The following is a 230686-nucleotide window of genomic DNA, read 5'->3' as shown; positions in this document are numbered from 1 at the left end:
CCAGAAAGTATCGACATTAGCACCACGCTTTTCAAACTGTTCTACGACATTACGACTGTCTTCTAAGGAACAGATGGGGTCTTCTTCCCCCATAGAAATAAAGACATGAGTGTTTTCTTTTAACTGTGTTAAATGCTCAGTATCTACAGGATACATTGGTGCAAATAAGATACCCTTATGAAATGGTGTGTGATCAGCCAACAAAAGATTAATAGCCATATTAGAACCATTTGAAAAACCAACTAAAACCACATCTTGCAAATCAAATTGATAGTTTTCTGCCATCTCTTCAAGAAATGATTGAATAACAGTGCCACGATAATTAAGATCATCAATGTCATATAGACCTTCTTCTAATCGTTTAAAAAATCGTAAAGCACCATATTCATTAACCTCACCACGTAAGCTCAAAATAGAAGCTTCAGGACTAAGGAATTCAGCTATTGATAATAAACTATATTCATCGCCACCCGTTCCATGTAGTAAGACTAAAACAGGTGACTTTTTAGATCCTTTTTTAAAAATATGTTCCATTGATTTCTCCTAAGGTCTTTTTAATTCAGTAAACTTACCTAATTCAGCATATGTTATACCAGCCAAACGACTCATAGGTTGTAAGTTTTCTGGAATCACATAAGTATTTTGATAGACAGCTTCGTCTAGATGGTAATGAAGTACTTTTAATAAGATTAAATCTGAAATAATCTCATTAGTGTCATTTTTTATTTCAATATGATCATAAAGAATCGTCTCAAATCTCGTTTTAGCTTCATTGACTCCCGGTGTTTTAATAGCAATAGAAGGAGCAAGTGTCATACCTGTAGTTTCTAGTTCGCTTTCTTCATAAGGAAGTTGGATAGCTGCTTGATTAACCATTGATAGATTATCAAGACTGACACTGTGAATAACGGCCTCTTTTTGCTCAAGGATGTTTCTTGCGGTATCTTTCATTTGACCATTCACTCGTTGAATACTTACTGATAAAATAGCCGGTCTATGAGAAACAATATTATAAAAACTAAAAGGGGCTAGATTAACAACGCCATTTTTTGACACGGTTGAAACAAAAGCTATAGGTCTTGGAATAACACTACCAATCAAAATCTTGTATTGTTCTTTATCGCTTAATGCTTCTTTAGCAATAGAAATCATTCAATTTCATCCTTAAATTCTAGAGGTTTCAAGTGTGCTCTAATCGCTTCACGGCGTTTTTCATACATATTAGGAAGTTGTAATTCTCTACCTAAAAATTCGTATTCCTCATCAACAGTCATACCAGGTCCATCAGTAGCAAATTCAAAGATAACTTTACCTGTTTCACGAACATAAATTGATTTGAAGTATTTGCGGTCTCTAACAGATGTAACATTGTAGTCGTTTTGAATAAGTAATTCACGCCAAGCTAATTCAGTTTCATCATCTGGTAATGACCAAGCAATATGGTGAACTGTACCAGGTCCCCAAGCACCACGATCATAAGAGACATTAGGAACAACTAAATCGTGTTTTTCCATACCAACTGTTTGAAGACGATAAGCATCATCATTTTCAGTTAGGTCATCTAATCCCATAAATTCTTTTAGAAAATCGCGGCTACCAGCTGGGTCATTTGAAAGGAGCATAGCACCGTGGAAACCAATAATATCAGGTTTATCAGCAGCTTCGCCAGATTCAACCATAGCCAAATCTAAACCATGAATATCTTGGAAGTAAAGAGCATTGTATTCAAACCAAGGTTTTTCTTCAACCACAACGTTGTTGTTAGTAAGACGTTTTTTCCAAAAATCAAGTGAACCTTTAGGAATTCTAAAAGCAATACGTCCTACTTGACCACTTCCTTTTTCACCAGGTTCAGCATTTTCCCATGGGAAGAAAGTAATTAGTGTGCCTTGATCATAATTTTGATTTGAGAAATAAAGATGATAAACACTAGGGTCATCAAAATTGACTGTTTGTTTTACCAATCTTAATTTTAAAAGCCCACGATAAAAATCTAAGTTTTCTTGAGCGCTACCGACAATAGCAGTAATGTGATGAATACGTTTAATAGCTTCCATGATAAATAATCTCCTTTTGATTAATGACGTTTTGTGTTGAATGGACGAATAGTATTTTCAATCATTTCTCTTTGTGACTCTAAAAATGGTGGTAAAGAAAGAATTTCTCCTAATGTTTCATAAGGTTCATCGGTTGCAAATCCAGGACCATCGGTTGAAATTTCAATCAGGATGTGACCAACTCTTGCATAAAGTGCTTCAAAGTAGAAACGGTCAACAAGACCAGAGTTCATAATGTTTAGAGTTTCATATTTTTTAGCCCAATGGCGAATAGCTTCACCATCTTTAACACGGAATGAAACGTGGTGAACTTCTCCGTAACCTTGCACTTCTTGATTACTTTCAGTATCTTTTCTAAGAATAACTTGGCCACCATGACCACCTTCACCAACTTCTAAGAGAGTGTAGTCATCACCTTCTTCAGCGATTCTCATCTCATAGACTTGCATGAGAAAATCCTTAAAGTCATCATAATAGCTAACCGTAATTTCAATAGGACCTAAACCATAAATGGCTTTATCTGTTGGAACCGGACCTTCTTTCCAAGGTTGTCCACCAGCAACACCTTTATTGTGTTCGTCAGAAACGAGTTGGTAGCGTTGACCGTCTTCTTCTTCAAAAGGAAGAGCTTTATGTCCTAATAAATCAATGATACCATCATTTTTAACGCCAAATTCTTTAAAACGTTCCAAGTAGTATTCTAAAGCAGCATCATTTGGAACACGAAAACCAACTCGTGTGATAGAATTTGTTCCTCTAATACCTTTAGGATTGTCTGGGAAATCAAAGAAGGTCATATCAGTACCAGCTGATCCTAAGTCATCAGCAAAGAAAGTGTGATAAGTATGAATATCATCTTGGTTAACTGTTTTTTTAACCAAACGCATTCCTAAAATGTCTGTAAAGAATTTATAGTTACGTTCAACATCGTCGGTCATTGCAGTAACATGGTGAATACCAATTAAGTTAGTGTCAGTCATAATTTTCCTCTTTCGTTATTTCAATTTCGAAATATTTAGTAATAGATTAAGTGCCTATAAGCACTTGAATCATTTAGCAACTAGATAATTTTTTTAAAAGATCATTTAATGTTTTGATTTCATCATCTTCTAAATTATGAAATAGTTTTGTTAGCATCTCAGCATGCTTTGGAAAAGATGATGCAATTAGTTCTTCACCTTCAGATAATAAATAAACTTGGGTAATACGTTTATCTTCAGGATTTGTTCTACGTTCAACTAATTTCTTTTGACAAAGCTTATCTAAGGTATATGTTGTACTGCTGTTTGCGACTAAAATTCTTTCCTTGATTTCTTGCATTGTTTTTGGACCTTTATGATATAACAATTCTAAAACAGCAAACTCACTAGAATTTAAGTCATAAGCTTGTACATCATGTTTAACAGCTTGCTCAAATTTATCAGATATTCTTTTTAAACCAATAAATGTTTTTAAAGCTAACTCTTGACGTGTCATATTCCCTCCTTTATTTAAAATTCGAAATAATTTTAACAGAGAAAAAGACACTTGTCAATCGTTTTGCTCTAAAAAATTGAAATAATTTAAAATCGAAATAAAAAAGCAAACATACCTAATTAGTTTAACGTTTGCTTTTTTATTTCGATTGATTTTATAATTTTAGATGATGTGACGTTCAAAAGGGTTATCAGAAATCCCTCTTGATAAAATCAGTTTTGACCATTCCTTAGCAGAAAATAAACTGTGATCTTTGTAGTTTCCACAAGATTCAATAGTAGTTCCTGGAACATCTTCCCAAGAAACGCTATTAGCAATCTCTTCTAAGGATGATTTAATCACATTAGCAATATCTGTGGTAGTATGTTCACCCCACATAATCATATGAAAACCAGTTCGACAACCAAATGGTGAACAATCAATCATTCCATCCATCCGTTTTCTAATCAGTTTTGCTAATAAATGTTCAATCGTATGTAGTCCTGAGGTTGGGATAGCATCTTCATTTGGTTGAACTAAGCGAATATCATAATTACTAATAACATCCCCTTTAGGCCCAACTTCTGTCGAAATTAAACGAACATAAGGTGCTTTGACAATAGTATGGTCAAGCTCGAAGCTTTCAACAATAACATCTTTAGTCATAATTTCCTCCTTTTACTCTTCTTTAATCATACCATATTTTTTTCTTATCTGTTGTATTTTTGGATTGTGAAAAATCTCTTTTTATGGTAAACTATAATAGGTTTTCATAAGAAAATCGAATAAATAAAATTTAAAAATTGAGGTATAAACATGACAAACATTTTTATAATGATTGCTTGTGCCCTCATTGGTTTGGTTATTGGTTATGTAGCAATTTCAGCAAAAATGAAATCTGCTAAAAATGCTGCAGAACTAACTCTTTTAAATGCAGAACAAGATGCTGTTAATTTACGTGGTAAGGCTGAAGAAGAAGCCAATCACATCAGAAAAACGGCAGATCGTGAAAGTAAAGCTTATAAAAAAGAATTACTTATAGAAGCTAAAGAAGAGGCTAGAAAATATCGGGAAGAAATTGAACAAGAGTTTAAGTCTGAAAGACAAGAACTTAAACAAATGGAGAATCGTTTAAGTGAACGCGCTTCAACTCTTGATCGCAAAGATGAAAATTTAACAAGTAAAGAAAAAACACTTGATTCGAAAGAGCAAAGTCTTTCTGATAAATCTAGACATATTGATGAGCGTGAGCAAGCAGTTGCTGCTTTAGAACTTAAAAAGACTGAGGAATTAGAAAAAGTGGCTTCTCTTAGTCAAGAAGAAGCTAAGGAAATCATCCTCGCAGAAACAGAGAAAAATTTGACGCAAGATATTGCTAATCGCATTCGTGAGGCAGACAGAGAAGTCAGAGATCGTGCTGATAAAACAGCTAAAGAATTGCTATCTCAAGCCATGCAACGTTTAGCGGGTGAGTATGTGACAGAACAAACCATTACATCTGTTTCTCTGCCAGATGATAGCATGAAGGGGCGTATTATTGGTCGTGAAGGTCGTAATATCCGCACACTTGAAAGCTTAACTGGAATTGATGTGATTATTGATGATACACCAGAAGTGGTTGTCTTGTCAGGATTTGATCCTATTCGTCGTGAAATTGCTAGAACAACTCTTGAAGCCTTGATTCAAGATGGCCGAATTCATCCAGCAAGAATTGAAGAATTGGTTGAGAAAAATCGACTCGAAATTGATAATCGTATTCGTGAATATGGTGAGGCAGCTGCCTATGAAATTGGTGCCCTTAATATGCATCCAGATTTGATTAAAATTATGGGTCGCTTGCAATTTCGTACCAGCTTTGGTCAAAATGTCCTACGCCACTCGATTGAAGTTGGTAAGTTAGCGGGACTTCTTGCTAGTGAAATGGGTGAAAATGAAGCACTTGCCCGTCGTGCTGGTTTTATGCATGATATCGGAAAAGCGATTGACCGCGAAGTTGAAGGTAGTCATGTAGAGATTGGGATGGAGCTTGCTCGAAAATATAAAGAACACCCAGTTGTTATCAATACCATCGCCAGTCACCACGGAGATGTTGAGCCTGAAAGTGTTATTGCTGTTTTAGTAGCAGCGGCTGATGCCCTAAGTTCGGCTCGTCCAGGTGCTCGTAATGAATCAATGGAAAACTACATCAAGCGATTACGTGATTTAGAAGAAATTGCAAATGGCTTTGATGGTGTTCACCATAGTTTTGCCCTACAAGCAGGTAGAGAAATTAGAATTATGGTGCAACCGGAAAAGATTTCTGATGATGAAGTGACTATCTTAGCACACAAGGTTCGTCAAAAGATTGAAAATAATTTGGATTATCCTGGAAACATTAAAGTAACGGTTATCCGAGAATTAAGAGTAGTAGATTACGCAAAATAAATGACTAAAAAGACTTGGGAATTTCCCAAGTCTTTTTGATTAGTAATATAATAATTCTTTAGGGGTTTTGGTAAAGAGTTCAAAACCATTCTTTGTCACATGGCCACAATCTTCGATACGAACACCAACCTTACCAGGAATATAGATGCCAGGTTCAACAGAGAAACACATGCCTTCAACAATAGTCATATCATTACCTGCCATAATAGAAGGAAATTCATGAACACTCATGCCAATACCATGACCAAGACGATGATTAAAGTATTCGCCATAACCGGCTTTTTCAATAATATCACGAGCAGCAGCATCTACTTGGCTAGCTGTTACCCCAGGTTTGATGAAATCAATGGCAGCCTGCTGCGCTTCACGACAAAGCTCGTAGATATCTTTTTTAAATTGGTCGGGTTTTCCAACCGCAACTGTTCTTGTCATGTCACTGGTATAACCAAGTGCCTCAACACCAAGGTCAAACAATAATAAAGAATCGTTCTCAATTTTATTTGTCCCAGGAATACCATGAGGATTAGCGGCATTATTACCTGTTAAAACAAGAGTGTCAAAACTCATTTTTTGAATGCCTTGTTTTTTCATACCAAATTCGATCTGACTAATAATATCTGCTTCTGTTGTATCAAGTGAAATATTATCAAAACCAATTTGCACGGCTTTATCAGCATAATCACCAGCAACGAACATTTTTTCAATTTCATCAGCTGATTTGATTAAACGCATCTGATTGATGGTTGGTGTCAGATCAACAAATTCTCCAGTAAAGACTGTTTCAAAACCTCTTAGTTTTGTAATATTTAAGTTTTCAAATTCAACAGCTATTTGACGATAGTCTGTTTTTGGAAGGATAGCCTTCATTTTTTGCCATGGTTGTTCAGAGTCAACATAACCAACAACAGGGAAATCTAGCACATCTTCAGCACGCTTAGCATCTAATTGTGGAAGAAAGAGTAATGGTTTTTTATCGGCAAATAAAAATAGGAACATCAAACGTTCATGCGGATCACTATAAAAACCTGTTAAATAGTTGATAGAGACTGGATCAGAGACGATTGCCACTTGAATCATTTTTTCTGATAAGTTATTAGTAAGTTGTTTAATTTTTGTCATTTGATTCACCTTTCCTTTTCTTATATTTTTTCAAAAAAAAACTAAAAAAGCAAGATAAAACGTCAAAAAATACTGAAAAAACGATAGATTTGATTTAAAAAAATATTTTTATGGTTGAAAGTGTTTTCAAATAATGCTAAAATGTCTATGAAAACGTCATTTTCAAAAAGAAAGGAAGTACTGTGAATGAATACTGATGATACTATCACGATATATGATGTTGCGCGTGAAGCAGGTGTGTCAATGGCCACTGTGAGCCGTGTTGTAAATGGTAATAAAAATGTAAAAGAAAATACTAGAAAAAAGGTACTAGAAGTTATTGAACGTCTTGATTATCGTCCGAATGCTGTTGCTCGTGGCTTAGCAAGTAAAAAGACAACAACTGTTGGGGTGGTGATTCCTAATATTTCAAATAGTTATTTTTCAATTTTGGCTAAAGGAATTGATGATATTGCAACAATGTACAAGTACAATATTGTTTTAACCTCTAGTGATGAAGATGATGATAAAGAAATTAGTGTTGTTAATACACTCTTTTCTAAACAAGTTGATGGTATTATTTTTATGGGTCATCACCTCACTGAAAAAATTCGTGCGGAATTTTCAAGAACAAGAACACCAATTGTACTTGCAGGCACAGTTGATTTAGAACATCAATTACCAAGTGTTAATATTGATTATCGTAAGGCTGTTCAAGAAGTAACCGATATTTTAGCTGAAAATCATCAAGAAATTGCTTTTATATCAGGACCACTGGTTGATGATATCAATGGTAAAATTCGTTTAAAAGGCTACAAGGATAGTTTGAAAAAAAATAAAATTCCTTTTAAAGAAGGACTCGTATTTGAAACAAAATATAATTACGATGATGGTTTCCAATTAGCTAGTCGTATTATGACATCTGGTGCTACAGCAGCTTATGTCGCAGACGATGAATTAGCTGCTGGGCTTTTAAATGGACTATTTGCAGCAGGTAAAAATGTACCTGAGGATTTTGAAATTATCACAAGTAATGACTCTCCTATTACCAAATATACTCGTCCAAATATGAGCTCAATTAGTCAACCTATTTATGATTTAGGTGCAGTTAGTATGAGAATGCTAACAAAAATCATGAACAAAGAAGATCTTGAAGAAAAAGAAATTATTCTAAATCACGGAATTAAAAAACGTCAAACGACAAAGTAATAATAAATACTATAAAAAGCTTCACTAGTAAATAATTTTAACCAGTGAAGCTTTTTGATTAGCGTTCTTTATTATAAGTAAACATAGCTAAACGATTATTAAAAAGGTAAATGATTGGAATAAGTAGTTTTTTAAAACCAGGTAGCCATTTTTTAAACTCATCTGTAAAATTAATATAGCCAATTTGTTTTAATTTGGGATTAAGTTCTGTTATTTCTTTACCATTTGTGATTCCAAAGAAATATTGAGCATTTGTTTTTTTAACAGCTTTATTCATATGCGCTTTTTTAACAACTGATTTTGGTGTACAGTCAAGATGCAACTCAAACTGTTCAAAGTGATCAGTTAAAAGGTTTAGAAAAGACTTAACTTCCTCTGGCTTGAAGTACATGATGACACCTTCAGAGATAATCAATAATTTCTCACCGTTAGTTTTAATCTCTTTCACCCAGCTAGGATCAGTGGCTGATTTTGCAATAAAGGTAATACGATTATTTTCTTCAAAAAACTGTTTGCGAATGGCAATAACATCAGGATAATCAAGGTCGTACCAATGGATTTGACCATTATCTAATCGATCAAAACGAGTGTCTAAACCAGAACCAATGGAAACAATATGACAAGTAGGATATTTTTTAATGAATTTACGAATTTCACCATCCATCACTTTTGCTCGTGAGAGAATGCCATAATAATTTGTCATAGCATTTTTAAGCTTTGAAAAATCATAATCAATTTTTTCAACCATCTCTGCTGATTTTTTATCCTTTAAGATGGAATTGTCAGAATGGTAGTCTCTCGCTCTAACATCTAAAGTGATGAGCATGGTTTCCATTACGCCTGTTAAGTTTATCTTCATAAGAATTCTCCTATTAAAAAAAATCTATATTTAAAAATATTATATCATCATAAAAAACTTAGGAAAAGGTTTTATTGCTTGATTTATCAATAAATGGTTATTTTTGAAAAAACATCATTTAACAACTACAGGATGAAAAATAAAATAAAATAAGATATAATAGGGCTATGAAAGTATTATTGTATTTAGAGGCAGAAAATTACCTCAGAAAATCAGGTATTGGTCGTGCCATTAAACATCAAGAAAAAGCCTTAACAATGGCTAATCAATCCTATACAACAGATATCAATGACACTTATGATTTAATTCATATGAATACCTATGGTTACAAAAGCTGGCAGCTAATGAAAGAGGCTCAAAAACAAGGTAAAAAAGTTATCATGCATGGGCATTCCACTGAGGAAGATTTTAGAAATTCTTTTATATTCTCTAATCTAATTAGTCCCTTATTTAAATGGTACCTTTGTCAATTTTATAAAAAAGCAGATGCGATTATTACACCAACAGAGTATTCAAAACAATTAATTAAAAACTATGGAATTAAAACACCTATTTTTGTTTGTTCAAATGGTATTGACTTAAAAAAATATGGCAAAGACCCTAAAAAAGAAGCGGCTTTTAGACGTTATTTTAATCTTCGAGATGATGAAAAAGTGATTATGTGTGCGGGTCTTTATTTCAAACGAAAAGGGATTGAAGATTTTGTTAAAGTAGCTGAAAAACTTCCTAATGTTCGCTTTATTTGGTTTGGTGAAACAAATAAATGGGTTGTCCCACATTCTGTTAGAAGGATTGTGACAAAAAATCATCCTAAAAATGTGACATTTGCTGGCTATATTAAAGGCGATGTTTTTGAGGGAGCAATGACAGCTAGTGACGCGTTCTTTTTCCCTAGCAAAGAAGAGACAGAAGGTATTGTTGTTTTAGAAGCTTTGGCGAGTAGACAACAAACCATATTACGTGATATCCCAGTCTATAAAAGTTGGATAACCGAGGATGCAGTAGAATTTGCTAAAGATGTAGAAGGATTTGTGACAGCTATTCAAAAAGTATTGGATGGAAAGAGTCACAAAGAAGAAGCAGGATACAAAGTTGCCGAGACAAGAAGTATTGATAAAATAGGTCAAAGGCTTGTATCCATTTATGAGAAAGTGATGGCACTAAAATAATGAGAATAGGTCTTTTTACAGACACCTACTTTCCTCAAGTATCAGGTGTTGCAACAAGTATTTACACTTTAAAAACAGAATTAGAAAAATTAGGTCACGACGTTTATATTTTTACAACAACCGATAAACATGTTAAGCGTTTTGAAGACCCAACAATTATTCGCTTACCAAGCATCCCTTTTGTATCATTTACAGATCGTCGCATTGTTTATCGTGGTCTTTTTTCAGCCTATAAAATTGCTAAAAATTATGACATTGAAATTATTCATACGCAAACTGAGTTTGGAATGGGTTTATTGGGGAAAATGGTAGGCAAAGCCTTGAGAATCCCTGTTGTTCATACCTACCATACACAATATGAAGATTATGTTGGCTATATTGCCAAAGGAAAAGTGATTCGACCCAGTATGGTCAAATATATTGTTCGTGGCTATCTCAATGATTTAGATGGGGTGATTTGCCCAACTCGGATTGTCTATAACATTTTAGAAGGCTATGATATTAAAATACTTAAACAAATCATTCCAACGGGAATTAAGTTGGATCAATTTGTTAACAGAGAGGTTTCTCAGGACTCAATTTCTTCCCTACGAGAAGAATTGGGAATTTTACCAGATGAAACCATGCTCCTTAGTTTATCTCGAATTTCCTATGAAAAAAATATTCAAGCTATTATCTTACAATTTCCTCTCGTGTTAGCTGAAAACAATAAGGTTAAATTAGTGATTGTAGGAGATGGTCCTTACATAGATAATTTAAAAGACTTAGTCAATCAACTTGGCATTTACGACCATGTTATATTCACTGGTATGATTGACCATGACGATACAGTTCTTTACTACAAATCTTGTGATTTTTTTATAAGTGCTTCAACCAGTGAAACACAAGGATTAACTTATATTGAAAGTCTAGCTAGTGGAAAACCAGTGATTGCTCATGGAAATCCCTATCTTGATGACTTAATCAATGATAAAATGTTTGGAACCCTTTATTATCGAGAAACAGATTTATCAGATGCTATTTTGGATGCCATTATTAATACCCCGCAAATGAATCCAAACCGTTTAAGAGATAAGCTTTGTGAGATTTCAGCCGAAGAGTTTGGGAAAGCTGCTTATGCTTTTTATCTGGATGTTATTATTGCTAAAAAAATGGCTAAAAAAGAAAAATTGTCCTTGTCTGTTGAAGGTAGTAAAACAGATCCCTCTATCAAGCTAGTAAAAAATACGATGACTTTACCCGTCAAGGCGATTAAATTAACGGCAAAAACATCGGTTAAAGTCGTTAAAACACCTAAAAAAATTGTTAATCGTATCAGAGATTTTTTAGATTAAGGGGCTTGAAATATTTATAAATCATGCTATAATGTCACATAGAGACACGTTTTATCTCATCCTTTCTTTCTAGAGAGCGCTTGGTGCTGAAAAAGCGTAAGAAAAGAGATAAGATACTACTCTATTTCATTTTATGAAAACATAAAACGGTGGCCACGATATAGCCAATTAGAGGTGTAGAGTTTTTCTACATGAACTAAGGTGGAACCACGTTGCGACGTCCTTTTGGATGTCGCTTTTTGTTTGAGTAAAATCTATTTCATCACTAATATTTAAGGAGAATCAGATGATTAATATTACTTTTCCTGATGGCGCTGTCCGTCAATTTGAATCAGGTGTAACTACTTTTGAAATTGCTCAATCCATTAGCAATTCACTTGCTAAAAAAGCCTTGGCTGGTAAATTCAATGGTAAGTTGATTGATACCACAAGAAAGATTGAAGAAGATGGTAGTATTGAAATTGTGACACCAGATCACGAAGATGCTCTAGATGTTTTACGTCACTCAGCTGCTCACTTATTTGCACAAGCAGCGCGTCGTCTTTTCCCTGAAATCAAATTAGGTGTCGGACCTGCCATTCAAGACGGTTTTTACTATGACACTGACAATGAAGCTGGACAAATCTCTAATGAAGATTTGGAAGCCATTGAAGCTGAGATGAGAAAAATTGTCAAAGAAAATTTCTCAAGTATTCGTCAAGAAGTTTCTAAGGATGAAGCGCGTGAAATCTTCAAAAATGACCCTTATAAATTGGAATTGATTGAAGAACATTCAGAAGATGAAGGTGGTTTGACCATCTATACTCAAGGAGAATATGTTGATTTATGTCGTGGACCTCATGTCCCTTCAACAGGTCGCATTCAAGTTTTCCAACTATTAAATGTCGCTGGTGCTTACTGGCGCGGTAATAGTGATAATGCTATGATGCAAAGAATTTATGGGACAGCTTGGTTTGATAAAAAAGACCTAAAAGCTTACCTTAAGATGCGCGAAGAAGCTAAAGAAAGAGATCATCGTAAACTTGGGAAAGAACTTGATTTATTCATGGTTGACCCAGAAGTAGGACAAGGCTTACCGTTTTGGCTACCTGACGGTGCCACTATTCGTCGTACGGTTGAGCGTTATATTACTGATAAAGAAATTGCTTCAGGTTATCAACACGTCTATACACCAGTTATGGCTAATGTTGAATTTTATAAAACATCAGGTCACTGGGATCACTACCATGAAGATATGTTTCCACCAATGGATATGGGTGAGGGAGAACAATTAGTGCTTCGTCCAATGAACTGTCCTCATCATATTCAAGTTTATCGTAACCATGTTCATTCTTACCGTGAATTACCAATTAGAATTGCTGAACTTGGTATGATGCACCGTTACGAAAAATCTGGTGCTCTTTCTGGCTTGCAACGTGTACGTGAGATGACGCTTAACGATGGTCATATCTTTGTAGCACCTGAGCAAATTCAAGAAGAATTCAAGAAAACCTTACAATTAATCATTGATGTGTATCGTGATTTTAATCTGACTGATTACAGCTTTAGATTATCTTACCGTGACCCTAATGACAAGGAAAAATATTTTGACAATGATGAGATGTGGGAAAAAGCGCAAACCATGCTTAAAGCCGCAATGGACGATATGGCGCTTGACTACTATGAAGCTGAAGGCGAAGCAGCCTTTTATGGCCCTAAGCTAGATATCCAAGTAAAAACTGCTTTGGGTAATGATGAGACCTTATCAACCATCCAACTTGATTTCTTGTTGCCAGAACGTTTTGATTTGGCTTATACTGGTGCTGACGGAGAAGCACATCGTCCCGTTATGATTCATAGGGGCGTGGTGTCAACCATGGAGCGTTTCACTGCCTACTTAATTGAAACCTATAAAGGAGCCTTTCCAACTTGGTTAGCGCCAACTCAAGTGACTGTTATTCCAGTATCAAATGATGCTCATACTGATTATGCTTGGCAAGTTGCTAATCAATTAAAAGAAAAAGGTGTGCGTGTTGTGGTTGATGAACGTAATGAAAAAATGCAATACAAGATTCGTCAAAGCCAAACACAAAAAATCCCTTATCAATTGATTGTTGGTGATAAAGAAGTAGAAGCTAATCTCGTTAACGTGCGTCGTTATGGAAGTAAAGAAACGCACACAGAAGCTGTTGAGACATTTGTTGCTAACATCTTAGCAGATATTGCCAATTATTCTCGTGTAGATTAATCAACTAGCCTAGAAATATTTTCTAGGCTTTTTAATTAGTCATTTGCTAAAACCTTCAAAATGTTATTTAATATTAGTAAATAAGAGATGGCATTGTTAAAGGAGTATAAGATGTCGACAGAATGTTTAACAGATATAGAAGAGCAATTGATAAAAAACGGATGGTCAGAAAAATTGATTCTACAAATGAAAAAAGAAGGTCAGGTCTTTTTAGATGTTAGGGTAGGTTCGCCAATATTTATGTCCTTATGGCAACAAACACTTAAACAGACATCTAATAAAAAAGCTTGTTTAGAAACTTTTTTGAATCACATAGGTATGACTGAAGATGATATCAAAATAGATAGTATTAGCGTTAAAACGTCACTTGCAAAATTTTCACCAGTACTAAGACCTGATCATGACTTTTGGAAAAGTCTAGCCCAAACGGTTTCAACAGCATTTCCAGAAAATGAATTACGTCAAAAAACACCTCTTGGAAGACAAATTCATCAGCTCAGGTATCTCATATCAGGGCAACAAGCCCAGTGGATTAGAGATCATATAAAGACTGATAAAATGACAGACCAAGAGGCTTTGGCAGTCTTTTTAAAAGATAAAAAAGAGCAATCATGGTTTCCCTTAGGTTATGATTACTCTTTAAATGAATCGGCAAGGTTACATAACAAGTATTATCTTAAAAATGGTAAAAAAATTTACCCCGATCAAGAAATAACCACTAATTTTAAAGTGTTGGTTCATTTTCATACAGAGTTTATCATTGATAAAAAAGGTCATTTTGTTAATCTGATAGACTATGAAAGACAAACTGAAAATGGGATAATCAATACAGCTAGTTTTAATTATGCAACTAGCAATAATAAAAGACATAAAGAACTAGATATCAATCCTGTTTCAATACATGATCCTAAAAGTAGAAAAAAATTCTTTCCAAGATTTAAAGCACCTCTTGATCTTCAAAAAGAATGGTTTTTCTTTGAGCCCAAAGATTGGAACAAGAGTTATTTTCATGATGACAATGCCTATAAGCACGTGGTAAGACAGGTAGACCATTTTAGAAAAATCATCAAAAGAGAAAGCTAAAAAGTGTTAGGCAAGCTTGCCTAACACTTTTAATCAGAAATTTTATAAAATACACTGTGTTCAAAATGGCTACCGCCTTCTAATTGAGTTTTGGTTGCTACCATTCGATCTCTTTTCCCGTCAGAAGTATCACCATCACCAGAAATAAAACTAGAATCAGGAATAATAGTGTTTGCTGGAACAAGAATTAATGAGTAAGCCTCATCATTATTGTCATCTGGAACAATGTTAAGTTCGAGATTATTTTCTCTTAAAAAGGCCCCTTGTATGACAAGGTTTTCTGAATCTAAACCATCTCGGTTAAAAACAAGTGTATCTCCTAGTTCATTTTGCCAAGTACCGATGATACTAGTATAATCGCCTTTTTCAATATTTGTTAGAGACATTCCAGCTTGTTTGGTTTCATCTACATTATCACTGGTGGTTTGAGTGGTTGTTGTGACTGTTGTTGCTTTCTCTTTTTCTTGATTAGAGCTCTGACATGCTGATAAAGAAAACAGTAAAAAAGTTAGGGGCAATAATAATATGATTTTTTTCATAGGCTATTCCTCTCATTCTGATGTTTTTATTATACCATTATCTAAAAGAAACATTTAATTTAAAAGCATAAACTAAATGAAAATAAGTTGAGTATTAGGTAAAAAATATTAACTGTCTATGGCGCTAACTCTATCTTATTAGTGATTGCAATGAAAATGATATAATAAAAGATAATGGCTTTCGGGAGGTTAAAATGGATAATGTATTTTGGCTATTTCCTATTATTTTTATGATTCACGAAATGGAAGAAATAATAGGGTTTAAACTATGGCTTGAAAAAAATAATGAAATAGTAAAAAAAAATAATCTACTCAAAAAGCTATACAAAAACTTTAGTACAGAAGGCTTTGCAATAGCTATTCTTGAAGAGTATTTGTTATGTATTTTATTAACAACCATAAGCATCATCTGGAAGGCTTACCTATTATGGATTGGAGTATTTATTGCATTTACAGTACACTTAGCAATCCACATCATTCAAAGTATTGTGATAAGTAAATATATCCCTGCATTGATATCAAGTGTTGTACTCTTACCCATAAGTATATTTTTGATAGTGAAAACTATCAATTACTTTAAATATGATTACCTTCATGTCATTGTTTTTTCCACCCTATCCATCATTCTAATGGTATTAAATCTGATTTTTGTGCATTGGATAATGGAACAAGTTACTAAAAAAATCAAAGAATTATAATCTATAGAATTGATAGTCTAATTAAAAAAGAGATAGTAAAAAATCACAAAAAGATAGGCAGTTTTTTACTTTAAGTACGAACAGAAGAACCCGTCTAAAAAGAATAGTCATTTTACGAATTGTATAATGTAATGATGGTATAAATTATTGTAAAGCCCTATTTCAAATAGATGAGAGCATATAAAAATCATACTATTTGTGAAAATTAACTTGTCTTGCTATTTATTTTCTAAAAGAAACATTTAATTTAAGAGAATTGTCATCTATTTCCCAAAAATTGATTAAATTTTGATAGAATAAAGAATGAGTGAAGTTGAAGGAAGGGAGTTTTATGACTAAGATTAAATTATTAGCCTTGGATTTGGATGGCACTTTATTTAATAGCCAAAAAGAAGTACCCTTTTTAAATAAAATGGCCATCACCCAAGCTAAAAATAAAGGAGTAAAGGTTGTTATTACAACAGGTCGCCCTTTAAGAGCTATTGGCAATCTTTTAGAATTTTTGGATTTAAAAAATCAAGAAGACTATAGCATCACTTTTAATGGTGGGCTAATTCAAAAAAATAATGGTAACAGTCTTTTTCAAAAAACATTGCGTAGAGAAGATGTGGAAAGGATTACCGAGATGTTACTGTCTTTAGGACTACCAGTTGATATTCTTAGTGATTCAAAGAGTTATACCTTAACTGCTGGTAATCACAAATCGCTTTATCCCACTGCTAATGTCCTATTAGATTTCCATAATATTAAGACACTTAAAGAACTCCCACATGACATTATTTATAATAAGATTGTTACTGTTTTTGATGCCGAATACTTAGATCAGCAACTGTCTAAAATTCCCAAGCGTTTTCATGAGGCATTTGAGATTTTTAAATCAAGAGATATCTTGCTTGAAATCATGCCAAAAGGTGTTGACAAAGGAAGTGCCCTTGCTATTTTGGGTGAGCACTTAGGCATCAAAAAAGAAGAGATGATGGCTATTGGAGATGAAGAAAATGATCTTTCGATGCTAAGATGGGTTGGATTACCAGTTGCCATGAAAAATGCTTCAGATACTGTTAAAAAAGAAATCAAAAGAACGACTAGTCGCACCAATGATGAGTCAGGAGTAGCAGAGGCTATTGAAAAATATATACTAAGAGAGGGAAAAGATGGGATTATTTGACCGCCTATTTGGAAGAAATAAAAAAGAAGAGACTAAAGAGGACGTTGTGACCTCTGAGGAACAAATTGAAACAAACAATCCAGATATTAAAGAAAAAAGTGAAGAAAATGACTTGGTATCAATAGAAACTTCTGAAAGTCATCAAACTTTAGAACAGGAGTTTCAAGAAAATGCCACAGCTAATCTCACCAATGACTTGTCTCAAACACATGAGGAAAAAGAAGAGATTAAGCAAATTTCCAAGGATAATTTTAATGTCCTTGATACACAAGACATCAATGAAGTACAAGACATTGATAATGTGCAAGATAACTCTCAAGAATCTGATGAGGAAAAATATCACAGAACACTTAAAAAGACGCGTACAGGATTTGGTGCGAGATTAAATGCCTTTCTAGCTAATTTTAGAAGTATTGATGAAGAGTTTTTTGAAGATTTGGAAGAAATGTTGATTCTATCAGATGTCGGTGTTTTAGTAGCATCAAACTTGACTGAAGAATTACGTTATGAGGCAAAACTCGAAAATGCTAAGAGACCTGAAGAGTTAAAACAAGTCATCATCGAAAAATTAGTGACAATCTATGAAAAAGATGGTCAATTCAATGAAAAGTTAAATCTTCAAGAAGACTTAACGGTCATGTTATTTGTTGGTGTTAATGGTGTTGGTAAAACAACATCTATTGGTAAGCTTGCCTACAAATACCAACAAGAAGGAAAGAAAGTCATGTTAGTGGCAGCCGACACCTTTAGAGCAGGAGCTGTTGCACAACTAGTCGAATGGGGCAAAAGAGTTAACGTGCCCGTTATCACCGGTGTTGAAAAAGCTGACCCAGCTAGTGTTGTTTTTGATGGTGTTGAAAGAGCTGTAAAAGAAGGCGTTGATATTCTTTTAATTGACACAGCAGGTCGTCTGCAAAATAAAGACAATCTCATGGCAGAATTAGAAAAAATAGGTCGTATCATTAAACGAGTGATACCTGATGCACCACATGAAACCTTGTTAGCTTTAGATGCTTCAACGGGTCAAAACGCTCTAGTTCAAGCCAAAGAATTTTCAAAAATCACTCCTGTCACAGGGATTGTTTTGACTAAGTTAGATGGTACCGCAAAAGGTGGTGTTGTTCTTGCCATCAGAGAGGAACTTGATATTCCAGTTAAATTAATTGGTTTTGGTGAAAAAATTGATGATATTGGTGCCTTTAATTCCGAAAACTTTATGCAAGGGTTATTAGAAGGACTTATCTAATAAAAAATCTCAGAGAGTTTATCTCTGAGATTTTTCATTTGATTAAAACACACGATAAACATAAGGGTTATCGGGTTCTTGTATGGATTGAATGTTTTCGATAGTAAGTACTGGCAAGGTTTGATCAAGATTTTGATTGTATTCAAGACTTAATTTGCCCTTGACATTAACCCAGTTGTTATCTTCTAAATCAATATTTTCCCCCTTGGTTAGTAGACCATAGACACCCGAATCGGCGATACAGTGTATAATACCAAAGCGAAAAAGGAATTGATAATTTTCTGTTTTTGGGTCATTATAGACAAAACCTAGATAGTTAATCTCACGACCAACAAATTCATCAGGGAAAAGATAAATCAGTTCCATCACTTCCATATAATTGTCACTTGTGATTTTTAAAGGTTTTGAGCCTTTATACTTGTTAAGTGCTTTTTTCATTTCGTTATTATAAGAAGCTTTAGTGAAATAAAGACTGGTATCCGGTTTTAAGTATTGAACACGCGTGCCATCACTACTCTCGCCTGTTGGGGAGGAGCCACTGGCAAGTGGGAAGTGATAGCCTTTTGCTGAGACGGTTGTGGAATCAAGAGTAGCTGTTGGTACTAAAAGCCCAACTGCAATCGGAAATAGCAAAAGAATGATGCTAGCCCATTTGGCTGATTTTGTCGTTAAATGACTAGGCATTTCTAATTTTTTCATCCAGATTATCAATTGAACAATGGCTAGAATGAGTGATAACACCATCGAAATATAAGCGAGATAAGAATAATGAATGTTGATGTATTGATCTAATTTTCCAGATAGTTGCAAGTACATTCCTAATTCAAAATAACCGACTAAAACTAAGAATCTAAACATCACATCACCCCCAAGAATAAACAGTAGAGCACAACGACCACACTAGATGTCGCCATAAATTGCAGGATAAACCGTTTTTTAAAAGAATTAAGCATCATGAGAAGATTTTTAATGTCAATCATCGGACCAATAATAAGAAAAGCCATGACGGGTGCCATTCCAAACGTTGATAATAAAGAAGCACCGATAAAAGCATCCGCTTCACTACAAAGTGATAGGATGAAAGCAAGTAACATCATGATTAAAATAGCTGTTAGCGGATTATGACCGATAGTGGTTAAAATACGAGTTGGCACATAAATTTGCATCCCTGAGGCAACGAGACTACCAAAAACCAGATAGCGTCCCACATCGAAAAATTCATCTACAGCATGAGATAAAGCGTAAAAAACTTTTTGTTGCCAGTTTTTATCAGAGTAGTCATGAAAATGGGTATTGTTTCGATTAGGTTTTTGAATGTTGCTGTCAACTACAAATCCTAGCATAATTCCTAAGCAAGTAGCCACAAGCATAGCACCGACAAGTCTTAAAAATAAAAAGCGAAAAGAATTGCCAAATGCTGAGTAAGTTGCAAATAAGACAATAGGATTAATGATTGGTGCAGTTGCTAAAAAAGGAATAGCAGTGTAGCTAGGTACTCTTTTTTCAATAAAGCGATTGACGATGGGCACGATACCACATTCACATGATGGGAAAACAAAACCAATCATCGTACCAAATAAAATGCGTAGCCACTTATTTTTTGGAAGGTATCTTGTTACCATATCAGGCGTTAGATAAACTTCAATCGCCCCAGCTAAAATACTCCCCAAAAACACAAAGGGGAGAGCTTCAATGATGATAGATAAAAAAATGGCAAACCATTGTAAAACACTGCTTGGTAATTGACTTAAAATAGACATGAGTTGAAATCATCTCCTTATTTGTTGAGATAACAAAACTTGTTATCTTAAGATAAGTAGTATTCATTATAACATTTATTTGTTTTTTCGACAGTTTTTAAAAATAAAAGAGGTTTCAAAAAAGACCATCTTTAAGAAGGTCTTTATTTTTTATCTGCTTTTTTGTTTGTTTTTTCTTTCTCTGCATCAGGTGGAGAAGGTTTTGTTGCGGTTGGTAAGGTTGCAAAATTTTCCAACATTTTTTCTAAATCATCTTGTTTTTTATGAGTAATTGCCATAGAAAACCAACTTTCTAGTTTAAGATACTTCTATTATACTACAAAATCTATAAGAAGACATCAATGCTTACTGAGGGAGCATACTATTAACTGTAAAGGGATGATATATAGACTTTAAAGAGGACAACGCCATGATAGAGGATATAGGTAAAATCACAGCACTATACTCCAACCTTTCAGTTGGTGATGAAGATAGAGGCGGTGGCGAGAGTAATAGCATAGTCAATAGAAACAATATACGCTTTATCGCCATCAACAACGGTATAGACAGTAAAGACCAAAATGCATTGGAATTTGTCCCTTATTAACATCATGTCAGAGTGGGATGCAAGAGGAATCAGTAAGAAAGTAAAAACAGGAATTAAGGTCAAAGGAGCAAATGGAAAGCCTATAGTAACAGAAGACCCTACGTCTATATAAAAAATCCTGCAAGCAAAGATTATTGGATAGTCGATAAAGAAGCTGTCGAAGTTGTAAAACTCATTTTTAGGCAATCTATGGAGAGGAAAAACAGAAATCAGATAGCAATTCATCTTAAAACAAATGAGATACTCATCCAACATTTTATATGAAACAGCAAGACAGAGGAACAGCGAAAAACAAATTCCTCAAGGAAGAAAACAGATATAACTGGAACAAAGCAAGCATAACACGCATACTGAAAAGGCAGAAGTATTAGACCTGTAAAACTAATTGAAAATATGATATAATATTAAAAATATTGAGTGAAACAAATTAGAATTTGATTTTTGGGGGGTAATCAAGGTGAATGAATTTAATGAATATGTTCGTGATAGTTTTTCTGAATCTGGTGATATTGTCATAAAATCTATGATGGGCGGATACCTTGTATATTTTAATGGTAAGCTGATAGGTGACATTTGCAATAATGAACTGTTTTTGAAGAGGACGCCAACATCGGATAGACTTCTTTCAGATTCAGAACTGCGTTATCCTTATGATGGTTCAAAGACGTTGATGCATGTATTTGACAAATTTGAAGATACTGATTTGATTGTAGAAATATTGGGCGGCATGTATGCGGAACTGCCCGAAAAGAAACCAAAGAAAGCCAAATAAGACTGATAAATACCAGTTTGTCTAATTGAATATAGTAATTTGAAAAACAGTAAATCAAAAAGGTTTGCTGTTTTTTGTTGCCCAATTTTTATAATGAAATCGTCAATAAATTAAAAAAGGTACTTGACAAAACGTTCTCTGAGGGAGAAAGCATTCTTTTAAAACGTCAGAAAAATAGTAAATATTATCCAATCATTATTAAAGATGATATAATAGAGGGTATGGAAAATAGTTATATTATCGCCCAAGAATTGGGCATTAAACAAACACAAATCACAACGGTTTTACAATTAACGACAGAAGGAAATACCATTCCTTTTATTGCGCGTTATCGTAAGGAAATGACTGGTAACCTTGATGAAGTTGACATCAAAGCGATTATCGATCGAGACAAGCAACTGACTGCCCTTTCAGAGAGAAAAGAAACCGTTCTTGCTAAAATTGCTGAGCAGGGGAAATTGACTCCTGAGCTTGAAAAAGCAATCACAGATGCTGAAAAATTAGCAGATGTTGAGGAACTTTATCTGCCTTATAAGGAAAAACGACGCACCAAAGCAACAATTGCGCGTGAAAATGGTCTGTCTGACTTGACACGTCTTATTTTGCAAAATGATGCTAATCTTGAAGAAAAGGCCAAGAATTTCCTCAATGACACCTTTGATACAGTTGACAAGGCTTTAACTGGCGCTACTGATATTTTAATCGAATTTTTATCAGAAGATCTTAAATTGCGTTCTTGGACTTATAACGAAATCTGGCAGTACAGTACGTTAACGTCAAGTTTAAAAGATGACACGCTAGACGAAAAGAAGGTCTTTCAAATCTACTATGATTTCTCAGAAAAAGTTGCTAATCTCCAAGGTTATCGTGTTCTAGCTTTGAATCGTGGTGAGAAATTAGGTGTTTTAAAGGTTTCTTTTGAACATAACTTGGATAAGATGACACGCTTTTTTGAATACCGTTTTAAACAGCAAAACGATTATATTAAACATAGTATTCAACAGGCGCTAAAAAAGAAAATCATTCCTGCTATGGAACGTCGAATTCGTTCTGAATTGACTGAAAAAGCAGAAGATGGAGCAATCTCGCTTTTTTCAGAAAACTTGCGCAATCTCCTTTTAATTGCGCCTTTGAAGGGAAAAATGGTTCTAGGGTTTGACCCAGCCTTTCGAACGGGAGCAAAATTGGCTCTGGTTGATCTCACAGGTAAATTAATCTTGACACAAGTTATCTACCCAGTAAAACCAGCCACTCAAAAACAAATTGAAGATGCCAAGGTTGTTTTAAAACAATTGATTGAAGACTATGGGATTGAGCTGATTGCTATTGGTAATGGAACAGCTAGTCGAGAAAGTGAGAGCTTTGTTGCTGAAGTTTTAAAAGAGTACCCTCAAGTTTCTTATGTAATTGTCAATGAAAGTGGTGCTTCTGTTTACTCAGCAAGTGAGTTGGCAAGGCATGAATTTCCTGATTTACCAGTTGAAAAACGCTCTGCCATATCTATTGCTAGACGTCTTCAAGACCCTTTGGCAGAGCTGGTTAAAATTGATCCAAAATCCATTGGTGTTGGTCAATACCAACATGATGTGAGTCAAAAGAAATTATCAGAAAACCTTGATTTCACTGTTGAAACAGTAGTAAACCAAGTCGGTGTTAATGTTAATACAGCAAGCCCTGCTCTTTTATCTTATGTTTCAGGATTCAACAAAACCATTTCAGAAAACCTTGTCAAATACCGTGAAGAAAATGGTGCGATAATGTCTCGTTTTGACATTAAAAAGGTGCCACGTTTGGGAGATAAGGCATTTGAACAAGCGGCAGGCTTCTTGCGTATTCCAAATAGTTCAAACATTTTAGATAATACTGGTGTTCATCCTGAAAGCTATCCTGCTGTTGAGCGCTTATTTGCCTTATTGTCTATTGAAGAACTAAATCAAGAAGCTCAAAAGAAACTAAAGGCACTTGATTATAAGGCAGTTTCAAAAACGATTGCAATTGGTGAAGCAACCTTAAAAGATATTATTCAAGACCTTCTAAAACCTGGTCGCGATTTACGTGATGATTTTGAAGCACCGACGCTCCGCCAAGATGTTTTAGATTTGAAAGACCTTAACATTGGTCAAAAACTTGAAGGAACCATTAGAAATGTTGTTGATTTTGGAGCTTTTGTTGATATCGGTATCCATGAAGATGGCCTAATTCACATTTCTCAGATGAGTCATCAATTTATAAAACATCCTAGTCAGGTGGTTTCAGTTGGAGATATCGTTACTGTTTGGGTCTCTAAAATTGATGAAGAACGTGGAAAAGTTAATCTTTCCTTGGTAGAATTAGATGGATCTCACTGAATACGTTAAAAGAGTTTCTCTTGATGATTTTGGCAAACCTTTTAATCATTATGCTGTTTGGAATAGTCGCCTAACCACAACAGGTGGGCGATTTTTCCCAAATGATGGTCATTTGGATTTTAGTACAAAAATCTATCAAGAACATGGCCCAGCTTTATTTCGAAAAATTGTTCGCCATGAATTGTGCCACTATCATCTCTTTTTTGAAAAAAGGGGTTATCGTCACCGCGATAAAGAGTTTAAAGAGTTACTTAAAAAAGTTGATGGCATTAGATATGTTCCAAGAAAAATTGAGGCAGTCAAATACTATTATGTTTGTCAGACATGTGGATTTTCATACCCTAGAAATCGGCGTATAAACCAATCTCTTTATCGATGTGGCAAGTGTCAAGGCACTCTAATCTTAAAAAATCATTCGTAAGACGGATGACTACTTCAACAATAATGATTATAATATAATAGCATCGCAATAATTATTATTTCTATTGGCGATAGCAGCAACAGTTTAGCAAAAAGGGAGAGATTATGATGACAAAGTGGTACAAAAAAAGAGAGAACAGTTGGCTTGCCGGTGTTCTTTCAGGAATATCAGATAAGTTTTCATTAGATTTAGGATTTCTACGATTTCTCTTTCTCTTAATTTTTTTATATGCTAGAGGAGTCCTGTTAATCTACCTTATTTTGGCACTTGTCCTGCCCTATAAAGAAGATGAGACACATCAAGCTTACCATCAGGGACCTCGTAAGAGAAAAGATGCAGAACCACTTGATGAGAAAGAGGATTGGTTTTGGTAAACTGTCTAAACAATAGTCAGATGAAATATAATCTTATTCAGGATATTTTTTCAAACTTTATTGTCTTGAGTAATAAGTGACTTTTGAGTTTAAAGGTTCTCTCTTTTTAATAGGCATAGAACCTTATCATTTTTTCCAAATTATGATAGAATGAATAAAAGGAGAAAAAATGAAAGTTACAGTAAAGATGTTAGCAGAAAAGATAAAACTCAACGTTATCTATGGCAATGAGTCACTGTTGAATAAGGAAATCACCACATCTGATATTTCTCGACCTGGTTTAGAAATGACTGGTTATTTTGATTATTATACTTCAGAACGTGTTCAGCTACTAGGAATGAAAGAATGGTCTTATCTGATGGCAATGACGTCTCATAATCGCTATTCTGTATTAAGAATGATGCTAAAACCAGAAACACCAGCTATTATTGTTTCACGTGGACTAGAAATTCCAGAGGAGCTCCATCAAACTGCCAAAGAAAATGGTGTTGCACTTTTGCAAAGTCGTGTACCAACGAGTCGTTTATCAGGAGAAATTTCCTGGTATCTGGACTCTTGCCTTGCTGAAAGAACTAGTATTCATGGTGTTTTAATGGACATTTACGGAATGGGGGTTCTCATTCAGGGCGATAGTGGTATCGGTAAAAGTGAGACAGGTCTAGAACTGGTTAAAAGAGGCCATCGCTTAGTCGCTGATGACCGTGTTGATGTCTTTGCTAAAGATGAGGAATCTTTATGGGGAGAACCGGCAGAAATCTTGCGTCACCTTCTTGAAATACGTGGTGTCGGGATTATTGATGTTATGAGTCTTTATGGCGCCAGTGCTGTCAAATCATCTTCACAAGTTCAGCTAGCTATTTACTTGGAAAATTATGAAGCCTGCAAGGATTTTGATCGTTTAGGTAACGGTCAAGAAGAAATTGAATTATCTGGCGTTAAAATTCCTAGAATAAGAATTCCTGTTAAGACTGGGCGTAACGTTTCGGTTGTTATAGAAGCAGCTGCAATGAATTACAGAGCAAGACAAATGGGATTTGATGCCACAAAAAGTTTTGAAAAACGACTGTCAGTATTAATTGAGAAGAATGGAGTTTCACATGATTAATCCAGTAGCTATTGAATTAGGTCCAATTAGCCTACGCTGGTATGCTATTTTTATTGTTTCTGGTTTGATTTTAGCGGTTTACTTAGCGATGAAAGAGGCGCCTAAAAAAAGAATTAAGCCAGATGATGTTTTAGATTTTATCCTAATTGCTTTTCCTTTAGCCATTGTTGGCGCTAGACTTTATTATGTGATTTTTGAGTGGTCCTACTATGCTCAACACCCCTTAGAAATCTTTGCCATTTGGAATGGTGGAATAGCCATTTACGGCGGGTTGATTACAGGAGCTTTGGTACTACTGGCTTTTTCATACTATCGTATAATTAATGCCTTTGATTTTTTAGACATCGCTGTTCCGGGAGTCATGATTGCTCAAAGTATTGGTCGTTGGGGTAATTTTGTTAACCAAGAAGCTTATGGAAAAGTTGTTTCTAATTTAGACTATCTTCCAGATTTTATTAAAAATCAAATGTTTATTGAAGGTAGCTACCGAGTACCAACCTTTTTATATGAATCTATGTGGAATTTAATTGGATTTATTATCATCATGATTTTAAGAAGGATACCGAAATTGTTAAAAGAAGGTGAAACTACATTCTTTTATCTCATATGGTATGGTATCGGTCGCTTCGTCATTGAAGGTATGAGAACTGATAGTTTAATGCTTGGTGGCTTAAGAGTATCACAATGGTTATCTGCTATCTTAGTGCTGGTAGGAGTTGTCATGATTGTTCTGCGTCGTTCAAAAAAAGATTTACCATTTTATCTTGAACCAATGAATAATCAGTTGTCAAAATAGGGATATAGGAGAAATATATGGATTTAGTTGGACTATCTTTATTAATCATCGCTATTGCATTTGTTGTTTTGGTGTTCTTTGCTGTTAAGTTGATAAAAAACGTTTCAGAAACGGTAGAAGAAAGTAAAAAAACAATCACATTATTAACGGGTGATGTTAATGTCACTTTGAAACAAACTAATGACTTATTAGCAAAAGCTAATATTTTAGTTGAAGATGTCAATGGAAAAGTTGCAACCATTGATCCCTTGTTTAGTGCAGTAGCAGAGTTATCAGAAAGTGTTTCAGATTTAAATACTCAAGCTAGAACATTTGGGCAAAAAGCAACTGACGCATCATCAAATGTTAGTCATGTGAGTAAGGCTTATACGGTTGCAAAAATTGCAAAAAAAATATTTAAAAAATAAGGAGAACAAAGATGGGTAAATTTTTAAAAACAGCGATTATTGGTGCTATTTCAGGAGCTGCTGCAGCTTACTTTTTAACAACTAAAGAAGGAAAAAAAGTTAAAGACAAAGTGACAGATGTCGTTGAAAAATTTAAGGAAGATCCAGAAACGTATCAAGAATTAGCTAAAGAAAAAACAAAAGAATATAAAGATTTTGCCGTTGACACCTTTAAAGAATATAAAGAAAAATTAGAATCAGGTGAAATCACACCTGAAGAGATTGCGAAAAATATTAAAGAAACTGCTAAAGAAGGTTTTTCAACAATCAAAGAAACAATTAAAGACATTCATTTGACAGATGACAAAACTGTTGGTGATGAGTTAGAAGACGATGACATCATTATTGATTATGAAGATGTTGCTGATGATATCAAAGAAAAAGCGTCTGACATTAAAGAAAACGTTGAAGAAACAACAAGTGATGTCAAAGAAGCTATAGAAGAAAAAATTGATGATATCACCAAAGAATAGATCGTCGTTTCGTATGTGAAAAAAATCTTCTTGATCTTGGTTCAGCTATTGCTTCAAGGTTGGACGCTAGAGACAAAATAAAAAGTAAAGGATGGGTAGAATGGTGGTAAAACTATGCTAGAAGTATGGTTTGTTGTATTACTTTTGATTTTATTTTTTATTGCGACAATTTATTTTTGGATAAGAGTTTATATAATAGACATTGTTAAAACTGTAGAAGTTGCTAAAAAAAACAAATTTACAAAAGTTCAGTGGTTCTATATATGGATATTATCGATACTATTTGTTCTATTCTTATTTTATATTTCATTTAAATATAATATTATCTTTTAATTTTGAATAAGTATGGAATGATGTTGGCACCCTTTTTAGAGGGTGCTTTTTATTGTGCCAAGAGTATTTACATTTATCAAACCAATAAATACAAAAACTAATATAATTATTTTGCAGATTATAAATATGAATTAATGAAACGATGATATAAAATAATTCACCTTTTCTCTCTGTATCAAGTGCAATATAAGAATTTATATCAAAATTGTTTAATAAAATCATTTCACACTTAGGGTATATGTGTTTCTTAGAAAATAGAAAACAGTCCCAGTAAAATCTTTTGCTGGAACTGTTCTGTTATAAAAATATAAAAAACTTTCCTCTATTTACCATAAAAGAAAGTCAAGTATTAAATAGTTTGATTAAACGAGGGACAAAATTAATTATCACTAAACCACTAACAAAAGCAATAGGAAATGCAAAAAGTGGTTGGAGATTCATTGAAAGAAGAACAAATGTTAGAGCAACAGTAGTAAGACAAAAAAAAGCTATTTTTAAGAAAAAAACAAGTTCTCTAAATTTTCTTTTCTTAGTATTTGAAATTTTATAGTTACTATATCTGGGGGCAGAATTAGAATAAAATTCTTTATCTTCTTCATAGACATTCTGCCTATTTAATGGTATTGGCATAGGCATCTCCTTTAAGTACCTTATAATAGTATCATAAAAAAGTAAAGTTATTGTTACAATTTTGTTACATTCCACAAAAAAGGCCCATTTTTAGCGATTTTTGATAAAATATTAGGTATGAGTGAAATGATTTTAACAGCTACTGCTGAAAGTATTGAACAAACAAAACAGTTATTAGAGTTAGGCGTTGATCGTATTTATATCGGTGAAAAGAACTTTGGCCTTCGTTTACCAAATACTTTTGAATATGACGAGATGAAAGAAATAGCAACTCTTGTTCACCAAAAAGGAAAAAAACTAACGGTAGCAGTAAATGCTTTGATACACCAAGGTATGATTGATCGTCTGCCAGATTATCTGGATTTTTTAGAATCGATTGAAACTGACTATATTACTGTTGGGGATACTGGTGTTATTTATCTTATCAACCAAGAGAAGAGACCTTTAAAAATGATTTATGATGCCTCAACCATGGTTACTTCCAGTCGTCAAATAAATTTTTGGGGGAAAGTCGGGAAGGTCTCAGAAGCAGTTTTAGCCAGAGAAATTCCATCAGAGGAACTCTTTAAACTTTCTCAAAATTTAGACATTCCAGCAGAAGTTTTGATATATGGGGCTAGTGTTATTCATCATTCTAAACGCCCACTACTTCAAAATTATTATAATTTTACTAAAATTAATGATGGCAAAAATAAAGCAAGAGATTTATTTCTAGCAGAGCCAAGTAATCCAAATTCTCACTATTCAGTCTATGAGGATAATCATGGCACACATGTTTTTGCTAATAATGATATTAATCTCATGACCAAATTAAATGAGTTAGTTGCACATGGCCTGACACACTGGAAGTTAGATGGCATTTATACACCAGAAACGTCATTTACAGAGATTGTAAGCTACTTTGTTAAAGCAAGAGATTTAATCTCATCAGGTCAATTTGATCAAGCAAAGTCTCTCTTGTTTGATGAAAAAATAAGAGAACGTCATCCTAAAAATCGTCAACTAGACACAGGTTTTTATGATTTTGACCCTAATCTTGTAAAATAATTTGTTTGAGTGAGGAAAAAAATGACACGAGTAGAAAAAAAACGTCCCGAAGTTTTGGCACCTGCTGGGACTCTTGAAAAACTAAAGGTTGCTATCCATTATGGTGCTGATGCCGTTTTTATCGGTGGTCAAGCCTATGGTTTAAGGAGTAGAGCTGGTAACTTTACTATTGAAGAAATGGCAGAAGGTGTTGCTTTTGCTAAAAAATATGGAGCTAAAGTTTATGTTGCAGCTAATATGGTTACCCATGAAGGTAATGAAGAAGGGGCAGGAGAGTGGTTTCGTCAATTGAGAGATATTGGCATTGCTGCGGTTATTGTTTCTGATCCTGCTTTGATTGAGATATGTGCGACAGAAGCTCCAGGATTAGAAATTCATCTATCAACCCAGGCTTCAGCAACCAATGTTGAAACTTTCAAGTTTTGGAAAGATTATGGTTTGACCCGTGTTGTTTTGGCACGAGAGGTATCAATGTCAGAATTGGCAGAGATTAGACAACGAACTGATGTTGAAATAGAAGCTTTTGTTCATGGGGCTATGTGTGTATCATATTCTGGTCGTTGTACTTTATCAAACCATATGAGTCATCGTGATGCTAATCGAGGGGGTTGTTCGCAATCTTGTCGCTGGAAATATGATCTCTATGATATGCCATTTGGTCAAGAACGTCAAAGTTTAAAAGGCGAAGTTGTTGAGCCATTTTCAATGAGTGCGGTTGATATGTCAATGATTGAGCATATTCCAGAATTTGTTGAAAATGGTGTGGATAGTTTAAAAATAGAAGGACGCATGAAATCCATTCACTATGTTTCTACGGTTGCTAATTGTTATAAGGCGGCTGTTGATGCTTACATGGAGAGTCCAGCTAAGTTTGAAGCTATTAAACAAGAGTTGATAGACGAATTATGGAAAGTGGCTCAAAGAGAACTCTCAACAGGCTTTTATTATGGAACACCAACAGAAAATGAACAACTTTTTGGTGCACGTCGTAAAATTCCCCAATACAAATTTGTAGGAGAGGTAATGGCTTTTGATGAAGCCACAATGAGAGCTACGATTCGTCAAAGAAATGTCATCAATGAGGGTGATATTGTTGAGTTTTATGGTCCAGGCTTTCGTCATTTTGAAACAACGATTACTGACTTACGAGATGAAGAAGGAAACAAAATTGATCGTGCTCCAAATCCTATGGAATTACTTTCCATAAAAGTACCTGAAGTGGTTAAACCAGGAGATATGATTAGAAGTTGTAAAGAAGGTTTGATCAATCTTTATAAAGAAGATGGCAGTAGCCAAACTGTTAGAATATAAAAAAGCTCACTATTTAGTGAGTTTTTTAGTAGTCTTTTAATTGATTTTGGGAGACCTTAATAGAAGGTGGAACGATAGAGATTTTATGAATGTCGCTAATCGCAATAATAGCTGATAAATTACGTTGAAAGTTCTTCAAAATGAGTTTTTCACTAGTCTCTTCATAACGAACAATGTCACCAGTAAAACTTTTATCTTGGTAAATCACATGAACGGATGAGTCATTATCAAGAGCCTGCTTAATAACGTCAAGCAGTTGTTTTTTTGTAATGTCTTCTAGTGAGGGTTTTTCTTTTGGGTCAATAAAGTCTTTAATAGCCTCTATTATCGGTTTAAATATCTTTATCATAGTATTTTCTCGTTTAAATTGATACAATGATTATATAATATTTTAATGATAAATAAAATAGCAATTAGAATAAAAATAGGTTACAAAACCATATTATAAGGAAAAATCACGATGTTTAACATTAGTTTTCGAATAGGTAATTAGGAGGATTTAAAATGTCAGAATTTAGCTTTGAAATAGTAGAACACCTACTCGTTTTATCAGAAAATGAGAAGGGTTGGAAGAAAGAATTAAATAGAGTCAGTTATAATGGTGCGACACCTAAGTATGATATTCGTTCTTGGAATGAAGATCATACAAAAATGGGCAAAGGTATTACACTGACAAATGAAGAATTTGATGTTCTTTTACAAGCTTTTAGAAAATAAGATTATTTAACGTAGTCTTGTTTTCTAAGAACATTAAATAAAGGTTTTGAAAGAAGCGTTACTAGAGCTAATTTTAAAATTTCAGGAATGATGAATGGGACAACCCCAGCCATGATGGCGCTACTTAGATTGAGTTTTGCAACAACCATTAAGCCAATGACACCAAAAACAAAAACAATAATATCACCTAAGATATTTGCTATTAACACCTTCACTAGAGAAGAATTGGTGTTGGTTAGGATTGATGTGACAAATGAAAAACCAAGCATTCCCCATAAAAACCCGCCGGTTGGTCCAAATAAAACTTGAAAACCAGATGCCCCACCTGCAAAAACAGGGATACCTATTGCCCCTAAAACAAGGTATAATAGTGTGGCAGTTGTCGCTTCTTTGGGTTTTAATAGTGTAGCGACTAATCCAATAGCAAGTGTTTGCAGACTAAAAGGAACGCTTCCAAAAGGGATGGTAATCTGTGCTAAAATAGCAATCATTGCAGCTGCAATAGCTGTTATAGCAAGTGAAAATGTTTTTGAATGTCTCATAAATACCTCTTTAGTTAACTTAAATTTATAAATGGTTAACTAAAATTATAGCAATTTTCAATAAGATGTCAATATAAATATAAAAAAGTTTAAGAGATACAATCATCTCTTAAACTTTTTCTTATTTCATTGTTGGGAAAAGTAGTACATCACGAATAGTAGTTGTATCTGTTAACAACATAACCAAACGGTCAATACCAATTCCTAAACCACCTGTTGGTGGCATACCATACTCAAGCGCCTCAACAAAATCATAATCAATGCCTGTTGCTTCATCATCACCAAGCTCTTTTGCTTTTGCTTGTGCTTCAAAACGAGATAATTGATCAATCGGATCATTTAATTCGGTGAAGGCATTAGCGTATTCTTTAGTCACAATAAAGAGTTCAAAACGATCGGTAAAGCGAGCGTCATCTGGATTTTTTTTAGCCAGAGGTGAGACTTCAACAGGATGACCAAAGACAAAAGTGGGTTGAATAAGTGTTTCTTCAACAAAGGCTTCAAAGAAAGCATTGATAACATGACCAACACTGGTGAAATGTTTTTCAAGCGGGACTTGTTTTTCTTTTGCGAGAGAAACAGCTTCTTCAAAAGTCATTTCTCGCCAGAAATCAATACCAGTCACTTCTTTAATAGCATCAACCATATGAACACGTTTAAACGGCTCATGAATATTGATTTTAGTTCCTTGATAATCTATTGGGCCATCTCCTTTAACGGCTTTAGCAGCATGTTGGATGATGCCTTCTGTGAGATTCATGATATCTTCATAGTCAGCATAGGCTTCATAAACTTCAATAGAAGTGAATTCAGGATTGTGTGTGGCATCCATTCCTTCATTTCTAAAAATACGACCAATCTCATAAACACGTTCCATACCACCAACGATGAGACGTTTTAAGTGAAGCTCAGTAGCGATACGAAGCACCATGTCAATGTTTTGAGCATTGTGGTGAGTAATGAATGGTCTTGCAGCTGCACCACCAGCTTCGTTATGAAGAACAGGTGTTTCAACTTCTAAAAAACTAAGTCCGTCTAAATAACGTCTGATTTCTGAGATGATTTTTGAACGTGTGACAAAACGCTCAAAACTCTCACGATTAGAAATTAAATCCAAATAGCGTTTACGGTAGATGGTTTCAATATCTGTTAAACCGTGGAATTTTTCAGGCAGTGGGCGAAGTGATTTAGAAAGATGAGTTAGCTTCGTTGCTTTAATCGATAGCTCGCCCATATCAGTACGCATGATTTCGCCTTCAACACCAAGAAAATCACCTAAGTCAGCTTTTTTGAAAATCTCATAATTTTCATCACCAACAGCATCCTTACGAACATAAATTTGAATTTGACCATCTCGATCTTGAATATGAGCAAAACCAACTTTTCCTTTACCACGCTTGGTCATTAAACGTCCAGCAACAATGGCTGTTTCTTCAAGGTCATGCAACTCTTCTTTACTCTTATCAGCATATTTTTCTTTTAATTCAAGAGAGTTAGCTGTACGCTCGAAACGTTTACCAAAAGGATCAATTCCTTGATCAGCTAAGGCAGACATTTTTTCACGTCTAATAATTTGTTGATCATTTAATTCTTCATTGTATGGGTTAGACATCTTCTTCCTCCAATAATTATTCCATCCTATTATAACATAAAAGAGTCTAGAATAGGCATTCCAATTCTCAAAGTATGTTTGAAATTTATTTTAAAAAACGGTATAATTTATGAGATACTAAATTCTTAGGAGTAAATATGATAACTTCAATTGTTTTTGACGTTGATGATACAATATATGATCAAAGACGTCCCTATCAATTAGCTATTGAAAAATGTTTTCCCGATTTTGATATGAAATATATCAAAGAGGCTTATATCCGTTTTCGTCATTATTCTGATACAGGATTTCCTAAAGTGATAGCAGGAGAGTGGACAACAGAGTATTTTCGTTTTTGGCGTTGTAAAGAGACGTTAATGGAATTTGGTCATCCCGAAATTGATGAAGAAATGGGTAATCGTTTCCAAGAGATTTATGAGCATGAATTAGCTAACATTACTATGCTTGATGAAATGAGAATGACTTTAGAGTTTTTGAAATCAAAAAATGTCCCTATGGGTATTATTACCAACGGTCCAACGGAACATCAACTCAAAAAAGTTAAAAAATTAGGTCTTTATGATTATATTGAGCCTAAAAGAGTGATTGTTAGTCAGGCAACTGGCTTTCAAAAACCAGAAAGAGAAATCTTTAATCTAGCAGCGCAACAATTTGATATGAATCCAAGTACAACTTTATATGTTGGTGATTCTTATGACAATGATATTGTTGGTGCTCATAAAAGTGGTTGGCATTCTATGTGGTTTAATCACAGAGGAAGAAGTTTAAAGCCAGGAACGAAACCTGTTTTTGACCTTGAAATCGATAACTTTGAGCAACTTTTTGGTGCCGTTAAGGTTTTATTTGATTTGCCAGATAATAAATTTATTTTTGATACTAATGAAAAGAGTAATCCTATCTTACAAATGGGAATTAATAATGGTCTTATGATGGCAGCTGAACGCTTATTAGAAAGTAATATGAGTATTGATAAGGTTGTTATTTTACTTCGTTTGGATAAAAAACAAGAACAATTTCTTCGGATGAAATATAGTCAATAAAAAAGAAACAGAAAAAATTTTTTCTGTTTCTTTTTAATTTAGTGTGACGACCATTTCTTCAATTTTTTCAAGATGATCTATATTATTCCATTCAATTAGATGATAATCTTTTAGGTTAGTCGTTTCCAAAATGGTAAGACTAGCATTATCTAAGTGACCTAATTTTTTAAATTCACTTGGTTCATAACCTAGTAAACAATGAATCGTTGCACTAAGACTTGCTCCATGCCCAACGATAAGGACATTGTCATCGTTCTCATCAAGTGATTGAATGACATCAATGATACGGTGGGTAACTTGGTAGAGTGTCTCTGCTTCAAAAACAGAAGGAGAAAATTGAGCTAAATTATTGTAGAAAGCTTTAATTTGTTTAGGATAAATAGCTTTGGCTATGCTAATTTTTTTTCCTTCAAGATTACCAAGATGCCATTCACGAAGTTGTTTTTTTGTTTGAAAGGTGTGAGGATAGTCATTGTTTTTTAAAATAATTTCTGTACTTGTTATTGCTCGTGGTAAATCACTGGAGTAGACTTCATCAAACTTAATATGACGAAGTTCTTGCCCTAAAAGATTAAGCTCATCATAAGCTTCAGGTAGAAGTTCAGAGTCCATTGTACTGCCCTGAAAACGTCCTTCAAGGTTTGAAATGGTTTTTCCATGTCGAATAAAATATAATTTCATAGAGGCTCCTTATTATCATTGCTTTTCATTAGTCTTATTTATTTTGTTTACTTTATTCTATCAAATCGGCAAATCTAGCATCAACAAAATCAGCTAATTTTTGACTGTTGATTTTGATAGAGTGTCCAATTTCCCCAGCAGATACAATTATATCTCCGTATGATAGAGAAAGTTGGTCAATATAGATAGGATAGTCATGCCTTTGTCTAATTCCTATAGGATTATTTGCACCGTGAACATAGCCGGTGGTTGCTTGTAATTCTTTTTGGGGAATCATTTTAACTTTTTTATTGCCAGAAATCTTAGCTAATTTTTTCTCTGACAAATGTTTTTGAACAGGGATAATACCAATGATTGGACCAGTCTTATCACCTGAAAGGGCTAGGGTTTTGAAAATGATTTCTGAAGGATTATTTTGGCTACCAGGTTTTCCTTCTTTAACGGTAATGAAAACATTTTCATATTTTATGTTAGCCTTGTCAAGAATTTGGTTGACTAGTGTTTTTTTATGTTTGCTTTTCTTACTCATTTGTATTTTTCCTCAAGTTGACTCATCCAAACACCAAGTGCAATACCAGCGACAAAAAAGATGATAACAAGAATTAGAGTCCATAAAGAAACACCACTATAGGAGATGCTTTCACTATTTTTGACATTAGGAATCACAATTAAAAGAGTGCTGGATAACACAAGTCCAATGATGAAATGATAGACTCTTGAGTGATAATGACTTAAAGCATAATCCATGAGTTTTGAAAATGACAGCATAGTGATAGCTCCACCAATTGCAATTGGTAGAAAAACACCAAGCAGGTCTAGATTTTTAAAACCATTTAGCATGGGTGTGTAAAGTCCCATAATCAACAATAGATTGGATGGGCTTAATCCAGGTACCAAGACTCCTAGAGCAATCAAAGCACCTGCTAGTATAAATGTAGCAAAATTAGCTGGAATGACACCGACCAAATCATTTAAAAAGTATAAGATGAGGCCAGAAATGATAAATGTTCCCACTAGTATGAAGAGGTCAATCGTATCTCTTTTTTTGTTATTGACAGACTCCTTAAAAAGACTAGGAAGTGTTCCAATGATAGCTCCAGAAAATGCCCATAAAACAATCACTTGATGATGTTCTAAAAGATATTCAAGTGGGGCAGAAAAAAGAGCGATACCAAGGATACCACCAATACCAACAGGTACAAAAAATAAGAGGTTATTGACAAGGTCTTTGCGAATGTGAGCTAAAAAGGAAATGATTCGTTCATAAAGTCCTAAAATCGAGGCTAGAACACCTCCAGAAACACCAGGTAAAATAAAGCCAAGTGCGATAATAATTCCCTTTAATAGTCTTGTCAACCAAGAAACCATGATTTCCTCCAATAAAAAAATAGTATAATATAGTATTATACCATTTTATAGCAAATATTGAAGCCTTATTCTTTATCTTTTATTTAACTTGGAAAAAAGAAGGTTTGACTTTGAGAAGAATGATTAATAGAACTAGAGCAATGATTGCTGAAGGAACTAGGTAGCTAGCATTATAGGTTAAAGAATAAATCCAAACAGGTGTTCCTTTAGGAGCATAGTCACTCCAAAAGACAATTCCAGCCAGGACATTTGATAATAATCTTGCAAGACTTCCAATGAGAATTCCTAAGCTTAGGAGAAACATTTGTTGATTTTTAGAAGTTTTGAATTGGTGATAGAAGAGACCCGCTAAACCAACACCACCATAAGAAAGAATATAATCAAGTAAGACTTGAGGCACACTTAGATAGTAACCACCAAAGAATAGTTGGATGAAGCCGACTAAAAGACCACCAGTTACAGCAGCAGTTAATCCTCTTCTAAAAGCAAGAATAAAGATGGGTAACATGGTTAAAGAGACACTACCACCTTGAGGCATTTGAAAAAGCACAATTTTATCTAAAATAATAGCAAGAGCAGCCATGATAGCAATTTCAGTGAGAACAGACAATTTTAAATTTGACATAAAAAGACTCCTTTGATTATACAAAGGAGTCTTAAAACATTGTCATTAGGCATCACAATTCCTACGCTAGTTTTAACTAGATCAGGTTCTTAGGATTTCGCAAAACGATCTCAGCAAAAGCACTCCCTTGTGTTTATTATTTAATTATACTCATTATAGAATGATTGAAAGGCATTTGTCAAGTTGATTGCTCTCCAAAAAACTAGTCTGTGATTACTCTTTGATTTTACCAAATAATTTCTCAAAAGTCGTTTTTCGATCTTTTAGAACAGAAATTTGGTTAAGATCAAGAGAATTAGGAAAGCCATTGATATAGCCTCTTGAAGTGTATTGATGCAAGTCATAATCAATTGAAGTATTAGGGGCGGCTTCATAGTAACCAGAGTCAGAACCATAGGTTGGAATCCAGATGGCATCAAATTTGCTGGTAGAAATATCATGTTCTTCTAAAAAGAATGTACCGATATAAATCCCAACGTTTTTTGCCCCTAGTTTTTTGAGTTCCTTACGAAAAGCCTCAACACCTTTATTCATGTCAGGCATGGTTTTTTCTTCAACATCAATCCAATAAAAAGTTGGATTGTAAGGGGAAGCATTCTCATAAAATAGTCTCGCCTCTTCCTTCATATCTTTAACATTTTTACCAAGTGCATAGGCATAAACAGCTACAGGAACATCTCTTTTTTGGAGTTCTTCGATATGTGTTTTAAACGATTTATCAATTCCAGTTGTATAAGCAGCATTATTTTTTTTGGTGATTTGGGATCCCCCAAACACACGGACAATAGCTCCTGAGATATTTAGTGATAAGGTATCGTAATCTATATCACTAGGAAGCTGCCAACCAGAAAGATCAATAATCGGGTTCAGCACAAACGGCTCTTCTTCAGTCATTTCGACCGTAGGTATTATGGTTTGGGTTACTTTGGGAATATTATTTTTAGCCATTTCTAAGGTCGCATTGTTTTGTGCTTCAATAGTCAGTTTTGATTTGACTAAAAATGAAATTATTAAACCAAAGAAAATCACCACAATAATCGGTTTTATTCTTTTTCTCATTGCTTCTATTTTATCCTAAAGCTATTAAAAAATCAAAACAACAGAGTTACAAATATTTTTCAATTGCATCAACCATTGACTTGGGTTCTGTTTTAGAAGAAAATCGCTCAACAACATTTCCATTTCTATCAACAAGAAATTTAGCAAAATTCCATTCAATAACCTTACCAAACGGCCCTTTTTTCTCATTTTTTAACCATTGATAAAGAGGATGTGTTTCTTTACCGTTAACCTTAATTTTGTTAAAACGATGAAATGAAGTATTGTAGTTTAGTTGACAAAACTGATTAATATCTGAGATGTCTTCGGAAGCCTGTTGTTTGAACTGGTTACATGGGAAATCAAGGATTTCAAATCCTTTTTCATGGTATAAATCGTAAAGTGTTTGTAGTCCTTCGTATTGAGGTGTAAACCCACACTTAGTAGCAGTATTTACGATTAAAGTGACTTTGCCATCGAATTCAGATAAACTAAAGTCCTCGTCTGTGATTGTTTTAACGGTAAAATCTGATAATTTAGGCATGTTCTAACTCCTTACTGTATTTTATAATTTGATCAACAGTTTCTTCTAAAAATGATATGGTTTGTCTTAAGGGCTCTTCTGTTGAGATATCAGCACCAATGATTTTAGCTGTTTCTATTGGTGTTTGACTTCCACCTGATTTTAAGAAGTCTAACCATTGTTTTGCTCCATCAGGATTATTTTTAATATTAAGGTAACCAACAGTTGAGATGACAAGACCAGCTGAATAAGTATAGCTATAAAGTCCCATGTAATAGTGACTTTGTCGCATCCATGTTAAGGCAGCATCATCATCAATAACAATAGCATCACCCCAAAATTCTGTTAACACTGACTTCATCAGATGATTGAGTTGCTCTGCTCCAAAGGTTTTTCCTTCTTCTACAAGTGTATAGACTTTTCGCTGAAAGGCAGCTTCTAATAGATGAGTGATAAAATTATGAAAGTAAGTATCTGTTAGGCGGTGAGCCAAGGCAAACCGTTTTTGTTTTGGATGATCAAATTCTCGTTCAAGATAATCGCTTAATAACAGTTCATTCAGTGTGGAAGGAGCTTCAACGTAGTAAGTTGACATATGGGTATTATAGTAACTTTGATGATTATCTGAAAAAATAAATTGTCCTGAGTGACCAATTTCATGGATGAGAGTATAAACATCACTCATTTTTCCTGTCCAGCTCATTAAAACATAAGGATGTATCTTGTATGGATCGGCGGCATAACCACCGGAGTCTTTACCACTATTTGCAGCAAAATCTACCCAACGTTCCGTTTGATAGCGAGCAATTTCTTTTTGGTATTCTTCACCAAGTGGTGTAGTTGATTTCATTACTAGGTCATAAGCATCATCAATAGAGACTTCTGGGTTCATTTTGGCATCAAGGTCAAGTTTCCAATCAGCAAAAGTCATTTTTTCAATACCATTTACTTCGGCGACATGTTTGATATATCGTTGAGCAATTGGTGCAAACTCGGTCATAATTAAATCAATTTGACGGTCAAACATGCTTCTATCAACTTCTTGATCAGCTAAAAGGTAATCAAAGACAGAGTTATAACCACGCATGTCTGAAATGATTTTTTCAGATCTAACCTGTGCCAAATAGCTTGCTGCTGCAGTATGCTGATGTTGCCTCAATCCTTCTGAGAAGGAACGAAAGGCTTTTTGTCTTACTTCGGCGTCCTCGTGATTTTGATAAACATTTTCATATGTGATGAAACTGTTAGGATATGTTTTTCCATTAACTTTGAAACTATTCATAGAAAAATCGCTAGCGCGCATTTTAGTATAGATGTCTTGTGGACTGCTAAAAATTTCTCCAAGATTAGCTAAGGTTTTTTCAACAGCAGGGTCCAGATAGTGTTTTTTCTTGATTTTTGCCTCACGAATATAAGCGCTAAAGTAAGAATTTTTCTCTAATTCTTCTAAAATAGCATCATCAGCCATCACTAAAGCATTTTCAAAGAAATTTAAAAGAACATTTGCTTTTGTCATGAAATCACTACCAACTTGAGCGATTTGAGCAAATTCTTCATTATTGAAGTCAGTAGTTTGTGGCATAAAAGAATAGGTACTGATATGACTCATCTGGATATATATTTGTTCAAGCACCATTAGGGCTTGTTTAAAATCATGAACAGTGTGTAAGTTATCTTTGTAATTGAGTGAGAACTGTTTAATTTCTTCAAGAGCAGTCTCAATAGCGTTTAAAAAATCTTCTCTGTCTTTATAGAGCGCTGTTAAATCCCAAAGCTCATTTTCAGAGAATTCTGAACGTTTCTTTTGTTCCATGAGTATCCTCCATTTTTTGTTAGGACTAGTATAACAAAAAAGCAAGAAGATAGTGATTTAGAGACCTTGTTTTAAAGAATTTTTTTCATCAGAGAGATTCTCTCTTTAGTTTACTTTTTTTGGTAAAATGATATGATAGTTATTAGAAAAATAGGGTAGGAGTAGAAAAAACAGTGGTTATTAGAAAACTAGAAAGCAGAAACAATAAAAAACAAATCAATGAAGATGTGATTGTTCTAACCAATTTACTAGAAGATGTGACACGTCAAATGGTTGGAAATGATTCATTTGAAACGATAAAATCATTAGCTAAATTATCTATCAATCATGACTATCAAGCGTTAGAAAAAGCTATTTCAGGTCTAAATACAGAAGAAACTGAAATTGTTTCTCGCTATTTTTCTATTCTTCCTTTGTTAATTAACATTGCTGAAGATGTTGATTTAGCTTATGAAGTAAATTATCAAAACAATACCAAAAAAGACTATTTAGGCAAACTTTCTCTAGCTATAGAAGATGTAGTGGCTGATGAGCAAGGTCAAGAAATATTAGAAAATTTGAATGTTGTTCCTGTTTTAACTGCACATCCAACCCAAGTACAACGTCAATCAATGTTAGATTTGACTTACGAAATTTATCTATTGTTAAGACAACACCGAGATGCCAAAGCTGGTCTTATCAACACTGAAAAATGGCTAAATGATCTTCGTCGTCATATTGAGATGATTATGCAGTCAGATATTATTCGTGAAAAAAAATTAAAGGTCAAAAATGAAATTAGAAATGTTACTGGTTACTATGATAGATCTTTAATTGTTGCCATTACCGACTTAGTTATTGAATATAAACGACTAGCAAGAGAAAGAGGAATTGTTCTTAATCATCCTAAGCCTATAACAATGGGCATGTGGATTGGCGGAGACCGTGATGGGAATCCTTTTGTTACGGCAGAGACTTTGCGTCTTTCTGCCATCACTCAAGCAGAAGTTATTCTCAATTATTATATTGAAAAAGTCCAGTCCTTATATGCTTTGTTTTCAATTTCTGTAACGATTTCTAAGACATCAAAAGAACTAGAAGAACTTGCCGCTTGTTCAACAGACAAATCTGAATTTAGAGAAAAAGAACCGTATCGTAGAGCTTTTCACTATATTCAATTAAAATTAGAAAATACCCTAACCTACCTCACGCAAGATAAAAAAATCTCACCTCTTTATGCCAATGTGACAGAGTTTGAAAAAGATTTATTAGTGATAAAAGATTCTTTACTAGTCAATAATGGTGATAATTTAATTAAAGGTGATTTTGGTGAATTATTACAAGCTGTTGATATTTTCGGCTTTTATCTAGCAAGTATCGATATGCGCCAAGATTCAAGTGTTCATGAAGCAAGTGTCGCTGAATTGTTAAAGACAGCCAATATCGCTTCAAATTACAGCGATTTATCTGAGCCAGAAAAATGTCAACTGTTGATAAAACAATTAACAAAAGATCCTCGGATTTTATCTGCGACTCATCTGCCAAAGTCGCCTAGTCTTGAAAAGGAACTGGCTATTTTTCAAATGGCTAGAGAATTAAAAGACAAAATGGGAGAAGATATTATTAAACAACATATCATTTCTCACTCAGAAACAGTTTCTGATCTGCTAGAATTGGCTGTCTTGTTAAAGGAAGTAGGTTTAGTTGATAGTGAAAAAGCGCGTGTTCAAATAGTGCCATTATTTGAAACAATTGAAGATTTAAATAAGTCACCTCAAATTATGGATGACTATCTCTCAATTGATTTGGTCAAGAAATGGTTAGAGCATCATCGAAACTATCAAGAAATAATGCTTGGCTATTCAGATAGTAATAAAGATGGTGGCTATTTATCATCGGTTTGGACACTCTATAAAGCTCAAAAAGAATTAACTGAAATTGGTAAGAAAAACAAGGCGAAAATTACCTTTTTCCACGGGAGAGGTGGAACAGTAGGTCGTGGTGGTGGACCTTCTTATGAAGCGATTACCTCTCAACCTTTTGGTACCATCAATGACCATATTCGTGTGACTGAACAAGGTGAAGTAATCGGGAATAAGTATGGAAATAAAGATGCTGCTTATTATAACCTAGAGATGTTGATGTCTGCTACTTTAAATCGTATGGTTACTCAGTTAATTGTTGATTCCACTGAATTAGAAGAGTATCGAGACATTATGGATGCTATTGTTGAAGATAGCTATCATCATTATCGTCATCTAGTTTTTGGACATCCTAATTTTTATGACTACTTTTTTGCAGCAAGTCCTATTCGAGAAATTTCAAGTCTAAATATTGGTTCAAGACCTGCCGCGCGAAAAACTATCACCGAAATTACAGGACTTAGAGCCATTCCATGGGTCTTTTCATGGTCTCAAAATCGGGTGATGTTCCCTGGTTGGTATGGTGTTGGAACAAGTTTTAAACACTTTATTGATGAAAAAGAAGGAAATCTTGAAAAATTACAAGCCATGTATGAAAAATGGCCATTCTTTAGATCGTTATTATCAAATGTTGATATGGTGCTTTCAAAATCTAATATGAATATTGCTTTTCGTTATGCTCAAATGTGCGAAGATGAGAGTATTCGTGATATTTTTCATACCATTTTAGATGAATGGCAACTAACAAAAAATACCATTCTAGCTATTGAAAAACGAGAAGATTTGCTAGAAGATAATCCTTATTTGAAGTCAAGTTTAGATTATCGCCTACCTTATTTTAATGTCTTAAACTATGTTCAAATTGAATTGATTAATCGCATGAGACGTGGAGAACTTAGTGAAGCGGAAGAAAAGCAAATCCATATCACGATAAATGGTATTGCCACTGGTCTTAGAAATTCAGGTTAATGCTTTTACTATTTCTTTTGGTGCTTGGGTTGGTCTGGTTTGTAAGGTCATAGCAATTGAGTGTTAAAAATGGTATAATGCTCATACAATTCGTCTTTTTAGGAGAAAATATGAAAATTGATAAAAGACATCTCTTAAACTATTCTATTTTATTACCTTATCTAGCTTTGTCTATTATTGGTTTAATTATTGTTTATTCAACAACAAGTGCCAACTTGATTCAAGATGGTGTTAGTCCGTTTAGTTTAGTGAGAAATCAAAGTTTATTTTTGGTGCTCAGTTTAGCAGCGATCACCTTTATTTATCGCTTGAAATTAAATTTTTTAAAAAATGGACCGCTATTGCGTTTTGCTCTTTTTATTGAAATGATATTACTAATTGCCGCAAGATTTTTCCCACGCGTTAATGGTGCTTATGGCTGGATTTCACTTGGGCCAATCACTTTTCAACCGGCAGAATATTTAAAATTTTTAATGGTCTGGTATTTGGCCTATAGTTTTGCCAAAGAACAAAAATCAATTGAGGTATACGATTATCAAGCCCTGACTAAAGGGTATCTTTTGCCAAGAAGTTTTGTTGATTGGCGTTTTATTTCGGCAGGACTTATCGGTTTAGTAGTTGCCATGCCTGACTTGGGAAACGCTACTATCATTTTACTAACAGTTATTTTAATGTACAGTGTTAGTGGTATTGGCTATAAATGGTTTTCAGCAGTTTTAACCACTTTAACAGCTGTTTCTGCTGCCATACTTGGTTTTATTGGGATTGTTGGTGTTCAAACTATTGAAAGAATTCCAATTTTCGGTTATATCGCTTCACGTTTTTCAGCTTTCTTTGATCCTTTTCAAGATGCTCAAGGAGCAGGTTTACAACTGGCCAATTCTTATTATGCCATGAGTAATGGTGGTTGGTTTGGTCGAGGTCTTGGTAATTCTATAGAAAAGAAAGGTTATCTACCAGAAGCACATACCGATTTTGTGTTTTCCATCGTTATAGAAGAACTGGGTTTAATTGGAGCTGGTTTAATTCTTGCCTTGGTATTCTTTTTGATTTTAAGAATTCTTTTGGTTGGTATCAAATCTAAAAATGCCTTTAATTCTATCTTAGCTCTTGGAGTAGGTGGGTTATTATTAACACAAGTCTTTGTCAATGTTGGAGGAGTTTCAGGCTTAATTCCATCAACCGGAGTAACATTTCCATTTCTTTCTCAAGGAGGAAATAGTCTTTTAGTCTTGTCTGTTGCTATTGGACTAGTGTTAAATATTGATGCCAATGAGAAACGAGAAGAGATTTATCGTGAAATTGAAGAAAGTTATGAAGATGTTGATGAGACTTATTATGAGGAAGATTATTATCAATAGTTAAAATCTGCCCTAGGCAGATTTTTTTACGTTTTGTAACCTTTTAATCATCTTATTCGTTATATTAGTGAAAGGGGGTGGGGATAATTAAACTAGATGCTTATGAGACTGAATTGGTAAAAATAGCTCAAGAAGTTAGTTTTTATTTAAGAAAGTCAACTATTTCAAAAGAAGATAGTCTTGATATTACCCAAGACATTTTAGTGAAGTTACTTGAAAGTGAGATTATCCTCCCTCTTGATAAATTGCGTTCTTGGTTTTATCGCTCAGCGATTAGGTTATATATTGATCGCTATAGACGGGATAAAAAGTACCATGAGCTGATTCAAAAATCTTTTTTCAATGAAAAAGATTGGCTAAAATATGACGATGATAGTTATTCCTACTTATATGAAGCCATTGAAGAACTGAGTGAACGTTATCAACTGGTTTTAGACTGTTATTACTTTCAAGGCTTTACTATTAAAGAAACAGCAAAGCTTCTTGGTATGAGTCAATCACAAGTCAAAACAAATTTGTACCGAGGACGACAACAATTGAAAACATTATTACTCCAGAAAGGATATAACGATGGAAATAAACATTTTTGAAAAAATTGCTCAAAAAAATAAACGCAAACAATTTATTAAAACGGTTAGTGCCAGCGTTTTGGTTGTATTAGCTTTATTATTTTTAGGATATAAAGGATTGAATGAACTAACTAAAAAACATGGTGAGGAGTTAAAAGATAGGTATCTTCTACTTTCTGAAATTGCCTATCCCAATATTGATTATAGTAATTGGCATTTTAATGTTACTAGCCAGTTTACAGGTGTTTTTGAGTCACACCGCTACAAGAATATTGATGGTATTCAGGTTCCTTTTGAACCTTACCAAGGTTACTATTCTTTGAACGTAAGTCGCAATAACAATCATGGTGAATACTTATTAGAAGGTGATGATGGTCAGTCAAGTTATACCCATGCTAGTCATTATAAATTTCCTCATTTCTATAATATCAATCACCAGTATACTTCAGATAGTTATCATCAATTAACACAAGACATTACTTTTTCATCTGATTTAAAGGGACTAGCGATAGAAATGGCAGTCACCTTTGATAAACCTTATACTTTAGATGAAATAAGAAACATGATTCCTGATAATTTAATGATTAATTGGTATTGGATTGGGACAACAAGTAATCTTGATACGGTTGATTTTTATCCAAGTGATTTATATGGAATGAAATTATATGAAGACCCTAATCAATCTCCAGATGGTGTTGATTTTGATAGTAATTATGATGTTTTTATCAAAAATCTACAATCAGCACTTGATAATCAATGGATTGAAAGTAGTTATGGTTGGGAAAATGGTCAATTTGAAATAAAAGAAGATGTTCTAAGTTTTATTAATAATAATCCTGATAGTGGAACAGCAAAATTTTCAGGCGTTATTATAACAGGGCAATCAGAAAAATTTGAAGCACTGAAAAATAAAGAATGGATCTATGCTTCCAATATTGGTCAAACCGTTGAAATAAAACCTTACCATCATCTGACAAAATAAAGAAATTGTTAAAAGAGTTATAAAAGGCTTGCTTTTTCGCTGTAATTTGTTAAAATAATAAGGTAAAGTTAGACTGTGTAAGTATGGTCTATCTATAAAATATATTTTATTGGAGGCTTTTCCTAAATGGCAAAAGAAAAATACGATCGTAGTAAACCCCACGTTAACATTGGTACAATTGGACACGTTGACCATGGTAAAACTACCCTAACTGCAGCAATTACAACTGTACTTGCACGTCGTCTTCCTAGTGCTGTAAACCAGCCTAAAGACTACGCTTCTATTGATGCTGCTCCAGAAGAACGCGAACGCGGAATCACTATCAATACTGCACACGTTGAGTATGAAACTGAGTCTCGTCACTATGCACATATTGATGCTCCAGGACACGCGGACTACGTTAAAAACATGATTACTGGTGCTGCTCAAATGGACGGAGCTATTCTTGTTGTGGCTTCAACTGATGGACCAATGCCACAAACTCGTGAGCATATTCTTCTTTCACGCCAAGTTGGTGTTAAACATCTTATTGTCTTCATGAACAAAGTTGACCTTGTTGATGATGAAGAATTGCTTGAATTAGTTGAAATGGAAATCCGTGACCTATTATCAGAATATGGATTCCCTGGAGATGATCTTCCAGTTATCCAAGGTTCAGCTCTTAAAGCGCTTGAAGGTGATACAGCAGCAGAAGATGTTATCATGGAATTGATGAAAACTGTTGATGAGTATATTCCAGAACCAGAACGTGATACTGACAAACCGCTTCTTCTTCCAGTTGAGGACGTATTCTCAATCACTGGACGTGGTACAGTAGCATCAGGACGTATTGATCGTGGTACTGTTCGTGTTAACGATGAAATTGAAATCGTTGGTATTAAAGAAGAGAAAAAGAAAGCAGTTGTTACTGGAGTTGAAATGTTCCGTAAACAACTTGACGAAGGTCTTGCAGGAGACAACGTCGGTGTTCTTCTTCGTGGTATCCAACGTGATGAAATTGAGCGTGGACAAGTTATTTCTAAACCAGGTTCAATCAATCCACATACTAAATTTAAAGGTGAAGTGTATATCCTTTCTAAAGAAGAAGGCGGACGTCACACTCCATTCTTTAACAACTACCGTCCACAATTCTACTTCCGTACAACTGACGTAACAGGTTCAATTGAACTTCCAGCAGGTACAGAAATGGTTATGCCTGGTGATAACGTGACTATCGATGTTGAATTGATTCACCCAATCGCTGTTGAACAAGGTACAACATTCTCAATCCGTGAGGGTGGACGTACTGTTGGTTCAGGTATCGTTTCAGAAATCGAAGCTTAAGAAATTAAGTTCCCAGATAACAATTATTTGTCAGACAACAAATAAAAAAAGCTCTATCTTGATAGAGCTTTTTTCTGTTGCTACTAGATAAATCTTTTAAAGATTGATGAAATGTGATATAATATACAATGTAAATAAAAAAAGAAGAGGTAGTGAAATGTCACGTAAACCAATTATTGCAGGAAACTGGAAAATGAATAAAAATGTGCAAGAAGCAGTAGATTTTGTTAATGCTGTCAAAGATAACTTGCCATCAAATGAAGTAGTAGAATCTGTTATTGGTGCTTCACCAGTTTTACTTCACAGTGTTAAAGAAGCAAGTAAAGGTAGCCAATTAAAAGTAGCCTCTCAAAATACTTATTTTGAAGATGCTGGTGCCTTCACTGGTGAAACTAGTCCAAAAGTACTTTCTGATATGGGTATGGACTACGTTATTATTGGTCATTCAGAACGTCGCGAATATTTCCATGAAACTGATGAAGATATTAATAAAAAAGCGCATGCTATTTTTAGAAATAACATGACTCCCATTATTTGTTGTGGTGAAACACTTGAAACTTACGAAGCTGGTAAAGCAGTAGAATTTGTTGGTGCACAAGTATCAGCAGCACTTAAAGGTTTATCTGAAGAGCAAGTGTCTTCATTAGTCATTGCTTATGAGCCAATTTGGGCCATTGGTACTGGTAAATCAGCAACTAAAGATGATGCTCAAAACATGTGTCAAGCTGTTCGTGAAGTAGTAGCAGCTGATTTTGGACAAGACGTTGCTGATAAAGTACGTGTTCAATATGGTGGTTCTGTTAAACCTGAAAATATTGCCGATTATATGGCTTGTCCAGATGTAGATGGTGCTTTAGTTGGAGGAGCTTCTCTTCAACCAGATAGTTTCTTGGCACTTCTTGATTTTGCTAACTAATCAAATGAATCATAAAAAAACACTTGTTTTAAAACAAGTGTTTTTTCTTTATCTGCCTAGAATCTTTTTAATTCCTTGCAGTAGTCTAAATTTAAATGGACTAGGATAATATCTAAAAGTTCCCATCTTACGAGTGATATAACCATTAAAGTTTTGTTTGAAACGTAAAATCCCATCTTCATAGTCAAAATCTCCCGTAATACCAAGGAAATTATAAAGTGGAATATGTTTTTTAATCGCTTCTAACATAACATATTCTTGTAACAGTGCTGGTGCATAAAACTTATTAAATGCCACATAGGAACCACTAAAGAGATACACTGCTTCTTGTTTAGTATAGATAAAAAGACTTCCAGCTAAGACAACTTCTTGATCACCGTATTCTGTGATAAACTGCTGTGCTTCTTTTTTTCTGATATCAAATGTTTCTATTTGTTGCTGTAATTCAGACAATTGATTTTGTGTTTTGGTAGATGGTATTTTTTCAAAACGTTGCTGCAACTGTTCTACTTTTTGCTTTAATTTTTCTTGATCTTGATTCAAGTGTTGTAGATAAGTATTGAAGTTTAAAGTAGCTATCATAAACTCTGCTTTATCTTTAAAACTATCAAAGAAATCTTCATAATAATCAAGTGGTTTATCAACATTGCCATACTTTTCAGAAGTAGATGCCGTTATGTCTTTAAAGATTGACAACTCGTCACGTTTTAATTTTTTCAAAGTGATACCAAATGTTTTTGCCTTTTTCACAAGTGGCTTGCCTTTTTTGCTAAAGGATTGTAACAGATGATCACTAGTGATGGTTTTCAAATCTTTCACATAGTGCCAGTCTGGTTCACCACCAGGATAGCCTGTCAACAAACCATCATGATGATAACCTAGGTTGGTGAGTATTTCTATCAATTCTTTTTTAGGTTTACTTGTTGGTTTACCATCGCTATCAAAGGTTTGATAGGTATCAAAGGGTTTTACAATTAATTCAAGAGCCCCTTTTTCTTTGGCATAGCTTATTAGCCCCTTATAAAATTCAGATAAAAAACGTGTATCAGAAGAAACAGGACCACTATTGATTTCCATATGAAGGCCACCAGTCATTGGCATCATATAGACTAGTGCAGACACTTTGATCTCTTGTTCAACTTTTAAACCAACATATGATACCTCATAGCCTCTTTTTCTAAAGAGCGTAGCCATTTCTTCAGATTGCATAAAGGATTTGTACTGAACGGATCTGATGTGAGTGAGAAATTCTTCTTTTGTAAGTTCGGTAAAGGCCATTAATGCTTGCTCCTCATTTGTTTACGTATCTGGTAGGCTTTTTTTGATAATCCATATAAAACGGAGTTAACCGGAATATCAAATTCACCGATATATTCTTCAATCATTGGATTAAAATTAGACTTGAATTTTGTTAAACCATCGTCTAAAGTTCCTTCAATGCCTCCCATGTTAGCCCAGATAATCCCATCTTGATAGGCATCTTTAAAAACTTTAGGATAAAGGGTATATTGAGGGAAAAAGCTTTTGAATTCATCGTTCATTCCAGCATAAAGCATTTCCATGACATTTCCAAAACGGATAGATAAAATACCAGCAATCACTAATTCATCTGGGTATTTTTTAACAAATTCTCCAAATTCTGCAACGTATTTTGCAACAGATTCTTTTTGTTCTGTTAATTTGTTCAAACGTTTCTTTTGATGAGGTTGCGTTTGAGCAATTTGTGCCTCAATCTCTTTTAACTGTTCTTCATAATCCAAAAGACCTTGTTTTAAATTAACTTTTGCTAGGTGTAAGTAAGCATCATCTCCAAAAATAGTCATCATTTTTTTGAAATACTCTTTATTGCGAAGAGCAACACCTTTTCTTTCTTCTGTTTGTGCCACAACATCAGCAAAAGCATCAATATCTTCTTTACTAGCTCTATAGGTCATCACACCACGATTATTAGCTTTTTTTAGGAGTCTTTTAGTATGTTTTGGAAAGCTTTCTTCAATGTTTTCTTGTGTATAGACATTAGCTTGATAGCGAGGTTGAATACTTTCTTCAATTTTTATAGTACAACCACTCCATGAAGCACCAGCTTGTTCAAGTGTTGAGATAATTTCAAGCGTTTCTTTATTATCTTTTCCCTCTTCCTCTAGAAGGTGTTGACGTAATAAGATGGCTGGGTCAAATTTAATAAAGAGGGCTTTTTTAGTTTTACCATATTTTTTGAGAGAGTCTATAACAAATTGAACCAATTCTTTGTCAGTATAGTCCATTACTGGACCTCTTGGAATATATAACATGGTCATTCCAAGGGGTAATTGTTTGATTAAAATAGCAGCACTGGCTACTAATTGTTCATCTCTGTAAAAACCAATAATATCGTTATCCCAATTGTCTTTTACTTTGGCCCATTGGCTACTTTGTAAAAGATTAGTTTGGGAACTGTTTTTGACAAAATCATCATGTTCTTTTGGAGATAATCCTATTTTATAGGTTAACATTATTTTAATACCCATTGGCGTATGGCATAAGCAACGCCACTTTCTTCGTTTGATTTTGTAATGTATTTGGCGATTTTTTTAAGATTTGGGTTACCATTTGCCATGACAACAGGACTTGCAACCACTTCAAGCATTGCGCGATCATTTTCCTCATCTCCAATAGCCATTGTTTCAGACATATCAATCCCTAATGTTTCAGCAAGATGGATAATAGCATTGCCTTTGCTTACTTTTTTATTAACAACTTCTAGATAAAAGGGTTGAGATTTAACCAAACCGTATTTTTTTTGGAATCTTTCGGGAATATTTGCAATAGCTTGATCTAAAATATCTGGTTCATCAATAAACATGATTTTGATGATATCTTTATTAGCCATCTCTTCTGGTGTGCGATAAAAAATTGGCATGCTAAGCAGCGTAGCTTCGTGGACAGTATACTTTCCGATATTTTTATTAGTAGTGTAAATACCATCTTTAGTGATAGCATGCATGTGAACACCTAATTTTCGACTCAACCATTCTAAATCTAGGTAGTCATTATAGCTAAGACCTTCTTTAATCAGTTCATTTTCAGTCAGTGTTTCTTGCACTAATCCACCATTAAAAGTAATGACGTAATCTCCATTTTCTTTAAGATTAAGTTTTTCTAATAGGTGTGTCACACCAGCGAAAGGTCTTCCTGTTGTAATAACAATTTTAACACCAGCTTGTTTGGCATCTTGAATCGCGTCATAGACGTCGTCGGTAATTTCTTTTTGATTGTTGATTAATGTGCCATCAATGTCAATAGCGATTAGTTTAATGGTCATGGTTCACTCCAATTTGTTTTATTGTTAAATACTTAACTACTATATTACTAAAATTCTTCTTTTTTGTCATGGACTACTTTTATGGTAGAAGAGAGTTAAAAACTAGTGAGTTATTTATTTTCACTTGTGATATAGAAAAAAAGTTGAAAAAAAGAGGTGCTATTAATTGCTATACTTACTCGTTTTTTTAAAGATAAATTTTAAAAGTTGAGAGGCTAGGATACCCCAGCCTCTGTTTTTGATAACTTATATGTTTTGTGAAATTGGTAACTGTTTACCAAGCATTTCTTTAGGAAAATAAAAACGTTGGTCACCGTGGATGGTACCTGAAAGAGCTGCGACTAAGGTTGAGAGTTTTGATAGCTCAACAATTTCACCATTTTGTTGCTTAATGTCAATTTGTGTTCTTGGATTTTTAACATCTGGACGGTAGATGTCATAAGGCAAATCAAAATTACGATGAATAGCAGTATAATAGTCAGGATTATAGCCAGCTTCTTTGACCATTTCTTTTAATCTATCAATATTGGTATGTCCTTTACTATCAAATGTAATAGATTTGAACACTTTACGATTGACAAAACGATTGGCTAAATCTGAGAGGATAAAGTCTGAGCAGTTAATCCAGCTTTGGAAATAGGTGTTCATCACACCATCGTCTAAATTGAGATAATCATCAAGAGTAAAACGTTGCTCCAAGAAAGGAATTAAATAAGGTGATGTGGTTTCAAAAAATGTTTTTTGTTCTTTGTAAAGAACTTTTGCTCTTTTAAGAAGATTTTGAAGCAAGACTTCCATAGCTCGGCTAGCAGGATGAAAGTAAACTTGCATATACATTTGGTAACGACTAATGATATAGTCTTCAACAGCATGTAGACCGCCAGCATCAAAAATAATGCCATTTTCAGTTGGTTCAATACTGCTTAAAATCCTTGTTAAATCAAATTCACCATAGCTGGCGCCAGTGAAATAAGAATCTCTTAGAAGATAATCCATGCGATCGGCATCAATTTGGCTAGAAATGAGTTGTACGACTTGCTTATTTTGATAAGTATGATTGATGACACTAGCCACTTTTTCAGGAAAATCTGTTGATACTTGGCAAAGCACCGCATTAATTTCAGTTGAAGGACTAGTCACAATTTTTTGGGTAAATTCTTCATGATCTGTTCCAAATAAGCCTTCAAAGGTATGGGAATAAGCACCATGACCAATATCATGAAGTAAGGCTGATACAATGGTTAAAAGAGTATCTTCAGTGTGCCAAATGGTTTCATAATTAGCATTAAAACGTTCGGTCATTCGTCTTGCAATATCATAGACACCAAGGCAATGAGAAAAACGACTATGTTCACCACCATGAAAGGTATAGCTAGTCGTTCCTAGCTGTTTGATACGACGCAATCGTTGAAATTCTCTGGTGTTAATTAAATCATAAATAATCTGTTCCTTAACGATAATGTCGTTATGAACAGGATCTCTAAATATTTTTTCCATCATAGGCTTATTATAACAAAAAAAACAATCTTCTCCTAGAATTAACCAGTAAAAGAGACAATGATTTTATCATTGCTAACCTTTGATAAAATTGTTACAATTAAATCCAATAACTAAGGAAATTAATGAAATGAAAATAAAATTAGAAAATACTATAACCATTGATAATCAAATTGATGTTATCACAGAAGAATATGAGGCTGAGTGGGTTAAAAAAGGCGATATCCACTACTTTAGTTACTCTAATAATGAAAAAGAAAAAGTCGTTATTAAATATAAAGAAAATGAATTAGTAATGAGTCGCTTTTCATCACCAACTTCTGTGATGCGGTTTCGTTTAAAAAATTATGACAATGCTAAAATTGCAACACCCATGGGATTACAAAACTTAGTGACCAAGACTAACCATTTAGAAATGGATGTTCAACATAAGAAGATTTTTTTACATTATGATTTATTAATTGAACCAGAAACAGATAATATTTTGGCTTCCTATCAATTATTGCTTAATTGGTTTGATTAGAGACCATGTCACTTGTTATTGACGATAAATTCCTGTATAATAAAAAGGTATCAAGGGAGTAGCAGACGGTTTAACCGTGATATGGTCGTCAATCCGAAAGAAATTTCCGGCCATATCTTAAACAGCGAGACTTGTTTTGAGAAAAACAGGTCTTTTTCTATGGAAAAAGACTAGAGGAGGAGACTATTTTGTCTAAAAAACAAAAACGAGAGTTATACTATATCCAAAATGAGGAAGCTGTTTTAGCTGCTTTAAACTCTTCAAAAGAAGGTTTAACCAATCAAGAAGCTCATAAACGCTTAGCCGAATTTGGTCGCAACGAATTAGAAGAAGGTGAAAAAAGATCAGTTATTGCTAAATTCATCGACCAATTTAAAGATTTAATGATTATTATCTTGGTTGCTGCTGCGCTTTTATCAGTGATTACTTCTGGTGGTCACGATTGGGCTGATGCTATTATCATTATGGCGGTTGTTGTTTTAAACGCTGCTTTTGGTGTTTATCAAGAAGGTAAAGCAGAAGAGGCGATTGATGCCTTAAAATCAATGTCAAGCCCAGTGGCTCGTGTTCGTCGTGATGACCATGTGATTGAGGTTGACTCAAAAGATTTAGTACCAGGTGATGTGGTTTTATTAGAGGCTGGTGATATTGTACCTGCTGATATGCGATTGTTAGAGGCTAATTCTCTTAAGATTGAAGAGTCAGGATTGACTGGGGAATCTGTTCCAGTTGAAAAGACGTTGGATGTTGTCTTAAAAGAAGATGCGCCAATTGGTGATCGTGCTAATATGGCTTATCAAAACTCAAGTGTTACTTATGGTCGTGGTATAGGTGTAGTGACAAACACTGGTATGTTTACTGAAGTAGGTCACATTGCAGGGATGCTTCAAGATGCTGATGAAACAGATACACCACTAAAACAAAACTTAAATCATTTATCAAAAGTATTGACTTATATTATTTTAGTCATTGCTGTTGTTACCTTTATTGTTGGTGTCTTTTTAAAAGGACAAGATCCGCTTAAAGGTTTGTTAACGTCTGTTGCTCTAGCCGTTGCTGCGATACCAGAAGGTTTACCAGCTATTGTAACCGTTGTTTTATCATTAGGAACACAAGTACTCGCTAAAAGAAAATCTTTTGTTAGAAAATTGCCAGCTGTAGAGACACTTGGTTCAACTGAAATTATTGCTTCTGATAAAACAGGAACACTAACCATGAACCAGATGACTGTTGAAAAGATTTACACTAATGGGCAATTGTTGTCATCAAGTGAAAAATTAGCAGAAGATAATACCACTTTACGTATTATGACCTTTGCTAATGACAGTAAGATTGCTCAGGATGGTAATTTAATCGGAGATCCAACAGAAACTGCTTTAATTCAATTTGGCTTAGATCAAAATTTTGACATTCGTGATAAATTGGTTAAAGAACCACGTGTGGCAGAGATGCCATTTGATTCAACGAGAAAATTAATGTCTACCATTCATCAGGTAGAAGACAATCGCTATTTTGTTGCTGTTAAAGGTGCTCCTGACCAATTGTTGAAACGATTGAGTCATATTGAAGAAAATGGTAATATTCGCCCAATTACAGATACGGATAAAGAAACAATTTTAACTGTCAATCATGATTTAGCTAAAAGAGCCCTACGTGTTTTAATGATGGCCTATAAATACGAAGACGAGGTGCCTCAATTACAGTCACAAACTCTTGAAAATAATCTTATTTTCTCAGGTTTAGTTGGAATGATTGACCCGGAAAGACCTGAGGCAGCAGAGGCTGTAAGAGTCGCTCGTGAAGCAGGTATCCGACCAATCATGATTACAGGAGACCATCAAGATACTGCTGAAGCTATTGCTAAGCGTCTTGGCATTATCACTGATGATTCAGTTGACCATGTCATGACTGGGGCAGAGCTTAATGACCTATCAGATGAAGATTTCCAAAAAGTAGTTAGTCAGTACTCTGTCTATGCTAGGGTGTCACCTGAACATAAGGTTCGTATCGTAAAAGCCTGGCAAACACAAGGTAAAGTTGTTGCCATGACTGGTGATGGTGTTAATGATGCTCCTGCACTCAAAACGGCTGATATTGGTATTGGTATGGGTATCACAGGAACAGAAGTATCAAAAAGTGCTTCTGATATGGTCCTTGCTGATGATAATTTTGCAACCATCATTGTGGCAGTTGAAGAAGGGCGTAAAGTCTTTTCAAACATTCAAAAAACTATTCAGTACTTGCTATCAGCAAATACTGCTGAAGTGTTGACTATCTTCTTATCTACCTTGTTTGGTTGGGATGTATTACAGCCTGTTCATCTCTTATGGATTAACTTGGTAACTGATACACTACCTGCGATTGCTTTAGGTGTTGAACCGGCTGAACCAGGCGTTATGAGTCACAAGCCACGTGGTAGAAAATCTAGTTTCTTTGCTGGTGGTGTGATGGAAGCGATTATCTATCAAGGTATTTTGCAAACTATTCTTGTACTTGGTGTTTACGGTTTTGCTCTTAGTTTCCCCGAACATAGCACCTATCAAGAAATACACGCAGATGCCTTAACGATGGCTTATGCAACCCTTGGTTTTATTCAGCTATTCCATGCTTATAATGTGAAATCAGTCTATCAATCCATCTTTAAAGTTGGACCATTTAAAAATAAACTCTTTAACTGGTCGATTATTATTGCCTTTTTACTATTGTTGTCAACCCTTGTTATTCCAGGGTTCAATCAATTCTTCCATGTCAGCCTATTAACACCAGGACAATGGCTAGTGACCTTTATTGGAAGTTTCTCAATGATTATTATTGTTGAACTGGTTAAATGGGGACAAAGAAAACTTGGAATGGATAAAAATGCTATTTAGCAGTTAAATAGATTATAACTTAAGTGACTAGGAAATCCCGGTCACTTTTTTGCTGTATAGGATTGTTTTTATTTAATGTTAAACACTTTCAAACAAATATAAAAAATAATCTCAAAAGACTTGACAAGTTACGAAAACGGTTGCATAATAAAGATATAATATATCTAAAGGAGAATTTATCTTATGAAAAAACCAACTGATGCTAAGCTAACACGTTTTAGAATGTGGAAAAAAGGTAAACAGTGGTTGTTTGGTGCCTCATTATTATCGGCATTTTTTTTAACTGCAAATATGCAAGCGTTTGCTCAAGAAAATCAAAAAGAGAATGCAAGACCTGATACTAATTTGTTGCAGGAAATCCTAGATTCTCAACCAGCGACTATTAATAACCCTGTTGAAGCCTCTAATACGGAAGAATCAATAGAAGTTGTTGAAGTAAGTAATGAAAGTGATAATGCTTTGGTTGATCCTGTAAAACTATCAACCTCAGAAGCAATTCCTAATGTTGATGTTGTTGATCAATCAAATGACAAACAAAAGCATACAGAAGAAACTGAGTTATCTACAGCAGAAAATTCTCCACAAAATCATTCAGTGTCTGATACTATGAGTCAAAATTTACCAAGTAATTCAGATAACCTTATCTCAGAAATAGATGATAATTTAGAAAATCAATTTTCAGTAGATACTATTATTCCTGTCAATGAATCAGACGAGCTTGACGTCTCTACTCCAAAAGTTGTTAATATTTATTATGATACAGATCAAAGTGATGATGGCTCTTATTATCTTCATTTATGGGATACCGGACAAACTGAAGTAGACTTTACCCCAATGACTTCTTCTATCATCGATGGTAAAAAAAGATGGCACTATGCTGTTAATGTAGCACAAGATAAATCTGCCTTTAAATATATTATTGTAAGAAACCAAGATTGGAATCAAAAGAAAACTGAAGACATGGTTGCTCCAGTTAATACCATTACAGAAACTAATCTTTATCATAGTAATGACTATTATACGCATTTTATGAATGTTCAAAGTGAAGATTTTGATAAGAAATTTGCTTACAAAGATAAGATCGTTGATAGTAGTTCAAAAGATGGTTTCCAAACAGTTGGTAAATGGGGAAGATTAGGTGCAACTAAAAACGAAGATGGCACAGCTACCATTAATTTGTGGGCACCAACTGCTCAAAAAGTGACATTAAATCTTTATGAATCCGTTGCTAAAGGGGCAAATCTAGCTAAAGAAATCTCTATGCAAAGAGGAAGTGATTTCAATGAAAATGACCACACTCAAAATACTGTTGGTGTCTGGACAACTACTATTTCAAAAGAAGAGTATGATCAATTAAATAAAGATAGCAAAGGAGTGGCCTATGATTTTAGTTTAACTATTCCTAACGCTTATTTTATTCAAAAATCAGCCTATATGAAAAAAGGCAATGATGGTAATTACTATATTGACCATTATATCTATAGAAATTCTGCCACTAAAGAAGTAATTAATGATAAGGAAAATGATAATGCTTCACGAAAACAGATTGCTGCCTTTTACTTAGGAAGAACAGATGGTAATGTCGGTGCTATTTCTGAACAGATTAATCGAACAGTTAAAACGCAAGATCCTTATTCTCAAGCAGTCGTTCAAGATGGTTCACGTTCCGTTATTTTAGACTCAGCCGATTTTGGCGATAAAGTAGCTATTACTCAAAACAAACGCGTAACTTCAAAAACGCAAATGAGTGTTCTTGAAGTGGATGTGCGTGACTTTTCAATTGATGAGAGTTCAGGAATTGCTGCAAAAGATCGTGGTAACTTCCTTGGAATGGTGCAAAAAGGTACAACAAATGCATCAAATGGGAACCATATGACGGGCATTGATTATTTAAAATATTTAGGTGTTAACTATGTTCAAATCATGCCTATCTATGATTTTCAAACTGTTCCTGAATTAGATAAAGATAATCCAGAAAACATTACCATTTCACCAAAAGAAGATCATGGTGTTCATAATAATCAACAAAACTGGGGTTATGACCCTAAGAATTATAATGTTCCAGATGGCTCATATGCAACTGACCCAGCTAATCCACTTGTGCGTATTAAAGAAGCTAAAGAAATGGTTCAAAAACTTCACGATGCTGGGATTAACGTTGTCATGGATGTGGTTTACAATCATTTATATGATGGACAAGAAAATCCATTTGAATGGACAGTACCTGGTTATTTCTATGCTGTCATGCCTGATGGTGCAATGAACAACGATGTCGGTGTTGGTAATGCTGTTCGTTCCAATTCAGAAATGATGCGTCAATATATCATTAATTCTGTTATTTATTGGGCTAAAGAATATGGTATGGATGGCTTTAGATTTGATGCCATGTCTGATTTAGATGTTAATACGTTAAATCTTGTTCGCGATGCCATCAATAAAATTGATCCTAATATTGTCACCTATGGTGAAGGTTGGGATAGTATGGGAAAATACCTAGCAAAAGATGGTGAAACTCCAGGTAGTGATAAAAATGCCAAACAAACACCAACTTACGGCTTTTTCGATTCTATTGGTCGTGATGCTATTGCAGGCTCTCATTATGACAACGGTAATCCTCCAGGATTTGTTAATCGCAATAGTGACTACAAAACTAATAGTGGAAATCTTTCAAGACTGGTTGATAGTATGCTTGGAGGTCATGGTAGACATTTTGGAAGTGCCTCCCAACAATTGAATTATGTTGAAGTTCATGATGGAATGACACTTAGTGATTTATTAAAACATTATAATCCAGAAGACACACCGGAAGAACATCAAAAACGTGTAGAGTTAGCTTCTGCGATGAGTGCCCTCTCACAAGGCATTCATTTCTCACAAATTGGGCAAGAATTTTTGAAATCAAAAGAAAATTCTCATAATACTTATAATGGTGGTGATGAATTAAACCGAATTCAGTGGGGATTAGTTAAAGATAATGTTGATGTGGTTAACTTTTATAAATCTATCGTCGCTTTGAGAAAAAATGAATCATTGCTTCATTTGTCAGATTATCAAACAGAAGTCTTTCCTCATATGGAAATCACAAATGTTCAAGTTAACTCAGGTATTATTACTTATGAGTTGAAAAAAGACAACGGTGATAAATATTTAATGGTGTTTAATAATAATACTGATACATCGAACCCTTCATTAACACTTGGTGGCGATAATTGGTATTATGGTAGAACTGGAGCTGGAAAAGGTGTTATTAATTCTGGTGACAAACGTAATAATTTTTCTAATGCCTATATCGTTACTACAAATTCAGAAAATTTATATGAGAAAATTGGTCGATTTAATGGTGAAAAAACTATTACCTTTAATCCATTGTCGGCAAGTGTTTTATACATTCCAGCCAAAGAAGAAGCTGAGTTAATCACTAAACAACAAACAATAAACTATGTTGATAAAGAAGGAACTAAAAAAGCAGATTCAAATGTTCAAAAGACCACTTACTTAACAATTAAATTCCATGATCCAAATTCAAAATTCACTTATACTAAATCTGGAATCGAAACAAAAGCAAATGATTTAGGTCATTTGGAAAATGTTTTAGATACTTCAACCAATGAGATTGAAACAGTTATTAAAACTTACTATGCAACAAATGGAGCAGGTGAGTTGATTGAAGTCACTGAACTTCCTGAAATTGAAAATGGTAAGCCAAAAGATACGGCTACTATCAAGTGGGTTGAAGCAATCGCGCAAACAAAAAAAGTGGTACATCCCGTCATAGATGGCTATCGCGTTATTAGTACTACAGATGCTTCAAATGACTTAGTACAAACACCATCGCATCCTTTAGAAAAAGATGCTTCTAATCAAACCATTACTGTAACGTATGCTAAGGAAACAAAAGCAGTTATCATCTCATCAAATGATCCAAAAAATCAATTGCCTAAATCAGTTAGTGATCTTGAAGGAAAAGCAGATTTTATTTTTGAAGGAGTTTCTGGTGATGCTATCAGTTGGAAAAATATTGATTTAACACGAGAAGGGTATAGTTTTACTGTTAATGGTCAAGCTAGTTTAGAAGCTGCTATCAAAGCAACTAATGCAGGAAACTTAGGCGACGAAGATATTATCTATACTGTTGTATACACAGCAAATCCTGCGAAGATTAGTATTCAATACATCGATAATGATGATAATGATAAGGTGATTAAAACTGAAACACTTGAAGGTGTCACCAATCAAGTACCAAACTTTACTTTTGAAATACCAGAGGGCTATGAATTGGTCTCAGATGATTCAGATACCATTAAGAGCTTTGATGCTTTAGATGATTCCGCCAGCCCAAGAAATAGTTAAGGTAACCTGGTCAGTTGATAAGGACTTAGTCACACAGGTGTCAAACTACACAGCAACAGAAAAAACTCAAACTGTAACGAGTCCAATTGTTGAGGGCTATCAAGCTGATAAAACAAGCGTCATTTTTACAAATCTTGATACAGATACAACACCAATTCAACAAGAAGAAGTCATCACTTATCATAAAGTTATTGATGCGATAACTGAAAATACTGATGATAACGTGTCTCAAAAAACTGAAAAACATCCTCTCTCACTAAAGAGATATCCTAAAATGACTACCATCAATAAGGAACCAATGATTTCATCTAATCAATCAACTCTCCCATTAACAGGAGATAATGATGATTCTAATAGAGTGATTGTAGGTCATGTTTTAGTAACTTTGACAATGGCAGGATTGATTTTCTTTAAACGTCGCAAAAATAACTAGTAATTTTGTCAGCTCGTTTCATAGATAAAAATAGGGAGGTTATCCTCCCTTATTTTTATGATAAAATCGAGACTTGCTTTTAGAAAATGAATCGAAGATATCAAATTATTCTAATGTTAACGACTTGCAATAAAAGTAATAATTAGTAATGATTTCGTCTTACAGACTTTATAATTTTCCTTTAAAATAGTATTATAGGAGTTGTGTCCTATTATTTTGTGTTTTGAAAAGTTTCTTATCTAATAGGGTATATTAAGATAAGAAATCTGTTTTACTAAGAAGTAGAATGACAAGATAGTTAGAAATAAAATGAAGTGCTATAGTCTACTCTCAGACTAGTATTTTTATTTTATTTCAGCTTTTATGAGTTATTTATTAAAAGATTTTTAAAAAATTGCTGTAAGAATGGTAATACTAACTCATCTATGATAAAATAGGTAGAATTATATTAAAGAGGTATAGACCATGGATATTTCAGAAATCCGTCAGAAAATAGTAGAAAATAAAGAGAAGTTGACTAGCTTCAGGAGGTCTCTTTGACCTAGAGCAATTGGAAGAAGACATTGCTCTCTTAGAAAACGAAATGACTCATCCTCATTTTTGGGATGATAATATTAAGGCTCAAAAAGTATCTCAGGAACTTAATGATTTAAAATCAAAATACCAAACCTTTCAGACAATGGTTGAACTTAGTGAAGAAGTTGAGATTTTAGAAGAAATGGTTTCAGAAGATGCTTCTGTTCAAAGTGAATTAGAAGAAACCTTGAATAAGCTGGATAAAATGATGATTAGTTATGAAATGACGCTCTTATTGTCAGAACCCTATGACAGTAACAATGCCATTTTAGAAATTCATCCAGGATCTGGTGGTACAGAAGCACAAGACTGGGGTGATATGCTCCTTAGAATGTACACGCGTTTTGGTAATGCCAGAGGCTTTAAGGTAGAAATCCTAGATTATCAAGCTGGTGATGAGGCAGGCATTAAAAGTGTGACACTTTCTTTTGAGGGTACCAATGCTTATGGTCTTTTAAAATCAGAAATGGGTGTTCATCGATTAGTGAGAATATCGCCGTTTGATTCAGCAAAACGGCGTCACACATCCTTTGCATCAATTGAAGTGATGCCTGAATTAGATGATACCATTGAAGTAGAGATTAAAGATGACGACATTAAAATGGATACCTTTCGCTCAGGTGGCGCTGGTGGACAAAATGTCAATAAAGTATCAACAGGTGTTCGTTTGACCCATATTCCAACAGGAATTGTTGTGTCATCAACTGTTGATAGAACACAATATGGCAACAGAGATCGTGCTATGAAAATGCTTCAAAGTAAACTCTATCAATTAGAACAAGAGAAAAAAGAACAAGAAGTCTCTGCTCTAAAAGGAGATAAAAAAGAAATTACCTGGGGAAGCCAGATAAGATCTTATGTTTTTACTCCGTATACAATGGTTAAAGATCATCGGACAAACTTTGAAGTCGCTCAGGTAGATAAAGTGATGGATGGTGACATTGATGGCTTTATCGATGCTTATCTCAAATGGCGAATAGAATAATAAGAGAGGAAAAAATAATGGCATTAATTGAAATGAGAGATGTGAGCAAGAAATACCATCGCTCAACAACAGCACTTAGAAATGTATCTGTTACTGTTGATAAAGGTGAATTTGTTTATATTGTCGGTCCTTCAGGAGCTGGGAAATCAAGTTTTATCAAACTACTTTATCGTGAGGAAAAATTAACTAAAGGATCACTTAAAGTAGCTGGTTTTGATTTGACTAAATTGAAAAGAAGAGAAGTTCCTTACTTGCGTCGTAGTATTGGTGTTGTCTTCCAAGACTATAAACTACTTCCTAAGAAAACAGTTTTTGAAAATGTTGCTTATGCCATGGAAGTTATTGGTGAAAGACCTCGTAACATCAAAAAACGTGTTCCTGAAGTACTAGAACTGGTTGGTTTAAAACACAAAATGAGATCATTTCCTGATCAATTATCAGGTGGTGAGCAACAGCGTGTTGCAATTGCTCGTGCCATCGTTAATAATCCTAAATTATTGATTGCTGATGAACCAACAGGAAACTTAGACCCTGATAATTCATGGGAAATCATGCAATTACTAGAACGCATTAACCTTCAAGGGACGACAATTTTGATGGCAACGCACAATAAGAATATCGTTGATACATTGCGTCACCGAGTGATTGCGATTGAAGATGGTCGTGTGGCTCGTGATGAAGAAAAAGGAGAGTACGGATACGATGATTAGAAGATATTTCAGACATTTATGGGAATCTATGAAAAATCTCAAAAGAAACGGTTGGATGACTTTTGTTGCCATTAGTTCAGTGTCAATCACTTTGATTCTTGTGGGAATTTTTTCAGCTGTTATCGCAAATACTGAGCGTTTAGCAACTGGTATTGAAAAAAATATTCAAGTCAATGCCTTTTTACTAGTTGACTCTACAGATTATGTGAAACAAATTCCTAATCAAGATGGCACTTTAGCACCTAATGAGAATTATCATAAAATTTATGATCAAATTGCAGCCTTGCCGGAAGTTCAAAAAATTGATTTTTCTGACAAAGAAGAGCAATTAAAAAATCTTCAAGAAACACTTGGTGATTCTTGGGAAATTTTTGAAGGAGATGCTAATCCTCTTAGTACTGTATACATCATTACAACAACATCACCAAAGGCTGTTAAAAGTGTTGCTGAGCAAATTGAAGGAATTGAGGGTATTGATTCTGTTGAATATGGTGGTGCAAACACAGAGAGAATCTTTAGGATTGCTGGTGTTATCAGAACTTGGGGGCTTGTAGGAGCCGGTTTACTGTTATTTGTTGCTGTTTTCCTTATCTCTAATACCATTCGTATTACCATTATTTCTCGTCGTAGAGAAATTATGATTATGCGCTTAGTAGGGGCAAAAAATTCTTATATTAGATGGCCATTCTTTCTTGAAGGTGCATGGGTTGGGCTTATTGGAGCTATTTTGCCATCATTAATTTTATTTTATGGTTATCATTTCGTTTATCAAAAATTCAATGTGGCTTTAATTAAGCAAAATTTATCAATGTATGAACCTGATATTTTTCTACTATACGCTATGGGAGCGTTATTCCTCATTGGAATTCTTATCGGTTCTGTAGGATCAGTTCTTTCAATGAGACGCTATTTAAAAGCCTAATCAAGAGGTATAATATAAAAAACCTATAGGAATATTCCTATAGGTTTTTTATGTTAGATAAGGATTAAACATTTTTTCATGACTAATCACAGTATTTTGTCCGTGTCCAGGAAAAACACGATAATGTTTAGGTAGGGTTAATAATTGTGTTTTAATACTGGTGATTAGCTGATCATAATTCCCAGTTGGTAAATCAGTTCTGCCAATTGTTCCTTTAAAAAGAGCATCACCTGTAAAAACAGCTTCATCTTCAGGAAAAATCAAAGACACACTGCCAACCGAATGGCCAGGTGTTTCAACAACTTTAAACTGAAATCCTTCAATATTATAGTCTTTATGATCGTCATAAAAATAATCTGCAGGCTTTATGATGACATCACCCATGCCTTCAAATCTCCCAAGAGCCGAAAGATTGTCTTTAGGTGATCCAAGCCAGTCAGCTTCTTGTTTTGACACATAAACAGGTGGATGGTTAAATGTTTCTCTCACAGCATCAACACTGACGATATGATCACAATGAGTGTGCGTGAGAAGAATGGCAACCACAGGTTTTTCAAGAGTAGTCAATTTTGTTAAAATATCTTCTGTGTTACTACCAGGGTCAATAACAATGGTTGCTTGATGATTAGTAAGGTAGTAGGTGTTTTCACCTGCCATACGATTAACGGATTTTAAAATTTTCATTGTCATAATAGTCCTCTCATAGAAAAAATAACTGAGACTGTCAAATATAAATCGCTAGGTTAATTTGGAAATTAATAGCTTTCTTATCTGCTACAGATATTTTTGAGCTAAGGCCTTATCACCCTCATAGGCTACTTTTTGCCCATCAATAATTTGATAAGCATCAGCCCCTTTACCGGCAATAACAACAGCATCACTAGCATGACTTGTCAGAGTCATAGCTGTTTTAATGGCTGTTTCTCGATCGGTAATGATATCCACTGGACGCTTGATATGACTAGCAATTTCTTGAGCAATAACAAAAGGATCTTCATAATTAGGGTCATCAGCCGTTAAAATCACATGAATCTGTGGAAATTGATTAATAACCTCTCCAAAATCTTTTCTACGACTCTCACCTTTGTTGCCAGTTGCACCGATAATAAGAGCAATTTGACCTGTTTGATGCTTAGTAACAACAGAGAGAAGTTGTTTAAGACTCACACCATTATGCGCATAATCAACAAAGACTCTAGCCCCATTTTTTTGTGTTAAAACTTCCATTCTTCCAGGGACGACTGTTTCAGCAATACCTTTTTTGATGTCTTCTAGGCTAGCCCCTAGTTTTAGTGCAGCTAAACCGCTTGCCAGGGCATTTTCTTGATTAAAATGACCAATTAATTGACTATCGTAGTGTCCAGCTAATTTACCAGTTGTTTCAAATGAAAACGACCGGCTATTCAAAATAGCATTTTCAGAGTCTTTTCCATAGAAATCATGAGGTTTATCAGCAACTTGTTCTTTGATCACATCAAAATGATCCATTTGATGATTAACAACAATAAAGCGACTATTTTCTAATAACAGACGTTTGTGGTAAAAATAATCTTCAAAAGTAGGGTGTTCAATAGGACCAATATGGTCTGGACTAATATTTAAAAAGACTCCAACATCGAAGGATAAACCATATACACGTTTCATCAAATAAGCCTGACTTGAAACTTCCATGATGAGATGGGTACGGCCATTTTCAACAGCTGTTGCCATCATTGCTAAAAGATCTATACTTTCTGGAGTGGTTAAGGCAGATTTGAAAAATGTTTTACCATCCAAGGTGGTGTTCATAGTAGACAATAAAGCAGGTTTATGACTTTGTTTTAGGATATGATAGGCATAATAAGCAGCTGTTGTTTTTCCTTTTGTTCCCGTAAAAGCCAATAGTTTCAATTTATTTTGTGGGTAATTATAGAAAGCTTGAGCAATTAAACTCATGGCTTGTTTGATATCATTCACCAAAATAACTGGAATAGTCAGCTCATAATCTTTTTCAGAAACGTAGTATTGTAAACCATCAGAAATGGCTTGTTCTAAATAACTTTTATTAAATTCACGCCCTTTTGCAAAGAAAAGAGTAGATTTTGAGACGTTTCTACTATCATAGCTAAGTGCATCAAATGTTTCTTCTTTCCAGTTATAATAAAAGTGATCTTTCATCACAATTTCTCTGAAATTATTATCATTTTTTAAAATCGTTAAGGTTTTTTTCATTGTAATCATACTTTATATTTTAGACTTAAAGTTCTCGATTTACAAGTCTTACGCAAAAGTTTATAATAAAATTATCACGAATGAGAAAGATTAAAAACATGAGCAAACAGAAATCAAAAATGACACAACAAGAAAAAATGGTTCAAGGAACGGCTTGGTTGACTTTTGGAAATTTTTTGAGTCGTTTATTAGGTGCGATTTACATTATTCCATGGTATGCATGGATGGCTCCTCACGCAGCAGAAGCCAACGCCCTTTTTGGCATGGGCTATGAAATTTATGCCCTCTTTTTATTGGTATCAACAGTAGGCATTCCTGTTGCAGTCGCTAAACAAGTGGCAAAATACAATACACTTGATAAACCTGAGATGAGCTTTTACTTGATTCGTAAAGTCTTTATGTTCATGCTTTTGTTGGGATCCTTTTTTGCTGTTATCATGTTCTTTGGCTCTCCTGTTTTAGCAGGCTTAAGCGGTGGTGGTAAAGATTTGATTCCTGTCATGCAAAGCTTAACATTAGCTGTCTTGGTCTTTCCAGCCATGAGTGTTTTAAGAGGATTTTTCCAAGGATTTAATAATCTTAAACCTTATGCCATCAGTCAAATAGCAGAACAAGTCATTCGGGTTATCTGGATGCTCTTAACAGCCTTTTACATCATGAAAATGGGTTCAGGTGATTATGTGGCAGCCGTTACCCAATCAACCTTTGCAGCCTTTATTGGTATGTTTGCTTCCTTATCTGTTTTGGTTTATTTCCTATGGAAAGAAAACATGCTTCATCAGGTCTTTTTAAAAGCACCAAAATCAATAGACCTTGATACCAAATCTATTTTAATGGAAACGATTAAAGAGGCTATTCCTTTTGTGATTACTGGTAGTGCGATTCAAGTTTTTCGCTTGATTGACCAAATGACTTTTATTAATAGCATGGGGTGGTTTACAGATTATTCTAATCGTGAACTACGGATTATGTTTGCCTATTTTTCATCAAATCCTGGTAAGCTAACCATGATTTTAATTGCTGTAGCCACAGCTATAGCCGGAACAGGTATTCCTTTGTTGACCGAAAACATTGTTAAAAATGACAAAAAAGCAGCAGCAAAATTAGTTATTAACAATACACAGATGCTCTTTTTATTCTTATTACCCGCTATTTTTGGCTCTGTTGTTTTAGCCGTTCCACTTTATACGGTCTTTTATGGGGTGCCAGATGTCTTAGCACTACATTTATTTATTGTTTCCTTGCTTCAAACGATCTTTTTGGGATTATACACCGTATCATCACCAATGCTACAAGCCTTATTTGAAAATCGTAAGGCTGTCCTTTATTTTCTATATGGTGTTATCGCAAAACTAATTTTACAGATTCCCTTTATTTTTGTTTTTCACTCTTATGGACCTTTACTATCTACGATGATTGCCCTCATTATTCCCATTGTATTTATCTATAAACGCATTCATGAGATTACAAACTTTAATCGTAGCTTACTTGTTAAAAGCAGTACCTTGATGATTATTATGACCATAGTTATGATTGTTGCCGTTATCGTTGTTAATAGTATTTTAGGTTTAATAGCACTCCCACAAAATCGCCTATTAAGTGTTGTTTACTTGATTTTAGTTGGTGGTGTTGGAATTGTTGTGTACGGTGGACTTTCTTTATGGAGTGGGGCACTTGACTTATTACTTGGAACAAAAGCAGTAGCATTAAGAAAAAAATTGGGTTGGGAAAAATAATTTTCTATCATTAAAATAATTAGGATTGTTTATCAAAAATCCTTTTAAAAGATTAAAAATATAACTTTTTATCATCCTCTTTTAGAGGATTTTTTGATATAATAGGGAGAATAAAAAAAGAAGGCGGTTTATTAACATGGGAAAATTTCAGGTTATTTCACATCCACTTATTGAGCACAAATTATCCATTTTAAGACGGACAACAACATCTACAAAAGATTTTCGTGAGCTTGTTAATGAGATTGCAATGTTGATGGGTTACGAAGTTTGTCGCGATTTGCCTCTTGAGGATGTCGAAATTGAAACACCAATTACCAAAACAATTCAAAAACAACTGACTGGTAAAAAACTAGCAATTGTTCCTATTTTGAGAGCGGGTATTGGTATGGTTGATGGCTTACTAAGTTTAATACCTGCTGCTAAGGTTGGTCATATTGGTATGTACCGTGACGAAGAAACCTTAACACCCGTTGAATACTTAGTGAAGCTACCTGATGATATTGCGCGTCGTCAAATTCTTTTGGTTGACCCAATGCTTGCTACAGGAGGTTCAGCAATTCTTGGCGTCGATTCTCTTAAAAAACGTGGTGCTAGTCATATTAAATTTGTTAGTTTAGTAGCAGCTCCAGAAGGTGTAAAAGCCCTTCAAGAAGCACATCCTGATGTTGATATTTATACTGCAGCTTTGGATGAAAAATTAAACGAAAATGGCTACATTGTGCCTGGTTTAGGAGATGCAGGCGATCGTTTATTTGGTACAAAATAAGTGAGTATTAAATATTTGACCAACTTTGACCAAAGGGTTATAATAAGGTTATTATTAGAAATAAAGGAGAAATTGACAAATGATTCCTGTAGTTATTGAACAAACAAGTAGAGGCGAACGTTCTTACGATATTTATTCTCGTCTCCTTAAAGATCGAATTATTATGTTAACAGGCCCAGTAGAAGACAATATGGCCAATTCTGTCATCGCTCAATTACTTTTCCTAGATGCCCAAGACAGTACCAAAGATATCTATCTCTATGTTAATACACCTGGTGGTTCTGTTTCAGCAGGGTTGGCTATTGTTGATACGATGAACTTTATTAAAGCAGATGTCCAAACAATCGTTATGGGGATGGCTGCTTCAATGGGAACTGTCATTGCTTCAAGTGGTGCTAAAGGCAAACGCTTCATGTTACCACATGCTGAATACATGATTCACCAACCAATGGGTGGCACTGGTGGTGGCACACAACAAACGGATATGGCTATTGCTGCTGAACACTTATTGAAAACACGTCGTACTTTAGAAAAAATCTTAGCAGATAATTCTGGTAAGACTGTTAAACAAATTCATAAAGATGCTGAACGTGATTATTGGATGAGTGCAGAAGAAACATTAGCTTATGGTTTCATTGATGAAATTATGGCAGCAAATGAATTGAAATAAAAAAAGATGCTTATTAAAAAGTGGTTTGAACTTGTTCAAACTGCTTTTTTCTTTTTAGTATTAATGGTTTAGCTATTATTTTTAAAAACCAAACGAAGATTTCTAAAACCTTGATTTTATGCTATAATTTAAAATAGATAAAAAGCTCAATTATAGATATTTTAAGATTATCTAAAAGAATAAATTTAAAATGATTGATGGATTTTAAAACTGATAATAAAGATAATGAAAGGAAAGTAAAAGTGTTTGATAAAACAAATCGTGTGGGTATTATTGTTCATCTCTACTATAACAGAGATGCTAAAAAAATAATGAAGTATGGAGATTGTCTCTACCATTCTCGCCGGATGAGATATCTTGTCTTATATGTTAATCAAGATGAGGTTGATTCTTTGGTAGTTAAATTAAAAGAGTTAAAATTTGTCAAAGAAGTTTATCCATCCTATTTTGAGGATATTGATTTTAATTTTGTAGGTAATTTGTGGGAAAAATAAAAATATTCAGAAAATTTTGTAAAAAAGAGTGGTTTTCCTTGACAATTGTCAGATAATTCTGTATTCTTAATAGCATATCTAATTACAATTGTATTAAGGAGAAAAATGTATGAAAAAGAAATTGTTACTAGCAGCAATGACGTTCTTAACAACAACGGCTCTTGTTGCCTGTGGTAGTGCTCCAACAACTTCCTCAAACTCTGAGGGTAATGAAATTGGTGATACTGTCAAAATTGGTCTGAATTTTGAATTAACTGGTGGTGTGGCTGCTTATGGAGTTCCCCAAAAAAATGCAGCTGAATTAGCCGTTGAAGAAATTAATGCCGCAGGTGGTATTGATGGCAAACAAATAGAGTTGGTTTCTAAAGATAATAAATCTGAAAATAGCGAAGCCGCTTCAGTAACAACTAATTTAGCAACAGAAAGTAAAGTTAATGCTATTGTTGGACCAGCAACATCTGGTGCAACAGCAGCAGCTTCTCCAAATGCAACATCTGCGGGTGTTCCTATAGTGACACCTTCTGGAACGCAAGATAATTTGACTGTCAACGAAGATGGTAGTGTTCAAGAGTACGTTTTCCGTGCAACATTTATTGACAGTTACCAAGGAAATGTTATTTCTAAATTTACAACAGATGATTTAAAAGCTGACAAAGTTGTTCTTTATTATGATAATTCCAGTGATTACGCCAAAGGAATTGCCAAGGAATTTAAGGCAACCTACAAAGGTGAAATTGTTAAGGAATTAACTTTCCAATCAAAAGACACTGACTTCCAAGCAGCCTTAACTGAAATTAAAGATTTAGACTTTGATGCCATTGTTATGCCTGGTTACTATAATGAAACAGGGCTTTTAACCAAACAAGCACGTGATTTAGGCATTAGTCAACCAATTGTTGGACCAGATGGTTTTGGAGATGAAAAATTTGTAGAATTAGCAGGTAATGATGCGACAAAAGATGTCTATTATTTATCAGGATTCTCTTCAGAAATTTCAGATACAGCCACTGGCTTTATTGAAAAATATAAAGCAAAATATGGTGAGGAACCATCAATGTTTGCAGCTTTAGCTTATGACGCTGTTTACATGGTTGCTAAAGCAACAGAAGGTGCTAAGTCATCTAAAGATATTGCCGAAAATCTTGCGAAATTATCTGATTTTGAAGGAGTTACTGGTTCTATAACCATTGATGAAAATCACAATCCAGTGAAATCAGTTGTTATGATTGGTCTTAAGGATGGTAAAGAAGATTCTGCTACAGTTGTTTCAGCTGAGTAATCTTGCCTTATCTTCACAGTCAATATCTGGAAAGGCAATAGTCTTTCCAGATATTATTATTTTATAGAAAGTTTGGTGAATACATGCTTCAACAACTTGTTAATGGGCTTATTTTAGGTAGTGTTTATGCTCTATTAGCATTAGGCTATACCATGGTCTATGGTATTATTAAACTAATTAATTTTGCCCATGGCGACTTGTATATGATGGGAGCTTTTATAGGTTACTATCTCATCAATCAATTTAAAATGAATTTTTTCCTTGCCCTTATTTTAACAATGTTAATCACAGCAGGTTTAGGTGTGTTGATAGAATTTTTGGCTTATCGACCACTTCGTCAATCAACACGTATTGCAGCTTTAATCACGGCAATTGGTGTCTCTTTTTTCTTAGAATATGGCATGGTCTATCTTTTTGGAGCTAATACAAGAGCCTTTCCACAAGCCCTAGAAACCGTTAAATATAACTTTGGTCCAATCAGTATCACAAATGTTCAGTTGACCATTTTGGGTGTTTCTTTATTACTAATGATTCTTCTACAATTTATTGTTAAAAAGACAAAAATGGGGAAAGCCATGCGTGCTGTTTCTGTGGATAGTGATGCGGCAGAATTGATGGGAATTAATGTTAATAGTACTATTAGTTTTACCTTTGCATTAGGTTCAGCCTTAGCAGGTGCAGCTGGTGTGTTAATTGGTCTTTATTATAATTCCATTGATCCTCTTATGGGGATGACACCGGGTATTAAAGCCTTTGTTGCTGCCGTTTTGGGTGGAATTGGCATCATTCCCGGTGCAGCTATTGGTGGTTTTGTCATTGGCCTTTTAGAAACATTTTCAGTATCATTTGGCTTATCGAGCTACCGTGACGCAGTTGTTTATGCTGTTTTAATTATTATTTTATTGGTTAAGCCAGCAGGAATTTTAGGTAAAAATGTGAAAGAGAAGGTGTAAGGATGAAAAAGAACTTAAAAGTTAATCTTCTTTGGGCTCTCTTAGTTATCGCCTTTTTTGCACTTATTGCCATTTTATCAAGTACAGGGTTACTAGGCATTTACTACCTTCAAATTTTGATGGGTATTGGTATTAGCATGATTATGGCGCTTGGAACTAACTTGGTATTAGGTTTTTCTGGTCAATTTTCTCTTGGGCAAGCAGGATTCATGGCAATTGGTGCTTATGCTACAGCTATTTTAACCAAATCAATGCCTACTTATGCTGGTTTTTATATTTCTATGCTTGTTGGAGTTTTAATCGCAGCGGTAGTTGCTCTTATTATTGGTATTCCAACCCTTCGTTTAAAAGGTGATTACCTAGCCATTGCAACATTAGGAGCATCAGAAATCATTAGAATCATTATTGTTAACGGTGGAGAATTGACTAATGGTGCTGCGGGGTTATCTGGAATCCTTCCATACACAACTTGGCCTGTTGTTTTTATCTTTGTTGTCTTAATTACTATCTTAATTTTAAACTATCTGAGAAGTCCTCTAGGTCGTCAAGTTATCGCTATTAGAGAAGATGAGATTGCTTCTGAGTCAATGGGTGTTAATACAACAAATATCAAGGTTTTAACTTTTGTGATTGCGGCTATGACTGCTAGTATTGCAGGATCACTCTATGTAGGTTATATTGGAACGGTTGTTCCAAAAGACTTTACGGTCATGAAGTCAATTGAATACTTGATTATTGCCGTTTTAGGTGGTCTTGGTTCTGTTACTGGAACAATTGTTGCAGCACTTGTGCTTGGTATTTTAAATATGTTTCTCCAAAATGTTTCTGAACTACGTATGATTATTTATTCACTAGCATTGATACTTGTTATGGTCTTTAGACCAGGTGGGCTTTTGGGAACAAAGGAATTAATACTATCCAAATGGTTTACTAAGAATGTTAAGGAGGGCAAAAAATAATGGCACTTCTAGAAGTAAAAAATGTGACCAAAAACTTTGGTGGTTTAACCGCTGTTGGGAATGTTAGTATTGAACTTAACAAGGGTGAGCTTGTAGGTCTTATCGGACCAAACGGAGCCGGAAAAACAACTTTGTTTAATTTGTTAACAGGAGTCTATGAACCAACTGAAGGTAGTATTGTTTTGGATGGTACTGAATTGAATGGGAAAACGCCTTATAAAATTGCTTCCTTAGGCTTATCAAGGACATTTCAAAATATTCGTCTGTTTAAAGATATGACCGTTTTAGATAATGTCTTGGTTGGTATGGCTAACAATAAAAGTTCAGGTTTTTTAACCTCTTTACTGAGACTACCTAAGTTTTATCATAAAGAAAAAGAACTAAAAGAGAAGGCTTTGTCCCTATTAGCTATTTTTGATCTTGATAAGTATAGTGATTATTTGGCTAAGAATCTTCCTTACGGTCAACAAAGACGTCTTGAGATTGTTAGAGCTTTAGCAACGAACCCTAAAATTCTCTTTTTAGATGAACCTGCAGCGGGAATGAATCCACAGGAAACAGCTGATTTAACTAGTTTGATTAGACAGGTGAAGGAGAAATTTAATATCACCATTATTCTTATCGAACATGATATGAGTCTTGTTATGGAAGTCACCGAGAGGATTTATGTTTTAGAGTATGGACGTCTGATTGCTCATGGTCTTCCTGAAGAGATTAAAACCAACAAGCGTGTGATTGAGGCTTATCTAGGAGAGGAGGAGTAGATATGTTGACTGTTAAAAATTTATCTGTTAGCTATGGTGTGATTGAAGCTGTCAAAGATGTTTCCTTTGAAGTCAATGAAGGAGAGGTTGTTAGTCTGATTGGTGCCAATGGTGCTGGAAAGACCTCTATTCTTAGAACTATTTCTGGACTAGTAAAGCCAAGTAAAGGAGAAATTACTTTTCTAGGAAATCCTATTCATAAAGTACCTGCAAGAAAAATTGTAGCCTCTGGCTTATCACAAGTACCAGAAGGACGCCATGTCTTTTCAGGTTTAACTGTTTTAGAAAATCTTGAAATGGGAGCTTTTTTAAAAACAAATCGTGAGGAAAATCAAAAGAATTTGAAAAAAGTTTTCTCTCGCTTTCCAAGATTAGAAGAAAGAAAAAATCAAGATGCTGCAACTCTCTCAGGTGGTGAGCAGCAAATGTTAGCTATGGGAAGAGCATTGATGAGTCAACCTAAATTGTTACTTCTAGATGAACCTTCCATGGGTCTTGCTCCAATTTTTATTCAAGAGATTTTTGATATTATTTTAGATATTCAAAAACAAGGGACAACCATTTTATTGATTGAGCAAAATGCCCATAAGGCCTTATCAATTGCTGATAGAGGTTATGTTTTAGAAACTGGTAAAATTGTTCTATCTGGTACTGGTCAATACTTACTAACGTCTGATGAAGTTAGAAAAGCCTACCTAGGTGGTTAATGAGAAAATAAAAGAAGCTAGAATAACATGTTCTAGCTTCTTTTATTACGTATGTTTACTAATCTACTCTTCTAGTGTACTTGAATGAGTAGTATTCTCATCTATTTCTGTATTTTCTGGCAAATCTGGATGTAGTTCACTATAACTTGGAGCATTATAGAGTTCTTGAGTAGAAGTATTATTATTTTGATTATAAAGACTTGTTGACATATCACCAAGTTCTTCTTCAATTTGCCTTAAAATCTCAAAAGAATCATTATAAGAAATGTTTGAAGAATCAACTGGTGTCAAGCCACTATCTTTGTAAAAACGAAGAAGATCACCCGTTTGGATACTATCACTAATATCTAGTTGCGTTTTAGCAATATTTCTAATCTCATCAATCACAAGGCTAGTATTTTCATCAGGATTGGTAATCTCTTCACCGGTGACAGTATTATAAAGTCTACCACCATAGCTAGTATAGTGTGGTGTGATAAAGTAACCAGATGTTCTTAGAGCAACCACTTGACTATTGTCTTTTGAAAGTAAGTCTTGACCCAATTGAATGTATTGTTTAGTATCAATCCCTAATAAGTGAAGTAGAGTTGGCAAATTATCAACTTCACCACCGTAAGTTTCACTGATAAATCCTTTATCAGTTCCTGGAACATGAATCATATAAGGGACTCTTTGTAGCATGGCATTATCATATTCAGACCAAGTTTCAGAATCCTTACCCAGTAATTCAGCAAGACTTGGATTACGTGAATTGGAAATACCATAATGATCACCATATAATAAGATAATGGAATTATCATAGAGACCACTTGCTTTTAAATAGTCAAAGAAACTTTTTACCGCAGCATCTAGATAATTGGCTGTAGCAAAATAGCCATTAATGGTTTCATCATCTGTCTGAGCTAATGGAAAGCCAACCTCATCACCTGAAAGGTTCTGATAAGGATAGTGATTAGACACGGTGATAAATTTGGTATAAAATGGTTGTTGCATGTGCTCCAAGTACTTAATAGAATCAGAAAACATGATTTTATCGTTTAAGCCGTATTGGAAAGAATTATCATCAGTTGCTTTTGACATGTAGGACTGATCAAAAAAGTAGTCATAGTCAAGAGCTTTGTAGACATTATTTCTATTCCAAAAAGTGGCAATGTTACCGTGGAAGACAGCGCTAGTATAGTTTCCGTTTTCAGCTAGAATATGTGGTGCAGCCTGTTGTGTGTTATCGCCACCATATTGAACAAAAAATGATCCTTGATTGAGACCAAATAAGGATGTTTCCATCAAAGTTTCAGAATCTGACGTTTTTCCCGCCTTAACTTGGTGGAAAAAGTTAGAAAAAGAAAAAGTTTGATTGGAATGATAAAGTGAGTTGATAAAAGGTGTCACTTCATATTGTCTGTTGTCTACTGTTAACTTGTAATCGATTAAAAATTGTTGGAAGCTCTCCAAATGGATTATAATAACGTTACGATCCTTGGCAAGCCCAAAATAATTAGGATTAGGTTCAACATAGTGTTGATTAACGTAAGCTTTAACGGTCTCAATTTCCTCTGGTTTTGCTTCGGCACGAACTTTTTGTGTTTGGTATGTTTGATTGGCATCGTAACCCAAGAAAGCATTGATACCAAGTGCTCTAACCACATAAGTATTTGAAAAACCTCTTGATAAGAGTTCTGGTCTATCAATTTCAGCTAGAAAAAGGTTGACTGAAAATAATAAGGCAGACAAAGCTGTCACTGCAAAACTAGCTCTTTTGTTAAAAGATCTGTTATCAAAGCTAATGTACCTTTTTACTAATAAGAACACCAGTATAAAAGCATCTAAAAGATATACTAAATCCCAAGGGCGTAAGAGATTAATGGCAGAATCACCAAGTCCTGCTGATACTTTACTAGTTGCAAGCATGGTATTAATCGTAATAAAATCAGAGAACTCTCTAAAGTAGATAGCATTAGCAATTAAAAGCAAGTTAAGTAGAGCATACATGATTAAAGTAGCACTATAAAATAGTTTAGTATTTTTAATATACAGTGCTAAGCCAATTAATAGCAAGCTAATAGGAATTGGGTTAATTAAAGTTAGAAAGAATTGATAAGGATTTTCTAATCCAAGATTAAAATCAACGGTATTAGCCCACATTGTTTTTAGCCAATAAAAACCTACCAAGGTGAGGAGAAATCCCAATCTAGTACTCATGATTTCTAAAATAAACTGTTTAAATTTTTTCACAAAATTATTTCCTCATTCTATTTTTCCATAAAAGAGTTTCAAACTAAATTATAACATAAATGAGAATGGATGAAAAAGGAAAACAATTTCTTAAAGTATTGTCATCATTTTGTCATTATTTTGAATTGTTATAGAATAGTTTGAAAAAATCATGATATTACTATTATAAAGGGATATTAGATAAGATTTTAAGAATTTTTTGTAGGAAAAATATTAAATTTCTGTTATAATATAGAGTATGAATAAACTTGTTGTTAACGCTTTTATTGAGAAAAAAATCAAAAATGGTATCCAACTCTTAGATGCGCATGATTTTGATGATTTATCAATTGATAATCAGTTGATAGAATTGTTTTCAAAAACAAAACATTTTCTTGGTATGGCTTACTTATCTCAGCAAAATAAAGGAGTGGGTTGGTTTCTTTCCCATCAGAAAATCACCCTTGATGAAAACTATTTTAAAGTTCTTTTTGAAACAGCTAAAAAACAACGTAGCTACTATTTTCAATCTAATTTAACAACGGCTTTTCGTGTCTTTAATCAAGATGGAGATAATTTTGGTGGTTTAACCATTGATTTATATGGTGATTACGCTATTTTTTCTTGGTATAATCTATTTGTCTATCAGATAAAAGAGATGATTATTGCAGCTTTTAAAGATATTTTTCCTGAGATTAAGGGCGCTTATGAAAAAATTCGTTTTAAAGGTCTTAACTATCAATCAGCCCATCTTTACGGTCAAGAAGCACCAGAAACATTTATTATTTTAGAAAATGGCGTTAGTTATCAAGTCTTTTTAAATAGAGGACTGATGACTGGTATCTTCTTAGATCAGCATGAGGTGAGAGAAGCATTGGTGACTCATCTTTCTAGTGGGAAAAAAATATTAAACCTCTTTTCTTATACTGCAGCTTTTTCTGTAGCTGCCAGTATGGGTGGTGCTATTGAGACAACATCAGTTGATTTGGCTAATCGATCTAAGAAAATGTCTGAGGCTCATTTTAAAGCCAATCATTTTGATTTAACTAACCATCAGTTTATTGTGATGGATGTTTTTAACTTTTTAAAATATGCCAAACGACACCATTTAACTTATGATGTCATTATTATTGACCCGCCTAGTTTTGCCAAAAACAAAAAGAAAGTTTTTTCTGTCGCCAAAGATTATCGCCAACTTATTAGTCAGTCACTACCATTATTAAATGACCAAGGACTAATTATTGCTTCAACCAATGCTGCTAATCTTAGCGTGGCACAATTTAAAAAAGAATTAGAAAAAGGTTTTGGGACTCAAAAACATAGTTATGAGGCTCTCTATCAACTTCCATCTGATTTTAGAATAAACAAAAATGATGAAAGAAGTAATTATTTAAAAGTATTTACAATAAAGGTGAACAAATGAAAACAGTAGTAACAATTACCCCAAAAGGGTTTGAAGAAGTCCAGCGAATGGACATTGAAAAATTCTATGGAGCAGATGTTATTGAATGGCGGGCAGACTTTTTGTCAAAGAACAACGTACTCGACGTTGCTCCTGCTATATTTGAAAAATTTTCAGGCTTTGAAATTCTTTTTACCTTGCGAACTCAAAAAGAAGGTGGGATGGTAGATTTATCTCCTGAAGAATATGTTGCCATATTAAAAGAAATTCAGGCACTTTATTCACCAGATTATATTGATTTTGAATACTTCTCTTATAAGAGTATCTTTGAAGAGATGCTAGATTTCTCAAATCTGGTTTTATCCTATCATAATTATGAAGAGACACCAGAAAACATTATGGAGTTGTTTTCTGAGTTGACAACCTTAGGACCGCGTATGGTTAAGATTGCGGTTACTCCTAAGAGTGAACAAGATGTTTTAGAACTTATGAATCTGACAAGAGGGTTTAAAACCTTAAATCCTGAACAAGATTATGTAACGATTTCAATGGGTAAATTAGGACAATTGACACGTTTGGCTGGTCATTTGACAGGTAGTTCTTGGACATTTACCTTTATGGATGCTCAAACCGCATCAGGTCAAATTTCACTTATTCATTATAAAAAAATCATGGAGATGTTAGATGCTGATTGATGGGAAGACCCGTCTAGCTGCAGTGATAGGAAATCCTATAAAACATTCCTTATCACCATTTATCCATAATCTCAGCTTTCAAAAATTAGGTATTAATGGTGTATACCTTGCTTTTGAATTAACTTTTTCTGATATTGAAATAACATTAGAAACCATTAAACGATTAAATATGTTTGGTATTAATGTTTCTATGCCTTATAAACAGGCAGTTCTTCCTTTTTTGGACAGTATTTCAAATGAAGCACAATTGATGGGTGCTGTGAATACGATTTGTCATAAAGAGGGACAACTGATTGGTTATAATACAGATGGTCTGGGCTTTTTAAAGAGCCTTGAGAATCAAGTTCATTTCCTTATTAAAGAAAAAACAATGGTTATAATAGGTAGCGGTAGCGCAGCTACCGCTATTATTGTGCAGGCAGCTATTGAGGGTGTTAAAAAAATTATTATTTTTACCAGAGAGTCTTACCTTGAGGAAACAAAACAAAGGATGACCTTACTGGCTAAAAAGACGAAAACAACCATTTTAACCTATGCTTTAGCTCAAAAAGAGTTATTTGAAGAGATTGTTTTAAGTGCTGATTTATTGGTTAATGCTACTAGCATAGGAATGGATGGTAAAAGTTTAGCCCTTCCTAGCCATGAAGTGAAATTACCTAAAAATCTCTTGGTGGCAGACATTATTTATCATCCACTTGAAACACCTCTAATCACCTATGCAAAACAACAAGGGTTGATCACTTTTAATGGATTAGGGATGCTTATCCATCAAGCTGCCCTTTCCTTTGAATTATGGACAGGTGAGAAAATGCCTGTTCAAGAAATTTTACCATTGTTAGAAGAACAGTCTCAACAAGCTTAAGGAGTCTGATAATGAAAATACACGTTAATCTTCCTAGTCATCCCTACGATATTCTTATTGAAAACCAAGGCCTTTACCGTGTTGGAGAATGGGTAGCATCTTTTTGGCAACCACAAAAAATTGTTATTATTTCAGATAATCGTGTGGCTAATTTATATGCCGAACATGTGAAATTACAGTTGGAGAGCCAAGGCTTTCAAGTAGCTGTTTTTGATTTTTTAGCAGGGGAACCATCAAAAAATCTAACAACTATTGAAAAAATATATGATTTTTTATCTTCATTTGGAATGAGTAAAGCAGATGGCATTATCGCTCTTGGTGGTGGTGTTGTTGGTGATTTGGCAGGGTTTGTTGCTTCAACTTATATGAGAGGGCTACATTTTTTACAAATCCCAACCAGTCTTATTGCTCAAGTAGATGCTTCTATTGGTGGTAAAACGGGTGTTAACACTAAAACTGCTAAAAATTTATTGGGAACCTTTCATCAACCAGATGGGGTTTTAATTGACCCAGAAGTTTTAAAAACTCTAGGTGAACGTGAATTGATTGAAGGAATGGGTGAAGTGATTAAATGTGCTTTGATTGCTGATATCAATCTTTGGCAATTATTAGAGGAGATGGCTGGAACAAGAGAGAGTATTTTGAAAAATGCTGAACAACTTATTTATCAGTCCTGTCAGGTTAAAAAAGAATTTGTTCTAGCCGATGAATATGACACTGGTTTAAGGCATTTTCTTAATTTTGGCCACACGATTGGTCATGCCATAGAGCAGACGGTTGGCTATGGTGACATTTATCACGGTGAAGCTGTTGCTATGGGCATGATACAAGTCGCAAAAATAGCTGAAGAAAAAGGGTTAATGGCAAAAGGCATTTCTAATGAAATAAAAACCATGTGTCAGAAATTTGGTCTACCTGTTGCCCCTTTAAAATGGGATAAAGAAAAGTTGTATCAAGCTATCACACATGACAAAAAAGCAAATGGTAAACAATTGAAACTGGTTCTTGTTCCAGAAAAAGGGCAACCAAAGATTGAGTCAATTGCTATAGAAGACGTTAGAGATTATTTGGAGAAAAAATGAGATATTTTACTGCGGGTGAATCTCACGGCCCACACTTAACAGCTATCATTGAAGGTGTTCCAGCAGGTCTTTTTTTGAATGCTGATGATATTAATAAGGAATTACAAAGACGCCAAAAAGGTTATGGTAGAGGCGATAGAATGTTGATTGAATCTGATCGCATTGAGATAACATCAGGTGTTCGACATGGATTGACTTTAGGAAGTCCTATCACTTTAACCATGCCAAATAAAGATTTTGACCATTGGTCTCAGATCATGGCTGTCCATGAGATTGATGAGCGTCAAAAACACATACGCCAGTTAACCAAGCCTCGTCCTGGTCACGCAGACTTGGTTGGTGGGATGAAGTATGGTTTTTCTGATTTGAGAAATACGTTGGAGCGCTCTAGTGCGCGTGAAACAGCTATGAGAGTAGCTATTGGCGCAGTGGCAAAACGCCTTTTAGAAGAATTGTCAATAACAGTCTTTCATCATATCACCGTTTTTGGTGGTATGACTATTGACCTTTCAGATGAATTGACCTATCAAGAGATAAAGACAAAAGCTGGACAATCAGACCTTTCGATTGCTAATGATGCTTTTGAAATGGCTATTAAAGAACAAATTGACAATATCAAAAAACAAGGAGATACTCTAGGCGGTGTTATTGAAACGATTGCTCTAGGTGTTCCGGCTGGACTGGGTTCTTATGTGCAGTGGGACCGCAAACTTGACGGTAAACTAGCCCAGGCCGTTTTATCCATTAATGCCTTTAAAGGTGTCGAATTTGGTCTGGGTTTTGAATCTGCTCATCTAACGGGTAGCCAGGTCATGGATGAGATTGTCTGGGAGAAAGAGACAGGTTATAGTCGAAAAACTAACCGTTTAGGTGGCTTTGAAGGTGGTATGACAAATGGACAACCGCTGATTATTAAGGGAGTGATGAAGCCTATTCCAACGCTTTATAAACCCTTGATGACCGTTGATGTCAAAACTCATGAACCGTATAAGGCAAGTGTTGAAAGAAGTGATACGACGGCTCTTCCTGCAGCGGGTGTTGTCATGGAAAATGTCGTTGCAACTGTTCTTGCAACTGAGATTTTAGAAACATTCACTTCTGATAATATGACAGACCTCAAAGAAGCCTTTACTAGCTATCAAGAAAAATTAAAATTGTTTTAATTTTAACTAACTCTTATGCTATTTAATGCTTTTAAACCGGATGATAAAAGCTAAAAACCAAGGAATATGTTATAATAGTAGAGATCATTAATCATTTGATTAATAAGACTTATCATAAAGGAGAACACTATGTCAGTAAATATCTATGACCTTGCTAATTCACTTGAGAGAGGCATTCGTGATTTAGAAGAGTACAAAGCAGTTGTTGCCGCTAAAAAAGAAGTGGATGCCAATGAAGATGCTAAAGCCTTGTGGCAAGAATTTTTAGAAGCACAACAAAAAATCCAAGCCATGATGACAACAGGACAAATGCCAGGTCAAGAGGAACAAAAAACCTTACAAGAATTAGGAGAAAGAATTGAAAAAAATGAACTCCTTAAACATTTCTTTGACAATCAACAACGCTTATCTGTTTATATTCAAGATATTGAAAAAATTATCTTTAAACCATTACAAGAATTAGCAGAATAAAATCTATTAAAACATCTTAATGTTTGAGTTTTCTCTCACATTTTAGGTGTTTTTGTTTATTGTCTAAGTGATAAGTTATATAAAACAGTAACAAGGAATAACTATGAAATTAAGAACACATGTATCATCATTAAAGGGGAGTCTTCGTGTTCCAGGTGATAAATCCATTAGTCATAGAGCCATCATGTTTGGAAGCATTAGTCATGGGACAACACTTATTAATGATCTCTTAGAGAGTGAAGATGTTTTGGCAACCATCAAAGCCTTTCAAGCTATGGGAGTAGAAATTACTCAAAAAGCTCAAGTCACTAAGATTAATGGTAACGGTTTTGAAGGTTTGAAACAACCTGGTGTTTCATTAGATATGGGCAATTCAGGAACATCCATGCGTCTTATCGCTGGTATTTTAGCTGGTTCTCCTTTTGAGGTTGACTTGGTTGGAGATGAGAGTTTATCGAGACGTCCGATGGATAGAATTGTGACCCCATTAAAGCAAATGGGGGTTTCTATCTCTGGTCATGAAAAAAAACAGTTTCCTCCTTTGACCCTTAAAGGCTCAAGAAATCTCTCCAAGATAACCTATCACTTGCCAGTTGCCTCTGCCCAAGTCAAATCTGCGCTGATTTTTGCTGCTCTTCAAGTCCAAGGTGAGAGTGTGATTGTTGAAAAAGAAATGACGAGAAATCACACGGAGGAGATGTTACAGCAATTTGGTGGCAGAATTGATTGTGAGGGGAAAACTATTCGTGTCTATGGTAAAGAGAAACTAAAAGGACAAGAAGTAACAATACCTGGTGATATTTCAAGTGCGGCATTTTGGTTGGTAGCGGGTTTAATTGTTCCAAATAGTCAAATCAGATTAGACAATGTTGGAATTAACTCGACAAGAACGGGTATTTTGGATGTTATTAGAGAAATGGGTGGCAAGCTCCTTATCTCTCATCGTGATGAGAAAAATCAATCTGCAAGCCTAACAGTTTCTTCCTCATCGTTAATAGGCACCACTATTTCCGGAGCTATTATTCCTCGTTTGATTGATGAATTGCCGATTATTGCTCTATTGGCAACTCAAGCTCAGGGGCAAACGATTATTAAAGATGCAAAAGAACTAAAAGTCAAAGAGAGTAATCGCCTTGCGCTTATTGTTTCTTCTTTGAAATCTATGGGAGCTGATATTTATGCCACTGATGATGGTATGGTGATTAATGGTCCAACAGCTTTACATGGTGCGATACTTGATAGCCATAAGGACCACCGGATTGCCATGATGATTGTGATTGCTGCTTTGATTGTTTCATCTGGTCAGGTTCATTTAACAGGAGAAGAGTCTATTAAAACTAGCTATCCTAATTTTTTCAATGATTTGGAGGGTTTAATTGATGGCTAAATTTTTAATTGGTTTTATGGGATCGGGCAAGACAACCCTAGCTAAAGCTTGGTCAAAAGATGCTATTGACATGGATGATTATTTGGAACAAAAATATGGACGTCCTATTTGTGATTACTTTGACCAAGGAGAAGAAGACCTATTTAGACAAAGAGAATCAGAAATCCTACAAGAATTGGTAGCAACTGATCAGATTATTGCTACTGGTGGTGGGATTGTTGAGAAGGCCATTAATCGAGAACTTTTAAAAGAGGCAGAGGCTGTTATTTTTCTACGATTAGATTTTGAACCCCTTTATGAACGTTTAAAACAAGATCGTAAGACCAATCGTCCTTTGTTTTTATCACTGAAAAAAGAAGACCTTTATCATCTGTTTCTAAAAAGACAAGCCTTATATGAAGAGGTAGCAACGACCATTATTGAGGTGGCAGATAGAACGCCTAGTGAATTAATCAAGGATTTTCTTAATCAATAAATGATACTTAAAAAGAAAAATCTGTCAAAAACCTTGAAGAAATCGCCTATTTTACTGTGAATAGTTGACAGTTGCTTAAAATCAGTATAAAATTTTAGATGATTGTGTGACTATAGATAAAAATGCATTGTGTCACAGAAAAAAAGTACAGATAGGAAAAAGCAATGGCAAGAAAAAGAGATATTGGCTTGACCCACCATGAAGAACTGCGCTATCAGTACCTCTTAAAAAACATTCATTATTTGAATCAAAGAGAAGAAGAAGAATTTAACTATCTTCATAGTAAATTCCAAACTTATAGAGCACAAAGTGGCAGTTCTAATCACTTTACACAGGAACGTCAAGCATCAAAATCAACATCAAGAAGAAGACAGAATTCATACAGACATCCTGAGTATGATAGGAGTTCTCAGTATAATAGACAAAGACATTTCAATCAGGATAACTATACTCAATATGATGAATATGACAATTATAATCATTACGATAGTTATGAGGATGTTGAAGATGATAACTACGTGATTGATGGCTTACCCAAATACCGCGCCAGTGAAAAGAGACGCTCAAGAAAACAAAAGCGACTTGTACAACGTGATATGGTGGAGCCTGTAGCGCCAATTGTTCAGAAAAAACCAAAGAAACGTCGTTTTCGTTTTAAGTCCTTTCTTAAACTGCTTTTAGTCCTCATTGTTTTAACCTTTATCGGCATGGTTATCATGTTTTTCAAAGGAATGCATGATGTCTCTTCTGATAGTGCCAACTTTAGTCCTGCAGTAGAAGAATTTTTTGATGGGCAAGACACAAGTGATGGTACTAATATTTTAGTCTTAGGTAGTGATAGACGGGTTAGTCAGGGGTCTGATGAAGCAAGAACCGACACGATTATGGTGGTTAATATCGGTAATAAATCAGGTCAAGTTAAGATGGTCAGCTTTATGCGTGATATCTTGGTCAATATTGAAGGGGTTAGCTATGGTGATTATAGTTATGATAGCAAGCTCAATTCAGCTTTTACGATTGGTGAACAATATGACAATCAAGGCGCTGAGTTGATGCGTCAAACCCTCAAACGTAATTTTGATATCGATATCAAATATTATGTGATGATTGACTTTGAAACCTTCGCTGAAGCGATTGATACGCTCTTTCCTAATGGTGTTACTATCGATGCACAATTTGCTACCATTGATAGTCAAGTCGTTGAGTCTGTTGATGTGCCTGATGATTTAAGAATGGAAAATGGTATTGTTCCAGACCAGACGATTGCTGTTGGAAAACAACAAATGGATGGTAGAACCCTCCTTAACTATGCCCGTTTTCGCAAAGATGATGAAGGGGATTTTGGGAGAACGAAACGTCAGCAACAAGTCATGGCTGCTGTCATAGATCAAATCAAAGATCCGACGAAACTATTTACAGGATCAGCAGCCATTGGAAAAATCTATGCCCTCACCTCCACCAATGTCTCTTATCCTTTCCTTATTAGTAATGGTCTATCAGTAGTGACCAGTGGTAAGGAAGGTATCAAACAAGAAACCATACCTGAGTTTGGTGATTGGATTGATGACTATGATATGTATGGAGGCCAAGGGTTAGCCATTGATTTTGATAAGTACCAAAATCGTCTTTCTGAATTAGGCTTACGATAATATGATATAATAGAGTGGCTTGCCACTCTTTTTTTGTGGAATGAAAGAAATGTTTAAAAGAAAGTAGTCTTAATAATGTTGAAAAAAAATGATTTAGTTGATGTGGAAATAGTTGATTTAAGCCATCAGGGAGAAGGTATCGCTAAACACGATGGTCTTGTCTTTTTTGTTGAAAATGCTCTTCCCGGTGAAAAAATTACCATGCGAGTCTTGAAAGTCACCAAAAAAATGGGCTTTGGTAAGATTGAAAGTTACCATACTTACTCGCCTCATCGCAAAAAAAATATTCAGGTTGATTATTTAAGAACAGGAATTGCTGATTTGGCCCATCTGTCGTATGAAGAGCAATTAAAGTTCAAGCAAAAACAGGTGGCAGATAATCTTTACAAGATAGCTAAACTTCCGGATGTTCCAGTTTTTGAAACCCTTGGTATGAACAACCCCAAGCACTATCGCAACAAGGCACAAATCCCTGTTCGTCGTATTGCTGGTCAAATCGAAACTGGTTTTTTTAGGAAACAGTCTCACGACCTAGTGCCGATTTCTGATTATTTCATCCAAGAGCCAGAGATTGACAAGCTTATCAACTATTTGAGAGACTTGTTTAGACGTTTTGAGCTGACACCATACGATGAAACGAGTCAGACAGGCTTGATACGTCACATTCTCATTCGTCGAGGGCACTATACGGGTGAAATGATGCTTGTTCTTGTCACCACACGCCCTAAGATTTTTAGAATTGAACAAGTGATTGATGCGATTGTATCAGAATTTCCTCAAGTCAAGTCCATTATTCAAAATATTAATGACCAAAAAGGCAATGCCATCCTTGGCAAAACCTATAAAACGCTTTATGGCAAGGACACGATTACAGATACCATGCTAGGACATGAGTTTTCGATATCAGCACCGGCCTTTTATCAGGTCAATACAGAAATGGCTGAAAAACTCTATCAGATTGCCATTGATTTTTCTGATTTGTCTGCTGCTGATGTGGTGATTGATGCCTTCTCTGGCATTGGGACAATTGGTTTGTCTGTTGCCAACCACGTCAAGCATGTTTACGGGGTCGAAGTGATAAAAGAAGCGGTTAGAGATGCACAACATAACGCCAAACAAAATGGCATCACAAACACTACCTATGTCTGTGATAGCGCAGAAAATGCCATGGCCAAATGGGTGGCAGAAGGGATTAAGCCAGATGTGATAATGGTCGATCCACCAAGAAAAGGCTTAGCAGAGAGCTTTATCGAAGCCAGCGCCAAAACAAAGGCTCGACAAATCACCTATATCTCATGTAATCCGAGCACCATGGCGCGTGATGTCAAACGCTATGAAGAACTAGGCTACCGCCTTGAAAAAGTGCAACCGGTGGACTTGTTTCCACAAACACACCACGTGGAGTGTGTGGGAGTGTTGGTGAGAGAGTAGAGAATTGAAATGAAAAAATTAAGAAAAGCCTTGAGATCAAGGCTTTTTGTTATTTTACTGTATAAATGGTAATAAGTTTTATAATTAAAATTTTATTCTAATATTTTAAGAAAAAAGAAATTTAAGAAGTTAATTACACATGTATCGTATGCTATTCTAGAAATTTTTACCAATCTAGTTTATGAAGATAGCCAGCAGGTGATAGTAGAAACAATCAATCTAAAAACTTATAATTTTCATAATTTCAGTTTAACACAAAAGCTATTTATTCTAGATTGGACTACTAAAAAAGAATTGTCTAATTTTCTAGCTTTTTCTTTTTGACAAGGAACTATTCAGTTATGCGACTGTTTACTAGCAATCTGTTTTATATGATAAGTGAAATTGATTTGATTTACTACATTCTAAAATTTCTGAACGTATAGTTATCTAGATTAATGAACTATTGCATTTGAATTAGCAATCGGAAAAAAACATTTTTATAAGATAACATCAAGGATATGAAAGATTATTTTACTACTAGAAAAGTTAAAAACACAAAAATGTGTACAAAAAGAAAAATTGTGGTTAGCAACCAATTAATTACAATTCTATTGAACTATGAGTTTTTTTTTGATAAAAATAGAGTATAAAAAGCAATAAGCTAAATTTACAAAAAGGAGAAGTTCAACATGTTTAGATTGAGAAAAAAAAGACTCAATGCCTACCCACTGTATTCACCATTTTCAGGTAGAGTGCTTGGTTTGGAAAATGTGAGTGACGAAACATTTTCCAAAAAAATGCTAGGAGATGGCTTTGCCGTTGAACCAACCAGTAACAAAATTCTCAGTCCGGTTACGGGGATTGTTACAGCACAACAAAATCATGCAATTGGTATACTAGCAGATAATGGACTTGAGATTCTTATTCATATCGGAATTGATACTGTTAAGCTACAAGGTCAGCCTTTCACTATGAATATCAAAGAAGGAGAAAAAATTCAAGTAGGGCAGGAACTCGGCATTGTTGACTGGAAGCAGATAGAACAGGCAAATATTTCAAAGACTACTATGGTAATCATCACAAATAGTAATGAAAAGTTAGAAGAAATAAAATTAAAGCAAGGACAGATAGATGCTGGAAAAGAAGTGGCGCAAGTCAGTTTGATAACAGAAGAAACAGGTGATAAAAGAGAAAGTAAAGTGAAAGGATATCTTCAGAAATTAGGAAAATCTCTAATGATGCCTATTTCTATCATAGCTGCAGCGGGAATCTTTCTTGGTCTAGCCTCCGTTCTTCAAAATCCAGCCATTGTGGGTGAAAATTTTGTCAATCTTTCAGCTGTTCAAAACTCGATAGGTTTTATTCGGACACTTGTAGGAGCACTATTTGGTAATCTTCCAATACTATTTGCAGTTTCCGTAACTATTGGTTTGGCAAAAAATGAAAAAGCCAATGCGGCATTTTCAGCAGTTATTGGCTTTCTGTTGATGCATGTTACAATTAGCTACCTACTTAATCTTAGAGATATTAATCTTACAACATCAAGTATAGCAGCTTTACAGGATGCCGGGAAGTCGGTGGTTGAGGCTACTAAGCAAGCTTCACTGTATGAGAGTGTTCTAGGAATTTTTACTTATCGCATGAACGTTTTTGGGGGTGTGGTATCAGGTATTCTTACAGCTTGGGTACATAATCGTTTTTATAAAACTGAACTTCCAGTCTTCATCTCATTCTTTGGAGGTAAGCGTTTAGTTCCAATCATGACGACAATTTTTTCTCCAATCTTGGGCTCAACCTTATTCTTTATTTGGCCAGTTCTTGGATCGGGAATTGAAGGTATCGGAAATATTATTGCGAATGCTGGCTTATTTGGCACGTTTATTTTTGGTTCTTTGGAACGCTTGTTAGTGCCAACTGGACTTCATCACATATTGAATCAACTTGTTCGCTTTACACCTATCGGAGGTGTAGCAAACCTAAATGGAGAACAGTTTGTTGGGGCATTGAATATTTTCAATGAACAACTTTCTTCTGTCAATCCTGATATGGATATTATGCGTAACGCAACTAAGTTTCTCTCACAAGGTAAGATTCCATTCATGGTCTTTGGTCTACCTTCTGCAGCTCTTGCGATGTATCGAACAGCATTACCAGAGAACAAAGTAAAAGTAAAAGGATTTTTATTTGCTGCAACTCTTGCAACATTTATGACTGGTATTACGGAACCACTTGAATTTTCATTTATCTTTTTGTCACCTTTTCTCTTTGTTTTTCATGCATTAATGGCAGGTCTTTCATTCATGCTCACAAATTTATTTGGTGTTTCAATTGGGAATGTACAAGGAGGTTTTATCGATCTTACAGTATTTGGAGCTTTACGAGGATTAGAAACACGCTGGTACTTTGAAATTTTACTTGGTATAATCTATGGCTTAGCTTATTACTTTGTATTCAAAAAAGTCATTCTTATGAAAAATTTAAAAACACCTGGTCGTGAAGTCGAACAGGAGGAAGTAAGTGTAGATGAAATTTCAGTTTCACAATCAAATAATGTAGGTCAGGCTATTGTATCAGCACTTGGTGGAGTAGAAAATATAGAGGCTGTCGATAATTGCTTTACGAGATTAAGAATGGTACTCAATGATAGTGATAAAATTGATGAGGGTGCTCTTAAGGCTACTGGTGCAGCAGGAATCATTAAACTTGATAGAAGCAATGTTCAAATCGTATATGGACCACAAGTTGAAGGCATTGCACTTAAAGTTAAAGAAGCCTCTGGTAAATCTGAGTAAAGAAAATAAGTTAAGAATTACAGTTTAACATACATTTTCAAATATTCTCGAAAAATAAGACTGACTATGTAGGTGAAAGATAAACGACTGGTCATATCAATTCCATTGATAAGGGTTTGGTCTGTCATCGCATAGAGTTGTATATCAGAAATTTTAGATAAGCTATTTTGAGCAAAACCTGTAATAGAAATCACCTTAGCAAGATTTGTTTTAGCAATTGTTGCTGGAACTACGATATTTTCTGGCTCACCAGAAATAGAAAAGGTAATGAGTAAATCTGTGTTACGCAGTTTCTTTGCCGCATAACGAACCATATGCGGGTCTAAAAATAGTTGAGAATTTTTCCCTAAAATTTCCAAATAATAATGTAATTCTTCTGCAGGGAAACGTGAAAGACCAACACCATTGACTAAAATAGTATCGGAAACATGAATGAGTTCTAATACTTGAAGAAGAACTTCTTGATTGAGAATTTGCTTGGTTTTAATGATTTGTTCGTCTAAACTTGTTGTTTCAAAAACTGTTTTCCCTTCTTGCTTTGCAATGTTCAGTGCTTCTTTGAAGTTTGTAAAACCGGTAAAGCCTAACTTTTTAACAAGGCGAGTAATGGTATTTGGACTAGTGAAATGCTTTGTCGCAATTCCTCTAACCGTTATACCTTTTAAATTATCATGATTTTCAAGCAGATCTTTCAAAATTTCTTCCTCAAGAGCATTCAATTTATTACGGTTTGTTTTTAGGACATCATAAAAATACATAAAAGGACCCCAATCATGAAACAAATAGAAAAAATATACCAGAAACTTTCTGAAATTTATAAAGGTGAAAGGTTAACAGAAGCTCAACAAGCTTTTGAAAAACTTGTGCAAAGGTATTATAACAAAAACTTTGCTCATCGTAAAACGTTATCAGAAGAAAATGTGTATCTGATTACATATGGAGATTCTTTTACAGATGGTGATCGTGTAGGATTATCTGTTTTAAAAGATGTTGTAGACAAAACATTATCTGATACTATCACAGATATTCACTTATTACCAATGTTTCCATACACCAGTGATGATGGATTTTCAGTGACGAATTATGATCAAATTAACCCTCAGCTAGGAGATTGGTCTGATATTAAAAAGTTATCGAAAAAATATCGTTTAATGTTTGATTTTGTTGCGAACCATATGTCAAAATCAAGCGAGTGGTTTAAAAAGTTTTTATCTGATGATCCAGAATTTTCTGAGGCATTTGTTGAATTCGAAGCAGGGTTTGATACTTCAAAAGTAATAAGACCTAGAGTTTCACCGCTTTTTCATAGTTATCCAAATAACAAAAAAGTGTGGACAACATTTTCTGAAGATCAAGTTGATGTCAATCCAAAAGATGTTAAGATGCTTGTTCGCTTGACAAAAGTATTATTGGATTATGCTATGAAAGGTGCAACTAGTGTACGATTAGACGCAATTGGTTTTCTCTGGAAGGAGTCTGGTACTACTTGTATGCATCTTCCTCAAACTCATGCAATTATACAACTCTGGCGTATGTTATTAGAGGAATTTGCACCAAATACGCAAATCATTACTGAAACTAATGTACCTCATGAAGACAATATTTCTTATTTTGGAAATGGAAATGATGAAGCGCAACAGGTTTATCAATTTCCTTTACCACCGCTAGTTTTACATACGTTTGTTACTGGAAATAGTGAAAAATTAATGAATTGGGCATCCAGTATCGACCGAGTGAGTGATACAGCGACCTATTTCAATTTCTTAGCGAGTCATGATGGTATTGGATTACGTCCTACGGAAGGGATATTAAGTGACGATGAACGTCAACAGTTAGTAGACCGCATTTTAGAAAATGGAGGACGTGTCTCATATAAAAAAAATCCAGATGGTTCCAAGTCAGTGTACGAAATGAATATCAATTATTCCGAGGCACTGAAAACAAAGGGAAAAGAAGAATTTACAGCTCAAAAAATGATAGCAGCACATCATATTTTACTATCAATTATTGGTGTTCCTGCAATATATTATCATTCTATTTTTGGATCGAAAAATGATTATATTGGGTTAGAACAATCAGGAATTAATCGTCGAATTAATCGTGAAAAGTTAGATATGTCAACCCTTTTTAAAGAGTTGGAGTCTGATGAATACCGTCGTACCATCTATCATGGTATTCAAAAAATGATTACTATTCGAAAAAAAGAGGCCGCTTTTAATCCCTACGGCAATCAGGAAACGATTAATTTGGGAAGTGGATTGTTTGCTCTAAAACGTCATTTCAAAAATCAAAAAATATACTCAGTTACAAATGTAACGAGCGAAAAACAAGATTTGGGGCAATTAGCTGGATTTGATTTGATTTCTGGAAAGGAAAAGACAAGCCTTCAAGGCTATGAAGTAGCTTGGATTAAGAAAGAGTAGGTTAGGTTTTGAAAATTATTGCAACAGATATGGATGGTACATTTTTACGAAATGATAAGACATATGATACCTCACGTTTTCAAAAAATTTTTGAAGAGTTGCAGAAAAAACAAATCCATTTTGTCATTGCAAGTGGTAATCAATATTTGAAATTACGAGAATATTTTGAAGAGATAGCAGAAAAACTCATTTATATCTCTGAGAATGGAGCACAAGTCTGGGTTGGAAATACACCCATCGCATCATACAGTATACCTCACGATAAAGTAAAGCAAATCGTTGATTCTTTATTAAGTCATCCCAAAATGTCTGGTGACAAAGTGCTTTTATCTGGCAAAAAAGGTGCTTATATATTGCATACAGCTGAGCAGTCTTACAAAGAAAAAATGAAGAAATTCTATAAAAATATCAAGTTTGTAGACGATTTTGATTGTGTAAATGATGAAATTCTCAAAATTACAATGAATTTTGAGAATAATGATTTGAAAGAAGTTGAAACTTTTTTGAATGAGTATACGGATGTACGAGCAACAACAAGTGGTTTTTACTCAATTGATGTTGTGCGTTCTGGTATATCAAAAGCAACGGGTATAGATCTCTTATGTACTTATTTTCATATATCTGCTGAGGAGATTGTAGCATTTGGTGATAATTTAAACGATTTGGAAATGCTTAAAGCTGTTGGGAAAGCCTATGCAACGAAAAATGCAGTAGAGGATATTAAAAAGATAGCTTTAGAAGTCATACCTTCAAGTGATGAACAAGGTGTTTTGTTTAAAATTGAAAAGTTACTAGGAGAATAACTTTATGAAAATAGTAGTTGCAATTGATTCATTTAAAGGTTCAGCTTCATCAAGAGAATTAAATGAAGAAGTAAAAAAAGCAATAGTATCTGTTTTACCTGATGCTGAAGTTACTACGTTTGAAATTGCTGACGGGGGTGAAGGCACAATATCGGCTATAAAGGCTGGATTAGGTGGTGTATTTGTACCTGTTAGTACAGTTGATCTTATGGGAAATCCTATCACGGCAAACTATTTGATAACTTCTAATATTGCAATCATTGAAGTAGCAGAAGTGGTAGGTATCGATAAAATAACTCCTAGTAAAGAAACTTTTCAACAGGCTTCAACATATGGTCTTGCATCTCTTTTTAAAGATGCTATGGAAAAAGGTGTGAAAGAAATCATTTTAACACTAGGTGGGACAGGCACTTCTGATGGTGGTATAGGTTTGTTAGAGGGACTTGGAGGTGATATCGATCATTTACCTTCATTAAATAAAGTAAAAATTACCGCTCTAGCAGATGTTAACAATGTTTACGCTGGACCAGAAGGCTATGCAAGAGTTTTTGGTAAACAAAAAGGAGGAACACCCGATCTTATTAACAAGATAGATGAGCAAGCACAAGATATAGTAGAAAAGGTTAGAAGTAAATATGATATTGATCTTCAAAAAATACCTGGAACAGGTGCTTCCGGAGGTTTAGGTGGTGCTGTTGTATTATTAGGTGGCACAATTGAATCAGGTTTTTATAAGATTGCTCACTTATTAAATATTGAAAGTCAGATTAAGACATGTGATTTGATAATTACAGGAGAAGGACGCATGGACCATCAAACAAGTAATGGTAAGGTTCCTTTTGGAATGGCTATGATGGCTAAAAAGCATAAGATTCCTATTATTGCTTTTTGTGGTGCAATAGGAGATGATTTAGGGATTATAGAAGAACTATTATTGGCAAGCTATTCAATCCAAAAAGAGACTCTACCGTTAAATGAAGCGATGAAAAAAGAGAAGACTCTGAGCAATATCAATCGTCTTACAAAGAATGTGATTAGAACTCGATTCTTATCTTGAATCAGATATGTTTTAATGAGATAATTTATCAAGTTTTTATATAAAAAAGAATTAAAACAGGTGCAGGAGATTTTGTGAGTAGTTCTATTAGTCAAAGTATATCAGCATTTGTAAAAAGAAAAGGCTCTTTACCACCCAAAATGGATGATGAAAAGCTAAGTAAGAGAGAATCAAATACCATTTGATTCTTTTTTTGTTTTTGTAATATCATTTAAATTTCTCCAAATACATAGTATAATAATACTGACTGTATAGTAATAAATTTTACAAAGAAAAAGTGTATTGCTACATTTTATGAAAACACTAAAATAGTTTTTTCTATCAATCGTTAAGAAATTAGAAAACAAGAATAAAGCAAATTTAAATGAAAGGATTATGTTATCAGAAGTTATTGATAATATAAATGTGAGGAAAATAGTATGCCACTATTAGAAATTATTGGTTTAAACAAATCCTACCATAAAAAAAGAGTAGTGTCTGATCTCTCTTTAGAGTTACATAGTGGTGAGATTATGGGGCTCATTGGACAAAATGGTTCTGGAAAAACAACTATTTTTAAAGCTATACTCGGTTTAGTCAAAAAAGACTCAGGACTCATTAAAATCAATGGGAAATCAATCGAAGAAAACTCAAAAAAATATTTGAATACTATCGGTACGATTATTGAGTATCCAACATTTTATGAATCATTGACAGCTAGTCAGAATTTAATGCTCTTTTCTAGTCTTTATGATGATATAAACGTATCAAAAGCAGATGTTTTAAAATACTTATATTGGGTTGGATTAGAAAATGATGTCAATAGTAAAGTATCAAGTTTTTCATTAGGGATGAAACAACGTTTGGGTCTTGCTCAAGCGCTAATACATAAGCCTACTATCTTATTGCTAGATGAGCCTTTTAATGGACTAGATCCAAGAGGTATGAAAGATTTTAGAGAATTACTTTCTCAACTGTCACAAGATGGGGTTGGCATTATCATTTCTAGCCATTCCTTAGAAGAATTAAATAAGTTAGTTGATACAGTTACCATCATTAATCAAGGACAAGTTATTTTTCAAGGTCAAAAATCTGAATTTTTATCACTAGGGTCTAGAAATAATATGTGGTTATTAAAAACTGATAATAAAGAGATAACCCGTTCAATCTTAAATCAATTGGCTATTAATTTTTCAGAGAAAGATGAACTCTTTGAATTATCTCTCTCAATAGAAAAAACAGAAGATATGAAGGAAAAACTACTCAAAAACCTATTACAACAAAGTGTTTCCATTATTAATTTTTCTCAAAAACAAGATAACTTTGAAGATATTTTTCTCAATATGCAAACTGATACGGAGGTAGAGTATGACTAAGTTAATAAAGATTGAGTTGTTTAAATTATTTTCTGGGAAAAAAGTATTCTTTTTCTTCGGAGCGTGGATTTTTCTCATTTCTTCATTGATTGTTTTCTTAAGAATAGTTGCCTCAGAATCTTCATTTGGAAGTGTTTTTAAAATCTCCAGTGATACTTTTTCGATATTTGCTACGATAGTCGGAGTGATAATAGTTTTAGTCTCATTTCATCAAGAAATGCAGCAAAAGACAATGAAGTCATTATTAGCTTCACCAGTTAAGCGATTAGAAATCTTATTTTCTAAATTGTTTGTCTCTGTCTTTATCTCATTTCTCATTTTAATTGTTTTAAGTTTGACGACTTTTTTAATAACCACCGTATTATTTGGATTTTTTACAGAAGGCGCCTACTCTTCATCTGCTGAAAATATGCTAGATTTTGTGGCAGGATTAATCCAAATTCTTACTGCTTTTATGACAACCATTTTTTATAGTACTACTATTCTTTGTCTGTTTCTGATAGCCAATTCTTTATCAATTGCTCTCATTGGAGCGATTGTGTTAAGAAGTTTGGGAGAATTAGTTTCAAGAAGTTTACTTAATCACAATAATTTGATCTTATCATACAGCCCATTAGGTATATTGAATATTTTAAATCCAATGACAACTAATCAAACGATAATGGGATATACAGGACAACTCTTGTTAACTATTATTTATTCCATCGCTATTTGTTATCTTTGTTACAAATTATTTGAAAACAAAGAATTTTAAAGAAATGAGTTATACCAAACGTTTTAGGTGAGACATCTATAGATAATAAGGAATGATTTTAAAAAATTGTAGGATGTTAAATGACAAAATTTTAGAGAAGTACAAAATTATTTTCAGACATTAGATGGAATAAGGAGGAATGGTAGTGCTTGAAACTAACCACTATAAATCTTGGTCGGGTTTAAATAAGCAACTGACTGACAATATATGTGAGTCTTTACAAGGTAGAATATCTTATTTTCTTACTCGGTATCATGATGTGCATAATTCCTATGGACGAGCAACGATCAGACTTGATGGAGAAGAACTGGTTCATTTTTCTTGGGTAGCAATGTATCAGCAAGAAGCAGATATTAATGATACATGGAAAGAAACAGGAAAGTGGGATTATCAGAATTCATCCCTTAAAGAAAAGTGGGATAACGAAGCTACGTTTTCTGATTATGATTTTCTTTCAGCCGCTACTAACTATTTACAATTACCGATTAAAGATGCTTTGGAGAGTGATAATTATTTAATTAAAATTTTTGCTATTTTGGATAGGCGAGTAGGAAAAAGAACCTTAGAAAAAATACACAAAGAAGAAAAATATAAATCGTATCCTGATTGGGTACAACAGTTTTATAGGTTGAGAATTTCTGAGTAAATGAAATAGAGAAAAATGTACTTTTTATCATTATGATGCGTATGAGTAGAATTGAGGTTACATCATGGAAAAGTTAAAAAAGCAGGTCAATTTTATTGCAGAAATTGAAAAATTAAAGACCATTAAACGATTTAATAGAACATTAGATGGTAGATTTGAAAATAGTGCAGAACATTCTTGGCAACTTGCTTTGACTGCTGTTATTCTTAAAGACTATTATCCTAAAAAATTAGATATGGAAAAAGTCATGTTGCTGTTGTTACTACATGACCTGGGTGAGATTTATGCTGGAGACACTTGGGCCTTTGATGAAGAAAAAAAGACATATTCACATGAAAATGAATTAAATTCAATCGAAAAATCGTTAAGTTTTCTTCCTGAGTCACAACATAAGCAGATGAAAGCTTTATGGTTAGAATTTGAAAAAGGTGATAGCAATGAGGCAAGATTTTCAAGAGTTATTGATGCTTTAGTACCTCTTATTAATCATTTGACAGTTTCAGATAATAATTATAATCCTGACAATATTTCTGCTGAAACAGTCTTGGAGAAGAAAAAATTTATAGCAACTGAGTCAGAAAAATTATGGGTTTTAACCAAGGAACTAGTTGAAGAAAGTGTTAATAAGGGACTATATCTTTAAGCAGTAAAATAAGATGGAGTTAGGAATTACACATGGCAAACTATGTTTATCAGCAAATTATTTGTTCAAAAGATTTTCTTGAGAAATATTTAATAGATTATTTTCCAATTTGTAAGAATGAAAAAATGTACCCACCCTATATTAGTTTTAATAAACTGGTTGGTGTCTCTAATCTTAATGACTACAGAGAAAAATATGGGGAATATATTTACTATGGTGATAGTTTTTCTTACAAACAGCAAGAAAATGGAAAATATTTCAGACATCAAAAGAGACCGATTGAAATCGGTCATCATATCAATAGTGAAATTAGCTTGTCATAATAGATATAATCAACATTAAATTGAGAAAAGATAATGAGTAATTATCAAATTAGTCAATAACTTTGAAAGGTTTATTAGGTATGCTTAAGCAGTTCATTTTAAAAAGGCATCTATTTTTATATAGTCTATTCATCGCTGTGACTTGGTTAGAGGCTGTTATTACTCCCGGTCTTATTTCTATGATTGTCTCAAGTTTTGAAGAAAAGAATCTTGATGTTCTTTGGCAAGCTCTATTTTTAGGTGTTATTGGTAACCTCATTATTTTAGTTGGTCTGGCAGGAAAACGATATTACTATGCTAGATTAGTGGCAGATTTTACGTTAGCCATGAAACGTCGGCTATTCAAACATTTCCTTTACGATAAAAGTATCGGACAAAGTGATATTTTGTCAAGTCTTGAAAATGATGTTAAGCAATTAGAAGTCTCATATCTTGAACCTGCTGTCATCATCATGTCATCGTTAGGTTTTACTAGCGTTTCAATTATATATGCCTTAGTCACAAATTTTTGGTTGGGCTTGATTTTTGTCTTTTTTTACTCTATTCCAACTCTTTGTAGTGGTATTGGTAGTAAAAAACTAGATCAGATTTCTAAAGAAAAATCGACAGTTAATCAAAATTATCTATCTCAAGTAACCAATATTATTGATGGCGAAAGAGTTATCAAAAATTATGATGTCAGAGATTTCTTTTTCAAACGTTTTTTAAAGTATTTGACGGTGAGAATTAATCAGGATATTCATTATGAGCAGCAACGAACAGTTAATAATGTGATTATCAATAGCATTGATGCTTTTTGTTCAGTTGTTCCCATTATTATTGGAGGGGTGATGACTTATTATGACTATTTATCTGGCGCTAGCTTTGTAGGGATTTATCTCGTTTCTTATAATATTAGTTATCAGTTTAATGAATTGTCTTATTTCATCAATACCTACAAATCATCAAAAAAACTAAGAGATCAGTATGCTTTCTTACTTCAAGACAACAATTCTGAAAATATTGGGCTTATTACTAAATCTTTGTTTCCCATCGTATTTGATCAAGTTAGTTTAAAATTTGGTGATAAAAACATCTTTCAAAACTTATCTTTTACTATTCAACAAGGTGAAAAAATTGCAATAATCGGTCCAAGTGGAAGTGGAAAGACAACACTTTTAAACATGATTTATGGAGCGATTGTACCAGATTCAGGGGAAATTAGTTTTTCTGGTCAAGTTTTAGAAAAAAGGCAACATTCTATGTTGATAAGCTATGTTTTACAAGATTCCTATATTTTTGATGGGTTGAGTCTTGAAGAAAATATCGCTCTAGGAAAGTCTATCAATAGTCATAAAACCCATCAGATTTTAACCTCTGTTAATCTTTTGTCGTTGAAAAATCATCAGTTAATTTATGCTAATGAGCTCTCTGGAGGAGAGAAGCAGCGCTTAGAAATCGCACGTAGTTTGTATCATGATAGCCAACTGATTTTGGCAGATGAGATTAAATCAAATCTTGATAAAACAAATGCTAGTCGGATTTCAGAAATTTTGATGACATCACCTCAGACTCTGGTGGAGGTAATCCATCATTATGATGATGAGACACTAGCAAGATATGACAAGATTATTGATTTATCTGAGCAGAGACAAATGAATTTGTAATAGTTAAAAAGTTATTATAGTGTTTATAAATTGTCATTCACGAGGTGGATGGCTTTTTTTGTGATAATTTGATAAAAGAATCATTATATTTTTGAATAAATTATTATTTTCTCAAAATACATAGTATAATAAAATCAATAAAACAATAAGTTCTAATACGTTTAATCAAAATTTTTATTGTAGATATAAAAAATGAATTAAAAAATGATAAGGAGTGTTGAAATGATGCAAAAAGATAATCCTTTTAATGAAGAAGTTGCAGCATATGAAAACTGGTTTGAAACCAATGATAAATTGTTTTATTCAGAATTAGAGGCTATTAGACACTTCATCCCTACTAATGGTGAGGGTATAGAGATTGGTGTTGGCACGGGAATTTTCGCATCCAAATTAGGCATCAAATATGGTGTGGAGCCAGCTGATATAATGGCTGATGCAGCCCTAAAAAAAGGCATTCATGTCACTAAAGCGACAGCAGAAAATCTACCAATTGATAATGAAACATACCACTTTGCTTTAATGGTAACAGTCGATTGTTTTTTGGATGATGTTCCAAAAGCTTTTTCTGAGGTTCAACGAATACTTGTCAATGATGGGCTATTTATTATCGCTTTTCTCGATAAAGATACTCCACTAGGTAATTTGTATGAGCAAAATAAACATTTGCATAAGAGCTACAAAGATGCAAATTTCCATTCTGCAAAAGAAATCTCAAAATATCTAAAAGAAGCAGGTTTTGAAATACTAGACAAAAGACAAACTATTTATTCATTGGATAATGACTATCAAGACATCAAGAGTGGTGTTGGTGAAGGAGTCTTTGCTGTTATCAAGGCAAAAAAGATAAAGGTTCTATAAATGTTTCCAAAAGATTTTCATTGACGAAGAAGCGTTTCTGTAATATTATTTTTTACCTGTATTTGCATACTTTTGAAAATAGGATAAGAAGTGATAAGATATTAGAAAATCAGCAAGAATGATATCAACACTAGGTGTGACTTCATGGCTAATCCTAAAAGAATAGAAAATTCTATTTCTATTAGGATAAAAAGAAATGTACATGAATGACATTGTAACAGCAACTGCAGCTAAAGTTGCAACTATATCTCAGAATTTAGGAGTGATGGATGAAAAGGGAGTAGTAGTGATTCGACTAGACAAAACATTAGTAATCTTAGTATAATATTATTAAGAAAATTGATTGGAGAATTTGTAATGAAACTAGGAATCATTATAGAAACAAAGGAATATGAAAAGGCTTGGAACGCAATGCGATTTGCAGTTACAGCTAAGAAAATTGGACATGAAGTAAAAGTTTTCCTAATGGGTGAAGCAGTTGAAATTGAGACTATTGAACATGAAAAGTTTAATGTTGCTGAACAAGTGAAGGCATTCAATGAAGTAGATGGCGAAATGTTAGCATGTGGCACTTGTCTTAAATCTAGAAAGATGAACGGTACTGATGTTTGCCCTATTTCCACAATGATTGATTGTGTTAATATGGTCGAGTGGGCTGATAAGGTTGTGACATTCTAATTTAAGACTTATAATCAGATAAAAAGACCATGCTTTATTATAAATAATGCTTGGTCTTTACTATTTTTAACAAGCAATGATTTTTAACTTAGTCCTTAGATACGTTTCTATCAGCCTATTCTCTGACAAAAACGTAATGGTTATAATTGTAGACGTCAAAATGGAAGGAGAGAACTTCTTAATTTTACTGATTCTGTGTGATTTTCATTTGAATTATAAAGGAGAGACTCATGAATGAATCTTTAGTGAGATGGGTAATAATACCAGGGATAATTTTTCTATTTCTTTTAATCGGTCGTCAACTTCGAAAAAAAGTAGTGAAGCCGAGTTACAAAAATAATGTTCAAACCCCTGGAAAATTTGATAAATTTTTATTGACTTTGATGATAATTCTAACGATTATTCCTGTTACTCTCATGGTTATTGGATTAATTATGAAAGAAATTGAAATGGCGATGGTTAGTGCTATATTAACACTCGTTTTTATCGGGATTATTCTTTTATTAAAACGAGGATATGCCATGTCTTATCAAGAAAACGATGAGTTTTTTATCTTAAAAACTAAAAAGAAAGAAGTGCAAGTATTTTATGAGAATATTGTGGATTGGCAAGTTGGAATAAATGAGATTTCTCTTCTTGATTGGACAAGTGACCCTCATAAATACATCAATGTCAACATTAGTATCTTTAAACCTGACATCTTGCTGAAAAAAATTGCCGAAAAAACATTTAGTGGTCATTTTTTAAAGATAGACCCTTACATTATGGAAGATCTTAATAGAGAACAAGAACTCATCGAATTTTATCATTTGAATGGGTATGATTATCTATTAAAAGATTATGTTATAGACTTTAAAAAAGTTGAATGATTAAGAACAATCAGAAAAGAAGACTATTAAAACTAAAAGAAATGTTACACTATTACTATGAGATTAGATAAATTATTGGGTGAGTTAGGCTACGGGTCCAGAAATCAGGTTAAGAAAATAATCAAAATGAAGCAAGTCACTGTTGATAATGAAATCGTGCTTGATACTAGTCGCAACGTTGATCCGAGTATTCAGGAGGTTAGGGTTGGGAGTAATCCGATTGCTTATCACCAAACGGTTTATTATCTGATGAACAAACCTCAGGGTGTCGTCACGGCAAAAAAAGATAACAGATTTCAAACTGTGATTGACCTCTTGAAAGAGACGGATAAACGAGCAGATATTTATCCTATTGGTCGTTTGGATCGTGATACGGAAGGGCTAATCCTCCTCACCAATAATGGCCCGCTAGGTTATCGGATGCTTCATCCCAGCCATCATGTTGACAAAACCTATCGTGTCACTGTCAATGGTTTTCTTGATGAAGATGCTGTTCCTTTTTTCCAAGCTGGTGTCGTCTTTTTAGATGGCGCTGTTTGTAAACCTGCAGACTTAACAATCTTATCCTCCTCAGAAAATGAAAGCGAGGCTTTTGTCACCATTCGAGAAGGACGTTTCCACCAAATTAAAAAAATGTTTTTGAGTTATGGGGTCAAAGTCATCTCACTTAAACGAATTTCCTTTGGTCCCTTTGCTATTGAAGACTCCCTTTTACCAGGTGATTATCGCTTATTGACAGTAGAAGAAAAAGAGCAATTAAAGCAGTTTTTGGATTAGAGGATGGTGAAAATAGATCCATCCATTTGGGCAATGGCTGATGAGATTATTTCCATGGATAACTTGTGAATGATAAAAAATTTTGATATCCAAAGTACAATCAAGTATTTAAAATAGACAAAGTAATTCAATAATAAACCTAGCAATGTTTGCCTTCTCATTATTAATAATATCGAATTGGAGAGAATAGTGGAAGTTAAGTTTTTAAAAAAGAATATTGATGAGATATTAGTTGACAATCGCCTTCGTATTCCATCTTATCAACGACCATACAAGTGGAAAAGGAAACAGATTCGTAATCTTTTTTATGATGTTAAAGAAGTTATGAAAAATAATAAAAAAACTTCCTATCACATAGGAACTTTAATTTTGTATCATAATAAAGATGGTAAATTAGATGTCGTTGATGGACAACAACGACTATTATCGATTTCTCTTTTATTATTTGCTAGTGATAATATTCAAAAATTTAATGGGGCAAAAAATCTTTTAAATCAAGAATTTGGTATAGAAAGTTGTCAGAATGCTAAAGAAAATTTTAATGAATGGCAAAATTTGATTGAATTAGTTGGTAAGAAAGAATCCTTTGAAATCATTTGTTTTCTATTAAATCAATGTTATCTATCAGTTATTGAATTGCCAAAGGAAGGATTATCAGAAGCTTTTCAACTTTTTGATTCACAAAATAATCGTGGAAAATCTCTTGAACCTTATGATTTATTAAAAGCCTTTCATTTGAGAAGTATTAGTGCTGAACATCAAACAGAAGAGACTGTTTCTGGGTGGGAAAGTATTGTTAATAACGAAGTGTTAAATTTAAAGGATTTATTTGATAAACATTTGTTTAGAATTAGACGTTGGTCAAATGGCGAAACAGGTTTAACGCAAAAACGCTATGGTTCTTTTTTGAGATTTACAGAAGATTTTATAGATGATTTTAAAGGAGTCAATCTGTCTCAAAAAAAATATCCCTATCTAGAAATTTATCGATTATTAAAAGAAAACAATCAAAAATTTTCTTTATCCTTAACGATGCCTATTATTAATGGTCAAAACTTTTTCGAGTATATTGAAGCGTCACATCGTCAATTAATTAATATTCAACAAGTTTTTGAGCCATTTAATCAAGGTAATGTTAAAGTTGTTATTGGTCAAAAAGCTAATAAGTATCAACGCAATATAAATTTATTTTTTAACACTCTGGCTTTATTTATCGATCGATTTGGGGAAAGTTCTCTGAATCATGAAATAGTAGAAGTTATACTTATTTGGGCTTACTATCCAAGGAAAGCAAAACGAATTATGGATTCTACACTGGCAAAATATGCTGCAGGTGGACATTTTCAAAATCAGGAAACACAAAAACTATTAAAGTTGTTAAATGAATCTTTAACGCCTGAAGAATTTTTATTAAAAATTGATAGAGATAAATTTGACAATTGGAATATAGAAAGGTTAATTAAGGAGATTATCAAATGATAGAGTCTCATCAAAAACTAACTGTCACTGAATTATTTAACAATAGCTATCAAATTCCCATATATCAAAGAAATTTTTCTTGGACTTACAATGAAATTGAGCAGCTAATACAAGATATTGATGATGCTTGTATTGAACAAAAAGAGCATTACTATATAGGTACCTTGGTCGTTGATTCTAATTATAATATCATTGATGGTCAACAAAGAGCCACAGCACTAGTCATGATTGCTTTAGCTTTACAAAATGAGTATTCACAAACAATACTGAATCAAATACCGATTTTATTTAATGGTAGAAAAGGATCAAATTATACACTAAATATAATGCTTGAAAGAAAGATGGTCGATGAAAGTAATGAAATCAGTAGAGGTTATAATAATGTTAAATCTATTTTGAAATTAGTGGATGATAAAATAGCTTTTACAAATTATTTTCTTAATCGTGTGATTATATTTCAATCTATTTTACCTAAGCATCTTGATCTTAATTTATACTTTGAACGCTTTAATTCAAGAGGAAAACAGCTAGAAGCTCATGAAGTTATTAAAGCACAAATGATGTCTAAGTTAGATGAGAGAACAAGTTTAAAATTTGCTAAAATTTGGGATGCTTGTTCAGAATTTGATAAACCAGTTGTTCTTTATTTTAAAAAGAAGAGCAAATATACAGATACTAATTGTGAAAGAGAGATAATTTTCCCCACTGAAAATGTTGGGTACTATTCATTTAGACATATCTTTAGAATCGGTCTAAGTCAAAATTTTGATGAGATTGAGATTAATTCTGAAAACAAGCAAACCCTTATGGAATATATAGAAACTAACCATGATTCTGCTAAAACAGCAACAGATATCGCTTTTGAAGAAGATATTAATTACCGGACAATCATTAATTTTGAAACATTTTTATATTATGTCTATTATTTAACTACTGGAACAACTGATCTTGAAAAGATACAATTGGATGATAAAAAATTGCTTAAAACGTTTGAAGAAAAATTGCAAGCCAATAATGCTAAAGAATTTGTGATGTCATTTGCATACAATATGTTACAAATGAAATTTATTTTTGATAATTTTATTATTAGGAGTTCTCTTGAGACTAGAAGCGATGGCCGTAGACAAGAAGGGGAATGGTTTTTACAAAAAGTCTATCGTGAAGATGTTAATCAAAAACATCGAGGACATCGATACGTACAGTATCGTTTTGATAAGAATACTTTTAGCCAGTATAATAAAGAAATTTTGATGCTTCAGTCTATGTTTGCTGTAACCTTTTCTTCAAATAGAGATAGTCGCTGGTTGTTTGAAATAGTACAGTTTCTCTATCATCATATTGATGATTTACACCAGGATGATTTTGCAAAAGTATTTTTTGAAATGTTAGAAACAATGGCTATTTCATATGCTAAATCTCGAGTATTTACTGATGATTCTTTTTCAAAAATAAAATCTTATCAAGAAGGGATTTCTATCTATGCCTTTAATTTGATTGATTATATTTTGTGGAAAAACAGAGAGAGATTAAAAGAACATTATTTTGATACAAATCATTTTAATTTTTCCTATCGTAGATCCATTGAACATTGGTATCCACAGCACCCAACTGAGAATTTAGGAAAAATAAGATTAGAAGATGAATTTCTTCATTCTATTGGTAATTTAGCAATTATAACAGATGGACAAAATTCCAAATTTAGTAATCTTTCGCCACAATCTAAATATAATGAGTGGAAAAGAATTTTTAGTAGACAAAGTTTAAAATTGCAATGGATGGCAAAAGTAACAGATAAACGAACGAAAGAAGGACACGATTGGAATAAAAAAGATATTTCTGAGTTTGCTTCAATTATTGAAAAAGAAATGATTGCATTCATAAATTCCAAATAATTTTTTATCAGTGGAATAAATACTGTTTCTTTAGATATGACTCTTGCTTAGAAAGAGTCATATGAAGTACTTCTAGAGCAACGAAAATCATCAAAACTCTATTTTATTAAGGAGGGTCACATGATTATTTCTGAAATGATTGCAAAAACAAAAGCATTGTACAAGGGTGGAAGCTATCTGGGTGTCACTTTTGATGAGAAAACGACACGTGACAAGGTGTTATACGGACAAGAATGGCTTAACAGACCTTGTACTGGCATTATAACGACTTGTTGGGCTAGTGTGGATGTTATCAAAGAAGCGATTCATCAAGGGGCGAATCTGATTATTACTCACGAGGCTATTTTTTGGAATCATGGTGACCACAGGGAGTGGTTAATTGATAATCAGACTTACCAAGCTAAAAAAGAATTACTTGATAAACACCAAATTGTGATTTGGCGAAATCATGACTATGTGCATTCAGGCATGAGGCAGACAGATGGTAGCTATGTCGACGGTATTCTCCATGGTTTTGTTAAGGAAATGGGCTGGGAGAATGCCATTAGTGACCTCACTAAGTATCCGATTGTGTTTCGTTTTTCAGAACCAAAAACTCTCAATCAGTTAACCAGAGAAATGGTTGAAAAATTGGGAATTGAAGGCTTACGATATGTTGGTAAACCGGATGAACCCATCAAAACACTAGCAATAGGACTGCATGCACTTGGAAACGACAATAACTTGATTACACTGCTCAATCAAGAGGGCATAGACGCTCTGTTACTAATGGAAATGGTTGAATTTACTGTTTTAGAGTTTGTTCATGATTGCTTAAGCGTTGGACGACAAAAAGCTATCATTAGCCCAGGACATTTCAGCCTAGAAGACCCAGGAATGAAACATATGGTAGCATATCTTAAAGAAAACCTCGATTTTGAAGGCAGTATTCAACATGTTCCATCAGGTAGGATGGTTAGCTATCAAGTGGTGGAAGATGGGAAGTGATGAAGTGAAGAAAATGGTTGTTATATATTATAATTAATTAAGCTTAAATATTGTTTTTTATTCAAGCGACTTAAGTATTCAAAAAACATCTATTTCTAGATGTTTTTTTTTGAATAAGAAAGATAGCTCACATTTTCCATATTTAATGATTTAAATAGGCATCGATTAATCAATTCTAACCTCTTTCTAAGGGTTACACTCGCTATTTTTAAACACAATAAAAATGTTCGATGGAGAATTTTAAAAAAACATATGTTATAATGCGGGTGTAATGTGATTATCAGTCACTGTTTGAAAAAGCGACTTTAGTACGCTCAAAAAACGGATGATTGGTAATAGCGAGTTAAAAAAACTTATTATTTCTATTGTCAATTTTGAGTTTGAAACGACTATCAATTTGAACGAATTGTCAATAGTCAACTTCTTTCATAGTCTATTAACAATTATGAACAAGGTTAACAATGTTGTTACATTAATCAAGCTACTCAAGCTATTTTTTAATATTTTTTGTGAGTAAATGTAAACGATTACAAATTATTTTTTTTATCGTAGGATATTTTTTGAAACTTCAAAGCTTGCCTCTATAACACAAACATCGTTGTTTAGAGGGAAAGGAGGTGATTAAAGTCTTATATTGCTTCGCAAATCATTATTATAAAGAAGAACGTTGAACAAATTATAAAAAAATAATAAACATAAACAGATTATGAAACGAGTTGTGATGGTTTAAATAACACGATGATATGTTTCATGAAAAAGTGGCATCAAGGAGGTAACTTCAGTAAAAATCTCAATAATTTATGAATGTCAGTAATATGAGATGATTGACAATTAAATTAAGAAGTATCATTTCTACCACATTGACTAATAATCAAAAAGTATTCTTATTTTAATCATATTTGGATGCAATCAAGGCTATTCATAATTTGACTAAGTATTAAATAATCTTAAGATAAAAATATATCTTTATTTGCGAGCAATTTAGATAAAAACGTCATAATATTAAAAAGATAACTTATTTTCTAGTCATTAAATAACATCTATCATCACTTTCATTTAATTAATTTTATAATGATAACGGAGTTTTTTGGAGGTTAAGGTATGAGTAAGAAATGGATATATCTCTTTAAGGAAGGCGATACGAGTATGAGAAATCTTCTTGGAGGAAAAGGTGCAGACCTTGCCGAGATGACAAAGCTCAATCTTCCTGTTCCTCAAGGGTTTACCATTACCACTGAGGCATGTACGCAATATTATAAAGATGGGAAAAAAATTAATGATGACATGTTTGAACAAATCATGGATTATATCACTAAACTAGAAGAAATAACAGGGAAAAAGTTCGGGGATGCTGACAATCCTTTACTTGTTTCGGTCCGTTCTGGTGGGAGAGTATCAATGCCTGGTATGATGGATACTATTCTCAATCTTGGTTTAAATGATGCTGTTGTTGAAAGACTATCAGAAAAATCTGGTAATCCTCGCTGGGCATGGGATTCCTATAGAAGATTTATTCAAATGTATTCTGATGTGGTAATGACACTTGATAAAAAAAATTTTGAGACTCTTATTGATGAAATGAAGACTACAAAGGGGATAAAAGAAGATGTTGAGTTAAATGCAGAGGATTTACAAGAACTGACTCAACAGTTTAAAGCTATCTTCAAGTCAAAGCTTGGTTCAGATTTTCCAAGTGACCCTAAAGAACAACTGATTGGTGCTATAAAAGCTGTTTTTCGTTCATGGGATAATCCAAGGGCAATTGTTTATCGACGTGATAACGACATTCCTTATTCTTGGGGGACAGCAGTTAATGTGCAGATGATGGTCTTTGGGAATATGGGTGATACATCGGGCACTGGAGTAGCGTTTACAAGGGATCCTGCTACAGGAGAAAAACGTTTAATGGGGGAATTTCTTCTCAATGCACAAGGAGAGGATGTTGTGGCAGGGATACGCACACCTCAACCTATTGAGCAATTAAAAGAGATTATGCCAGAAGTATACGCTGATTTTATCAGAATTTGCCAAACGCTTGAAAATCACTACAAAAATATGCAGGATATGGAGTTTACAATAGAGGATAAAAAGCTCTATATGCTTCAAACAAGAATCGGTCAAAGAACAGCATTTGCAGCTTTAAAAATAGCCTGTGATTTTGTCGATGAAGGCTTGATCTCCAAGGAACAAGCTGTCACAATGATTAATCCAAGAAATTTAAACACACTTTTACATCCTGCTTTTGATGCAAAAATACTAGAAAAGACAAAACCGATTGCAAAAGCACTTGCAGCATCACCAGGTGCAGCTAGTGGACAGATTGTATTTACAGCTGAAGATGCTAAAAAATGGGGAGAATTAGGAAAAGCTGTCATTCTTGTGAGATTAGAAACGTCTCCTGAAGATATAGAAGGAATGAAAGCTGCTAAAGGATTTCTCACGGTTCGTGGTGGCATGACTTCTCATGCGGCAGTGGTTGCGCGTGGTATGGGAAAATGTTGTGTTTCTGGTTGCTCAGAAATTATTATGGATGAGGCTAATAAAGTATTTAGACTTGCTGGAAAAGAATTTCATGAAGGAGATGTGATTTCTCTAGATGGCACAACTGGCAAAATCTATGAAGGAGAAATTCCGACCAAAGAAGCAGAAATTGTTGATGAATTTGAAAGAATTATGGATTGGGCAGATGAATTTAGAGTTCTTGGAATTCGTACAAATGCAGATACTCCTCAAGATGTTAAAAAAGGAAGAGAATTGGGTGCTGAAGGTTTAGGGCTTTGTCGGACAGAACACATGTTCTTTGAACAAAGTAGAATTGATGCTTTTCGTGAAATGATTTGCTCAGACACTCTTGAAGAAAGAGAAGAAGCACTTGCTAAACTTCTTCCCCTCCAACAACGGGACTTTGAGCAAATATTTGAGGCGCTAGAAGGAAATCCGGCTACTATTCGATTCCTTGACCCACCTCTTCATGAATTTGTACCTACTTCTGAAGAAGATATTAAAAAGCTTGCAAAGACAAAAGGTAAATCTGTTAATGATATTAAAGATATCATCAATTCGTTACATGAGTTTAATCCAATGATGGGCCATAGAGGCTGCCGTCTTGCTGTTACCTATCCTGAAATTGCCAAAATGCAGACAGCAGCAGTTATCAGAGCGGCTCTTGCTGTTCAAAAAGCCCATTTGGATTGGGAGATAAAACCTGAAATCATGATTCCGTTAGTATCTGAGATTAAAGAACTTAAAGTGGTTAAAGATATTGTTGTTAAAACTGCAGAAGCCGAAATTGCAGCAGCAGGCATTGATCTCAAATATGAAGTGGGTACCATGATAGAACTCCCAAGAGCTTGTTTAACAGCAAATGAAATTGCAAAAGAAGCAGATTTCTTCTGTTTTGGAACAAATGACTTAACACAGATGACATTTGGATTCTCAAGAGATGATGCTGCTAAGTTTTTAGAGTCTTACTATGAGGACAATATTCTTGAAAGTGATCCTTTTGTTAAAGTCGATCAAAAAGGTGTTGGACAACTGATTGAAATGGCTGTTAAGTTGGGAAGAAAAAACAATCCTGCCCTTCATGTAGGTGTTTGTGGTGAACATGGTGGCGAACCTTCTTCCATTGCATTTTTCCATAAGCTTGGTCTTGATTATGTCTCTTGTTCACCATTTAGAGTGCCTATTGCAAGACTTGCAGCAGCACAAGCAGCAATCTCAAACAAATAATATTTTAAAAAAGATGAGTCTAAACGATAACAATCTTGTCTTTACATTTGATTTATCTTTATGACACTATCTGCAAAGGGTTATGTTTTGTACTGAGTACAGAATATAACCTTTTTTTGTGTACAAGAAATGCCATGTTTAGTTTTTCAACAAAATCTTAGAAGTTGTCAATATTAGTTTTATTTGAAATATAGATAACTAATAATCTAATTCTGATCAGAGTCATCTTTTTAAATCATATTTGACAAATCAGTTTCTGGTATGCTATATTTTATATACCCAAAGGGGTATATAAATGCTGCGATTATAGAAATGTCAAAAGATTTTTTTTAATCTAAAGAAGTAGAAAATTGTTTGGAGGAACAGATGGCTAAAATAGTAATTATTGGTGGTGTTGCTGGTGGTGCTACTGCTGCAACAAGGTTGAGACGTTTAAATGAAAAAGACGAGATTATTTTATTTGAAAAGGGAGAATATATTTCTTTTGCCAACTGTGGGCTTCCTTATCATGTTGGTAATGTCATTAAAGACCGTGACAATCTTTTGTTGCAAACTGTCGAAGGAATGAGTAGTCAATACGGAATTGATATTAGAAATTTATCAGAAGTAATTGACATCAATCCAGATGAAAAAACGGTTACTGTTTATGATGCCAAAAATAATCGTGAGTATGTCGAAACTTTTGATCATTTAATTATCTCAACAGGAGCTAAACCAATTGTCCCACCTATTAAGGGCTTAGAGAGCGCAAACAATATTTTCACTCTCAGAAATATTCCCGATATGGATTTAATTAAAGACTATATTGCAACTCACTCCATTCAAACAGCAACAGTTGTTGGAGGAGGCTTTATTGGTCTTGAGATGATGGAAAACCTTGTTGAATTAGGGATTCAGGTCAATTTGGTTGAAATGGCAAATCAAGTCATGCCAAACCTTGATTTTGAAATAGCTCAACAATTACACGCGCAAATTAATTTTCATAAAGTCAATCTCATTCTTTCAGATGGTGTGACTGAAATCAAAGAATATGGTCAAAAACTAATCCTATCTAGTGGTCAAGAATTAGCCACAGAAATGATTATTTTAGCGATAGGTGTTGTTCCTGAAAATAGTCTTGCAAAAAAAACTGGTTTGGAGTTAGGGTTTAAAGGCGGCATCAAGGTAAGCAAACGTTTAGAAACCTCTGCCAAAGATATTTATGCCATTGGTGATGCTATTGAAGTTGTCAATAAGGTCACAAAAGAAGCGACTAATATTCCTCTTGCTTGGCCTGCCAATCGTCAAGGGCGTTTAGTGGCTGATATTATTAATGGTATTGATACTAGCTATCCAGGGACCCAAGGAACATCAGTTGCAAAAGTATTTGAATTAACAGCAGCAAGTACTGGAAACAATGAAAAACAATTAAAAGCAGCAGGCATTGATTATGATGTCATTCACATTCACCCTAATTCACATGCTGGTTATTATCCTGGTGCCTCACCAATAGCCTTAAAAATTCTTTTTACAAAAGAAGGCAAAATCTTGGGCGCACAAGCGATTGGTACTGAAGGAGTAGAAAAACGAATAGATGTTATCGCAACAGCAATGACATTTGGTGCTAAAGTAGAAGAATTGGCAAGTATTGAATTAGCCTATGCCCCACCTTATTCTTCTGCTAAAGATCCTGTCAATCTCCTTGGCTACACAGCTGATAATATTAAAAGAGAAATGGTTGAGACATTCCAGTGGCACGAAGTTGATCAACTGCTAGCTTCTGGTGCTTATTTCTTAGATATTAGAGAAGCATTTGAATTAGCAACAGGCAGTTTTGATGGCAGTAAGCATATTCCTTTGAACCAACTAAGAAATCGATTGGACGAAATACCAAAAGATGTGACCATTCATGTCTACTGTCAAGTAGGTCAACGTGGCTATAATGCAGCTAGAATTTTGAAACAAGCTGGTTTTGAGGTTAAAAACCTAGATGGTGGCTACAAGACTTATAAGCAATCAAAATACCAATTGATTTCTTTTAAACAAGAAACCATTCCAGAAAAGAAAGAAGAAAAAACGACCACGATTTCTGAGAATATAGATGCCATTACTCTTGATGCCTGCGGTTTGCAGTGTCCAGGTCCTATCTTAAAAGTTAAGGAGTCAGTTGATGGCATGACAGATGGCCAAGTTCTTAATATCCAAGCGAGTGATTTTGGCTTTAGTGCAGATATTGAGAATTGGGCAAAAAACACTGGTAATACGATAGTTGATAATAGAATTGAGGGCAATAAAGTTCTCGTTAGCTTAGTCAAAGGCAAAGACCTTCCTAGTGAAAAAGGACCAAATTCTCTTTTAGCTCAAGAAGGAGTCTTGCAAGAAACCAAAGATGGCATGACTATGGTTGTTTTTAGTGGTGACTTGGATAAAGCGCTAGCTTCAATGATTATTGCCTCAGGCGCTGCAGCTTATGGTAAAAAAGTGACAATCTTCTTTACTTTCTGGGGCTTATCAATGCTGAAAAAACAAAAAGTGAAGAAATCTGGTTTAGCGAAACTATTTGACATTTTCCTTCCTTCAAAAGCAAATGATATGCCACTTTCCAAAATGAATATGGGTGGTATGGGACGTCAAATGATCAAACACATCATGAAAGAAAAAAATGTGGATTCCTTGCCAGATATGATTGAACAAGCCCATCAATTAGGTGTGAAATTTGTTGCTTGTACCATGAGTATGGATCTGATGGGGATAGAAAAAGAAGAATTATTTGATTTCGTTGAGTATGGAGGCGTTGCGACCTTTATTGGTGATAGTGAAAATGCCAATATGCAGCTGTTTATCTAATACTTTCAATTATTCAAGATAAAAAGAGGGCTAACGAAGTCCTCTTTTATAATGGTTGTATCATTTTTTGGCTTTCAATCACTAAAAACCAACCTTTTTAACTTTTGCTCATTATAGTGTATACTAGAAGTCAGATGTTACTTATTATAAAAAAGTAAAAGAGGTTAGCTATGAAAAAGAAAAAAGTGGCTTTTCTATGTGTCCATAATTCCTGTCGCAGTCAGATTGCGGAAGCTTTGATGAAAAAATATGGCTCACATATTGCCGAGGTTTATTCTGCTGGTACTGCTCTTAAAAATCAGATTAATCCTGATGCGGTGAGACTTATGAAGGTGCTCTATGGTATTGATATGGAAGAGTCTCAAACACCTAAGTTAATAACTGATATTCCGGCAGTTGAACAAGTTATTACTATGGGTTGTAATGTCAGTTGTCCAGCTCTTCCCTATTATTATGACACAGAGGATTGGGGTTTGGATGACCCAACAGGAAAATCAGATCAAGCCTTTATAAAGATTATTTCTGAAATTGATGAGAAAGTAAGAGAGTTTATCCAGCAATTAGAGCAATCATAATAATTATCAGACTTTTATTTCTAAAGTACAATAAGATCTGTTTGATTTAAAGGAGAGAAGAAAACTAATGCAAGACATTCATTTTAAGGAACTACGAATTTTTGAAAATTATCATATGGAGACAGTTGAAGAAGGGCATGTGGTGATGACTACCAAGGTGACGCCTTCTTCTCTTAACTACTACGGCAACACTCATGGTGGTTATCTGTTTACCTTATCTGATCAGGTCAGTGGATTGGTTGTAAGGACTACTGGTTTTGAGTCGGTTACTTTGCAGTCAAACATTAATTATTTAAAGGCCGGTCATTTGGATGAGACCTTGACGATTGAAGGTCAGATTGTTCATAATGGTAGAACGACCAAGATTATTGATGTTTTAATTCGAAATAACAAAGAAGAAATTTTGACTAAGTCTAGTTTTACCATGTTTGTGACAGGTAAGAGAGAAAATAGAGACAAGGTCGAAAGCAGTGACTAATTTTTAAAGAATGATAAACTCTCAATAAGGTATTTTAAGTTTCTCTTGTTGAGAGCTTTTTTCTTTTTGAATATTAGTTATAACAAAAAACGTTTTCAGAAAATCAATGAAAGATAACAAGGGTATTTCAATGAAAAACAATTTTGTTTTTTATATCACAAATCAGTTTATATGTAATATTCAAAGGATTTTTCAATCATTTTTCAAGTTAGAAATTATTTTTGTAAGCGCTTCAAAAAATACCTGTTTTCTATTGATTTTATAAAAAGTAATAGGTATAATACGAATGAAAGGGGGGAAAACCTATGAAGAAATTCTTCTATTTCATAGGAGTTATCATGTTGTGTTTTGTCTTTTTTAGTTTCACTATGACAGTGGATGCTTGTACAGGCTTTATTGTTGGTAGTGATTTAACTGAAGACGGCAAAGCTTATTTTGGTCGAACTGAAGATCTTGAAGTGAATCATAATAAGGTTTATCAAGTTCATGAAGCCGGTGAATATAAAGCTGGCGATAAAATTGTTGATGTCTCTACCAGTGAAGATGGTGGTTATGAGTATGTTATGGAAAAAGACTCTAACCAATTCACTTCAGTTAGTGATACCACTCCAGAGTATGGTATCTTTGATGAAGCAGGTTTCAATGATAAAGGTTTAGTTGTTGATATGACTGTTTCAGCAAGTTATAGAGATGAGATTGATGCCGTTGACCCATATGTTGAAAAAGGGGTTACTGAGGCAGTACTTCCAACTGTTGTATTAGCTAGTGCTGATACTGCAGATCAAGCAGTGGAACTTATTGCTAATGAAGTGGCTACAAAAGGCGCTTCTGAAGGCAATGATTTAGTTGTAGCTGACCATGATGACACTTGGTATATGGAAATCTACAGTGGTCATCAATTTGTAGCAATGAGATATCCTAAGGATAAATTCTCAGTAATGCCAAATACTTTCTGGCTCAATGAAGTGACATTAGACATTGGCGAAGAATTTGACAATTACATCATTTCTAAAAACGGTCAATTCCTCTACTCTAAAGGTATCTTTGATGTGGCTAAAAAAGCTGGTACTTTTAAAGGCGATGAAGCAAAACGAGTTATTGACTTAGCTGGTTCTTATGCTCCTGAGAAATTAGTGGAATCCAATCGTTCTCGTGTTTATTCTGGTATCAAACACCTCAATCCAGACGCTAATGTGACTCTTGAAGATCAATACTATAATTTCTTACAAGATGCGCCAGAAAAAAGTATTAGCCTACAAGATTTAATGGCTCTTACTAGAAATCGTATGGATCATATTGGTTTAGTGGCTGATGAATTAGGTGATCCAAGTCTTTATCCGATTGGAAATCGTAACACCATGGAAGCACATATCTTCCAGCTCGATCATGAAAAAATGACTGATACTTATCCTGGTGTGATGTGGCTTGCTATGGGCTCTCCATTAGTATCTCCTTATGTGCCGTATTATCCAAATCAAACAACAGGAATTGCAGCTATTCAAAATCAAACGAATGAGTTTTCTGAAGACTCTATGTACTGGATAGCAATGGACATTTTACACATGGTTGAAACTAACCGTGATGAATTCATGAAAATTGTTAATGACAAATTAACACCAGCAGAACAAGAAATTATGAACCAAGCTGTTTTAGACGGCCCACAAACCAGTGAAGCAGCAACTGCAAACAATAATGAATTAGCTGAGAAAGCTTTTGCTACTATGAAAGAAATTCGTGAAGAATTAATGGTAGCTCACGCTAAATACCTTGCTGAAAATGACTATGTGACTAAGTATCGTGCCAATAGAAGAACAAGAGCTTTTGCTGGTTCAACAATAACTGTTGAAAAAGGCACTTCAGATAAGAAGATTCTCTTAAGCATTAATGGTGGTGGACAAATCACAGCAACTGATGTGTATGGTAATGATTTACCAGCATTAAATAAAGAATTGACTTATTCTATCGCCAAAGCAGCTATTGACAATCCTATTTTCTATGATGATCAAAATAATATAATCGCTTATGACTTAGTGAATGACTTTTATGTCTTTAAGACCAAGTCAACACATGTTACTTTTAAAGAAGCCGTTGAATACAAGATTATTGAAGGTGCCAATCAAACTTGGCAATCTGAACAAACAACTGGTCTAACCATTGTTTCAGATGGTGATTTGGCTAAATTCCTCAATTTGACAATTGATGGTCAAGTCGTTGATGCTAACAATTATGAGCTTTCAGATGGTTCAACCAAACTGACTTTGAAAGCAGACTACTTAAAAACTCTAGCAACAAACGAAGATAAGGAACACGATATAACACTCAACTTTAATGATGGTAAAGCAAGTACTAAATTGACTGTTACTAAACTTTCAAACAATCAAACGCCACCATCTACTAAAGATGAAGAGTCTAAAGACACTAAAAAAGATAATCAAACAACTAAAGAAACTACCCAAACTCCTAAGGAAAAAGCAAGCAATCAAAAAGGCTTACCAAAAACAGGAGATGAGACAAATACAGTAGTGGCTGGTACTTTACTTGCCCTATCATCATTAGCTTTGTATGGCTATGGTCGTAAAAAACGTGAAGAGGAGTTGCAATAGTAACACTCACTTCACAAATCAAAAAAAATTTATCACCTTAAAGAGGTGAAAAGAGACAAATTTTTGAGAGAACGAAAATCGTTCTCTCTTTTTTTATTAATCATTATAAAAGTAGTTAAGATAAAAAGATAACTATCTAAGTTGTCAACGGATGATGATAAAAAGTTTTATAATAAGCAAATTTAACTGTAAAACCAATCACCAAAAGCGATGGATAATGACTTTGATCATGAAAACTGAAAAGAGTATTCATAAAAAGCATTTTTAAATATGACATAATTATTCTTATAGTGCTATAAGAAATAAGAAGTTTACGAATCAAAAAGAAAGCGCTATCATTTAAGTGAAAGGAAGGAGACTGCTATGAAAATTAGTAACGTAACATTTACTGAATTAGCTGCATCATATGGAGAAGGATTTCCCATGTATCAAGTTTTAGACGAAAAGGGAAATGTTGTCGATAAAGATGCCATGGATAGTTTAACAGATGAAGAGCTTGTTAACTTGATGGAAGCAATCACTTGGGGACGAGCGATGGATGAGCGTGTCATTCTATTGAATCGTCAAGGTGCTCTTAGTAACTACGCCCCAAGTGGTGGTCAAGAAGCAAGTCAATACGGTGCCATGTTAGCACTAGATAAAAATGATGTCTTTGCACCAACCTATCGTGATGTTTTGGTTGCGGTCAAATTTGGTATGACTTTAACCCAAGCTTTCCTTTGGTACAAAGGTCATTTTGCTGCCAATCAATACCCTGATGACCTTCACATGTACTCACCTAATGTTATCGTTGGTGGAAGTGCCATCCAAGCTCTTGGTAATGGTATTGCTAAACGTATGAAAGGTGAAAAACAAATTGCTTTAGCACTAACTGGAGATTCTTCAACTTCACAAGGTGATTTTTATGAAGCCCTCAACTTTGGTGGTGTTTTCAATGCGCAATTAATCATTGTTGTTCAAAACAATGGCTATGGTATTTCTGTTCCAACGTCTAAACAAACCAAAGCAGCTACCCTGGCACAAAAAGCTGTTGCAGCAGGTGTCCCTGCTATTCGTGTGGATGGTATGGATCCTGTGGCTGTTTATTATGCTACTAAAAAAGCGCGTGAGTATGCTATTGAAAATGGCCCAGTTCTTATTGAAAATATGACCTATCGTTATGGTCCACACACCATGTCAGATGATCCAAAACGTTACAGAGAAGATGCTGAAGTAGAAGGATGGCTCAAAAAAGATCCGTTACAACGCCTAGGTAACTATCTGACTGAAAAAGGCTTGTGGAGTCAGGAAAAAGTTGATGCTATTTATGAGGATGTTAAAACACAGGCTAAAGATGCTTTGACAGAAATGGCAAAAACACCTCCTCAAAAAATAACAGACTTTTTGAAGTTTATGTATGATCAACAACCACAAAATATCAAAGAGCAAATTGCTTACTATGAAGCTAAGGAGGAAAACTAATATGCCAGTTCTTACATTAGCACAAGCTGTTACAGAAGGCTTAAAAGAAGCCATGAAAAAACATGATAATACATTAATCTTTGGAGAAGATGTCGGTAAGAACGGTGGCGTTTTCCGTATTACTGCTGGCTTACAAGATGAATTTGGTGAAAATCGTGTTTTTGATACCCCACTTGCTGAATCAGGCATTATTCATATGTCTGTTGGGCTTGCTCAAGAAGGTTTTATCCCAATTCCAGAAATTCAATTCTCAGGCTTTATTATTGAAGCAATGGATGCTTTGATTGCTCAACTGCCAAGACAACGTTATCGTTCTGGTGGCACAAGAAATGCACAAGTTACTATTCGTGCTCCTTATGGAGGAGGTGTTCATACACCGGAACTTCACTCTGATAGTTTAGAAGGTATGTTTGCTCAAATTCCAGGTCTACGTGTTGTTATTCCATCATCAGCTTATGATGCCAAAGGTTTGTTGATTTCTGCCATCGAGTCAGAAGATCCTGTCTTTTTCTTAGAACATCTTCGTCTTTATCGTACTGTTAAAGATGAAGTACCTGAAGGTTATTACACTGTTCCTTTAGACAAGGCAAATGTGGTTCGAAAAGGAGAAGATGTCACCCTAATTGGCTATGGTTTGATGGTACCACTTGCTGTTCAAGCTGCTGAACAATTAGAAAAAGAAGGCATCAGTGCTGAAGTGATTGATTTAAGAACAGTTTCTCCAGTAGACTATGAAACTATTGAAAAATCTGTTGCTAAGACTCACCGTGTTGTTGTTTTACAAGAATCACAACGTCAAGCAGGAACAGCAGGTCAAGTCATGTCAGAAATTGCTGAGCGTCAATTCATGAACTTAGATGCCCCAGTGGCTCGTGTGACTGCACCAGATACGATATTCCCATTTGGTCTTGCTGAAGAAGATTGGATGCCAAACGCAGAAGATATTGTCGCTAAAGCAAAAGAAATCGTAGAATTTTAGGAGGACACACTATGTATCAATATATTTTACCTGATGCAGGTGAAGGGACACACGAAAGTGTTGTCATGTCTTGGGCTGTCGGTGTCGGTGAAAAAATCAATGAAGATGACACCTTATTAGAAATTGAAAGTGACAAGGCTGTTGTTGAACTGCCAAGCCCAATCACTGGTTATTTAGCAAAAATTTATGTGGAAGCTGGTGACACTGGTATTGTTGGGGAACCTATTGCAGATATTGCTGAAACCGAAGAAGAATTAAAAGCTTATCAATCAGGCGGTGAGCCACCTAAACCAGAAACTAAAGAAGACGCACCAGTTATTGAAGAAGTTGCTTCAACACAACCCACTTCAGTGCCACAAGCAACAAAAGAAGTTGATGAGAATGTTGATATCAGAACACTTGCGGTTCCAAGAGTACGTCGTTATGCTCGGACAAAAGGCGTAGATATTCGTTTGATTGAGGGAACTGGAAATCATGGCAAAGTAACAATAGAAGATATTGATCGATTTGTAGAAAACCCAGTTACTGTTAAAGAAGGTCCTGCTGAAAAAGTTATTCCAGCAGAAGAAACACAATCAGTTGTTGAAAAAGCAAGTCCTAAGGTGGTATCTGGAGATGATTTCCCTGAAACCGTAGAAAAATTACCAGCTATTAGACGTACCATTGCTGAGGCATTATCTAAGAGTAGCAGTGAAGTGGCTCAAGTAACTGTGTTTGACCAAGTTGAGGTGGATGCCTTAGTAGCACACAGAAATAAAATGAAAGTACTAGCAGCGGATAGAGATATTAAGTTAACCTTCACACCATATCTTGTAAAAGCCTTAGTTGGTTTATTAAAACACTTCCCAGACCTTAATGTGTCACTCGATATGGCTAATAACGAAATCATTCATCATCACTACTATAACATTGGTGTTGCAACTGATACACCAAGAGGATTGATGGTACCAATGATTCGCCATGCAGAACGTAAGAGTCTCTTTGATATTGCTCAAGAAATTGCTGACATTTCTCAAAAAGCTCGTGATGGCAAACTTGCTGCTTCTGATATGGGTAAAGGATCGATGTCAGTGACAAATGTAGGTGCAGCAGCAACAGCAGGTGTTTGGTCAACACCAATCATCAATCTTCCAGAAATTGCAATCTTAAATGTTGGTCGCATTGACAAAGTCTTTCTTCCTGATGAAGAGGGGAATCCTGTTCTCAAACAAGTGATGAAAATTTCTTTTGCTTTTGATCACCGAGCAATTGATGGGGTTTATGCTCAAAAAGCCATCAATCTTCTTAAGAGCTATCTTAGTGACCCAGATTTATTATTAGCAGAGGGGTGATGATATGGTAGTTGGCGGATTTACAAATGAAGTAGACACTATTGTTATCGGCTCTGGGCCAGGCGGTTATGTCGCAGCTATTAGAGCATCTCAACTCGGACAAAAAGTAGTGATTGTTGAAAAAGAGGCAGTTGGTGGTGTTTGCTTGAATGTTGGCTGTATTCCTTCAAAAGCCTTGATACATGTGGGACATGAATATGCAAATGCTAAAAAGCCACATCCTTTTGGCTTAACAATTGGTAAGAGTCAATTGGATTTTAAAAAGGCACAAGAATGGAAAAATACAGAGGTTGTCTCTAAATTGACAACTGGTGTTAAAACTCTTTTAAAGAAAAATAAAGTAACAATTGTTGAAGGCGAAGCTCATTTTGTCGCAAAAGATACTGTTTTTGTTACTCCAAAAGATGGCCTTGGTGAAGCTTATCGCTTTAAAAATGCTATTTTGGCTGTTGGGAGTCGTCCAATTGAATTAAAAGCTTTTCCATTTAATGAGGATATTTTAGACTCAACAGGCCTCTTAAATTTAACAGAAATTCCTAAGGAATTAGCTATTATTGGTGGTGGCTATATTGGTATGGAGCTTGCCATGGCTTATGCCAATTTGGGTAGTCATGTCACTGTTTTAGAAGGACAAGACAGTGTTTTAAATGGTTTTGAAAAAGACCTGATTAAACCAGTCTTAGATGAGGCAGAAAAATTAAAGATGACAATCATTACTAATGCCAAAGCCTCCCGCTATGAGAAAGATAAAAAAGGTCTTCATCTTTTCTATGAGATTAGAGGAAAAGAAGAAGAAGTGTTGGCTGATAAAATTGCAGTAATGGTTGGTCGTAGACCTAATACAGATATGATGAGTGTTGAGTTATCAGGTATTGAACTTGACGACAAAGGTTTAGTTCCGGTTAATGAGCAAATGCAAACTAGTCAACAACACATTTATGCGATTGGTGATATTACAAAAGGTCCTGCTCTAGCCCACAAAGCCTCCTATGAAGGCAAAGTAGCAGCAGAAGCCATCTCACAAGTGCCAGGAGTTGCAGCTGATTATCTTGTTATTCCGACTGTTGCTTATACACAACCAGAAATTGCAACGGTAGGATTAACCAAAGAAAAAGCTAAAGAAAATGGTATAACGCCTAAAGTTGCCACTTTTAGATTTGCAAGTAATGGCAGAGCCTTATCAATGAACCATCCTGAAGGTTTTGTCAGATTAGTTTCTGATAAAGATACCAATCAACTGCTTGGAGCACAATTAGTGGGACCAGGAGTCAGTGAATTGATTGGTGAGATTACTTTAGCCATTGAAAACTTACTGACCGCAGAAGATATCACACTAACCATTCACAATCATCCAAGTTTATCAGAAACGATAATGGACGCAAGCGAAGTGTTACTAGGACACGGTATTCATCAGTAAAGGAGAATTATGGAAAATAAATTGTCGGCAAAAGCATTTGCCATGAATGTACTAAATGGTATTGCAACAGGATCAGTAGTTGTTTTAATCCCTGGAGCACTCCTTTCAGAACTTGTTAAACTTTTACTCCCAAGTATGCCATTTTTAACTCCCTTATCATGGGGCCTTTCAATGTCAAATGCAACAATGGGCTTGGTTTGTGGTTTCATGGTTGGACTGAATTTCAAATTTAATCCGATTCAATCCGCTTCACTTGGTTTAGCAACCTTGTTTGCTTCTGGTTCAGTCATGATGAAAGATGGTGTTCTCATGATGGCAGGAGCTGGAGATATCATTAACATGTTAATCACCTCAGCTCTTGGTGCTGCCCTTATTTTGTGGGTTGGTAATGGCCTAAAAGCTTATACAATCTTAGTTATCCCACCATTGTTAATGTTGGTTGTTGGCTTATTTGGACGTTTGATCTTACCTTATGTTGCCATGATTACTGAGTGGATAGGGTTTGGCGTTGCGCAATTACTACAATTGCAGCCACTCATCATGTGTATGTTGATTGCAATGATTTTTGGCATACTGATTGTCTCTCCAATCACAACGGTTGGTATTGCACTAGCGATAAACCTATCAGGAATCGGTTCTGGAGCTGCCAATCTTGGTGTCTGTGCCACAGGATTTGCTTTTGCCATCTTAGGATGGGCTGTTAACACAAGAGGAACCTCATTTGCTCACTTTATTGGTTCACCTAAAATTTCTATGCCAAACGTGGTTAAGAATCCAAAAGTTATGCTACCTGTTATCTCTTCAGGTGCCTGTACAGGTGTGTTAGCTTATCTCTTTAACATTCAAGGCACACCAATGAGTGCTGGTTTTGGCTTTAGTGGCCTGGTTGGACCTCTTAATCATCTCAATTTAGCGAGTGGTGGATGGTCTATCACTAATATCTTGATTACGTTACTGGTGTTTGCTGGTGGGCCGATAGTCTTTGGCTTACTGTTTAAATACTTGTTTATGAATGTTCTTGGTATTGTTACTCCAGAAGATTATCGTTTAAATATTTAAAGGTTGAGGGTATGTCTTACTTGAGACTTCGGTAGCAAGAAAAGACATACCTTTTAGTTAGGAAGTGATTGGATGTCATTATTAATTGATAAATTATTAGAAGCTAGACCGGAAATAAAAACTAGCAAAAACCCAATGCATTTAGTAGTTGTTAAAGCTGCTGATGATGAAGTGTTATCAAGTGTTGAAAGAGCTATTTTAGAAAAAAGAATATATGCTTATTTTATTGATGATGAAAAGCAATTAAAAGAAAAAATGAGTCATTATGATATAGCTGATGATTCTTTTGAAATAATCAACATTGCAGATGAACAAGAAGCAGCATTTAAAGCGGTAGAATTAGTACGAGAAAAAAAAGCACAAGCAATATTAAAAGGTCATCTGCCAACAGGAAAAGTGCTAAAAGAAGTGGTTAATAGAGAAACAGGCATTAAAAAAGCGGATACCCTATCACATGTGGCTGTTCTTTCAATGCCATCGCTCAATCACCTGATTGCAGTAACTGATGGTGGTTTGATTTTACAAGCAGATAGAGATAATGCTAAAGTAATCATCAAAAATGCAAGAGAAGTCATGACGGCCTTAAAAGTAACTCCTATTAAAGTTTCACTTTTATCGGCTGCAGAAACAGTAATCCCCAAATTACCATCATCAGTCATGGAAAGCTTAGTGGCTGAGGATTATCAAGAACAAAACGATATCATCGTAGAAGGGCCACTTTCAATTGATTTATCATTATCAAAAGAAAGTGCCAAAGAAAAAGCTTATTCAGGTAAAATACAAGGGGATGCCAATATCTTGGTGGCTCCTGATATTGTAACAGGTAATGTTTTTTCAAAATCACTAACTTTATTTGGTGGTTCAGAAATGGCAGGAATTATTATGGGAGCTAAAGCACCTGTGATTATTACATCTAGAAGTTCAAGTTTTGAAGAAAAGTATGCTTCCATTTTACTAGCTCAAATTCTCATGCTAGATGCTGATTAAAGAATAGGAGACTAATATGAAAACGATTATTGCCATTAACCCTGGGGCTACCTCAACAAAAATTGCTCTCTATCAAGATAATCACCTTCTTTGGAAAGAAGATATTTTGTACACTCCAGAGGACTTAGAATCTTATAGCAAAGTTTTTGATCAATTTGAACGTCGCTTAAAAGACATCGAAAATGTCCTTGTAAAACATCAGGTAGATAAGATTGATGTTGCCGTTGGACGTGGTGGTCTGATTGGACCTGTTAAACCTGGTGCTATTTTGGTAACTGATGAACTGATTAATCATTTGGAATATCATCCTTTATTAGAGCACCCATCTAATCTTGGTGCAAAACTAGCCAAATTTATTATGGCAGACTATGGTAATGATAAGCCAGCTTACGTTTATGACCCCGTTACCGTAGACTCTATGCGTGATGTCTCAAGATTAACAGGAATTAAAGGAATTGAACGCACCTCAACCGGACATCATCTCAATATGAGAGCAGTGGCTCGAAAAATATCTGAAGATTTAGGCAAACCCTATGAAGAGTTAAATATTGTGATTGCTCACCTTGGTGGTGGATCAACCGCCAGTGCTCATGAAAAAGGAGAAATTGTAGACTTTGTCTCTGATGATGAGATTATGTTTTCAGCTGAAAGATCAGGAGGAATGCCTTTAAAAGCCATTATTGGTAAGATTAAAGAAATGGGAATTGATGATTTTAACTATCTAGCCAGAAAAAAAGCTGGCCTACAATCACATTGTAAGACAGCTGATTTGCGAGAAGTTGAAAAAAGAATGGCACAAGGCGATAAAGAAGCAAGTCTAGTTTTTGATGCCCTAGCTTTAGGAATTGCTAAAACGTTAGCCACTTTGGCAGTTAGTATCAATGGGCCTATTGATATGGTTTCTATGACAGGTGGTATGGCCTATTCAAAAGCACTTTGTGAGGCTGTTAGAAAACGTGTTGCCTTTATCGGACCTTTTAAAGTTTATCCTGGTGAGTTTGAGTTGGAAGCTTTGGCACTTGGTGGTCTTAGAGTATCAAATCAAGAAGAAAATTACCAAGTCTTATCCTTCCCAAATCATTAATGATGCTTTATGGCTTCAATAAATTGACTAACTACTTGAGAATGATTAGGATTTTTACGATAAGCCAGACCTTGTTTGTATTGACTTTGAATATCATGAAGAGGAATCCAAACCAAATCCTCTACGGGACTAAGTTCTTTTAACTCTGTCGGTAAGATAGTGACAGCGTTCAATTTGTTGAGACTATGTAGTAGAATTTCAAAATCATTATGAGTCATAATGACTTGATTTAGAATTCCTAATTCTCGACAGCGTTTTTTTGTTAATTCACCTAAAGCAAAATGATCACTAAGACTAGCAATATAGGATTCTTTTAAGTCTTTAAAGACAACTTTTTTTCTAGTTGCTAGTGGATGATTTTTAGGAACAACCACACAAGTGGAATAGCTAGCGTTGTTTATGGCTACTGGATCAATAATAATATCATGTTCTACTTGAGGAAAAGAAAGAATGCCAACATCAATTTTTTCTTGAGCTAAGAGATGTTGTAATTTCATAGAGCCCTCTTGAACAATATGAACATCAATGGTTGGGTTTTGACGAATAAAACGAGAAATTTGATCAATAAATTGTAACATGGTTAAAAACGTCACACCGATAGTGATACACTGTCTTTCATGTTTGGTTTTATTTTGAATATCAAAAATAAGCTGATTAAAATCACGGACTAAAGGTTCCCCTTTTTCTAGCAGTAATTGCCCTGTTTCAGTCAAATGAAGTCTGTGGTCATGGTAGACAAATAACTGTGTGTTTAACTCATCTTCCATTTTTGAAATGGATTGTTTTAAGGCAGGTTGCGAAATAAACAGACTTTTTGCAGCATGCGAATAATTTTGCGTTTTTGCAATAGCTAGGAAATAAGAAATTTGACGAATATCCATAATAAAACACTTTCTATATGAAACTTATCCTAACAATAGCTCTTTACTTATCATGTAAAAAAATGAGAGGAAGGTAATATGCAACATGTCAATTTAGAACGTATTTTTGATAAATTTGTACAAACAAATGAATTGCCTCGAGCAATCATACGTCTCAAAAAGCGTCATAGTGATGACTTTATTCAGCTATCTCATGGAGATATCAAAGAAGATACCCCTTTTGTTTTAGCTAGTGTAACAAAGTTATGGATGACAACAATTATTCTTCAATTGATTGATCAAAAAAAACTTGATTATAAAACTATTATAACGAATTTTTTCTCAAAAGAAAAGTTGGAAAACTTGCATCACTATGCTGGAAAAGACCAGACAAAACATATCACTATTGCTGATTTATTATTTCAAACCAGTGGTTTACCAAATGTGTTTTATGAAGAGCCAATTTTATTAAAAAATAGAATAAAACAAGAAGATTTTTCATATGAATTTTCAGATATGTTAGATTGGGTCAAACAAACAGAGTCTCATTTTATTCCAGGTAGTAAAAAAGCTTATTATGCTGATATTAATTATATGCTTCTTGGTCAAATCATTGAAAGCATCACTCATCAGTCTTTAGATGCTTGTATTGAAAAAAATATTTTTAGCCCACTTTTAATGAATGATTCATTTTTAACAAGTAGTGAATTTGCAATGATTCCACCTCTTTATACTGGAGAAGATTATTTGGCACGTCCAAAGGTCATCTCTAGTGCTCAAGGAGCTGGTGGTGGTGTTTCAACAACAGCTGATTTAATGATTTTTATTCAAGCTTTTGTTGAAGGGCGCTTGTTTGAAAACTCGCATTGGCAGAAAATGGCACATTATTTACCACTTCAAGGAGATTATGCTCCTGTAGAGTATGGTGGTGGTCATATGAAGCTAACCATGGGGCAATTTGAAAAAGAAGATAGATTGTCTTTTTATGGGCATTCAGGATTGTCAGGTGCCTTTGCTTTTTACTGTCCACAGCTTGATGTTTATTTGACAGGAACAACTGATAATGCAGGACGCTCAGAATTATGTATCCAGTTGATTTACCTTATTCTTTTTGAATTGGAAAAAGAAACAAAAATAAGAAAGGCAACATAGGCAATTTGAATGTTAGATAGAGAAATTGAAGCACTACACGAATTACTGTCAAAACATGGCTATTTGGTTGGTAAAACGATGCAAGCAGATATCATGTTTAAGTATACTGTACCAATTAGTGTGGAAGAAAAGCTGTCTTTAACCGTTTTTAATCCCAATCTTCCTCAAAGCACAATTGTCGTTTTAAACCCATCAGGAGTACTTTACTCCTATAAATGGGTAAAAGGGATAAAAGATCAAATAACTGATATTCCAAATGATGGCAGTGTGGAAGGACTATTTTTAACGATTAAAGCTCTTCTTCAATAACGATATAAAATAAAAAAGCTCTTATCTTTATAGCAAAATGTCATGGTAGTGAGAAAAAAACTATCACTTGCTAAAAAAGATAAGGGCTTTTATTTTTTACAAAATAACTGCACTAGTGAGGTAAAAAAACGAAAAATATAATATCTAAACCTCTTGTTTTACTGGATTTTCACAATGCTAAAAAAGGTATGAGCAAAATAATTGATATTTTAAAAAAAGAGCAGTATCATGTTGCTGTTAGTTAATCAAGTACCTTTTATCAGTTTATTTTAAGTGTACTGTTTAACAAAATTCTATTAATTCTAGTTTAGATGATAATGATTTTTCTATTATGACAATTGCTATATCATAATCAAATCATTTTCTCGAAAACACAAGGAGGAGTCACAATGACAAAAATAAATGCTTCAGATGCTATGATTAAAGTTATTGAATCATGGGGTGTTAAAAATATTTATGGTTTACCAGGGGGTTCATTTGATTCAACAATGAACGCACTTCACAATCGTAAAGACACTATTAACTACGTTCAAGTTCGCCACGAAGAAGCGGGTGCCTTAGCAGCTGTTGGTGAAGCTAAAGTCACTGGTCGTATCGGTGTCACATTTGGTTCTGCTGGTCCTGGTGCTGTTCACCTTTTAAATGGTCTTTATGACGCTAAACATGATGGTATTCCACTTCTTGCTCTTATTGGTCAAGTGCCTACTTTCAATATGAATAAATCATACTTCCAAGAACTTAATGAAAATCCAATGTTTGAAGATGTGGCTATTTATAACCGTACAGTAATGACTGCTGAACAAATGCCTTATGTGGTTGATGAAGCTATTCGTCAAGCTTATGCACATAAAGGTGTTGCTGTGATTACTATTCCAAAAGATTTAGGTTGGCAAGAAATTGAAGATAATTATATCTCAACAGCAGCAAACTATCAAAAACCAATTATGCCTGAACCAGCTGAAGATCTTGTTGATAAGGCTTTAGAACTTCTTCAAGCAGCTAAACGTCCTTTAATCTATATCGGTTTAGGAACAAGAGGTGCGCGTGAAGATATTATGAAACTAGCTTTACAATTAAAAGCACCAATTCTTAGCTCAGCTCCTGCAAAAGGGATAGTTCCTGATAATTTTGAACTTTATATGGGTGCAGCCGGTCGTGTGTCTACAAAACCTGGTATTGAAATGCTTCAAGAAGCTGATACCATTATCACTTTTGGTACAGATATGCCTTTCCAAAATCATTTTGCTAAACCAGAAGCGACTTATATTCAAGTGGATATTGATGGTACTAAGTTTGGACGACGTCACAGAGTTGACCTTGCCATCTTAGCAGATGCTAAAAAGACTATTAAAGCCCTTCTTGAAAAAGGTAAAGACATGCCAGAAACTGACTGGTACAAAGTAGCTCTTGCCAACAAAGAAAACTGGGTTAACTGGATTGCTAGCTTTGAAGATGACGATTCAGAACCACTTCGTGTGGAACCAGTCTTTAAAGAAATCAATGCCATGGCAACAGATGATGCTATTTTCCAAGTTGATGTCGGTAATGTAACCATTGATGGCTTAAGATTCCTTAAGATGAATGAAAAACAAGCCTTCACAACAAGCGCTTGGTATGCCACAATGGGTTATGCTCTTCCAGCAGCTATCGGTGCTCAAGCTGAGTATCCAAATCGTCAAGTTTGGTCTATTTCAGGTGACGGTGGATGGACAATGAACATGCAAGACATTGCAACTGCTGTTAAGTATCGTATGCCAATTATCAATGTTATCTTGACTAATGAAAGTCTTGGTTTCATCGAAGCTGAACAAGATGACATGCCACAACCACACTCAGGAATTGACTTGATTGACTTAGACTTTGGTGATGCCGCTTCTGCAATGGGTGCAACTGGCTTTGAAGTAAGAACACTTAAAGAATTGAGAGAAGCTTTTGCTAAAGCAAAAGAAGCAACTGGACCAGTTGTTATCGACGTTAAAATCGCAAACGACCGTCCAATTCCAGTAGAACAATTAAAAATTGATACTGAAAAATTCAGCGAAGCAGAAGTCAAAGCATTTGTTGAAGAATATCAAGCAGAAGGTCTTGTCCCATTTAGAAAATTGTTAGAAGACGTTCAAAACTAATGAAATAACAAAATAAAACCTGTTCCTTGTGAACAGGTTTTTTGTTTTCCTAAAGAAAATGATGTCTTAAAAGTGTATAATAGCATTAAGTGGTTAAACCATTAGGGGGGAAAAGTCATGTTAACAATAAAAGAAGCAATGAACTGGCGTTATGCGACCAAAAAATTTAATCCAGATAAAAAAATATCTCAAGAGGATTTTAGTCAATTAGAAGCTATTTTACAATTAGCACCAACAAGTACCAACTTACAGCCAACCTATTTTATTGTGGCTGATAATGAAGAAGGGAAAAAGAGAATTGCCAAAGGAGCTATTGGTTCTTTTGCTTATAATCACCCTAAAATTATGAATGCTTCTCATGTTATCGTTTTTATCAGTAAAAAATATGTTGATGAAAACCACTTATCAACTGTTTTAGAAAAAGAAGATACGGATGGTCGTTTTAGTGATGAACAACGTAAAGAAAACCAAGATACAGGTCGTCGTTCTTATTTAAATAGTCATCGATTAGACTTACAAGACGAGTCTCACTGGCATGCTAAACAAAGTTACTTAGCGGTAGGCGCACTTTTATTAGGTGCTGCTTCAATGGCAATTGATGCCGTTCCGATGGAAGGGATTGATTTGGATATTATCAACCAAGAATTTGAACTTAAAGAGAGGAATATGAGTGCACAAATGGTTGTCGCATTGGGTTATCGACAAGAAATGGAAGATTATAATGCTAAGCTCCCTAAATCTCGTTTGGATAAAAAGATGCGTATCACTAAGGCGTGATTGTGAGAAATGATTCTGTGAAATGACTAAAAGTATTTTTCTTTCTTTGGTGATTTTGTTAGAATAAATGTTGAAAGCACAGTAAAGGAGAATAAGATGACTTCATTTGATTTTAATGATAATGCCAAAAGATTGGGACAAAATTCAATCAAATGGCAACTGGCTGAAAAAGATCCTGATATTATTCCTGCTTGGGTCGCTGATATGGATTTCAAAGTCTTTTCAGGTCTAAGAGAGGCAATTAAAAATTATTCAGAGAAAGATTTTTACGGCTACGGTTATCCTAATCCTTCTTTAGCTGATACTGTGATGGCTTGGGAGGAAAAAGAGCATGACTACACCTTTAGTCGTTCGTCACTTCTCTTTATCAATGATGTTATTTCAGGTATCGCAACAGCACTTCAAGTGTTTACCAAGGAAGGGGATGCCATTCTCATCAACGACCCAGTCTATCCGGCCTTTCGAAAAATTATTGAACAAAATAAACGTCAGGTAGTAATAAATACATTGGTTGAAAATGATGGACAATTTGTTTTTGACCTTAAACAATTTGAAGCAGATATGATAGAAAATGAGGTTAAGTTGTTTATTCTTTGTAATCCTCACAATCCAGGTGGAAGAGTTTGGGACAAAGAAACACTGTTAAGCATTGGTAAGATTTGTCAAAAACATGGCGTTATTGTTGTTTCTGATGAGATTCATCAAGATTTAACCTTGTTTGGTCATAAACACCATTCTTTTAATACCGTTGATGATAGCTTTAAGGAATTTTCGATTATTCTTTCAAGTCCTTCTAAAACCTTTAATATGGCAGCTCTTAAAATAGCTTTTGCCATTATTGAAAACAGAACCTTACGAAAGGCTTTTCAAGAAAAGACATTGGCCAATCATCAATCGATTTCAAACATTGCTTACGAGGTTACAGAAACAGTTTATCAAGATGGCAAGGATTGGTTACTTGCCCTACGGTCAACTTTGGAAGAAAACGTCACTTTTGTTACGAACTACTTTGCCAAACATGCTCCCAAAATCAAGGTGATGTCTTCACAAGGAACCTATCTTCTTTGGCTTGATTTTTCTAAGTATCAATTATCGGACAAAGAACTTTATAGGATTTTAAAAACTGATGCCAAGGTTATTTTAAATGAAGGTCTAGACTATGGTGAAATGGGTAAGAGTCATGCTCGTTTAAATGTTGCCACATCAAAAAAACTCTTAGAAGAAATTGTGAAAAGAATTGTGGTCAATTTAGAAAAAGCTTAAAAATTGCACTAAAATACTCTCTAGTGAAGGGAGTATTTTTTTGTTATAATAACAGTTAGTACTAAGAATGGTAATGAAAAGGAAATTAAATGAGTATTTTAGAAGTTAAAAACTTGAGTCATGGCTTTGGTGATCGTGCTATTTTTGAAAATGTCTCTTTTCGCCTGTTAAAAGGAGAGCATATCGGACTTGTCGGTGCAAATGGTGAAGGAAAATCAACCTTTATGAGTATTGTCACCAATCGCTTGCAACCTGATGAAGGGAAAATTGAGTGGTCTAAGTATGTGACCGCAGGTTACCTAGATCAACATGCTGTCCTAGAAAAAGGACAAACTGTCCGTGATGTTTTACGAACTGCCTTTGATGAATTGTTTAAGACAGAAGCTAGAATCAATGAGATTTATATGAGTATGGCTGAAGAAGGTGCTGATGTCGATCTTTTAATGGAAGAAGTTGGTGAATTGCAAGACCGTCTAGAAAGTCGTGATTTCTATACGCTTGATGCCAAAATTGATGAAGTGGCAAGAGCTCTTGGTGTCATGACTTATGGGATGGATACGGATGTGACAGAATTGTCTGGTGGGCAAAGGACAAAAATACTACTGGCAAAATTATTGCTGGAAAAACCAGATATTCTGCTACTTGATGAGCCTACTAACTACCTAGATGCTGAACATATCGACTGGCTAAAACGTTATCTACAAAACTATGAAAATGCCTTTGTTTTGATTTCTCATGATATTCCTTTCTTAAATGATGTGATTAATATTGTTTATCATGTTGAAAATCAAGACTTAGTGAGATATACCGGCGACTATGAACAGTTTAAAGAAGTCTATGCCATGAAAAAAGCACAACTAGAAGCTGCCTACGAGCGTCAACAAAAAGAAATTGCTGATTTGCAAGATTTTGTTAACCGTAACAAAGCGCGTGTGGCAACTCGTAACATGGCCATGTCTCGTCAGAAAAAACTGGATAAGATGGAAAAAATTGAGCTTCAGTCTGAAAAGCCAAAACCATCTTTCGAGTTTAAAATGGCGAGAACACCGGGACGTTTTATATTCCAAGCCAAAGCTTTAGAAATTGGCTACGATCGCCCTTTAACCAAACCCTTACAATTAACTTTTGAACGCAATCAAAAAATTGCTATTATTGGTGCAAATGGTATCGGGAAAACAACTCTTTTAAAGAGCTTATTAGGTATTATTCCTCCAATTTCTGGTCAGGTAGAACGTGGTGATTATATTGAATTAGGCTACTTTGAACAAGAAGTTAAAAGCAGTAAACAAACACCTCTAGAAGCGGTTTGGGATGCTTTTCCAGCTTTAAATCAAGCAGAAGTTCGTGCCGCCCTTGCTCGTTGTGGTTTAACCTCAAAACATATCGAAAGTCAAATTCAAGTTCTCTCAGGTGGTGAACAGGCTAAAGTCCGTTTTTGCTTATTGATGAATCGAGAAAACAATGTCTTGATTTTAGATGAGCCGACCAATCATCTTGATGTTGATGCTAAAGAAGAATTAAAACGTGCGCTAAAAGCCTATCCTGGTTCAATTTTAATGGTTTGTCATGAACCTGATTTTTATGAAGGCTGGGTCAATGATGTTTGGGATTTTAATCATTTAACCTCATAATAGTGAATACCAAATAGTGTCAAAGAGTATTATAAAAAGAGTAAACCTGCTTACAAAAGGCTTGTTTACTTTTTTTATTTAATGACATGGGTCTACTAATGCTTTAGAAAGTGTTACGAGTTAAATCATTTACAAATTCAAAAATAAGGTTTAAAATAATAATGATTATAAATATAGAACAAGAAGGTGGTTTTTTATTAAAAAGTTAATTAACTAATAATTGTTCTTTATTCATTTACTAAAGAACAGTTACTAAATTGCTGATTATATAAAGGAGAAAAAGATGATTGAAAAAACATATGAAAAAGATGATTTAATTATTTACTGGCGCCCAGAAATGTGTGAGCATGCGGGGGAATGTGTCAAGGGTTCTCCAAAAGTGTTTGATGTTAAAAGAAGACCATGGATTGATCCTAGTCAAGACACCACAGAACATATTATGGAAGTCATTGATCGTTGCCCATCACGTGCTTTAAGCTATAAAAGAAAATAAGGAGTATCAGTAAACATGATAACCATTCGTTATGAAGAAGAAAATGACCGTTCAGCTGCTTATGATGGTGAAAAAGAAATTGGTGAGTGTACTTATTTTTTGACTAACAGAAAATGGGTGATTAACCACACCTTCGTTGATGAAAATTATGGTGGTCAAGGTATTGCCAAGAAATTGGTGGCAGAAATTGTTGACCAAGCTAGACAACAAGGCATTAAAATTATTCCGTTATGCCCTTTTGCAAAAAGAGAGTTTGAACTAAGAGCTGAATATGCAGATGTGAAGGCGTAAAAATTTGTTTGTGATATTAAAAGAGTTCTTAGGAACTCTTTTTGATAGGCTAAATTTTTATGAAATTATATAAAAATGTTATGGTAGTCAATTTTAAAACCAACCAGAATTTCTGGTTGGTTTTAATTATTGCTAAGTTGTTTTAAAAAATGAACTTTCGATAAAAGATAGTTACCAGAAATACCGACGAGTAATCCCGATAAAACACCACTAAAAGATAGAATAGGAAGATAGTTTAGAACAACGAATGATTTGGCGATAAAAGAAAAAACAAGTAATTGACCGATGTTATGAATAACGCCACCAAAAATAGAGATGCCTATGACACTAACACGTTTTGGTCCTAATTTTTTAGCAAAAATCATAGCAATAAAACTAAGTACACTACCAGCTGTACTATATAAAAAAGTTGAAAAGGTACCACTTAAAAAAGTAGTGATAAATAACCTTAGGCCAATCACTTTTGCACTATCTTTGGTTGAAAGATTAAAGAGGGCGATGATAGTAACGAGATTACCCAGCCCCAATTTTGCTCCCGGTGCAAAGGCAAAAGGAGTTGGAATCAATCGCTCAACCAATGAAATAACAACAGCTTGAGAAGCAAGCATTGTAATAAAAATCAATTTATAATATTTTGAAGTCATTATGTTTTTCACCGTCAATAGATTTATACCTCCATCATACAGTTTTTTAAAAGGTGTGACAAGTGCTTTTTACGATTTTATTTTCTTAGGTGAGAGAATAATATTTGAATTATTTTTGAATCTTAAAAGGAGGTCTTAGTCTTAAGTTTGATAAAAATTATCCATGATAACTTGTTTCTAGCATCAAAAAATAGTATAATAGGATGGGATTAATTCTGTAAAGGAGAGGTAATTTTGACAAAAAATATTGTTATCGTTGGCGCTGGTTATGCTGGTATTTCTTCAGCACAAACTCTGGCAAAAACGTTTAAAAAAAATGATGAGGTAACGATTACACTCATCGACAAAAATTCATTCCACACATACATGACTGAGTTACATGAGGTTGCTGCAGGACGTATTGAACCTGAAGCTATTAAATACGATTTACAACGTATTTTTAGCAAGTATCCAAAAGTAAAACTCGTTACTGATAAAGTCACTTCTGTTGACTACGATCAAAAGAAGGTTTTTGCTGAGCACACCACTTTACCATTTGATTATCTTATTTTGGCAATGGGTGCTGAAGCTAATGACTTTGGTGTTCCAGGTGTTAAAGAAAATGGCTTTACACTCTGGTCTATTGAGGCAGCTGAGCGTTTGCATGAACATATGATTGATTGTGCTTATCGTGCTATGAAAGAGCATAATCTTGAAAAACGCAAAGCCCTTTTAACATTTACAGTTATTGGTGCAGGCTTTACTGGTGTTGAAATGATTGGTGAGTTGATTGATTGGGTACCAATTATTGCTAACCAGTTCAAATTAGATCCTAATGATTTTTCATTAAAGCTTGTTGAAGCAACACCAAATGTTCTTCAAATGGTGACTAAAAAAGAACAAGAAAAAACCATTAAATACCTTAATAAGAAAAAGGTAGAAGTTCTTTTAAATGATGCTGTTACTGAGATTAATAAAGAAAATTTAGTTCTTTCATCAGGTCGTACAATTCCAACTCATACTTCTATTTGGACATCAGGAATTAAAGCTAATACCGATACCAAAGATTATGGCATGGAACAAGCACGGGCAGGTAGGTTGGTAGCTAATCAGTACATGGAAGCTAAGGATAAACCAGGTGTATATGTTGCTGGTGACTTGGTTTACTATGAAGATCCTAATAATGGTGATGCACCAACACCACAAATCGTTCAAGCAGCTGAGCAAACAGGTCACACTGCTGCGCAAAATATTATAGCTGAGATTACTGGTGGTCAAAAACATGCCTTTAAGGGAAAATATGATGGCTTCATGGTTTCTATTGGTTCTAGGTATGGTGTTGCTTACATCATGAATAAATACCATTTGACTGGTTTCTTTGCGATGCTAATGAAACACATTGTCAACCTTATTTATTTCCTTACCATTAGAAGTTTTTACAACATCGGTGCTTATATTCGCCATGAATTCTTTGATATTAAACATAAACGTAATATCTTTGGTGGACACCTATCAAGTAAAGGGAATAACCTTTGGCTTATTCCACTTCGTGTGTTTTATGGTTCTGTTTGGCTTTATGAAGGGATTAAAAAAGCATTTGGTCTTTTTGGTACAACCTCATGGTTTGGTGACAAGGTAGTCTTTCCATTCCCTTGGTTACAAGAAGCCGTTTCAGGTGCTTCTGAATCAGCAGAGGCGACAACAAGTGCTTCTCAAGCAGGAGATGCAGGAGCCCAAGTCGCTGAACAAGTCTTTAGTTTAAACTATACCTACGGTGAAGAACCAATGCAAGTCCTAAAAGGTATGCCAGATTGGTTTGCATCAATTATGAAATTTATGATGCCAAATCAAGATGTTGCTCTATTCATGCAAAAAATGATGACCTTACTTGAAATTGGTATTGGTTTAGCTTTAATTGGTGGTGCCTTTGTCTGGCTAGTTAGTGCCTTAACTGTTGGTCTTGTAGCAATGTTCTCTCTTTCAGGAATGTTCTTCTGGGTAAACATGTGGTTTGTTCCAGCAGCGATTGCTTTAATGGCTGGTGCGGGACGTGCCTTTGGTCTTGATTACTGGATTATGCCATGGATTGGTAAGCGACTAGATCGATTAATTTATGGTAAAGTAAAACATATTTATGGTTTTGATAAAAAATAATCATTCTTAAGAAATAAAAAATAAAACGCCCATCGGTAATTCTTAATATAATGACTTATCATGGGTGCTTTTGTTTGTAGTAGAGCTGGTGAATAAAATGATACATACATTGTGGGAAAATTATCCTGAGATCAACAAGGCATTAGAAGAAGTAAAAGAGATTATGTTAACCAATATCTCAGTGATTCATCCGGAAGTGAAACAAAAAATTACTGATTATATCAATGCTTCTGGTAAATATGTCAGAGCAGGTCTTTTAGTGATGCTTGCTAAGGCAACAGATGGTGAAATAAAAACTGGAAAACTCTATTTAGCAGCATCTGTTGAAATATTACACCTAGCAACACTAATACATGACGATGTCATTGATCAAGCCGGAACGAGAAGAGGTATTGAAACTCTGCACCAATCATTTTCTAATAAAATCGCTATCTATGCTGGTGATTATCTTCTATCTTATTCATCAAAGCTGGCACTTAAAGGTTTTGAAGATATTCTAAAAGGTAGTAAAGACTTACACTATTCAAAAAATAATTACCGTATTATTGAAAGAGTTTTATCTGGTGAATTATCACAGTTAATGAATAGTTTTAATGAGGATATTTCAGCCAAAGCATATCTCAAGCAAATTCGTGGGAAAACTGCCTTTCTTTTTGGAATGGCAACAAAAATGGGTGTTATAACAGCTCATCGTAGTGCTAAAGAACTTAATCTTGCTTTTAACGTTGGTCAATCTATTGGTATGGCTTTTCAGCTAACGGATGATTTAATTGATTTTAAGAAACCTCAAGTAAGTTCTGGAAAACCTCAATTACAAGATGTTCAAAATGGTATTTATACTTATCCCCTTATTATTGCCAAATCTGAAAATAAACTGATTCAACCTTTTCTTTCAAAGAAAAAAAGGGAAAACTGGTCTCAAAAGGACTTAATTTATCTTCAAAATCTTATCAAAACAACAAGTGGTTTTTTAGCAACAGAGCAGTTAATTAATCGTTATATTGCCAAATCATTTAAACAATTAAAACTCTTTTTATCCGAAGAAAAAATGGTTGATATAGTTTCTTTAATAGAAAAATTGTTTCAAACTTCTCTTTAGTAAGAAATGTTAAGAAAAACAAAAAAATACTAGATTTTTTTTAAAAATTATTATATTATATATATGAAAAAATAAAAAGGAGTCCTTAAAATGAAAAAAGGTACATTATTAAAATCTCTTGCACTTTTAGGTGCTGCAACTCTTCTTGTTGCATGTAGCAACAACTCAACTGACACAAAATCTGATGCTGAGGAAACAACAACAACTATGGAGGCAAAAGATGATTCTCAAAAAGAAATGATGATGGATCTTCAAGATGGAACATATAAAGCTGAGTCTGAATATGATTCACACGACAACAAAATCATGCACACTATTGTTGTAAAAGACGGTAAAATTACTGAATCTGACTTTGACTACTACAGCAAAGACGGAAACATGAGAAAAACTGAAAACGAAGAATACAACAAAAACATGAAAGAAAAATCAGGTGTTTCTTCAAAAGAATCTATTGAGCAATTAAACGCTGATTTACTTGAAAAACAAAGTGCTGATGTTGAAGTTGTAACTGGAGCAACTCATACATCTGAAAACTTCAAAAACAGTACTGAAGCATTGTTGAAAGCAGCAAGCGAAGGTAATACAGAAACTGTATCATTTGAAATTGTTGAATAATTTTTGAAATAAAAAATGACATAGAATGAGGAGCTGAGAACAATCTCACTCCTTATTTCTATTTTAAACTATCTTATAAAGTAAAAGAGATGAGTCTATGAAATTAAAATATTGGATGTTATTGTTACTATCGTCACTTATCCTTGTGGGTTGTGCCCAGTCTAATCAAAAACCCAGTGATACCTCAGCAAGTCACCTCCCAGTTGTTAAAACAGCTGAAGAAAGAAATGAACCTCTTCTTCACACGGTAGTTCAATTAAGTATTTATCATGAGAATCAAGAAGAAGTACTAGATGAGGCGATTAACTATATTAAAGAGATGGAAAAACTCTTATCAACCAATGAAGAAGGTTCAGATGTTTATCGTATTAATCATGCCAAGGGTGAGCCAACTAAAGTTGATGATCGTACTTTTGAGTTAATCAAACAAGCTCTAGAAATGTCAAAAGAAAGTGATGGCAAATTTGATATTAGTATTGGAGCTGTGACTAACTTATGGCAAATTGGTTCTGAAAATGCGCGTGTTCCAAGTGACGATGAAATCAAACAAGCTCTACCCATGATTAACTATCATGATATTATCTTAAACGATACCGATAAAACTGTTCAAATCAAAGAAGGCATGACCCTTGAATTAGGTGGTATTTCAAAAGGATTTATTGCTGATCGCGTTAAAGAATTCTTGGCAAGTAAAGGTGTGACAACAGCTATCATCAATTTAGGTGGTAATGTTGTTGTTATGGGAACTTCTCCTAATAATACTGAGGGTTGGAAAGTTGGAATACAAGACCCTGACCAGGTGAGAGGTGTAACTGTAGGCTCTGTCTATCAAGAGGATTCATCCATTGTTACTTCTGGAATTTATGAACGTTATCTAGAAGAAGATGGAAAGAGATATCACCATATCATTGATCCAAAAACCGGTTATCCCATCGACAATCAAATTTCTGGTGTGACTGTTTTTACAAAAACATCAACACAAGGAGATGGTTTATCAACATCATTATTCTTATTAGGAATTGATAAGGGATTAGAGTTAGTCAACCAAACTGAAGGTGTTGAAGCGGTTTTCATTGATAAAGATCATGGTATCCATCTTAGTAATGGTCTTAAAGACTCATTTGAATTAACACATGGAGATTACCACATTGCGGAATAAAAATTTATCATTAGTTTCATTTTTTGAATTTGTAGAACTTAAAACAAAGGTTGCCAGTATTTTTCCGATGACGATTGGTTTTTTATGGTCATATTATTATTATCATACGTTTAATCTGTTAAATAGTCTGATTTTTATCATTGCTGTTATTAGTTTTGATATGTGTACGACAGCTATTAATAACACAGTAGATTACCATAAGGCCATTGATGCTTCTTATAAAGTAGAAGAAAACGTTATTGGTAAGTACCAACTTGACTTGAAACAAATGGTCAAGATTATTTTCTTACTGCTTGGTATCTCAATCTTTTTCTCGTTACTATTAGTCTTGTTAACGGACATTTTACTTTTACCCATGGGTATTATTTGCTTTTTAATCGGTATTTTTTATACTTATGGCCCAAAACCATTGTCAAGATTACCGCTTGGAGAAATTTTTTCCGGTCTCACAATGGGATTTGGTATCTTTTTCTTAGCTCTTTATATTCAATCTCCCCAAAGATTGATGAGTACTCAAATAACCCTATCTCAACTTACTATTTCTTGGCATATTGGTGAGATAGCACTTGTCTTTTTAATGAGTCTACCTTTAGTAACACTGATTGCCAATATCATGTTAGCCAACAATCTTTGTGATTATGAACAAGATATTAAAAATCATCGTTACACTCTAGTGCACTATATTGGAACACAAAATGCTTTGGCACTATACACTGTTTTAAACCTTTTTCCTTGGTTTGTTTGGTTACTTTTCCTTTTAGGACAATTTGTTCCTTGGTACGGTCTATTTATTTATCTGTTCTTTTTGCTTAATTGGAAGAGTCTCAAACGATTTAGAAAAGAACAAATCAAATCAAAAACGTTTATTGAAGCCATTAAAAGCTTTGTCCTTTTTTCGGTACTTTATGTCTTAACGTTATTACTAGGAATACTATTTTAAAAGCTTAGGTATGTTAAATACCTAAGCTTTTTATTGTAATGGTAAAATAATCTCATCTTCTTCATTAGGATTAGTACTATCTTGTCCCGTTATCTCAATAATTAATTGATGGGGTAAGCAGACCAATATTTGACCGCTTTTTTCAATCCAGCCTGACTTGACAGCAATCTGATCGGGACTGTTATCTTCTTTTACCCTGATTTTATCTTGATTGATTTCAACAATATTGTATTGCCCTTCATGAGGATAGTATGTTTTAGTTTGATGTGGTCCATTTGGACTTAATTCATAAGTATCAACAACTTTTCCATCAATTTTAACAGTAGCAATAAGTTTGGAATTTTCCATTTGGTTAACTGTTAAATAAGTATAAGTAAAGGGGATAAATGATATTAAAATAGCAAGAAAAGTCAAGACATAATCAAAAGGTTTTAATTGTTTTAAAATACTTTTCATAGGTCTCCTTAAGAAAACTGAGTTATTTTTAAAATTGAAGTGTTTAGGTTGATTTTAACGAATTGATATAATTTTTTCGCCAACTATTAGGAGATTGGCCGAAAGTTCTTTTAAAAGCGATTGAAAAATTAAATTGATTTGAGTATCCGATTGCATCTGCTATTTCCTGTAATGTTAATTTAGTATTTTTCAATAATTCAGTTGCCTTTGATAAACGATAGGTAATTAGAAATTGTTGAGGGGTTACTGACATGTGTTCTTTAAATAATCTACTAAAATAAGAACGATTTAGGTTACAATGTACAGCAATATCATCAATGCTAATTGAAGACGGATAGTTTCTTTCAATATAATTAATAGCCTCTCGAATATAAAGTTCTTTAACATCTTCATGCTCTTTATTAGTTGAAATCATTGATTCATTAATCAAGGCATCTGCAAAAAGATAGGTGTGTGCTAAAATATTTAGGCTACTTGTTTTATAATTATTGATAATGTAATTCAATTCTTCATAAACAGTATTATTAATGTTATGATTGCTAGATGAAAAAATGAGATTATCTAAACTAAGTCCTGCTCTTTTTAAAAAATGCTCTGCTTTTAGTCCGTTAAATTCTAACCAGATATAAGTCCAAGGATCTTTAAAATCTGCCTCGTAACTAGTCATATAATTTGGTGGGATTAAAAACCCTTGACCAGCAGATAATTGATATTGTTTTTGATTTTTAGTATCAAAAAAAGTTCCTTTACCAGATATGATGTAGTGAAATAAAAAATTGTTACGTTTTGATGGTCCAAAAGAGTGGAGAGGTTCACAGACTTCTTTTCCAAATTGAATTGGGTATAAATCAACGTAAGAACGATTATCGAAAAAATGAAATTCAGCTGCAGTCATCTAAATCTCCTTTATTTTTAGAACTTATTAAAATCATTATATCATATCTTTAATATATGATAAAGTGACTTTTATTTATTAATTAACTACAAAAAATAGTGAAATCATATAATATAGGTCACTCTTAATAATAGAAATGTAAGCGCTATCTTGTTATTATATAGATGTCAATAAGAAAAGCTTTTGACAGTTATCATTTTAAAGGAGTTAATACCATGAAAAAAATTGGTTATTATTTAGGTTTAACAGCATCTTTGTTTGCTTTAGCTGCGTGTGGTAATAGTGGCTCATCTTCTTCAGATAACACTAATAATCAATCAGATAAGGTTGAAATTTCATATGCTATCTGGGATTCTGGACAAGAGCCTGGAATTCGCCAGATTGCTGATAAATTTGAAGAAGAAAATCCTAATATCAAAATTGATATTCAAGTGGTTTCGTGGGATGCTTATTGGACTATGCTAGAAGCTGGTGCAACGGGAGGTTCATTACCTGATACATTTTGGATGCACTCAAATGAAATTTATCGTTATGGCTCAAATGAAATGCTTCTAGATTTAACAGATTATATTTCAGAAAGTGATGCTATTGATTTAGAAAATTATCCAGAAGGATTAACACAAATATATAATATCAATAACAAACAATATGCAGTTCCAAAAGATTACGATACCATTGGTCTTTGGTACAATAAAAAAATGTTTGATGAAGCAGGTATAGCATATCCTGATGATAGTTGGGATTGGAATACCTTAAAAGAAACTGCTAAAAAATTAACAAAATCTGATGGTAGTCAGTATGGTTTTATGGCACCATTAATTAATCAAGAAGGCTATTATAATTTTGTTTATCAAAATGGCGGTACTATTATTACTGATGATAAAGTCTCAGGCTATGATGACCCTAAAACTATTGAAGCTTTAGATTACTACATTAGTTTTGTTAAAGATAAAATTTCTCCAGAAATAACTGAAGATCAAAAGAGGGTAGAAGCCTTTCAAAATGGTCAAGTCGCTATGGCACTCTTTGGTTCATGGAATTTATCAGGTTTTGCAAGCAATGATTATATTCGTGAAAATACAGATGTAGCCGTTTTACCAAAAGCAAATGATGGCACTCGTTCAACTATTTTCAATGGCTTAGGAAATGCTATTGCAGCAAATACTGAACACAAGGATGAAGCGTGGAAATGGATCGAATTTTTAGGTTCTAAAGAAGGTCAAGAAATGCAAGCAGAATTAGGGGTTGCTATTTCAGCCTACAAAGGAACCGATCAAAAATGGATAGAATCAAATAAAGATTTTTCTATTAAAAATTATGTTGATATGGTTGAATACGCACAAATTCGTCCATACTCTAACACAACTTCTAAATGGGAAGATAGATCGTATGAATTATTAAAACCAGCTTATTTGGGAGACGACACTGTAGAAAATGCTGCTAAAGAAACAGCAAAAATGATGAATGAAGAATTGGCATCCGAAAAATAATGCCTAATTTAGGACTGGAGAAGGTTGCTTAAAAGATAGCAATGTTCTCCAGTTTTTCATTTATAACGCTACGAGGTACAATTATGAAAAATCAAAAAAAATGGAATGAGTATTTTTGGGCATGGCTATTTGTTGCTCCAACAATGATTGGTCTAATTATTTTAAATATTATTCCTATTTTTGAAACAGTTCGATTAAGTTTTTATAAAAGTGGAGATTTTGGACAAAACGATATTTTTGTTGGTTTGGCTAATTATCAAAGATTATTTAATGATCCACAAGTTTGGCAAGCAACTTGGAATACTCTTAAATATACGTTATTAGTTGTTCCAATCACAATTATTCTTGCTATTATTTTAGCTGTTTTATTAAATGCTAATATTAAAGGAAAACATCTTTACCGTACCATTTATTTCCTCCCTATGGTTGCTGCGCCAGCCGCAGTAACGATGGTTTGGAAATGGCTGTATAATACTGATTTTGGGTTGATTAATTTTATTTTAGGAAAAATTGGTATTTCTCCAATTAATTGGATAGAAAATCCTCAAATTGCACTTTATTCAATAGCTATTATTGGTATTTGGAGCACAGTAGGCTATAGTATGATTCTTATTTTGGCAGGTCTTCAAGAAATTCCAAATGATTATTATGAAGCAGCTACAATTGATGGTGCTAGTAGCCTTAATCAATTTTTTAAAATTACTTTGCCACTGTTATCACCAACTCTATTCTTTGTTGTTGTCACAAGTATTATTCAATCGATGCAAGTTTTTGACTCCATTTACTTGATGGAAGGTATTACAAGTCCAGCTTATAATAAAACAGTTTCGTTGGTTTATTTATTCTATAATAATTCTTTCAAGTATTCTGATAAAGGATATGGTTCGACGATTGTGATGTTATTACTTGTTATTATTTTAGCCATCACAATGATTCAAATGAAAGTTCAAAAGAAATGGGTCCATTATGGTTAGGAGGATAGTATGAAAAAGCAAATAAAATCAACACTATGGATACATCTATTTCTTATTCTGACGGCTTTAGGAATGCTCCTTCCATTTATTTGGATGGTTTTAACATCATTTAAATCGGTGACAGAATCAACTCAGATGAATCCATTTAGTTTTTTCCCATCAGTTTGGCATTTTGAAAATTATTCTGAAGTGGTTCGTAATAATAATTTTGTTATTTTATATTTTAATACGATCATGATGATGTTATGGCGAATTGTTAGCTCTGTTTTATTTTCAGCAATGGCTGCTTATGCCTTTGCAAGATTAGAATTCCCAGGCAAAAGATTTCTGTTTGGCTTAGTTCTTTTTCAAATGATGGTGCCACCTCAATTATTTGTTATTCCTCAATATTTAATGATTAATGAGTTAGGAATGAGAAATACAATCTTTGCATTAGTTTTCCCTGGTTTAGTCAGTGCTTTTGGAACTTTCTTACTAAGACAATTTTTTATTAGTCTACCAAAAGATTTAGAAGAAGCAGCAAAATTAGATGGCTGTAATATTGGACAGACATTCTTTAAAATTATGCTACCTTTAGCTAAATCAGGATTAATTGCCTTAGGTATTTTCACAGCTTTGTTTGCCTTCAAAGATTTATTATGGCCATTAATCGTTAATTCAGAAGCAGATGCAGCAACACTTTCAAGTGCCCTATCAAAAATACAAGGAGCCTATTCAATTAATTATCCTCAATTGATGGCTGCTAGTGTCTTAGCTATTTGGCCAATGGTTTTAATTTATATTTTATTTCAAAAACAATTTATTCAAGGGATTGCAACATCAGGTGGCAAATTGTAGGAGAAAGAAATGGCAATTATTTTTAATGAAAAAACAAAAGAATTTCATTTATTTAATGACTACCTTAGTTACGTGATATGTATTTTACCAAATGGACATATTGGCAATTTATACTATGGTAAAAGGGTTAGTGAAAAATCTTCTTATACTTACTTATTAGAAAAAAGACAGCGGCCACTAACTGCTTATGTTTATGAAGATGATGAGACTTTTTCTCTGCAACATACAAGACAAGACTATGCCTGTTATGGTACTGGTGACTTTTCTCAGCCTGCTTTTGAAATTATCTCAAATGATGGCAGTCGTTTATCAGATTTCATATTTGACTCTTATCGTATTTTTGATGGTAAACCAAGTTTAAAGGGACTTCCTCATGTTTATGTGGAAAAAGAGAACGAAGCCCAAACACTAGAAATTTTATTAAAAGATACTGTCTCTAAAACGCAACTATGTTTATCTTATACGTTGTTTTCTAATAAACCAGTTATCACAAGAAATGCTAGGTTTGCACAATTCGGACAAGAGAAAATCAGACTCTCTAGAGCACTTAGCATGACGCTTGATTTACCAGATAGTGACTATGATTGGATACACTTAGACGGTGCTTGGGGGAGAGAAAGACACATTAGTATTAATCCTCTTCATAAAGGAATTCAATCCATTTATAGTTTAAAAGGGTCAAGCAGTTCTGAACATAATCCATTTATTGCTTTGAAACGACCTCAAACTGATGAACATCACGGAGAGGTTATTGGCTTTTCACTTGTCTATAGTGGTAATTTTTTAGCACAAATTGATGTCACACCATTTGAGCAAACAAGAATTTCAATGGGAATTCATCCTGATGGTTTTGAATGGCAACTAAATATGGGAGAAATTTTTCAAACACCAGAAATTGTCATGGTTTATAGTGATAATGGTTTAAATGGGATGAGTCAAGTATTTCATGAATTGTATAGTAAACGATTAGTGAGAGGTGTTTGGCGCGATAAAAAAAGACCAATTCTTTTAAATAATTGGGAAGCTATGTCTTTTGATTTTAATGAAGATAAAATTATGGCTCTAGCAGAAAAAGCAAAGAGTGTTGGTGTTGAATTATTTGTCATGGATGATGGCTGGTTTGGTGCTAGAAATCATGACTACGCAGGACTTGGAGACTGGTTTGTTAATAAAGAAAAATTGCCAAGTGGAATAAATGGTATAGCAAAAAAAATTCATGACTTTGGTATGCTGTTTGGGCTTTGGATTGAACCTGAAATGGTTAATAAGGATAGCAATCTTTTCCGAGAACATCCTGATTGGATATTACATCATCCAAAGCGTAGTCAATCTCATTCAAGACATCAATTCACATTAGATTTGTCACGCGAAGACGTCTACCAAAATATTTATCAACAAATCCATAGATTACTTTCTGAAAATGCTATTGATTATATTAAATGGGATATGAACCGCTACATGACAGAAGCATTTAGTGTTTATTATTCGAAAAATCATCAGGGTGAAATTTTTCATCGTTATATTTTAAATGTCTATCGCCTTTATGAAGCTTTAATAACAGAATTTCCTCATATCTTGTTTGAATCATGTTCAAGTGGAGGAGGACGATTTGATCCTGGAATGCTATACTATGCACCTCAAACGTGGACAAGTGATAATACTGATGCCATTGAACGTCTGAAAATTCAATATGGCACATCATTAGTCTATCCTTTAAAAAGTATGGGTTGTCATGTTTCAGATGTTCCTAATCAACAGGTTAGACGCTTAACAAGTCTTGATACAAGAGCAAATGTTGCTTACTTTGGTAGTTTCGGTTATGAATTGGACTTGATGAAAGCAACACCAGATGAGTTAGAAAAGATTAAAAAACAGATTAAGTTTTATCAAGACTACCAACATGTTTTTCAAGAAGGTCACTTTACAAGATTATTAAGTCCATTTCATCATGATTTAGTTGCATGGCAAGTCGTTTCTAAGGATTTGAAAACAGTTATTGTAGGAATATATCATCTTTTAGTAGAAGCTAATGGTGTGAGTAAAAGAATTCAATTAAAAGGACTCGATAAAGAATCTAATTATCTTCTTAATGAAAAAACCTATAGTGGTAGTGAACTAATGTCTATTGGAATTGTGATAAAAGAAGAAGAACTAAAAGAAACTTATCAAGATTTTTCTTCTCACCTATTGATATTAGAAAGGAAATAAAAAAATATGGCCACATTAAAACTTGAGACGATTGAAAAAAAATATGATAATGGTTTTGAAGCTGTTAAAAATTTTAATTTGGATGTATTAGATAAAGAATTTATTGCTCTTGTTGGTCCGTCAGGTTGCGGGAAATCAACAACACTTCGAATGATTGCAGGATTAGAAGATATTACAGATGGTAATTTCTATATCGATGGTGAATTGATGAACAATGTTGCCGCAAAAAATCGTGATATCGCAATGGTATTTCAATCTTATGCCTTATACCCTCACATGACTGTCTATGATAATATGGCTTTTGCCTTAAAAATGCAAAAAATGCCAAAAGACAAGATTGAAAAAAAGGTTGAAGAAACCGCTAATATTTTAGGGTTAACTGAATTGTTAGATAGAAAGCCAAAGGCACTATCTGGAGGTCAAAGACAAAGAGTGGCTCTTGGAAGAGCAATTGTCAGATCACCTAAAGTATTTTTAATGGATGAACCTCTATCTAACTTGGATGCAAAATTACGTTCTAATATGAGAGCAGAGATTATTCGTATCCACAAACAAATGAATGCAACAACCATATATGTAACACACGATCAAACAGAAGCGATGACGATGGCAGATCGTATTGTTGTCATGAATAAAGGTGTGGTTCAACAAATTGGATCACCAAAAGAAATTTATGAAAATCCTAAAAATTTATTTGTTGCGGGTTTTATTGGATCACCTACAATGAATTTTATAAAGGGTTTTATAAGAGATTCATTTTTCATTACTGAAGATGATATACAATTGAAATTACCAGTCGGAATTCTCAATGTCTTAAAAGAAAAAGATTACTATGATAAAACAGTTATTCTAGGAATTCGTCCAGAAAACATTTCTAATGATCCAATGATTTTAAGCACCTATCCAGAAGCTTCATTTGAAGCCAATATTAAAATTGCAGAACTTTTGGGTGCTGAATATATTCTTCATAGTAGTATTGGACAAGAAAATATTAAGGCAATTGTTCATAGTAGACAGGATGTTAAGGCTGAACAGGCAATAAAACTTGCTTTTGATATGAATAGATCACATTTTTTTGATATTGAAACCGAAGAAAATATTTTATTTAAATAGCTTAAAAAAGATGCTGGCTGATTACAAGCCAACTTCTTTTTTTATGCATCAAAAGTATTCTTGTTAAGAATACGGTTTCAAGGTTAAAAAAATAAAGTATGACTTCCATCTATGTTATAATATTCTCATATCAGAAAAGAGGTGTTTTTATGGTTGAATCAACCAAGCAATATGGGGCAGACTTAGTTGTAGATAGCCTCATAAATCATAAAGTAAACTATGTTTTTGGTATTCCAGGAGCAAAAATTGATAAGGTTTTTGATACCTTAGAAGACAAAGGCCCACAGTTAATTGTGTCACGTCATGAGCAAAATGCTGCCTTTATGGCACAAGCAATTGGTCGTATAACAGGTGAACCTGGTGTTGTTATAGCTACAAGTGGACCTGGTATTTCTAACTTGGCAACGGGACTTGTGACAGCAACTGCTGAGGGCGATCCCGTTTTAGCGATAGGTGGTCAAGTTAAAAGAGCTGATTTATTAAAACGTGCCCATCAATCAATGGATAATGTGGCCATGCTTAGTCCAATTACTAAATATTCTGCCGAAATTCATGATGGTAACACGATTTCTGAAACCATCGCAAATGCTTATCGACGTGCTAAATCTGGAAAACCAGGTGCTAGTTTTATTTCTATCCCTCAAGATGTTAATGATAGAGAAGTTTCTGTTAAGGCTATTAAACCATTAACCGATCCTAAACTTGGGACAGCATCTGTTAATGATATTAATTATTTAGCACAAGCCATCAAAAATTCTGTTTTACCAGTATTACTTTTAGGGAATGGGGCATCACATGAAAAAGTAACACAGTCTATTCGTCAGTTATTAGAATTTGTTAAATTACCTGTGGTTGAGACTTTCCAAGGCGCTGGTATTGTTTCTAGAGAACTGGAAGAAGAAAGCTTTTTTGGTCGCGTTGGTTTATTTAGAAATCAACCGGGTGATATGCTTTTGAAAAAAGCAGACTTAGTTATTGCTATTGGTTATGATCCTATTGAATATGAAGCAAGAAACTGGAATGCAGAAATTTCAGCACGCACAATTGTTATTGATGTCGTTCCAGCTGAAATTGATACTTACTTTCAACCAGAACGCGAATTAATTGGAGATATTGCAGATACAATTGATCTTCTTTTACCTGCAGTTAAAGGTTATGAACTACCTGAAGGTTCAATAGAATACCTGCAAAATCTCAAGAAAAATATGTCTGGCGACGTTAAATTTGATCGTCACAGTCAAAAAGGTCTTGTTCATCCTCTTGACGTTATTGACAGTTTACAAAATCAAGTCACTGATGATATGACTGTGACGGTTGATGTGGGAAGTCACTATATTTGGATGGCTCGCTACTTTAAATCTTATGAAGCACGTCACCTGCTCTTTTCAAATGGGATGCAAACACTTGGTGTTGCGTTACCATGGGCTATTTCAGCTGCTCTTGTAAGACCAAATACAACGATTATTTCTGTCTCTGGTGATGGTGGTTTTTTATTCTCAGCTCAAGAACTAGAGGTTGCCTCACGCCTTCATTTACCAATTGTTCATATTATTTGGAATGATGGTAAGTATAATATGGTTGAATTCCAAGAAGAAATGAAATATGGTCGTTCTTCAGGTGTTCAATTAGGTGAAGTTGATTTTGTAAAATATGCTGAAAGTTTTGGGGCTAAGGGTTACCGAGTTGATAGCAAAGAAAGTTTTGATGCCACCTTGAAAAAAGCGATTAATGAAGCAAAATCAGGCCCTGTTTTAATTGATATTCCAATTGATTACAAAGATAATATTAAATTGGGAGAAACTATTCTACCAGATGAGTTCTATTAATGGGAGGTAAAGATGGTAAAAACAACTTTATTTCAACATAATACCTTAGCATCCTTAATGGCTGGTTTATATGAAGGAACAATGCCACTGAAAGAGTTATTAACACATGGCAATTTTGGCGTTGGTACAGTTGATAGTATTGATGGGGAGTTGATTGTTCTTGACGGTAAAGCCTATCAAGCAACTGGCACTAATAATGAAGTTAAAGTTAATCTGGTGAAAGATCACGTTTTAGTTCCTTATGCGGCAGTTGTTAATCATACTAAAACTAAGTCATGGACAGAAGATACAACTATTGATTCAGAAAATCTTAAAAAAACCATCGAGGCAAAACTTGACAGCCAAAATCTTTTTTTCTCAGTCAAAGTTAAGGGTGTTTTTTCTAAGATGCATGTGCGAATGATTCCAAAATCAAAGACGGGTGAACGATTTGCAGAGATTGCTAAACATCAACCTGAATTTACTGAAGAGAACATCTCAGGAACGCTAGTTGGTATTTGGACGCCAGAACTCTTTCACGGCGTTAGTGTTGCAGGTTTTCATCTTCACTTTCTGTCAGATGATGTTAGTTTTGGTGGTCATGTCATGGATTTTGTGATGGAAAAAGGTGCTATCGAAATTGGTATTATTAATCAACTAGAACAGCATTTTCCAGTCACTAATCAGACATTTTTAGAAAAAACCTTTGATGTGCATACCCTTAGAAATGATATAGAAGCTTCAGAATAATTAATTTTTGAATATAAAATCCTATTAAGATAATAGGATTTTTTTGTTGTTCATATTGGTAAGACAGTAAAAATAGCTAAAAAGTAATAGGAATAATTTCCACTGTGATAAGGAAATAGTTAGTCCTTGAAAGGGTTTACATTAGTTGTTTTATTTTTTATAATGCGATTAGAGAGATAGTCAATCATACGTTAATTATGATTAAAAAGAGAGGAAAATAAAATGACTGAAACTACTAAAAAAGAATATGTTTTTCCAGAAGGTTTTCTATGGGGAAGTTCTACTTCTGGTCCTCAAAGTGAGGGGAGTGTAGCTGGTGATGGTAAGGGGATGAATAACTGGGATTACTGGTATAGTATTGCACCAGAAAAATTCCACAATGGCATTGGACCAGAAAAAACATCCACTTTTTACACCAACTACAAAACTGATATCGACTTATTACAAAAAACAGGTCATAGTGTTTTTCGACCATCGATTCAGTGGTCAAGATTGTTTCCAAAGGGCACTGGAGATGTTAATCCTGAAGCCATCCTATTTTACCGAGATGTTTTTCAACGGATTATAGACGCTGGCGTTAAACCTATCGTTAATCTATATCATTTTGATTTACCTTATGCTTTGCAAGAAAAAGGTGGCTGGGAAAATAAGGAAACTGTCTGGGCTTATGAAGCGTATGCTAGAACTTGTTTTGAGGCCTTTGGCGATCTTGTAGACACTTGGATTACCTTCAATGAACCGATTGTTCCTGTTGAGTGTGGTTATCTTGGAGAACTCCACTATCCTTGTAAAGTAGATGCCAAAGCAGCCGTTCAAGTAGCTTATAACACACAATTAGCAAGTGCTTTAGCGGTAAAAGCTTGTCATGAGTTGAATCCTTCTCACAAAATTAGTATTGTCTTAAATTTGACACCAGCCTACCCAAGAAGTCAGTCAAAAGAAGATGTTGCTGCCGCTCGCATAGCTGGTTTATTCCAAACTAAGAGCTTTCTTGACCCATCTGTACTTGGTGTTTACCCACAAGAACTGGTTGATATCATTAAAAAACATGACTTAACTCCTGCCTATTCTAGTGAAGAGTTAGCCATTATCAAAGAAAATACCGTAGATTTTTTAGGAGTCAATTATTATCAGCCTCTACGTGTTAAAGCACCTGAAAAAACACCGGATCCAAGAGAACCTTTTATGCCTAGTTACTATTTTGAGCACTATGATATGCCTGGTAAGAAAATCAATCCACATCGTGGTTGGGAAATTTATGAGCAAGGTCTTTATGACATTGCAATGAACATCAAAGAAGACTATGGCAACATTGAATGGCTAGTTACTGAAAATGGTATGGGAGTAGAAGGAGAAGAAAAATTTAAAGTCGATGGTATCATTCAAGATGACTATCGTATTGAGTTTATCAAAGACCACCTCATCGAACTTCATCGTGCCATTTCAGATGGTGCCAACTGTAAAGGTTATATGCTTTGGACTTTTATTGATTGTTGGTCATGGTTAAACGCCTATAAAAATCGTTATGGATTAGTTGAACTCAATTTAGAAACACAAGAAAGAATTATTAAAAAGTCAGGATACTGGTTTAAAGAATTGAGTCTAACCAACCGTTTTACCAGATAAAAAAGAAGGTGTCTTATGCCACAACTAGGTTTTTCACTTTACCCAGACACACACACGCCTGAAGAAATATATGATTATATTGATTTGCTTCATCGCTATGGCGCAAAGAGACTTTTTATGAGCTGGCTACAAAACACTGACAAGCAGGAAGAGACATTTAAAAACTATCAAAAGATTATTCACTACGCTAATGAGAGAGGAATAAGTGTTGTCTTAGATATCAGTCCTACTGTTATTAAAAACAGTGGTTGGCAAAACCAATTGCTTGCGATTGCTTATCAACTTGGGCTTTCTGGTTTACGTCTAGATGAAGCACTCCCTCTAGAGGAAATTGTGACACTCACTCATAACCCTTACGATATTAAGATTGAACTAAATATGAGTACTGATAAGAGGTTATTGACAGCATTATTAGATAAAAATGCTAAGTCTTCTAATCTCATTGCTTGTCACAATTTCTATCCTCATGAATTTACGGGCTTGTCTTTAGATTATTTTATAGAAATGTCACAGTTTTATAAGTCACATGGAATAAAGACAGCAGCTTTTGTTTCTGCCCAATCGGCTAATGAGGGTCCTTGGCCCTTGTCAGAAGGTCTTCCAACCTTGGAGAAAGATCGTCATTTACCCATACGTTCTCAGATAAAATTTATGAAAGCCACAGGGTTGATTGATGATATTATTATCGCTAATCAATTTATCTCTGAAAAAGAATTAGAAACGTGTGTTGAGATTTTTAAAGAGAATTGTATTAGTTTAGATGTTAAATCAATCGTTTCTTTAACACCTATTGAAAAAGAAATCATCCAATTTCCTCATCACTATCGTGGGGATAGGTCAGATTATGTGATTCGCTCTACCCAACCTCGACTTGTTTTTGCAGAAGAATCTATCCCTAAACGACAGGATAATAAGGACGTTAGACGAGGAAGTATTATCATTGATAATGATCTTTATACACGTTATAAAGGTGAGTTACAAATAGCATTAACTTCATTTAAGATAAGTGAAAAGGCAAATCTTGTGGCTCAAATCATACCAGAAGATGTTGTATTATTATCTTATTTAGATCCTTGGCAAGATTTTCGTCTAAATTTACTGTCTGATTAAGGAAAATTTCTTTATCGATAAGGAAAAAACCAGATCCCTTTCTTAGGAGAAATTTGATAAAATAGAATTATAAGAAACCGCTTTCTTTATCGAGATTAAGGGAGAAGTAGATGTTATCAAAAAAAGAAATCGCCCTCATGAGCGTTTTATTAAAACAAAAAAATTCCTATGTCTCAAGTAAAGCATTGGCAGAGGAAATCAAAGCAAGTGATCGGACGGCTAGAAAATATTTAAAACAGTTGGCCCAAGCTGTTAAGGATCAAGGAGCCACTATTCATTCAAAACAAGGACAGGGTTATCTTTTAACCATTGAGCGCCCCATTGAGTTTGAAGTGTTTTGGCAGGAAGTCTTAGCATCGAAAAAAAAGATGACAGACATTAGGCAAGTGGAAGAAGCTGGTGATAGACAGCACTATGTTCTTAATAAATTATTTTTTGAAGAGCCACGACAATCTTTTGAACAACTCACAAGTGATTTGTTTATCAGTAAGACAACTCTTTCAAGTGTTCTAAACGATATTAAAAAACGACTTAAGCCTTATGCTTTAACATTAAAAACAAGTCAAAAAGGCATCTGGGTTAAGGGGAGAGAAGAAGATATTCGTCATTTTATCATGGATTATTTTTTTCTTGATAGTTTTGATGAGTCCATGTTTGCAGTTGTGGGTGATACCATCCTTGATAAAATCAATTTTGCAGAGCTAACTATTTTTGTTCTAGATGAATGTCGTGATGCTAAACTCAGGCTATCAGATTTTGTCATTCATAATTTGGTGTTACATATTGCACTAATGATAAAACGTATTCGCTCTGGCTACCCTCTAGATGTGTTTCCTATTTCTAAAAACATTGAATTATCACTTGAATATAAAGTTGCAAGGAGAATTTTAGCTAGAATAGAAAATGCATTATCTATTAGTTTTCCAAAAGAAGAAGCCAACTACATCGCTCTTCACCTGACAGTGAAACATTCAACAACCAATCTATCTGAGAAGAGTGTTTCAAAAAATCAACTGGAACAACATCTCAAAGAAAAGCTAAATGATATTGCAAAAGCAACGCAAATGCCCTTAGACCAGGATACAAATCTTATTAATGGCCTTTTGGCCCATTTTAATCCCTTACTAATTCGAATGGAAAATAACATTCATTTAGCCAACCCTCTTCTTGAAGAAGTGATCGAACACTATCCTGATATTTTTGCTCTGACTAAAGAAATCTTTAGAACGATGCCTGAACTCATTCATTATGAGATTGGCGATGATGAATGGGCTTATATTGCTCTTCATATCATGGCTGCAATTGAAAGATATGCTAATCGTCATAAAATGAAGGTGCTAGTCGTCTGTGCTACAGGTTATGGCAGTGCCATGATGTTAAAAAATCGTTTGGAAAAAGAATTTGCTGGCAGTCTCAAGATAGCAGATGTGGTTAGCTATTATGAGGTTAGCGAAGAAAGGCTAGAAAATATTGATTTGGTCATCTCATCAATTAGTTTAGATCATTTGTTATTTTTAACACCAATTATTCATGTTAGTGTGCTTTTAAATCAGGAAGATGTAGAAGCCATTCGTCAATTTATTGGTGAGCAATCTCATTATAAACAAGAAAAGTCGTTAAAATCTCTTTCTGAATTTAAAAAGGATAAACAAATAGCAACAGCTGTTTTTTCAAAAGATAAGATCATTTATTTTGATGAAGAAACCACGAAAACAAAAGCTCTAAAACAACTGATTGAACAATTGAATGAAGCAGTAGAACCGCAGTTTATTCATCAATTTTTAGATCAAATCACTCTAAGAGAAAGTTACAGTCCGCTAGTTTTTGGAGAGAGTTTAGCTTTTCCTCATCCGGCTGTACCAATGACTTATTCTGAACAGATTGTTGTTGGGATTTTTAAACATCCTATAGTTTGGGATGACAAACATAATGCCATCAGATTTATCTTTTTATTATCGCCATCAAAAGGTAGAAATCACTATTTAAAATTTGTTTCACCAAGTCTAGTAGCTTTTGTCGACAACAAAGAGCTACAAACAAAGCTTTTAGAAACACCAACTTATGAAAATTTAATTAATATATTTGCCCAATTGATTGAGGGTTAAAGGAGGAAAAAATGAAAAATATTATGTTAGTTTGTAATGCCGGTATGTCAACAAGCATGCTGGTTACAAAAATGTCTTCTGCTGCAAAAGAAAAAGGAATTGATGCAGATATTTGGGCTGTGCCAGTTTCTGAAGTTGATAATGAAGTGGGTGGAAAAGCTATTGATGCCATCTTAGTTGGTCCACAAGTGAAATTCATGCTTAATGAATACAAAGAGAAATTTGAACCAGACATCAAAGTAGCTGATATCAATATGGTTGATTATGGGACTATGAATGGTGAAAATGTTCTAAACTTTGCTTTAGAGATGATGGGAGAAGACTAATGGCAGAACCAGCAAATCTAGAAGCAGTCATGGGGCTTATCATGCATGGTGGTGATGCCAAAGGGAAAGCCGTTGAAGCCATTCGAGAAGCTAAGGTTGGCCATTTTACTGAAGCACATGACTTAATCAAACAGGCAAATGAAGCATTAAACATTGCTCACAAATCACAAACAGAACTTTTAACTCAAGAAGCATCTGGTGATACGGTTGAATTATCTTTGTTATTAATCCATGGTCAAGATCATTTGATGACAGCTTTAACGTTTATTGATATGGCTAAAGAAGTCATCGCACTTTATGAAAAAATAGATAGTTCTCACTAAGGAGATGATATGATTGTAACAAAACAAGGAGAGGTTCCACAAAAAGCATTATTTGAAGCTATCGTGGCATCTTTAAAAAAAGATTACTATGAAAGCACTAAAAGGGTACTAGAAGATAGCGATATTAAAACTGGCTTGACTTATATCAAATCTTTTGGTGCTAAAAATCAACATCAGGTTCGTATCACGCTAGAGTATTTTGATGCACCAAATGTTTACGGTGTTACCTTTAGTTCAAATCGTGGCAAACAACATATTTCATATCTTTTAGAAGAAAAAGCACCTCAAACAACCTTGATTACTTATCAGCAAGAAAATGAGATTACAGATGTTTTTCAAAAAGCCAATCAATTTCTGATGGAAAAAATCCTGAAAAAAAGTCTAGAAAGGCAAATTGATGCCCAACTGACTGGTATGATTAAATATGTTAAAGAAAATAATCAAGAGATAGAAAATGAATTGACTTTATGATAAGCACAAAAATATATTAAAAATAAAAAAGAGGAGATTTTGAAATGTCAAATTTATCGACTAAATTTATGGAGATTTCAGGAAAAATCGGATCGCAAAGACATCTAGTAGCTGTCCGTGATTCCTTTGTAGCAATGATGCCAATCACTATGGCTGGTGCTGTTGCGGTATTATTAAATGTTTTTTTACGAGACATTCCAACAAGTATGGGAATGACTGGCTTTGTTGAAGCCATGCAACCTGTGATTAATATTAATGGCTATGTTTATTTCGGAACGATTGGTATCATGGCACTTGTCTTTTCATTTGCTTTAGGACATAACTTGGCTGTTATGAACAAAGTAAATCCTTTAGCAGGTGGGCTAATTTCAATTGCAGCATTTATTGCTACACTTCCTCAATCATTAACCATTACAACTGCTTTAGAAGGGGCAGACTCATCTGTCGTTAATTCCTTAAAAGATTTGGGACTAACAATTGTTTCATCAGATGGTGTTTCTTCACTTGAAGTGAGTGAATGGGGAGCTATTGCTTTAAAATACGCAGGAGCAACAGGTTTATTTACGGCCTTAATCACAGGTTTCATTGCCTCATTTGTTTATGCTGCTTTAACCAAACGTAATATCACTATCAAGTTACCTGATAGTGTACCACCAGCAGTAAACAAAGCTTTTGTTGCCATTATTCCTGGTGCAGCAGCTATTTATGCGACTTCAATTATTGCCTACTTAACCTTTGTATTATCAGGTTTAGCAATGAGTGATCTTATTTCTGAGTACATTCAAAGACCTTTAATGGGACTTTCACAAGGACTAGGTTCAGTTATTCTTTTAAGTTTCTTAGTGCAATTATTCTGGTTCTTTGGACTTCATGGTCACAACGTTCTTGGCCCAATTTTAGATGGTATTTATATCCCAGCACTAAATGAAAATACTGCCGTTTATGAAGCAACGCATAGTGTGGCTAACCTCCCATGGACTTGGACACGTGGTTCATTTGATGCCTTTGCACAAATGGGTGGCTCTGGTGTGACGTTAGCCCTTATCATTGCTATTTTTATCTTCTCAAAACGTGAAGAACATAAAGCCGTTGCTAAATTAGCAGCACCAATGGGATTATTTAATATCAACGAACCTATTACTTTTGGTATTCCAATGGTTCTTAACCCAATCTTTGCTATTCCTTGGTTGATTATTCCACCAATCTGTGTTACTATTGCCTACCTAGCAACCGCCTCTGGTTTAATTCCACCAGTATTTCTAGCGGTTCCTTGGATTACTCCTCCAGGATTATACGCTTATCTAGCAACAGGAGGTAATATAATGGCTGCCTTAGTATCGCTCTTTAACCTATTTGTTGCCTTTCTGATTTGGACACCATTTGTCATTTCTGCCAATAAAGTCAAAGCAGGCGAGTAAAATGACACAAAAAAATGGTTCACTATTTTTAATGGCCATTGGATTCTTTCTTATTGCCATTAGCCCAACAATGGGTAATAAATACCTTAATATCCTATCAGGTCTTAGTCTAGTCTTACTTGGATTTTATCTGATGAAGAAAAAGAAATAAGAAAAATCACCGATAAGGTGATTTTTTTGATGGAACAAACTTTTAACAATAAAATATTACAAAATATTACAGAAATATTACATAATTATTTGAATTAGATGACAAAGAGGTGTATAATAATGATAGAAAAAAGATTAGGAGATTTATCATGAAAAAATCAGGTATTATTTTTGGTGCAATCTTAGGTTCAATCATTTTAGTCGTTTTGACTATCTTTTTGTTAACACCCTCTAAAACAAATAAACAAGAGGCAAAAAAAATGACTGATAACACCGTTCAGACAACTAAACAAAAGGATAAAGCATCAAAAGTGACAACAAAAGAGTCTAAGGCTACTAATAAAGAAATGAATTTAGACACTGAACAAAATCCTGTGACAACAAAAGAAGAAGCAAAAGCAGAAGGCCCAACTAATACAGATAAGAGTCTTTCTACCATTAACTTAGAGGCTATTTCGAATGGTGATTTTTCAAGTATTGCTGGAACATGGGAAAATTATAGTGGCCAAGGTATTATCTTTGATAACAAGGGTGTAGTGGCAATCATATATTATAATGATGACGGTAAGAAAATTGTTAATGATACTTACGACATTCAAATTTCTAGAATAGAAAATAATATATTAAAAGCTGGTATTTATTCAAGAGAGTCACTGATAGGAGGGGCTAGTTTAGCCATTGTTCCTACTGGCACAAAGACATCTGGTGAAAAACTTATTTATGAACAGGATGCTATTCTCATTGGTCAAAGTAGTAAGGCTGAGTATGAACCTTATTACAAAGTCTCTGATGATACCACAGCTCCTGAATCAGTGGTGACGACTGAAGAGTTTGATCAAGAAGATGAATAAAAAAGTTAAAGAAGTTTATTCCCTCATTATTAGACTCTTTCTGAAAGTATTTTGATATAATACGATTAAAGAAGTCAGGTGATAGGAGAAAAGAAATGGCAATTTTGTTGCTTAGAAAAAAAGAAGATGTCAGATCAGAAGCGCCCTTAGATGTGATTATTAATGGTCAGTCTGTAGAGGAATTCAAAGAATATCATCGCAAACAATTTTATGAGTTACCTGCAAAAGAGGTAACACTACAAGTTAGAGATTTTAAAACAGGTTTAAAAAGTTCTATCATTACGGTTTTTGACGGGGAAACCATTAAAATAAAAGAAAGTTTTTATTTAAAATATAATTGGCTATTCATGCTACTGATGTTTTTGATGCTATATTATCCATTTGTTAGTGTTGCCTATTCCTTAAGTTTTCCTATTAGGTTATTTTTTGGTCTGATATTAATAGCTATTACCTTTATCATTGATTATTTTGTAAAGAAATATTCTCATTATAGTTTTGAAAAAATAGAAAACCAATAACATAGTAATTGTTTTTAAAATCACAATCAAAACCAATCATTTATTTTTGTTAATAAAAAGTTACAAAATATTACAAAAATATTACATTATTGTTTGTATTAGATGACAAACAGGTATATAATAATGGTATAAAAGATATTAAGGAGATCAATTATGAAAAAATCACGTCTTTTATTAGTATCCATTATTATGTTAGGATTACTATTTAGTGTTTTATTCATTTTTTCAACTCGTAGCAATCAAAAAGAATCGTTATCAAACTCTTTTAATCATAATGTGAAACAAACGACAACAACAAGCTCAACAGAAAATAAAAAAATTAAAAATAGTCAATCTGGGCTGAAAAGCAATTTTGACAAACCAAAAGAAACAGTCAATGAAAATGCTAAGCAAGTCCCTCAAGAAAATAGTGTGGCTCAAACCACAACAAGCGTTTTTCCAGAAGCATTATTAGGCCAGTGGGAAATAAATGATCCTTTCTTAAACTATATCGTCACCTTTAATCCTGATGGGACTGTGACTAGGGAATTTGATGGCAAGGTTTACACGACAAAAATTGATAGACTTGTTTCATTGGGAAATCAGTTATATCGCTATGAAATCGCTTCTGGTACTGATACTACAGCACTTCATTATTCTGGATACGGTGGTCATTACGTTAAATATGATATTGGTATCTTAATTGATGGTGATGTGATTTACCCTCAAGTATGGTCAGTTAGAGCTGATAAAGAGTTTGATTACGCACCAAGTTATTATATGAAGGCAACAAGGACAAACAAAACACCTTCTTTAAAAGATGATGCAGTAAGAGAGACAGATTTATTAGAAAAAACTAGTTTAACAGCAGAAAAAACGATTAGCTGGATAAAAGCATTATACTTGACAAAAAATGTTGATAATAGTGATTTTGAAGAAGATTATTTAAATTCATTCTATGAAGGTGATGACGGTCTAGTTTACGTGGACATACGTCAAAATGATGATTCGGTTTCTAATAGTGATTCATTGATTGGTCTTTATAGAATTAATTATTCAGATTATCTAGAAAAAAAAGATGACACTTCTGGGACATGGCAAGTCATCAGCAAAACCTATTTTGAATAGTAACAAGACATAAGGCTAGAGAAAATTCTAGCCTTTTTATTATGATATTATGATACAATAAAAGTGAATATGATTGTTCATCTTTAATTTTTTAAAAGGGAGGTTATCATGGCAATAACACTGACTCGAAAAAAATTTCATTTGGGTACTTCTGATATAGCATTTAAAGTTTATCTAGATGGTGACTTTGTCGTGAAGATTTATGAAGAAGAAACCGTAACAATTCCCCTTACTAAGTCAGAAGGAGTCCTGATAGTCAAACCATTTCTTGGGACAAAAGTTTCTTTTAATGTTACAGATGGTGATGACCTGGTTTTGGTCGCCAATCGTTTTAATCAAATCCTTTATCGATATTTTATTTTTTATGGTATTTATATGTTATTACCTATCTCAATACCTAATTTTATTTCAATCATTTTCTTTGTGCTTTTGTTATCAGCTTTTATATTTCCTATTTTTGATATAAAAAAATTAGAAGCATTTCAAGTAACCTAAAAAAGTAAAAATAATCTTCTCATTTGATGAAATAAAGCTAGGTTTGACTTTTATAAGCACATTAGCTTCTTAATATCATTTAGTAATAATGTAAAATGGTATTTAAATAATTAAGAAAAGGAGACTATTGTGGCAATAATACTGACTCGAAAACTATTTAAATTTGCATTGTTTCATTTTCCACTGCAATTATCCTTAAACGGACAAGAGATTGGTAAAATTGATGAAGCAGAGACCATAACAATTCCAATGGTTAGTTCACAAGCAACTTTATCAGTTAAAGCCTATTTAGGTAAAGTAGCATCTTTCAATGTCACCGAAGGGGATAAATTGGTCTTACAGTTTAACAAGTTGGGAAAACTCTACCAGCTATGGCCTTTCCTATTATTACTTTTGGTGCCAACATTTAATAAGCCAATAGCTTTATTTATTGATTTTGCTACTTTTGCTTTTATACTAAGTCCATTGTTATTCCCTATTTTTGATATTAAAAAAATAGAAGCCTCTCAAGAAAGTAATCCTATCAAAATAGAGTAAGACAGTTGTCTTACTCTATTTTTTTATGCTTTTATTTTTTAGAAAAGCTACGTTTAAGATTTTTAATAAAGCCTAAGTCATCTGTTTGAAGAATGAGACCTGAGTAGGATTTACCAATATAAATAATTAATCCGACAACAGAAGCTAGTAATATTATTAAGGAAATAATACTTTCAGTTGTTGTTGCATAGCCATTGATTAATCTAATGGGCATGAAGAATGAAGATAAAAATGGAATATAAGAACCAATCTTTAAAAGAATGTGATCATAACCTTGTTGTCCTAAAGATAATGCCCCAAAAAATCCTAAGATAACAAGATAAATGGCTGGTTGGACAGCTTTTGAAGCATCTTCAACACGGACAATAAGAGAACCACAAAGTGCTGCTAATATTACGTAAATAAAGATACCCAACACAACAAATAAAATCATACTCCAATCAAGATGTTCAAAAACACTTGATAGCAGTGGTTGAATCGATGCCACCATTTCCTTGGTGCCAGAAAATTGAGATAAGCCAAGAAAGCTAAGATAACCACCTAGAGCGTAAATACCTACGTGAGTGAGAATAACGCCTAAAAATCCAATGATACGTCCATAAAAATAAAGGTCTGCCGGAATACTAGAAAAGATAACCTCCATAATTTTGGTTCCTTTTTCATTGGCAATTTCTTGAGCAGTCGTACTTGCATAGGTGATAATAATAATATACATCAGCATGACTAGTCCAAAAAAGGCAATTTGTTTACCACTATTTTCAAGTTGTGCCCCTTCTTTAATGTCTTCTTGTAATTGTGGTTCAGTTGCTAAAAGAGTCATTTGTTCCTGTGATAGCTGGGCAGACAAGGTATTTCTAGTTTGCTGAAAACTATTTAAAAGTTGGGTGACAAACCCTTTGTCATAGACAGATAAAGGATTATCACCGTGATAAATGGCTTTCAATTGTGTCTCACTTGTATCAATCTCTAAATAGCCAGCAATGTCTTCATCATCAAGTGCTTTTTGCGCTTTTTTGGCATCTGGATAGTCATTACTATAATCTAGTTGACTCATAAAAGCTTCTTCAATCATTTTATCTTCAGTAACAATAGCAACCTGAGTGCCTCTCATCGCAGTACTAGCACCGATATATCCCATGACTGAGGAAAAGAAAATAAAGATAAATGGTGAAATCACCATGAAAAAGAAGGCCCATGATTTGACTTGTCTAAAATAAGATTCTTTGGCAACTAATAGTAATTGTTTCATAGTGCAACCCCCGATTTCATTTTAAAGATTTCATCAATAGTAGGAGCTTGTTGGTCAAATGTTGTGACATATTGACCATTTGTGATTAACTGGAATAATTCTTGTCCTGCTTTTTCGTCATCTAAGACTAAACGCCAAGTTCCTTGATTAGTGTGATTAACAGAGACCACATGTGGTAAATCTTCAAGTTTCTTTTTATCAAGTTCATCTGAAACAAAGAGACGTGTTTTACCAAATTGATTTCGAATAGCTTGTATACTACCGTTTAAAACAAGACGTCCTTCACTAATCATAATGAGTTCATCACATAGTTCTTCAACATTCGTCATGACATGATCAGAAAAGATAATACTGGCACCACGTTTTTTCTCTTCAAGAATAACTTTTTTAAGTAATGCTGTATTGACAGGATCAAGTCCTGAAAAAGGTTCGTCTAGGATAATGAAGTCTGGTTCATGAATCAAGGTGATAATCAATTGGATTTTTTGTTGATTCCCTTTTGAGAGACTCTTAATTTTATCCGTTAATTTTCCTTTTACCTCTAAACGCTCCATCCACATAGGTAATTTTTTAGCAATGTCTTTTGTCGACATTCCTTTTAAAGTCGCCAGATAACGCACTTGTTCAAAAACAGTTAACTTGGGCATAAGACTTCGTTCTTCTGGCAGATAGCCAATGTGTTTATAATCTTTTGTTGACAAAGCATGATTATCTAAGTGGATATTACCCTCATAAGTGACAAAATTTAAAATGGAATGAAAGAGTGTTGTTTTCCCTGATCCATTTTTACCAATCAAACCACAAATGCTACCAGAAGGGATATCAAACGAGATATCTTTTAAAACCTGATTGTCACCGTAGCTTTTTGATAACCGTGAAATAGTAATCATTTCTAGTCCTCCTAACCATTACTAAAAAATTTTTCTTGTTAGTCATTAAAATTAATATAAAATGTATAGTTCACTTTACAAAATAAGTATAGTTCACTTTACATTTTTTGTCAAGAAGTTTGATAATTTTTTTTAATTGCATATTCCCATTTGATTTAGTTTTTGTTAAAATAGTTTTATTAAAAAAGAATATAAAACTGTTAACTTATTTATGCTGTGAATTGGCGCAGCGTCTCTACAAGACACCGTAATGTCTAACAATAAGTGGGCTTTGAGCTTGCTGAGATTTTTCATTAACCAATGAAACTCAAAAAGGCTGATAACTCTTATAGAGATTATCAGATCTTGGCAAGCTCTTTTTTTATCTAAAAAGGAGAAGCAATGAAATTATTAAAAGAGCGTATTTTAAAAGATGGTCACGTCATCGGAGAAGGGATTTTAAAAGTGGATAGCTTTTTAACTCATCAAGTTGACTATGAGCTCATGCAAGAAATTGGTAAGTGTTTTGCTAAGCATTATGAGACTTATGGTATTACAAAAGTAGTGACCATTGAGGCCTCAGGTATTGTACCAGCTATTTACACCGCTCAAGCACTTAATGTTCCAATGATTTTTGCTAAAAAAGCTAAGAATATTACTATGAATGAAGGTGTTTTAACAGCTGAAGTTTTCTCATTCACCAAACAAGTTAAAAGCACAGTGTCAATAGCTAGTAAGTTTTTGAATGCTGATGACGTTGTTTTAGTTGTTGATGACTTCTTAGCCCATGGTCAAGCTGCAAAAGGTTTACTTGATATTATTGGGCAAACAGGGGCAAAAGTAGCAGGTGTTGGGATAGTCATTGAAAAATCTTTCCAAGACGGTCGTTCTTTACTAGAAAATTTGGGAGTTCCAGTGACGTCTTTAGCTCGCATCAAAGCTTTTGAAAATGGTAAGGTTATTTTTGGGGAGGCAGATATTTAAGATGGAATTAAACGAACAAAAACACTCACAAGCAGCTATTTTAGGTTTGCAACATCTCTTAGCCATGTATGCAGGTTCTATTTTAGTACCGATCATGATTGCTAGTGCACTTGGCTATTCTTCTGAGCAACTGACTTATCTCATCTCAACAGACATCTTTATGTGTGGAGTTGCAACCTTTTTACAATTGCAGTTAAGAAAACAGTTCGGTGTGGGTCTACCGGTCGTTTTGGGCTGTGCTTTTCAATCCGTTGCCCCACTATCAATTATCGGTGCAAAACAAGGAACGGGCTACATGTTTGGAGCCCTCATTGTTTCAGGGATTTATGTCATTCTTGTAGCAGGTATTTTCTCAAAAATTGCTAACTTCTTTCCACCAATTGTCACTGGCTCTGTCATAACAACGATTGGTTTGACTTTAATTCCAGTTGCCATGGGTAACATGGGTGATAATTCTTCTCAACCAACTGCTCAATCAATGATTTTGGCTTTAGTAACAATTGCTATTATTTTAGTGATAAATACCTTTGCAAAAGGATTTATTAAATCCATCTCTATTTTAATCGGATTAATTGGTGGTACCATCATAGCAGCTTTTATGGGAATTGTTGATGCTTCTGTAGTAGGACAGGCACCATTATTACATGTGCCACAACCCTTTTACTTTGGGGCACCTCAGTTTGAAATCACCTCAATCATTATGATGTGTATTATTGCCACGGTTTCAATGGTTGAATCAACAGGTGTTTACCTAGCCCTTTCTGATTTAACAGATGATAAACTTGACAGTCAACGTTTAAGAAATGGTTACCGCTCTGAAGGCTTTGCTGTTTTACTTGGTGGTATCTTCAATACTTTCCCTTATACTGGTTTTTCACAAAATGTTGGTTTAGTGCAATTATCAGGTATTAAAACAAGACGTCCTATCTATTATACAGCTCTCTTTCTAGTCATTTTAGGTCTTGTTCCCAAGTTTGGTGCGATGGCACAAATGATTCCTAGTCCCGTTCTTGGTGGTGCTATGCTAGTTTTATTTGGTATGGTTGCCCTACAAGGAATGCAGATGCTAAATAGCGTTGATTTTAAATCTAATGAGAATAATTTTATTATTGCAGCTGTTTCAATTGCAGCAGGAGTTGGCTTTAACGGCACGAATATCTTCCATAGCTTACCCAATACACTTCAAATGTTTTTAACCAATGGGATTGTTATCGTCACACTTTTTGCAGTCGTTTTAAATCTTATCTTAAATGGCAAACAGTCAAAATAATACTATCTTCGTCTAAAAAAGCTTTTCCGACGTGAAAAGCTTTTTTGTTGATTTACCACTCTCTTTTTTGTTAGTTTCTAAAGCCGTTTTAATAACCATTATCATTGTTAAACATCATCAAAACAGAAAGTAGTAAAAAAAGAACAAAATTTGATAATAAGTATGGAAAAAAAAGAAATAATATGTTAATATAACAATGATAAAACGCTTACAGTGATTATTGTTTTATTGCCTAGTAAAAAAAGATTGCCAATAATATTTAAGGGAGGTAGTTATGGCGTATCACAAACAAAACAAGGGTGAGAAAAAATATCATTATTCCATTCGTAAAACATCTATCGGGGTTGGCTCAGTTGTTGTTGGGATGTTATTTTTTGGTATATCACCAGTTACCGTTTTAGCAGAAGTGAATCAAGAAACAGTAGTAACGACTACTGATGTGACAGCTGATCAAGCAATAAGTTCTGAGACTGAAACTATTGCTAAATCAGAAAATAGCCAAGTAGAAGTAACAACTAATGTTGAGCTAAATGAAGAAAATGCTGTTGAAGCACCGATTATACCAACAGCCTCTACAGATAATGATGCTTTAGAAGAAGCTAAAGCAACCGATGTCGAAGTAGCTGCTGATGGTACAGTAGCCTTAGAAAATCAATACACAGCAACACCAGATTTCTCTAAAGAAGAGGTTGATGCAGCGGTTACTGATCAAGCCTATCTTGAAAAAGAGTATGTAATTTACCCTACACCTCAAAAAATAACATACGGTGATGGCGTTTTACGTCTTGATCAAGGTGTTCATTTGGTGGTTGGTCAAGATGTTGACATCTACACCAGTAATCGTGCAAAAGAAATTCTTCAAGCCAACCAGATTTCTTATACGACATCAAGTACACTAGAGACAACAACACCAAATATCTTATTGGGTATTCGAGGAAAAGACACTTTAGCAAGTCAACACCAAGCATCGTCACAAATTGATGCCGCTTTGTTTGATAAAATTGATGCTTACTCCATTGTGATTAAAGACAATGCCATTTCAGTTCTTGGTAAAGATACAGATGCTGTGTTTTATGGTTTAACCAGTTTGAAACATATGCTAAAAGATAGTGATGTGCCTGTGCTTCGTGAACTCGTTGTTGAAGATTATGCTGATATTAAAAATCGTAGTTTCATTGAAGGCTATTATGGTAATCCATGGTCAAATGAAGATAGAGCAGAATTGATGCGCTATGGTGGCGACCTTAAAATGACGCAATACGTTTTTGCGCCAAAAGACGATCCTTATCATAATAGCAAGTGGAGAGAACTCTATCCAGATGATAAGCTAGAAGAAATCAAGATGTTAGCGCGTGTTGGGAACCAATCAAAAACACGTTATGTCTGGACTATTCATCCATTCATGTCAAACCCTGTTCGTTTTGATAAAGATGGACAAGGCAATTATCGTTTTTACGAAGATGATTTAAAGATTATCAAAGCTAAATTCACACAACTATTAAACGTTGGTGTCAGAGAATTTGGTATCCTAGCTGATGATGCAGCCACTCCAGTTGGTGGTGCAGCAAGTTATAACAAATTAATGGCTGATTTAACCCAGTGGTTAACAGAAAAACAAGCTGATTATGCTGGATTAAGAAAAGAAATGATTTTTGTTCCTCATGAATATTGGGGTAACGGAACAGAAGCAGAGCTACGTTCTTTAAATAATGGTTTACCAGAAACATCATCGTTAACCTTGACTGGTGGACGTATCTGGGGCCAAGTAACCAACCAGTTCCTTAATAACTTAAAAACAAATCTATCAGCAAACGGTGCCACTTATCGCCCTGTTCAACTCTGGATTAACTGGCCAACAACGGATAACTCTAAACAACATCTCATTTTAGGTGGCGGTGAGCAATTCTTACAACCTAATGTTGATCCAAGTCTTATTGCTGGGATTATGTTAAACCCAATGCAACAATCAGAACCTTCTAAGATTGCATTATTCTCAGCAGCAGAATACACATGGAAAATCTGGAAGTCAGTTGCACAAGCTAAAAGCGTTAATGACATGGCCTTTAATTTTGCTGAAAATGGCACCTTTAAAGAATCAGAAACAGCTAATGCCTTTAGAGAATTAGGAAAACACATGATTAACCAAAATATGGATACTCGTGTTGTTAAACTAGAAGAGTCTATTGAACTAGCACCAAAACTCACACGTTTCATTACCAAATTAAAAGCTGGCGAAGATATTTCAGCAGAAAGAGAAGAATTGCGCCAAGAGTTCACTAAGCTAAAGACTGCAGCTGAAACATATAAAGCTAATGGCTATAGTCGTATGAAAGATCAGATTATCTACTGGTTAGATAATACTATCGATCAAATGAATGCCTTAGATAAATTGCTGACAGCTACCCAATACATTAAAACAGACAATACAACTCAACTTTGGGAAAATTATAAGTCAGGTTTAGATTTTTATAACACTTCAAAAACCCATCGTTTCTGGTATGTTAGTGGTTATCAAAATGCAGAACTAGGTGTTCAACATATTAGACCATTTATTTTGACACTTTTAGATGAATTATCAAAAGAAGTTGAAAATTCATTAGATCCTAGTCAAGTGCAACAATCATTTATGACAAATCGTGCGATTGCAAGTGGTGACCTCAATAGTATTTTAGATGGTGATTTATCTACTAAAATTCTTAGCACAACACCAAATAGTATTGCTGTTGGTGATTATGTCGGTCTTGAATTTAGTAAAGCCCAAGCAATCAATTCTCTTATCTTTGCGATGGGAACAAAAGAAAATCTGCGTGATACCTTTAGTCAAGCTAAAGTAGAGTATCTTAATGAAGCAGATGAATGGGTTCAAATTGAAAAAGAAGGACTTGTTGGTAATGAAGCCCTTATCCAATTGGAAGGTCTAGACATCACTGCAAAAGCAGTACGCTTAATCGCCACTGCCGCTAAAGGTAATACATGGTTAGGTGTTCGCGAGATTGCTGTTAATCGTCCATTAGAAGCTAATAAAAATAATAGTGATTTAGAATTAACAGTAACCCACAGCAACAATCTTATCTATAAACTTGGAAGAAACCAAAATAATATTTTAGATAATGATCCTAATACCGAAGCAATGTTAGCCAATGCTAATAATCAAAATAATACACCTCAAGGCGCTTGGGTCCAAGTAAGTGTTGAAAATCCAACAGAAATCACCAAAGTGACAATTACTCAAGGGCAAGGTGACAAAATTGCTAGAGGAGTGATTGAGTACTCTGATGATCTTGTGACATGGCATAAACTAAGAGATGTCAATGGTGAGAGAAAAATTGAAATAAACACTGGTATTGTTGCGAAAGCTATTCGCATTACTAATCATCAGGCTATGGATAAGTGGTGGCGTATTTCACAATTTATGCTAGAAAGTCATTCAGGAACTCTTGACTATACTGATACCAATGTTGAGTCATTAAAAAATAGCAAGACTTATGTAGAAGACAACCAATATAAACTGATTCTTGAAGGAGCACATCAACTAGCTTCTGGTGACTATGTTGGTTTACGTTTAGAACGTCTTCATGAATTGCAAGACCTTGCCTTAGAAACATCTGGTGGTGAAACGATTAATACGCCGTTAAGTCTCCTTTATTCACCAAACAATGTTGAGTGGTTTACTAAAGATCAAATTGCAAATCACAATTTAGTTAGATACCTTCGTCTCGTCAACCAAACAAATGAGACACAATCACTTGAAGATTACCACTTGATTTTAGAAACAGTTGAAGTTCTACCTAACAGCTTAGAATCTACCACAATGGGAATTAATAGCTATTATGGGGCAAATGATGTTCGTAATATCAATAATCTATCAGATCTTTTTGATGGTAAGTTTAATCGCCACGTGGAATTCAGCGATTTCCAAAGACGTGACGGTGAGGTTGTTATCAAACTTGGAACAACAAGAAACATCAAGAAGATAAGAGGCTACATCCAAGATGGTACTCAAAACTACTTGCGTGATGGTAAAATTCAAGTTAGCACAGACGGGACTAACTGGATTGATGTGGTAACAGTTGGAGATGGTGTCACAAATCCTACCCGTGATAGTTCACTTGATGATGGCTGGACACATGATTCAGAAAATCCTGGCAATCGTTTTATCGAAGGAACTCTTACATCACCTGTGGCAGCTAATTATTTGAGAATTCTTTTCACAGCTGATTATCTACAACGTTTCATGGCATTTACTGAACTTGTGATAAATGATGGTGAATTTGTTAAGACAGTTAATGATCCAACGGTTGAAACAAATAATATTGAAACGAGAGAGTCACTAGCTAATCACATTGTTGATGGCAAAATTTTGACGACCTATCAGTTAGATAACGAAGCAGGTAAGTTAACCTATCATCTTTCTGAAAATACAAATCACAACCATATCACTATTTTGTCAACAGCTACTTCTCAAGCACCAATAAGAGTACGTGCTAGAGTTGCTGAAAATAGTGAAAATTATGATCGAAATGTTGCTAGTCGCTGGATAAGTCTAGATAATCTTCAGTCAAGCTTTAGCAAAGTGATACTTCCAAGTAGTGTTAAACATCTGCTTGATTTAGAATTATCATGGGACAACCATCCTGTTGAAATTTATGAAGTGAAGACTTACTATGATGACATTACTAATGATCGTATTGTTAAAAATGGCAAGGGTGTCTTTGCGGAAGAGTTACCAGAATTTATAGGTAAACTGGAGGAAAAAGTTCCAGATACTTTCCCAAGTTATGAGTTACCAGAGTCAGACTTTGTTCCAGAAACTAAGGTACCAGACACAGCACCTAATTATGAGTTACCAGAGTCAGACTTTGTCCCAGAAACTAAGGTACCAGACACAGCTCCTACAGTTGAAGATATGCCAAGTATTGTTTTTGAAACAGGAAAAGGGACAACTCATCAGCTAGAAGAAGTGACCTTCTTAGAAGAAGCAAAAGAAATTGTTGATTTGAAAACAGGTGTTCGTATCCAGCTTGAAAAAGGTGAACTTTCTCTAATCACAGGTGCTAGTGTGACACATAAAGAAACCTTGGATAAAGAAACACCTCAAGTGCTTAAAGGATTAGACTATGATTTATTTGACATTGAGTTACTTGATGACTCAGGTAAAAAAATTAATCCACTAAAAGATAGCCTCGTTATTTTACCAATTGATGCAGGAAAAGAAGTTGCTCAAGTCATTTATCTACCAAATAGCGAGAAAGCTGAAAGCCTAGCGTTTACTCCAACGACTTTCATTGATGAAAAAGGACAAACTCGACAAGCTGTTGCTTTTGTTGCTAAACATTTTAGTGATTATGGAGTGGTTTATAAAACCCTTCAAAATACAAAAGAGCCATCATCTGAAAAAGGTGCCACTAATGAGCAGGCAATGACAAAAGAGCAAAGCAAACAAATGTCTTATGGTTCTTCTTCAGACACAAGAAAAGAATTACCAAAAACAGGCGATTCTAATATGACAAGTGTTGTAGGTGGTTTAGCTTTATTATCAGCTCTAAGCTTATACGGATATGGTAAAAAGAAAAGAGAAATCGACTAATTTTTAATAAAAGATAATTGTTGGTTTATCTTTATTGAGGAAAAGTCTAAAAAGAGGAAATAAATTATTTCCTCTTTTTTATTTGAGATTTTGTAGCAAATAAAGCAAGTATTATCAAGCTTAAAGAAAAAATATAATTAAAAATTATAGTCCTATTAAAATAAAATAGTCCAAAAAAGATTGTTTTTTCCTATTATTATCTATATAATCATAACTAGAAATATAGTCTTATTAGTAATAGTACGATTTTATACTAAAAAAACTAATACGATTACTAAAAATAGAACAATTCATTGAACAGTCTTACTAGTTGGCTAATTAAAAAGAATTGTTAATTATTGTTATCAAGGTTGTTAACTACTATTAAGCATTTTAATAGTAAGAAATGAATTCATAAGGAGGCAAAAAATGAAACTGATTTTATTTAGCGCAAGAGAAGATGAAAAGGTTGCACTAGAAACCTATCAAAAAATGCACCCAGAAATTGAACTGGATATCTATACAGAAGCAATTGATGAAAACACCATGTCTTATATTAAAAAAGGTTACGATGGGTTAATTGCTTCACAAGTCAAAGCTATCCCTGAAGAAGCTTATCATTTGATGAAAGAATCAGGTATTAAAGTATTTGCAACTCGTTCAGCTGGATTTGACATGTACAATCTTAAATTATTAAAAGAATTGGGCATTCGTTTTACTAGAGTACCTGTTTATTCTCCATTTGCCATTGCTGAGTTTGCTTTTACCAGCGCTATGTATTTTTCGCGTGATTTTGATATTATTCATAGAAATGTTCAAGAAGGTGATTTTCGTTGGCAAAATTCTATCACTAGTACTGAAATTCGCCATAAAACAGTTGGAATTGTTGGAACAGGTAATATTGGTCGTCTTGCAGCCAAGTTATTTAAAGAGGCTGGAGCCACTGTTATGGGCTACGATCTTTATCCAAATAAAGCATTAGAAGATATTTTGACTTATGTGTCGACTGTTGAAGAATTAGTTGAGAAATCAGATATTATTTCTCTACATGCACCAGCTACTGAAGAAAACTATCATTTGTTTGATGCTGATTTATTGAAACATGCCAAGAAAAATCTTATTTTGGTTAATGCGGCACGTGGTAGTCTAGTTGATACAAAAGCTCTCTTAGATGCTCTTGACAATAATCAAATTCGTGCAGCTGCTATTGATACCTATGAACATGAAGGACCATTTGTTAATCGCAAAGTGTCTTTAGATGAAGTGACAGATGAACTATTCTTGAGACTCCTCAAACATCCTAAAGTTCTTTATTCACCACATGTAGCCTTTCATACACACACAGCTATTGAAAATTTAGTTCATATCGCTATTGATGGTGCTAAAGGCATTCTTCTTGGTGAAGAAGTCAAGGAAGAATTAAAACTTGATTAATCTTAGACCACTGGTTTTTTATATCAGTGGTTTTTATATTCTAATTATAATTTAAAGAGAAAAGTCGAAATAATAGTGATAAAATGACAGAAAAAAGGAAGTAGGATATAATGAAGGAAAGACTATTTTGGGAGTTTTAAATGTTTGAACGATTAAAATTATGGTATTACAATCATAAAACTTGGATATATAACACACAATATATTTTATACTCGATTGTTTTAGTTACTATCGTTATGCTGATTGACTTAGGGCATTTTAATGTTAGAGATTATATACCAGCAATTTTCTATACGAAAGTCTCATTAGCCAAAACTATTTTAGCAACACTTGCAGGTGCACAATTGACCATCACAACCTTTACTTTTTCTACCATTTTATCCGTCATGTCTAACTACATGTCCAATTTTTCACCGCGCGTGGTTGAAAATTTTGTAGATACTAAAATCACAATGAAAGTGTTAGGCATTTTCTTTGGTGGTTTTTTCTACAGTATCACAGCACTAGTCTTTATGCGTGATGTTTTAGAGGATCAACAAGTTATTGCAGGCTTTGTCTCAGTGGTTTATGCCATTGTTTCCATGATTTATTTCATCATTTTTGTTCAAAATGTTATCAGAAGTTCTAAAAGTGAAAATCTTTTATCCGATATTTACACTGTGACTTTGTCAGTTATCGAAAAAGAACTCGATAAGCGAGAAGAATATCAAGGTTTCTTTAGTGATATTGAAACACAATCCATTCAACTATATCCTAATGCTAACGGTTTTTTAAGTGTTATCAACTTTGGTGAAATCTCTGATTTACTAAAAGACCATAATGCAGAACTCATTGTTGATTGTAAGATTGGAGATTTTATCAATGAAGAAAAACCTCTTGCTCATATTAATAAGGCTGAAAGCACCACATTTGATGATGATTTAATGTCAAAAATTGCTGATTGCTTTATCTTATCTGAAAATAAAGTTTATGAAAACGACTATAGACACGGTATTGATAAAATAGAAGAAATTGCTGTTCGAGCACTTTCGCCAGGCGTTAACGACCCAAACACTGCTATTCAGTGTATTCATAAGATAAGTCTCTTATTAGTGCCAATATCAAAAACAGTCAACAATCATATCATCGTTCAAGAAAATGCTAATGCTAAAATCGCCTACACGGCTTATACGTTTGAAGAAGATCTTTATCATTCCTTTAATCAAATTATAAACTATGGTAAAGAAGATATTGATGTCATGTATACAGTTTTAGAAGGACTTGAGACACTTTATTATTCTGCCGTTGCAACCAATAAAAAGGCTGTTCTTGATCTGGTCAAAGATATGTATGAACACATTATCCCCAAACCAAGTGGTCAACTTAATCAAGAACGTTTAGATTATATCTATCAAAGAATTTTAACAAAAAGTCAAGAAATAACAGAAGCTTAATGCTAAAATAGATATAAAAAGCAACATTTACAATCCATAGTCAGGTGGAAAAGCTTATGAAAATTATTTTTGCTTCCGATTCTTTTAAGGGTTCCTTATCTTCTGAAAAAATTTCAGAATTATTAGAAGAAGTCACTCCAAAAGTGTTTCCCCATGCAGAGATGGTGTCTCTTGCAGTTGCTGATGGGGGAGAAGGAACAATGTCTGTTCTTGTTAAAGCATTAGATGGTAGTGAAAGAAAAATTATTTCAGAAAATCCCTTAGGAAAACCAATAGAGGCAAGTTATGGACTGCTGTCTAATCAAACTGCCATTATCGAAATGGCAAGAGCGTCAGGATTGCCCTTAATAAATAATAAGGAGCGTCATCCTATGAAAACCAGTTCTTATGGAACAGGACTGTTAATACGTGATGCACTTGACAATAAGGTTAATCATATCCTAATCGCTTTAGGTGGTAGTGCCACAAATGATGGTGGTATGGGAGCGATGTCAGCTCTTGGTATTCGTTTTTTAGACAAAAACGGACAACTTCTAAAAGGTACCGGTGAGGAATTAGAACAGGTATATGCAATTGATGTTTCAAACAGTCATCCTAGAATTAAAGACGTTCAATTCACCATTTTATCAGATGTTACCAATCCTCTTTTAGGAAAAAATGGTGCCACCTATACTTTTAGCAAGCAAAAAGGTGCAGATGATAATATGATGCGGACCTTAGAAATTGGGATGACACATTTTTCTCAACTAGTTGAACAAGTTAGTCATAAACAACTGGCTAAAAAAGAAGGAGTGGGTGCTGCAGGAGGACTTGCATTCTCACTCATGGCATTTCTTAATGCAGAAATGACCTCAGGCATTGAAACGATTTTAGATGTTTTGACATTTGATGAAAAGATTAAAGATGCTGATTTTATTATTACAGGTGAAGGTCAGTTGGATAGTCAGTCTGCTTTTGGAAAAGTTATCTCGGGTGTTGCTAAAAGAGCAAAAAAACAAGACATACCAGTTTTTGCAATCGTTGGTAGCTTACTAGATCATTATGAAATGATTTATGATTGTGGAGTTTCAAGTATAATAACTACTATCAATAAACCAATGCATCTTGATGAGGCTCTTCAAAATAGTGAAAGTCTTTATCAAGATGCAGCCTATCGTTTGTTAGCTACAATTAGAACTGGTATGTTCATCCATCAAAAATATAAAAATTAATGCTACTTATAAATTCTTTCTTTGCTATCATTTTTAGTTTAGTGTAAAATAATAATTAAAAGAATAAAGGAGTCAAATATGATTTTAATAACAGGAAGCAAGGGACAATTAGGAACCGAATTACGCCACCTTTTGGATGAAAGAAATGTTGATTATGTTGCTGCTGATGTTAGTGAAATGGATATTACTAACGAAGAACAAGTCGAAGATTTTTTTGCTAAAGTTAAACCAACCTTAGTCTATCATTGTGCCGCCTATACAGCTGTTGATGCTGCTGAAGACGAGGGAAAAGAATTAGACTATGCTATTAATGTAACAGGAACAGAAATTATTGCAAAGGCTTCTGAAAAATATGGCGCAACCCTTGTTTATATTTCAACAGACTATGTTTTTGATGGTGACAAACCATTAGGAGAAGAATGGCTAGAAACAGATACACCAAATCCAAAAACAGAATATGGTCGTACTAAACGTTTTGGAGAAGAAGCCGTCGAAAAATTCTCAAGCCAATACTATATTATTAGAACAGCTTGGGTTTTTGGTAACTACGGTAAAAACTTTGTCTTTACGATGCAAGATCTCGCAAAAAAACATTCTCGATTAACGGTAGTTAACGACCAATTTGGACGTCCAACTTGGACAAGAACACTTGCAGAATTCATGACATATCTAACGGACAATAGAAAAGCATTTGGTTATTATCATTTATCAAATGATGCTGATAAAGAAACGTCATGGTATGATTTTGCTGTCGAAATCTTAAAAGAGACAGACGTTGAAGTAGTACCAGTAGACTCGAGCCAATTCCCAGCAAAAGCTAAACGTCCATTCAACTCAACGATGAGCTTAGAAAAAACAAAAGCAACAGGTTTTGTTATTCCTAGTTGGCAAGATGCTCTAAAAGAATTTTATCGCCAAGAAAAAAAATAAAAATGCTAAAAAAACAGGCTTTTGCCTGTTTTTTTCTAATCGCCAAAGAAATGAAAATATGATATAATAAAATGATTGTATTGTATAGAATGAGGTTATTATGCGACACGTTTTTATCCTTGGTAGTAGAGGCCTCCCAGCTAGTTATGGCGGTTTCGAAACATTTGTTGAAGAATTAATTAAACATCAAGTATCTCCTGATATTAAATATCATGTAGCTTGTCTTTCAGATGAGAAACAAGGAGAACATTTTGATTATTTAGGAGCTGATTGTTTCACAATAAAGCCACCTAAAATTGGTTCTGCGCGTGTTATCGCCTATGATATGATGGCCATTAACTACTCTTTATCATTGATTCAAAAACAACAGATAAAAGAACCCATTTTTTATTTATTAGGCAATACCATTGGAGGTTTTATTCCTCCTTTTGCTAAAAAAATAAAAGCTATTGGAGGGAAGCTATTTGTCAACCCTGATGGGTTAGAATGGAAACGGTCTAAGTGGCCAAAACCAGTTCAAATGTATCTGAAATACTCAGAAAAAATGATGACAAAGTATGCTAATCTTATTATTACTGATAACCTTGGAATTGACAATTATATTGAGACATCTTACCCATGGTCTAAAACCTCATTTATCGCTTATGGAACTGATACAAGACTGTCAAATTTAAACTCAAATGATGCCAATGTGATAGGTTTTTATCAAAAATGGCAAATAACAGAAAAACAATACTATCTTATTTTAGGACGTTTTATTCCAGAAAATAACTATGAAACTATCATTAGAGAATTTATGACCAGTCAAACCAAAAGAGATTTAGTAATCATCAGTAATCATGAAGGCAATCCTTATTTTGAAAGTCTTCGTCAAAAAACTCATTTTGATCAAGACAAGCGGATTAAATTTGTTGGCACCGTCTATGATAAGGAATTGGTTTCATATATTCGTGAGAATGCCTTTGCTTACATTCATGGGCATTCTGTTGGTGGCACTAATCCAGGTCTCCTTGAATCACTAGCTCATACTAATCTTAGTTTAGTGTTGGATGTTTCTTTTAATCGACAAACGGCTAAAGACGTTGTTTATTACTGGAAAAATCAAGAAAATGATTTAAAAGAATTACTAAATGAAATGGATAAAAAATCTGATTTCAAAGAACTTGGAACAGCAGCTAAAAATCACATCAAAGAAAACTATACTTGGGCAAAAATTGTCAAAGAATATGAGGAATTATTTTTAAGTGAACGTTAATATTTTGATGGCTACTTATAACGGTGAGAAATTTCTTGCTGAGCAAATTGAAAGTATCCAAAAACAAACCTTTAAAGAATGGACTCTTTTAATAAGAGATGACGGTTCAAGTGATACAACAAGAGATATCATCAATGATTTTATCAAAACTGATTCACGAATTCGTCTCATTCATCAAGATAAATTTGATAATATTGGGGTAATTAAAAGCTTTTATACACTTGTTAAACATGAACCCGCAGATTTTTATTTTTTTAGTGATCAAGATGATGTCTGGTTGGAAGATAAATTAGAAGTGACCTTAGCCAAAGCTAAAACTTATCCAACAAACAAACCATTATTAGTTTATACCGATTTATCGGTAGTTAATCAAGATCTTGAAATGATGGCTGAAAGCATGATAAAAAAGCAATCACATCATGCAAACACAACGCTTCATCAAGAATTAACGGAAAACACTATAACAGGTGGCACCATGTTGATTAATCATGAACTGGCTGAAAAATGGATAGTTTATGATGACATCTTGATGCATGATTGGTATCTAGCTTTAATAGCGAGTGCTACGGGAAATCTTGTTTACTTAGACCAATCAACCCAATTGTATCGACAACACGACAATAATGTTCTTGGAGCAAGAACATGGACAAAAAGAATGAAAAAGTGGTTGAAACCACACTTACTATTTAAAAAATATTGGTGGCTTGTCACAGAAAGTCAAAAGCAAGCCCATCATCTCTTGAATTTTAATTTGTCTAAAGAAAAAAGAGAGATGATTATCGCATATACTTCTTTACTGGAACAATCGTTTGTAAAAAGATATGCCATTTTAAAAAAGTTTGATTTTAAAAAGAATCGACTTTTTCATACCCTCGTTTTTAGAGGACTTATTCTTACAAAAATAGGCTACAGGAGAAAACAACATGACGTTATTTCGTAAAGAAAATTGGATTCTTTTACAGGAAATGGTAAAAACAGATTTTAAATTACGTTATCAAGGCAGTTTAATCGGACATCTATGGTCAATTCTCAAACCACTATTACTATTTACAATAATGTATTTGGTTTTTGTTCGTTTCCTACGTTTTGATGACGGCACTCCCCACTATGCTGTTTCTCTTTTACTTGGGATGGTAACATGGAACTTTTTCACAGAAGCTACCAATATGGGGATGATGGCAATTGTTTCCCGAGGAGATCTTCTTAGAAAGTTAAATTTCTCAAAAGAAATCATTGTACTTTCTTCGGTTGTTGGAGCTGCGATTAATTATTCTATTAATATGCTTGTTGTTCTAGCTTTTGCTATTGTTAATGGTGTTGCCCTTAGTTGGAAGTTGCTAATTGTTTTTCCGCTTTTTTTTGAAATTGCCCTATTAGCTACAGGAGTTGCTTTTGTTTTATCTACTTTATTTGTTAGATATCGAGATATTGGTCCGATTTGGGAAGTGATTTTACAAGCTGGTCTTTATGGGACACCAATTATTTACTCTTTGACATTCATTATAAATAGAGGACAAGTAACGTTTGCTAAGATGATGATGTTAAATCCTATTGCACAAATCATTCAAGATTTAAGGCATTTTGTTGTTTATTCAGGCAGTCATACTATTAGTGATTTAATTCAAAATCCATTTTTAGTTGCCATCCCTTATTTATTACCAATCATTATTTTTATTATTGGTTATATTGTTTTTAACAAAAATTCTAAGAAATTTGCGGAGATTCTTTAATGAAAACAAATGACATTGCAGTAAAAGTAGAACATGTTAGTAAGTATTTTAAATTGCCAACAGAGAGTTCTCAGAGTTTAAGAACGACTCTAGTGAATCGTTTTAAAGGTGTAAAAGGATATAAAGAGCAACATGTTCTTAAAGATATCAATTTTGAAGTGAAAAAAGGTGATTTCTTTGGTATTGTTGGACGAAATGGTTCCGGTAAATCGACCTTATTAAAGATTATCTCACAAATCTATTTTCCAGAAAAAGGTAAAATTACTATTGATGGGAAAATGGTTTCTTTTATTGAACTAGGAGTAGGGTTTAATCCTGAACTAACAGGAAGAGAAAATGTTTACATGAATGGTGCTATGCTTGGCTTTACAACTGACGAAGTGGACGCCATGTATGATGATATAGTAAACTTTTCTGAACTTCATGAATTTATGAACCAAAAATTAAAAAATTACTCTAGTGGTATGCAGGTTCGCTTGGCTTTTTCAGTAGCAATCAAAGCTCAAGGTGATATTTTAATTCTTGATGAGGTATTAGCTGTTGGTGATGAAGCCTTTCAAAGAAAGTGTAATGACTACTTTTTAGAGCGTAAAAATAGTGGTAAAACAACTATTTTAGTAACTCATGACATGGGTGCCGTTAAAAAATACTGTAATAAAGCTGTTTTAATTGAAGATGGTCTCATTAAAATGCAGGGAGATCCTGATGATGTTGCTAACCAGTATAGTTTTGACAATGTTAATATTGAAGATGTTTCATCAAAAGACAATGATGGCAGCAATAAGCAACAATTAGTTTCTGATTTTAGAATTAAATTATTGACTAAAAATCAAGTGTCACCTGATGAAGAATTAGTTTTTGAATTTTCTTATAATGTTTTATCAGATATTGAGACTCATGTAGCTATTTCTCTAATAGATTTAGATACTAACTATGGTTTATACAATGATAACTCAATTGATTTAATGACAGCTGGAACAGGTTTGAAGAAATTTATTTATAAGTGTTCTCTTCCATATTTAAACAATGCAAAACTAAAATTAGTTGCAAGCGTTAGAGATGATGAAAAAAGAGTTTTGGCTTTCAGTTCTGCTTCAGATTCACCTGTTTTCTTAATCAATCGTAAGGTTGAAGTGGATGATAAGTCAGAATTTGATGCAGCAACGGGTTTACTTAGAAGAAATGGAACTTGGAGTGACAGGGAAGGTCAGTAAATATGAAAAAAAATATTCTTTTTATTTCTCCAACAGGAACATTGGAAAATGGTGCTGAGATATCTATTACTAATTTAATGACATATTTGTCTGAATTAGGCTATAAGGTTTTCAATGTTTTTCCAAATATTAGCCATCCAACTCAAAAAAATTATGAAGAAAAAATGATAGCTCATAATATTAAATATTATAAATTGGATATTTTAAACTGGTGGTGGGAAGAGGCCCCGGGTATTTTACATGGTACAAAATTTGAACGCTCTTTTTACTATGAAAAAAATATCAATGAAATAAGAAATATTATTGTTGACAATAATATTGATATTGTAATTAGTAATACTGTTAATGTTTTCCAAGGAGCCATTGCAGCATCATTAGAAAAAAAGAAACATATTTGGATTATTCATGAATTTCCTAAGGATGAATTTGACTATTATACTGAAAAGATTGAGTTTATTGATAATTGCTCAGATGCTATTTTTGCAGTGGATGGACCACTGACAAAGAAATTAAAAGAATTGTTTCCTAAAACTACTACAATTCATTCTTTTATTCCAATGCCAAATTTTTCAACTTCAAAATTATCAGTAGGAAAGTCAATACGATTTATTTCTATTAGTAAAATTAATGAAAACAAAAATCAATTAGAACTTTTAACTGCTTATAAAGAATTGAATCGATTGGACATCCCTTTAATTTTTATTGGTGATTGGGATTTAGAGTATAAGAAAAAATGTGATGCCTATATTGAGCAATATTCGCTAACTAATGTTTCTTTTCTAGGAAATAAAGAACAGCCATGGAACTATGTTACAGATAAAGATATTTGTGTTTTCACTTCAAAAGTTGAAACGTTTGGTTTAGTATTTTTGGAAGCTATTAGATATGGTGTACCAACAATTGTTTCTAATAATGATGGTTACCTATCAATTTCAGAAATGTATAGAGCCGGTAAGATTTATGAGGTAGGTGCTACTGAGTCTTTGAAAAATCAAATGTTTGAGATTCTAGATGATTTTTCAGAAGATAAGCTAAGGGCTATTAAAGCATCTGAAGTACTAAAAGAAAATAATCCTGAACACTATTACTTATCATTAATAGATGGATTTGACAATGTCAATCGTAAAAATAAGGTAATTGATTCTCTTTCATCTGTTATTGGAAATTATAATCCCAATTACCAACCTTTTCAAACATCTGAAAAATTTGTGAGTGTTTATTTTTCAGGAGACAATAATGAATTCAGTGAAAAAACAGCTCTTCGAATTCCTTTGCGTTTTGAAGATACTATTATTATTCAACCTCCAGCTAAAACTAAGAATATTAGAGTAGATTTAACGGAAACACCAAACTTCTTTAAATCTTTTTCACTTGTTGATGCTTTTTCAAAACAACTCATTACACCAACTTTCTCAACGCATATTAATATAGAAAATATTATTATTTTTGATCATGCTGATCCCCAAATTATTTATAATGTTGAGCAATTTGAAGAACAAGAAATCCTTTTTTCTTATGAATTATTAAGTATATCTGATATGTTAAAAAATGATTATTTAGAAAAATTATTAACATATAAAAATAATAAATTATTGGAGATAGAAAAACAATGTCATTTTCTTAATGAAAGTAATAATGAACTTCAAAATAAATACAACGCTATTGTTAATTCGAGACGTTGGCAAATAACGACAAAATTAATCAATCTATTTAGGAGAAAAAAATGAATCGTTTGTTACTTTATGTTCACTTTAATAAAAACAATAAATTGAGCCCTCATGTGATTTATCAGCTTGAAAAGATGAAACCTCTTTTTTCAAAAATTGTTTTTATTACTAATAGTTCATTAAAAGAGCAAGACAAGACTATTTTACAAAGTAAGGGTTTATTCAATGAATTTATCCAAAGAGAAAATAAAGGTTACGATTTTGCTGCATGGCGTGACGGTATGGAAAGAATTGGTATGGATCATCTTTCAGACTATGATTCTCTAACAGTAATGAACGATACCTGCTTTGGACCATTGTGGGATATGGAATCATATTATAACTTTTATGAAGAAAATGATATGATTGATTTTTGGGGAATGACAAATCATAAAGCGGTTAAAACGAGAGAAGTATCAATTGATGAACATTTACAATCTTATTTCATTTCATTTAAAAAACGTTTGATGGAATCAAAAGTTTTTAAATCCTTTTGGAATAATATTGAATCTTATACAGATGTTCAAAAAGTCATTGATAATTATGAAACTCAGTATACTAAATTATTGACAAAAGCTGGATTTAACTACGCTTCAGTTCTAAATACTGTTCCTTTGGCAGATGATTTTTATCATTCTAATTTCACTATTCATTATCCTCATGTTTTATTACAACATAAGGTTCCTTTTATTAAAATCAAAACATTTGATTTAACTCAGCACTTATCACCCTATGTTTTGCAGGAAATAGAAAAAATATCAGATTATCCTATTGACTTAGTTCTTTCTCATATGAGTGATATTAGTCTTCCTACTCCAGCCTATCTTTTAGATAGAAAAGTTTTAAAAGATATAGTAAAACCTTATTCTAATACTAAAAAAGTAGCTATTCATTTACACACCTATTATGTTGATTTATTAGAAACTTTTTTAACGCAATTTGAAATTTTCAATTTTAACTATGATTTATTTTTAACAACGGATTCAAATGCTAAAAAAGAAACTATTGAAAAAATTCTAAAAGAAAAAGAAATTATAGCAACTGTTTTAGTCACTGGAAACCGTGGTAGAGATATTTTACCAATGTTAAAATTAAAAACGACATTGGCTCACTATGATTATATTGGCCATTTTCACACCAAGAAATCTCCAGAATATCCTTATTGGGTTGGAGATTCTTGGAGAGAAGAATTGTTCCAAATGATGCTAAAACCAGCAGAAAAAATTCTATCGACATTTGAGAATAATGAAAACTGTGGATTAATTATTTCAGATATTCCGACTTTCTTTCGCTATACCAAAATTGTTGACCCATGGAATGAAAATAAATTTGCTTCTGACATGAATGATTTATGGGAAAGAATGAATCTTGGAAGGTCAATTGATTTTGATAAATTAAATAATTTCATAATGAGTTATGGAACCTTTATCTGGTTTAAATATGATGCTTTAAAACCATTATTTGATTTGGATATTAAAGATGACGAAATTCCTAAAGAACCATTACCTCAGCACACTATTTTGCACTCTATTGAGAGAATATTAATGTATTTATCCTGGGCCAGAGGTTATGATTACAGAATTTCTAGAAATGATATTTATATTACTCCTTTTGTTGATAATACTGTCTTAAATATTAGACCAGATACACTACCAAATACTTACGTTAATTTTGATAATATAGGAGGAATTAAAGGCGCTTTTAAATATATTTTCTTAGGTCCAGCTAGTGCTATCAAATATATTATTAAACGTTTTATAAAAAAAGTAAAATCATGAAAAAATCTAAATTATTCTATTCAACCATTATTAAATATTTATTTTCAATAGTTATCACTTTGTATACTTACAGAGTGACTTCAGATTTAATCCCCATATTTGCAGGACTTCTTGAATTATCAATGATATTTTTTGTTTCCAATCTGCTTTTTAAAGTAAATAAATATATTGCTAATATTATTAATACTATATTGATGTTACTTTACAATATTGAACAGGTTATTTTAATTTTTGGTGGTTCTTATTTAACTTATACAATGTTAACAAATGTAGATTCGTTAGAAGCCTTGTCAGGGCATGCTATTTTGTATGCTTCTGGTTTTCTTATACTGTTATTTTTTAGCTTTTTGCCTATTTCAGAACAGCTAAAAAAGATAGAGTATCAAATTTTATCTTTTTTAGTCATTATTATAATAGAAATAAGTGTAGTTGGTCTGAAAATTTTTGAAAACACTCCTTTTACAAACTATTACTCTTTAGTTCAAATACATCAAGAAAGAATGGACTTATTAAATAGGATAGGAAACAATGAAGTTACTGAAAATTTTTATAAGAGCGAAGTTGTAAATGCTACTAGTAAACCGGAAAATTTACCAGATAATCCAAATATTGTTGTTATTTTTACAGAAGGATTATCTGAAAGAATTCTTCATGATGATAGAGGAATAATGGCTAATACTGTTCAAATTGAAGATGAGTCACTTTCTTTTGAAAACTATTATAATCATACTTTCGCAACATATTTGGGAATTAAGGGACAGTTATATTCTGGTTACCAAGCGACAAATTATGAAGACAATTATCTTATTGGTATGCAGGATGTTCTAAATGATAAAAACTACAATACAATTTTTATTAATACAGAACCAAATAATGGAGATTTCACAAAATATTTAAATAGTATGAATTTTGATGAAGTTATTTCTCCAGATTCTATAAAGACAACTGTTTCTGACAAAAAAGCTTATCAGTATTTGTTTGAAACAATGGAAGAAAAAGGTGAAGAAAACGTTCCTTTCTTTATCTCTATGTATACTTTCGGGACTCATCTTAGTCTAGATTCTGATGATGAAGTTTTTGGAAATGGGGAGAATCCAAATCTTAATAAGTTTTATAATTTAGATATTCAATTCAAATCATTTATTGATATGTTTAATCAATCTGAACTTTCTAAAAATACTATAATCGTTTTCACCACTGATCATGCGACTTATGTTGATGCTGACTATGTTAGTACTTTTGGTAATGACAGAGCTGTTGGTCATCTTGATAGAGTGCCTTTTTTCATCTATTACAAAGGAGTAATGCCACAAAAGATAGATGTTAATGGTAGAAATTCTTTATCACTAGTACCTACGATATTAGATTATATTGATATTTCAGAAGAAAACTATTTTCTAGGAGATACTTTGTTCAATAATAAAAGTACAAGCAAATTAGATACTATCTTTTCTTCTGAGGACTCTATATTTACTACTAAAGATTCCAAAATAGATTTTTTAAAGCCAGAAGTTAGGGATGAAATGCTAGATATAATTGAACAGTATTACACTTTTAAATTAATTAAATAAATCATGATTATTCATTAACTTTAACCTTGAGAATCAAAAAAAACTTCAAAGATAAAATTAGGAGAAAACTGTGAAGAAAATAATTCTTATTCCAGCCTATAATGAAAGTAGTAACATTGAAAAAACTATCAGTTCAATCGAAAAAGATGCTCCAGATTTTGATTATGTTATTATTAATGATTGTTCCACAGACAGTACTCTTGAAATTTGTAGAAAAAATGGATTTAATGTTATTTCATTACCAATTAATTTAGGAATTGGTGGTGCTGTTCAAACTGGATACAGATACGCTAAAAGAAATGGTTATGATATTGCTGTTCAAGTAGATGGAGATGGTCAACACAATCCAAGTTTTCTTTCGAAAATGCTTCAAGAACTGACTGAATCTAATGTTGATATGGTAATAGGTTCTCGTTTTATAAAAAACGAAGGTTTCCAATCCTCTTTTGCACGTCGTATAGGTATTCGTTACTTTAGATGGTTGATTAAATTGATGACTGGCGAAACTATTACAGATGCAACTTCTGGATTGCGTATGGTCAATAGAAAATTGATTGAACGTTTTTCATATAATTATCCGGATGATTACCCAGAACCAGAAACAGTAGTGGAAACACTGATTAATGGGAATAATATCAAAGAAATTCCTGTAATAATGAATGAACGAATGGGTGGTGTTTCATCTATTTCAATGTCTAAGTCTATTTATTATATGATTAAAGTGACTTTAGCAATATTATTTGTAAAATTGAGAGGAAAAAAATGATATGTCTAGTATAGCTAGAATTTTTGTAAGTATTTTAATATTTAGTTTTATTGTATGGGTGGTAAATCTCATTAAGCATGATAAACTTGCTATTCGATATTCTCTTTCATGGTTTATACTCGCTTTTTTCATCTTAATATTCACATGGTTCCCCAATTTTCTAAAATTTATTTCAAATTTATTAGGCATATATTCTCCAACAAATATGTTGTTTTTCTTTGGTTTTTGCTTAAGTCTAATGATTATTTTCTCTTTAACTAATAATATTTCTATTCAAAATCATAAATTAAAACATCTAGCTCAAGAAATTGCCTTGTTAAAAAAAGAGGAAAGAAATGAATAAATTGACATCTTATCAAAAAATGTTTTTTTGGAATATGATGGGAAGTCTTTCCACGGCTGTAATTTCTGTTGTTTTGCTAATCGTGGTTTCAAGATTCTTAAATACGGTTGATTCCGATAGTTATGTATTTGCATATTCATTGGGAAATTTATTTGTAGTCATTGGTCTTTTTCAAATTAGAAATTTTCAAGCGACTGATATTGAACAAAAGTATTCTTTTTCTATATACTTTTTAGCCAGACTATTCTCCTGTCTATTAATGTTTGCAATTACAATCATTTACTTGATGATGACTAATTATGATATCTATAAATCTCAAGTCATTTTTTATGTCTCATTGTATCGTCTCTCAGATGCTCTATCTGACTTATTTCAAGGTTTATTCCAGCAACATGAACGTTTAGATATTGCTGGTAAATCTTTAACATTTCGAAATTCTTTAATTTTTTTGATTTTTGCTGTTTTGATTTTTATGACTAGAGATTTACTTTTTAGTTTACAAATGCTTTGTATATCATCATATCTATTTATAGTGTTATATGATATCAGGAAATCGATTGGTTTTGATAAAGTAGATTTTACTGGACTTTTGTCAAAAGATTCATTTGTGAAATGTTTAAAATTAATGAATGAAACTTTGCCACTCTTTATAAATGGTTTTCTAATTATATTTATTTATAATCAACCAAAGTTTTCTTTGGAGACAATGACAAATTTGGGCAAAATAGCATTTGGCTCTCAAACGATTTTCAACATCTTATTTATGCCTGCATTTGTTATGAATTTGATGATGCTATTTTTTAGACCAGTTATCACAGAAATGGCCATAGCAATTGCTAAGCAAAGAATTCATCAATTTAAAATTTTGCAAAGAAAGTTATTCTCTAATTTATTTTTTCTAAGTATATTAATTATTTTTGGAAGTGGCATCATTGGAATTAAATTTTTGGAAATTCTATACAATATAGAATTAAAGGAATATTGGTTTTCATTAATTGTCATAATGATTGGAGGTTCAATAGGAAGTTTTGCAACCGCTATTGACAATATATTAACTGCAATGAGATTCCAAAAATATCTAATAATTCCTTATTCAGGAAGTTTTATCGTATCTTTACTATTTTCTAATAAATTAGTTGAAAATTTTCAAATTTTTGGAGCATCATTAAGCTTTATTACTTCAATGATAGTGTGGTTAACTTTATCAATAGTGGTATTCCAATTTGTAAAAAGGAGAAGTGATGGACATTTTTAAAGGTTTCTTTAAAACAAAAGATAAATTTTTGACATCTGTTTTAATAAGTTTGACATTTCTATTGTTTATTAGTGGTCTCTCCTCAATTTTTTTAAGACAACCTGCAACATGGTATGATGAGGAAATACACTATGTGAGAAGTATTCAGATTGCTAATGGTGATATTTTAAAAACACAAAAACAAGACAATACAAAATATGGTGGAAATATTTCTCAAACTCAAAATAAATTTATAACTAGAGCATTTAATAGTAAACTTTTTGATAAAGAAATTGAAGCAATTGAACCCAATTGGATGGAAGATTATGATTCTATAACGTCTAATGATAAAAGTATCTATAAAGTTAGTGTAACGGCTGTTAGTTATATGCCATTTCAATATTTTCCTTTTTCCTTTATTGTCCTCATAAATAAAATTTTACATTTGAATGTAACTACTGAATTTATTTTAATGAGACTTTCAGGGTTTTTGGTTTCTTTTGTATTATTAATTTTGGCGATTAGAATCATACCTTTTGGAAAATTAACATTAATATTGATTGCACTGTGTCCTCCTTTCTTCCTGAGTATGTCAAGTGTAACAGCTGATAGTTTTGTTTTTGGTATCACTTCTTTATTTCTTGCTTATAGTCTTAGTTTAATTTATAAAGCCATACAGCGAACCGATAAAATCACTAAAAATGAAATCATTACTTATAGCTTTATTTCTTTAGGGTTAGTTTTTGCTAAACCTCCTGCTTTTTTATTAGTTGCTCTAATGATTCCTTTAATTATTGTAGGGTTGCATAATAAAGTTCTCACTAAGAAACAGTCCCTATATTTTTTATCACTCATTTTATTTCTTGCTTTTATAACATTACTTTGGTTGTTTATAGTTAGAAATGTTGACAGTAGTCATTATTTTGGTGTGGCGGCTGATATTTCTAAGCAAGTTGCATTTCTTAAATCAAATCCTAAGACAGTTCTTATTTTACTAGTAAAAGAAATATCAAATTATAATTTTTTTGGAATGCAGTTAGGATATGCTGATTCGGCAAATTACATGCAATTACCTATGCTTTCTTCCTTTTTTATAGTCATTTCTTTGACATTAAGTACTTTTATTAGTGATAAAGTTATTGAATATGGTGATACTTGGAATAAAAAATTCGTTCTCTTTTTCAATTTATATAAAATAATTGGTTTTATTGTTATTGTAGGCATTACTTTTTTGCTTCTTTATTTACAATTTACTCCTGTAGCAGCTCCTCAAATTGATGGTGTTCAACCTCGTTATTTTTTACCATATTGGTTACTTTTGTTATCTATTGCACCTCAAAAAATTAATACAAATAAAAAGACGATCTCATTTATTGTTTTATCTGGATTAGTACCACTAATTTACTATTTTATTTTCTTATATATTCAGATATAGATAACACAATTTGTTATCTTTACCATTATCTCTAATCTTTGATTTATACTTTCTAAATATTAAAAGAGGTGTCTTCTAAAAAGACGCCTCTTTTAATATTACTCATAAAAACAAAATAGCTTTTCGAATACTTTAATGAGGAAATGATTTTCTCAACGAGAAACGATTTTCTTCCAAAAGAAAGGAGAAAAATGAATAAAAAGAAAGATTTAATACTAAGTTGTTGTTTCTTACTGTCTTATTTTATCTGTTTTACTACCACTATTTTTGCCAACGAAACAAATTCTGTTGATATTTATATTGATAGTATTAACAAATCATTAGGCACCTATGATGTTTTATTAGTTGAGCCATCTAATCAGAAAAACATCACTAAAATGAAAGTTGCCATTTGGTCGGATGAAGGTGGACAGGATGATTTAAGATGGTATGAAGCTCGCTATGATGATAATGGGAAAATGGTATTTCATTTTAATATTAAAAATCATAAATCTAAAAGTGGTCATTACATTACCCATGTTTATACTACTGATAAAAATGGACATGTAGAAGGGAAAAATCTTGGTCAAATTGCTTTTAACATTTCTAAGCCTAAAGTCGAAACAGAAGCAGATGGTTTTGTAATTTCAAACACGATAAATCCTACTAATGGTTATTTAATGACGGCCATTTGGTCTGATGAACGTGGTCAAGACGATCTTAAATGGTATCGTCACGATAGTGAAGGTGAGATAGTTGCTCCTTATGTCAATCATAAAGGTTTTGGAACCTACCATGCTCATACTTATTGGTTTAAAAATAGTTCATCTAGTTTTATTGGTTCTCAAACTCTAACATTAAACAAATCACAACTTAATTATCAAATGACTAAAATCAGAGATACAGCTTATCAAGTGACGATAAACAATGTCCCTCAACATATGAGAAATATTCTTGTCCCTATTTGGTCGGATAAGAATGGTCAAGATGATCTTAAATGGTATCAAGCGACAAAAATTGATGCAACCACTTATCAGGTAATAGTGCCTCTTAAGAACCATCGCTTTAATTTAGGACACTACAATGTTCATCTTTATGGAAGAAGTGATCTTTATACTGGTTTGAAAGGTTTACAAAGCACATCTGGTTTTTCTGTGGATGCCATTACCAGTTACGATAGTCCTCAAATGGGAAGTTCCATGACTAATAGTAATCAATTTTCAGTGACTGTGAATGAAACTGAACACTCAAAAGTCATTAAACAGATAAGTGTTGCAGTATGGTCAGATGCCAATCAAGGTAATCTCAAGTGGTATCAGAGTCAACATGCAAATAATGGTTCGTTTTTAATTAACGCTGATGTTAAAAATCATGCTAATAAAAGTGGTCTTTATCATGTCCATGTTTATATCACTTATAATGACGGTGAAACGAGAGGGTTTCCCTTATCGCAGGTATCTTTATCAGCAAGAATTGAAACAAGTTATGCTTACTTTTCACAGTATTATATGCCATCAAATTATCAAAACTTATTAACATATAAATCACCAACATCAAGAACAATATATGGAGGTTATGACAATATCGGAACAAGCTACAGTCAAGGGCAGTGTACGTTTTATGTCTACAACCGGATTAGAGAAACGCACGGACTTTCTGTTTATCGCTGGTTGGGTAACGGTCAAGATTGGGTGAATAGTTTGACTAGTCAAGGTTGGCATCGTAGCAATCAACCAAGTGTAGGGGCCGTTTTATCAGTTAAGGGAGGTCATGATTACACTTTACCACAGTATGGTCATGTTGCCTTTGTTGAACATGTTAATCCAGATGGCAGTTTTCTCATTAGTGAATTAAACTATAATGAGGTTCAAACAAAGGTTCATTGGCGAGTATTGAGACCACAATTTTATTATAGTTTCGCGAGTTACCAATAACAACAACCAAAAGTCTCTTTAAGAGGCTTTTTTATTTGTTATTTGATTAATATCATTGGCATTAATCTTGAAGAACCGTCCTAAAAATGCTAAAATAAAGGAAAAATTTGAAGATAAGAGGCCAAATGATGTTATTCTCAAAAAAGAAATGGACACTCATTCTACCCATCGCTACAAGTATTTTGCTATACCCTTCAACGGTTTTAGCCGAGGATACAACTGTTCAGGTAGAAGTCCCGAAAATAGAAGAAGTTGCTAGTATAGAACCATCAACTGATACAACCACTACTGAATCAAGTTCAGCCACAACGAATGGTTTAAATTCTTCTCAAGAAAACTTATCATCAGAAGAACCAATTTCCTCTGAGAAACTTTTAATAGAAGAATCTGGTTCTGTTGATGAAACACAAAATTTTGTTTCTGATGGTGAAGAAGTGGATTTTTCCAAAGAAAACCAAGAATCAATCAACAATGGTGGCACTATTAAAGAGGAAGAAGAAATTGCTGATCGTAAAAAGGAAGCACCTAGCACAAGTGGCTTTAGAGCAAAACCTGGCTCAGCTAATTCTCAAGTTGTGACCGATGTTTCAGAAGGAACAATAGGGTTACGTCTCCAATATCAAAGAGAAATTCCCCAACAAACAAGTATTTTATTTGCGGTTTGGACGGATAAAAATGGTCAAGATGATTTAAAATGGTATCGTGCCGAAAGAGGTGGTGTTGCCTATGCTAGTTATGAAAACCATAAATCCTATGGTCTTTATCATGTGCATACTTATGCCAACCAAAGTGGGCGTATGATTGGCTTAAATGCAACAACGATTACTATTAAAGAACCTGCCCCTAAAGCTCAAATTACTAAGGTTGATGACAATCACTATCGCATTAATGTGACTGATGTGCCTCAAACCATAAAAAGTATTGTGGTACCAGTATGGTCTGATAAAAATGGTCAGGATGATTTAAAATGGTATCAAGCCAAGCAATTATCACCAACTCAATACGAGACGCTAATCAATGTCAAAGATCATAAAAATGATTTTGGTTTTTATCATGCTCACCTTTATGGTTATAGCGAAATAACCAAATCACTTATTGGTTTAATGGCTACACCAGGTTTTAAACATGAGAATAAACAAGAAGATTTATACGCAAAAATTAGCCTTCAAAGTTACGATAAAAACAAAAGCAGTTTTAATGTAGCCGTTGATGCCAGTCAATCAACCAAATCCCTTCGTTATGTTAGGGTGGCGGTTTGGTCAGAAGCTAAAGGTCAAGATGATTTAAAATGGTATACACCAACTATTTCAAATAAAAAAGCGATTGCAAAAGTAGATATTGCTGATCATAGTAATACGAGTGATTATTATATTGTTCATGTTTATACTGATTACAGTGATGGTAAAACCATTGGGACTGATCTTGGTAAACACTATATTAATCGTCCACAACCCGTCAATAAAATTAGTTCAAAGTTAACATCACAAGGGATTGAAATTAAACTGACTTCTGATAGTGTTAAAGATTTAAGACAAATTCGTTTTGCTGTCTGGTCAGATGAAAAGGGCCAAGATGATTTAAGATGGTACGCAGCTAATGCTAATGGTGTTGCAACAGCTAACTATACTAATCACAAAGGATTTGGCACTTACCACATCCATACTTACCTTACCCAAAGTGGTCAACTAAAAGGACTAAAAGCTGATAAATTAACTATTTCTAAACCAAATATTAAGGTTGCTATTAATAAACTTTCCGCAACTAACTATGAAGTGGTTGTGAATGATGTGCCCCTATATATCAATGGAATTGTTACTCCTGTTTGGTCTGACAACAAAGGTCAGGATGATTTGAAATGGGAAAAAGCTGCTAAAATTTCTTCAACTAGCTATAAATCAACTATTGATGTGAGAAATCACAATTTTGATAGTGGTCATTACAGTGTTCATATATATGGTTATAATCAACTAGAAGCCAACCGTTTGATTGGTCTAGCTGGTAGTCCAGGTTTTAATGTGAAAAAAGTAGAGCAAGGTAAGATAACAGCAGTTGTTACCAATCATAAACCTAATGAGGGAACCTTGGATGTTCTTATTTCTGAAACACCAACCTCGCCAAAGATAAAATCTGTCCGTGTCGCTGCTTGGTCAGAAAGCAAACAAGAAAACTTATCTTGGTATGTTTCTGATAGTGTAAAAAACGGTCAAATTGTTATTAACATCAACCAAGCTAATCACCAGCATAAAAAAGGTAACTACACTGTTCATGCTTATGTCACAAATACAAAAGGCCAAGAAATTGGATTTAATTTAGGCAATCATGCTTTGAATTCTAGCATCAAAGGATCGGCATCACAAGGAAATTATGATGTGATTAATCGTGTGGTCTATCTTGATGCAGGTCATGGTGGAAGAGATCCAGGTGCTGCTTATTTTGGTCATTCAGAAAAAGAATTAACAACAATAATGCAAAACTTGGTGAGACAACGTTTAGAAAAAGAAGGCTATAAGGTTGTTACGACACGTGAATCAGAAGACGTTTATGTTGATTTACTAGATCGTTCAAAAAAATCTAACGCCTCTAATTCAGATTTATTCTTAAGTATGCATTTTAACGCATCAGTTAATAGTAATATTAGTGGAATAGAAACTTACATGTACCAATATTATCAAGAATATCCCTCACGTATTAATAAAATCTATCATAATAATCCTGAAAGATTAGCAAGAAGTCAAGTTTTGGCAAATGCTATTCAATCAGAAACGGTTAAGAGAACAGGTGCGCCAGATAGAGGAGTAAGACGTGAAACTTTTGCAGTTTTAAGGGAGACAACAGCACCAGCTGTTTTAGTTGAACTTGGCTACCTATCAAATCGTTCTGAAAATAACAAGGTTAGCCAATCTGCCTATCAAGTAAAACTTGCTGATGGGATTGTTGCCGGTATTAAAAGATATTATCGTACTTACCAATAAGAGATATGATTAAGCCATAAATAAAAAACCTTTCTTTGCAAAAAAATGGTAAAGAAAGGTTTTTTTCACGTTAATATTAAGTCATATTAAGCTGGTTTTATGTTATAATAGAAAGGAATTTAGACAAAGAGGTAAAGCAATGACTTACGACAAATTATTAGACCGATTTTTAACATATGTTAAGATTAACACACGTAGCAATCCAGATAGTACGACAACACCAACAACCGATTCTCAAAAGGATTTTGTTTTAAATGTGTTGAAGCCTGAGATGGAGAATATCGGTTTAGAAAATGTTCATTATCTTCTACATAATGGCTACCTTGTAGGCACTTTACCAGCAAACGATGAAACCATGACTAGAAAGATTGGTTTTATTTCTCATGTTGATACTGCTGATTTTAATGCAGAAGGTGTCAATCCCCAAGTCATCTCTAATTATGATGGTGGTGTTATTCAACTTGGTGATACTAATTACCAATTAAATCCAAAAGATTTTCCTAATCTTAACAATTATCATGGTCAAACTCTCATTACAACGGATGGAACAACCCTTCTAGGTGCTGATGATAAATCAGGAATTGCAGAAATTATGACTGCAATGGCCTACCTTGTTAGTCACCCAGAAATAAAACACGGTGAAATTCGTGTTGGTTTTGGACCTGACGAAGAAATTGGTATTGGGGCAAATAAATTTGATGTTGCTGATTTTGATGTTGATTTTGCCTATACTGTTGATGGTGGGCCACTTGGTGAACTACAATATGAAACTTTTAGTGCTGCTGGTGCTGAAATTAAATTTTTAGGAAGAAATGTTCATCCTGGTACAGCTAAGGGACAAATGATTAATGCTCTTCAATTAGCCATGGATTATCATAAAGAACTACCTAAAACAGATCGTCCTGAATTAACCGAAGGCTATGAAGGTTTTTTCCATCTTTTAAGTTTAAGTGGTACTGTAGAAGAAGCAAATGCTAGCTATATTATCCGAGATTTTGAAGACGATAACTTTTTAAGACGTAAAGCATTGATGGAAAAAATTGCTAAACAAATAAATAATGATTTAGGTGAGGAAAGAGTACTGGTGACTCTATCTGATCGTTATTATAATATGAAAAAAGTCATTGAAAAAGATATGACTAGTGTTGAAATTGCAAAACATGTCATGGAAAGTTTAGACATCAAACCAGTTATTGAACCTATCCGTGGTGGAACTGATGGCTCAAAAATTTCCTTTATGGGCATTCCAACACCAAACATTTTTGCTGGTGGTGAAAATATGCATGGTCGCTTTGAATTCGTTAGCCTAGAAACCATGGAAAAAGCCGTTGATGTCATTATCGGTATTGCGAGTTTCAAAGATTAAAAAATGAAGATATGCTAGAATAGAGTGGAGGATAGCAATGATTAAGATTTTTGGAAAAATGAGATATCATTTTCAACCAGAATTATCATGGTTGATTAGCTATTGGTCTTTAACCTTCATTCCAATTTTTATTGCCCTATCTCTACTCTATGAAAAGACAAGTATGTCTTCTCAAATTTTTCTATTATTTGGAATTTTTCTTCTTTTGACAGGATTTGGTCTTCATCGTTATTTTGTTATTGAAGAAACTGGCTATTTAAGGATTGTCACTTTAAATGTGTTTTTCAAGAAAAGGTTATTGATTTCAGACATCTCTAAAATAAATGTTACTAAATCAACAGTAACAATAATCTTAAAAAATGGCGAAAAGCACTTGTTTTATATGAGAAAGTGGCCTAAAAAATATTTTTTAGATGCCTTAGTAGTCTGTGACACCTTTCAAGGAGAGGTTGAGTTGCTTGATAATTTTATTCAACTTGATTATTTTGAAACATACAAGGATGATAAAAAAGCTCCTACGGTGTCGTAAGAGCCTTTGTTGGACATGATTTGACAGCTAAGAGTGTCTCATCGGAGTATGGGACTTCTTGAATTAACTCCTCACTGTTGGAAAACTTAACAATGCCATTGTCATAGTAATCAAAAACATCGGAGTAAGTTTGGCAAAGTCCGCAAGCAATACATTTTTCTGGAATTATCGTTACTTTCATAGTATTATTGTAATACTAATTTCAAGAATTAACAAGGGAGAAGGTATGGTAAAGAAACCATGGGAGATGAAGGTTTTTGCTGAAAGAAGGCAAAACAACTCTCGAAAACATAAAGTGAGTACTGTTATCAGTACGCCATTTTTGACAATTTTATTAGTTGTCTTCTTTGCTATTATTTTTGGTATTTTATTAATTGTTATTTATACAGCAAATGGTGGTTCTGAAAAACAATCCCTTGAAGAGGCGTTTTATAACCCAAATCGAACAACGCAAAACGTTGAACAAGAAACTCCTCAAGTAGAAGAAACAAAAGAATCGCAAACAACAGTTGAAACACCAAAAGAAAATAGAAAAACAATCATCGTAGAAGCTGGAGAGGGCCCATCACGTATCGCTGAACGTGGAGGTATTTCACTTGAAAAATTATATGAATTAAACCCAGATAAAATGAGTACAGGTTCTTGGTTAGCCCATCCAGGAGATGAAGTATTTGTAGAATAAAGAGGAAAAAATGATACCAATACAAATTGCTATAGATGGTCCTGCTTCAAGTGGGAAAAGTACCGTTGCAAAGATTATTGCAAAAAAATTAAATTATACCTATTTAGATACCGGTGCGATGTATCGCTCAATGACTTATTTGATATTAAGACACCAATTGACAGCCGAACAAATTCCAGAAATTATTGCTTTATTAGATCAATTTCCATTATCTTTTGGGCATAGTAATGACGGTAATCAAAGAGTTTTTGTCGGTGATGTTGACATTACGGATATTATTCGCCAAAACGAAGTGACAAAAAATGTCTCTTGGGTTGCAGCTATTTCGGAAGTGCGAGAAAAATTGGTCGACCTTCAAAAAAGCATTGCGCTTGAAGGTGGCATTGTCATGGATGGTCGAGACATCGGTACAGTTGTTTTACCAAAAGCTGAATTAAAAATCTTTTTAATTGCTTCTGTTGAAGAAAGAGCCAAACGTCGTTACAAAGAAAACCTTGAAAAAGGTATTCCGACTGATTTAGAAACCCTAAAAGAAGAAATTGCTCAAAGAGACTATAAAGATAGTCATCGTGAAGTATCTCCGTTAAAAGCGGCAGAAGATGCGATTACTTTAGACACAACTGGTTTAAGCATTGACGAAGTTGTCGACTTTATTTTACAAAAAGCAAATAAAATCATTGACAGTGAAAATAAAATGTAGTATCATGGTACTAATGGGAAAAGCAGAAGTGAGAACTTCTCGCCTTGCAATTAACGTTGTCTGGCTCTACATAACACATTTCAATGATGAAATATAATGTAGTGCGGGCTTGTTAATCAGGCCCGCTTTCGTTTTTCTCTAAAAAATAAAAGAGGTGAAGAACATAGCTAAGAAGGATTTGTTCATTAACGATGAAATTCGCGTTCGCGAAGTGCGTCTTGTTGGTCTTGAAGGCGAACAATTAGGAATTAAAATGCTCAACGAAGCCCAAGCACTTGCTGATGAGGCTAATGTTGACTTGGTACTTATTCAACCACAGGCAACACCGCCTGTTGCCAAAATCATGGATTATGGCAAGTTTAAGTTTGAGTATCAGAAAAAACAAAAGGAACAACGCAAGAAACAAAGTGTTGTGACTGTTAAAGAAATACGCCTTAGTCCAGTCATCGATAAGGGTGATTTCGAGACCAAACTTCGTAATGGCCGTAAATTCCTTGAAAAAGGAAATAAGGTTAAAGTTTCAGTTCGTTTCAAAGGACGTATGATTACCCATAAAGAAATTGGTGCAAAAGTTCTTTCAGATTTTGCTGAAGCAACACAAGATATTGCGATCATCGAGCAAAGAGCTAAAATGGATGGTCGTCAAATGTTTATGCAACTTGCCCCTATTTCTGAGAAGAAATAAATGTAACACATTATTATTTATTTAGGAGAGTATTAAAAATGCCAAAACAAAAAACACATCGCGCATCAGCTAAACGTTTTAAACGTACAGGTTCAGGTGGCTTAAAACGTTTCCGTGCCTATACTTCACACCGTTTCCATGGTAAGACTAAGAAACAACGTCGTCATCTTCGTAAAGCTTCAATGGTAAGCAGTGGAGATTTCAAACGTATTAAAGCAATGCTTACTGGTCTTAAATAAGCAAACATAGAATATTAATAGAATTATTTGGAGGATTATTATAAATGGCACGTGTTAAAGGTGGCGTTGTTGCACGCAAACGTCGTAAACGTATTTTAAAATTAGCAAAAGGTTACTATGGCTCAAAACATCTCTTGTTCCGTACTGCAAAAGAACAAGTAATGAACTCTTATTACTATGCCTACCGTGATCGTCGTCAAAAGAAACGTGACTTCCGTAAATTATGGATTACTCGTATCAATGCGGCAGCTCGTATGAATGGTTTATCATATTCACAATTGATGCATGGTTTGAAATTAGCTGAAGTTGAAGTTAACCGTAAAATGTTAGCTGATTTAGCAGTTAACGATGCAGCAGCATTTACTGCTCTTGCTGACGCTGCTAAAGCAAAATTAGGAAAATAATGATCATTATGTCACTACTAATTAACTTAGTAGTGATTTTTTAATTTTTTCAATCTAGCTTAATTTAGCGATTTAATATATAATAGTAATGCTGACTAAATCTGATAGGAAAGACATATGAATATAAAAGAACTAAAAGAACGGCAGAAAAAAATTAGAAATTTCTCGATTATTGCCCATATTGACCACGGGAAATCAACTTTGGCTGACCGTATCTTAGAAAAAACAGAAACAGTATCAAGTCGTGAAATGCAAAATCAATTACTTGATAGCATGGATCTTGAGCGTGAGCGTGGTATTACCATTAAACTGAATGCTATTGAATTAAACTATACGGCAAAAGATGGTGAAACTTATATTTTCCATTTGATTGACACTCCAGGACACGTTGACTTCACTTATGAAGTATCACGTAGTTTGGCTGCCTGTGAGGGAGCTATTTTAGTCGTTGATGCCGCTCAAGGTATTGAGGCACAAACTTTGGCTAATGTTTATCTAGCTCTAGATAATGATTTAGAAATTTTACCAGTGATCAATAAAATTGATTTACCAGCTGCTGAACCTGAAAGAGTACGTCATGAAATAGAAGATGTTATTGGAATTGATGCCAGTGAGGCTGTTTTAGCATCTGCCAAAGCAGGAATTGGGATTGAGGAGATTTTAGAGCAAATTGTTGAATACGTCCCAGAACCAACAGGAGATGTCGAAGCACCTCTTAAAGCTCTTATTTTCGACTCTGCTTATGATGCTTACCGTGGTGTCATTCTTCAAGTCAGAATTATGGATGGTATCGTAAAACCAGGTGATAAAATCCAAATGATGAGTAATGGTAAAACATTTGATGTCACAGAAGTTGGTATTTTTACACCTAAGGCTGTCGGTCGTGAGTTTTTAGCAACTGGAGATGTTGGCTATATTGCAGCAGCCATTAAAACGGTTGCTGATACACGTGTAGGTGATACTGTGACACTTGCTAATAACCCTGCTACAGAAGCTCTAGAGGGCTATAAGCAATTAAATCCAATGGTTTTTGCTGGGATTTACCCAATTGATTCTAATAAATACAATGACCTTCGTGAAGCACTTGAAAAATTGCAATTAAACGACGCGAGTCTTCAGTTTGAGCCAGAAACCTCACAAGCACTTGGTTTTGGTTTTCGTTGTGGATTCTTGGGACTTCTACACATGGATGTTATCCAAGAGCGTTTGGAACGTGAATTTAATATTGATCTTATCATGACGGCTCCTTCGGTGGTTTATCATGTGAATACCACTGATGGTGAGGTGGTGGAAGTATCAAACCCTAGTGAATTTCCAGAGCCAACCAGAATTGATAGTATTGAAGAACCTTATGTTAAGGCACAAATCATGGTGCCGCAAGAATTTGTCGGAGCTGTAATGGAATTGGCACAAAGAAAACGTGGTGATTTTGTAACCATGGATTACATTGATGATAATCGTGTTAACGTTATTTATCAGATTCCTCTAGCTGAAATTGTCTTTGATTTCTTTGATAAATTAAAATCATCGACACGTGGCTATGCCAGCTTTGATTATGAGATTTCTGAATATCGTCATTCAAAATTAGTTAAGATGGATATTCTCTTAAATGGTGATAAAGTAGATGCATTAAGCTTTATTGTTCATAAAGAATTTGCTTATGAGCGTGGTAAAATTATTGTTGAGAAATTAAAGAAAATCATTCCTCGTCAACAGTTTGAAGTGCCTATTCAAGCAGCCATCGGACAAAAAATTGTTGCTAGATCTGATATTAAAGCATTACGTAAAAACGTTCTTGCTAAGTGTTATGGTGGAGATGTCTCACGTAAACGCAAACTCTTAGAAAAGCAAAAAGCAGGTAAAAAACGGATGAAATCTATTGGTTCTGTTGAAGTGCCACAAGAAGCATTCTTATCTGTCCTCAGTATGGATGATGATAATAAAAAATCATAATCAAAAACCACTAGAAATAATTTTCTAGTGGTTTTTAGTGTTATTCTATTTTTTAACAACTAAATCAATAGCTGCTTTTAATTTTTCTTCTTGTTTAACTGGATCACTATCAGGATGTTCTACACATTCTATCACTTTGTTCGCAATTGCTAAGCCCATAATGCGATTAATACTTGATCTAACAGCACTCAATTGAGTCACAATATCAATACATTCTTTATCTTCTTCTACCATTTTACGAATGCCTCTTAATTGTCCTTCCGTTCGTTTGAGGCGGTTTAAAATATCTTTTTTTGATGTCATTACTGATTCACTCCTTGTATAACTAATATACTATTTGTCTGTATTTTCGTCAAATAAGAAAAATAACATTTTCTTTGACAGTAATTGTTTCATATGGTAATATACCGGTAGGGGTATATAAAAGGAGGTCTATATGTCATTTATTGAAAATATAAAAGCATTATTTTCAGAACCATTTGAATCAATTACAACCAATGAATTAGCTAATGTCTTAGCAACTAAGACGGTTCAGTTAATTGATGTCAGAACACCAGAAGAATTTAAACAATCACACATTTCTAAGGCAAGAAATGTACCGTTAAGTCAAATCAATAGTTTTGTTGCACCAAAAGATAAAAAAATTTATGTGATTTGTCAATCAGGAATGCGCAGTAAAAAAGCAGCCAACCACCTTAGCACAAAAGGGTATAAAGTTGTTAATGTACGTGGTGGTATGAGTCAATGGCAAGGCAAAGTAATAGGAGGACAAAAATGACAAAAGTTGTTATTGTAGGAGGTGTTGCTGGTGGTATGTCAGCAGCAACGCGTTTAAGACGTTTGATGGAAGATGCTGAAATTATTGTTTTTGAAAAGGGACCATTTGTTTCTTTTGCTAACTGTGGTCTTCCTTATTATGTTTCAGGAGAAATTAGTGATCGTGACCAATTATTGGTTCAGACACCAGAACGTTTACAAGCACGTTTTAATCTAGATGTTAGACCTTTCCACGAAGTGACAGCTATCGATGCTACTAATCAGACTGTAACAGTTCGTCACGATGGTAAAGAATTTGTTGAAACTTATGATAAACTCATTTTATCACCAGGTGCTAAGCCATTTGTTCCACCTATTGAAAATATTGAAAGAGCAACAAATGTTTTCAATCTTAGAAATGTACCTGATCTTGATGAGATAATGGCACACATTGATTTAGTTCAATCTAAAGAAGCTGTTATTGTTGGTGCTGGTTTTATTGGTCTTGAAATGGCTGAAAATCTCGTCAAAAAGGGGTTAAATGTCACTATTGTTGAAAAAGCACCTCATGTTTTACCGGCATTGGATGAAGAAATGGCAGCTTTTGTTCTTCAAACATTGGAAGCTAATGGAATTAAAGTTATCACTTCACAATCTGTTGTTCGTTTTGAAGAAGAAGGAAAGAGTGTCGTTCTTGAAAATGGAGATAACCTTTCGTCTGATTTAACGATTTTATCAGTTGGTATTCAACCTGAAACAACATTAGCGAAAGAAGCAGGAGTTACTTTAGGTTTTAGAGGTGGTATTGTTGTTGATGACCATTATGAAACTAATCTAAAAAATATCTATGCAGTTGGAGATGCGATTGTTGTTAATCATCAGATCTCTCAAGAAGATGCTCTTGTTTCTCTTGCTTCACCAGCTAATCGTCAAGGTAGACAAGTAGCAGATGTGATTGCCGGCTTAAAAAGAGAAAACAAAGGGTCAATTGGAACAGCTATTGTTCGTGTTTTTGATTTATCTGCAGCAACCACAGGTCTTAGTGAGCGTATTGCTAGAAATTTAGGTTATGATGTCTCAGTCGTTCACACATCAGGAAAAGACCATGCTAGTTACTATCCAGGGGCAACTGATATCACTCTCAAACTGATTTTTAATGCTAAAACAGGTCAAATCTACGGTGCTCAAGGTATTGGTCAAAAAGGAGTAGATAAACGCATTGATGTATTAGCTACTGCTATTAAGGGCAATCTTACGATTTTTGATTTACCAGAATTAGAGTTGACCTACGCACCACCATTTGGCTCAGCAAAAGACCCAGTTAATATGATTGGCTATGCTGCTATCAATATTGCAGAAGGTCTTAGTCAAAACATTCAGTGGCATGAACTTGCTGATGAATTAGCTAAGGGTACCAAACTATTAGATGTGAGAACAACTCCAGAGGTTAAGAGAGGTCATTTCAAAGATTTCGTCCACATTCCTCTAGATAATTTACGTTCTCGTTTGAATGAACTAGACAAGTCTAATACATATATTGTTAGTTGTCATAGTGGTCTTCGTAGTTACATTGCAGAACGTCTGCTACAACAAGAAGGATTTAAGGTTAAGAACTTAGATGGTGCTTATTCACTTTATAATGCTGTAAGACCAAAGGAGATTTTTCATGATTAAAAGTATTCCAATGTCTTCTTTTAAAGATTTGCATCAACAAAAGTCACTTAATCTTATAGATGTTCGTGAAAAATATGAATATGAGAGTGGGCATATTCCTGGTGCTCAAAATTTACCTCTTAGTGATCTTCAGTTTAGTTTTCAAACACTTGATCAAGAAAAAGAGTATTATATTATTTGTCAATCAGGAAGTCGTTCACTTATGGCTAGTCAATTTTTAAGCGCAAAAGGTTTTCATGTTACTAATATAGAAGGTGGAACTAGTGCTTGGCAAGGTACATTAGAATAAGTAAAAAGATGCTCTTATAGGGCATCTTTTCGTGTTATTTGCCCTTTAATCTTAAAATTATGTTATGATAAAAAGTAGTTTAAAGAACGGAAATAAAAAAATGTCAAATTTTATTGATTATGTCAAAAAAAATCGCAATACACTATTTGAAGAGTTGCCTATCAATGAAGTTGATATTGCAAGCATTAATGAATTAAGCTATTTACCTATTGGAGAAGCCATTGATTTTCCAAATAAAACAGATTTTGTTTCAATTAAAAAAATTGAAGAAAAAAACCATCGTTTGTTTAAAAAGTCTGAATATAGCTTTATGACAACCAAAGAAAGAGTCACTTTATATCAAGAGATGATTGATTCAAAGCGCTATGGTGATATTGAGATTGGTTTTTATGTCAATGATATTAATCCTGTTGTGGAAAAACAATTTTCTGCCATGGTTTTTAGACTTCCTTCCATTAATTACACTCAAGTGGTTTTTCGAGGCACAGATGATAGTTTGATTGGCTGGAAAGAAGATGCTAAGATGACCTATATGCAGACCATGCCCTCACATAAGTCTGCTCTTAACTACCTCACAGACTTTTTATCTAAATGGCAAGGAAATGTTGTCGTTTCTGGACATTCTAAAGGTGGTAATTTAGCCCTATATGCTACAAGCATGATTGAGGAAACTTATCACAATCAAATTACTGCTATTTATGCGCTTGACTCCCCTGGACATTATGATTCTTTACTAGAGACTTCTTGTTATTCAATGATTAAACCAAAAATTATCTCTATTATTCCTAAAGAATCAATAGTTGGTGTCATGTTAAGACCAGATTTAAAAACAAGAATTGTAGAAAGCAAGTCATTTGGTTTTTCTCAACATAAAGTATCTCAGTGGCAAGTTAAGGACAATCACTTTCTCCTTGCCAAAGACACTACTATTATTAGTAAGGCCTTGGAAGAGACTTTTAAATTATGGCAAAAAGAATTATCAAGAAAGGAATTAGAAACCTTTTTTAATATCTTTTTTGATTTGTTTTTTGATATTGGTGTTGAAAGTTTAGATGATATTAAAAACAACAAGCGAAAAACTTTAGCACACCTGCTTAAAGAAATTGTCAACCTAAGACCAAAAGAAAAAAAGATTATGCGTAAATCTCTTAGAACGATGATTATTATTTTTAATCATAAGGCGATAGAAAAAGCTTTAGACTATCGACCAGAAATTGGTAAAGAATTTCTAGAGTGGATTCTCTCAGACAAAGAAGACTAAATGACAAACAAAAGCTAGGCTAAGGTGTTTTCCTTAGAAGCTTTTGACTACATCTATCGTCTTTAAATTTGCGTGTTTTTAGGAATCGTGTTAAGATAGATAAAGAGAAAATCAGAAGAAGAGGTATAACATAGTGGCTTTTGGAGAAAATGGACCACGTAAGAAAACATTATTTGAAAAAATAACTATTGTTGTTGTTTTGTTAATGGCTTTTATTACAGTGGGATCAATTATATTAAGTGCACTTAGTGCAATCATGTAGAAAAACGCTTTTTAGCGTTTTTTTCTACTAAGAAAGAAGTAGGAAAAGTTATGAGTATGTTTTTAGACACTGCTAAAATCCAAGTAAAAGCAGGACGTGGCGGTGATGGGATGGTCGCGTTTAGACGTGAGAAATATGTCCCAAATGGTGGTCCATGGGGCGGTGATGGCGGTCGTGGTGGCAATGTCATTTTTGTTGTCAATGAAGGTTTAAGAACCTTAATGGACTTTAGATACAATCGCCATTTCAAAGCTAAACCAGGTGAAAATGGCATGTCAAAAGGGATGCACGGTAAAGGTGCAGAAGATTTGTATGTGAGTGTTCCCCAAGGGACAACTGTTAAAGATGCCCAAACAGGTAAGGTTATATCAGACCTCGTTGAACACGGTCAAGAATTTATAGTTGCAAGAGGTGGCCGTGGTGGTCGTGGAAATATTCGTTTTGCAACCCCGAGAAATCCTGCACCAGAAATTTCTGAAAATGGTGAACCAGGTGAAGAAAGAGAACTAGAGTTAGAATTAAAAATCTTGGCTGATGTTGGTTTAGTAGGTTTCCCATCTGTTGGTAAATCAACACTTTTGAGCGTTGTCTCAGCAGCTAAGCCAAAAATCGGTGCCTATCACTTTACAACCATTGTTCCAAATATTGGAATGGTGAGAACTAAATCTGGGGAATCGTTTGCCATGGCTGATCTTCCTGGTTTAATCGAAGGTGCTCACCAAGGTGTTGGGCTTGGAACACAATTTCTACGCCATATTGAACGTACTAGAGTTATCTTACATGTCATTGATATGAGTGGTAGTGAGGGACGTGACCCTTATGAAGATTACTTGGCTATCAATAAAGAATTAGAAAGCTATAACCTTCGTTTAATGGAACGTCCACAAATCATTGTGGCAAACAAGATGGACATGCCTGAAAGTCAGGAAAATCTAAAACAGTTTAAAGAAAAATTACAACAAAACTATGATGAGTTTGATCATCCACCAATGATTTTTGCTGTTTCTGGTATTGCCCATCAAGGTCTGGAAGCTTTATTAGACGCTACAGCTGAGTTATTGTCTAAAACAGAAAGCTTTCCTCTTTATGAAGAAAGTCAGATGCTTGATGAAGCATACTATGGTTTTGATGAAGAAGAAAAAGCCTTTACCATTAGTCGTGATGATGATGCCACTTGGGTATTGTCTGGTGAAAAGATTGAAAAACTTTTTGTCATGACAAATATGGAGCGTGATGAATCAATCATGAAATTTGCTCGCCAATTGCGTGGCTTAGGTGTTGATCAAGCCCTTCGTGAACGTGGTGCCAAAGATGGTGATATCGTAAGAATTGGCAACTTTGAGTTTGAATTTGTAGATTAGGGAGTGATAAGTATGGGAGATAAACCAATATCATTCAAGGATAAAGATGGTCGTTTCGTTTCAGCTGCTGATATTTGGACAACTGAAAAATTAGAAGAACTGTTTAACAAGCTCAATCCTAATCGTAAGTACCGGTTGGAACGAGAAAAAAAGTTAAAAGAAACAAAATAATCATTGCATTATAAAAATACTCAACACATAGTGTTGGGTATTTTTGATTAGACGTTTAATACTTTATCAAGAAAGTCTTTGAGACGAGGGTGTTTAGGATGATCAAAAATTTGTTCCGGACTACCATCTTCAAGGAACTCACCACCATCAGTGAAGATAACGCGGTTAGCCACACGTCTTGCAAATCCCATCTCATGAGTAACAATTAACATAGTCATGCCTTGTTCTGCTAAATCCTTCATAACATTTAACACGTCACCAACCATTTCAGGGTCAAGAGCAGAAGTAGGTTCATCAAAGAGCATGACATCAGGATTCATGGCTAGACTTCTAGCGATAGCCACACGCTGTTTTTGCCCACCTGATAAACTACCCGGAAAAGCAGTGGCTTTATCAGAAAGGCCTACTTTTTCAAGTAATTCTAAACCAATCGTTTTAGCTTCTTCTTGTGAGTACTTTCCTAGCTCGACAGGTGCAAAAATAACATTATCAAGCACTGACATGTGGGGAAATAAATTGAAATGTTGGAAAACCATACCAATATTTTCTCTAGCCTTATCAACATTGGTATCTTTATTTGATAAGTCAACACCATCAATGATAACTTTACCACTGGTGATACTTTCTAGACGATTGAGTGTTCTTAAAAAAGTTGATTTACCTGAACCTGATGGTCCGATAATACAAACCACATCACATTCGTGAAACTGGGTTGTGATACCTTTTAACACCTCATTTTTTCCAAATGATTTATGTAAATCTTGGACATCAATTTTTAATGTTGTCATTAGTTAGACCTCTTTTCTAGACGTTTTGCTAGTCTGGTTAGGAGAGTAATAATCACCAAATACATGATTGCTAAAATGGCATACATACGAAAACTTTGGTAATTACGGGCGATAATAATCTTACCGGTTTGGAAAAGTTCAACTAATCCAATAGCAGATATGATGGTTGTGTCTTTAAGTGAGATAACAAACTGGTTGATAAAGTTAGGTAACATCAATCGAACTGCCTGAGGAAGAATGATTTTTCTCATTGTAGTTGTATAAGAAACCCCTAAACTTCGACTGGCTTCCATCTGTCCAGCAGCTACAGCTTCAATACCACCACGAACAATTTCTGCAATATAAGCACCACCGTTTAAACTAAGCGCAATTGTACCAGCAACAAAATCATTGATAGGGCTTTGTTGACCAGTCATTGATTCGATAAGGTTGGGAATTCCCCAGAAGATAAAGGCAGCAACAATCATTAAGGGAATACCACGAACAATGTCAACAAAAATAGCAGCGATAATGCGAAGTCCCTTAATAGGACTAACGCTCATCATCCCGAAAATTAAACCAATGACAATGGCTAAAGCAAAGGAAATAATAGCCAAAGCAAGTGTTCTCAGAAGTCCTGTCAATAATTGTTGGTAGTTATTTGAAACCAAACCAAAAATGGTAGTTTCATCAATTGATGATTTCTGACTTTGTTTTTTACCTAAATAGCTTGCAATAATTTTATCATATTCGCCACTTTCTTTCAAAGCAGCCAATCCATTATTAAACATTTCGATTAATTCTGGATGACTTCCTTTTTTTACCGCAAACCCATACTCTCCAGAAGGTTCTCCAGAAATTGGTGTTTCAAACTCACGACCTTGTTCAATCGCATATTTTAAAACAGCTTCATCATCCATTAATGCATCTAAAGAACCGGAGTTTAAACTATCATACATACCTGAAGCTTCATCAAAGGGTTTTACGACATAATCGTACTCACTAGCATGTTTTTCTAAAAATTGATAAGAAGCTGTTCCTGTTTTGGCTCCAACAGTTTTTCCTGCTAAATCCTCATAGTCAGTGATAGCACTATCTTCTTTAACGGCTAGAATAATATTAGACGTATAGTAAGAATCTGAAAAATCAAAAATAGCTTTTCTTTCATCAGTGATAGACATGCCGGCAATGACACCATCAGCTTGACCTGATTGAACGGCATTTAAAGCAGCATCAAAACCGGGATGCGTAATCTCTATTGTAAACCCTTGTTGTTTCGCAATAGCCTTAATCAGTTCTAAATCAATGCCGACATATTCTCCATTGTCATCTTGATATTCAAATGGAGCAAATGAAGAGTCTGATACCAGATGATAAACTTCTTTTACTGGTGTTGCCTTTTGAGAAGCATCACCAGATGCGTTTGTATCAACTGCAGTCCATTGTTTTATAATGGTTGCATAGGTGCCATCTTCTTTCATTTGTTGCAAAGCCCTGTTGAAATCCTCAATAAGATATTCATATTGACTTCCTTTTTTAACTGCGAAAGCAAAACTTCCTACAGTTTCTCCCTGCATTTCAATTCTTAAATCTTGTCCTTGTCTAATAGCATATTGAGCAATTGGTTTATCATCCATGACAGCAAATACTGAACCAGTTTTTAAGCTATTGTACATTAAATCACTGGTATCAAAAACTTTGATAGAATAACCATACTCACTTTTATGTTCCTCAAGAAATAATTGAGAAACGGTTCCATTTTTAACACCAAGAACTTTTCCTTTTAATTGAGAGTAGTCAGTTACTTTATTTTTTGATGTCGTGATAATGACGATTTGGGAATCGTAATAAGTGTCAGAAAAAGTAAAGACTTTTTTTCTATCCTCAGTCACAGACATTCCTGCCATAATAGCATCAGCTTGACCCGATTGAACTGCGTTCATGGCAGCATCAAAGCCAGGAAAAGTCATTTCATAGTCCCATTCAGAGATTTCTGCTACTTTCTTAATAATATCAACATCAATACCTTTATATATTTGATCTGAGTCCTTGAATTCAAATGGTGCATATGTAGAATCGGAGACAATTCTAATGGTATCATCAGCATTAACGTTTTGTTTGAAAATAAAGAAAATTGAAAAAATTATTAAAAATAATATGGAGACTCTCTTTTTCATATGTGTACCTCCTCTAGATGTTTGTTAACTATTATAACATATAATAAAGAAAAATCAATATAATCATTATTATGTAATATTATATAACATAATAATATGTTATTATGTTATTGAGAGAATTGTGATAAAATAACTAATGAGGTAAAGATATGATAAATCGAAAAAATGATAATCACTTTAAATTAGTTTCAAAATATGCCCCTTCAGGTGATCAACCACAAGCTATTGAGGCTTTGGTGGATAATATTGAAGGTGGTGAAAAAGCTCAAATTTTACTAGGGGCAACAGGGACTGGGAAGACCTATACCATGAGTCAGGTGATTCAAAAGATTAATAAACCGACACTGGTAATTGCTCATAACAAAACACTAGCTGGTCAGCTTTATGGAGAGTTCAAAGAATTCTTTCCTGATAATGCAGTCGAATATTTCGTTTCCTACTATGATTACTATCAACCAGAAGCCTATGTGCCCTCTAGTGATACCTATATTGAAAAAGATAGTTCTGTCAATGATGAGATTGATAAATTAAGACACAGTGCCACATCAGCTCTACTTGAAAGAAATGATGTGATTGTTGTGGCATCTGTCAGTTGCATTTATGGTTTGGGTTCTCCTACTGAATACGCTGAAAGTGTTGTTAGCTTACGACCAGGGCTTGAGATTTCAAGAGACCAGTTACTTAATGATTTGGTTAGCATTCAGTTTGAGCGTAATGATATTGATTTTCAACGTGGTCGCTTTCGTGTGCGTGGCGATGTGGTTGAAGTCTTTCCAGCCAGTCGTGATGACCATGCTTTTAGGATTGAATTTTTTGGCGATGAGATTGATAGGATAAGAGAAATCGAATCTTTAACTGGGCGCGTGATCGGTGAGGTTGAACATCTTGGTATCTTTCCAGCTACTCACTTTATGACCAACGAAGAACGAATGGAAGAGTCTATTGCAAAAATTCAAGCAGAATTAACAGACCAGTTAGCTGTTTTTGAAAAAGAAGGTAAATTGTTAGAAGCACAACGCCTAAAACAACGAACAGAGTACGATATCGAGATGCTTCGTGAAATGGGCTACACTAACGGTGTTGAAAATTATTCTCGCCATATGGACGGAAGAAGTGAGGGAGAGCCTCCGTTTACCCTTTTAGATTTCTTTCCAGATGACTTTTTAATCATGATTGATGAGAGTCATATGACGATGGGGCAGATAAAAGGCATGTACAATGGAGACCGCTCCAGAAAACAAATGTTGGTGGATTATGGTTTCAGGTTGCCAAGTGCACTTGATAATCGACCACTAAGAAGAGAAGAATTTGAAGAACATGTCCACCAAATTGTTTACGTATCAGCCACACCGGGAGATTATGAAATGGCTCAGACTGATACAGTTGTTGAACAGATTATTCGTCCAACTGGACTACTTGACCCGATTGTTGACGTGAGACCAACCATTGGACAAATTGATGACCTGCTTGGTGAGATTAATGAACGTGTCAGTCGAGGTGAGAGAACCTTTATCACAACGTTGACCAAGAAAATGGCAGAAGATTTGACCGATTACTTCAAAGAGATGGGGATTAAGGTTAAATATATGCACTCAGATATTAAAACCTTAGAGCGTACCGAGATTATTAGAGATTTAAGGTTGGGTGTTTTTGATGTTTTGATTGGGATTAACCTCTTACGTGAGGGTATTGATGTGCCAGAAGTCAGTTTGGTTGCTATTTTGGATGCTGATAAAGAAGGTTTTCTTAGAAATACACGTGGCCTTATCCAAACCATTGGCCGTGCTGCAAGAAATGCTGATGGGCGCGTGATTATGTATGCGGATAAAATGACAGACTCAATGTGTCAAGCCATCAAAGAAACCGCACGTCGTCGTGAGATTCAAATGGCATATAATAAAGAACATGGTATCATACCAAAAACGATTAAAAAAGACATCAGAGATCTTATCGCCATTACAAAAAGTGTGGCTAAAGACGATGAGCCACTTGATTATGATAAGATGACTAAAAAAGAACGACAAGAAGCGATTAAAAAACTTCAAGGTCAAATGCAAGAAGCAGCAGAAATCCTTGACTTTGAGTTGGCCGCTCAAATCCGCGATGTGATACTGGAATTAAAAATGTTGGATTAAGGAGATTTTTATGTCACGCAGTCAAGAAGTGATTTTAACGAATATGTGTTTAATAGAGGATGATAAAGGAAATGTGCTTGTTCAGATAAGAAAACCGGAAATGTATCGCTGGTCTGGTGTTGCTTTTCCGGGTGGTCATATTGAAGAAAAAGAGAGCCTTCATGATGCTGTCGTGAGAGAAGTGTTAGAAGAAACAGGATTAACGATTAAGCAGCCAAAATTAGTTGGGATGAAACACTGGTACAATCAAGATGGTACTCGTTACCTAGTGTTTCTCTATCGTACTAATCAATATGAGGGACAGGCACAATCCTCTGACGAAGGCGAAGTCAAATGGGTGAAGAAGACAGAACTTCCTAATATGGATCTAGCTTTTGATTTATTAGAATTATTAAAGGTATTTGAAGATGATACCTTGTCAGAATTTTTCTATCGACCAATAGAAAATGGAAAATGGCAAAATGAGCTGCACTAGCTAATCTTTACCCCAAACAACAGGATACTCCTGTTGTTTTTTTCTTCTGATAGAGTTTCCATCATTCTCAAAAAATGGTGTTTAAAACGAAAGACAGTTACTATCCACGTAAGCACAAGATAAAGTCTTGTTTTTTCCTATACTAATAGTGTATAATAGCATAAAGGAGGGTTAGACATGGAGTTACACTCACATCTTGAGAGAAATTTAGATGATGCTTATGACCATGTGATTGCGCATTTAAAAGAGAAAAAAATTCGTATCACCGAGTCACGAAAAGCGATTATTTCTTATATGATACAATCCTATGATCACCCGAGTGCAGAAATGATTTATCGTGATTTAAAACCTAAATTTCCTAACTTAAGTCTTGCAACCGTTTATAACAATATTAGATTTTTGGTTGAGGAAGGATTTGTGTCAGAAATAAAACCTAGTAATGACAACACCACCTATTTTGATTTTATGGGTCATAAACACCTCAATGTTGTCTGTGAGCAGTGTGGTAAGATTACCGACTTTATGGATATTGATTTTTCACATATTCAAAAAGAGGCGGCAGAACAAACCGACTATAATATTACAAAAACGCAATTTTTGATTTATGGTATTTGTCCTGAATGCCAGTTAAAAAATAAAGAAAGCTGACAGGCTTTTTTTATTTTGTTTAGAATTATTCTAAATAAACTTGACTTTTTTATTTATAACGATTATAATTAAATTATAGTTAATTAGAACGGTTATAAAAAGGAGTCGATCATGAAAGTCATCCATTGGTTAAAGAAAAATCCCAAAATGTTAAAAACTTTACTGTGTTTAAGTCTTATTATCATAGGTTTTGTTGTGCAGTCTTATCTCCCAAATGTTGGAACCCTTGTATTAATTTTAGCTTTCATCGTTGGTGGTTATGATTCTGCCAAGGAAGGTTTCCTAGACTTAGTGGAAAATCATCATTTAAACGTTGATATTCTCATGTTTTTAGCAGCGATAGGTGCTGGGATAATCGGTTACTGGCTTGAAGGGGCTATCCTCATCTTTATTTTCTCTCTATCTAATAGTTTGGAAGAATTAGCCATGGAAAAAAGTAAGAATGCCATTTCAGCATTAATGTCTTTAACACCTGATGTGGCTAGAAAGCTTGAAACTGATGGCACTGTTATAGAAGTAGCAACAGATTCTTTAAAAATTGGTGATATCGTTCAGGTTAGAAAAGGCGAAGCTGTTCCTATTGATGGAACTTTAACAAGTGATTTTGCTCTTGTTGATGAATCAATGGTGACAGGAGAGCCCATTTCAGTTGAAAAATATCAAGGCGATAGTCTTATCGGTGGAACAATCAACTTAGAAAGTCAGATCACAATGACTGTGACAGTTGAAAATAAAGATACTCTCTTTGCTAAAATTGTTAGTCTGGTTGAAGAAGCGCATGAGAATAAAAGTAAAACGGCGAGTTTCATTGAAGGACTTGAAGACAATTATGTTAAAGCAGTTCTCCTTTTGGTACCAATCTTTATCCTTGCTAGTCATTTCATCTTTGGTTGGGAGTGGCTGGATAGTTTCTATCGTGGCATGATTCTATTGACTGTGGCTTCACCTTGTGCTCTTGTGGCGAGTTCAACGCCAGCCACCCTGTCAGCTATTAGCCGTGCAGCACAAAGTGGCCTCATCGTTAAAGGTGGCGATATTATCGATCGTATGGGTGACATTAGTGTGGTCGTTATGGATAAGACGGGTACACTGACTAAGGGCTTGCCAAGTGTCGTTCATACTGAGATTCTTTCAGAAGAAATCCTTGTCAACCAAGTTGTGAAAACCGTTGAAGCAACTAGTACTCACCCCATTTCATCTGCCTTGTTGGAGTATACTAAAACAGTTGAAATCCTTTCCTTAGATGACCTAGAAGATGTGACAGGTAAAGGTTTTAAAGCCAGCTATCAGGGTGATGTTTGGCGTATTGGTAAAAAATCCTTTATCCTAGAAGCTATCGAAGAACTACCAAAAGAGCTTGCAAAAACGATTGAAAAAGAAGAAAAAGAAGGAAAAACCCTTGTTTTTGTTAGCTGCAATCAAGAATTGATGGGTTTTTATAGCCTCTTTGATGAGATAAAAGAAGAAAGTCGTTTAGCCATTTCACAACTACAAGCCATGGGTATTAAAACCATCATGCTGACAGGTGATAATGAAAAAACAGCGCAACATATTGCTAGTCTTCTTGGGATTGACCACGTCATCGCCAATTGTCTTCCACAAGATAAAACAGCAGCTATTAAGACATTAAAAGAAAAACATCATGGTGTAGCCATGGTGGGAGATGGGATAAATGACGCCCCAGCTCTTGCACTAGCCGATGTTAGTTATGCTATTGGCGCAGGTAGTGATATCGCCATTGAAAGTGCTGATAGTGTCATCATGGATGATTTGACTAGATTACCGTTTTCTATTGCCTTGTCACGAAAAATGAAAACCGTGATTAAAGAAAATATTATTTTTGCTCTTTCTGTTATTCTGATATTGATTTTAGCTAATGTCTTTCAATTAGTAACCTTACCACTTGGCGTGGTTGGCCATGAAGGTAGTACAATTCTAGTGATTTTAAATGGTCTTCGTCTTTTAAGAACAACTCCATTTCTTGCAACTTTCAAAGTAAAAGGATATAATGTAAAAAAACCTGAAAGAGAGTTTGTATGATTTATTTTGTTGTTGGTTTATTGGCAGTATTTTCTATTGTAAAGATTATTAGTTTTATGATGTTAACGAAAAATATCAAGCCAACTCAGGAAGATATTGCTGCTGCTAAAAAAAGACTAGCAGAAGAACAATCAAAAAAAGACCATAAAGATGAAGAAGATGATGATGATTTTGATTTTTAAACACACAAAAAGCCCTTGTTCAAAGGGCTTTTAATTGTTTTAAAGTGTTTTTAGCTGACCACGGAAATCTTCAATAGTTTCATAACCTTTTTCAGCCATAATGGCTTTTAATTCATTAGTAATGCGTTCGAAAATAGCAACGCCTTCTTGGTGAAGAGCAGTTCCCACTTGAACCATGCTAGCACCACAAAGGATGTGTTCAAAAGCGTCACGACCAGTTTTGACACCACCAGTTCCAATAATTTTAATGGAAGGGTTAAGACGCTTATAAAAGGCATGGACATTAGCTAGAGCTGTTGGTTTGATATAATCACCGCCGATACCACCAAAACCATCTTTTGGTTTAATCACGACAGTTTCATCAGAAATGACTAAGCCATTACCAATTGAATTAACACAGTTGACAAAAACAAGTGGAAATTGATTGAAGATAGCAGCCGCCTGATCAAAGTGAACAATATCAAAGTATGGTGGCAATTTGACACCAAGTGGTTTGGTATAATATGAGAAAGCTTCTGACAAGAGTTTTTCTGTTGCTTCAAAATCATAAGCGATTTGAGGTTTACCAGGAACATTTGGACAAGAAAGATTGAGTTCAACCAAGCCTTGATAGTCACTGTCTTGTACTTTTTTCAAGATAAGATGTGTTTCATCTGGCGATAAACCAACTAATGAGAGAAAATGTGGTTTGTTGTCTGGATTTTTTTCAAGTTCAGTCACATACTCTAAGTAGTAGTCAATACCAAGATTTGGTAGCCCCATCGAATTAATTGAGCCTAAGTCGGTGTCGAAATAACGAGGTTCAGGATTTCCGGCTCTTTCATTTAGCGTTCCTGTTTTGGTGACAAATGAGCCAGCCATTGACGCATCAATATCAGCTAGTTCTTTTCTGGTGTAGCAATGAATACCAGCAGCATTCATCAAGCAGTTTGAAAAATGAAAGGTTCCAACAGTGGTAGCGGTAGATGTCATAGTAGCCTCCAAAAATGATTTTTACTATTGTACCATGTGAGAATAAGTCTAAGCAAGTGTAAACAGTGTTTTCAAGTTTTTTCTTTCTTTTAGTAGATTTTTTCACAAATTTTTTGTAAAATAGAAAAGGTAAATCAATGACAATCGTCAAAATTTTAAAGGAGAATGTTAAATGGCAAAATTAGTATTTGCACGTCATGGTGAATCACTTTGGAACAAGGCTAACCTCTTTACAGGTTGGGCAGATGTAGACCTTTCAGAAAAAGGTGTTGAACAAGCTATTGAAGCTGGTAAATTAATCAAAGAAGCAGGTATTGAGTTTGATATCGTCTTCACATCAGTTCTTAAACGTGCAATTAAAACAACTAACTTAGCACTTGAAAGTGCAGACCAATTATGGTTGCCTGTTGAAAAATCATGGCGTTTAAATGAACGTCACTATGGTGGCTTAACTGGTAAAAACAAAGCAGAAGCAGCAGAAGAATTTGGTGATGAACAAGTTCATATCTGGCGCCGTTCATACGATACCTTACCACCATTAATGTCAAGAGATGATGAACATTCAGCACATACTGATCGTCGTTATGCTTTATTAGACGATAGCGTTATTCCAGATGCTGAAAACTTGAAAGTAACTTTAGAGCGTGCTTTACCATTCTGGGAAGATAAAATTGCACCAGCGCTTAAAGAGGGCAAAAATGTTTTCGTTGCAGCTCATGGTAACTCAATTCGTGCCCTTGTAAAACACATCAAACAATTATCAGATGATGAGATTATGGGCGTTGAAATTCCAAACTTCCCACCACTTGTTTTTGAATTTGATGACAAGTTAAATGTACAAAAAGAATATTATCTTGGGAAATAAAATATAAAATTCTTAATAAATAGTCTAGGCATTTGCCTAGACTATTTATTTTCTTAAAAAACATTGTGAAAAATATTGCTATCTATATGTAGAATTGTTATAATAATAGAATAATTTTAGAAAATTAGTAGAAGTGAGGTAAACATGGAGACACCAGAGGTAATATTAGAAAAAACAATAACAATTGGAGCACATAAAATTCATAAAACTTTTCTACAAAAAGCTATTCTTGGTTTTATTGGTGGTGCTATGATTAGTTTAGGCTACCTTCTTTATGTCAGAGTTGCAGCTAGTGGCATTGAAAGTCTTGGTGCTTTTGCTGGATTTGTTGGTGCTAGTGTTTTTCCCATTGGATTAATCGTTATTCTACTAGCTGGTGGTGAACTTATTACAGGGAACATGATGGCTGTTTCTGCCGCTTTTTTTGCTAAAAAAATCTCAATTAAAGATTTGGTAACTAATTGGCTTGTCATTACAATTTTTAATGTGATTGGTGCGGTATTTGTTGCTTATGTTTTTGGTCATCTAGTTGGTTTAACGGCATCAGGTATTTATCAAACGGAAGTGATTGAAGTTGCCCATGCTAAATTATCAGCAACTCCTCTACAAGCTTTTTTATCAGGCATTGGTTGTAATTGGTTTGTTGGTTTAGCACTATGGCTATGTTACGGGGCTAAAGATGCTACTGGAAAAATTCTTGGTACTTGGTTTCCTGTTATGACTTTTGTTGCTATTGGCTTTCAACATAGCGTAGCGAATGCTTTTGTGATTCCTGCCGCTATTTTTGAAGGGGCTGCTAACTGGAGTGATTTTTTAAGCAATTTTATTTTTGTTTATCTAGGTAATATTATCGGTGGTGCTATTTTTGTCTCCTTATTTTACTATCTTGTTTATCATAAAAAGTCATCAAAATAACAATAAGAAATGTTAATTTTTTAAAATAGAAAAATCTGTTACGAGCAGGTTTTTTTTATTAAATTATGATAAAATAAGAGTCAGAGTTTTAGAAAGTAGAGTATGATATGGCAGATAATCAACGTCCAACGAGAAAAAATCGTGTCAAAGTAGGAAAAGTAGTTGCTAATCGCATTAACCTACTTTTTTTCATCATTGTTTTTTTATTTATCATTTTGATTTTACGTTTGGCTGATATGCAGTTGATTAACAAGGAATTCTATACTTCAAAAATCACGGCTTTAACGACTTATACAGTAACAACCTCCAATCCAAGAGGACAAATTTATGATGCTAATGGTGTTCCTCTTGCTAAAAATAATATCAATGAAGTTGTTGCCTACACAAGAAATTACACCTCAACAGCACAAGAAATTAGAGAAACGGCACAAAAATTATCTGACTATGTGACAATATCTGATGTTACAGTATCAGAACGCGATAAAAAGGATTACTACCTAGCACTACCTAGTAACTACCAAGACATCTATGAGACATTATCAGACGATCAAAAATATGATGAATTTGGCAATAAATTAGCTGAATCGGTTATCTATAAAAATGCAGTAGATGCTGTAGCTGAAAATCTTATTACTTTTTCAGATGAAGAATTAAAAGTGGTTTCTCTCTTTTCACAAATGAATGCCACTCCAACTTTTAACACTTCCTTCTTAAAAACGGATGCTATCACTCCTAAAGAAATAGCTATGGTTGCTAGCAATCAATCAAAATTACCAGGTATTTCTATACAATCAACTTGGGATAGGATGGTTTCTGATAATTCGCTAGCTGATGTTATTGGTACCATTTCTACTGAAAAAACAGGTTTACCTGCTGAAGAGTTAGATGACTATCTTAAAAAAGGTTACTCCTTAAATGACCGCGTTGGGACAAGCTATCTTGAAAAATCTTATGAAGATTATTTACAAGGTAAACGTACCACAAGACAAATCGTTGTCAATAAAAAAGGTCAAGTGGTTAGTGATAATATTGAGACACAAGGTCAACAAGGTAATAATCTTAAATTAACTGTTGATTTAAAATTTCAAGAAGGTGTTGAAGATATCTTAAAACGGTATTTTGATTCTGAACTAGCTCTTCAAAACACCCAAAATTCTGAAGGTATTTATGCGGTCGTTTTAGATGTTGATACAGGTGCTATTTTATCGATGGCTGGTTATCAGCACGATATCAAAACAGGGAGTTTACAAAAAAATGCTTTGGGGACCATTACCGAAGTTTTTACTCCAGGTTCAGTCGTAAAAGGGGCAACTATTTCAGCAGGCTTTGAGCATCAAGTTATTGCAGGGAATCAGACTCTTTTTGATCAAGCCATTCAATTAGCTAATTCAGTTCCTATAAAATCATGGTTTACTACTAATCCTCTGCCAATCACGGCTAGCCAGGCGTTAGAGTATTCCTCAAATACCTATATGGTGCAAGTGGCTCTTAAAATCTTAGGTCAAGAATATGTACCAGGAATGGTTCTAACAACTGATAATACCAAAGAAGCTATGATTAAATTACGTGAGTCGTTTGCTCAATACGGATTGGGTGTTAGTACAGGTATTGATTTACCGGGAGAGTCTTCTGGTTTTATTCCTGAAGAATTTGATGTTGCCAATTACTTAACAGAAAGTTTTGGCCAGTTTGATAACTATACCACTATGCAATTAGCTCAATATGCAGCAACAGTTGCAAATGGTGGTAATCGTCTTGCACCTCATCTTGTTGAGGGTATTTACCAGCAAGAAAGCAATGGGGAATTAGGTGAATTAATTGAAAGTATTCAACCAAAATCTTTAAATACAGTTGCTATCTCACCTGAGGAAATGGCGATTATTCAAGATGGCTTTTTCCAAGTGGTTAATAGTGATTCTCAGCTTTCAACAGGTCGTAAAATTGGTCAAGGAGCTAATGTTAGCATCTCAGCAAAAACGGGAACTGCAGAAAGTTATGTGAAAGATAAAGATGGCAAACTTGTTTATACATCAAACTTAAATGTTGTTGCCTATGCTCCTAGTGATAATCCAAAAATTGCTGTGGCAGTTGTTTTACCCCACGAATCGGACTTAACTGGAACTGTTAGTCATGATATTACCCGAGATATTGTTAATCTTTATCATTCAATGAATCCCATGAACTAGAAAGGATGGTTAGTGTGCTCTATCCAACACCTATCGCTAAGTTGATAGATAGTTTCACAAAATTACCAGGAATTGGTATTAAAACGGCAACTCGTTTAGCCTTTTATACTATTTCAATGGCAGATGAAGATGTTAATGATTTTGCCAAAAACTTATTAGCTGCCAAAAGAGAATTAACTTATTGTTCTATATGCGGCAATTTAACTGATGGCGAAATTTGTGAGATTTGTCAAGACAAAACCAGAGATCAAAGTATTATTCTTGTTGTCGAAGAAAGTAAAGACATTTCTTCAATGGAAAAAATTCAAGAGTATCATGGCCTTTATCATGTCTTACATGGCCTTATCTCCCCTATGAATGGCATTGGTCCTGATGACATCAATCTTAAAAGATTGATTACTCGTCTTATGGATAGTCAGGTTGGCGAAGTTATTATCGCCACCAATGCTACTGCAGATGGTGAAGCAACAGCTATGTATTTATCTCGTGTGTTAAAACCAGCTGGCATTAAGGTAACACGTTTGGCCCGTGGTCTAGCAGTTGGTAGTGATATTGAGTATGCAGATGAAGTAACGCTTTTAAGTGCTATTGAAAATCGAACAGAAATATAGAAGGTGACTCATGAAAAAAGAAACATTACTATTATTATATGGTGGTCGTTCAGCTGAAAGAGAAGTTTCAGTATTGTCAGCAGAAAGCATCATGCGAGCAATTGACTATAATCAATTCTTCGTGAAAACATTTTTTATCACTAAAGACGGTGACTTTATCAAAACACAAGAATTTGATGAAAAACCAAGTGATAAAGAAAAACTGATGACAAATGACAGTGTTCTTCTTAATCAAAAAATCAAACCAAGTGATATATATGAAGAAAATGCGGTTGTTTTTCCTGTCCTACATGGTCCTATGGGAGAAGATGGTTCAATTCAAGGCTTTTTAGAAGTTTTAAAAATGCCTTATGTTGGAACAAATGTTCTTTCTTCTAGTGTTGCTATGGATAAAATTACGACCAAATATGTCTTAAAAGCAGCTAATATTCCTCAAGTTGATTTTGTACCAGTCATGGAAGGTGAAGTGATTGATGATAAAATTCATCAGATTGAAACAGAATTGAACTATCCAGTCTTTGTCAAACCAGCCAATATGGGTTCAAGTGTGGGAATTTCAAAAGCAGAAAATCATGAAGAACTAAGACAAGCTCTTTTCTTAGCCTTTAAATACGACAGTCGTGTTTTAGTAGAACAAGGTGTTGTTGCTAGAGAAATTGAAATTGGTCTTCTAGGAAACAGAGCTGTTAAATCAACCCTCCCTGGTGAAGTGGTAAAAGATGTTGCTTTTTATGATTATGATGCCAAATACATTGATAATAAAATTACGATGGCAATTCCTGCTAAATTAGATGATGCTAGTATCACAAAAATGCGTTCCTATGCTGAAACAGCCTTTCGTGCTATTGGTGGCTGTGGACTCTCACGCTGTGATTTCTTTTTAACAAATGATGGTCACATCTATCTTAATGAATTAAATACCATGCCAGGGTTTACCCAGTGGTCAATGTATCCTCTTTTGTGGCAAAATATGGGACTTAGCTATAGTGATTTGATCAAAGAACTTGTTTTGCTTGCTAAAGAGATGTTTGAAAAACGAGAAGACCATCTGATTTAAAATATGCTATAATAAAAGAGCTAATTAGCTCTTTTTTAATAGGAGAAATACATGAAATTAAAAATACATGAAATCGCACAAGTAGTAGGTGCAAAAAATGATATTAGTCAATTGAAAGATAGCTTAATCAATAACATCGAATTTGATAGTCGTCTTATCAAAGAAGGGGACCTCTTTTTACCTCTAAAAGGTAATCGTGATGGACATGACTTTATACCAATTGCTTTTCAAAATGGTGCCCTTGCAACATTTAGTGAAAAAGAAGTCGATTATCCTCATATACTAGTGTCTGATACGCTTCTTGCTTTTCAAGAATTGGCAAAATACTATTTGGAAAAAATGACTGTGTCAGTTATTGCCGTCACAGGATCAAATGGTAAAACAACCACCAAAGATATGATTGCAACTGTACTTGAAAGTACTTATAAAACCTATAAAACACAAGGGAATTATAATAATGAGATTGGTCTTCCTTATACGATTTTACATATGCCTGACACCACTGAAAAATTAGTGCTTGAAATGGGTCAAGATCATCTTGGAGATATCCACCTTCTCTCTCAAATTGCAAAACCTGATATTAGTGTTGTCACTCTTATCGGAGAAGCTCATCTTGCCTTTTTTGGAAGTCGAGATAAAATTGCTGAAGGGAAACTTCAAATTGTTGATGGGATGAAAGACAATGGTCTTTTAATTGTGCCAAATGATCCACTCATTAAACCTTTTATACCAAATAACCAAGAAATCATTTTCTTTGGCGAAGAAACACCATTGACAGTTCATCACTTGAAAGAATATAAGGATTATTTGACCTTTAGTCTTGATTTTATTGACGGAGACATTTACCTTCCTGTCACTGGTAAATATAATGCAACAAATGCCATGATAGCAGCCTATGTTGCTAAGAGACTTGGTGTCTTACAAGAAAATATTAAATCATCCTTAAAAAATCTTGTTCTCACAAAAAATCGAACACAATGGAAGAAAGCTAAAAATGGTGCAGATATATTAAGTGATATCTACAATGCTAATCCAACGGCCATGCATCTTATTCTAGAAACTTTTTCTAGCCTTCCCAACCAAAAAAATGGAAAAAAAATAGCCGTTTTAGCGGACATGAAAGAACTTGGTGAGGCTTCAAAAAAAATGCATGAAGCAATCATTACAAGCCTTAATCCAGATCAGATTGATGTTGTTTATTTTTACGGTGAAGACATTTATCCTCTTTACCAATTGGCTAAAGAAAAATTCTCAACAGAAAAATTAGCTTTTTTTAAGAAAGATAATACTGTTGATGACATATCTCAACTTATTAAACGTCTTCAAGACATCATAGAACCTCAAGATCAAATCTTGTTTAAGGGTAGTAATTCAATGAATTTAGAAAAAGTTGTTGATAGAATATAAAAATAGAAGTAATTGAGTTCATTAATTGAATGTTAGCCACTTTTTACAGTATCACTTTTTAGTGAATAACTGTGGAAAGTGGTTTTTAATATATTATTATATTGACATCTCTCATTTAAAAAGGATATAATGGAATTGAAAACGTTAACATATATTGTGTTAGCTTAAAAAAATAAAGGGGTAATTTAATGGGAAAAAGATCTAAAGAATTATTTGATAAACGTCATCGCTTCTCGATAAGACGTTTATCAGTTGGAACAGCATCTGTGATGATTGGCTGTGTTTTGTTTGGTGGTCAACTAGTTTTAGCAGATGAAACACAAGCTCCGTCTGAAAACTCAACAGTAATTGAAGAAGTAATTCTTGAAGAGACTTCTGTCAATTCAAATCATATTGCAACCGATCAAGTATCTGATGATGTAGAAACAAATTCAGAAACTACAATTGAACAACCGTTAGCTGTTGAGGAAGATTCTAACACTTTCAGATCAAATTCTGAAAATGAAGGTGTTACTGAAAATGAAGAAGTAGCTACTGAATCCAATTCAGAAAATGATGAAACAACAACTGCTGAACGTCCAATTGTTGAACTTGAAGTGGATAGTATTGGCCGTTTGTATGAAGAAAATAAGGTTGTTTCAGTTGATAATCAACGCGTTGATAGCAGTAATAATAATAGAATTGACTTAGATGAACATCTTGATACTGTTAAGGCGTTAAATGATGCAACTGTTTATATGGAATTGAAATTAGATTCTAATTCAGGATTTAAGAGTCTTTTTTCTGCGTCAAGTACCAATTATGTTAATAATTATCTTACACTATATTCCAATGCGGGTGTTATTGGTGTAGAAGGTAGAAATGGCAATACTCAATTTTATGGTAGACCAACTGCCAATAATCAAAAATTGATTGCCGGAGAGTGGAACTCAGTTGCAATGACTATTAATTCAGCAAGTGATGCAACTGCTAAATTAACAGTTTATGTTAATGGTGAGTTAGCTTATTCTGATCAACATTCTGCAAAATTTATTAAAGATTTAATTGGTGTGAATCGTTTACAGGTTGGGGCAACACCTCGTTTAAATGATTTGAAATGGGGAGCACCTTTTGATCTTAAAAATTTAACAATTTTTAATAGAGCCCTAACGGCTGAAGAAGTTGCCAAAAGATCTGCTATTTTTAAACGTGACGTTTATCCTGAACGATTAACTGATGAAATGAAAGTCTCTGAAGATGTCACCGTATTTGAAAGTGGTAAAAATGGTCAAAGAGCAGCTGATGGCATTTTTAGCTATCGTATTCCTGCATTGTTAACAACCAAAAACGGTACTTTAATTTCAGCAGCTGATGCAAGAGAAACTCATCACAGCGACTGGGGTAATATTGGAATTACTATTAGAAGAAGTACTGATCAAGGAGCTACTTGGAGTAATCGCATTGATGCTATTAATATCAGGGACAATCCTAGAGCAGCTAACCGTAGTCAACAATCACCAGTAACCATTGATTCCGTTTTAGTGCAAGATCCTTTTAATGATCGTATCATCTTAATTTATGATATGTTTTTAGAAGGTCAAGCTATTCATAGTTTACCAGCAAATAAAGCAAGTTATGAAGCCCCTTATGTCACAGTTGAAGGAAAGAGTTATCGTGCCTTATATCGTACTGATAATCAAGGTGAATCAGGAATTTACACTATTCGTGAAAATGGAAAAGTCTATTCACCAACTAATGTAGAGACACAATACAGTGTAAAATTAGAATCTGATCAAGCTGCCAAAGCATCAATAGGTGATATTTACCAAAATAACGAATTAATAGGTAATATCTTCTTTACGACCAATAAAACGAGTCCATTTAGAGCAGCTAAAGCAAGTTATTTGTGGATGCAGTACAGTGAAGACGATGGTTTGACTTGGTCAAATCCAAAAGATATTACTCCAATGGTAACCAATGATCAAATGAAATTCCACGGAGTGGGTCCTGGTGCTGGTATTGTTTTAAAACATGGAGATCATAAAGGACGTATCATTGTTCCAACCTACTCAACCAATTATGCAGCACCTAATCATTTAACCTCACAATCTTCTCGCGTCATTTATTCTGATGATCATGGTGAAACTTGGCAGATGGGTGGTTCACCAAATGATGATAGAACCTTATCAAATGGGACTACCATTCACTCTTTAACAATGAGTCAATCTGCTGAGCAATTAACAGAATCAACAGTTGTTGAACTAGATAGTGGTGCTTTGAAGTTATTTATGCGTAATCCTTCTGGACGTGTTAAGGTGGCGACAAGTACTGACAGTGGACAAACTTGGCATGATTTAAAAGCAATACCAGAAGTGGTTGATGTGTATGTGCAACTCTCAGCTGTTCATACTCATCATAATGATAAAGAATATATTATTCTTTCAAATGCCAACGGTCCAGCAAGAGCAAACGGCTATCTTAGAGTGGCAGAAGTGTTACCTAATGGTGAATTGAACTGGGTAAACCATAAAATTTTACAAAAAGGAGACTATGCCTATAATTCCCTTACTAAAATGGGTGAAAATAGCTATGGTATTTTGTTTGAGCACAGTGAACCAGGGTATAATGCTTACAGTTTACATTTTAAATCCTTTAATATGGAATATGCGTTGGCACAAACTGAGCCTATTGTTCAAGTTCAATCTATTGAGAAGTTAGATGATTACCATTTCCGTCTCAACTTTGATAAGAGCATCTGGGCTTTGAGACCTGAAAATCTTCTTTTAGAAGATAATCGTACTGCTTATTTTGTCTCTCAGGACAGTCCAACATCATTAATTTATAGTATTGCTTCTGAGGATTGGGGCAAATCATTGAAGAAAACCATTCCTACAGCAATTATCAATGTGAATAAAATTGATGTTGATATCTCAGGCATTCTTCCTAGTGCAAGCACTGAAAATGTTAATGCTTATGATATTGCTAGACGTGTTAATAATGTAACAGCTAAAAGAATTGGATACAATAAAGCCTTGATTAACTATGCTCCATATGAAGGTGCTGACTATTACTTTGTCAATCGTCTAAATGTTGAGACACAAAAAGTTGAAAACTTTAGATCATTTGAAAATCATTTTAATGACAACACTCTTCAAGCTAATCATAATTATATTTACAATGTTGTTGCTGTTAAAAATAATAAGCTAAGTGTAAATTCATTAGATGTTACTGTCTCAGCACTTCAAGAATTTATGGATGATCGTGATCCAGCTATTGAATATGGTTCAGCTTTTGGTAATTGGAGTGATGCTCAACTTTATGGTGGCACAGAAAAATATGCCGATATTACAGGCAATACAACCCTTACAAAAGATGATTATACTGCTAAAGTCAACTTTGTAGGTAAAGGTATTGAAATATATGGTATTAAGAGTCCAGATCTTTCAACTGCTACCGTTAAAATTGATGGCATTGATCGTGGTATGATTGATTTCCATAAAGTTGGTGCTAAAGAAAGTGGTATTTTAATCGCTCAATTTAACGACCTAGAAGATGGCTATCATACTTTAGAAATAATAGTAAATAATAATGCTGCTTCAAGAACAGGTGCGCGTGACAAAATATCTCTTGACTCCTTTAGAATTATTTCGGGTGCTCCAAATGCACCAGAGCGCTTAGATGATCGTGATCCACGAATTCAATATGGATCAGCATTTAGTAACTCATCGGATCCTCAACTCTACAAAGCGACTGAAAAAATTGCTGATATCACACAAAATGTGGCTATCCCTGCTGAAAATGCAACGTTGACGTTAACATTTGAAGGAACAGGTATTAGAGTATTTGGTAATAAAGCAACCAACTTAGGGGAAGCTCTTGTCACTATTGATGGTAATCAGATGGATTCTCTTGTTTTCTTTAAACAAGCGGGAAATCCTGAAAAACGAGCTTTAATCGGTGAATACACAGGTCTAGACAATGGGTCTCATACCATCACTATTCGAGTGAATCCTAATGCCACAATGGCGAATAAGAAAATTAGTCTTGATTCTTTTGAGATTCTAAAACCTCAAGCATCACCAATTCTTTCACCAAACCTTATTGATGTTGCTGAGGATGAAGATCATGTCTTGCTTGTCATGGAACCAGGTGATTGGCAAAGTATTAAACTTATCATTGATAATATCACTGATCCAATTGTTTTAACAAAAACAGCTGATTTGAATTTACAAGACTCATTAGGAAATGTTGTAGAAAAAGTTTCTGATACCTATTGGAATATTGCACTACCAACAGATCTTAACCGTGAACAAGTATTAAATATTAAGGCAATTGCACATTATTCTCATGGTGATAGTAACCCAGCTATTGCACGTATAGCTTCAAGAGAACCTGAAGTGAAGTACTATCAAGTATCACTTAAATCAGTTTTAAAAGATGGTACAGTGCTTTCAGAAACAACTGTTCTAAATAATTTAACAACTGGTTCTAACTATGATATTACTAGTCAAGCACCTGAACAATTTATCGAACATGGTGGTAAGAGATACTTCCGTGAATCTGTTTCCAATAATGTTACAGGTACAATAGCTGATCAAAATATTGTTGTCGTCTATACTTATATAGAAGCTATAAACAACATTCCAGATAGTGCTCCAACTACAGAAGATAAACCATCTATTGAATTTACAAATGGCAGTGGTACTGTTAATGAAGACAAACCATCTATTACCTTTACAAATGGCTCAAGTGTTGTTAATGACATACCAGAACTAGCCTTCTCAACAGAAAAACGTGAATTAAAAGATGATGCGTCAGGTGTTTTGGTTCAACTAGAAGTCGGTGAAATAGCTCATATTTCTGGTATCAGTGTTGACCATAAAGAAACTCAAGATCCAAACACACCAAATGTGCTAAAAGATCAAGACTATGATCTCTTTGACATCTCACTTGTTGATGCTAAAGGTGAAGCTATTAGCCCGCTTAAAGACACACTTGTTATCATGCCAATTGATGATGGTAAAGTCGTTGAAAAAGTGGTTT

General features: G+C 34.1%; 205 protein-coding genes, 1 pseudogene, 2 riboswitches and 1 other annotated feature (1 of these 209 cut by a window edge). Of the genes and pseudogenes, 164 read left to right on the top strand and 42 right to left on the bottom strand.

Annotation, left to right across the window (positions count from 1 at the left end; translation table 11 throughout):
* From JHK64_RS01020 to JHK64_RS00995, 6 genes are all read right to left on the bottom strand, one after another.
* Window positions 1-534, bottom strand: the 5' portion of a protein-coding gene (locus tag JHK64_RS01020) for an alpha/beta hydrolase (RefSeq protein ID WP_199567140.1). The gene continues 69 nt to the left of window position 1, outside the view; the window shows 534 of its 603 coding nt (coding positions 1-534); the start codon lies at window positions 532-534; its stop codon lies off the left edge, out of view.
* Between the two features lie 9 nt (window positions 535-543).
* Window positions 544-1152 carry a flavin reductase family protein gene (locus JHK64_RS01015; RefSeq protein ID WP_199567139.1) on the bottom strand — a complete coding sequence of 203 codons (609 nt, stop codon included), beginning with the start codon at window positions 1150-1152 and terminating at the stop codon, window positions 544-546.
* The gene (locus JHK64_RS01010; protein WP_199567138.1) at window positions 1149-2057 is read right to left on the bottom strand and encodes a VOC family protein; all 909 of its coding nucleotides are present in this window, start codon (window positions 2055-2057) and stop codon (window positions 1149-1151) included. Before JHK64_RS01010 ends, JHK64_RS01015 begins: the two co-directional genes overlap by 4 nt.
* Window positions 2058-2077: 20 nt before the next feature.
* Window positions 2078-3037: a VOC family protein gene (locus JHK64_RS01005; protein ID WP_199567137.1), complete on the bottom strand. Its 960-nt coding sequence runs from the start codon at window positions 3035-3037 to the stop codon at window positions 2078-2080.
* Between the two features lie 73 nt (window positions 3038-3110).
* Window positions 3111-3533 carry a MarR family winged helix-turn-helix transcriptional regulator gene (locus JHK64_RS01000; RefSeq protein ID WP_199567136.1) on the bottom strand — a complete coding sequence of 141 codons (423 nt, stop codon included), beginning with the start codon at window positions 3531-3533 and terminating at the stop codon, window positions 3111-3113.
* A gap of 162 nt (window positions 3534-3695) precedes the next feature.
* A complete protein-coding gene (locus JHK64_RS00995; protein ID WP_199567135.1) occupies window positions 3696-4178 on the bottom strand; it encodes an S-ribosylhomocysteine lyase in 483 nt (160 codons plus the stop codon).
* 150 nt (window positions 4179-4328) lie between these two features.
* Between JHK64_RS00995 and JHK64_RS00990 the strand changes: the two genes are divergently transcribed.
* Entirely contained in the window at window positions 4329-5936 is a 1608-nt protein-coding gene (locus tag JHK64_RS00990; protein WP_199567134.1) for a ribonuclease Y, read from the top strand.
* Between the two features lie 39 nt (window positions 5937-5975).
* On the opposite strand, the gene JHK64_RS00985 is transcribed toward JHK64_RS00990, so the two are convergent.
* Window positions 5976-7055 carry a M24 family metallopeptidase gene (locus JHK64_RS00985; protein WP_199567133.1) on the bottom strand — a complete coding sequence of 360 codons (1080 nt, stop codon included), beginning with the start codon at window positions 7053-7055 and terminating at the stop codon, window positions 5976-5978.
* Window positions 7056-7241: 186 nt separating this feature from the next.
* On the opposite strand from JHK64_RS00985, the gene ccpA reads away from it, so the two are divergent.
* Window positions 7242-8243, top strand: a complete 1002-nt coding sequence (gene ccpA / locus JHK64_RS00980; protein WP_199567132.1) for a catabolite control protein A — start codon at window positions 7242-7244, stop codon at window positions 8241-8243.
* Window positions 8244-8301: 58 nt separating this feature from the next.
* Here the strand turns inward: ccpA and JHK64_RS00975 are convergent, their stop codons facing one another.
* Window positions 8302-9102: a class I SAM-dependent methyltransferase gene (locus JHK64_RS00975; RefSeq protein WP_199567131.1), complete on the bottom strand. Its 801-nt coding sequence runs from the start codon at window positions 9100-9102 to the stop codon at window positions 8302-8304.
* 167 nt (window positions 9103-9269) lie between these two features.
* On the opposite strand from JHK64_RS00975, the gene JHK64_RS00970 reads away from it, so the two are divergent.
* The 4 genes from JHK64_RS00970 to JHK64_RS00955 all read left to right on the top strand — a co-directional run bounded on the left by JHK64_RS00970 (window position 9270) and on the right by JHK64_RS00955 (window position 14915).
* Window positions 9270-10271, top strand: a complete 1002-nt coding sequence (locus JHK64_RS00970; protein WP_199567130.1) for an LTA glycolipid anchor biosynthesis glycosyltransferase, IagA/BgsA family — start codon at window positions 9270-9272, stop codon at window positions 10269-10271.
* A complete protein-coding gene (locus JHK64_RS00965) occupies window positions 10271-11605 on the top strand; it encodes a glycosyltransferase family 4 protein (protein WP_199567129.1) in 1335 nt (444 codons plus the stop codon). Before JHK64_RS00970 ends, JHK64_RS00965 begins: the two co-directional genes overlap by 1 nt.
* Before the next feature lie 286 nt (window positions 11606-11891).
* Entirely contained in the window at window positions 11892-13832 is a 1941-nt protein-coding gene (gene thrS / locus JHK64_RS00960; protein ID WP_199567128.1) for a threonine--tRNA ligase, read from the top strand.
* Between the two features lie 111 nt (window positions 13833-13943).
* Window positions 13944-14915: a DUF3114 domain-containing protein gene (locus JHK64_RS00955; protein WP_199567127.1), complete on the top strand. Its 972-nt coding sequence runs from the start codon at window positions 13944-13946 to the stop codon at window positions 14913-14915.
* Between the two features lie 29 nt (window positions 14916-14944).
* On the opposite strand, the gene JHK64_RS00950 is transcribed toward JHK64_RS00955, so the two are convergent.
* A complete protein-coding gene (locus tag JHK64_RS00950; protein WP_199567126.1) occupies window positions 14945-15454 on the bottom strand; it encodes a DUF6287 domain-containing protein in 510 nt (169 codons plus the stop codon).
* Window positions 15455-15648: 194 nt separating this feature from the next.
* Here JHK64_RS00950 and JHK64_RS00945 point away from each other — a divergent pair, with 194 nt between their 5' ends.
* The 3 genes from JHK64_RS00945 (at window position 15649) to ftsY (ending at window position 18566) form a co-directional block, all read left to right on the top strand.
* Window positions 15649-16152, top strand: coding sequence for an HXXEE domain-containing protein (locus JHK64_RS00945; protein ID WP_199567125.1), 504 nt, complete (start codon window positions 15649-15651; stop codon window positions 16150-16152).
* Between the two features lie 331 nt (window positions 16153-16483).
* Window positions 16484-17320, top strand: coding sequence for a Cof-type HAD-IIB family hydrolase (locus tag JHK64_RS00940; protein ID WP_199567124.1), 837 nt, complete (start codon window positions 16484-16486; stop codon window positions 17318-17320).
* Window positions 17307-18566 carry a signal recognition particle-docking protein FtsY gene (ftsY, locus tag JHK64_RS00935; protein ID WP_199567123.1) on the top strand — a complete coding sequence of 420 codons (1260 nt, stop codon included), beginning with the start codon at window positions 17307-17309 and terminating at the stop codon, window positions 18564-18566. The genes JHK64_RS00940 and ftsY overlap by 14 nt, the downstream gene beginning before the upstream one ends.
* A 42-nt stretch (window positions 18567-18608) precedes the next feature.
* On the opposite strand, the gene JHK64_RS00930 is transcribed toward ftsY, so the two are convergent.
* The 3 genes from JHK64_RS00930 to JHK64_RS07545 all read right to left on the bottom strand — a co-directional run bounded on the left by JHK64_RS00930 (window position 18609) and on the right by JHK64_RS07545 (window position 20604).
* Complete coding sequence (locus JHK64_RS00930) at window positions 18609-19424, bottom strand: TIGR03943 family putative permease subunit (RefSeq protein ID WP_199567122.1); 816 nt, start codon at window positions 19422-19424, stop codon at window positions 18609-18611.
* A complete protein-coding gene (locus tag JHK64_RS00925; RefSeq protein ID WP_199567121.1) occupies window positions 19424-20326 on the bottom strand; it encodes a permease in 903 nt (300 codons plus the stop codon). The genes JHK64_RS00930 and JHK64_RS00925 overlap by 1 nt, the downstream gene beginning before the upstream one ends.
* Before the next feature lie 143 nt (window positions 20327-20469).
* A complete protein-coding gene (locus JHK64_RS07545) occupies window positions 20470-20604 on the bottom strand; it encodes an SPJ_0845 family protein (protein ID WP_281402385.1) in 135 nt (44 codons plus the stop codon).
* A gap of 131 nt (window positions 20605-20735) precedes the next feature.
* On the opposite strand from JHK64_RS07545, the pseudogene JHK64_RS00920 reads away from it, so the two are divergent.
* The 9 genes and pseudogenes from JHK64_RS00920 to JHK64_RS00880 form a co-directional block, all read left to right on the top strand.
* Window positions 20736-21280, top strand: a pseudogene (locus JHK64_RS00920) (recombinase family protein); the annotation flags it as partial.
* A gap of 89 nt (window positions 21281-21369) precedes the next feature.
* Window positions 21370-21684 (top strand): TfoX/Sxy family protein, encoded by a 315-nt coding sequence (locus JHK64_RS00915; protein WP_199567120.1) that lies wholly within the window; start codon window positions 21370-21372, stop codon window positions 21682-21684.
* A gap of 221 nt (window positions 21685-21905) precedes the next feature.
* Window positions 21906-24032, top strand: coding sequence for a Tex family protein (locus tag JHK64_RS00910; protein ID WP_199567119.1), 2127 nt, complete (start codon window positions 21906-21908; stop codon window positions 24030-24032).
* A complete protein-coding gene (locus tag JHK64_RS00905; RefSeq protein ID WP_199567118.1) occupies window positions 24019-24453 on the top strand; it encodes a SprT family protein in 435 nt (144 codons plus the stop codon). Before JHK64_RS00910 ends, JHK64_RS00905 begins: the two co-directional genes overlap by 14 nt.
* Window positions 24454-24557: 104 nt before the next feature.
* Window positions 24558-24827, top strand: coding sequence for a PspC domain-containing protein (locus JHK64_RS00900; RefSeq protein WP_281402383.1), 270 nt, complete (start codon window positions 24558-24560; stop codon window positions 24825-24827).
* 169 nt (window positions 24828-24996) lie between these two features.
* Window positions 24997-25932, top strand: a complete 936-nt coding sequence (gene hprK / locus JHK64_RS00895) for an HPr(Ser) kinase/phosphatase (protein ID WP_199567117.1) — start codon at window positions 24997-24999, stop codon at window positions 25930-25932.
* A complete protein-coding gene (gene lgt / locus JHK64_RS00890; RefSeq protein WP_199567116.1) occupies window positions 25925-26728 on the top strand; it encodes a prolipoprotein diacylglyceryl transferase in 804 nt (267 codons plus the stop codon). The genes hprK and lgt overlap by 8 nt, the downstream gene beginning before the upstream one ends.
* Window positions 26729-26745: 17 nt before the next feature.
* Window positions 26746-27135 carry a DUF948 domain-containing protein gene (locus JHK64_RS00885; RefSeq protein WP_199567115.1) on the top strand — a complete coding sequence of 130 codons (390 nt, stop codon included), beginning with the start codon at window positions 26746-26748 and terminating at the stop codon, window positions 27133-27135.
* An 11-nt stretch (window positions 27136-27146) separates the two neighbouring features.
* On the top strand, window positions 27147-27647 hold the full coding sequence (locus tag JHK64_RS00880) for a YtxH domain-containing protein (protein ID WP_199567114.1): 501 nt from the start codon (window positions 27147-27149) through the stop codon (window positions 27645-27647).
* A 675-nt stretch (window positions 27648-28322) separates the two neighbouring features.
* Here JHK64_RS00880 and JHK64_RS00875 read toward each other — a convergent pair.
* On the bottom strand, window positions 28323-28610 hold the full coding sequence (locus JHK64_RS00875; protein WP_199567113.1) for a DUF3270 family protein: 288 nt from the start codon (window positions 28608-28610) through the stop codon (window positions 28323-28325).
* A 117-nt stretch (window positions 28611-28727) separates the two neighbouring features.
* On the opposite strand from JHK64_RS00875, the gene JHK64_RS00870 reads away from it, so the two are divergent.
* Together JHK64_RS00870 and JHK64_RS00865 are read left to right on the top strand one after the other, a co-directional pair.
* Window positions 28728-29657: a peptidase U32 family protein gene (locus JHK64_RS00870; RefSeq protein ID WP_199567112.1), complete on the top strand. Its 930-nt coding sequence runs from the start codon at window positions 28728-28730 to the stop codon at window positions 29655-29657.
* Window positions 29658-29678: 21 nt separating this feature from the next.
* Window positions 29679-30968, top strand: coding sequence for a peptidase U32 family protein (locus JHK64_RS00865; RefSeq protein WP_199567111.1), 1290 nt, complete (start codon window positions 29679-29681; stop codon window positions 30966-30968).
* A 25-nt stretch (window positions 30969-30993) separates the two neighbouring features.
* Here the strand turns inward: JHK64_RS00865 and JHK64_RS00860 are convergent, their stop codons facing one another.
* Window positions 30994-31317, bottom strand: coding sequence for a hypothetical protein (locus JHK64_RS00860; protein WP_199567110.1), 324 nt, complete (start codon window positions 31315-31317; stop codon window positions 30994-30996).
* Between the two features lie 155 nt (window positions 31318-31472).
* On the opposite strand from JHK64_RS00860, the gene JHK64_RS00855 reads away from it, so the two are divergent.
* Window positions 31473-31685 (top strand): YdbC family protein, encoded by a 213-nt coding sequence (locus JHK64_RS00855; protein WP_199567109.1) that lies wholly within the window; start codon window positions 31473-31475, stop codon window positions 31683-31685.
* Between the two features lie 2 nt (window positions 31686-31687).
* Here JHK64_RS00855 and JHK64_RS00850 read toward each other — a convergent pair whose 3' ends face one another.
* Together JHK64_RS00850 and lysS are read right to left on the bottom strand one after the other, a co-directional pair.
* On the bottom strand, window positions 31688-32227 hold the full coding sequence (locus JHK64_RS00850) for a biotin transporter BioY (RefSeq protein ID WP_199567108.1): 540 nt from the start codon (window positions 32225-32227) through the stop codon (window positions 31688-31690).
* A 121-nt stretch (window positions 32228-32348) separates the two neighbouring features.
* The gene (lysS, locus tag JHK64_RS00845) at window positions 32349-33839 is read right to left on the bottom strand and encodes a lysine--tRNA ligase (RefSeq protein WP_199567107.1); all 1491 of its coding nucleotides are present in this window, start codon (window positions 33837-33839) and stop codon (window positions 32349-32351) included.
* Window positions 33840-33976: 137 nt separating this feature from the next.
* Here lysS and JHK64_RS00840 point away from each other — a divergent pair, with 137 nt between their 5' ends.
* Complete coding sequence (locus tag JHK64_RS00840; RefSeq protein WP_199567106.1) at window positions 33977-34879, top strand: HAD family hydrolase; 903 nt, start codon at window positions 33977-33979, stop codon at window positions 34877-34879.
* 33 nt (window positions 34880-34912) lie between these two features.
* Here the strand turns inward: JHK64_RS00840 and JHK64_RS00835 are convergent, their stop codons facing one another.
* The 7 genes from JHK64_RS00835 to pepF all read right to left on the bottom strand — a co-directional run bounded on the left by JHK64_RS00835 (window position 34913) and on the right by pepF (window position 40927).
* Entirely contained in the window at window positions 34913-35560 is a 648-nt protein-coding gene (locus JHK64_RS00835) for a histidine phosphatase family protein (RefSeq protein ID WP_199567105.1), read from the bottom strand.
* A gap of 52 nt (window positions 35561-35612) precedes the next feature.
* On the bottom strand, window positions 35613-36089 hold the full coding sequence (locus JHK64_RS00830; RefSeq protein WP_199567104.1) for an aminoacyl-tRNA deacylase: 477 nt from the start codon (window positions 36087-36089) through the stop codon (window positions 35613-35615).
* On the bottom strand, window positions 36086-36928 hold the full coding sequence (locus JHK64_RS00825; RefSeq protein WP_199567103.1) for a DUF368 domain-containing protein: 843 nt from the start codon (window positions 36926-36928) through the stop codon (window positions 36086-36088). The genes JHK64_RS00830 and JHK64_RS00825 overlap by 4 nt, the downstream gene beginning before the upstream one ends.
* Before the next feature lie 79 nt (window positions 36929-37007).
* Window positions 37008-37553, bottom strand: a complete 546-nt coding sequence (gene thiT, locus JHK64_RS00820; protein WP_199567102.1) for an energy-coupled thiamine transporter ThiT — start codon at window positions 37551-37553, stop codon at window positions 37008-37010.
* A 41-nt stretch (window positions 37554-37594) separates the two neighbouring features.
* Window positions 37595-37690: riboswitch (TPP riboswitch) on the bottom strand.
* A gap of 76 nt (window positions 37691-37766) precedes the next feature.
* The gene (locus JHK64_RS00815) at window positions 37767-38612 is read right to left on the bottom strand and encodes a glycoside hydrolase family 25 protein (RefSeq protein ID WP_199567101.1); all 846 of its coding nucleotides are present in this window, start codon (window positions 38610-38612) and stop codon (window positions 37767-37769) included.
* Between the two features lie 46 nt (window positions 38613-38658).
* Window positions 38659-39135 (bottom strand): glutathione peroxidase, encoded by a 477-nt coding sequence (locus tag JHK64_RS00810; RefSeq protein WP_199567100.1) that lies wholly within the window; start codon window positions 39133-39135, stop codon window positions 38659-38661.
* A complete protein-coding gene (gene pepF, locus JHK64_RS00805; protein WP_199567099.1) occupies window positions 39128-40927 on the bottom strand; it encodes an oligoendopeptidase F in 1800 nt (599 codons plus the stop codon). Before pepF ends, JHK64_RS00810 begins: the two co-directional genes overlap by 8 nt.
* 173 nt (window positions 40928-41100) lie before the next feature.
* Here pepF and ppc point away from each other — a divergent pair, with 173 nt between their 5' ends.
* The 6 genes from ppc (at window position 41101) to tpiA (ending at window position 48948) form a co-directional block, all read left to right on the top strand.
* Window positions 41101-43797 (top strand): phosphoenolpyruvate carboxylase, encoded by a 2697-nt coding sequence (gene ppc, locus JHK64_RS00800; RefSeq protein WP_199567098.1) that lies wholly within the window; start codon window positions 41101-41103, stop codon window positions 43795-43797.
* Window positions 43798-43907: 110 nt separating this feature from the next.
* Entirely contained in the window at window positions 43908-45158 is a 1251-nt protein-coding gene (ftsW, locus tag JHK64_RS00795) for a cell division peptidoglycan polymerase FtsW (protein WP_199567097.1), read from the top strand.
* 77 nt (window positions 45159-45235) lie between these two features.
* The gene (locus JHK64_RS00790; RefSeq protein ID WP_199567096.1) at window positions 45236-45748 is read left to right on the top strand and encodes an RNA polymerase sigma factor; all 513 of its coding nucleotides are present in this window, start codon (window positions 45236-45238) and stop codon (window positions 45746-45748) included.
* Entirely contained in the window at window positions 45729-46709 is a 981-nt protein-coding gene (locus tag JHK64_RS00785; protein WP_199567095.1) for an anti sigma factor C-terminal domain-containing protein, read from the top strand. Before JHK64_RS00790 ends, JHK64_RS00785 begins: the two co-directional genes overlap by 20 nt.
* A gap of 126 nt (window positions 46710-46835) precedes the next feature.
* Window positions 46836-48032: an elongation factor Tu gene (gene tuf, locus JHK64_RS00780; protein WP_199567094.1), complete on the top strand. Its 1197-nt coding sequence runs from the start codon at window positions 46836-46838 to the stop codon at window positions 48030-48032.
* Window positions 48033-48189: 157 nt separating this feature from the next.
* On the top strand, window positions 48190-48948 hold the full coding sequence (gene tpiA, locus JHK64_RS00775; RefSeq protein ID WP_199567093.1) for a triose-phosphate isomerase: 759 nt from the start codon (window positions 48190-48192) through the stop codon (window positions 48946-48948).
* Window positions 48949-48996: 48 nt separating this feature from the next.
* On the opposite strand, the gene JHK64_RS00770 is transcribed toward tpiA, so the two are convergent.
* The 4 genes from JHK64_RS00770 to JHK64_RS00755 all read right to left on the bottom strand — a co-directional run bounded on the left by JHK64_RS00770 (window position 48997) and on the right by JHK64_RS00755 (window position 53749).
* A complete protein-coding gene (locus tag JHK64_RS00770; protein WP_199567092.1) occupies window positions 48997-50226 on the bottom strand; it encodes an aminoacyltransferase in 1230 nt (409 codons plus the stop codon).
* On the bottom strand, window positions 50226-51440 hold the full coding sequence (locus tag JHK64_RS00765) for an aminoacyltransferase (protein ID WP_199567091.1): 1215 nt from the start codon (window positions 51438-51440) through the stop codon (window positions 50226-50228). The genes JHK64_RS00770 and JHK64_RS00765 overlap by 1 nt, the downstream gene beginning before the upstream one ends.
* Complete coding sequence (gene yidA, locus JHK64_RS00760) at window positions 51440-52249, bottom strand: sugar-phosphatase (protein WP_199567090.1); 810 nt, start codon at window positions 52247-52249, stop codon at window positions 51440-51442. The genes JHK64_RS00765 and yidA overlap by 1 nt, the downstream gene beginning before the upstream one ends.
* 246 nt (window positions 52250-52495) lie before the next feature.
* Window positions 52496-53749: an HD domain-containing protein gene (locus JHK64_RS00755; protein ID WP_199567089.1), complete on the bottom strand. Its 1254-nt coding sequence runs from the start codon at window positions 53747-53749 to the stop codon at window positions 52496-52498.
* A 127-nt stretch (window positions 53750-53876) separates the two neighbouring features.
* On the opposite strand from JHK64_RS00755, the gene JHK64_RS00750 reads away from it, so the two are divergent.
* From JHK64_RS00750 to ftsX, 7 genes are all read left to right on the top strand, one after another.
* Window positions 53877-54269 carry a YwiB family protein gene (locus JHK64_RS00750; RefSeq protein ID WP_199567088.1) on the top strand — a complete coding sequence of 131 codons (393 nt, stop codon included), beginning with the start codon at window positions 53877-53879 and terminating at the stop codon, window positions 54267-54269.
* A gap of 188 nt (window positions 54270-54457) precedes the next feature.
* Window positions 54458-57139 (top strand): calcium-translocating P-type ATPase, PMCA-type, encoded by a 2682-nt coding sequence (locus JHK64_RS00745; protein ID WP_199567087.1) that lies wholly within the window; start codon window positions 54458-54460, stop codon window positions 57137-57139.
* 183 nt (window positions 57140-57322) lie between these two features.
* Complete coding sequence (locus JHK64_RS00740) at window positions 57323-61489, top strand: mucin-binding protein (protein ID WP_199567086.1); 4167 nt, start codon at window positions 57323-57325, stop codon at window positions 61487-61489.
* Window positions 61461-61922 (top strand): LPXTG cell wall anchor domain-containing protein, encoded by a 462-nt coding sequence (locus JHK64_RS00735; RefSeq protein ID WP_199567085.1) that lies wholly within the window; start codon window positions 61461-61463, stop codon window positions 61920-61922. Before JHK64_RS00740 ends, JHK64_RS00735 begins: the two co-directional genes overlap by 29 nt.
* 465 nt (window positions 61923-62387) lie before the next feature.
* Window positions 62388-63483 (top strand): peptide chain release factor 2 gene (prfB, locus tag JHK64_RS00730; RefSeq protein WP_199567084.1). Its coding sequence is split into 2 segments (ribosomal slippage): window positions 62388-62459 and window positions 62461-63483, totalling 1095 coding nucleotides; the frame shifts between segments, so codons are not numbered across the junction.
* A 17-nt stretch (window positions 63484-63500) separates the two neighbouring features.
* Window positions 63501-64193, top strand: coding sequence for a cell division ATP-binding protein FtsE (gene ftsE / locus JHK64_RS00725; protein ID WP_199567083.1), 693 nt, complete (start codon window positions 63501-63503; stop codon window positions 64191-64193).
* Window positions 64186-65115: a permease-like cell division protein FtsX gene (gene ftsX / locus JHK64_RS00720; RefSeq protein WP_199567082.1), complete on the top strand. Its 930-nt coding sequence runs from the start codon at window positions 64186-64188 to the stop codon at window positions 65113-65115. Before ftsE ends, ftsX begins: the two co-directional genes overlap by 8 nt.
* A gap of 48 nt (window positions 65116-65163) precedes the next feature.
* On the opposite strand, the gene JHK64_RS00715 is transcribed toward ftsX, so the two are convergent.
* Complete coding sequence (locus JHK64_RS00715) at window positions 65164-65799, bottom strand: MBL fold metallo-hydrolase (RefSeq protein ID WP_199567237.1); 636 nt, start codon at window positions 65797-65799, stop codon at window positions 65164-65166.
* A gap of 90 nt (window positions 65800-65889) precedes the next feature.
* The gene (locus JHK64_RS00710) at window positions 65890-67335 is read right to left on the bottom strand and encodes a UDP-N-acetylmuramoyl-L-alanyl-D-glutamate--L-lysine ligase (RefSeq protein ID WP_199567081.1); all 1446 of its coding nucleotides are present in this window, start codon (window positions 67333-67335) and stop codon (window positions 65890-65892) included.
* A gap of 89 nt (window positions 67336-67424) precedes the next feature.
* On the opposite strand from JHK64_RS00710, the gene JHK64_RS00705 reads away from it, so the two are divergent.
* From JHK64_RS00705 to JHK64_RS00665, 9 genes are all read left to right on the top strand, one after another.
* Window positions 67425-69062 carry a putative polysaccharide biosynthesis protein gene (locus tag JHK64_RS00705; RefSeq protein ID WP_199567080.1) on the top strand — a complete coding sequence of 546 codons (1638 nt, stop codon included), beginning with the start codon at window positions 67425-67427 and terminating at the stop codon, window positions 69060-69062.
* 136 nt (window positions 69063-69198) lie between these two features.
* The gene (upp, locus tag JHK64_RS00700) at window positions 69199-69828 is read left to right on the top strand and encodes a uracil phosphoribosyltransferase (protein WP_199567079.1); all 630 of its coding nucleotides are present in this window, start codon (window positions 69199-69201) and stop codon (window positions 69826-69828) included.
* Window positions 69829-69907: 79 nt separating this feature from the next.
* The gene (locus JHK64_RS00695; protein ID WP_199567078.1) at window positions 69908-70498 is read left to right on the top strand and encodes an ATP-dependent Clp protease proteolytic subunit; all 591 of its coding nucleotides are present in this window, start codon (window positions 69908-69910) and stop codon (window positions 70496-70498) included.
* Window positions 70499-70740: 242 nt separating this feature from the next.
* Window positions 70741-70992 carry a DUF2129 domain-containing protein gene (locus tag JHK64_RS00690; RefSeq protein WP_199567077.1) on the top strand — a complete coding sequence of 84 codons (252 nt, stop codon included), beginning with the start codon at window positions 70741-70743 and terminating at the stop codon, window positions 70990-70992.
* Between the two features lie 109 nt (window positions 70993-71101).
* A complete protein-coding gene (locus JHK64_RS00685) occupies window positions 71102-72271 on the top strand; it encodes an ABC transporter substrate-binding protein (RefSeq protein ID WP_199567076.1) in 1170 nt (389 codons plus the stop codon).
* Window positions 72272-72354: 83 nt separating this feature from the next.
* The gene (locus JHK64_RS00680) at window positions 72355-73224 is read left to right on the top strand and encodes a branched-chain amino acid ABC transporter permease (RefSeq protein ID WP_199567075.1); all 870 of its coding nucleotides are present in this window, start codon (window positions 72355-72357) and stop codon (window positions 73222-73224) included.
* Window positions 73225-73226: 2 nt separating this feature from the next.
* Window positions 73227-74183, top strand: a complete 957-nt coding sequence (locus JHK64_RS00675; protein ID WP_199567074.1) for a branched-chain amino acid ABC transporter permease — start codon at window positions 73227-73229, stop codon at window positions 74181-74183.
* Complete coding sequence (locus tag JHK64_RS00670; RefSeq protein ID WP_199567073.1) at window positions 74183-74947, top strand: ABC transporter ATP-binding protein; 765 nt, start codon at window positions 74183-74185, stop codon at window positions 74945-74947. Before JHK64_RS00675 ends, JHK64_RS00670 begins: the two co-directional genes overlap by 1 nt.
* A 2-nt stretch (window positions 74948-74949) precedes the next feature.
* Window positions 74950-75654 (top strand): ABC transporter ATP-binding protein, encoded by a 705-nt coding sequence (locus JHK64_RS00665; protein WP_199567072.1) that lies wholly within the window; start codon window positions 74950-74952, stop codon window positions 75652-75654.
* Between the two features lie 63 nt (window positions 75655-75717).
* Here JHK64_RS00665 and JHK64_RS00660 read toward each other — a convergent pair whose 3' ends face one another.
* Window positions 75718-77886: an LTA synthase family protein gene (locus tag JHK64_RS00660; protein ID WP_199567071.1), complete on the bottom strand. Its 2169-nt coding sequence runs from the start codon at window positions 77884-77886 to the stop codon at window positions 75718-75720.
* 238 nt (window positions 77887-78124) lie between these two features.
* Here JHK64_RS00660 and JHK64_RS00655 point away from each other — a divergent pair, with 238 nt between their 5' ends.
* The 11 genes from JHK64_RS00655 to JHK64_RS00605 all read left to right on the top strand — a co-directional run bounded on the left by JHK64_RS00655 (window position 78125) and on the right by JHK64_RS00605 (window position 91256).
* On the top strand, window positions 78125-79288 hold the full coding sequence (locus JHK64_RS00655) for a class I SAM-dependent rRNA methyltransferase (RefSeq protein ID WP_199567070.1): 1164 nt from the start codon (window positions 78125-78127) through the stop codon (window positions 79286-79288).
* Entirely contained in the window at window positions 79285-79962 is a 678-nt protein-coding gene (aroD, locus tag JHK64_RS00650) for a type I 3-dehydroquinate dehydratase (RefSeq protein WP_199567069.1), read from the top strand. The genes JHK64_RS00655 and aroD overlap by 4 nt, the downstream gene beginning before the upstream one ends.
* The gene (aroE, locus tag JHK64_RS00645; RefSeq protein WP_199567068.1) at window positions 79952-80824 is read left to right on the top strand and encodes a shikimate dehydrogenase; all 873 of its coding nucleotides are present in this window, start codon (window positions 79952-79954) and stop codon (window positions 80822-80824) included. Before aroD ends, aroE begins: the two co-directional genes overlap by 11 nt.
* Before the next feature lie 11 nt (window positions 80825-80835).
* Window positions 80836-81906, top strand: a complete 1071-nt coding sequence (aroB, locus tag JHK64_RS00640) for a 3-dehydroquinate synthase (protein ID WP_199567067.1) — start codon at window positions 80836-80838, stop codon at window positions 81904-81906.
* Window positions 81903-83069 carry a chorismate synthase gene (gene aroC / locus JHK64_RS00635; RefSeq protein WP_199567066.1) on the top strand — a complete coding sequence of 389 codons (1167 nt, stop codon included), beginning with the start codon at window positions 81903-81905 and terminating at the stop codon, window positions 83067-83069. Before aroB ends, aroC begins: the two co-directional genes overlap by 4 nt.
* Window positions 83070-83198: 129 nt before the next feature.
* Window positions 83199-83540: a YlbF/YmcA family competence regulator gene (locus tag JHK64_RS00630; RefSeq protein WP_199567065.1), complete on the top strand. Its 342-nt coding sequence runs from the start codon at window positions 83199-83201 to the stop codon at window positions 83538-83540.
* A 103-nt stretch (window positions 83541-83643) separates the two neighbouring features.
* The gene (gene aroA, locus JHK64_RS00625) at window positions 83644-84927 is read left to right on the top strand and encodes a 3-phosphoshikimate 1-carboxyvinyltransferase (protein ID WP_199567064.1); all 1284 of its coding nucleotides are present in this window, start codon (window positions 83644-83646) and stop codon (window positions 84925-84927) included.
* Window positions 84920-85402, top strand: a complete 483-nt coding sequence (locus JHK64_RS00620) for a shikimate kinase (RefSeq protein WP_199567063.1) — start codon at window positions 84920-84922, stop codon at window positions 85400-85402. The genes aroA and JHK64_RS00620 overlap by 8 nt, the downstream gene beginning before the upstream one ends.
* Window positions 85403-85566: 164 nt before the next feature.
* Window positions 85567-87051 carry an LCP family protein gene (locus tag JHK64_RS00615; RefSeq protein ID WP_199567062.1) on the top strand — a complete coding sequence of 495 codons (1485 nt, stop codon included), beginning with the start codon at window positions 85567-85569 and terminating at the stop codon, window positions 87049-87051.
* A 75-nt stretch (window positions 87052-87126) separates the two neighbouring features.
* Window positions 87127-88482, top strand: a complete 1356-nt coding sequence (gene rlmD / locus JHK64_RS00610) for a 23S rRNA (uracil(1939)-C(5))-methyltransferase RlmD (protein ID WP_199567061.1) — start codon at window positions 87127-87129, stop codon at window positions 88480-88482.
* Between the two features lie 671 nt (window positions 88483-89153).
* On the top strand, window positions 89154-91256 hold the full coding sequence (locus JHK64_RS00605; protein ID WP_199567060.1) for a glucose PTS transporter subunit IIA: 2103 nt from the start codon (window positions 89154-89156) through the stop codon (window positions 91254-91256).
* A gap of 17 nt (window positions 91257-91273) precedes the next feature.
* Here the strand turns inward: JHK64_RS00605 and JHK64_RS00600 are convergent, their stop codons facing one another.
* Window positions 91274-92014, bottom strand: a complete 741-nt coding sequence (locus JHK64_RS00600; protein WP_199567059.1) for a MurR/RpiR family transcriptional regulator — start codon at window positions 92012-92014, stop codon at window positions 91274-91276.
* A gap of 15 nt (window positions 92015-92029) precedes the next feature.
* On the opposite strand from JHK64_RS00600, the gene JHK64_RS00595 reads away from it, so the two are divergent.
* The 29 genes from JHK64_RS00595 (at window position 92030) to buk (ending at window position 126975) form a co-directional block, all read left to right on the top strand.
* Window positions 92030-93679 (top strand): sugar phosphorylase, encoded by a 1650-nt coding sequence (locus tag JHK64_RS00595; RefSeq protein WP_199567058.1) that lies wholly within the window; start codon window positions 92030-92032, stop codon window positions 93677-93679.
* A gap of 8 nt (window positions 93680-93687) precedes the next feature.
* Entirely contained in the window at window positions 93688-94482 is a 795-nt protein-coding gene (locus JHK64_RS00590) for a Cof-type HAD-IIB family hydrolase (protein WP_199567057.1), read from the top strand.
* A gap of 4 nt (window positions 94483-94486) precedes the next feature.
* The gene (locus JHK64_RS00585) at window positions 94487-95539 is read left to right on the top strand and encodes a glycerate kinase family protein (protein WP_199567056.1); all 1053 of its coding nucleotides are present in this window, start codon (window positions 94487-94489) and stop codon (window positions 95537-95539) included.
* A 419-nt stretch (window positions 95540-95958) separates the two neighbouring features.
* Window positions 95959-96894 carry an ABC transporter ATP-binding protein gene (locus JHK64_RS00580; protein ID WP_199567055.1) on the top strand — a complete coding sequence of 312 codons (936 nt, stop codon included), beginning with the start codon at window positions 95959-95961 and terminating at the stop codon, window positions 96892-96894.
* Complete coding sequence (locus tag JHK64_RS00575) at window positions 96887-97648, top strand: ABC transporter permease (RefSeq protein ID WP_199567054.1); 762 nt, start codon at window positions 96887-96889, stop codon at window positions 97646-97648. The genes JHK64_RS00580 and JHK64_RS00575 overlap by 8 nt, the downstream gene beginning before the upstream one ends.
* A 139-nt stretch (window positions 97649-97787) precedes the next feature.
* A complete protein-coding gene (locus JHK64_RS00570; protein WP_199567053.1) occupies window positions 97788-98294 on the top strand; it encodes an SF0329 family protein in 507 nt (168 codons plus the stop codon).
* 64 nt (window positions 98295-98358) lie between these two features.
* Window positions 98359-98937: an HD domain-containing protein gene (locus JHK64_RS00565; protein WP_199567052.1), complete on the top strand. Its 579-nt coding sequence runs from the start codon at window positions 98359-98361 to the stop codon at window positions 98935-98937.
* A gap of 32 nt (window positions 98938-98969) precedes the next feature.
* Window positions 98970-99260 carry a hypothetical protein gene (locus tag JHK64_RS00560; protein ID WP_199567051.1) on the top strand — a complete coding sequence of 97 codons (291 nt, stop codon included), beginning with the start codon at window positions 98970-98972 and terminating at the stop codon, window positions 99258-99260.
* 80 nt (window positions 99261-99340) lie between these two features.
* Window positions 99341-100906, top strand: coding sequence for a streptosactin export ABC transporter GggC (gene gggC, locus JHK64_RS00555; RefSeq protein WP_199567236.1), 1566 nt, complete (start codon window positions 99341-99343; stop codon window positions 100904-100906).
* Between the two features lie 222 nt (window positions 100907-101128).
* Window positions 101129-101764 (top strand): class I SAM-dependent methyltransferase, encoded by a 636-nt coding sequence (locus tag JHK64_RS00550; protein ID WP_199567050.1) that lies wholly within the window; start codon window positions 101129-101131, stop codon window positions 101762-101764.
* A gap of 196 nt (window positions 101765-101960) precedes the next feature.
* A complete protein-coding gene (locus tag JHK64_RS07540; protein WP_281402378.1) occupies window positions 101961-102089 on the top strand; it encodes a hypothetical protein in 129 nt (42 codons plus the stop codon).
* A gap of 32 nt (window positions 102090-102121) precedes the next feature.
* Window positions 102122-102442: a DsrE family protein gene (locus JHK64_RS00545; RefSeq protein WP_199567049.1), complete on the top strand. Its 321-nt coding sequence runs from the start codon at window positions 102122-102124 to the stop codon at window positions 102440-102442.
* Window positions 102443-102672: 230 nt separating this feature from the next.
* On the top strand, window positions 102673-103311 hold the full coding sequence (locus JHK64_RS00540; protein ID WP_199567048.1) for a hypothetical protein: 639 nt from the start codon (window positions 102673-102675) through the stop codon (window positions 103309-103311).
* A 57-nt stretch (window positions 103312-103368) separates the two neighbouring features.
* On the top strand, window positions 103369-104088 hold the full coding sequence (locus tag JHK64_RS00535; RefSeq protein ID WP_199567047.1) for a pseudouridine synthase: 720 nt from the start codon (window positions 103369-103371) through the stop codon (window positions 104086-104088).
* 189 nt (window positions 104089-104277) lie between these two features.
* On the top strand, window positions 104278-105567 hold the full coding sequence (locus tag JHK64_RS00530) for a DUF7834 domain-containing protein (RefSeq protein ID WP_199567046.1): 1290 nt from the start codon (window positions 104278-104280) through the stop codon (window positions 105565-105567).
* Entirely contained in the window at window positions 105564-107459 is a 1896-nt protein-coding gene (locus tag JHK64_RS00525) for a DUF262 domain-containing protein (RefSeq protein WP_199567045.1), read from the top strand. The genes JHK64_RS00530 and JHK64_RS00525 overlap by 4 nt, the downstream gene beginning before the upstream one ends.
* 120 nt (window positions 107460-107579) lie before the next feature.
* Window positions 107580-108446, top strand: coding sequence for a Nif3-like dinuclear metal center hexameric protein (locus tag JHK64_RS00520; protein WP_199567044.1), 867 nt, complete (start codon window positions 107580-107582; stop codon window positions 108444-108446).
* A gap of 1101 nt (window positions 108447-109547) precedes the next feature.
* On the top strand, window positions 109548-112175 hold the full coding sequence (gene ppdK / locus JHK64_RS00515; RefSeq protein ID WP_199567043.1) for a pyruvate, phosphate dikinase: 2628 nt from the start codon (window positions 109548-109550) through the stop codon (window positions 112173-112175).
* A 366-nt stretch (window positions 112176-112541) separates the two neighbouring features.
* Complete coding sequence (locus JHK64_RS00510) at window positions 112542-115001, top strand: FAD-dependent oxidoreductase (RefSeq protein WP_199567042.1); 2460 nt, start codon at window positions 112542-112544, stop codon at window positions 114999-115001.
* Window positions 115002-115171: 170 nt separating this feature from the next.
* Complete coding sequence (locus JHK64_RS00505; RefSeq protein ID WP_199567041.1) at window positions 115172-115576, top strand: arsenate reductase ArsC; 405 nt, start codon at window positions 115172-115174, stop codon at window positions 115574-115576.
* 67 nt (window positions 115577-115643) lie between these two features.
* Entirely contained in the window at window positions 115644-116054 is a 411-nt protein-coding gene (locus JHK64_RS00500; RefSeq protein ID WP_199567040.1) for a PaaI family thioesterase, read from the top strand.
* Window positions 116055-116392: 338 nt separating this feature from the next.
* Window positions 116393-118657 (top strand): dipeptidase, encoded by a 2265-nt coding sequence (locus tag JHK64_RS00495; protein WP_199567039.1) that lies wholly within the window; start codon window positions 116393-116395, stop codon window positions 118655-118657.
* Window positions 118658-119020: 363 nt separating this feature from the next.
* Window positions 119021-120118, top strand: a complete 1098-nt coding sequence (locus tag JHK64_RS00490) for a thiamine pyrophosphate-dependent dehydrogenase E1 component subunit alpha (protein ID WP_199567038.1) — start codon at window positions 119021-119023, stop codon at window positions 120116-120118.
* Between the two features lies 1 nt (window position 120119).
* Window positions 120120-121097, top strand: a complete 978-nt coding sequence (locus JHK64_RS00485) for an alpha-ketoacid dehydrogenase subunit beta (RefSeq protein ID WP_199567037.1) — start codon at window positions 120120-120122, stop codon at window positions 121095-121097.
* Window positions 121098-121108: 11 nt separating this feature from the next.
* Window positions 121109-122428, top strand: a complete 1320-nt coding sequence (locus JHK64_RS00480) for a dihydrolipoamide acetyltransferase family protein (protein ID WP_199567036.1) — start codon at window positions 121109-121111, stop codon at window positions 122426-122428.
* Window positions 122429-122432: 4 nt separating this feature from the next.
* Window positions 122433-123845 (top strand): dihydrolipoyl dehydrogenase, encoded by a 1413-nt coding sequence (gene lpdA / locus JHK64_RS00475; RefSeq protein WP_199567035.1) that lies wholly within the window; start codon window positions 122433-122435, stop codon window positions 123843-123845.
* A gap of 9 nt (window positions 123846-123854) precedes the next feature.
* Window positions 123855-124904 (top strand): PTS sugar transporter subunit IIC, encoded by a 1050-nt coding sequence (locus JHK64_RS00470; protein ID WP_199567034.1) that lies wholly within the window; start codon window positions 123855-123857, stop codon window positions 124902-124904.
* 72 nt (window positions 124905-124976) lie between these two features.
* Window positions 124977-125891 (top strand): phosphate acyltransferase, encoded by a 915-nt coding sequence (locus tag JHK64_RS00465; RefSeq protein WP_199567033.1) that lies wholly within the window; start codon window positions 124977-124979, stop codon window positions 125889-125891.
* A gap of 16 nt (window positions 125892-125907) precedes the next feature.
* Entirely contained in the window at window positions 125908-126975 is a 1068-nt protein-coding gene (buk, locus tag JHK64_RS00460; RefSeq protein WP_199567032.1) for a butyrate kinase, read from the top strand.
* Here the strand turns inward: buk and JHK64_RS00455 are convergent.
* A complete protein-coding gene (locus JHK64_RS00455; protein WP_199567031.1) occupies window positions 126972-127856 on the bottom strand; it encodes a LysR family transcriptional regulator in 885 nt (294 codons plus the stop codon). The two genes, buk and JHK64_RS00455, sit on opposite strands and share 4 nt — an antisense overlap.
* 78 nt (window positions 127857-127934) lie before the next feature.
* On the opposite strand from JHK64_RS00455, the gene JHK64_RS00450 reads away from it, so the two are divergent.
* The 8 genes from JHK64_RS00450 (at window position 127935) to JHK64_RS00415 (ending at window position 135877) form a co-directional block, all read left to right on the top strand.
* Window positions 127935-128987: a serine hydrolase domain-containing protein gene (locus tag JHK64_RS00450; RefSeq protein ID WP_199567030.1), complete on the top strand. Its 1053-nt coding sequence runs from the start codon at window positions 127935-127937 to the stop codon at window positions 128985-128987.
* 9 nt (window positions 128988-128996) lie between these two features.
* Window positions 128997-129296: a hypothetical protein gene (locus tag JHK64_RS00445; protein ID WP_199567029.1), complete on the top strand. Its 300-nt coding sequence runs from the start codon at window positions 128997-128999 to the stop codon at window positions 129294-129296.
* 389 nt (window positions 129297-129685) lie between these two features.
* Window positions 129686-131422, top strand: coding sequence for a pyruvate oxidase (spxB, locus tag JHK64_RS00440; RefSeq protein WP_199567028.1), 1737 nt, complete (start codon window positions 129686-129688; stop codon window positions 131420-131422).
* Window positions 131423-131539: 117 nt separating this feature from the next.
* Window positions 131540-132199 (top strand): oxygen-insensitive NAD(P)H nitroreductase, encoded by a 660-nt coding sequence (nfsB, locus tag JHK64_RS00435; RefSeq protein WP_199567027.1) that lies wholly within the window; start codon window positions 131540-131542, stop codon window positions 132197-132199.
* A gap of 96 nt (window positions 132200-132295) precedes the next feature.
* The gene (locus JHK64_RS00430) at window positions 132296-133462 is read left to right on the top strand and encodes a MalY/PatB family protein (RefSeq protein WP_199567026.1); all 1167 of its coding nucleotides are present in this window, start codon (window positions 132296-132298) and stop codon (window positions 133460-133462) included.
* Window positions 133463-133551: 89 nt separating this feature from the next.
* Window positions 133552-135093: an ABC-F family ATP-binding cassette domain-containing protein gene (locus JHK64_RS00425; RefSeq protein ID WP_199567025.1), complete on the top strand. Its 1542-nt coding sequence runs from the start codon at window positions 133552-133554 to the stop codon at window positions 135091-135093.
* 283 nt (window positions 135094-135376) lie between these two features.
* Window positions 135377-135586 carry a (4Fe-4S)-binding protein gene (locus JHK64_RS00420; protein WP_199567024.1) on the top strand — a complete coding sequence of 70 codons (210 nt, stop codon included), beginning with the start codon at window positions 135377-135379 and terminating at the stop codon, window positions 135584-135586.
* Between the two features lie 15 nt (window positions 135587-135601).
* Window positions 135602-135877 (top strand): GNAT family N-acetyltransferase, encoded by a 276-nt coding sequence (locus JHK64_RS00415; RefSeq protein WP_199567023.1) that lies wholly within the window; start codon window positions 135602-135604, stop codon window positions 135875-135877.
* 122 nt (window positions 135878-135999) lie between these two features.
* On the opposite strand, the gene JHK64_RS00410 is transcribed toward JHK64_RS00415, so the two are convergent.
* Window positions 136000-136521: a Gx transporter family protein gene (locus tag JHK64_RS00410; protein WP_199567022.1), complete on the bottom strand. Its 522-nt coding sequence runs from the start codon at window positions 136519-136521 to the stop codon at window positions 136000-136002.
* 234 nt (window positions 136522-136755) lie between these two features.
* Here JHK64_RS00410 and JHK64_RS00405 point away from each other — a divergent pair, with 234 nt between their 5' ends.
* The 5 genes from JHK64_RS00405 to JHK64_RS00385 all read left to right on the top strand — a co-directional run bounded on the left by JHK64_RS00405 (window position 136756) and on the right by JHK64_RS00385 (window position 142467).
* Window positions 136756-138654 (top strand): NAD(P)/FAD-dependent oxidoreductase, encoded by a 1899-nt coding sequence (locus JHK64_RS00405; RefSeq protein WP_199567021.1) that lies wholly within the window; start codon window positions 136756-136758, stop codon window positions 138652-138654.
* 97 nt (window positions 138655-138751) lie between these two features.
* Window positions 138752-139753, top strand: coding sequence for a polyprenyl synthetase family protein (locus tag JHK64_RS00400; protein ID WP_199567020.1), 1002 nt, complete (start codon window positions 138752-138754; stop codon window positions 139751-139753).
* 90 nt (window positions 139754-139843) lie between these two features.
* On the top strand, window positions 139844-140368 hold the full coding sequence (locus tag JHK64_RS00395; RefSeq protein WP_199567019.1) for an FMN-binding protein: 525 nt from the start codon (window positions 139844-139846) through the stop codon (window positions 140366-140368).
* A 97-nt stretch (window positions 140369-140465) separates the two neighbouring features.
* The gene (locus JHK64_RS00390; RefSeq protein ID WP_199567018.1) at window positions 140466-141527 is read left to right on the top strand and encodes an FAD:protein FMN transferase; all 1062 of its coding nucleotides are present in this window, start codon (window positions 140466-140468) and stop codon (window positions 141525-141527) included.
* Window positions 141517-142467 carry a 1,4-dihydroxy-2-naphthoate polyprenyltransferase gene (locus JHK64_RS00385; RefSeq protein WP_246450864.1) on the top strand — a complete coding sequence of 317 codons (951 nt, stop codon included), beginning with the start codon at window positions 141517-141519 and terminating at the stop codon, window positions 142465-142467. Before JHK64_RS00390 ends, JHK64_RS00385 begins: the two co-directional genes overlap by 11 nt.
* 30 nt (window positions 142468-142497) lie before the next feature.
* On the opposite strand, the gene JHK64_RS00380 is transcribed toward JHK64_RS00385, so the two are convergent.
* The gene (locus tag JHK64_RS00380; protein ID WP_199567016.1) at window positions 142498-142923 is read right to left on the bottom strand and encodes a NusG domain II-containing protein; all 426 of its coding nucleotides are present in this window, start codon (window positions 142921-142923) and stop codon (window positions 142498-142500) included.
* A gap of 43 nt (window positions 142924-142966) precedes the next feature.
* Window positions 142967-143818 carry an AraC family transcriptional regulator gene (locus JHK64_RS00375; RefSeq protein WP_199567015.1) on the bottom strand — a complete coding sequence of 284 codons (852 nt, stop codon included), beginning with the start codon at window positions 143816-143818 and terminating at the stop codon, window positions 142967-142969.
* Between the two features lie 215 nt (window positions 143819-144033).
* Between JHK64_RS00375 and JHK64_RS00370 the strand changes: the two genes are divergently transcribed.
* From JHK64_RS00370 to JHK64_RS00275, 20 genes are all read left to right on the top strand, one after another.
* Window positions 144034-145308 carry an ABC transporter substrate-binding protein gene (locus JHK64_RS00370; protein WP_199567014.1) on the top strand — a complete coding sequence of 425 codons (1275 nt, stop codon included), beginning with the start codon at window positions 144034-144036 and terminating at the stop codon, window positions 145306-145308.
* An 83-nt stretch (window positions 145309-145391) separates the two neighbouring features.
* Window positions 145392-146282 (top strand): carbohydrate ABC transporter permease, encoded by an 891-nt coding sequence (locus JHK64_RS00365; RefSeq protein ID WP_199567013.1) that lies wholly within the window; start codon window positions 145392-145394, stop codon window positions 146280-146282.
* A 9-nt stretch (window positions 146283-146291) separates the two neighbouring features.
* Window positions 146292-147119, top strand: coding sequence for a carbohydrate ABC transporter permease (locus tag JHK64_RS00360; RefSeq protein ID WP_199567012.1), 828 nt, complete (start codon window positions 146292-146294; stop codon window positions 147117-147119).
* A gap of 9 nt (window positions 147120-147128) precedes the next feature.
* On the top strand, window positions 147129-149327 hold the full coding sequence (locus JHK64_RS00355) for an alpha-galactosidase (RefSeq protein ID WP_199567011.1): 2199 nt from the start codon (window positions 147129-147131) through the stop codon (window positions 149325-149327).
* Between the two features lie 6 nt (window positions 149328-149333).
* Window positions 149334-150440: an ABC transporter ATP-binding protein gene (locus JHK64_RS00350; RefSeq protein ID WP_199567010.1), complete on the top strand. Its 1107-nt coding sequence runs from the start codon at window positions 149334-149336 to the stop codon at window positions 150438-150440.
* Window positions 150441-150589: 149 nt separating this feature from the next.
* Window positions 150590-152266 carry an acetolactate synthase AlsS gene (gene alsS / locus JHK64_RS00345; RefSeq protein WP_199567009.1) on the top strand — a complete coding sequence of 559 codons (1677 nt, stop codon included), beginning with the start codon at window positions 150590-150592 and terminating at the stop codon, window positions 152264-152266.
* A gap of 12 nt (window positions 152267-152278) precedes the next feature.
* Complete coding sequence (budA, locus tag JHK64_RS00340) at window positions 152279-152995, top strand: acetolactate decarboxylase (RefSeq protein WP_199567008.1); 717 nt, start codon at window positions 152279-152281, stop codon at window positions 152993-152995.
* Between the two features lie 222 nt (window positions 152996-153217).
* Complete coding sequence (locus tag JHK64_RS00335; protein WP_199567007.1) at window positions 153218-154621, top strand: glycoside hydrolase family 1 protein; 1404 nt, start codon at window positions 153218-153220, stop codon at window positions 154619-154621.
* Window positions 154622-154636: 15 nt separating this feature from the next.
* On the top strand, window positions 154637-155731 hold the full coding sequence (locus JHK64_RS00330) for a DUF871 domain-containing protein (protein WP_199567006.1): 1095 nt from the start codon (window positions 154637-154639) through the stop codon (window positions 155729-155731).
* 110 nt (window positions 155732-155841) lie between these two features.
* On the top strand, window positions 155842-157836 hold the full coding sequence (locus JHK64_RS00325; protein ID WP_199567005.1) for a BglG family transcription antiterminator: 1995 nt from the start codon (window positions 155842-155844) through the stop codon (window positions 157834-157836).
* 11 nt (window positions 157837-157847) lie between these two features.
* Window positions 157848-158162 (top strand): PTS sugar transporter subunit IIB, encoded by a 315-nt coding sequence (locus JHK64_RS00320; protein ID WP_199567004.1) that lies wholly within the window; start codon window positions 157848-157850, stop codon window positions 158160-158162.
* Entirely contained in the window at window positions 158162-158485 is a 324-nt protein-coding gene (locus JHK64_RS00315; RefSeq protein WP_199567003.1) for a PTS sugar transporter subunit IIA, read from the top strand. The genes JHK64_RS00320 and JHK64_RS00315 overlap by 1 nt, the downstream gene beginning before the upstream one ends.
* 9 nt (window positions 158486-158494) lie before the next feature.
* Window positions 158495-158956 (top strand): DUF3284 domain-containing protein, encoded by a 462-nt coding sequence (locus JHK64_RS00310; protein WP_199567002.1) that lies wholly within the window; start codon window positions 158495-158497, stop codon window positions 158954-158956.
* Window positions 158957-159000: 44 nt separating this feature from the next.
* Window positions 159001-160374 (top strand): PTS sugar transporter subunit IIC, encoded by a 1374-nt coding sequence (locus JHK64_RS00305; RefSeq protein ID WP_199567001.1) that lies wholly within the window; start codon window positions 159001-159003, stop codon window positions 160372-160374.
* Window position 160375: 1 nt separating this feature from the next.
* The gene (locus JHK64_RS00300) at window positions 160376-160525 is read left to right on the top strand and encodes a hypothetical protein (RefSeq protein ID WP_199567000.1); all 150 of its coding nucleotides are present in this window, start codon (window positions 160376-160378) and stop codon (window positions 160523-160525) included.
* A gap of 148 nt (window positions 160526-160673) precedes the next feature.
* Window positions 160674-161375 carry a DUF6287 domain-containing protein gene (locus JHK64_RS00295; RefSeq protein WP_199566999.1) on the top strand — a complete coding sequence of 234 codons (702 nt, stop codon included), beginning with the start codon at window positions 160674-160676 and terminating at the stop codon, window positions 161373-161375.
* Between the two features lie 95 nt (window positions 161376-161470).
* Window positions 161471-161893 carry a hypothetical protein gene (locus JHK64_RS00290; RefSeq protein WP_199566998.1) on the top strand — a complete coding sequence of 141 codons (423 nt, stop codon included), beginning with the start codon at window positions 161471-161473 and terminating at the stop codon, window positions 161891-161893.
* A gap of 153 nt (window positions 161894-162046) precedes the next feature.
* On the top strand, window positions 162047-163000 hold the full coding sequence (locus tag JHK64_RS00285; protein ID WP_199566997.1) for a hypothetical protein: 954 nt from the start codon (window positions 162047-162049) through the stop codon (window positions 162998-163000).
* 108 nt (window positions 163001-163108) lie between these two features.
* Window positions 163109-163495 (top strand): hypothetical protein, encoded by a 387-nt coding sequence (locus tag JHK64_RS00280; protein ID WP_199566996.1) that lies wholly within the window; start codon window positions 163109-163111, stop codon window positions 163493-163495.
* 129 nt (window positions 163496-163624) lie between these two features.
* Window positions 163625-164032, top strand: a complete 408-nt coding sequence (locus JHK64_RS00275; protein ID WP_199566995.1) for a hypothetical protein — start codon at window positions 163625-163627, stop codon at window positions 164030-164032.
* A gap of 31 nt (window positions 164033-164063) precedes the next feature.
* On the opposite strand, the gene JHK64_RS00270 is transcribed toward JHK64_RS00275, so the two are convergent.
* Together JHK64_RS00270 and JHK64_RS00265 are read right to left on the bottom strand one after the other, a co-directional pair.
* Window positions 164064-165281 carry an ABC transporter permease gene (locus JHK64_RS00270; RefSeq protein ID WP_199566994.1) on the bottom strand — a complete coding sequence of 406 codons (1218 nt, stop codon included), beginning with the start codon at window positions 165279-165281 and terminating at the stop codon, window positions 164064-164066.
* Window positions 165278-166171, bottom strand: a complete 894-nt coding sequence (locus JHK64_RS00265) for an ABC transporter ATP-binding protein (RefSeq protein ID WP_199566993.1) — start codon at window positions 166169-166171, stop codon at window positions 165278-165280. The genes JHK64_RS00270 and JHK64_RS00265 overlap by 4 nt, the downstream gene beginning before the upstream one ends.
* 185 nt (window positions 166172-166356) lie before the next feature.
* A riboswitch (purine riboswitch) is annotated at window positions 166357-166452 on the top strand.
* A gap of 100 nt (window positions 166453-166552) precedes the next feature.
* Between JHK64_RS00265 and JHK64_RS00260 the strand changes: the two genes are divergently transcribed.
* From JHK64_RS00260 to JHK64_RS00155, 22 genes are all read left to right on the top strand, one after another.
* Entirely contained in the window at window positions 166553-167134 is a 582-nt protein-coding gene (locus tag JHK64_RS00260) for a xanthine phosphoribosyltransferase (protein ID WP_199566992.1), read from the top strand.
* A gap of 1 nt (window position 167135) precedes the next feature.
* Complete coding sequence (locus JHK64_RS00255; protein WP_199566991.1) at window positions 167136-168404, top strand: nucleobase:cation symporter-2 family protein; 1269 nt, start codon at window positions 167136-167138, stop codon at window positions 168402-168404.
* Between the two features lie 274 nt (window positions 168405-168678).
* Window positions 168679-173991, top strand: a complete 5313-nt coding sequence (locus JHK64_RS00250) for a beta-N-acetylglucosaminidase domain-containing protein (RefSeq protein WP_199566990.1) — start codon at window positions 168679-168681, stop codon at window positions 173989-173991.
* A 408-nt stretch (window positions 173992-174399) separates the two neighbouring features.
* The gene (locus JHK64_RS00245; RefSeq protein ID WP_199566989.1) at window positions 174400-175404 is read left to right on the top strand and encodes a D-2-hydroxyacid dehydrogenase; all 1005 of its coding nucleotides are present in this window, start codon (window positions 174400-174402) and stop codon (window positions 175402-175404) included.
* Between the two features lie 140 nt (window positions 175405-175544).
* Window positions 175545-176837, top strand: a complete 1293-nt coding sequence (locus tag JHK64_RS00240; RefSeq protein WP_199566988.1) for a DUF2254 domain-containing protein — start codon at window positions 175545-175547, stop codon at window positions 176835-176837.
* Window positions 176838-176893: 56 nt separating this feature from the next.
* Complete coding sequence (locus tag JHK64_RS00235; protein ID WP_199566987.1) at window positions 176894-178048, top strand: glycerate kinase; 1155 nt, start codon at window positions 176894-176896, stop codon at window positions 178046-178048.
* A 78-nt stretch (window positions 178049-178126) separates the two neighbouring features.
* A complete protein-coding gene (rfbD, locus tag JHK64_RS00230; RefSeq protein ID WP_199566986.1) occupies window positions 178127-178978 on the top strand; it encodes a dTDP-4-dehydrorhamnose reductase in 852 nt (283 codons plus the stop codon).
* Window positions 178979-179078: 100 nt separating this feature from the next.
* On the top strand, window positions 179079-180233 hold the full coding sequence (cps2T, locus tag JHK64_RS00225) for a beta 1-4 rhamnosyltransferase Cps2T (RefSeq protein ID WP_199566985.1): 1155 nt from the start codon (window positions 179079-179081) through the stop codon (window positions 180231-180233).
* Window positions 180223-181173: a glycosyltransferase family 2 protein gene (locus JHK64_RS00220; RefSeq protein WP_199566984.1), complete on the top strand. Its 951-nt coding sequence runs from the start codon at window positions 180223-180225 to the stop codon at window positions 181171-181173. Before cps2T ends, JHK64_RS00220 begins: the two co-directional genes overlap by 11 nt.
* Window positions 181157-181963 (top strand): ABC transporter permease, encoded by an 807-nt coding sequence (locus JHK64_RS00215; RefSeq protein WP_199566983.1) that lies wholly within the window; start codon window positions 181157-181159, stop codon window positions 181961-181963. Before JHK64_RS00220 ends, JHK64_RS00215 begins: the two co-directional genes overlap by 17 nt.
* A complete protein-coding gene (locus JHK64_RS00210; protein WP_199566982.1) occupies window positions 181963-183177 on the top strand; it encodes an ABC transporter ATP-binding protein in 1215 nt (404 codons plus the stop codon). The genes JHK64_RS00215 and JHK64_RS00210 overlap by 1 nt, the downstream gene beginning before the upstream one ends.
* 2 nt (window positions 183178-183179) lie before the next feature.
* A complete protein-coding gene (locus JHK64_RS00205; protein ID WP_199566981.1) occupies window positions 183180-184904 on the top strand; it encodes a glycosyltransferase family 4 protein in 1725 nt (574 codons plus the stop codon).
* Complete coding sequence (locus tag JHK64_RS00200) at window positions 184901-186661, top strand: rhamnan synthesis F family protein (RefSeq protein ID WP_199566980.1); 1761 nt, start codon at window positions 184901-184903, stop codon at window positions 186659-186661. Before JHK64_RS00205 ends, JHK64_RS00200 begins: the two co-directional genes overlap by 4 nt.
* Entirely contained in the window at window positions 186658-188232 is a 1575-nt protein-coding gene (locus JHK64_RS00195) for a sulfatase-like hydrolase/transferase (protein ID WP_199566979.1), read from the top strand. The genes JHK64_RS00200 and JHK64_RS00195 overlap by 4 nt, the downstream gene beginning before the upstream one ends.
* 70 nt (window positions 188233-188302) lie before the next feature.
* Window positions 188303-188998, top strand: a complete 696-nt coding sequence (locus JHK64_RS00190) for a glycosyltransferase family 2 protein (RefSeq protein ID WP_199566978.1) — start codon at window positions 188303-188305, stop codon at window positions 188996-188998.
* A 1-nt stretch (window position 188999) separates the two neighbouring features.
* Complete coding sequence (locus JHK64_RS00185; RefSeq protein WP_199566977.1) at window positions 189000-189341, top strand: DUF2304 domain-containing protein; 342 nt, start codon at window positions 189000-189002, stop codon at window positions 189339-189341.
* Window positions 189334-190596: an MATE family efflux transporter gene (locus JHK64_RS00180; protein ID WP_199566976.1), complete on the top strand. Its 1263-nt coding sequence runs from the start codon at window positions 189334-189336 to the stop codon at window positions 190594-190596. The genes JHK64_RS00185 and JHK64_RS00180 overlap by 8 nt, the downstream gene beginning before the upstream one ends.
* On the top strand, window positions 190583-192010 hold the full coding sequence (locus JHK64_RS00175; RefSeq protein WP_199566975.1) for a DUF2142 domain-containing protein: 1428 nt from the start codon (window positions 190583-190585) through the stop codon (window positions 192008-192010). The genes JHK64_RS00180 and JHK64_RS00175 overlap by 14 nt, the downstream gene beginning before the upstream one ends.
* 191 nt (window positions 192011-192201) lie before the next feature.
* Window positions 192202-193923 (top strand): GBS Bsp-like repeat-containing protein, encoded by a 1722-nt coding sequence (locus JHK64_RS00170; RefSeq protein ID WP_199566974.1) that lies wholly within the window; start codon window positions 192202-192204, stop codon window positions 193921-193923.
* Between the two features lie 125 nt (window positions 193924-194048).
* Entirely contained in the window at window positions 194049-196895 is a 2847-nt protein-coding gene (locus JHK64_RS00165) for a GBS Bsp-like repeat-containing protein (RefSeq protein WP_199566973.1), read from the top strand.
* Window positions 196896-197034: 139 nt separating this feature from the next.
* Window positions 197035-198261, top strand: coding sequence for a peptidase T (gene pepT, locus JHK64_RS00160; protein WP_199566972.1), 1227 nt, complete (start codon window positions 197035-197037; stop codon window positions 198259-198261).
* Between the two features lie 37 nt (window positions 198262-198298).
* Window positions 198299-198790, top strand: a complete 492-nt coding sequence (locus JHK64_RS00155; protein ID WP_199566971.1) for an EbsA family protein — start codon at window positions 198299-198301, stop codon at window positions 198788-198790.
* Here the strand turns inward: JHK64_RS00155 and JHK64_RS00150 are convergent.
* A complete protein-coding gene (locus JHK64_RS00150; RefSeq protein ID WP_199566970.1) occupies window positions 198777-198971 on the bottom strand; it encodes a ferredoxin in 195 nt (64 codons plus the stop codon). The two genes, JHK64_RS00155 and JHK64_RS00150, sit on opposite strands and share 14 nt — an antisense overlap.
* Before the next feature lie 45 nt (window positions 198972-199016).
* Here JHK64_RS00150 and JHK64_RS00145 point away from each other — a divergent pair, with 45 nt between their 5' ends.
* From JHK64_RS00145 to lepA, 6 genes are all read left to right on the top strand, one after another.
* Entirely contained in the window at window positions 199017-199472 is a 456-nt protein-coding gene (locus JHK64_RS00145; RefSeq protein WP_199566969.1) for an SAG1386/EF1546 family surface-associated protein, read from the top strand.
* Between the two features lie 10 nt (window positions 199473-199482).
* Window positions 199483-200172 carry a (d)CMP kinase gene (gene cmk, locus JHK64_RS00140; RefSeq protein WP_199566968.1) on the top strand — a complete coding sequence of 230 codons (690 nt, stop codon included), beginning with the start codon at window positions 199483-199485 and terminating at the stop codon, window positions 200170-200172.
* A 14-nt stretch (window positions 200173-200186) separates the two neighbouring features.
* Window positions 200187-200312: a sequence feature (ribosomal protein L20 leader region), on the top strand.
* Window positions 200313-200326: 14 nt separating this feature from the next.
* Window positions 200327-200857, top strand: a complete 531-nt coding sequence (gene infC / locus JHK64_RS00135; protein ID WP_026216725.1) for a translation initiation factor IF-3 — start codon at window positions 200327-200329, stop codon at window positions 200855-200857.
* A 38-nt stretch (window positions 200858-200895) separates the two neighbouring features.
* Window positions 200896-201096: a 50S ribosomal protein L35 gene (rpmI, locus tag JHK64_RS00130; RefSeq protein WP_018369531.1), complete on the top strand. Its 201-nt coding sequence runs from the start codon at window positions 200896-200898 to the stop codon at window positions 201094-201096.
* A 44-nt stretch (window positions 201097-201140) separates the two neighbouring features.
* On the top strand, window positions 201141-201500 hold the full coding sequence (gene rplT, locus JHK64_RS00125; protein WP_199566967.1) for a 50S ribosomal protein L20: 360 nt from the start codon (window positions 201141-201143) through the stop codon (window positions 201498-201500).
* A 117-nt stretch (window positions 201501-201617) separates the two neighbouring features.
* A complete protein-coding gene (lepA, locus tag JHK64_RS00120) occupies window positions 201618-203453 on the top strand; it encodes a translation elongation factor 4 (RefSeq protein WP_199566966.1) in 1836 nt (611 codons plus the stop codon).
* A 45-nt stretch (window positions 203454-203498) separates the two neighbouring features.
* Here lepA and JHK64_RS00115 read toward each other — a convergent pair whose 3' ends face one another.
* A complete protein-coding gene (locus JHK64_RS00115; protein WP_199566965.1) occupies window positions 203499-203756 on the bottom strand; it encodes a metal-sensitive transcriptional regulator in 258 nt (85 codons plus the stop codon).
* A gap of 133 nt (window positions 203757-203889) precedes the next feature.
* On the opposite strand from JHK64_RS00115, the gene JHK64_RS00110 reads away from it, so the two are divergent.
* The 7 genes from JHK64_RS00110 (at window position 203890) to JHK64_RS00080 (ending at window position 209227) form a co-directional block, all read left to right on the top strand.
* Window positions 203890-204231, top strand: a complete 342-nt coding sequence (locus JHK64_RS00110; protein ID WP_199566964.1) for a rhodanese-like domain-containing protein — start codon at window positions 203890-203892, stop codon at window positions 204229-204231.
* Complete coding sequence (locus JHK64_RS00105; RefSeq protein WP_199566963.1) at window positions 204228-205883, top strand: FAD-dependent oxidoreductase; 1656 nt, start codon at window positions 204228-204230, stop codon at window positions 205881-205883. The genes JHK64_RS00110 and JHK64_RS00105 overlap by 4 nt, the downstream gene beginning before the upstream one ends.
* Window positions 205876-206172, top strand: coding sequence for a rhodanese-like domain-containing protein (locus JHK64_RS00100; RefSeq protein WP_199566962.1), 297 nt, complete (start codon window positions 205876-205878; stop codon window positions 206170-206172). The genes JHK64_RS00105 and JHK64_RS00100 overlap by 8 nt, the downstream gene beginning before the upstream one ends.
* Window positions 206173-206272: 100 nt before the next feature.
* Complete coding sequence (locus JHK64_RS00095; RefSeq protein WP_199566961.1) at window positions 206273-207433, top strand: Mbeg1-like protein; 1161 nt, start codon at window positions 206273-206275, stop codon at window positions 207431-207433.
* 133 nt (window positions 207434-207566) lie between these two features.
* Window positions 207567-207695, top strand: a complete 129-nt coding sequence (locus JHK64_RS00090; protein ID WP_018369539.1) for a DUF4044 domain-containing protein — start codon at window positions 207567-207569, stop codon at window positions 207693-207695.
* A 50-nt stretch (window positions 207696-207745) separates the two neighbouring features.
* A complete protein-coding gene (gene obgE, locus JHK64_RS00085; RefSeq protein WP_199566960.1) occupies window positions 207746-209056 on the top strand; it encodes a GTPase ObgE in 1311 nt (436 codons plus the stop codon).
* A gap of 12 nt (window positions 209057-209068) precedes the next feature.
* Window positions 209069-209227, top strand: a complete 159-nt coding sequence (locus tag JHK64_RS00080) for a hypothetical protein (protein WP_199566959.1) — start codon at window positions 209069-209071, stop codon at window positions 209225-209227.
* Between the two features lie 47 nt (window positions 209228-209274).
* Here JHK64_RS00080 and JHK64_RS00075 read toward each other — a convergent pair whose 3' ends face one another.
* Together JHK64_RS00075 and JHK64_RS00070 are read right to left on the bottom strand one after the other, a co-directional pair.
* Window positions 209275-210015, bottom strand: coding sequence for an amino acid ABC transporter ATP-binding protein (locus JHK64_RS00075; RefSeq protein ID WP_199566958.1), 741 nt, complete (start codon window positions 210013-210015; stop codon window positions 209275-209277).
* Window positions 210015-212171: an ABC transporter substrate-binding protein/permease gene (locus tag JHK64_RS00070; protein ID WP_199566957.1), complete on the bottom strand. Its 2157-nt coding sequence runs from the start codon at window positions 212169-212171 to the stop codon at window positions 210015-210017. Before JHK64_RS00070 ends, JHK64_RS00075 begins: the two co-directional genes overlap by 1 nt.
* A 149-nt stretch (window positions 212172-212320) precedes the next feature.
* On the opposite strand from JHK64_RS00070, the gene uvrB reads away from it, so the two are divergent.
* The 5 genes from uvrB (at window position 212321) to JHK64_RS00045 (ending at window position 217651) form a co-directional block, all read left to right on the top strand.
* The gene (uvrB, locus tag JHK64_RS00065) at window positions 212321-214306 is read left to right on the top strand and encodes an excinuclease ABC subunit UvrB (protein WP_199566956.1); all 1986 of its coding nucleotides are present in this window, start codon (window positions 212321-212323) and stop codon (window positions 214304-214306) included.
* A gap of 10 nt (window positions 214307-214316) precedes the next feature.
* The gene (locus JHK64_RS00060; RefSeq protein ID WP_199566955.1) at window positions 214317-214781 is read left to right on the top strand and encodes an 8-oxo-dGTP diphosphatase; all 465 of its coding nucleotides are present in this window, start codon (window positions 214317-214319) and stop codon (window positions 214779-214781) included.
* 177 nt (window positions 214782-214958) lie between these two features.
* Complete coding sequence (gene perR / locus JHK64_RS00055; RefSeq protein ID WP_199566954.1) at window positions 214959-215429, top strand: peroxide-responsive transcriptional repressor PerR; 471 nt, start codon at window positions 214959-214961, stop codon at window positions 215427-215429.
* Window positions 215430-215540: 111 nt separating this feature from the next.
* Window positions 215541-217469 carry a heavy metal translocating P-type ATPase gene (locus JHK64_RS00050; RefSeq protein ID WP_199566953.1) on the top strand — a complete coding sequence of 643 codons (1929 nt, stop codon included), beginning with the start codon at window positions 215541-215543 and terminating at the stop codon, window positions 217467-217469.
* Window positions 217466-217651, top strand: a complete 186-nt coding sequence (locus JHK64_RS00045) for a hypothetical protein (RefSeq protein WP_199566952.1) — start codon at window positions 217466-217468, stop codon at window positions 217649-217651. Before JHK64_RS00050 ends, JHK64_RS00045 begins: the two co-directional genes overlap by 4 nt.
* A 39-nt stretch (window positions 217652-217690) precedes the next feature.
* On the opposite strand, the gene JHK64_RS00040 is transcribed toward JHK64_RS00045, so the two are convergent.
* The gene (locus JHK64_RS00040) at window positions 217691-218623 is read right to left on the bottom strand and encodes a dihydroorotate oxidase (protein ID WP_199566951.1); all 933 of its coding nucleotides are present in this window, start codon (window positions 218621-218623) and stop codon (window positions 217691-217693) included.
* A gap of 172 nt (window positions 218624-218795) precedes the next feature.
* Between JHK64_RS00040 and JHK64_RS00035 the strand changes: the two genes are divergently transcribed.
* From JHK64_RS00035 to JHK64_RS00005, 7 genes are all read left to right on the top strand, one after another.
* Window positions 218796-219488, top strand: a complete 693-nt coding sequence (locus JHK64_RS00035; RefSeq protein ID WP_199566950.1) for a phosphoglycerate mutase — start codon at window positions 218796-218798, stop codon at window positions 219486-219488.
* Between the two features lie 144 nt (window positions 219489-219632).
* A complete protein-coding gene (locus tag JHK64_RS00030) occupies window positions 219633-220403 on the top strand; it encodes a formate/nitrite transporter family protein (protein WP_199566949.1) in 771 nt (256 codons plus the stop codon).
* Window positions 220404-220510: 107 nt separating this feature from the next.
* Window positions 220511-222589 (top strand): penicillin-binding protein PBP2B, encoded by a 2079-nt coding sequence (pbp2b, locus tag JHK64_RS00025; RefSeq protein WP_199566948.1) that lies wholly within the window; start codon window positions 220511-220513, stop codon window positions 222587-222589.
* A 14-nt stretch (window positions 222590-222603) separates the two neighbouring features.
* Window positions 222604-223200, top strand: a complete 597-nt coding sequence (recR, locus tag JHK64_RS00020) for a recombination mediator RecR (RefSeq protein WP_199566947.1) — start codon at window positions 222604-222606, stop codon at window positions 223198-223200.
* 10 nt (window positions 223201-223210) lie between these two features.
* Window positions 223211-224257, top strand: coding sequence for a D-alanine--D-alanine ligase (locus tag JHK64_RS00015; RefSeq protein WP_199566946.1), 1047 nt, complete (start codon window positions 223211-223213; stop codon window positions 224255-224257).
* A gap of 51 nt (window positions 224258-224308) precedes the next feature.
* Window positions 224309-225664, top strand: a complete 1356-nt coding sequence (locus JHK64_RS00010; RefSeq protein WP_199566945.1) for a UDP-N-acetylmuramoyl-tripeptide--D-alanyl-D-alanine ligase — start codon at window positions 224309-224311, stop codon at window positions 225662-225664.
* A 188-nt stretch (window positions 225665-225852) separates the two neighbouring features.
* The coding region (locus JHK64_RS00005) for a sialidase domain-containing protein (protein ID WP_199566944.1) at window positions 225853-230686 on the top strand (4834 nt) is incomplete at its 3' end.

Origin of the sequence: Streptococcus zalophi, assembly GCF_016481285.1 — a bacterium.
Lineage (GTDB): Bacteria > Bacillota > Bacilli > Lactobacillales > Streptococcaceae > Streptococcus > Streptococcus zalophi.
The sequence above is the reverse complement of the archived record's forward strand: the minus strand, read 5'-3'. Positions and strand labels throughout refer to the sequence as shown.

Excerpts from the sequence above, each read along its gene's own strand:
- JHK64_RS01015 (WP_199567139.1), bottom strand. The coding sequence starts at position 1,152 with ATGATTTCTATTGCTAAAGAAGCATTAAGCGATAAAGAACAATACAAG.
- JHK64_RS01010 (WP_199567138.1), bottom strand. The coding sequence starts at position 2,057 with ATGGAAGCTATTAAACGTATTCATCACATTACTGCTATTGTCGGTAGC.
- JHK64_RS01005 (WP_199567137.1), bottom strand. The coding sequence starts at position 3,037 with ATGACTGACACTAACTTAATTGGTATTCACCATGTTACTGCAATGACC.
- JHK64_RS01000 (WP_199567136.1), bottom strand. The coding sequence starts at position 3,533 with ATGACACGTCAAGAGTTAGCTTTAAAAACATTTATTGGTTTAAAAAGA.
- JHK64_RS00995 (WP_199567135.1), bottom strand. The coding sequence starts at position 4,178 with ATGACTAAAGATGTTATTGTTGAAAGCTTCGAGCTTGACCATACTATT.
- JHK64_RS00990 (WP_199567134.1), top strand. The coding sequence starts at position 4,329 with ATGACAAACATTTTTATAATGATTGCTTGTGCCCTCATTGGTTTGGTT.
- JHK64_RS00985 (WP_199567133.1), bottom strand. The coding sequence starts at position 7,055 with ATGACAAAAATTAAACAACTTACTAATAACTTATCAGAAAAAATGATT.
- ccpA (WP_199567132.1), top strand. The coding sequence starts at position 7,242 with ATGAATACTGATGATACTATCACGATATATGATGTTGCGCGTGAAGCA.
- JHK64_RS00975 (WP_199567131.1), bottom strand. The coding sequence starts at position 9,102 with ATGAAGATAAACTTAACAGGCGTAATGGAAACCATGCTCATCACTTTA.
- JHK64_RS00970 (WP_199567130.1), top strand. The coding sequence starts at position 9,270 with ATGAAAGTATTATTGTATTTAGAGGCAGAAAATTACCTCAGAAAATCA.
- JHK64_RS00965 (WP_199567129.1), top strand. The coding sequence starts at position 10,271 with ATGAGAATAGGTCTTTTTACAGACACCTACTTTCCTCAAGTATCAGGT.
- thrS (WP_199567128.1), top strand. The coding sequence starts at position 11,892 with ATGATTAATATTACTTTTCCTGATGGCGCTGTCCGTCAATTTGAATCA.
- JHK64_RS00955 (WP_199567127.1), top strand. The coding sequence starts at position 13,944 with ATGTCGACAGAATGTTTAACAGATATAGAAGAGCAATTGATAAAAAAC.
- JHK64_RS00950 (WP_199567126.1), bottom strand. The coding sequence starts at position 15,454 with ATGAAAAAAATCATATTATTATTGCCCCTAACTTTTTTACTGTTTTCT.
- JHK64_RS00945 (WP_199567125.1), top strand. The coding sequence starts at position 15,649 with ATGGATAATGTATTTTGGCTATTTCCTATTATTTTTATGATTCACGAA.
- JHK64_RS00940 (WP_199567124.1), top strand. The coding sequence starts at position 16,484 with ATGACTAAGATTAAATTATTAGCCTTGGATTTGGATGGCACTTTATTT.
- ftsY (WP_199567123.1), top strand. The coding sequence starts at position 17,307 with ATGGGATTATTTGACCGCCTATTTGGAAGAAATAAAAAAGAAGAGACT.
- JHK64_RS00930 (WP_199567122.1), bottom strand. The coding sequence starts at position 19,424 with ATGTTTAGATTCTTAGTTTTAGTCGGTTATTTTGAATTAGGAATGTAC.
- JHK64_RS00925 (WP_199567121.1), bottom strand. The coding sequence starts at position 20,326 with ATGTCTATTTTAAGTCAATTACCAAGCAGTGTTTTACAATGGTTTGCC.
- JHK64_RS07545 (WP_281402385.1), bottom strand. The coding sequence starts at position 20,604 with ATGGCAATTACTCATAAAAAACAAGATGATTTAGAAAAAATGTTGGAA.
- JHK64_RS00910 (WP_199567119.1), top strand. The coding sequence starts at position 21,906 with ATGGAAAATAGTTATATTATCGCCCAAGAATTGGGCATTAAACAAACA.
- JHK64_RS00905 (WP_199567118.1), top strand. The coding sequence starts at position 24,019 with ATGGATCTCACTGAATACGTTAAAAGAGTTTCTCTTGATGATTTTGGC.
- JHK64_RS00900 (WP_281402383.1), top strand. The coding sequence starts at position 24,558 with ATGATGACAAAGTGGTACAAAAAAAGAGAGAACAGTTGGCTTGCCGGT.
- hprK (WP_199567117.1), top strand. The coding sequence starts at position 24,997 with ATGAAAGTTACAGTAAAGATGTTAGCAGAAAAGATAAAACTCAACGTT.
- lgt (WP_199567116.1), top strand. The coding sequence starts at position 25,925 with ATGATTAATCCAGTAGCTATTGAATTAGGTCCAATTAGCCTACGCTGG.
- JHK64_RS00885 (WP_199567115.1), top strand. The coding sequence starts at position 26,746 with ATGGATTTAGTTGGACTATCTTTATTAATCATCGCTATTGCATTTGTT.
- JHK64_RS00880 (WP_199567114.1), top strand. The coding sequence starts at position 27,147 with ATGGGTAAATTTTTAAAAACAGCGATTATTGGTGCTATTTCAGGAGCT.
- JHK64_RS00875 (WP_199567113.1), bottom strand. The coding sequence starts at position 28,610 with ATGCCAATACCATTAAATAGGCAGAATGTCTATGAAGAAGATAAAGAA.
- JHK64_RS00870 (WP_199567112.1), top strand. The coding sequence starts at position 28,728 with ATGAGTGAAATGATTTTAACAGCTACTGCTGAAAGTATTGAACAAACA.
- JHK64_RS00865 (WP_199567111.1), top strand. The coding sequence starts at position 29,679 with ATGACACGAGTAGAAAAAAAACGTCCCGAAGTTTTGGCACCTGCTGGG.
- JHK64_RS00860 (WP_199567110.1), bottom strand. The coding sequence starts at position 31,317 with ATGATAAAGATATTTAAACCGATAATAGAGGCTATTAAAGACTTTATT.
- JHK64_RS00855 (WP_199567109.1), top strand. The coding sequence starts at position 31,473 with ATGTCAGAATTTAGCTTTGAAATAGTAGAACACCTACTCGTTTTATCA.
- JHK64_RS00850 (WP_199567108.1), bottom strand. The coding sequence starts at position 32,227 with ATGAGACATTCAAAAACATTTTCACTTGCTATAACAGCTATTGCAGCT.
- lysS (WP_199567107.1), bottom strand. The coding sequence starts at position 33,839 with ATGTCTAACCCATACAATGAAGAATTAAATGATCAACAAATTATTAGA.
- JHK64_RS00840 (WP_199567106.1), top strand. The coding sequence starts at position 33,977 with ATGATAACTTCAATTGTTTTTGACGTTGATGATACAATATATGATCAA.
- JHK64_RS00835 (WP_199567105.1), bottom strand. The coding sequence starts at position 35,560 with ATGAAATTATATTTTATTCGACATGGAAAAACCATTTCAAACCTTGAA.
- JHK64_RS00830 (WP_199567104.1), bottom strand. The coding sequence starts at position 36,089 with ATGAGTAAGAAAAGCAAACATAAAAAAACACTAGTCAACCAAATTCTT.
- JHK64_RS00825 (WP_199567103.1), bottom strand. The coding sequence starts at position 36,928 with ATGGTTTCTTGGTTGACAAGACTATTAAAGGGAATTATTATCGCACTT.
- thiT (WP_199567102.1), bottom strand. The coding sequence starts at position 37,553 with ATGTCAAATTTAAAATTGTCTGTTCTCACTGAAATTGCTATCATGGCT.
- JHK64_RS00815 (WP_199567101.1), bottom strand. The coding sequence starts at position 38,612 with ATGAGAAAAAGAATAAAACCGATTATTGTGGTGATTTTCTTTGGTTTA.
- JHK64_RS00810 (WP_199567100.1), bottom strand. The coding sequence starts at position 39,135 with ATGCCTAAATTATCAGATTTTACCGTTAAAACAATCACAGACGAGGAC.
- pepF (WP_199567099.1), bottom strand. The coding sequence starts at position 40,927 with ATGGAACAAAAGAAACGTTCAGAATTCTCTGAAAATGAGCTTTGGGAT.
- ftsW (WP_199567097.1), top strand. The coding sequence starts at position 43,908 with ATGAAAATTGATAAAAGACATCTCTTAAACTATTCTATTTTATTACCT.
- JHK64_RS00785 (WP_199567095.1), top strand. The coding sequence starts at position 45,729 with ATGGAAATAAACATTTTTGAAAAAATTGCTCAAAAAAATAAACGCAAA.
- tuf (WP_199567094.1), top strand. The coding sequence starts at position 46,836 with ATGGCAAAAGAAAAATACGATCGTAGTAAACCCCACGTTAACATTGGT.
- tpiA (WP_199567093.1), top strand. The coding sequence starts at position 48,190 with ATGTCACGTAAACCAATTATTGCAGGAAACTGGAAAATGAATAAAAAT.
- JHK64_RS00770 (WP_199567092.1), bottom strand. The coding sequence starts at position 50,226 with ATGGCCTTTACCGAACTTACAAAAGAAGAATTTCTCACTCACATCAGA.
- JHK64_RS00765 (WP_199567091.1), bottom strand. The coding sequence starts at position 51,440 with ATGTTAACCTATAAAATAGGATTATCTCCAAAAGAACATGATGATTTT.
- yidA (WP_199567090.1), bottom strand. The coding sequence starts at position 52,249 with ATGACCATTAAACTAATCGCTATTGACATTGATGGCACATTAATCAAC.
- JHK64_RS00755 (WP_199567089.1), bottom strand. The coding sequence starts at position 53,749 with ATGATGGAAAAAATATTTAGAGATCCTGTTCATAACGACATTATCGTT.
- JHK64_RS00750 (WP_199567088.1), top strand. The coding sequence starts at position 53,877 with ATGAAAATAAAATTAGAAAATACTATAACCATTGATAATCAAATTGAT.
- JHK64_RS00740 (WP_199567086.1), top strand. The coding sequence starts at position 57,323 with ATGAAAAAACCAACTGATGCTAAGCTAACACGTTTTAGAATGTGGAAA.
- JHK64_RS00735 (WP_199567085.1), top strand. The coding sequence starts at position 61,461 with ATGATTCCGCCAGCCCAAGAAATAGTTAAGGTAACCTGGTCAGTTGAT.
- ftsE (WP_199567083.1), top strand. The coding sequence starts at position 63,501 with ATGGCATTAATTGAAATGAGAGATGTGAGCAAGAAATACCATCGCTCA.
- ftsX (WP_199567082.1), top strand. The coding sequence starts at position 64,186 with ATGATTAGAAGATATTTCAGACATTTATGGGAATCTATGAAAAATCTC.
- JHK64_RS00715 (WP_199567237.1), bottom strand. The coding sequence starts at position 65,799 with ATGAAAATTTTAAAATCCGTTAATCGTATGGCAGGTGAAAACACCTAC.
- JHK64_RS00710 (WP_199567081.1), bottom strand. The coding sequence starts at position 67,335 with ATGATTACAATGAAAAAAACCTTAACGATTTTAAAAAATGATAATAAT.
- JHK64_RS00705 (WP_199567080.1), top strand. The coding sequence starts at position 67,425 with ATGAGCAAACAGAAATCAAAAATGACACAACAAGAAAAAATGGTTCAA.
- upp (WP_199567079.1), top strand. The coding sequence starts at position 69,199 with ATGGGAAAATTTCAGGTTATTTCACATCCACTTATTGAGCACAAATTA.
- JHK64_RS00695 (WP_199567078.1), top strand. The coding sequence starts at position 69,908 with ATGATTCCTGTAGTTATTGAACAAACAAGTAGAGGCGAACGTTCTTAC.
- JHK64_RS00685 (WP_199567076.1), top strand. The coding sequence starts at position 71,102 with ATGAAAAAGAAATTGTTACTAGCAGCAATGACGTTCTTAACAACAACG.
- JHK64_RS00680 (WP_199567075.1), top strand. The coding sequence starts at position 72,355 with ATGCTTCAACAACTTGTTAATGGGCTTATTTTAGGTAGTGTTTATGCT.
- JHK64_RS00675 (WP_199567074.1), top strand. The coding sequence starts at position 73,227 with ATGAAAAAGAACTTAAAAGTTAATCTTCTTTGGGCTCTCTTAGTTATC.
- JHK64_RS00670 (WP_199567073.1), top strand. The coding sequence starts at position 74,183 with ATGGCACTTCTAGAAGTAAAAAATGTGACCAAAAACTTTGGTGGTTTA.
- JHK64_RS00665 (WP_199567072.1), top strand. The coding sequence starts at position 74,950 with ATGTTGACTGTTAAAAATTTATCTGTTAGCTATGGTGTGATTGAAGCT.
- JHK64_RS00655 (WP_199567070.1), top strand. The coding sequence starts at position 78,125 with ATGAATAAACTTGTTGTTAACGCTTTTATTGAGAAAAAAATCAAAAAT.
- aroD (WP_199567069.1), top strand. The coding sequence starts at position 79,285 with ATGAAAACAGTAGTAACAATTACCCCAAAAGGGTTTGAAGAAGTCCAG.
- aroE (WP_199567068.1), top strand. The coding sequence starts at position 79,952 with ATGCTGATTGATGGGAAGACCCGTCTAGCTGCAGTGATAGGAAATCCT.
- aroB (WP_199567067.1), top strand. The coding sequence starts at position 80,836 with ATGAAAATACACGTTAATCTTCCTAGTCATCCCTACGATATTCTTATT.
- aroC (WP_199567066.1), top strand. The coding sequence starts at position 81,903 with ATGAGATATTTTACTGCGGGTGAATCTCACGGCCCACACTTAACAGCT.
- JHK64_RS00630 (WP_199567065.1), top strand. The coding sequence starts at position 83,199 with ATGTCAGTAAATATCTATGACCTTGCTAATTCACTTGAGAGAGGCATT.
- aroA (WP_199567064.1), top strand. The coding sequence starts at position 83,644 with ATGAAATTAAGAACACATGTATCATCATTAAAGGGGAGTCTTCGTGTT.
- JHK64_RS00620 (WP_199567063.1), top strand. The coding sequence starts at position 84,920 with ATGGCTAAATTTTTAATTGGTTTTATGGGATCGGGCAAGACAACCCTA.
- JHK64_RS00615 (WP_199567062.1), top strand. The coding sequence starts at position 85,567 with ATGGCAAGAAAAAGAGATATTGGCTTGACCCACCATGAAGAACTGCGC.
- rlmD (WP_199567061.1), top strand. The coding sequence starts at position 87,127 with ATGTTGAAAAAAAATGATTTAGTTGATGTGGAAATAGTTGATTTAAGC.
- JHK64_RS00605 (WP_199567060.1), top strand. The coding sequence starts at position 89,154 with ATGTTTAGATTGAGAAAAAAAAGACTCAATGCCTACCCACTGTATTCA.
- JHK64_RS00600 (WP_199567059.1), bottom strand. The coding sequence starts at position 92,014 with ATGTATTTTTATGATGTCCTAAAAACAAACCGTAATAAATTGAATGCT.
- JHK64_RS00595 (WP_199567058.1), top strand. The coding sequence starts at position 92,030 with ATGAAACAAATAGAAAAAATATACCAGAAACTTTCTGAAATTTATAAA.
- JHK64_RS00585 (WP_199567056.1), top strand. The coding sequence starts at position 94,487 with ATGAAAATAGTAGTTGCAATTGATTCATTTAAAGGTTCAGCTTCATCA.
- JHK64_RS00580 (WP_199567055.1), top strand. The coding sequence starts at position 95,959 with ATGCCACTATTAGAAATTATTGGTTTAAACAAATCCTACCATAAAAAA.
- JHK64_RS00575 (WP_199567054.1), top strand. The coding sequence starts at position 96,887 with ATGACTAAGTTAATAAAGATTGAGTTGTTTAAATTATTTTCTGGGAAA.
- JHK64_RS00570 (WP_199567053.1), top strand. The coding sequence starts at position 97,788 with ATGGTAGTGCTTGAAACTAACCACTATAAATCTTGGTCGGGTTTAAAT.
- JHK64_RS00565 (WP_199567052.1), top strand. The coding sequence starts at position 98,359 with ATGGAAAAGTTAAAAAAGCAGGTCAATTTTATTGCAGAAATTGAAAAA.
- JHK64_RS00560 (WP_199567051.1), top strand. The coding sequence starts at position 98,970 with ATGGCAAACTATGTTTATCAGCAAATTATTTGTTCAAAAGATTTTCTT.
- gggC (WP_199567236.1), top strand. The coding sequence starts at position 99,341 with ATGCTTAAGCAGTTCATTTTAAAAAGGCATCTATTTTTATATAGTCTA.
- JHK64_RS00550 (WP_199567050.1), top strand. The coding sequence starts at position 101,129 with ATGATGCAAAAAGATAATCCTTTTAATGAAGAAGTTGCAGCATATGAA.
- JHK64_RS07540 (WP_281402378.1), top strand. The coding sequence starts at position 101,961 with ATGTACATGAATGACATTGTAACAGCAACTGCAGCTAAAGTTGCAACT.
- JHK64_RS00545 (WP_199567049.1), top strand. The coding sequence starts at position 102,122 with ATGAAACTAGGAATCATTATAGAAACAAAGGAATATGAAAAGGCTTGG.
- JHK64_RS00540 (WP_199567048.1), top strand. The coding sequence starts at position 102,673 with ATGAATGAATCTTTAGTGAGATGGGTAATAATACCAGGGATAATTTTT.
- JHK64_RS00535 (WP_199567047.1), top strand. The coding sequence starts at position 103,369 with ATGAGATTAGATAAATTATTGGGTGAGTTAGGCTACGGGTCCAGAAAT.
- JHK64_RS00525 (WP_199567045.1), top strand. The coding sequence starts at position 105,564 with ATGATAGAGTCTCATCAAAAACTAACTGTCACTGAATTATTTAACAAT.
- JHK64_RS00520 (WP_199567044.1), top strand. The coding sequence starts at position 107,580 with ATGATTATTTCTGAAATGATTGCAAAAACAAAAGCATTGTACAAGGGT.
- ppdK (WP_199567043.1), top strand. The coding sequence starts at position 109,548 with ATGAGTAAGAAATGGATATATCTCTTTAAGGAAGGCGATACGAGTATG.
- JHK64_RS00510 (WP_199567042.1), top strand. The coding sequence starts at position 112,542 with ATGGCTAAAATAGTAATTATTGGTGGTGTTGCTGGTGGTGCTACTGCT.
- JHK64_RS00505 (WP_199567041.1), top strand. The coding sequence starts at position 115,172 with ATGAAAAAGAAAAAAGTGGCTTTTCTATGTGTCCATAATTCCTGTCGC.
- JHK64_RS00500 (WP_199567040.1), top strand. The coding sequence starts at position 115,644 with ATGCAAGACATTCATTTTAAGGAACTACGAATTTTTGAAAATTATCAT.
- JHK64_RS00495 (WP_199567039.1), top strand. The coding sequence starts at position 116,393 with ATGTTGTGTTTTGTCTTTTTTAGTTTCACTATGACAGTGGATGCTTGT.
- JHK64_RS00490 (WP_199567038.1), top strand. The coding sequence starts at position 119,021 with ATGAAAATTAGTAACGTAACATTTACTGAATTAGCTGCATCATATGGA.
- JHK64_RS00485 (WP_199567037.1), top strand. The coding sequence starts at position 120,120 with ATGCCAGTTCTTACATTAGCACAAGCTGTTACAGAAGGCTTAAAAGAA.
- JHK64_RS00480 (WP_199567036.1), top strand. The coding sequence starts at position 121,109 with ATGTATCAATATATTTTACCTGATGCAGGTGAAGGGACACACGAAAGT.
- lpdA (WP_199567035.1), top strand. The coding sequence starts at position 122,433 with ATGGTAGTTGGCGGATTTACAAATGAAGTAGACACTATTGTTATCGGC.
- JHK64_RS00470 (WP_199567034.1), top strand. The coding sequence starts at position 123,855 with ATGGAAAATAAATTGTCGGCAAAAGCATTTGCCATGAATGTACTAAAT.
- JHK64_RS00465 (WP_199567033.1), top strand. The coding sequence starts at position 124,977 with ATGTCATTATTAATTGATAAATTATTAGAAGCTAGACCGGAAATAAAA.
- buk (WP_199567032.1), top strand. The coding sequence starts at position 125,908 with ATGAAAACGATTATTGCCATTAACCCTGGGGCTACCTCAACAAAAATT.
- JHK64_RS00455 (WP_199567031.1), bottom strand. The coding sequence starts at position 127,856 with ATGGATATTCGTCAAATTTCTTATTTCCTAGCTATTGCAAAAACGCAA.
- JHK64_RS00450 (WP_199567030.1), top strand. The coding sequence starts at position 127,935 with ATGCAACATGTCAATTTAGAACGTATTTTTGATAAATTTGTACAAACA.
- JHK64_RS00445 (WP_199567029.1), top strand. The coding sequence starts at position 128,997 with ATGTTAGATAGAGAAATTGAAGCACTACACGAATTACTGTCAAAACAT.
- spxB (WP_199567028.1), top strand. The coding sequence starts at position 129,686 with ATGACAAAAATAAATGCTTCAGATGCTATGATTAAAGTTATTGAATCA.
- nfsB (WP_199567027.1), top strand. The coding sequence starts at position 131,540 with ATGTTAACAATAAAAGAAGCAATGAACTGGCGTTATGCGACCAAAAAA.
- JHK64_RS00430 (WP_199567026.1), top strand. The coding sequence starts at position 132,296 with ATGACTTCATTTGATTTTAATGATAATGCCAAAAGATTGGGACAAAAT.
- JHK64_RS00425 (WP_199567025.1), top strand. The coding sequence starts at position 133,552 with ATGAGTATTTTAGAAGTTAAAAACTTGAGTCATGGCTTTGGTGATCGT.
- JHK64_RS00420 (WP_199567024.1), top strand. The coding sequence starts at position 135,377 with ATGATTGAAAAAACATATGAAAAAGATGATTTAATTATTTACTGGCGC.
- JHK64_RS00415 (WP_199567023.1), top strand. The coding sequence starts at position 135,602 with ATGATAACCATTCGTTATGAAGAAGAAAATGACCGTTCAGCTGCTTAT.
- JHK64_RS00410 (WP_199567022.1), bottom strand. The coding sequence starts at position 136,521 with ATGACTTCAAAATATTATAAATTGATTTTTATTACAATGCTTGCTTCT.
- JHK64_RS00400 (WP_199567020.1), top strand. The coding sequence starts at position 138,752 with ATGATACATACATTGTGGGAAAATTATCCTGAGATCAACAAGGCATTA.
- JHK64_RS00395 (WP_199567019.1), top strand. The coding sequence starts at position 139,844 with ATGAAAAAAGGTACATTATTAAAATCTCTTGCACTTTTAGGTGCTGCA.
- JHK64_RS00390 (WP_199567018.1), top strand. The coding sequence starts at position 140,466 with ATGAAATTAAAATATTGGATGTTATTGTTACTATCGTCACTTATCCTT.
- JHK64_RS00380 (WP_199567016.1), bottom strand. The coding sequence starts at position 142,923 with ATGAAAAGTATTTTAAAACAATTAAAACCTTTTGATTATGTCTTGACT.
- JHK64_RS00375 (WP_199567015.1), bottom strand. The coding sequence starts at position 143,818 with ATGACTGCAGCTGAATTTCATTTTTTCGATAATCGTTCTTACGTTGAT.
- JHK64_RS00370 (WP_199567014.1), top strand. The coding sequence starts at position 144,034 with ATGAAAAAAATTGGTTATTATTTAGGTTTAACAGCATCTTTGTTTGCT.
- JHK64_RS00365 (WP_199567013.1), top strand. The coding sequence starts at position 145,392 with ATGAAAAATCAAAAAAAATGGAATGAGTATTTTTGGGCATGGCTATTT.
- JHK64_RS00360 (WP_199567012.1), top strand. The coding sequence starts at position 146,292 with ATGAAAAAGCAAATAAAATCAACACTATGGATACATCTATTTCTTATT.
- JHK64_RS00355 (WP_199567011.1), top strand. The coding sequence starts at position 147,129 with ATGGCAATTATTTTTAATGAAAAAACAAAAGAATTTCATTTATTTAAT.
- JHK64_RS00350 (WP_199567010.1), top strand. The coding sequence starts at position 149,334 with ATGGCCACATTAAAACTTGAGACGATTGAAAAAAAATATGATAATGGT.
- alsS (WP_199567009.1), top strand. The coding sequence starts at position 150,590 with ATGGTTGAATCAACCAAGCAATATGGGGCAGACTTAGTTGTAGATAGC.
- budA (WP_199567008.1), top strand. The coding sequence starts at position 152,279 with ATGGTAAAAACAACTTTATTTCAACATAATACCTTAGCATCCTTAATG.
- JHK64_RS00335 (WP_199567007.1), top strand. The coding sequence starts at position 153,218 with ATGACTGAAACTACTAAAAAAGAATATGTTTTTCCAGAAGGTTTTCTA.
- JHK64_RS00330 (WP_199567006.1), top strand. The coding sequence starts at position 154,637 with ATGCCACAACTAGGTTTTTCACTTTACCCAGACACACACACGCCTGAA.
- JHK64_RS00325 (WP_199567005.1), top strand. The coding sequence starts at position 155,842 with ATGTTATCAAAAAAAGAAATCGCCCTCATGAGCGTTTTATTAAAACAA.
- JHK64_RS00320 (WP_199567004.1), top strand. The coding sequence starts at position 157,848 with ATGAAAAATATTATGTTAGTTTGTAATGCCGGTATGTCAACAAGCATG.
- JHK64_RS00315 (WP_199567003.1), top strand. The coding sequence starts at position 158,162 with ATGGCAGAACCAGCAAATCTAGAAGCAGTCATGGGGCTTATCATGCAT.
- JHK64_RS00310 (WP_199567002.1), top strand. The coding sequence starts at position 158,495 with ATGATTGTAACAAAACAAGGAGAGGTTCCACAAAAAGCATTATTTGAA.
- JHK64_RS00305 (WP_199567001.1), top strand. The coding sequence starts at position 159,001 with ATGTCAAATTTATCGACTAAATTTATGGAGATTTCAGGAAAAATCGGA.
- JHK64_RS00300 (WP_199567000.1), top strand. The coding sequence starts at position 160,376 with ATGACACAAAAAAATGGTTCACTATTTTTAATGGCCATTGGATTCTTT.
- JHK64_RS00295 (WP_199566999.1), top strand. The coding sequence starts at position 160,674 with ATGAAAAAATCAGGTATTATTTTTGGTGCAATCTTAGGTTCAATCATT.
- JHK64_RS00290 (WP_199566998.1), top strand. The coding sequence starts at position 161,471 with ATGGCAATTTTGTTGCTTAGAAAAAAAGAAGATGTCAGATCAGAAGCG.
- JHK64_RS00285 (WP_199566997.1), top strand. The coding sequence starts at position 162,047 with ATGAAAAAATCACGTCTTTTATTAGTATCCATTATTATGTTAGGATTA.
- JHK64_RS00280 (WP_199566996.1), top strand. The coding sequence starts at position 163,109 with ATGGCAATAACACTGACTCGAAAAAAATTTCATTTGGGTACTTCTGAT.
- JHK64_RS00270 (WP_199566994.1), bottom strand. The coding sequence starts at position 165,281 with ATGAAACAATTACTATTAGTTGCCAAAGAATCTTATTTTAGACAAGTC.
- JHK64_RS00265 (WP_199566993.1), bottom strand. The coding sequence starts at position 166,171 with ATGATTACTATTTCACGGTTATCAAAAAGCTACGGTGACAATCAGGTT.
- JHK64_RS00260 (WP_199566992.1), top strand. The coding sequence starts at position 166,553 with ATGAAATTATTAAAAGAGCGTATTTTAAAAGATGGTCACGTCATCGGA.
- JHK64_RS00255 (WP_199566991.1), top strand. The coding sequence starts at position 167,136 with ATGGAATTAAACGAACAAAAACACTCACAAGCAGCTATTTTAGGTTTG.
- JHK64_RS00250 (WP_199566990.1), top strand. The coding sequence starts at position 168,679 with ATGGCGTATCACAAACAAAACAAGGGTGAGAAAAAATATCATTATTCC.
- JHK64_RS00245 (WP_199566989.1), top strand. The coding sequence starts at position 174,400 with ATGAAACTGATTTTATTTAGCGCAAGAGAAGATGAAAAGGTTGCACTA.
- JHK64_RS00240 (WP_199566988.1), top strand. The coding sequence starts at position 175,545 with ATGTTTGAACGATTAAAATTATGGTATTACAATCATAAAACTTGGATA.
- JHK64_RS00235 (WP_199566987.1), top strand. The coding sequence starts at position 176,894 with ATGAAAATTATTTTTGCTTCCGATTCTTTTAAGGGTTCCTTATCTTCT.
- rfbD (WP_199566986.1), top strand. The coding sequence starts at position 178,127 with ATGATTTTAATAACAGGAAGCAAGGGACAATTAGGAACCGAATTACGC.
- cps2T (WP_199566985.1), top strand. The coding sequence starts at position 179,079 with ATGCGACACGTTTTTATCCTTGGTAGTAGAGGCCTCCCAGCTAGTTAT.
- JHK64_RS00215 (WP_199566983.1), top strand. The coding sequence starts at position 181,157 with ATGACGTTATTTCGTAAAGAAAATTGGATTCTTTTACAGGAAATGGTA.
- JHK64_RS00210 (WP_199566982.1), top strand. The coding sequence starts at position 181,963 with ATGAAAACAAATGACATTGCAGTAAAAGTAGAACATGTTAGTAAGTAT.
- JHK64_RS00205 (WP_199566981.1), top strand. The coding sequence starts at position 183,180 with ATGAAAAAAAATATTCTTTTTATTTCTCCAACAGGAACATTGGAAAAT.
- JHK64_RS00200 (WP_199566980.1), top strand. The coding sequence starts at position 184,901 with ATGAATCGTTTGTTACTTTATGTTCACTTTAATAAAAACAATAAATTG.
- JHK64_RS00195 (WP_199566979.1), top strand. The coding sequence starts at position 186,658 with ATGAAAAAATCTAAATTATTCTATTCAACCATTATTAAATATTTATTT.
- JHK64_RS00185 (WP_199566977.1), top strand. The coding sequence starts at position 189,000 with ATGTCTAGTATAGCTAGAATTTTTGTAAGTATTTTAATATTTAGTTTT.
- JHK64_RS00180 (WP_199566976.1), top strand. The coding sequence starts at position 189,334 with ATGAATAAATTGACATCTTATCAAAAAATGTTTTTTTGGAATATGATG.
- JHK64_RS00175 (WP_199566975.1), top strand. The coding sequence starts at position 190,583 with ATGGACATTTTTAAAGGTTTCTTTAAAACAAAAGATAAATTTTTGACA.
- JHK64_RS00170 (WP_199566974.1), top strand. The coding sequence starts at position 192,202 with ATGAATAAAAAGAAAGATTTAATACTAAGTTGTTGTTTCTTACTGTCT.
- JHK64_RS00165 (WP_199566973.1), top strand. The coding sequence starts at position 194,049 with ATGATGTTATTCTCAAAAAAGAAATGGACACTCATTCTACCCATCGCT.
- pepT (WP_199566972.1), top strand. The coding sequence starts at position 197,035 with ATGACTTACGACAAATTATTAGACCGATTTTTAACATATGTTAAGATT.
- JHK64_RS00155 (WP_199566971.1), top strand. The coding sequence starts at position 198,299 with ATGATTAAGATTTTTGGAAAAATGAGATATCATTTTCAACCAGAATTA.
- JHK64_RS00150 (WP_199566970.1), bottom strand. The coding sequence starts at position 198,971 with ATGAAAGTAACGATAATTCCAGAAAAATGTATTGCTTGCGGACTTTGC.
- JHK64_RS00145 (WP_199566969.1), top strand. The coding sequence starts at position 199,017 with ATGGTAAAGAAACCATGGGAGATGAAGGTTTTTGCTGAAAGAAGGCAA.
- cmk (WP_199566968.1), top strand. The coding sequence starts at position 199,483 with ATGATACCAATACAAATTGCTATAGATGGTCCTGCTTCAAGTGGGAAA.
- rpmI (WP_018369531.1), top strand. The coding sequence starts at position 200,896 with ATGCCAAAACAAAAAACACATCGCGCATCAGCTAAACGTTTTAAACGT.
- rplT (WP_199566967.1), top strand. The coding sequence starts at position 201,141 with ATGGCACGTGTTAAAGGTGGCGTTGTTGCACGCAAACGTCGTAAACGT.
- lepA (WP_199566966.1), top strand. The coding sequence starts at position 201,618 with ATGAATATAAAAGAACTAAAAGAACGGCAGAAAAAAATTAGAAATTTC.
- JHK64_RS00115 (WP_199566965.1), bottom strand. The coding sequence starts at position 203,756 with ATGACATCAAAAAAAGATATTTTAAACCGCCTCAAACGAACGGAAGGA.
- JHK64_RS00110 (WP_199566964.1), top strand. The coding sequence starts at position 203,890 with ATGTCATTTATTGAAAATATAAAAGCATTATTTTCAGAACCATTTGAA.
- JHK64_RS00105 (WP_199566963.1), top strand. The coding sequence starts at position 204,228 with ATGACAAAAGTTGTTATTGTAGGAGGTGTTGCTGGTGGTATGTCAGCA.
- JHK64_RS00100 (WP_199566962.1), top strand. The coding sequence starts at position 205,876 with ATGATTAAAAGTATTCCAATGTCTTCTTTTAAAGATTTGCATCAACAA.
- JHK64_RS00095 (WP_199566961.1), top strand. The coding sequence starts at position 206,273 with ATGTCAAATTTTATTGATTATGTCAAAAAAAATCGCAATACACTATTT.
- obgE (WP_199566960.1), top strand. The coding sequence starts at position 207,746 with ATGAGTATGTTTTTAGACACTGCTAAAATCCAAGTAAAAGCAGGACGT.
- JHK64_RS00080 (WP_199566959.1), top strand. The coding sequence starts at position 209,069 with ATGGGAGATAAACCAATATCATTCAAGGATAAAGATGGTCGTTTCGTT.
- JHK64_RS00075 (WP_199566958.1), bottom strand. The coding sequence starts at position 210,015 with ATGACAACATTAAAAATTGATGTCCAAGATTTACATAAATCATTTGGA.
- JHK64_RS00070 (WP_199566957.1), bottom strand. The coding sequence starts at position 212,171 with ATGAAAAAGAGAGTCTCCATATTATTTTTAATAATTTTTTCAATTTTC.
- uvrB (WP_199566956.1), top strand. The coding sequence starts at position 212,321 with ATGATAAATCGAAAAAATGATAATCACTTTAAATTAGTTTCAAAATAT.
- JHK64_RS00060 (WP_199566955.1), top strand. The coding sequence starts at position 214,317 with ATGTCACGCAGTCAAGAAGTGATTTTAACGAATATGTGTTTAATAGAG.
- perR (WP_199566954.1), top strand. The coding sequence starts at position 214,959 with ATGGAGTTACACTCACATCTTGAGAGAAATTTAGATGATGCTTATGAC.
- JHK64_RS00050 (WP_199566953.1), top strand. The coding sequence starts at position 215,541 with ATGAAAGTCATCCATTGGTTAAAGAAAAATCCCAAAATGTTAAAAACT.
- JHK64_RS00045 (WP_199566952.1), top strand. The coding sequence starts at position 217,466 with ATGATTTATTTTGTTGTTGGTTTATTGGCAGTATTTTCTATTGTAAAG.
- JHK64_RS00040 (WP_199566951.1), bottom strand. The coding sequence starts at position 218,623 with ATGACATCTACCGCTACCACTGTTGGAACCTTTCATTTTTCAAACTGC.
- JHK64_RS00035 (WP_199566950.1), top strand. The coding sequence starts at position 218,796 with ATGGCAAAATTAGTATTTGCACGTCATGGTGAATCACTTTGGAACAAG.
- JHK64_RS00030 (WP_199566949.1), top strand. The coding sequence starts at position 219,633 with ATGGAGACACCAGAGGTAATATTAGAAAAAACAATAACAATTGGAGCA.
- pbp2b (WP_199566948.1), top strand. The coding sequence starts at position 220,511 with ATGGCAGATAATCAACGTCCAACGAGAAAAAATCGTGTCAAAGTAGGA.
- JHK64_RS00015 (WP_199566946.1), top strand. The coding sequence starts at position 223,211 with ATGAAAAAAGAAACATTACTATTATTATATGGTGGTCGTTCAGCTGAA.
- JHK64_RS00010 (WP_199566945.1), top strand. The coding sequence starts at position 224,309 with ATGAAATTAAAAATACATGAAATCGCACAAGTAGTAGGTGCAAAAAAT.